The organism is Azospirillum sp. B2RO_4, assembly GCF_051124815.1.
In the GTDB taxonomy this organism is placed as follows: domain Bacteria; phylum Pseudomonadota; class Alphaproteobacteria; order Azospirillales; family Azospirillaceae; genus Azospirillum.
The window spans coordinates 255,001-485,192 of record NZ_CP118490.1; the positions used below are offsets into that span (position 1 = coordinate 255,001).

The 230,192-nt window shown below is 68.0% G+C and carries 200 protein-coding genes (1 of these 200 running past the window's edge); 98 read left to right on the forward strand and 102 right to left on the reverse strand.

Features of this window, described 5'->3' with window-relative positions:
- The 9 genes from PWS46_RS27245 to PWS46_RS27285 form a co-directional block, all read right to left on the reverse strand.
- A protein-coding gene (locus PWS46_RS27245) for a flagellar protein FlgN (protein ID WP_434625192.1) crosses the window boundary here: on the reverse strand, positions 1-145 show its start. It extends 374 nt beyond the left edge of the window; 145 of the gene's 519 nt are visible here — the first part of the coding sequence; it begins with the start codon at positions 143-145; the stop codon falls past the left edge of the window.
- The gene (locus PWS46_RS27250; protein ID WP_434625194.1) at positions 142-456 is read right to left on the reverse strand and encodes a rod-binding protein; all 315 of its coding nucleotides are present in this window, start codon (positions 454-456) and stop codon (positions 142-144) included. Before PWS46_RS27250 ends, PWS46_RS27245 begins: the two co-directional genes overlap by 4 nt.
- Before the next feature lie 15 nt (positions 457-471).
- Complete coding sequence (locus tag PWS46_RS27255; RefSeq protein ID WP_434625196.1) at positions 472-1,656, reverse strand: flagellar basal body P-ring protein FlgI; 1,185 nt, start codon at positions 1,654-1,656, stop codon at positions 472-474.
- An 11-nt stretch (positions 1,657-1,667) separates the two neighbouring features.
- The gene (locus PWS46_RS27260; RefSeq protein ID WP_434625198.1) at positions 1,668-2,771 is read right to left on the reverse strand and encodes a flagellin; all 1,104 of its coding nucleotides are present in this window, start codon (positions 2,769-2,771) and stop codon (positions 1,668-1,670) included.
- Positions 2,772-2,775: 4 nt separating this feature from the next.
- Positions 2,776-4,173 (reverse strand): flagellar hook-associated protein FlgK, encoded by a 1,398-nt coding sequence (flgK, locus tag PWS46_RS27265; protein ID WP_434625200.1) that lies wholly within the window; start codon positions 4,171-4,173, stop codon positions 2,776-2,778.
- Between the two features lie 25 nt (positions 4,174-4,198).
- Positions 4,199-5,443, reverse strand: coding sequence for a flagellar hook protein FlgE (locus PWS46_RS27270; protein ID WP_434625202.1), 1,245 nt, complete (start codon positions 5,441-5,443; stop codon positions 4,199-4,201).
- Positions 5,444-5,817: 374 nt separating this feature from the next.
- Positions 5,818-6,822, reverse strand: a complete 1,005-nt coding sequence (locus tag PWS46_RS27275) for a flagellar motor protein MotB (protein WP_434625204.1) — start codon at positions 6,820-6,822, stop codon at positions 5,818-5,820.
- 6 nt (positions 6,823-6,828) lie between these two features.
- Positions 6,829-7,716, reverse strand: a complete 888-nt coding sequence (gene motA, locus PWS46_RS27280; RefSeq protein WP_434625206.1) for a flagellar motor stator protein MotA — start codon at positions 7,714-7,716, stop codon at positions 6,829-6,831.
- 192 nt (positions 7,717-7,908) lie between these two features.
- On the reverse strand, positions 7,909-10,368 hold the full coding sequence (locus PWS46_RS27285; RefSeq protein WP_434624434.1) for a hypothetical protein: 2,460 nt from the start codon (positions 10,366-10,368) through the stop codon (positions 7,909-7,911).
- 144 nt (positions 10,369-10,512) lie between these two features.
- On the opposite strand from PWS46_RS27285, the gene flgF reads away from it, so the two are divergent.
- Genes flgF through PWS46_RS27310 form a run of 5 tightly spaced genes read left to right on the forward strand, consistent with a single transcriptional unit; the run spans position 10,513 to position 14,001 of the window.
- Positions 10,513-11,244 carry a flagellar basal-body rod protein FlgF gene (gene flgF / locus PWS46_RS27290; RefSeq protein WP_434624436.1) on the forward strand — a complete coding sequence of 244 codons (732 nt, stop codon included), beginning with the start codon at positions 10,513-10,515 and terminating at the stop codon, positions 11,242-11,244.
- 23 nt (positions 11,245-11,267) lie between these two features.
- Positions 11,268-12,053, forward strand: a complete 786-nt coding sequence (gene flgG, locus PWS46_RS27295) for a flagellar basal-body rod protein FlgG (RefSeq protein ID WP_085090946.1) — start codon at positions 11,268-11,270, stop codon at positions 12,051-12,053.
- Between the two features lie 5 nt (positions 12,054-12,058).
- Complete coding sequence (gene flgA / locus PWS46_RS27300; protein WP_434624438.1) at positions 12,059-12,760, forward strand: flagellar basal body P-ring formation chaperone FlgA; 702 nt, start codon at positions 12,059-12,061, stop codon at positions 12,758-12,760.
- Between the two features lie 22 nt (positions 12,761-12,782).
- Positions 12,783-13,514 (forward strand): flagellar basal body L-ring protein FlgH, encoded by a 732-nt coding sequence (flgH, locus tag PWS46_RS27305; protein ID WP_434624439.1) that lies wholly within the window; start codon positions 12,783-12,785, stop codon positions 13,512-13,514.
- Between the two features lie 28 nt (positions 13,515-13,542).
- Entirely contained in the window at positions 13,543-14,001 is a 459-nt protein-coding gene (locus tag PWS46_RS27310) for a hypothetical protein (RefSeq protein WP_434624441.1), read from the forward strand.
- A gap of 201 nt (positions 14,002-14,202) precedes the next feature.
- Here PWS46_RS27310 and PWS46_RS27315 read toward each other — a convergent pair whose 3' ends face one another.
- From PWS46_RS27315 to PWS46_RS27340, 6 genes are read right to left on the reverse strand one after another with little or no spacing between them, the layout of a single operon-like run.
- Positions 14,203-14,865: a flagellar hook assembly protein FlgD gene (locus PWS46_RS27315; RefSeq protein WP_434624442.1), complete on the reverse strand. Its 663-nt coding sequence runs from the start codon at positions 14,863-14,865 to the stop codon at positions 14,203-14,205.
- Positions 14,866-14,885: 20 nt separating this feature from the next.
- Positions 14,886-16,259 carry a flagellar hook-length control protein FliK gene (locus PWS46_RS27320; protein WP_434624444.1) on the reverse strand — a complete coding sequence of 458 codons (1,374 nt, stop codon included), beginning with the start codon at positions 16,257-16,259 and terminating at the stop codon, positions 14,886-14,888.
- A 5-nt stretch (positions 16,260-16,264) separates the two neighbouring features.
- Positions 16,265-17,005, reverse strand: a complete 741-nt coding sequence (locus PWS46_RS27325) for a MotE family protein (RefSeq protein WP_434624446.1) — start codon at positions 17,003-17,005, stop codon at positions 16,265-16,267.
- Entirely contained in the window at positions 17,002-17,634 is a 633-nt protein-coding gene (locus PWS46_RS27330; RefSeq protein WP_434624448.1) for a DUF6468 domain-containing protein, read from the reverse strand. The genes PWS46_RS27325 and PWS46_RS27330 overlap by 4 nt, the downstream gene beginning before the upstream one ends.
- Entirely contained in the window at positions 17,615-18,796 is a 1,182-nt protein-coding gene (fliM, locus tag PWS46_RS27335) for a flagellar motor switch protein FliM (RefSeq protein ID WP_434624450.1), read from the reverse strand. Before fliM ends, PWS46_RS27330 begins: the two co-directional genes overlap by 20 nt.
- A gap of 19 nt (positions 18,797-18,815) precedes the next feature.
- Positions 18,816-19,358 carry a flagellar basal body-associated FliL family protein gene (locus PWS46_RS27340; protein WP_434624451.1) on the reverse strand — a complete coding sequence of 181 codons (543 nt, stop codon included), beginning with the start codon at positions 19,356-19,358 and terminating at the stop codon, positions 18,816-18,818.
- Between the two features lie 188 nt (positions 19,359-19,546).
- On the opposite strand from PWS46_RS27340, the gene fliF reads away from it, so the two are divergent.
- From fliF to PWS46_RS27420, 16 genes are all read left to right on the forward strand, one after another.
- Complete coding sequence (gene fliF / locus PWS46_RS27345) at positions 19,547-21,268, forward strand: flagellar basal-body MS-ring/collar protein FliF (RefSeq protein ID WP_434624453.1); 1,722 nt, start codon at positions 19,547-19,549, stop codon at positions 21,266-21,268.
- On the forward strand, positions 21,268-21,942 hold the full coding sequence (locus tag PWS46_RS27350) for a flagellar assembly protein FliH (RefSeq protein ID WP_434624455.1): 675 nt from the start codon (positions 21,268-21,270) through the stop codon (positions 21,940-21,942). Before fliF ends, PWS46_RS27350 begins: the two co-directional genes overlap by 1 nt.
- Before the next feature lie 21 nt (positions 21,943-21,963).
- The gene (gene fliN, locus PWS46_RS27355; protein WP_434624457.1) at positions 21,964-22,302 is read left to right on the forward strand and encodes a flagellar motor switch protein FliN; all 339 of its coding nucleotides are present in this window, start codon (positions 21,964-21,966) and stop codon (positions 22,300-22,302) included.
- Positions 22,303-22,482: 180 nt separating this feature from the next.
- On the forward strand, positions 22,483-23,262 hold the full coding sequence (gene fliP, locus PWS46_RS27360) for a flagellar type III secretion system pore protein FliP (RefSeq protein WP_434624459.1): 780 nt from the start codon (positions 22,483-22,485) through the stop codon (positions 23,260-23,262).
- Between the two features lie 4 nt (positions 23,263-23,266).
- Positions 23,267-23,548: a hypothetical protein gene (locus PWS46_RS27365; protein ID WP_434624461.1), complete on the forward strand. Its 282-nt coding sequence runs from the start codon at positions 23,267-23,269 to the stop codon at positions 23,546-23,548.
- A 9-nt stretch (positions 23,549-23,557) separates the two neighbouring features.
- Positions 23,558-24,586 carry a flagellar motor switch protein FliG gene (locus tag PWS46_RS27370; protein ID WP_434624463.1) on the forward strand — a complete coding sequence of 343 codons (1,029 nt, stop codon included), beginning with the start codon at positions 23,558-23,560 and terminating at the stop codon, positions 24,584-24,586.
- Positions 24,587-24,616: 30 nt separating this feature from the next.
- Positions 24,617-25,327 carry a hypothetical protein gene (locus tag PWS46_RS27375; RefSeq protein ID WP_434624465.1) on the forward strand — a complete coding sequence of 237 codons (711 nt, stop codon included), beginning with the start codon at positions 24,617-24,619 and terminating at the stop codon, positions 25,325-25,327.
- A gap of 737 nt (positions 25,328-26,064) precedes the next feature.
- Entirely contained in the window at positions 26,065-26,877 is an 813-nt protein-coding gene (locus tag PWS46_RS27380) for a winged helix-turn-helix domain-containing protein (RefSeq protein WP_434624467.1), read from the forward strand.
- Positions 26,878-27,057: 180 nt separating this feature from the next.
- On the forward strand, positions 27,058-28,302 hold the full coding sequence (locus PWS46_RS27385; RefSeq protein ID WP_434624469.1) for a flagellin: 1,245 nt from the start codon (positions 27,058-27,060) through the stop codon (positions 28,300-28,302).
- Between the two features lie 137 nt (positions 28,303-28,439).
- Positions 28,440-28,835, forward strand: a complete 396-nt coding sequence (locus tag PWS46_RS27390; protein WP_434624471.1) for a flagellar biosynthesis regulator FlaF — start codon at positions 28,440-28,442, stop codon at positions 28,833-28,835.
- Complete coding sequence (locus PWS46_RS27395) at positions 28,825-29,277, forward strand: flagellar biosynthesis repressor FlbT (protein ID WP_434624473.1); 453 nt, start codon at positions 28,825-28,827, stop codon at positions 29,275-29,277. Before PWS46_RS27390 ends, PWS46_RS27395 begins: the two co-directional genes overlap by 11 nt.
- A gap of 4 nt (positions 29,278-29,281) precedes the next feature.
- A complete protein-coding gene (locus PWS46_RS27400) occupies positions 29,282-29,656 on the forward strand; it encodes a flagellar protein FlaG (RefSeq protein ID WP_434624474.1) in 375 nt (124 codons plus the stop codon).
- Positions 29,653-30,444 (forward strand): DUF1217 domain-containing protein, encoded by a 792-nt coding sequence (locus PWS46_RS27405; protein WP_434624476.1) that lies wholly within the window; start codon positions 29,653-29,655, stop codon positions 30,442-30,444. Before PWS46_RS27400 ends, PWS46_RS27405 begins: the two co-directional genes overlap by 4 nt.
- Positions 30,445-30,483: 39 nt before the next feature.
- Positions 30,484-31,623 (forward strand): hypothetical protein, encoded by a 1,140-nt coding sequence (locus PWS46_RS27410; RefSeq protein ID WP_434624478.1) that lies wholly within the window; start codon positions 30,484-30,486, stop codon positions 31,621-31,623.
- A gap of 587 nt (positions 31,624-32,210) precedes the next feature.
- Positions 32,211-33,557, forward strand: coding sequence for a GTPase HflX (hflX, locus tag PWS46_RS27415; RefSeq protein WP_434624480.1), 1,347 nt, complete (start codon positions 32,211-32,213; stop codon positions 33,555-33,557).
- 500 nt (positions 33,558-34,057) lie between these two features.
- Positions 34,058-36,010 carry a BCCT family transporter gene (locus PWS46_RS27420; RefSeq protein ID WP_434624482.1) on the forward strand — a complete coding sequence of 651 codons (1,953 nt, stop codon included), beginning with the start codon at positions 34,058-34,060 and terminating at the stop codon, positions 36,008-36,010.
- A 7-nt stretch (positions 36,011-36,017) separates the two neighbouring features.
- On the opposite strand, the gene PWS46_RS27425 is transcribed toward PWS46_RS27420, so the two are convergent.
- Genes PWS46_RS27425 through fliI form a run of 3 tightly spaced genes read right to left on the reverse strand, consistent with a single transcriptional unit; the run spans position 36,018 to position 38,422 of the window.
- Complete coding sequence (locus PWS46_RS27425) at positions 36,018-36,434, reverse strand: YbaN family protein (RefSeq protein ID WP_434624484.1); 417 nt, start codon at positions 36,432-36,434, stop codon at positions 36,018-36,020.
- A gap of 57 nt (positions 36,435-36,491) precedes the next feature.
- Complete coding sequence (locus PWS46_RS27430; protein WP_434624486.1) at positions 36,492-37,082, reverse strand: hypothetical protein; 591 nt, start codon at positions 37,080-37,082, stop codon at positions 36,492-36,494.
- 2 nt (positions 37,083-37,084) lie between these two features.
- Positions 37,085-38,422, reverse strand: a complete 1,338-nt coding sequence (gene fliI, locus PWS46_RS27435; RefSeq protein ID WP_434624488.1) for a flagellar protein export ATPase FliI — start codon at positions 38,420-38,422, stop codon at positions 37,085-37,087.
- 127 nt (positions 38,423-38,549) lie between these two features.
- On the opposite strand from fliI, the gene PWS46_RS27440 reads away from it, so the two are divergent.
- From PWS46_RS27440 to PWS46_RS27460, 5 genes are all read left to right on the forward strand, one after another.
- Positions 38,550-38,942 (forward strand): flagellar biosynthesis protein FlgG, encoded by a 393-nt coding sequence (locus PWS46_RS27440; RefSeq protein WP_434624490.1) that lies wholly within the window; start codon positions 38,550-38,552, stop codon positions 38,940-38,942.
- Between the two features lie 25 nt (positions 38,943-38,967).
- On the forward strand, positions 38,968-39,387 hold the full coding sequence (flgC, locus tag PWS46_RS27445) for a flagellar basal body rod protein FlgC (RefSeq protein ID WP_434624492.1): 420 nt from the start codon (positions 38,968-38,970) through the stop codon (positions 39,385-39,387).
- Between the two features lie 11 nt (positions 39,388-39,398).
- The gene (locus PWS46_RS27450) at positions 39,399-39,758 is read left to right on the forward strand and encodes a flagellar hook-basal body complex protein FliE (RefSeq protein ID WP_295834356.1); all 360 of its coding nucleotides are present in this window, start codon (positions 39,399-39,401) and stop codon (positions 39,756-39,758) included.
- Between the two features lie 156 nt (positions 39,759-39,914).
- Positions 39,915-40,181 (forward strand): flagellar biosynthesis protein FliQ, encoded by a 267-nt coding sequence (gene fliQ, locus PWS46_RS27455; RefSeq protein WP_085090915.1) that lies wholly within the window; start codon positions 39,915-39,917, stop codon positions 40,179-40,181.
- Positions 40,182-40,195: 14 nt separating this feature from the next.
- Positions 40,196-40,969 (forward strand): lytic transglycosylase domain-containing protein, encoded by a 774-nt coding sequence (locus tag PWS46_RS27460; protein WP_434624495.1) that lies wholly within the window; start codon positions 40,196-40,198, stop codon positions 40,967-40,969.
- A 12-nt stretch (positions 40,970-40,981) separates the two neighbouring features.
- Here the strand turns inward: PWS46_RS27460 and PWS46_RS27465 are convergent, their stop codons facing one another.
- Positions 40,982-42,871: an ATP-dependent nuclease gene (locus tag PWS46_RS27465; RefSeq protein ID WP_434624497.1), complete on the reverse strand. Its 1,890-nt coding sequence runs from the start codon at positions 42,869-42,871 to the stop codon at positions 40,982-40,984.
- A 298-nt stretch (positions 42,872-43,169) separates the two neighbouring features.
- Here PWS46_RS27465 and flhA point away from each other — a divergent pair, with 298 nt between their 5' ends.
- The 6 genes from flhA (at position 43,170) to thiD (ending at position 50,708) form a co-directional block, all read left to right on the forward strand.
- Complete coding sequence (flhA, locus tag PWS46_RS27470) at positions 43,170-45,263, forward strand: flagellar biosynthesis protein FlhA (RefSeq protein ID WP_434624499.1); 2,094 nt, start codon at positions 43,170-43,172, stop codon at positions 45,261-45,263.
- A 16-nt stretch (positions 45,264-45,279) separates the two neighbouring features.
- A complete protein-coding gene (locus tag PWS46_RS27475; protein ID WP_434624501.1) occupies positions 45,280-46,038 on the forward strand; it encodes a flagellar biosynthetic protein FliR in 759 nt (252 codons plus the stop codon).
- A gap of 3 nt (positions 46,039-46,041) precedes the next feature.
- Entirely contained in the window at positions 46,042-47,124 is a 1,083-nt protein-coding gene (flhB, locus tag PWS46_RS27480; RefSeq protein ID WP_434624502.1) for a flagellar biosynthesis protein FlhB, read from the forward strand.
- Between the two features lie 85 nt (positions 47,125-47,209).
- A complete protein-coding gene (gene folP, locus PWS46_RS27485; protein ID WP_434624504.1) occupies positions 47,210-48,367 on the forward strand; it encodes a dihydropteroate synthase in 1,158 nt (385 codons plus the stop codon).
- A 140-nt stretch (positions 48,368-48,507) separates the two neighbouring features.
- Positions 48,508-49,881, forward strand: coding sequence for a phosphoglucosamine mutase (gene glmM / locus PWS46_RS27490; RefSeq protein ID WP_434624506.1), 1,374 nt, complete (start codon positions 48,508-48,510; stop codon positions 49,879-49,881).
- Positions 49,878-50,708: a bifunctional hydroxymethylpyrimidine kinase/phosphomethylpyrimidine kinase gene (gene thiD, locus PWS46_RS27495; RefSeq protein ID WP_434624508.1), complete on the forward strand. Its 831-nt coding sequence runs from the start codon at positions 49,878-49,880 to the stop codon at positions 50,706-50,708. Before glmM ends, thiD begins: the two co-directional genes overlap by 4 nt.
- A gap of 199 nt (positions 50,709-50,907) precedes the next feature.
- Here the strand turns inward: thiD and PWS46_RS27500 are convergent, their stop codons facing one another.
- From PWS46_RS27500 to cyoA, 7 genes are all read right to left on the reverse strand, one after another.
- Positions 50,908-51,474: a response regulator transcription factor gene (locus PWS46_RS27500; protein ID WP_434624510.1), complete on the reverse strand. Its 567-nt coding sequence runs from the start codon at positions 51,472-51,474 to the stop codon at positions 50,908-50,910.
- Positions 51,461-52,738 (reverse strand): ATP-binding protein, encoded by a 1,278-nt coding sequence (locus PWS46_RS27505; RefSeq protein WP_434624512.1) that lies wholly within the window; start codon positions 52,736-52,738, stop codon positions 51,461-51,463. Before PWS46_RS27505 ends, PWS46_RS27500 begins: the two co-directional genes overlap by 14 nt.
- A gap of 101 nt (positions 52,739-52,839) precedes the next feature.
- Positions 52,840-53,613 (reverse strand): SURF1 family protein, encoded by a 774-nt coding sequence (locus tag PWS46_RS27510; RefSeq protein WP_434624514.1) that lies wholly within the window; start codon positions 53,611-53,613, stop codon positions 52,840-52,842.
- Positions 53,610-54,041 (reverse strand): cytochrome o ubiquinol oxidase subunit IV, encoded by a 432-nt coding sequence (gene cyoD, locus PWS46_RS27515; RefSeq protein ID WP_434624516.1) that lies wholly within the window; start codon positions 54,039-54,041, stop codon positions 53,610-53,612. Before cyoD ends, PWS46_RS27510 begins: the two co-directional genes overlap by 4 nt.
- A complete protein-coding gene (cyoC, locus tag PWS46_RS27520) occupies positions 54,038-54,697 on the reverse strand; it encodes a cytochrome o ubiquinol oxidase subunit III (RefSeq protein ID WP_434624518.1) in 660 nt (219 codons plus the stop codon). The genes cyoD and cyoC overlap by 4 nt, the downstream gene beginning before the upstream one ends.
- A 3-nt stretch (positions 54,698-54,700) precedes the next feature.
- Positions 54,701-56,698, reverse strand: coding sequence for a cytochrome o ubiquinol oxidase subunit I (gene cyoB / locus PWS46_RS27525; protein WP_434624520.1), 1,998 nt, complete (start codon positions 56,696-56,698; stop codon positions 54,701-54,703).
- Positions 56,699-56,712: 14 nt separating this feature from the next.
- Positions 56,713-57,825, reverse strand: a complete 1,113-nt coding sequence (cyoA, locus tag PWS46_RS27530) for a ubiquinol oxidase subunit II (protein WP_434624522.1) — start codon at positions 57,823-57,825, stop codon at positions 56,713-56,715.
- Positions 57,826-58,156: 331 nt separating this feature from the next.
- Between cyoA and PWS46_RS27535 the strand changes: the two genes are divergently transcribed.
- Positions 58,157-59,317, forward strand: a complete 1,161-nt coding sequence (locus tag PWS46_RS27535; RefSeq protein ID WP_434624524.1) for an MFS transporter — start codon at positions 58,157-58,159, stop codon at positions 59,315-59,317.
- Between the two features lie 134 nt (positions 59,318-59,451).
- Positions 59,452-59,871, forward strand: coding sequence for a hypothetical protein (locus PWS46_RS27540; protein WP_434624526.1), 420 nt, complete (start codon positions 59,452-59,454; stop codon positions 59,869-59,871).
- An 89-nt stretch (positions 59,872-59,960) separates the two neighbouring features.
- Here PWS46_RS27540 and PWS46_RS27545 read toward each other — a convergent pair whose 3' ends face one another.
- The 5 genes from PWS46_RS27545 to PWS46_RS27565 all read right to left on the reverse strand — a co-directional run bounded on the left by PWS46_RS27545 (position 59,961) and on the right by PWS46_RS27565 (position 63,959).
- Complete coding sequence (locus PWS46_RS27545; RefSeq protein ID WP_434624529.1) at positions 59,961-60,500, reverse strand: cyclase dehydrase; 540 nt, start codon at positions 60,498-60,500, stop codon at positions 59,961-59,963.
- 9 nt (positions 60,501-60,509) lie between these two features.
- Positions 60,510-60,809, reverse strand: a complete 300-nt coding sequence (locus PWS46_RS27550; protein WP_434624531.1) for a hypothetical protein — start codon at positions 60,807-60,809, stop codon at positions 60,510-60,512.
- Positions 60,794-61,672 (reverse strand): alcohol dehydrogenase catalytic domain-containing protein, encoded by an 879-nt coding sequence (locus PWS46_RS27555; protein ID WP_434624533.1) that lies wholly within the window; start codon positions 61,670-61,672, stop codon positions 60,794-60,796. The genes PWS46_RS27550 and PWS46_RS27555 overlap by 16 nt, the downstream gene beginning before the upstream one ends.
- Positions 61,673-61,787: 115 nt before the next feature.
- On the reverse strand, positions 61,788-62,393 hold the full coding sequence (locus tag PWS46_RS27560; RefSeq protein WP_434624535.1) for a hemerythrin domain-containing protein: 606 nt from the start codon (positions 62,391-62,393) through the stop codon (positions 61,788-61,790).
- Positions 62,394-62,468: 75 nt separating this feature from the next.
- The gene (locus PWS46_RS27565; RefSeq protein WP_434624537.1) at positions 62,469-63,959 is read right to left on the reverse strand and encodes a glycosyltransferase family 87 protein; all 1,491 of its coding nucleotides are present in this window, start codon (positions 63,957-63,959) and stop codon (positions 62,469-62,471) included.
- A 444-nt stretch (positions 63,960-64,403) separates the two neighbouring features.
- On the opposite strand from PWS46_RS27565, the gene PWS46_RS27570 reads away from it, so the two are divergent.
- The 3 genes from PWS46_RS27570 to PWS46_RS27580 all read left to right on the forward strand — a co-directional run bounded on the left by PWS46_RS27570 (position 64,404) and on the right by PWS46_RS27580 (position 70,790).
- A complete protein-coding gene (locus PWS46_RS27570) occupies positions 64,404-65,021 on the forward strand; it encodes a metal-dependent hydrolase (protein WP_434624539.1) in 618 nt (205 codons plus the stop codon).
- 373 nt (positions 65,022-65,394) lie between these two features.
- Complete coding sequence (putA, locus tag PWS46_RS27575; protein WP_434624541.1) at positions 65,395-69,120, forward strand: trifunctional transcriptional regulator/proline dehydrogenase/L-glutamate gamma-semialdehyde dehydrogenase; 3,726 nt, start codon at positions 65,395-65,397, stop codon at positions 69,118-69,120.
- A 104-nt stretch (positions 69,121-69,224) separates the two neighbouring features.
- Positions 69,225-70,790 carry an IS66 family transposase gene (locus tag PWS46_RS27580; protein WP_434624543.1) on the forward strand — a complete coding sequence of 522 codons (1,566 nt, stop codon included), beginning with the start codon at positions 69,225-69,227 and terminating at the stop codon, positions 70,788-70,790.
- A 117-nt stretch (positions 70,791-70,907) separates the two neighbouring features.
- On the opposite strand, the gene PWS46_RS27585 is transcribed toward PWS46_RS27580, so the two are convergent.
- Genes PWS46_RS27585 through PWS46_RS27595 form a run of 3 tightly spaced genes read right to left on the reverse strand, consistent with a single transcriptional unit; the run spans position 70,908 to position 73,109 of the window.
- The gene (locus PWS46_RS27585; RefSeq protein ID WP_434624545.1) at positions 70,908-71,834 is read right to left on the reverse strand and encodes a helix-turn-helix domain-containing protein; all 927 of its coding nucleotides are present in this window, start codon (positions 71,832-71,834) and stop codon (positions 70,908-70,910) included.
- A 52-nt stretch (positions 71,835-71,886) separates the two neighbouring features.
- Positions 71,887-72,702, reverse strand: coding sequence for an alpha/beta fold hydrolase (locus tag PWS46_RS27590; RefSeq protein WP_434624547.1), 816 nt, complete (start codon positions 72,700-72,702; stop codon positions 71,887-71,889).
- Between the two features lie 29 nt (positions 72,703-72,731).
- Positions 72,732-73,109 carry a nuclear transport factor 2 family protein gene (locus PWS46_RS27595; RefSeq protein WP_434624549.1) on the reverse strand — a complete coding sequence of 126 codons (378 nt, stop codon included), beginning with the start codon at positions 73,107-73,109 and terminating at the stop codon, positions 72,732-72,734.
- Positions 73,110-73,340: 231 nt separating this feature from the next.
- Between PWS46_RS27595 and PWS46_RS27600 the strand changes: the two genes are divergently transcribed.
- Positions 73,341-74,492 carry an MFS transporter gene (locus tag PWS46_RS27600; protein WP_434624551.1) on the forward strand — a complete coding sequence of 384 codons (1,152 nt, stop codon included), beginning with the start codon at positions 73,341-73,343 and terminating at the stop codon, positions 74,490-74,492.
- 19 nt (positions 74,493-74,511) lie between these two features.
- Here PWS46_RS27600 and PWS46_RS27605 read toward each other — a convergent pair whose 3' ends face one another.
- Complete coding sequence (locus tag PWS46_RS27605; protein ID WP_434624553.1) at positions 74,512-75,795, reverse strand: alpha-glucosidase/alpha-galactosidase; 1,284 nt, start codon at positions 75,793-75,795, stop codon at positions 74,512-74,514.
- 208 nt (positions 75,796-76,003) lie between these two features.
- On the opposite strand from PWS46_RS27605, the gene PWS46_RS27610 reads away from it, so the two are divergent.
- From PWS46_RS27610 to PWS46_RS27620, 3 genes are all read left to right on the forward strand, one after another.
- Positions 76,004-77,368 (forward strand): GH1 family beta-glucosidase, encoded by a 1,365-nt coding sequence (locus PWS46_RS27610; protein ID WP_434624555.1) that lies wholly within the window; start codon positions 76,004-76,006, stop codon positions 77,366-77,368.
- Positions 77,369-77,468: 100 nt separating this feature from the next.
- Positions 77,469-79,307, forward strand: a complete 1,839-nt coding sequence (locus PWS46_RS27615; RefSeq protein WP_434624557.1) for an ABC transporter ATP-binding protein/permease — start codon at positions 77,469-77,471, stop codon at positions 79,305-79,307.
- 103 nt (positions 79,308-79,410) lie between these two features.
- Positions 79,411-80,118 carry a Crp/Fnr family transcriptional regulator gene (locus PWS46_RS27620; protein WP_434624559.1) on the forward strand — a complete coding sequence of 236 codons (708 nt, stop codon included), beginning with the start codon at positions 79,411-79,413 and terminating at the stop codon, positions 80,116-80,118.
- Positions 80,119-80,397: 279 nt separating this feature from the next.
- Here PWS46_RS27620 and PWS46_RS27625 read toward each other — a convergent pair whose 3' ends face one another.
- On the reverse strand, positions 80,398-83,025 hold the full coding sequence (locus PWS46_RS27625; protein ID WP_434624561.1) for a methyl-accepting chemotaxis protein: 2,628 nt from the start codon (positions 83,023-83,025) through the stop codon (positions 80,398-80,400).
- A 483-nt stretch (positions 83,026-83,508) separates the two neighbouring features.
- Here PWS46_RS27625 and PWS46_RS27630 point away from each other — a divergent pair, with 483 nt between their 5' ends.
- From PWS46_RS27630 to PWS46_RS27655, 6 genes are read left to right on the forward strand one after another with little or no spacing between them, the layout of a single operon-like run.
- The gene (locus PWS46_RS27630; protein ID WP_434624563.1) at positions 83,509-83,865 is read left to right on the forward strand and encodes an acyl carrier protein; all 357 of its coding nucleotides are present in this window, start codon (positions 83,509-83,511) and stop codon (positions 83,863-83,865) included.
- Entirely contained in the window at positions 83,862-85,082 is a 1,221-nt protein-coding gene (locus PWS46_RS27635) for an acyl-CoA dehydrogenase family protein (protein ID WP_434624564.1), read from the forward strand. The genes PWS46_RS27630 and PWS46_RS27635 overlap by 4 nt, the downstream gene beginning before the upstream one ends.
- Positions 85,079-86,005 carry an amino acid--[acyl-carrier-protein] ligase gene (locus PWS46_RS27640; protein ID WP_434624566.1) on the forward strand — a complete coding sequence of 309 codons (927 nt, stop codon included), beginning with the start codon at positions 85,079-85,081 and terminating at the stop codon, positions 86,003-86,005. The genes PWS46_RS27635 and PWS46_RS27640 overlap by 4 nt, the downstream gene beginning before the upstream one ends.
- Positions 86,002-86,970, forward strand: a complete 969-nt coding sequence (locus tag PWS46_RS27645) for a DUF1839 family protein (RefSeq protein ID WP_434624568.1) — start codon at positions 86,002-86,004, stop codon at positions 86,968-86,970. The genes PWS46_RS27640 and PWS46_RS27645 overlap by 4 nt, the downstream gene beginning before the upstream one ends.
- A 6-nt stretch (positions 86,971-86,976) precedes the next feature.
- Positions 86,977-89,457, forward strand: a complete 2,481-nt coding sequence (locus PWS46_RS27650; RefSeq protein WP_434624570.1) for a glycosyl hydrolase 2 galactose-binding domain-containing protein — start codon at positions 86,977-86,979, stop codon at positions 89,455-89,457.
- Positions 89,454-91,244, forward strand: a complete 1,791-nt coding sequence (locus PWS46_RS27655; RefSeq protein WP_434624572.1) for an alpha/beta hydrolase — start codon at positions 89,454-89,456, stop codon at positions 91,242-91,244. The genes PWS46_RS27650 and PWS46_RS27655 overlap by 4 nt, the downstream gene beginning before the upstream one ends.
- A 46-nt stretch (positions 91,245-91,290) precedes the next feature.
- On the opposite strand, the gene PWS46_RS27660 is transcribed toward PWS46_RS27655, so the two are convergent.
- The 3 genes from PWS46_RS27660 to PWS46_RS27670 are packed head-to-tail and all read right to left on the reverse strand — an operon-like array spanning position 91,291 to position 93,961.
- The gene (locus PWS46_RS27660; RefSeq protein ID WP_434624574.1) at positions 91,291-91,455 is read right to left on the reverse strand and encodes a hypothetical protein; all 165 of its coding nucleotides are present in this window, start codon (positions 91,453-91,455) and stop codon (positions 91,291-91,293) included.
- An 11-nt stretch (positions 91,456-91,466) separates the two neighbouring features.
- Entirely contained in the window at positions 91,467-92,705 is a 1,239-nt protein-coding gene (locus PWS46_RS27665; protein WP_434624576.1) for a M20/M25/M40 family metallo-hydrolase, read from the reverse strand.
- Positions 92,702-93,961, reverse strand: coding sequence for an allantoate amidohydrolase (locus PWS46_RS27670; protein ID WP_434624578.1), 1,260 nt, complete (start codon positions 93,959-93,961; stop codon positions 92,702-92,704). The genes PWS46_RS27665 and PWS46_RS27670 overlap by 4 nt, the downstream gene beginning before the upstream one ends.
- A 307-nt stretch (positions 93,962-94,268) precedes the next feature.
- Between PWS46_RS27670 and PWS46_RS27675 the strand changes: the two genes are divergently transcribed.
- Complete coding sequence (locus tag PWS46_RS27675) at positions 94,269-94,595, forward strand: hypothetical protein (protein ID WP_434624580.1); 327 nt, start codon at positions 94,269-94,271, stop codon at positions 94,593-94,595.
- 44 nt (positions 94,596-94,639) lie between these two features.
- On the opposite strand, the gene PWS46_RS27680 is transcribed toward PWS46_RS27675, so the two are convergent.
- Both PWS46_RS27680 and PWS46_RS27685 read right to left on the reverse strand, forming a co-directional pair.
- Complete coding sequence (locus tag PWS46_RS27680; RefSeq protein WP_295830216.1) at positions 94,640-94,849, reverse strand: hypothetical protein; 210 nt, start codon at positions 94,847-94,849, stop codon at positions 94,640-94,642.
- A 157-nt stretch (positions 94,850-95,006) separates the two neighbouring features.
- Positions 95,007-95,528: a BON domain-containing protein gene (locus tag PWS46_RS27685; RefSeq protein ID WP_434624582.1), complete on the reverse strand. Its 522-nt coding sequence runs from the start codon at positions 95,526-95,528 to the stop codon at positions 95,007-95,009.
- A gap of 229 nt (positions 95,529-95,757) precedes the next feature.
- Here PWS46_RS27685 and PWS46_RS27690 point away from each other — a divergent pair, with 229 nt between their 5' ends.
- Positions 95,758-98,163 (forward strand): glucose/quinate/shikimate family membrane-bound PQQ-dependent dehydrogenase, encoded by a 2,406-nt coding sequence (locus PWS46_RS27690; protein WP_434624584.1) that lies wholly within the window; start codon positions 95,758-95,760, stop codon positions 98,161-98,163.
- Between the two features lie 206 nt (positions 98,164-98,369).
- On the opposite strand, the gene PWS46_RS27695 is transcribed toward PWS46_RS27690, so the two are convergent.
- The 5 genes from PWS46_RS27695 to PWS46_RS27715 form a co-directional block, all read right to left on the reverse strand.
- Complete coding sequence (locus tag PWS46_RS27695) at positions 98,370-99,248, reverse strand: 3-hydroxybutyryl-CoA dehydrogenase (protein WP_434624586.1); 879 nt, start codon at positions 99,246-99,248, stop codon at positions 98,370-98,372.
- A 95-nt stretch (positions 99,249-99,343) separates the two neighbouring features.
- Entirely contained in the window at positions 99,344-100,282 is a 939-nt protein-coding gene (locus PWS46_RS27700) for an FAD-binding protein (RefSeq protein ID WP_434624588.1), read from the reverse strand.
- Positions 100,283-100,298: 16 nt separating this feature from the next.
- Positions 100,299-101,048 (reverse strand): electron transfer flavoprotein subunit beta/FixA family protein, encoded by a 750-nt coding sequence (locus tag PWS46_RS27705; protein ID WP_434624590.1) that lies wholly within the window; start codon positions 101,046-101,048, stop codon positions 100,299-100,301.
- A 173-nt stretch (positions 101,049-101,221) separates the two neighbouring features.
- Positions 101,222-101,791, reverse strand: coding sequence for a cob(I)yrinic acid a,c-diamide adenosyltransferase (locus tag PWS46_RS27710; protein ID WP_434624592.1), 570 nt, complete (start codon positions 101,789-101,791; stop codon positions 101,222-101,224).
- Between the two features lie 9 nt (positions 101,792-101,800).
- Complete coding sequence (locus PWS46_RS27715) at positions 101,801-101,995, reverse strand: twin transmembrane helix small protein (RefSeq protein WP_434624594.1); 195 nt, start codon at positions 101,993-101,995, stop codon at positions 101,801-101,803.
- Positions 101,996-102,142: 147 nt separating this feature from the next.
- On the opposite strand from PWS46_RS27715, the gene PWS46_RS27720 reads away from it, so the two are divergent.
- Complete coding sequence (locus PWS46_RS27720) at positions 102,143-103,600, forward strand: GH1 family beta-glucosidase (RefSeq protein ID WP_434624596.1); 1,458 nt, start codon at positions 102,143-102,145, stop codon at positions 103,598-103,600.
- Between the two features lie 17 nt (positions 103,601-103,617).
- Here PWS46_RS27720 and PWS46_RS27725 read toward each other — a convergent pair whose 3' ends face one another.
- Positions 103,618-104,226, reverse strand: coding sequence for a hypothetical protein (locus tag PWS46_RS27725; protein ID WP_434624598.1), 609 nt, complete (start codon positions 104,224-104,226; stop codon positions 103,618-103,620).
- Entirely contained in the window at positions 104,223-104,456 is a 234-nt protein-coding gene (locus PWS46_RS27730) for a hypothetical protein (protein ID WP_434624600.1), read from the reverse strand. The genes PWS46_RS27725 and PWS46_RS27730 overlap by 4 nt, the downstream gene beginning before the upstream one ends.
- A 328-nt stretch (positions 104,457-104,784) precedes the next feature.
- Here PWS46_RS27730 and PWS46_RS27735 point away from each other — a divergent pair, with 328 nt between their 5' ends.
- Complete coding sequence (locus PWS46_RS27735) at positions 104,785-105,213, forward strand: hypothetical protein (RefSeq protein ID WP_434624602.1); 429 nt, start codon at positions 104,785-104,787, stop codon at positions 105,211-105,213.
- Between the two features lie 140 nt (positions 105,214-105,353).
- Here the strand turns inward: PWS46_RS27735 and PWS46_RS27740 are convergent, their stop codons facing one another.
- The gene (locus tag PWS46_RS27740) at positions 105,354-105,656 is read right to left on the reverse strand and encodes a hypothetical protein (RefSeq protein WP_434624603.1); all 303 of its coding nucleotides are present in this window, start codon (positions 105,654-105,656) and stop codon (positions 105,354-105,356) included.
- A gap of 272 nt (positions 105,657-105,928) precedes the next feature.
- Here PWS46_RS27740 and PWS46_RS27745 point away from each other — a divergent pair, with 272 nt between their 5' ends.
- Positions 105,929-106,876, forward strand: a complete 948-nt coding sequence (locus tag PWS46_RS27745; protein ID WP_434624605.1) for a peptidoglycan-binding domain-containing protein — start codon at positions 105,929-105,931, stop codon at positions 106,874-106,876.
- 123 nt (positions 106,877-106,999) lie between these two features.
- On the opposite strand, the gene PWS46_RS27750 is transcribed toward PWS46_RS27745, so the two are convergent.
- From PWS46_RS27750 to PWS46_RS27780, 7 genes are all read right to left on the reverse strand, one after another.
- Positions 107,000-107,230: a DUF1178 family protein gene (locus PWS46_RS27750; RefSeq protein ID WP_063635920.1), complete on the reverse strand. Its 231-nt coding sequence runs from the start codon at positions 107,228-107,230 to the stop codon at positions 107,000-107,002.
- 97 nt (positions 107,231-107,327) lie between these two features.
- Entirely contained in the window at positions 107,328-108,008 is a 681-nt protein-coding gene (locus tag PWS46_RS27755) for an endonuclease III domain-containing protein (RefSeq protein ID WP_434624608.1), read from the reverse strand.
- Positions 108,009-108,097: 89 nt separating this feature from the next.
- Positions 108,098-108,874 carry an ABC transporter ATP-binding protein gene (locus tag PWS46_RS27760; protein WP_434624610.1) on the reverse strand — a complete coding sequence of 259 codons (777 nt, stop codon included), beginning with the start codon at positions 108,872-108,874 and terminating at the stop codon, positions 108,098-108,100.
- A 10-nt stretch (positions 108,875-108,884) separates the two neighbouring features.
- Entirely contained in the window at positions 108,885-109,661 is a 777-nt protein-coding gene (locus PWS46_RS27765) for an MlaE family ABC transporter permease (RefSeq protein ID WP_085090859.1), read from the reverse strand.
- A 262-nt stretch (positions 109,662-109,923) separates the two neighbouring features.
- A complete protein-coding gene (alr, locus tag PWS46_RS27770; protein WP_434624612.1) occupies positions 109,924-111,042 on the reverse strand; it encodes an alanine racemase in 1,119 nt (372 codons plus the stop codon).
- A 5-nt stretch (positions 111,043-111,047) separates the two neighbouring features.
- Positions 111,048-112,553: a replicative DNA helicase gene (locus tag PWS46_RS27775; RefSeq protein ID WP_434624614.1), complete on the reverse strand. Its 1,506-nt coding sequence runs from the start codon at positions 112,551-112,553 to the stop codon at positions 111,048-111,050.
- A gap of 135 nt (positions 112,554-112,688) precedes the next feature.
- Entirely contained in the window at positions 112,689-113,273 is a 585-nt protein-coding gene (locus PWS46_RS27780) for a TIGR00730 family Rossman fold protein (protein ID WP_434624616.1), read from the reverse strand.
- Between the two features lie 146 nt (positions 113,274-113,419).
- Here PWS46_RS27780 and PWS46_RS27785 point away from each other — a divergent pair, with 146 nt between their 5' ends.
- The 3 genes from PWS46_RS27785 (at position 113,420) to PWS46_RS27795 (ending at position 116,204) form a co-directional block, all read left to right on the forward strand.
- Positions 113,420-113,905, forward strand: coding sequence for a c-type cytochrome (locus PWS46_RS27785; RefSeq protein WP_434624618.1), 486 nt, complete (start codon positions 113,420-113,422; stop codon positions 113,903-113,905).
- A gap of 3 nt (positions 113,906-113,908) precedes the next feature.
- Positions 113,909-114,790, forward strand: a complete 882-nt coding sequence (locus PWS46_RS27790) for a c-type cytochrome (RefSeq protein WP_434624620.1) — start codon at positions 113,909-113,911, stop codon at positions 114,788-114,790.
- 331 nt (positions 114,791-115,121) lie between these two features.
- A complete protein-coding gene (locus PWS46_RS27795; RefSeq protein WP_434624621.1) occupies positions 115,122-116,204 on the forward strand; it encodes a LysM peptidoglycan-binding domain-containing protein in 1,083 nt (360 codons plus the stop codon).
- Between the two features lie 292 nt (positions 116,205-116,496).
- Here the strand turns inward: PWS46_RS27795 and PWS46_RS27800 are convergent, their stop codons facing one another.
- Together PWS46_RS27800 and corA are read right to left on the reverse strand one after the other, a co-directional pair.
- A complete protein-coding gene (locus PWS46_RS27800) occupies positions 116,497-116,913 on the reverse strand; it encodes a hypothetical protein (protein WP_434624622.1) in 417 nt (138 codons plus the stop codon).
- Between the two features lie 63 nt (positions 116,914-116,976).
- Positions 116,977-117,990 (reverse strand): magnesium/cobalt transporter CorA, encoded by a 1,014-nt coding sequence (gene corA, locus PWS46_RS27805; RefSeq protein WP_434624624.1) that lies wholly within the window; start codon positions 117,988-117,990, stop codon positions 116,977-116,979.
- Positions 117,991-118,143: 153 nt separating this feature from the next.
- On the opposite strand from corA, the gene PWS46_RS27810 reads away from it, so the two are divergent.
- The 5 genes from PWS46_RS27810 to PWS46_RS27830 all read left to right on the forward strand — a co-directional run bounded on the left by PWS46_RS27810 (position 118,144) and on the right by PWS46_RS27830 (position 125,262).
- Positions 118,144-118,653 (forward strand): hypothetical protein, encoded by a 510-nt coding sequence (locus PWS46_RS27810; protein ID WP_434624626.1) that lies wholly within the window; start codon positions 118,144-118,146, stop codon positions 118,651-118,653.
- A 289-nt stretch (positions 118,654-118,942) separates the two neighbouring features.
- A complete protein-coding gene (prs, locus tag PWS46_RS27815) occupies positions 118,943-119,854 on the forward strand; it encodes a ribose-phosphate diphosphokinase (protein ID WP_434624628.1) in 912 nt (303 codons plus the stop codon).
- Between the two features lie 162 nt (positions 119,855-120,016).
- Entirely contained in the window at positions 120,017-121,780 is a 1,764-nt protein-coding gene (locus tag PWS46_RS27820; RefSeq protein ID WP_434624629.1) for a methyl-accepting chemotaxis protein, read from the forward strand.
- Between the two features lie 123 nt (positions 121,781-121,903).
- Positions 121,904-122,410, forward strand: a complete 507-nt coding sequence (locus tag PWS46_RS27825; RefSeq protein WP_434624631.1) for a hypothetical protein — start codon at positions 121,904-121,906, stop codon at positions 122,408-122,410.
- On the forward strand, positions 122,410-125,262 hold the full coding sequence (locus PWS46_RS27830) for a bifunctional diguanylate cyclase/phosphodiesterase (protein WP_434624633.1): 2,853 nt from the start codon (positions 122,410-122,412) through the stop codon (positions 125,260-125,262). The genes PWS46_RS27825 and PWS46_RS27830 overlap by 1 nt, the downstream gene beginning before the upstream one ends.
- 11 nt (positions 125,263-125,273) lie before the next feature.
- Here the strand turns inward: PWS46_RS27830 and PWS46_RS27835 are convergent, their stop codons facing one another.
- Positions 125,274-125,906 (reverse strand): 3'-5' exonuclease, encoded by a 633-nt coding sequence (locus tag PWS46_RS27835; protein ID WP_149273481.1) that lies wholly within the window; start codon positions 125,904-125,906, stop codon positions 125,274-125,276.
- 136 nt (positions 125,907-126,042) lie between these two features.
- On the opposite strand from PWS46_RS27835, the gene PWS46_RS27840 reads away from it, so the two are divergent.
- A complete protein-coding gene (locus PWS46_RS27840) occupies positions 126,043-126,411 on the forward strand; it encodes a DUF427 domain-containing protein (protein WP_434624636.1) in 369 nt (122 codons plus the stop codon).
- A 163-nt stretch (positions 126,412-126,574) separates the two neighbouring features.
- On the opposite strand, the gene PWS46_RS27845 is transcribed toward PWS46_RS27840, so the two are convergent.
- The 3 genes from PWS46_RS27845 to PWS46_RS27855 all read right to left on the reverse strand — a co-directional run bounded on the left by PWS46_RS27845 (position 126,575) and on the right by PWS46_RS27855 (position 128,976).
- Positions 126,575-126,916 (reverse strand): hypothetical protein, encoded by a 342-nt coding sequence (locus tag PWS46_RS27845; RefSeq protein ID WP_434624638.1) that lies wholly within the window; start codon positions 126,914-126,916, stop codon positions 126,575-126,577.
- 452 nt (positions 126,917-127,368) lie between these two features.
- Positions 127,369-127,938 (reverse strand): hypothetical protein, encoded by a 570-nt coding sequence (locus PWS46_RS27850; protein ID WP_434624640.1) that lies wholly within the window; start codon positions 127,936-127,938, stop codon positions 127,369-127,371.
- Between the two features lie 576 nt (positions 127,939-128,514).
- Positions 128,515-128,976 (reverse strand): hypothetical protein, encoded by a 462-nt coding sequence (locus PWS46_RS27855; protein WP_434624642.1) that lies wholly within the window; start codon positions 128,974-128,976, stop codon positions 128,515-128,517.
- A gap of 426 nt (positions 128,977-129,402) precedes the next feature.
- On the opposite strand from PWS46_RS27855, the gene PWS46_RS27860 reads away from it, so the two are divergent.
- A complete protein-coding gene (locus PWS46_RS27860) occupies positions 129,403-130,107 on the forward strand; it encodes a hypothetical protein (protein ID WP_434624644.1) in 705 nt (234 codons plus the stop codon).
- 53 nt (positions 130,108-130,160) lie between these two features.
- On the opposite strand, the gene PWS46_RS27865 is transcribed toward PWS46_RS27860, so the two are convergent.
- Entirely contained in the window at positions 130,161-131,465 is a 1,305-nt protein-coding gene (locus tag PWS46_RS27865) for an acetylornithine deacetylase/succinyl-diaminopimelate desuccinylase family protein (RefSeq protein ID WP_434624646.1), read from the reverse strand.
- A gap of 149 nt (positions 131,466-131,614) precedes the next feature.
- On the opposite strand from PWS46_RS27865, the gene PWS46_RS27870 reads away from it, so the two are divergent.
- The 3 genes from PWS46_RS27870 to PWS46_RS27880 all read left to right on the forward strand — a co-directional run bounded on the left by PWS46_RS27870 (position 131,615) and on the right by PWS46_RS27880 (position 134,029).
- Positions 131,615-132,454 carry a 2-keto-4-pentenoate hydratase gene (locus PWS46_RS27870; RefSeq protein ID WP_434624648.1) on the forward strand — a complete coding sequence of 280 codons (840 nt, stop codon included), beginning with the start codon at positions 131,615-131,617 and terminating at the stop codon, positions 132,452-132,454.
- 110 nt (positions 132,455-132,564) lie between these two features.
- Positions 132,565-133,509: a DMT family transporter gene (locus tag PWS46_RS27875; protein ID WP_434624650.1), complete on the forward strand. Its 945-nt coding sequence runs from the start codon at positions 132,565-132,567 to the stop codon at positions 133,507-133,509.
- A gap of 73 nt (positions 133,510-133,582) precedes the next feature.
- Positions 133,583-134,029: a DoxX family protein gene (locus tag PWS46_RS27880; RefSeq protein WP_434624652.1), complete on the forward strand. Its 447-nt coding sequence runs from the start codon at positions 133,583-133,585 to the stop codon at positions 134,027-134,029.
- 15 nt (positions 134,030-134,044) lie between these two features.
- On the opposite strand, the gene PWS46_RS27885 is transcribed toward PWS46_RS27880, so the two are convergent.
- Complete coding sequence (locus PWS46_RS27885) at positions 134,045-134,560, reverse strand: adenine phosphoribosyltransferase (protein WP_434624653.1); 516 nt, start codon at positions 134,558-134,560, stop codon at positions 134,045-134,047.
- A 229-nt stretch (positions 134,561-134,789) separates the two neighbouring features.
- On the opposite strand from PWS46_RS27885, the gene PWS46_RS27890 reads away from it, so the two are divergent.
- The 10 genes from PWS46_RS27890 (at position 134,790) to PWS46_RS27935 (ending at position 146,695) form a co-directional block, all read left to right on the forward strand.
- A complete protein-coding gene (locus tag PWS46_RS27890) occupies positions 134,790-135,941 on the forward strand; it encodes an ABC transporter permease (RefSeq protein ID WP_434624655.1) in 1,152 nt (383 codons plus the stop codon).
- Positions 135,941-136,759: an ABC transporter ATP-binding protein gene (locus PWS46_RS27895; RefSeq protein WP_434624657.1), complete on the forward strand. Its 819-nt coding sequence runs from the start codon at positions 135,941-135,943 to the stop codon at positions 136,757-136,759. Before PWS46_RS27890 ends, PWS46_RS27895 begins: the two co-directional genes overlap by 1 nt.
- Before the next feature lie 9 nt (positions 136,760-136,768).
- Positions 136,769-137,728, forward strand: coding sequence for an MlaD family protein (locus tag PWS46_RS27900; RefSeq protein ID WP_434624659.1), 960 nt, complete (start codon positions 136,769-136,771; stop codon positions 137,726-137,728).
- 50 nt (positions 137,729-137,778) lie between these two features.
- Positions 137,779-138,381 (forward strand): ABC-type transport auxiliary lipoprotein family protein, encoded by a 603-nt coding sequence (locus PWS46_RS27905; protein WP_246457995.1) that lies wholly within the window; start codon positions 137,779-137,781, stop codon positions 138,379-138,381.
- Positions 138,382-138,493: 112 nt separating this feature from the next.
- Positions 138,494-139,258 carry a DUF6969 family protein gene (locus PWS46_RS27910; RefSeq protein WP_434624661.1) on the forward strand — a complete coding sequence of 255 codons (765 nt, stop codon included), beginning with the start codon at positions 138,494-138,496 and terminating at the stop codon, positions 139,256-139,258.
- Positions 139,259-139,442: 184 nt separating this feature from the next.
- Positions 139,443-140,579 carry a DUF2336 domain-containing protein gene (locus PWS46_RS27915; protein ID WP_434624663.1) on the forward strand — a complete coding sequence of 379 codons (1,137 nt, stop codon included), beginning with the start codon at positions 139,443-139,445 and terminating at the stop codon, positions 140,577-140,579.
- A complete protein-coding gene (locus PWS46_RS27920; protein ID WP_434624665.1) occupies positions 140,576-141,889 on the forward strand; it encodes a PAS domain-containing sensor histidine kinase in 1,314 nt (437 codons plus the stop codon). Before PWS46_RS27915 ends, PWS46_RS27920 begins: the two co-directional genes overlap by 4 nt.
- 18 nt (positions 141,890-141,907) lie before the next feature.
- A complete protein-coding gene (locus PWS46_RS27925) occupies positions 141,908-143,095 on the forward strand; it encodes a GNAT family N-acetyltransferase (protein WP_434624667.1) in 1,188 nt (395 codons plus the stop codon).
- Between the two features lie 69 nt (positions 143,096-143,164).
- The gene (ade, locus tag PWS46_RS27930) at positions 143,165-144,874 is read left to right on the forward strand and encodes an adenine deaminase (RefSeq protein ID WP_434624669.1); all 1,710 of its coding nucleotides are present in this window, start codon (positions 143,165-143,167) and stop codon (positions 144,872-144,874) included.
- Positions 144,875-145,039: 165 nt separating this feature from the next.
- Complete coding sequence (locus PWS46_RS27935; RefSeq protein WP_434624670.1) at positions 145,040-146,695, forward strand: CocE/NonD family hydrolase; 1,656 nt, start codon at positions 145,040-145,042, stop codon at positions 146,693-146,695.
- Here the strand turns inward: PWS46_RS27935 and PWS46_RS27940 are convergent.
- Positions 146,692-147,453, reverse strand: coding sequence for a Fic family protein (locus PWS46_RS27940; RefSeq protein WP_434624672.1), 762 nt, complete (start codon positions 147,451-147,453; stop codon positions 146,692-146,694). The genes PWS46_RS27935 and PWS46_RS27940 overlap by 4 nt on opposite strands.
- 207 nt (positions 147,454-147,660) lie before the next feature.
- Between PWS46_RS27940 and PWS46_RS27945 the strand changes: the two genes are divergently transcribed.
- Entirely contained in the window at positions 147,661-148,065 is a 405-nt protein-coding gene (locus PWS46_RS27945) for a bacteriohemerythrin (RefSeq protein ID WP_434624674.1), read from the forward strand.
- Positions 148,066-148,075: 10 nt separating this feature from the next.
- Here PWS46_RS27945 and PWS46_RS27950 read toward each other — a convergent pair whose 3' ends face one another.
- From PWS46_RS27950 to PWS46_RS27970, 5 genes are all read right to left on the reverse strand, one after another.
- Positions 148,076-149,794, reverse strand: a complete 1,719-nt coding sequence (locus tag PWS46_RS27950; protein WP_434624676.1) for a tetratricopeptide repeat protein — start codon at positions 149,792-149,794, stop codon at positions 148,076-148,078.
- A gap of 92 nt (positions 149,795-149,886) precedes the next feature.
- Positions 149,887-150,903 carry a phosphotransferase gene (locus PWS46_RS27955; protein WP_434624678.1) on the reverse strand — a complete coding sequence of 339 codons (1,017 nt, stop codon included), beginning with the start codon at positions 150,901-150,903 and terminating at the stop codon, positions 149,887-149,889.
- Positions 150,904-150,914: 11 nt separating this feature from the next.
- On the reverse strand, positions 150,915-151,451 hold the full coding sequence (gene moaB, locus PWS46_RS27960; protein WP_434624680.1) for a molybdenum cofactor biosynthesis protein B: 537 nt from the start codon (positions 151,449-151,451) through the stop codon (positions 150,915-150,917).
- 55 nt (positions 151,452-151,506) lie between these two features.
- Complete coding sequence (locus PWS46_RS27965) at positions 151,507-153,615, reverse strand: lytic transglycosylase domain-containing protein (protein ID WP_434624682.1); 2,109 nt, start codon at positions 153,613-153,615, stop codon at positions 151,507-151,509.
- A 288-nt stretch (positions 153,616-153,903) separates the two neighbouring features.
- Complete coding sequence (locus tag PWS46_RS27970) at positions 153,904-154,797, reverse strand: uracil-DNA glycosylase (protein ID WP_434624684.1); 894 nt, start codon at positions 154,795-154,797, stop codon at positions 153,904-153,906.
- A 151-nt stretch (positions 154,798-154,948) separates the two neighbouring features.
- On the opposite strand from PWS46_RS27970, the gene PWS46_RS27975 reads away from it, so the two are divergent.
- Positions 154,949-156,598: an electron transfer flavoprotein-ubiquinone oxidoreductase gene (locus tag PWS46_RS27975; protein WP_434624687.1), complete on the forward strand. Its 1,650-nt coding sequence runs from the start codon at positions 154,949-154,951 to the stop codon at positions 156,596-156,598.
- Between the two features lie 213 nt (positions 156,599-156,811).
- Complete coding sequence (locus PWS46_RS27980; RefSeq protein WP_434624688.1) at positions 156,812-157,624, forward strand: zinc-ribbon domain-containing protein; 813 nt, start codon at positions 156,812-156,814, stop codon at positions 157,622-157,624.
- Between the two features lie 21 nt (positions 157,625-157,645).
- On the opposite strand, the gene PWS46_RS27985 is transcribed toward PWS46_RS27980, so the two are convergent.
- The gene (locus PWS46_RS27985; RefSeq protein WP_434624689.1) at positions 157,646-159,175 is read right to left on the reverse strand and encodes a sigma-54-dependent transcriptional regulator; all 1,530 of its coding nucleotides are present in this window, start codon (positions 159,173-159,175) and stop codon (positions 157,646-157,648) included.
- 370 nt (positions 159,176-159,545) lie between these two features.
- On the opposite strand from PWS46_RS27985, the gene PWS46_RS27990 reads away from it, so the two are divergent.
- Positions 159,546-160,847, forward strand: a complete 1,302-nt coding sequence (locus tag PWS46_RS27990; protein WP_434624691.1) for a D-amino acid dehydrogenase — start codon at positions 159,546-159,548, stop codon at positions 160,845-160,847.
- On the opposite strand, the gene PWS46_RS27995 is transcribed toward PWS46_RS27990, so the two are convergent.
- The 5 genes from PWS46_RS27995 to PWS46_RS28015 are packed head-to-tail and all read right to left on the reverse strand — an operon-like array spanning position 160,790 to position 166,974.
- A complete protein-coding gene (locus PWS46_RS27995) occupies positions 160,790-161,047 on the reverse strand; it encodes a hypothetical protein (protein WP_434624693.1) in 258 nt (85 codons plus the stop codon). The genes PWS46_RS27990 and PWS46_RS27995 overlap by 58 nt on opposite strands.
- Positions 161,044-161,892 (reverse strand): LutC/YkgG family protein, encoded by an 849-nt coding sequence (locus PWS46_RS28000; protein WP_434624695.1) that lies wholly within the window; start codon positions 161,890-161,892, stop codon positions 161,044-161,046. Before PWS46_RS28000 ends, PWS46_RS27995 begins: the two co-directional genes overlap by 4 nt.
- On the reverse strand, positions 161,885-163,309 hold the full coding sequence (locus PWS46_RS28005) for a LutB/LldF family L-lactate oxidation iron-sulfur protein (RefSeq protein WP_434624697.1): 1,425 nt from the start codon (positions 163,307-163,309) through the stop codon (positions 161,885-161,887). The genes PWS46_RS28000 and PWS46_RS28005 overlap by 8 nt, the downstream gene beginning before the upstream one ends.
- Positions 163,299-164,048 (reverse strand): (Fe-S)-binding protein, encoded by a 750-nt coding sequence (locus tag PWS46_RS28010; protein WP_434624699.1) that lies wholly within the window; start codon positions 164,046-164,048, stop codon positions 163,299-163,301. The genes PWS46_RS28005 and PWS46_RS28010 overlap by 11 nt, the downstream gene beginning before the upstream one ends.
- A gap of 43 nt (positions 164,049-164,091) precedes the next feature.
- On the reverse strand, positions 164,092-166,974 hold the full coding sequence (locus PWS46_RS28015; RefSeq protein WP_434624701.1) for an FAD-binding and (Fe-S)-binding domain-containing protein: 2,883 nt from the start codon (positions 166,972-166,974) through the stop codon (positions 164,092-164,094).
- Between the two features lie 284 nt (positions 166,975-167,258).
- Here PWS46_RS28015 and PWS46_RS28020 point away from each other — a divergent pair, with 284 nt between their 5' ends.
- The 3 genes from PWS46_RS28020 to PWS46_RS28030 all read left to right on the forward strand — a co-directional run bounded on the left by PWS46_RS28020 (position 167,259) and on the right by PWS46_RS28030 (position 173,419).
- The gene (locus PWS46_RS28020) at positions 167,259-168,029 is read left to right on the forward strand and encodes an FCD domain-containing protein (protein ID WP_434624702.1); all 771 of its coding nucleotides are present in this window, start codon (positions 167,259-167,261) and stop codon (positions 168,027-168,029) included.
- 156 nt (positions 168,030-168,185) lie between these two features.
- Positions 168,186-169,622, forward strand: coding sequence for a sigma-54-dependent transcriptional regulator (locus tag PWS46_RS28025; protein WP_434625208.1), 1,437 nt, complete (start codon positions 168,186-168,188; stop codon positions 169,620-169,622).
- Positions 169,619-173,419: a response regulator gene (locus PWS46_RS28030; RefSeq protein WP_434624704.1), complete on the forward strand. Its 3,801-nt coding sequence runs from the start codon at positions 169,619-169,621 to the stop codon at positions 173,417-173,419. Before PWS46_RS28025 ends, PWS46_RS28030 begins: the two co-directional genes overlap by 4 nt.
- Positions 173,420-173,446: 27 nt before the next feature.
- Here PWS46_RS28030 and PWS46_RS28035 read toward each other — a convergent pair whose 3' ends face one another.
- On the reverse strand, positions 173,447-173,680 hold the full coding sequence (locus tag PWS46_RS28035) for a hypothetical protein (RefSeq protein WP_434624705.1): 234 nt from the start codon (positions 173,678-173,680) through the stop codon (positions 173,447-173,449).
- A 231-nt stretch (positions 173,681-173,911) separates the two neighbouring features.
- Here PWS46_RS28035 and gltA point away from each other — a divergent pair, with 231 nt between their 5' ends.
- The 3 genes from gltA (at position 173,912) to PWS46_RS28050 (ending at position 177,267) form a co-directional block, all read left to right on the forward strand.
- A complete protein-coding gene (gene gltA / locus PWS46_RS28040) occupies positions 173,912-175,243 on the forward strand; it encodes a citrate synthase (RefSeq protein WP_434624707.1) in 1,332 nt (443 codons plus the stop codon).
- Positions 175,244-175,460: 217 nt separating this feature from the next.
- Positions 175,461-176,480 carry an NUDIX hydrolase gene (locus PWS46_RS28045; RefSeq protein ID WP_434624709.1) on the forward strand — a complete coding sequence of 340 codons (1,020 nt, stop codon included), beginning with the start codon at positions 175,461-175,463 and terminating at the stop codon, positions 176,478-176,480.
- A gap of 136 nt (positions 176,481-176,616) precedes the next feature.
- Complete coding sequence (locus tag PWS46_RS28050; RefSeq protein WP_434624711.1) at positions 176,617-177,267, forward strand: response regulator; 651 nt, start codon at positions 176,617-176,619, stop codon at positions 177,265-177,267.
- Positions 177,268-177,282: 15 nt separating this feature from the next.
- Here the strand turns inward: PWS46_RS28050 and PWS46_RS28055 are convergent, their stop codons facing one another.
- Positions 177,283-180,777, reverse strand: a complete 3,495-nt coding sequence (locus PWS46_RS28055; RefSeq protein WP_434624713.1) for a hybrid sensor histidine kinase/response regulator — start codon at positions 180,775-180,777, stop codon at positions 177,283-177,285.
- A gap of 254 nt (positions 180,778-181,031) precedes the next feature.
- Between PWS46_RS28055 and PWS46_RS28060 the strand changes: the two genes are divergently transcribed.
- Entirely contained in the window at positions 181,032-182,207 is a 1,176-nt protein-coding gene (locus tag PWS46_RS28060; protein WP_434624715.1) for a calcium-binding protein, read from the forward strand.
- Positions 182,208-182,286: 79 nt separating this feature from the next.
- Here the strand turns inward: PWS46_RS28060 and PWS46_RS28065 are convergent, their stop codons facing one another.
- Positions 182,287-184,002: an MFS transporter gene (locus PWS46_RS28065; protein WP_434624717.1), complete on the reverse strand. Its 1,716-nt coding sequence runs from the start codon at positions 184,000-184,002 to the stop codon at positions 182,287-182,289.
- Positions 184,003-184,228: 226 nt separating this feature from the next.
- Entirely contained in the window at positions 184,229-185,299 is a 1,071-nt protein-coding gene (locus tag PWS46_RS28070; RefSeq protein WP_434624718.1) for a transporter substrate-binding domain-containing protein, read from the reverse strand.
- Positions 185,300-185,440: 141 nt separating this feature from the next.
- On the opposite strand from PWS46_RS28070, the gene PWS46_RS28075 reads away from it, so the two are divergent.
- Positions 185,441-188,884 (forward strand): ATP-binding protein, encoded by a 3,444-nt coding sequence (locus PWS46_RS28075; protein WP_434624720.1) that lies wholly within the window; start codon positions 185,441-185,443, stop codon positions 188,882-188,884.
- A gap of 37 nt (positions 188,885-188,921) precedes the next feature.
- On the opposite strand, the gene PWS46_RS28080 is transcribed toward PWS46_RS28075, so the two are convergent.
- The 4 genes from PWS46_RS28080 to hmpA all read right to left on the reverse strand — a co-directional run bounded on the left by PWS46_RS28080 (position 188,922) and on the right by hmpA (position 194,524).
- Entirely contained in the window at positions 188,922-189,575 is a 654-nt protein-coding gene (locus PWS46_RS28080; RefSeq protein WP_434624722.1) for a bifunctional 4-hydroxy-2-oxoglutarate aldolase/2-dehydro-3-deoxy-phosphogluconate aldolase, read from the reverse strand.
- On the reverse strand, positions 189,575-190,501 hold the full coding sequence (locus tag PWS46_RS28085; protein WP_434624724.1) for a MurR/RpiR family transcriptional regulator: 927 nt from the start codon (positions 190,499-190,501) through the stop codon (positions 189,575-189,577). The genes PWS46_RS28080 and PWS46_RS28085 overlap by 1 nt, the downstream gene beginning before the upstream one ends.
- A 179-nt stretch (positions 190,502-190,680) precedes the next feature.
- A complete protein-coding gene (locus PWS46_RS28090; protein WP_434624726.1) occupies positions 190,681-192,858 on the reverse strand; it encodes a methyl-accepting chemotaxis protein in 2,178 nt (725 codons plus the stop codon).
- 490 nt (positions 192,859-193,348) lie between these two features.
- On the reverse strand, positions 193,349-194,524 hold the full coding sequence (gene hmpA, locus PWS46_RS28095; protein ID WP_434624728.1) for an NO-inducible flavohemoprotein: 1,176 nt from the start codon (positions 194,522-194,524) through the stop codon (positions 193,349-193,351).
- A 133-nt stretch (positions 194,525-194,657) separates the two neighbouring features.
- Here hmpA and norR point away from each other — a divergent pair, with 133 nt between their 5' ends.
- Positions 194,658-196,271, forward strand: coding sequence for a nitric oxide reductase transcriptional regulator NorR (gene norR / locus PWS46_RS28100; RefSeq protein ID WP_434624730.1), 1,614 nt, complete (start codon positions 194,658-194,660; stop codon positions 196,269-196,271).
- Entirely contained in the window at positions 196,268-196,534 is a 267-nt protein-coding gene (locus PWS46_RS28105) for a hypothetical protein (RefSeq protein WP_434624732.1), read from the forward strand. Before norR ends, PWS46_RS28105 begins: the two co-directional genes overlap by 4 nt.
- On the opposite strand, the gene PWS46_RS28110 is transcribed toward PWS46_RS28105, so the two are convergent.
- From PWS46_RS28110 to PWS46_RS28125, 4 genes are all read right to left on the reverse strand, one after another.
- On the reverse strand, positions 196,531-197,814 hold the full coding sequence (locus PWS46_RS28110; protein ID WP_434624734.1) for a TRAP transporter large permease: 1,284 nt from the start codon (positions 197,812-197,814) through the stop codon (positions 196,531-196,533). The two genes, PWS46_RS28105 and PWS46_RS28110, sit on opposite strands and share 4 nt — an antisense overlap.
- Positions 197,811-198,350 carry a TRAP transporter small permease gene (locus PWS46_RS28115; protein WP_434624736.1) on the reverse strand — a complete coding sequence of 180 codons (540 nt, stop codon included), beginning with the start codon at positions 198,348-198,350 and terminating at the stop codon, positions 197,811-197,813. Before PWS46_RS28115 ends, PWS46_RS28110 begins: the two co-directional genes overlap by 4 nt.
- A 179-nt stretch (positions 198,351-198,529) precedes the next feature.
- Positions 198,530-200,119, reverse strand: coding sequence for a histidine kinase N-terminal 7TM domain-containing protein (locus PWS46_RS28120; protein ID WP_434624738.1), 1,590 nt, complete (start codon positions 200,117-200,119; stop codon positions 198,530-198,532).
- Complete coding sequence (locus PWS46_RS28125; RefSeq protein ID WP_434624740.1) at positions 200,035-200,367, reverse strand: histidine kinase N-terminal 7TM domain-containing protein; 333 nt, start codon at positions 200,365-200,367, stop codon at positions 200,035-200,037. The genes PWS46_RS28120 and PWS46_RS28125 overlap by 85 nt, the downstream gene beginning before the upstream one ends.
- A 190-nt stretch (positions 200,368-200,557) precedes the next feature.
- Between PWS46_RS28125 and PWS46_RS28130 the strand changes: the two genes are divergently transcribed.
- A complete protein-coding gene (locus PWS46_RS28130) occupies positions 200,558-202,111 on the forward strand; it encodes a sigma-54 interaction domain-containing protein (RefSeq protein WP_434624742.1) in 1,554 nt (517 codons plus the stop codon).
- A 110-nt stretch (positions 202,112-202,221) separates the two neighbouring features.
- Here PWS46_RS28130 and uxuA read toward each other — a convergent pair whose 3' ends face one another.
- From uxuA to PWS46_RS28165, 7 genes are all read right to left on the reverse strand, one after another.
- Positions 202,222-203,418, reverse strand: coding sequence for a mannonate dehydratase (gene uxuA, locus PWS46_RS28135; protein ID WP_109074234.1), 1,197 nt, complete (start codon positions 203,416-203,418; stop codon positions 202,222-202,224).
- A 44-nt stretch (positions 203,419-203,462) separates the two neighbouring features.
- Entirely contained in the window at positions 203,463-204,737 is a 1,275-nt protein-coding gene (locus PWS46_RS28140; RefSeq protein ID WP_434624744.1) for a TRAP transporter large permease, read from the reverse strand.
- The gene (locus tag PWS46_RS28145; RefSeq protein WP_434624746.1) at positions 204,737-205,240 is read right to left on the reverse strand and encodes a TRAP transporter small permease; all 504 of its coding nucleotides are present in this window, start codon (positions 205,238-205,240) and stop codon (positions 204,737-204,739) included. The genes PWS46_RS28140 and PWS46_RS28145 overlap by 1 nt, the downstream gene beginning before the upstream one ends.
- A 197-nt stretch (positions 205,241-205,437) precedes the next feature.
- Positions 205,438-206,463 carry a TRAP transporter substrate-binding protein gene (locus PWS46_RS28150; RefSeq protein WP_434624747.1) on the reverse strand — a complete coding sequence of 342 codons (1,026 nt, stop codon included), beginning with the start codon at positions 206,461-206,463 and terminating at the stop codon, positions 205,438-205,440.
- 214 nt (positions 206,464-206,677) lie between these two features.
- A complete protein-coding gene (locus PWS46_RS28155; protein WP_434624749.1) occupies positions 206,678-207,706 on the reverse strand; it encodes a Zn-dependent oxidoreductase in 1,029 nt (342 codons plus the stop codon).
- A 39-nt stretch (positions 207,707-207,745) separates the two neighbouring features.
- Positions 207,746-209,194: a mannitol dehydrogenase family protein gene (locus PWS46_RS28160; RefSeq protein WP_434624751.1), complete on the reverse strand. Its 1,449-nt coding sequence runs from the start codon at positions 209,192-209,194 to the stop codon at positions 207,746-207,748.
- 225 nt (positions 209,195-209,419) lie between these two features.
- Positions 209,420-210,178 (reverse strand): GntR family transcriptional regulator, encoded by a 759-nt coding sequence (locus tag PWS46_RS28165; protein ID WP_434624753.1) that lies wholly within the window; start codon positions 210,176-210,178, stop codon positions 209,420-209,422.
- Between the two features lie 325 nt (positions 210,179-210,503).
- Between PWS46_RS28165 and ppc the strand changes: the two genes are divergently transcribed.
- Positions 210,504-213,275: a phosphoenolpyruvate carboxylase gene (ppc, locus tag PWS46_RS28170; RefSeq protein ID WP_434624754.1), complete on the forward strand. Its 2,772-nt coding sequence runs from the start codon at positions 210,504-210,506 to the stop codon at positions 213,273-213,275.
- Between the two features lie 282 nt (positions 213,276-213,557).
- Complete coding sequence (locus PWS46_RS28175) at positions 213,558-213,746, forward strand: hypothetical protein (RefSeq protein WP_434624756.1); 189 nt, start codon at positions 213,558-213,560, stop codon at positions 213,744-213,746.
- Positions 213,747-213,843: 97 nt separating this feature from the next.
- Here the strand turns inward: PWS46_RS28175 and PWS46_RS28180 are convergent, their stop codons facing one another.
- On the reverse strand, positions 213,844-216,480 hold the full coding sequence (locus PWS46_RS28180) for a methyl-accepting chemotaxis protein (RefSeq protein ID WP_434624758.1): 2,637 nt from the start codon (positions 216,478-216,480) through the stop codon (positions 213,844-213,846).
- Between the two features lie 335 nt (positions 216,481-216,815).
- Here PWS46_RS28180 and PWS46_RS28185 point away from each other — a divergent pair, with 335 nt between their 5' ends.
- From PWS46_RS28185 to PWS46_RS28195, 3 genes are read left to right on the forward strand one after another with little or no spacing between them, the layout of a single operon-like run.
- A complete protein-coding gene (locus tag PWS46_RS28185) occupies positions 216,816-217,976 on the forward strand; it encodes an FIST signal transduction protein (protein ID WP_434624760.1) in 1,161 nt (386 codons plus the stop codon).
- A gap of 4 nt (positions 217,977-217,980) precedes the next feature.
- The gene (locus PWS46_RS28190) at positions 217,981-221,919 is read left to right on the forward strand and encodes a PAS domain S-box protein (protein ID WP_434624762.1); all 3,939 of its coding nucleotides are present in this window, start codon (positions 217,981-217,983) and stop codon (positions 221,917-221,919) included.
- Positions 221,916-223,046, forward strand: coding sequence for a response regulator (locus PWS46_RS28195; RefSeq protein ID WP_434624764.1), 1,131 nt, complete (start codon positions 221,916-221,918; stop codon positions 223,044-223,046). Before PWS46_RS28190 ends, PWS46_RS28195 begins: the two co-directional genes overlap by 4 nt.
- 24 nt (positions 223,047-223,070) lie before the next feature.
- Here the strand turns inward: PWS46_RS28195 and PWS46_RS28200 are convergent, their stop codons facing one another.
- Entirely contained in the window at positions 223,071-223,268 is a 198-nt protein-coding gene (locus PWS46_RS28200; protein ID WP_434624766.1) for a hypothetical protein, read from the reverse strand.
- A 284-nt stretch (positions 223,269-223,552) separates the two neighbouring features.
- Complete coding sequence (locus PWS46_RS28205; RefSeq protein ID WP_434624768.1) at positions 223,553-224,359, reverse strand: DUF2076 domain-containing protein; 807 nt, start codon at positions 224,357-224,359, stop codon at positions 223,553-223,555.
- A 376-nt stretch (positions 224,360-224,735) separates the two neighbouring features.
- On the opposite strand from PWS46_RS28205, the gene PWS46_RS28210 reads away from it, so the two are divergent.
- From PWS46_RS28210 to PWS46_RS28220, 3 genes are read left to right on the forward strand one after another with little or no spacing between them, the layout of a single operon-like run.
- Positions 224,736-225,413 (forward strand): chemotaxis protein CheX, encoded by a 678-nt coding sequence (locus tag PWS46_RS28210; RefSeq protein ID WP_434624770.1) that lies wholly within the window; start codon positions 224,736-224,738, stop codon positions 225,411-225,413.
- Positions 225,394-227,289 (forward strand): PAS domain S-box protein, encoded by a 1,896-nt coding sequence (locus PWS46_RS28215; protein ID WP_434624772.1) that lies wholly within the window; start codon positions 225,394-225,396, stop codon positions 227,287-227,289. The genes PWS46_RS28210 and PWS46_RS28215 overlap by 20 nt, the downstream gene beginning before the upstream one ends.
- A complete protein-coding gene (locus PWS46_RS28220; RefSeq protein ID WP_434624773.1) occupies positions 227,286-227,687 on the forward strand; it encodes a response regulator in 402 nt (133 codons plus the stop codon). Before PWS46_RS28215 ends, PWS46_RS28220 begins: the two co-directional genes overlap by 4 nt.
- A gap of 44 nt (positions 227,688-227,731) precedes the next feature.
- On the opposite strand, the gene PWS46_RS28225 is transcribed toward PWS46_RS28220, so the two are convergent.
- Genes PWS46_RS28225 through PWS46_RS28240 form a run of 4 tightly spaced genes read right to left on the reverse strand, consistent with a single transcriptional unit; the run spans position 227,732 to position 230,122 of the window.
- On the reverse strand, positions 227,732-228,346 hold the full coding sequence (locus PWS46_RS28225; protein WP_434624775.1) for a hypothetical protein: 615 nt from the start codon (positions 228,344-228,346) through the stop codon (positions 227,732-227,734).
- 14 nt (positions 228,347-228,360) lie between these two features.
- The gene (locus tag PWS46_RS28230; RefSeq protein WP_434624777.1) at positions 228,361-228,855 is read right to left on the reverse strand and encodes an SMI1/KNR4 family protein; all 495 of its coding nucleotides are present in this window, start codon (positions 228,853-228,855) and stop codon (positions 228,361-228,363) included.
- A gap of 11 nt (positions 228,856-228,866) precedes the next feature.
- On the reverse strand, positions 228,867-229,754 hold the full coding sequence (locus PWS46_RS28235) for a hypothetical protein (RefSeq protein WP_434624779.1): 888 nt from the start codon (positions 229,752-229,754) through the stop codon (positions 228,867-228,869).
- Positions 229,751-230,122, reverse strand: coding sequence for a hypothetical protein (locus tag PWS46_RS28240; protein ID WP_434624781.1), 372 nt, complete (start codon positions 230,120-230,122; stop codon positions 229,751-229,753). The genes PWS46_RS28235 and PWS46_RS28240 overlap by 4 nt, the downstream gene beginning before the upstream one ends.
- Positions 230,123-230,192 lie beyond the last annotated feature (70 nt).

Genomic DNA, 230,192 nt, shown 5'->3' on the forward strand with positions numbered 1-230,192 from the left:
CCACCGCATCGAGGAAGTCGCGCACCAGCAGGGCGGTGGCGCCGTCATAGCCGGGATCGGGAGCGGCGGGACCCTCGGTCTGTGCCTGTTCAGCAACGCGCTCAGGGGCGAATTCGTGGATCAGGTCCTTGAGAGTGACGCTCATGACGGCTGCTCCGCTTGCGCTGCGTAAAGGCGGGCGATCTCGTCATGCACCATCCTGCCGATGCCCAGCGTGCCGGATTCGGCGATGGCCTTGCCGTATTCCTGCAGCATCATGCTGCGCCACGGCTTTTCCGCCGGGCCGCCGCCGCCGAACAGCGGGCTTTCGCGCATGCCCGCGAACATGCTTTCCATCAGTTGCCCGACCAGCATCGCCTCGAACTCCTTGGCCGCCTTGTCGGCGGCGGCGGGATTGGGGACGGCCGGCGTCGAAGGAGCGACTGAGCTGCGGAGGGTTGCTGCGGCGGTGTCCATCGTCGTCTCTCGCGGTCAGATGATTTCCAGATCGGCGTGCAGGGCGCCGGCTGCCTTGATGGCCTGGAGGATCGCCACCATGTCGCGCGGCCCCACCCCCAGCGCATTCAGTCCGTTGACCAGCTGCTGCAGGCTGACATTGCCGCCTACCGTCACGAACTGGCGGCCGTTGCCTTCCTGAACCTGCACGTCGGTGCGCGGCACCACGACGGTGGAGCCGTTGCTGAAGGGCTGCGGCTGCGACACCTGCGGCGTCTCGACGACGCGGACGGTCAGGTTGCCCTGGGTGATGGCGACGCGGCTGACCCGGACATCGTCGCCGATGACGATGGTGCCGCTGCGCTCGTCCACCACCACGCGGGCGATGGCGTCGGGACGCACCGGCAACTGCTCGATCTCGCCGATCAGGCGTGAGACGTTGCCGACATAGGATCCGGTGATCCGCACATCGACGGTGGTCAGATCGACCACCCGCGCATTGCCGGCGCCGAGCCGGCCGTTCACCGCGTCGGCGATGCGGATCGCCGTGGTGAAGTCGGGGTTGCGCAGCGCCATCCGCACCTGCGGCACGTCGTTCAGCGCGAATTTCAGCTCGCGCTCCACCGTGGCGCCGTTGGCGATGCGGGCGGTCGTCGGCACCCCCTTGGTCACCGTCGCCGCCGATCCGCCGGCGGTGAAGCCGCTGACCGACAGCGGCCCCTGGGCCACCGCGTAGGCCTCGCCATCGGCGCCCAGCAGCGGCGTCACCACCAGCGTGCCGCCCAGCAGGCTGGTGGCGTCGCCCAGCGCCGACACCGTCACGTCGACCGTGGTGCCCTGGCGCGGGAAGGGCGGCAGGCTGGCGGTCACCATCACCGCCGCGGCATTGCGGGTGCGCAGGGTCTCGCCGCGGGTGTTGATGCCCAGCCGCTCCATCATTCCCTTCAGGCTCTGTTCGGTGAAGGGTGTGTTGATGAGCCGGTCGCCGGTGCCGTTCAGCCCGACCACCAGGCCATAGCCGACCAGCTGGTTGCGGCGGACCCCGTCGAAGGTGACCAGATCCTTCACCCGCGTCTGCGCCGCCGCCGGAACGGGCGCGGCCGACAGCATGCCGAGCACCAGCAGCACCCCACCGGCCAGCGCCGCGGCATCGCTGAAAACAGCACGGCGGAAAGCGGGCCGGGGCCGGCGCGGAACGGGGAGCTGGATGCCGGGGCTCATGGGGATGCGGCCTAGAGGTAGTTGGTCAGGTGCAGCTTGGCGATGCGCGCGGTGGCGCTGGAGGTGGCGTCGATCTGCGCCTCCAGCTGGGTGATCCGCGTGCTGGCCTCATAGGGATCGACTCCTTCCAGATTGTCGATCTGCAGGCTGAGGATCGCCTTCTGCGTCTTGTGCTGCTCGGCCAACGTGGCGACCTGGGCGCGCTGGATGCCGAGCTGCGCCGTCGCCTCCCGCAGCTTGCCGAGGCCGCCGGACAGCTTGTCCACCGCCGTCCTGATGTAGTCGGGATAGGCATCGACATCCATCCGGGAACTGTCGACCGCCGCCAGCATGTAGATGCCTTCCAGCATCTCCCGCATCATCGGGTCGTTGGCCTGGACGCCATAGGCGATGCTGGTCGACTCCGCTGGCCGGCCGCTGACGCGCGGCGCCGCCGCGCCGCCCGGCTGCTGCGCCGTGGTGCCGGTGTAGAGGCCGCCCTCGAAGGTGTCGGTCAGCGGGGCGGGGGCGGGCGTCGCCGGGTCGCGCACGGCGAACAGCTCGTCCAGCCGGGCGATCACCGCCGTGGTTTCCGCCGCCGTGGTCGGCATTTCCGTGCCGCCAGTGGCGGACTGGATGGCGTCCCGGACGATCTGCATCGGCGAGCGCAGGCCGGACTTGTCGCCGTCGACGTTGCGCATCGGCGGCTGGTCCAGCGCCGTGCCGGCGAACAGATAGCTGTTGCCGGACGCGGCGTTCAGCAGCCCGACCACCTGATCCAGCACGCCGCGCGCGCGGATCTGCAGCGAGGTGCCGGTCGGCGACTGCTGCCCCAGCCCGGTGGAGGCGGCGGCCAGCAGGTCGGTTCCCGACGCGATGATGCTGGTCATCGCGCTGTCCATCGTCTTCATCCGGCCGTCGAGCAGGTCGGTGGTCTTCACATACTCGTCGGTGCGGTCGAACAGGTTGCGCAGCGCGATGTCGCGGCCGGTGGCGGAGCCGATGGTCGCGGCGACATCCGAATGCACGCCGGTCGCCACTTCCTCGTTCGCGCGGGTCAGCTCCATCTGCTGCCGGGTCATGGTGCTTTGCAGCTTCCGGCTCATCCCCAGCGTGGAGAGGGCATTGTAAAGCATCGGCTTACCCCTTGATCTGCAACAGGATGTCGATCATGCGGCCGGCGACCTGCACCACCTGGGCGCTGGCGCCATAGCTCTGCTCGATCAGCATCAGCTTCTGCATCTCGTCGTCGATGTTGACGCCGTCGCGGTTGATGCGGGCGGTCTCCAGCGTGTCGGCGCTGATCTTGCGCGCGTTCATCTCCGACTCCGCGCCGGTGCGGTAGCCCTGCTGGGCCGACACCATCGCCGTGGCATAGCCGCCGAGCGTCGCGTTGGCCGGCATGTCGGTGGCGGCGAAGCTGCGGGTGTCGGTGAAGACGGTCAGGAATTTGTCGATCTGCGTCTGGTCGCCGGGCTGGAGCGGGGCCGCCGCCTGCACGCCGCTCTGCATCCGCCAGCTTTCCGTCCGCACCGCGTCGTTGACGGCGATGCGCGAGGCCAGACCGGCGGTGGCGCCATAGGCCGCGCCGGCATCGGTGAACAGTCCGGGCTGGGTAGGGTCGGCCTCCGCCCCCTGGAAGGCCTGGACGATGCCGGCCGCCAGCTCGTCCAACTGCGCCATCGCGCGCGGCATGTCCTGCTTGATGGTCTGGACATAGCCCATGATGCGGCCGCTCTGGATCTCGCTGTCCGGCTTGGCCGACAGGGCGACGCCGTTCGCCATCACCTCGTCGCCCAGCAGCGTCAGCGGCTGCTCGCCCGGCGCCAGCGGGTGGTCGAGCAGGGTCTGGCCGTTGCGGGTCATCACCACGACCTGCCCATCCTCGCGGCTGTAGGTGCGGATGCCGATCTCCTGCGAGACCCGGTCGAGCAGGCGGTCGCGCTCGTCGCGCAGGTCGCCGGCATCGCCGCCGCGCGTCTCCAGTGTCGCGATCCTGCCGTTCAGTTCGCTGATGCGCTGGAGCGAGGTGTTCACCGCGTCGACGGAGGTCTGCAGCCGGCCGCGGGCATCCTCTTGCACGGTCTGCGCCGCCTCGGCGGCCCGGTTCAGCCCGTCGGCCAGCGCGGTCGCCTGCGACACCACGGCGTTGCGGGCCGCGTCGTCGTTGGGCATGTCGTGCAGGCGGGAGAAGGCCTGCTGCAGCTTCGACAGCTGGGTGGAGACCGATTTCTCGTCCTGCGGCTGCCCCAGCACCAGCGCATAGTCGGCCAGCGCCGAGGCGCGCGCCTCCTGCCCGCTGTAGCGGCTGGTCTCGAACCGCGCGTCGCGGATCAGCAGCTCGTCCACCTTGCGGGCGACGGCGTCCACCCGCACCCCTGCACCCCGGCCGGCGGTGGTGACCGCCGACAGGTCGAGGTCGCGCCGCACATAGCCGGCGGTGGTGGCGTTGGCGAGGTTGTGGGACACCATCGCCGCCTGCTGCTGCGTCATGCGCAGGCCGGACAGGGCGGAGGTGAGGGCGAGTTGGACGCTCATGGCCGGGACTCCGTCTGTGCCGGGATCAACGCTTCAGGCGGGTGGTCTCTTCGACCAGCTCGTCGGTGGTGCGCACCAGGGTGGCGTTCGACGAATAGGCGCGCTGCGTTTCGATCAGCGAGACCAGTTCGGTTGCGATGTCGACGTTCGACTGCTCCAGCGCGCTGCCGACGACGGTGCCGGCGCTGCCCTGCTTGCCGGCGCCGAGCGTCAGGGTCCCGGTCTCCGCCCCCAGCGTGTAGGTGTTGCCGTCCTGGGCGACCAGCCCGTCGGGGTTGGTGACGGTGGCGATCGGGATCTGGTACAGCGCCTGACGGGCGCCGTTGTCGTACATCACCCACAGCTTTCCGCCGTCGTCGATGTCGACCGAGGTGACCTGCCCGACCTTGGCGCCGTCGCCGGTGATGGTCGGCACATAGTCGCCGTTCAGCTGCGTGAGGTTGCCGAGCGACACGCCGAAACTGTCGGCCGTCGGCGTGGCCGGCGAGGTGACGGTGATGCCCGGCATCGGGTCCAGCGGCAGGCCGCCGGCATCCACCGGCTTGCCGGCATAGGGGCCGGTGGCGGCGAAGGTCAGCGTCACCGGCGCCCCGCCGACGGTGTATCCGGCCGGGCCGCTGGCGGTTAGCGTCCACTCGTTGGGGGTGGCGGTCTTGGTCCAGGTCAGCGACAGGTCCAGCGCATTGCCCAGCCCGTCATAGAAGGTCGGGCTGCTGGTGAAGCTGTCGCCGGCGGCGGCCTGGGCCGGCAGGTTGCCGGAGAAATCCATCGTCGTCGTCTTGGAACCGCCATAGACGAGATTGCCAATGTTGACCGATTGCAGATCGTCGAAGCGGGAGTTGCTGACGTTCGGCATGGTGCCGTCGGGGTTCAGCTTCCAGGCTTCCAGATACTGGCCGGCGCTGTTGCGCAGAAAGCCGGTATCGTCGGGCAGGAAGCTGCCGGCGCGGGTCAGCGAATATTCCGGCGTCCCCGACGCCTTGTTGCCGACGACGAAGAAGCCGTTGCCGCTGATCGCCATGTCGGTGGCGGAGCCGGTGCCCATGATCGTGCCGTCCTGCTGCACCTGATAATGGGTGGCGGACTGCACGCCGCTGGCGGTGTAGGTGCTGCGGCTGCCGGGCGCGGTGACCAGGGTCGAGAAATCCACGGTGGCCCGCTTGTAACCGACCGTCTGCGAATTGCTGATGTTGTCCGAAATGGCGGCAAGGCGCGAGCTTTGCGCGGACATGCCGCTGACACCGGAACGCATGGCGCTGTACAGGCTCATCCTTGGAATCCTCTGGTCAACCGTCGAACGGAAGGGGGTTGTGCGTTCCGGGATTCTCCGCGGATGACTGGCGGAGTTAACAATAGCGAAGGGATTTTAAAGGGGCTTTAAAGGAAAAGGAGTAGGGTTTTGTTAAAATGTGAGAGGCTTTTCCTTAGAAGAAGTCTGATGGTCTGTGGAGTTTCCACAATCTATTTTTTCACATTGGAGCGGAGTAGATTTTTCGGCTGTCATTCCCGCGAAGGCGGGAATCCAGACTCTGCGACCCCCTGCGCTGGAAACCCTGGATCCCCGCCTTCGCGGGGATGACGCAAAGTTCCTTTCATTCCAGATCGTTACCGGCCTGGAAAGGCATGCATGTCGTGAGCCGACCCCTACCGCCGCAGCAGCGTGATGCTGATCCGCCGGTTGCTGGGATCGAGCGGGTCGCTCGCCCCGAAATGGTCGAGATCGGCGCGCCCCTCCACCCGGACGATGCGCCCGCCGGGAATCCCGCTGGCGATCAGTTCGCGCCGTGCCGCGTTGGCGCGGTCGCTCGACAGTTCCCAGTTGCCGTACTTCGCATCGGGCGCATAGCCCAGCGCGTCGGTGTGGCCGGTGATGCCGATCGGGTTGGGCACCGACACCAGCGCCGACGCCACCATCCGCATCAGCCGGCGTCCCGGCTCGTTCATCTGAGCCGAGCCGACCTTGAACATCGAGAAGCGGGCCTGATCGGTCAGCTGCACGCGCAAACCCTCCGGCACCTGCTGGATCACCAGACTGCCTTGCAGGGCGTTCAGGTCAGGCGACGCGGCGATGCGCTGGCGCAGGTCGCGTTCCAGCGACTCCAGCGCCACCCGCTCCGTCAGCTCGGACGACTGGCGGTCGAGCAGCGCCTCCAGCTCCGCACGGGTGGCCTGGGGAGCCGGCGGTTCGGCCGCAGGTCTCGTTGGCGCGCTCTCCGTCGCATTGCGCAGCAGGTCGACCGGCGGAACAGTGCCGCCGGGCGGGTGGGGCAGCGGGTCCTTGCGGCCGGCCGGCTGACGGTCGCTGTCGCCGACGGAGGCGACGACAGGCGGGGACGCCACCGGGCTCGCCTGATCGCCGGCGGCATTCGGGGTGGTCAGCGATCCGCTCTTGTCCACCGAGCGGCCGGCCAGCATGCCGTCGGCGCCGGAGTTGCTCTGCGACACCGCGACCGGATTGAAGTAGTCGGCGATGCCCTTGCGCTGTTCGGTGGTGGTGATGTTCATCAGCCACATCACCAGGAAGAAGGTCATCATCGCCGTCACGAAGTCGGCATAGGCCAGCTTCCAGGAGTGGTTGGATTCTTCCTCGTCATGGCCGCCGAGGTGGCGCTTGACGATGATCGGGGGGAGGGCGGTCTTGCGCGGCATGGCCGGTCACGCCGCCTGACGGCCGTCGCGGGCCTTGGCCTGCGACGACAGCGTGGTGGCGACCTCCACCTCCGCCAGACTGGGCTGAATGTCGGTGTAGAGCACCTTGCGGGCGTATTCGGCGCAGACCTGCGGCGGGCTGCCGCGCAGGTAGGCGCACAGCGCCGCCTTGATGCAGAAATACATGTTCAGTTCCGATTCGCGGCGCTGGCGGGCGGCGCTGGCGATCGGGCCGACCATGCCGTAGGACAGCAGCACGCCCAGGAAGGTGCCGGTCAGCGCCCCGCCGATCATGTGGCCCAGCACCTCCGGCGCCTCGCTGATGGCGCCCATGGCGTTGATGACGCCCAGCACGGCGGCGACGATGCCCAGCGCCGGCAGCGCGTCGGCGAGGTTCTGCAACGCCTTCGGCACCTGGTTCAGCTCGCGGCCCAGCGTGTCCAGCTCCTCCGCCATCAGCGATTCCAGATCGTGCGGGTTGTCCTGCCCCAGCGCGATCAGGCGCAGGTAATCGCACAGGAAGGTGATGCAGCGGTCATAGCGCAGGACGTTGGGATACTGGGTGAACAGCGGGCTTTCGGCCGGCTTGTCGATGTCGGCCTCGATCTGCGACATGCCCTTGGACTTGGCGACGCGCAGCAGGCCATAGACCAGCGCGATCATGTCCAGATAGTCGTTCTTGGGCGTGGCGCGTCCGCGGGCGATGGCGCCGACCGCGCGCAGCGTGTCGCGCAGGACCGACGGGCTGTTCGCGATGGCGAAGCCGCCGATGCCGGCGCCGATGATGATGACGATCTCCACCGGCTGCCACAGCACGGCCATCCGCCCGCCCATCGCATAGAACCCGCCGAGCACGCTGGCAAACACCGCGATCAACCCGAACATCAAGCGCATGTCTTCTTCTCCGGATGTGCAAGGGCCGATGCGCCCAGCGTTGCCCCCTCCCCAACCCTCCCCCACCTTTGGTGGGAGAGGGAGTTAAGTGCGAGAGCCGCGGAGTTCCCTCTCCCTCGAAGAGGGGGAGGGTTAGGGAGGGGGCAACACCTCGCCGACGCTACAGCCCGCCGTTTAAAGCGGATTTACGGATCACGGCTTCCCCCGCCACCCCCGCGCCAACCGGCCGAGCGCGTCGGCTGCGGCAAGGTCGCGCTCCACCGACTCCGCGCGCAGCGGCCCGTCGGCGGGTGGCGGGGCGAAGGCGTCCAACAGCCCGGCCCAGCGGGTGGCGGCCAGCCGCGCGCGTTCCGCATCACCGAAACCGCGCATCGCGTCGGTGTCGCCGGCCAGATAGGCCGACAGCCCCTGCAGCGCCAGATCGTCCGCCGTCGGCTCCGCTCCCGCGGCTTCCAGCTCGGCGACCAACTCCGCGAAGGCGCCCCGCGCCGCCCGCCATTCCCCGGCGGCGAACAGCCCCTGCGCCCGCAGCCGCGCCGCCTCCGCCCCGTTCAACCCTCGCAGGGCGTCGAGCGCCCGCACCGTGTCGCCGTCGCCGAGCAGCGCGTCGGCCCGCAGCAACGCCCGGCGCTCGGCCAATTGCGGCTCCAGCCCAGCGCCGCCCGTGCGGGCCAGCACGTCCAGCGCCTCCCCCTCGCGTCCGCCGTCGATCAGGGCGCGCGCCAGCGTGGCGCCAAGCTCCGCCCGGCGTGGACCGGTCGTCCGTTCGGTCAGCGCATGCAGGATGCGGGTCGCCTCCAGCCCATAGCCGTCGCGCAGCAGCAGACCGGCGAGGCGCCGCCGCAGCCCGCCGTCCTGGCCGTCAACCAGCGTCACCAGCCGCCCGTGCCGCGCCTGGAGCGCCAGCGCATAGAGCCCGCCCGGCGGCGACTGCTCCAGCCGGTCGAGCACGGCGGTCAGCAGGGTGCGCCCGGCCGTCAGCGCATCGCGCCCGCGTGCGGTGGCGCCGAAGCGCCGTCCCAGCAGGCCGAAGATGTCGAGCGCCGCATCGGTCCTGCCGCTGCGGGCATAGGCGCTGCCCAGCGCCGCCAGCGCGTCCGTCTCGATGTCGTCGCCGCGCCAGGCGAAGCGCAGGGACTCCAGCGCCTTGATGGCGCCTTCCTCGTCCAGCCGGCCCAGGCTGCGGCGCAATTCGATGGCGCGCACCTCCGCCCGGCGGGCGAAGGGACCACGGCGCAAGGCCGCCGCGGCGTCGTACCGCTCCAGCGCCGCATCGGGCGTCGCCTTCAGCTCCGCCAGCCGGCCGCGGAAATAGTCGAGCCGCCCGTCGGCCATGCCCGCGGAATCGACGGTGATCATCTCCAGCACGATCAGGTTCAGCGCCGCGCTGTCCCCCGCCTCGTCCGCTGCGGCGGCGAGCGTGGTCAGCAGCCGGCTGCGCAGGTCGGCCGGATAGTCCAGCAGCCGGCGCAGCGCGATGGGAAGCCCCTCCTTCGCCGCCGCCCAGCGGGTCGGCGCCAGCGCCGCGCTGCGCCAGACATTGTGGTCGGGCATGGCGCCGGCCGGCAGCTGGACGAACAGATTGTCGTCGGGCGCATCCTCGCGGTCGAGCGCGCGGAAGGCGTCGCCCAGGATGCGCAGGGCATAGCGCTGGTCGGGCGCCGGCGACAGGCTGGACGCCGTTTCCAGCGCCGCGCGTCCTTCCTCGTCCATGGCGCGGGCGAGCAGGAAACGGACCAGCGCGATCTGCGCCTCGACCCGCGCGCGGCCCTGCGCCTTCTCAAACGCGCTTTGCAGCGCCTCGCGCGTGCGGTTGAAGTCGTCTCCGGCCCAGCCGGCGAGATCCATCGCGGCGATGGGCGGCGGCTTTGGGGGTTCGGCGGCTTGGGGAACGGGCTTCGGCGTACGGTCCGGCATGCGCTCAAGCTGCCGCAGGGTCTGCTGGATGCTGTCCTGGACTTCGCTTTCCAGGCTGGCAACGACGGGGAGGGGAGGACTCTCCCTCTCCCCCCCGGGGAGAGGATCGGGATGAGGGGGATGCACTTCGTGCCTTTCCCGAGAATCCTCCCCGCGTTCCCCCCTCCTCCTCTCCCTCTCCCCGGGGGGGAGAGGGGACTCTGCCGGGAGAGGGAGGACCATCGCCGCAGCATTCGCCGTGCCGATGGGGTTTAGCGCTTCGACGACCTCAGCGACACCGACAGACGGTGCAACTTCCGGCGCTGCAGTCGCAACCACCACCTCCGCCGCCCCATCTCCCGTCACCCCCGGCTTCACCCCCGGAACCGGCGGCCCGCCGACATCGACGATCAAATTCCGGCGCTCCATCATGCTCGCCACCCGCGCCCCGCAGGGCACCGTCGCGGTCAGGCTGCGCCCGCCATCCGCGGTCACGAAGTCCGACAGCCGGCGCGAGAAGCTGTCGCGCAGGCTCGCCAGCGGCCAGCGCAGCGGATCGGGCACGCTGATGCGCAACACGCAGCCGTCGACCACCGCCACCGGCTCCATGCCCTTCGGCACCGACAGCACCAGCCGCGAATAGTCGCCATGGTCGCCCAGCTGCGCGCGGACGGTCGCGGCCTGCGCCGTCCCCGTCAGCAGCGCGAGAACCAGCGTCGAACCAAGCGTCAGTGCGTTCTCCGGGCGCCGTTTCATCACAGTCGTCTCGCATTTTATCGAAATGATCGCCAAACCTTCTCCAAGTCCGGCAAGGCATCGGCCGGGACTGCTCAGGTTGAAACCCGGCTTTAAACTGCCTCGTCCAGATTAAGGCGGAGTTCAAAACCGGAGTGTTCGGCGATGGAGAACCAGCTTTACATCGGACTGTCGCGCCAGATGGCGCTGCGGCGGCAGCTGGACGTCGTGGCGAACAACGTCGCCAACATGAATACGGTCGGCTTCCGTGGCGAGCGCACCCTGTTCGAAGCGGCGATGGAGGCCGGCGGGCGCAAGCCGACCGACCGCATCGCCTTCACCATCGACCGCTCCACCTATACGGACCTGCGCGCCGGCACCTTCACCGAGACCGGCAACCCCTATGACGTGGCGCTGGACGGCGACGGTTTCCTGTCGGTGCAGACGCCGGACGGCGTGCGCTACAGCCGCGACGGCCGGCTGCGCCGCGATGCCGACGGCACGCTGGTCGGCCCCAACGGCTACCCGGTGCTGGACGACGGCCGCCGGCCCATCGCCATCCCGTCGGACAGCAGCACCATCACCATCGGGTCCGATGGGCTGCTGTCGGCCGACGGCAACGTGATCGCCCGCATCGCCGTCTCGCGCTTCGACAATCCGCAAATGCTGAAGCAGACCGGCGACCTGCTGTTCGAACCAGCCGAGGGCATGGAGGCGCGCCCCGCCCCCGACACCCGTCTGGTCGAAGGCAAGGTCGAGCGGTCCAACGTGCAGGGCATCGTCGAGATCGGCCGGATGATGGACCTGACCCGTGATTATCAGGCGGTGACCAAGATGGTGGACGACGGGCAGGACCTGCTGCGCTCCGCCATCAACCGCCTCGGCAAATCCTCTTAAAGCTCCACAGGGAGGCACCGTCCATGCGCGTGCTCAGCATCGCGTCCACCGGCATGATGGCCCAGCAGATGAACGTCGAGGTCATCTCCAACAACATCGCCAACATCAACACCACGGCGTTCAAGCGCTCGCGCGCCGAATTCCAGGACCTGATGTATCAGGCGGAGCGCCGGCAGGGCAGCCAGTCGACCGATTCGGGCACCATCGTGCCGACCGGCGTCGAGGTGGGGCTGGGCGTGCGGCCGACCTCGGTCAACCGCATCAACACCACCGGCAACCTGACCTCCACCGGCAACGAGCTGGATCTGGCGATCGAGGGGCGCGGCTATTTCAACGTGACCCAGCCCGGCGGCGAGACCGTCTACACCCGCGCCGGCAGCTTCAAGCTGTCGCCGGAGGGCACCATCGTCACCGCCGACGGCTTCACCGTCGCCCCCGGCATCACCGTGCCGCAGGGCACGCGCGAGGTGGTCATCAACCGCTCCGGCGAGGTGCTGGCCTATGTCGACGGCAAGGCGCAGCCGGTCAACCAGGGCCAGCTGGCGATGACGGTGTTCGTCAACGACAGCGGGCTGGAGGCGCTGGGCGACAACCTCTTCCGCGCCACCCCGGCGTCGGGCGAGCCGCAGGACGGGCTGGCCGGACAGGCCGGTTTCGGCACCATCCGACAGAAGTATCTGGAATCCTCCAACGTCAACGTCGTGCAGGAAATCACCGAGCTGATCTCCGCCCAGCGCGCCTACGAGATGAACGCCAAGGTGATCGAGGCCGGCGACCAGATGGCCTCCACCATGACCAACATGCGGTGACCATCGTGCAACGCACCCTCCGCCGGCCGCTATCGGTCCTGTTGCTCGGCACCATGCTGGCGCTTCCCCTCCCGGCTGCTGCCGGTTCGGTCGAGACCCGGCTGGCGGAGGAACTTCTCACCTCCCTCGGACCCTCGGTCCCGCCCGATGCGCAGGTGGCGCTGACTCTGGGCCGCCCCTTCGACGGGCCGGTGGATGCCGTGCGCGACATCGGCCTCGACCCCCGCACCGGCATCTTCCAGGCCCGCATCCTCAGCGGCGGGCATGTCGTGGAATTGAGCGGCCGGGCCGACGTCGAAGTCACGATGCCGGTGCCGGTCCGCCGCATCCGGCCGGGCGAGATCATCGAGGCGTCGGACCTCACCACCATCCGCCTGTCGCTGGACCGCGCCGGGGCCGGCTTCATCGCCTCGGCCGAATCGCTGATCGGCCAGTCGCCGCGCCGCCAGCTCTCCACCGGGCGGCTGGTGCAGGTCGGCTCGGTCGGCGCCCCCATCGTCGTCCAGCGCAACCGGCCGGTGACGCTTGTTTACGAGGATGGCGCCCTGCTGCTGGCGGCGCGCGGGCGTGCGTTGCAGGAGGGCGGCGTCGGCGACAGCGTCCGCGTCATGAACATCGCCAGCAGCACCGTCGTCACCGGCGTCGTCACCGGGGCCGAGACCGTTTCGGTCAGCGGCCCGCGCGTGCCCCAAGCCGCACGGCCATAATCTCAGCAAGGGAGCTTCCCAGATGCGCACCGCGCTCGTCCCCATCCTGCTGCTGTCGCTTGGCGCCGGCGGCTGCGCGCGGCTGGCCGACATCGGCAGCGCTCCCGCCCTGTCGGAGATCTCGAACCCGGCGCTGCAGCCGGAAGCCCGCGTGATCTCGCTGCCGATGCCGCGCCCCTCGACGGCCGAGCAGATCCCAAGCTCGCTGTGGCGCACCGGATCGCGCGACTTCTTCCGCGACCCCCGCGCCAAGGCGGTCGGCGACCTGCTGACCGTGGTCATCGACATCTCCGACCAGGCGCAGCTGCGCAACAGCACCCAGCGCGGGCGCACCAACAACGAAAAGGCCGGGCTGCCCAACTTCTTCGGGCTGGAAAGCCGCCTTCCCGCCGTGCTGCCCGACGCGGTCGACCCGGCGAATCTCGTGGATCTCGACAGCTCCAGCACGTCCAGCGGCAACGGCACCATCCAGCGCAACGAACGTATCGCCATGCGCGTCGCCGCCGTGGTGACCCAGGTGCTGCCCAACGGCAATTTCGTCATCGCCGGCCGGCAGGAGGTGCGGGTGAATTACGAACTGCGCGAGATGCGCATCGCCGGCGTGATCCGTCCCGAGGACATCAGCAACGCCAACACCATCGAATACGACAAGATCGCCGAGGCGCGCATCACCTATGGCGGCCGCGGCCAGATCACCGACGTGCAGCAGCCGCGCTACGGCCAGCAGGTGCTGGACGTGATTCTGCCTTTCTGATGTTCCGGCCTGTTCGGGAGCCCGCGCCATGAAAGCCGTCCTGCTGTTCGCCGTCGCCGCGGCCCTCGCCTTCGGCGGCGGCTACGGCTTCGGCCGGTTCGAGGGCCCACAAGACTCCGCCCCCGCCGCTCCCGCCGAACCGACGTCCGGCGGTCCCTATTACGTGGATGCCGGCCAGCTGGTGGTGCCGATGCTGGAGCGCGGGCGCACCATCGCCTTCATCCTGATCCAGGTCACGCTGGAGGCGTCCAGCGCCGACGATGCGCTTCTGGTCCGCCGCCGCCTGCCGCATGCCCGCAGCGCCATGCTGGAGTCCCTGTTCGACCTCGCCGGCCACGGCCGCTTCAACGGCCCGGCGGTCGATCCCCAAGGCGTCGCCACCGCGCTGCTGGCCGGCGCCAACGGCTCCTTCGGCCGGGAAAACGCCCAACCGATCCGCGCCGTCCTGATCGACCGCCTGCTGCGTCAGGACAACACGCGGCTGTAAAAAAATCCCTCTCCCACCCCAAAGGATCCCCTCTCCCCCCCGGGGAGAGGGTTAGGGTGAGGGGGACGCGTGGCGTGCCTTAGTCGGCTGAGCAGCACCTCGCATCCTTGCTGATCCACATAGTGCATCCCCCTCACCCCGACCCTCTCCCCGGGGGGGAGAGGGGGGGAATCGCCAGGGGGAAAAGGGCACATGCCACACCTACGACGCCGACAGCACCGCGCCCGAATCCACCGTGGCGCCGTTCTTCAGCACGAACTTGCTGGCGCCGTCGACGCTGCGCACCTCGGCCACCGTGTCGGTGACGACGGTGGCGGTGTTCAGCGCCTTGCCGTCCTTGTCCTTCGCCGTCACCCGCAGCGTATAGACGCCGTCCGGCGCGGTGCCGCCGCCGGCCGTCCTGCCGGTCCAGTCGAAGACCTGCCGGCCGGTCTTCAGCGAACCGGGGCTGCTGTAGACGACGCTGCCGGCGCCGTTCAGCACCTCCAGCTTCACAGCAGCCGGCGTTCCCTCGACCGTGTAGGCGGCCTGCGCCTTGCCGTCGGTCAGCGACAGCTGGTCGGACGCCACCTCCACCTTGCGGCCGAGCAGGGCCATGTCCATGCGCATGCCGCTGCTCTTCAGCGTGTCCAGCACCTTGCCCAGCGTGTCGTTGGAGCGCATCGACTGTTCCACCGTCGACAGCTGCGCCAGTTGGGTCATGAACTGGGTGGCGTCCATCGGCGCCAGCGGGTCCTGGTTGCGCAACTGGGCGGTCAGCAGCTTCAGGAAGGATTCGTAATCGACCGTCGGCTTCTTCTGTTCGTCGGCCGCCGCGTTCGTCTTCGCGGCGGTCATCAGGCCGGTGCTGGGCGTGGTGGTCATGGTGGAAAGGTCTTTCCTGTTCAGACGGTGACGTCGACCAGCCCGTCGATCGGGCGCAGCGGCCGGCCGGCAACGGATTCGGAGGCGGGTTCGGGAACGGCCTCGGCCTGCACGCGCCAGCCGCCGGCGCTGCCGTCCCGGTCGGGTGCGGCGAAGCCGCGCGACTGCCCGTCGCCCTGCAGCGAGAACTGCAGGTTGGAACTGTCGAGTGACAGCCCGGCATCGCCGAGCGCCCGTTCCAACTGTGTCAGGTCGCGCCGCAGCAGGGCCAGCGTGTCGGCCTGTTCGGCCTGGACGGTCAGCGAGACCTTGCCGTCGCTGACGTCGGCGACGACGCGGATGCGGCCAAGCTCCGCCGGGGCGAGGTCGATGTGGAACTCGCCGCCGCCGGTCGTTGCCACGCGGACCAGCGGGGCCGCGAGTTGCGCCATCGCCGGGCTGTGTGCGGTGGCGGCTCGGCCGGAAGCCGCGGCGGCGGCATAGTGGGTGGCCGCCTGGGCCGGCAGCGTCGGCACCGTCTCGAACCCGGTGGCCGCCGCATCGCCGCTTGCCGCAGTGGGGGGAGCGGAGGAGGGGGGGACGGGGTCGCGGGCGGTAAAGGCCGGAGCGGCATCGGGAGCCGGCTGTCCGGGCTGTGCGGATTGAGGGGCGGCGGCGGCGGTCTGTTCGGCCTTGCCTGCGGCGCTGCCCTGACGGCCGGCGCCATGCGCGCCGCGGACGGCGGTGCGGGGATCGTTGCTCTCGTCGCGCCGGCTCTCGCGCCCGTCCGGGGAGGGGATTGCTTCGGCAGACGTATTCGGCGCGGCGGCGGCAATGGCCGGCAAACCGGCCTGCACGGTCTGGCTGGGAGCCTGCGTCTCCGCACCCCGGTCGGCGCTGTCCTGACCCATGGAGCCGACGGCTGCGGGTGCCGTCGTTTCAGCCTGTCCGGCCGGCGCATTGGGTGCGGCGGTGGCAGGCGCCGGCTGCGGCGCGATTGCCGGTGCGGTCGCGGAGGTCTTCCCGGCAATCTGCTTGCCGTCGCCGGCCGGCTCTGCCGCCTGCGGAGCGGCGGCACAAGGCGCCGTCGCCTTGCCGACCGTTGCTGTCGGCACAGCCGTTGCCGGTGCGGTTGGTGCGGCGGCCATCATCCAGGGCATCAGCGGGGCATCTGTGCCGCTCGCCTGCACCACCGCCTGTGTGATCGCGCTTTGCGCGGCGACGGGGTCGTCCGCTCTCGGCTCCCTGCGCTTGCGCAGCCGGTCGGGGTGGGTGCCGTCGTCGGGTTCCTCCTCCGCGGTCTCGTCCACCAGACTGGCGAAGTCCTCGTCGCGCGCATCGTCGCCGGACGAACCGCCGCGTTGAGTCGAAGTCGGCCGGGGCGGAGCCGAGACGGCATCGGGCATGCTGGTCATGGCGCTCAATTCGTCAGGGTGGCGCGCGGAATGGCCGTCACCGGCACCGAGGCTCCGACGACGGTGGGCGCGGCCTTGCGGTCGCCGGGCAGGGCGCGGCGCTGCAGGATAAGCCGCGTCACCTCGCGCGCCTTGGCGTCGGCCATCTCGGCCAGGATCGGGGCGGCGCGCCGCTCGGCGATGCGGTCCAGCACGTCCACCACGATATCCGTTTCCATGTCGGTCAGGATGCGGGCAGCGTCGCGCGGCTTCATCGCCTCATAGATCGACACCATCCGCTTCAGGTCTTCCTGCTGCAGGGTGGAGCGCTGGGTCATCAGCGCCTCGACCTCGCGCTTCACGCCGTTCAGCCGCTGGATCTGGGTGCCGACCCGCGCCTCCGTCGCGGCGAGTACCGCTTCGGCCTCGCGCAGGCGGTTCTGGCGGCCGGCGCTGTCGGCCTTCTGCTCGTCGATGGCGGCGCGCAACAGCGGATCGGCGCAGTTGGGGGGCGCCAGCGCCACCGGCGGCGGAACTTCGGCGACCGGGGTGGAAACCGGCAGCGGAGCCGTCACCGGCGCGGGAGCGGCGTCGGCCGCCTTCGGATCGGCCGCCTTCAGGTCGGTGGCCCAGGGCCGTTCATGGGCGCCGAACTCGCGGTCGAACTGCTGGGCGATCACCGGGAAGCCGTCGACCAGCGCACCGAGCTTCAGCGGCAGCACCATCAGCACGGCGACCAGGGTGATGGGCAGGATGCGCGGGATCATGCCGACGCCTCCGACCCGACGGTGCGCAGCCGCGCATAGAAGGCGCTGGCCGCCGCCTTCGCCGGGCCGGCGGGAGCGGCGGGCTGGCCGGCGACCGTGCGCAGAGCGGTTTCCAGCGCCCGGAACTCGCCCTGATCGACTTCGGCCGCTTTCAGTGCGGACACCAGGGGGGAGCTTGCCGAGACCTCTGTGGCCATCTCGACCGGCTTCGCCACGCCCTCCACGGCCTCAACAGCCTCTGTCCGCGCCCGGTTGCGGGTGGCGCGCGCCGTGCTTGCCATGGCGCCCTCGTCCAGGCGGCGCAGCAGGGCGCGGGCATGCTGGACCGACTCCTCCATGCGCGCGGTGGTGCGCTCACAGGAGCCCAGGATCAGCGCCATGTCCTCCTTCATGCCCTTGGCGCGGTCGAGATCGTCGGACAGCCGGGCGGCGATCTCGGTCGCCGACGCCACCATCCGCTTCATCGAGGCGTCGGTGTCGTCGATCGACTTCGAGAAGGTCGACACCAGCGCGTTGATCTCGGACTGGCCGGTGCGCAGCAGCTTCAGCCGCTTGTTGACGATGACCAGATAGGCGGTCGCCGTGACCAGCATCACCGCCAGGGCCGCGTCAATGAGAAAGGAGACCATCGATCAGCTCCTGCTTGGTGTCGAGATCGGTGTCGATCTTCACCGCGATGTTGTCGTTGCGCTGTCCCATGTGACCGGCGAACAGCGGGATGGTCTTGCTGAAGACCAGGACGGTGGAATCTGGATTGATGCGCAGTTTCAGCGACTGGCCCTTCTGCCAGGCCAGAATCTCGCCCAGCGGCACCTTGGTCTCCGCCAGCACGGCGACCAGCTCCAGCTTGGAGCGCATCAGCTCGTTCTTCAGGTGGCTTTCCCACACCGTGTCATGGCCGAACTTCTCGCCCATGAACATCTGCACCAGCTTGCCGCGGATCGGCTCCAGCGTGGCATAGGGGATGACGATGTCGATGTGGCCGGTGCGGCGCTCCACCTCCACGGCGATGCGCACGCGGATGATGGCGTTGGTGGCCCGCGTGATGGTGGCGAACTGCGGGTTCACCTCCAGCCGGTCGAAGACGAAGTCGACCTGCGCCAGCGGATCGAAGGACTGCCCCAGATCCTGCAGCACCACCTTCATCATCCGCTCGGTCATCTTGCGTTCGATGGAGGTGTAGGCACGGCCGTCGATCCGCCCCGGCCGGGACCGCCGCCCGCCCAGCAGCACGTCCATCATGCAATAGATCAGCGCGCTGTCGATGGTCACCAGCATCTGGTTGTCCCACGGCTCGGCGCGGGCGACGCCGATCAGGGCCGGCAGCTCGATGGCGTCCTGGAAATCGGTGTAGCGCAGCCATTCGATCTTCGACAGCGACGCCTCGACATTGGTCGAGGCGAACTGGCGCAGCGAGGTGTTCAGCATCCGCACCATGCGGTCGAACACCACGTCCAGCATCGGCAGCCGGTCCTTGTTGACCGTGGTCGAGCTGACCAGCCGCTGGATGGCGCTCATCTCCGGCCCGCCGCCTTCCGGCGCGCCGAAATTCAGCAGCCGGTCGATCTCCTCCTGACTCAGCGTCTTGGTCTCGCCGGTCAGCGCCTGCTGCATCGCCTCGGTCATCTCCTTGGCCATCGCCGCAGCCTCCGCAGCGGGGGGCGGAGCGGGCGCGGCGGTCTGCTGTGCCGCCGCCAGTTCCCACGCGGCGTCGGACCAATCCGCATCCTCGGCCTGAACGGGCTGGGGAGCGGCCATGGAGGGGGCGGTCGGGGCGGGGGTGTCGGTCATCCGGTGCCTCTGGAGGTCGCTATTGCGTGAGCAGGCTGCGCAGCAGCACGTCGGTGACGACGTCGCGCCGGCCGGCGGGATCGGACAGGATCAGGTTGAAGCGGCGCCTGATCTCGCTGCGCAGGCGGTAGAGCCCGGCCGACCCCTCAAGATCGTCCTGGTCCAGGTTGCGCAGGAATTCCTGCAGACTGTCGGTCAGCTGCGGCATCGCCCGTTCCAGCGTCTGGCGGTCGCGGTTGGCCACCGTCAGCGACAGGCCGATCTTCAGGAAGCGGGACGGCGTGTCGCGGCGCAAATTGACGACCAGTTCCGGCATGTCGACCACGGCGTCGGCCGGCGCGGTCTCCGCCGACGGCACCCACAGCCGCTCGACGGCTTCGGTGCCCGCCGCCAGCCAATAGCCGCCGATCCCGGCCGCGGCCACCGCGCCCAGCGCCACCAGTCCGGCCAGCAGCCGGGCGACCGGCAGGGCGATCACCAGAATCCGCCCCGACCCGCGCAGCCGGCTCAGGACCTCGTCCCGTGCCGTTGCCGTACCTGCGATGCCAAGTCGTGTAATCATCGCTCCATCCCGCCGGACATTGCCGAAAATTTTAGTCAATCGAGAAGCTGGTAAAGTTTTAGAAGTTTTGTCTTCAGCACCGCTCCCGTTTTTTACTCCGCTTAAAAGTCGCGCCGTTAGCGTGACGGGGTGTGCAGGGCGAAGACTAGGCCCGCCGATTTTCAGAAACTTTAAAGGTGCGGGGAACCGTGGACAGTCTGATCGACACCTTGCGGTCGTTGGGGCGCGGTCGGCTGCTCGTCCTGGCGGGCACCGGTCTCGGCATCGTCCTGGCCGTCGCCGGCATGGCGCTGCTGCTGTCGCAGCCGCACATGACCGCGCTCTACAGCGGCCTGGAACCGGCGGAGGCCGGCCGCATCGCCAAGGCGGTGGAGGAGATGGGCGTGCCGGTGAATGCCGGCTTCGACGGCACGACGATCAGCGTGCCGCAGGCCGATGTCTCCCGCGTCCGCATGGCGCTGGCGGAAAAGGGCCTGCCCTCGCACGGCGGCGTCGGTTACGAGCTGTTCGACACCGACAAGCCGCTGGGCATCACCAGCTTCATGCAGCGCATCAACCGCCTGCGCGCCATGGAGGGCGAACTCGGCCGCACCATCGAGACGCTGTCCGGCGTCGAGGCGGCGCGCGTCCACATCGTCCTGCCGGAGCGCGAGGAGTTCTCGCGCAACGCCCCGAAGCCGACCGCGTCGGTGGTGGTGCGCATGCGCGGCCGGGGATCGCTGGACCGCAAGCAGGCATTGTCGATCCGCCACCTCGTCTCCGCCGCCGTGCCGAACCTGAAGCCCAGCGCCGTGACGGTGATGGATGCCTCCGGCGAGCTTCTGCTGACCGAGGATGACGGGCCGGGGCTGGCGTCGGCGCGCACCGACGGCCTGCGCGTCGCGGCGGAAACCCGCGTCGCCCGCGCGGTGGAGCAGATGTTGACCGCCCGGCTCGGCGCCGGCAACGTCCGCGTCCAGGTCGCCGCCGAGGTGGAGACCAAGCGCGAGGTGGTGCGCAGCCAGACCTTCGACCCCAACAGCCAGGTCGTCCGCTCCACCCAGACGGTGCAGGAGCAGGACCGCAGCCAGGACAGCAACGGCGAACCGCCGGTCACCGCCGAACAGAACCTGCCGCAGCGCGATGTCCGCGCCCAGCCGCAGGGGCCGCAATCCTCCAACGACAGCAAGCGGCAGGAGGAGACGGTCAACTACGAGATCTCCAACGTCAGCCGCGAAACGGTGATCGAGCCCGGCGACGTCCGCCGTCTCAGCGTCGCCGTGCTGGTCAACGGCACCTGGAAGACCGCCGCCGACGGCACCCGTCAGTACGAGCCGCGCTCGACGGAAGAGCTTCAGCGCCTGACCGAGCTGGTCCGCTCCGCCATGGGCTTCAGCGAGGCGCGCGGCGACCGGGTGACGGTGGACAATCTCGAATTCGTCGATCTGGCCCCCGACCTCGCCCCCCGCCCGCTGGGCGACGAGATCGCCGAGACGCTGACCCGCAACATCATGACGTTGATCCAGTGGGTGATCCTGCTGGTGCTGTCCGCCCTGGTCATTCTGGTCGGCCTGCGGCCGCTGATCCGCCGCGTCTTCCCCGCCCCCGAGCCGGCGGCGGCGGAGGCCCCGGCGCTGGCCGCCCCGGCCGGCGGCGCCATGCCGCAATTGACCGGCCCGGCCACGGCGGGTGCCGCCGCCGCCGGTGCGATGCCCGCCGACGGCGAGGACGCGGAGGCCGCCGCGCTGGCCGCCGCTCCCATGGCGCCGCAGCTGGGCATCGAAGAGACGATGGACCAGCTGATCGAACTGCGCACCGTCGAGGGCCGCGTCCGCGCCTCCTCCATCCGCCGGCTGGGAGAGCTGGTCGACCAGTATCCGGACGAGGCCATCGATATCCTGCGCTCCTGGCTCTATGAGGAGGTGGCGTGATGGCCGCCTACCCGCGCTACCGCTTCGACCACGGCTTCGGCGCGTCCGCCGCGGTGGCGGAACCGGAAGCGGTGGAGATCGCCGACCCGCTCGACCTGCCGACTTTGTCGGAACGCGAGCACCGCGCCGCCCTGGATCGCACCCGTGAAGCCGCGCTGGCCGAGGGGCTCGCCCAGGGCCGCCGCGAGGGTGAACTCTCCGCCGCTGGCCGCGTCGAGGCGGAGCTGTCCGCCACCCTCGACCAATTGGCGCAGCGCATGGCGGCGCTCGACGCCGGCCATGCCGCCCTGATGGAGCGGCTGGAGGCCCAGGGCGCCCTCGTGCTGCTGGCGCTGGTGCGCCGCATGGCGCCGCGCCTGCTCGATCAGGTCGCCCGTGCCGAGGTCGAGCGTCTCGCCGCCGACGCGCTCCGCGCCGCCGGACAGGCCCCCGTGCTGACCCTGCGCCTTCACCCCTCGCTCTGCCGCCCGCTGGAAGAGCGGCTGGCCGGGCAGGCCGTCTTCCAGGGCCGTCTCGACATCCATGGCGACCCGGCGCTGCCCGTCGGCGCTCTGGAGGCCAACTGGGGCGCCGGCTCTGTCCGCCGCGATCCCGCCGCCATCGAGTCCGCCATCGCCGACCTCACCGACCGTGCCGTCGCCGCCCTGACCCCGGCTCTGTCGTCCGACCTTTAACGATCCGAAGCGAGAACCCTCATGCCTCCCTTGAACCTCGACATGCTCGACGACGATTCCAAGCAGGCTGAGAAGGCCGCCGACAAGCTGGGCGACAAGCCTTACGACGGCCCGATGAACGCCATCTACAACGTGCCGGTGGACGTGCAGGTCGTGCTCGGCCGCACCAGCATGCTGGTGGCGCAACTGCTGAAGCTCGGCCGCGGCGCCGTGCTGGAGCTGGAGCGCAAGGTGGACGAACCGGTCGAGGTCCTGGTCAACCACCGTCTGGTCGCCAGAGGCGAGGTGGTGATCGTCGAGGACCAGCGGCTGGGCGTGACCCTGACCGAGATCGTGCGCACGGAGCTGGAGATCGACTGAGGGGAGGTAGTCGCACCGATGCCCCCTCCCTAACCCTCCCCCGCGTTCCGCGGGAGAGGGGACTGCCGCCGCTTCGCGATTCACGTTATGCCGCCAAGCATCCAACCCCCTCCACCGCCGAGGGCGGGGGAGGGATGGGGAGGGGGCAATCGCGGCAAACACTCCCCCCGAAAGCCCCCCATGCGCCTCCGCACCCTCGCTCCCCTTCTCGCGCTCCTCCTCGCCGCCGGCCCCGCGGCGGCGGCCCCGCTCGACCTCGGCGCCTTGGGATCGCTGACGGATGGCGCCAGCCTGTCGGGGCGGATCGTCCAGGGCATCGTCCTGCTGACGGTGCTCAGCGTCGCGCCCGGCCTGCTGATCATGGTCACCTGCTTCACCCGCATCATCGTCGTGCTGTCGCTGCTGCGCTCGGCGCTGGGGCTGCAGCAGTCGCCGCCGAACATGGTGCTGGTCAGCCTCGCCATGTTCCTGACCTTCCACATCATGGGGCCGGTGATCGACAGCGCCTGGCAGGACGGCCTGCGCCCGCTGCTGAACGAGCAGGTCACCCAGGAACAGGGCCTTGAGCGCATGATCGAGCCCTTCCGCGGCTTCATGGCCTCCCATGTCCGCGAACGCGACCTCGCCGCCTTCGCCGCCTTCACGGCAAAGCCGAAGCCGGCCGGTGAAAATGCCGCCCCGGAGAAGGACGAGCGCCCGGTGACGGCGGAGAGCGTCGATCTGCGGCTGCTGATGCCGGCCTTCCTGCTGTCGGAGTTGCGCCGCGCCTTCGAGATCGGCTTCCTGCTGTTCCTGCCTTTCCTGGTGATCGATATGGTGGTGGCGGCGATCCTGATGGCGATGGGCATGATGATGCTGCCGCCGGTGATGATCGCGCTGCCCTTCAAGATCATCTTCTTCGTGCTGACCGACGGCTGGTTCCTGATCGCCGGCAGCCTGATCCGCTCCTATGGGGTGTGAGCCGATGGACGACGCGCCCGCCGATCCTTCCGCCCCCAACGCCAGTTTGGCCGACAGCCTTCTCGCGCTGGCGCGTCGCCGCGGCGTGGCGGTGCCGGAGGACGGTTCGGTCACCGGGCTGCTGGCCGCCCTCGACCCCAACCCGCTGATCCCGCATCCGCTTTTGCTGGTGGCCGGCGCGGTCATGGCGGTCGCCTTCCGTCACGACCGCGCGCTGGCCCTGCCGTCCGCCGATGCCGCCGACGCGGCGCCGTCCTCCGTCCCCTCCGCCGATTACTCCTTCTGAGGTGCCGTCATGGGAACGCCGATCAAGATCCGTGAGAATTACAAGAGCCTGACCGGCGTGGAGAAGAGTGCCGTCATCTTCCTGGCGCTGGGGGAGGAGCGCGGATCGCGGCTGATGGAGCGGCTGGACGAGGACGAGATCCGCCTCGTCAGCCGGGCGATGGCGACTCTCGGCAATGTCACCTCCAATCTGGTGGAGACGCTGATGCGCATCTTCACCGAGCGTTTCGCCAATGCCGGCTCGGTGATCGGCTCCTACGACAGCACGGAGCGGATGCTGAACCGCTTCCTGCCGGCCGACCGCGTGACGGAGATCATGGGCGAGATCCGCGGCCCCGCCGGCCGCACCATGTGGGAGAAGATGTCCAACGTGAACGAGGGGGTGCTCGCCAGCTATCTGGCCGGCGAATATCCCCAGACGGCGGCGGTCATCCTGTCGAAGATGCGGGCCGACCACGCCGCCAAGGTGCTGGTTCTGCTGCCCCCCACCATCCGCACCGAGGTGATCGAGCGCATGATCCAGATCGAATCGGTGCAGCGCGAGGTGCTGCTGGACATCGAATCGATCCTGCACAACGAGTTCATGGCGAACTACGCCCGCACCCACGGCAACGATTCGCTGGAGCGGATGGCCGACATCTTCAACCGCATCGACCGCGAGACGCTGACCGAGATCTTCGACGACCTGGAAACGGTGATGCCGGAACCGACCCAGCGCATCAAGCAGCTGATGTTCACCTTCGAGGATCTGATGCGGCTGGACCGCGTGTCGCTGCAGGCGGTGATCCGCCGCTGCGACACCGGCCAGCTCGCCATCGCGCTGAAGGGCGCGCCGACGGCCCAGCGCGACCATTTCCTGTCGGTGCTGTCGGAACGCGCCCGCCTGATCCTGCTGGACGAGATCGAGAACATGGGCCCCTTGCGCATGCGCGACGTCAACGACGCCCAGGCGGAGATCGTCCGCGTCGCCAAGGCGATGGCCGACGACGGCACCATCATCATCCCGCAATCGGACGACGCCGACACCGTCGTCTATTGAGCGGAGCGGCAAGCGATGGGAAGCAACTGAATGGGGGCGCGCGATCTCGTCCCCCGGCATGTGCCGCCGCCGGAACTGCTGGCCGCGCAGTTCGCCGCGACGCCGTCACCCGCCCCCCGCGCCGCGGATGACGGGGACGAGGCCGGACTGCTCGCGCGCCGCCTGCTCGACCTGCTCGATTCGCTGGCGCCGGCCGATGCGGCGCTGGCGCGGGGATGCCTGCCGCGCTGCGATTCCACCTTCGGCGCCGCGCTTGCCCTGTTCCTGGCGGCGACGGCGGACGGCTGCCGCGGCTGGCTGGGACCGGAGGCGGCGGCCCGGCTGGAGGATCTCGACGGCGGGCTGCTGCTCGACGACTGCGACCGGGCGCTGGCCTCCCGCTTCCAGCCGGTGGACGGACGGCTGTGGCGGCTGTCGCGCGTGCCGCTTCTGGCCAGCGACGACAGCCTGTTGTGCGCCGTCGGCATCGAAGACGGCCTGTCCGACCGCATCACCCTGGTGCTTCAGGCCCGGCCGCAGCGGCTGGGGCCGGTGCAGCTGATGGCGACGCTCGCCGGCCGCCGGCTGGACGTGACCCTGCGTCTGGCGACGGGCTTGCCGTCCGCCGCCCTGGCCGACCTTCACGAGACCTTCCGTGCCGCTTTGACCGACTGCCGGCTGGACGGCGCATTGACCGTCGGCCCGCTGGCCGATGCCTGGCTCGGGCTGGACCGGCCCCTGTCGTCGGATCTCGCGCTGTAGCCAAGGCATCTAACCTTTCCCTGCGTCCAACGGATGCATGGATCTCCTGACGCAGGAAAAAGTCCCCTCTCCCCCCCGGGGAGAGGGTTAGGGTGAGGGGGGTGCGTGGTGAGGATTCTCAAGCTTCGCGCGCTCCTCGGTCCCCATTGCATCCACTTTATGCATCCCCCTCACCCCGCCCCTCTCCCCGGGGGGGAGAGGGAGATTCCCCCATACACCGCTACCGCCTTTTCAGAAGCTTGGCGGTAATCGCTGCCGGGGGGCTGCGACAATTGCGCACAGTTGGCCAGGACGAACAGGCAAGCAGCGGTGGCGACCGCCGGCAAGACGGATGCCTTCGTTCCGGACATGGACCCTTCTCAAACGCGGGTGCCCGGCGACGCTGGGACATCAAGGTTAAACCAGCGTTCATATTCATGAGCGTTGGTTTTCCATCCGATTACTATCGTTAACCAAACATGGCGGAATGATTGCTGGTTGCTTGTGATGATCACTATAAATTCACGTCGAATCTCAAAGTAAAACCGGCGTTACATAAAAATTTATCCAGTGTTTATCCAAACGAAACTATTAAAACGGGGTAAAACGCTCGAATGTCCTATATCAACTCGGCTACCCCAAAGTGTTGACACGCTGCCTTTCGATGGGTTCTTTTGAGGCTGTGATAAGCATGTGACATCAACGCAATTGCGTAAAAATCAATGCTTATCAGCGCTTGCTCGACAATGGAGAATCCAATGCAGGCTTTGCTGATTGAGCCAGCCGATCTGATCGCCGACGCCATCGGCAAGCAACTCGCCCTGTGCAAGGTTAACCATGACCGCCTGGACCTGAATGGCCTGCGCGATCTGGTGGGCGGGCATGGCTCCATCGACATCGGCCATGACGCGATCATCATCGGCGACGTCGGCGACACCGAGGCCTGCGTCGCCATGCTCCGCGCCCGCAACGTGACCGCCGCGATCATCTGCCTGATCGAACGCCGCTGCGCCAATACCACCGCCGGCATCCTGCGGGCGGGGGCCGACGACGTGCTGGTGAAGCCGGTGGTCAGCACCGAGATCCGCGCCCGGCTGGAGGCGATCCGCCGCCGCTCCTACGGGCTGACCAGCAATGCGGTGACGGTCGGCCGCCTGACCGTCTTCCTCGACGGCCGCGACCCGGAGGTGGACGGCGAGCGCCTGCGCCTCAGCCAGCGGGAGCACGCGATCCTGTCGGTGCTGGCCCTCAACCACCGCCGCGTGGTGTCGAAGGAGCACATCTACGAGGAGGTCTACGGCCTGTCCGGCTCCGACCCGCTCGACAAGGTGATCGACGTCTATATCTGCAAGCTGCGCAAGAAGATCGACACGGCGACCGGCGGCGGCCGCTACATCGAGACGGTCTATGGCCGCGGCTACAAGTTCGAGGCGCCGCCCGACCATGTCGCGCCCGACCGCGCCCAGCTGCTGCTGGACCGCTGGTCGGGCGCCGGCGGGCTGTCCGCTCCCCGCGTGCCCTTCATTCCGCCGGTGGTGCCGCGCGCCGCCGCCCGCGCCGTCAGCCGTTGACCGCCGTTCCGTTGCCTTAAACCCGCCCGTTCCCGACGCCCCCGATTTTTTACCCCGGCTTAAACCGGCTCGGTCATCCTCGAATTTGCCGCTCGCGCCCCCGCACAACAGATCGGGAAGGCCGGCGCGAATGGCCCCGGCGTCAGAAAGGCGCCATGCATCTCGCGAATGGAGATACCCATGGCCTCGATTATGACGAACACCTCCGCCATGACCGCGCTGCAGACCCTGCGTCGCGTGACCGGGGATCTGGAGACCACGCAGGACCGCATCTCGACCGGCCTGAAGGTCAACAACGCCAAGGACAACGCCGCCTACTGGTCGATCGCCACCACCATGAAGGCCGACGTCGCCGGCTTCAAGGCGGTCAAGGAATCGCTGGAGCTGGGGTCCGGCACCACCAACACCGCGTCGGTGGCCTCCAAGAACATCGTCGAGAACCTGCAGACGCTGAAGGCCCGCGTCATCGCCGGCCAGACCAACGGCGTCGACAAGTCGCTGATCCAGAACGACGTCGACCAGCTGGTGAAGCTGATCAAGGGCGCCGCCGCCGACGCCTCGTTCAACGGCGACAACCTGCTGCGCGTCGCCTATTCCAACGACGGCACGGCCAAGGACAAGAACGTCGCCATCCTGGCGTCGCTGAGCCGCAGCGACGGCACCGTCGATCCGAGCTACATCGAATTCCAGCGCCAGGACATGCGTGTGGAATCGATCGTCGGCAAGGCCACCATCGAGCAGCAGGTCGACTCGACCAACGCCGACAAGGCCTCGGTCGACATCAAGTTCGGCGCCCCCGGCGACACCTTCATCGACGGCCAGAACCTCGGCCTCGGCAGCCTGACGCTGACGGTGACCAAGGAGGACGGCACCAAGGCCGACGTGACGGTCGACCTGTCGGCGCAGGCCTACGACACCGATCTGGCGACCACCCAGGGCAACATCGCCACGGCGGTGAACACCGCCCTGACCGCCGCCGGCGGCGACTTCCAGGTCGCCTTCACCGGCGACACGCTGACCTTCACCGACCAGGACAACAACACCGACGGCAACTTCACCGCCCAGGTGTCCGGCCTGTGGGTCGGCTCGAAGGAGAGCGACGCCTTCGGCGGCCTCGCCGATCTGACCCAGATCGACGTGGTCAACAACTCCAAGAAGTCGCTGGAGGTCATCAACAAGCTGCTCGACAGCGCCATCGGCAAGGCGTCGGTCATCGGCTCCATCGAGAACCGCGTGTCGGTGCAGAACGACTTCGTGTCGAAGCTGACGGACTCGATGAACAAGGGCATCGGCGCCCTGGTCGATGCCGACATGAACGAGGAATCGAGCCGTCTGCAGGCCCTCCAGGTCCAGCAGCAGCTCGCCATCCAGGCTCTGTCGATCGCCAACCAGGGTCCGCAGAACATCCTGTCGCTGTTCCGCTAAGCCCCTGACGGGCGGGTTCATCGTCCAAACCCCTGGACGACGAACCCGCCCCGCCGTCTCATCGTCCATCCCCGAGATTCAAACCGCAACCGGTCCGGCTTCCCGCCGCCAAGGACCCCCATCGCAGGGGTGCGCCCATGAGCATCGCCGCCTACCACCAGACCATCGCCGAGTGCGACGATCCGCGAAAGATCGAGTACCGGGTGTTCCTGCGGATCACCCTGGCGCTGGAGAACAACCGCGACGCCGACTGGCGCTCCGCCGCGCTGAAGGACGCGCTGTGGCGGAACCTGGAGCTGTGGAACGCGCTCCGCGCCGACCTGCTGGAGGACGGAAACGCCCTGCCGGAGGCTTTGCGCGCCGGACTGGTCTCGCTGTCCTTCGCAGTCGACCGCAACACCCAGCGGGTTCTGCGCGGCGAGGGCGGCATCGACCTGCTGCTCCACATCAACCGTTCGGTGATGCAGGGGCTGCAAGGCGCGGCACAGAATGCGCGCGAACTGGCGACGGAGGATCTGTCCTATGGCACTTAAGCTGCGCCTGAAGCCGTGCGAGCGGGTGGTCATCAACGGCTGCGTCGTGCAGAACGAGAACCGCCGCTACACCCTGACCATCTCCAACTTCGCCCAGATCATCCGCGGCAGCGACATCCTGCAGGAAGAGGATGCGGTGACCCCGGTGCGCCGCGCCTATTTCCTGATCCAGAGCATGCTGCTCGACCCCACCGTCGCCGCCGGCGGCAGCGGTGCGGCGGCGGAGATGATGGCGCAGCTCTACACCACCTTCACCCGCCCCGACATCCAGGACCGCATCGCCCGCGCCATGGGCCATATCGGCGAGCGCGACTATTACAAGGCGCTGTCCGCCCTGCGTCCGGTGATGGAGTATGAAGGCACGCTGCTGTCGCCGTCGCCGCCGGCCGTCGCCGCGCCATCGATCCAAACGGGTGCCGTCGATCATCACGCCGGAGGATGACGCCATGCCCACCCCCGTCACCGGCGTGACCGGCCCGTCCGGCGAGCGCTCCGCCGCCAGCGCCGACATCATCGCGGAGGCTCGCCAGCGTCAGGCCGACCGTCTGCGTGCCGCCCAGGCCGAGACCACCAAGCCGGCCGAGGTGGTGGAGCGCACGAAAAAGACCGATGCGACGGAGGCGGAGGCCAAGCGCGCCACCCGGCCCTACCGCGTCAACCTCGACCCCGACACCCGGCGGCTCTACACCGAGGTGCTGGACACCGCGACGGGCGAGGTCATCATGCGCATCCCCGCCGGCTATGGCGCCGAAACCGATGCCGCGGATGAGAGCCCCGCCATCCCGCCCGGCGGTGAAAAGACCGGGGGGGTGGAGGCATGACCACCCTTGTCGATCTGCGCGTCGTCACCAAGAACCACGACCGCTACGAACAGGCGGTGCGCAGCCGTCCGGCGGTGCAGCGCGCCATCTCCTATTTCCAGGACAACATCGGCAAGATCGCCAGCACCGAAGACTTCATGAAGGACGACAAGCTCTATCGCTTCGTCCTGGAGGCCTTCGACCTCGGCAGTCAGGCCAAGTCGCGCGGCCTGATCCGCAAGGTGCTGGAAGAGGGGGTCAGCGACCAGTATTCCACCGCCAACCGGATGAGCGACACCAAGTTCCGCGAGATGGCGACCGTCCTGGGCTTCGCCGAAAGCGGTGGCGCCAACCTGAAACAGCCGGCCGTCGTCCAGGCGATCATCGACCGCTACGTCAACGTGACGCTGGAGGTCGAATCGGAGGACAGGAACCCGGCGGTGCGCCTCGGCCTCTATTTCCAGCGGCGGTCGTCCAACATCTCCAACTGGTATCAGGTGATGGCCGACAACGCCCTGCGTAAGGTCGTCTACACCACGCTGGGCCTGCCCGACCAGACGGCGCTGCTGGACGTCGACAAGCAGAAGGCTCTGCTGGAAAAGCGCATGGACATCGCCGACCTGAAGAGCCCGGAGAAGGTCGCCAAGTTCCTCGACCGCTTCGCCGCGATGTACGACATGCAGAATGGCGGCGCCACCGCGACCGCCGCCATGCCGTCGATCGGCCCGATCTCCCGCAATGGCCGCGCCTCGGTCATTTCCATCGATCCGTCCATCACCATGACGCTGATGAGCTTCCCGCGCTTCTGACAGGGCCGCGGGGCTCGGCCGAGCGGGAGGAGTCCAGCCGTGCAGCCGCCAGCCGGCACCCCGCAGGACCGCAGGTCCGGCGACTTAGAAGAGCGGAAGCCCCGCGACCGCATCCGACCGCCGGCCACCACCGGAGCCGCCGCCGTGCAGTTGCGCGGGGCTTCGGCGGCGGAGGAGGATGACGGGCGCGACGCGCTGCACATCCTGCCCTTGTCGATCCTGCCCCTGGAAACGCCGGGGCTGCGCCGGGCACGGCTGATCAAGAATGTCCGGCTGGAGACGGTGGCGGAGCTGTTCAACGACGCCCAGACCGGCAGCGGCCAGATCGGCCTCGACCAATTATCGAAATGCTTCGGCATCGACGGCCCGGAATTCCGCCGCGACCTGCGCAAGATCGTCCGGATCGGCGAGGCCGCCAGCTTCGACGTCTACAGCCTGCGGCTGGAGCTGCGCCGGCTGAACATCGACGTGGAGGAGGCGGGGGCGCTCCGCCTGTCGGCCGCCAAGCGGGCGGAGCTGACCAGCTACATGCGCGTCTTCACCCGGCCGCTGGTGGAGCATGTCTATGGCGCGCAGGGGGCGGACATCGCCAGCATGGACGAGCTGGTCCGCCTGTTCGCCCAGCCCGACGTGGAGGAGGCGCGGCGCCGCCTGCAACTGACCGCCGACCGGCTCGACATCCCGTTGCAGGAGATCCCGGCCTTCCTGGAGGAATATGCCGACATCTTCCTGTCGCTGGCCTATTTCAAGCGCTGCCTGGACGACATCGTCCCCGACGTGCAGGGCTTCCTCGGCTGGATGGCGGAGCTGTTCCAGGTCAGCGAGGTCCGGCGCGACGCCCGCCAGCGCCGCATGCTGGACGAGATCGGCCACGACCTGACCGACATCGCCACCTCGATCACCGGGCGGTTCGAAAGCTTCGACAACCGCTCCCGCGATTTCTGGCGCGACATCAACCCGGACAGCTTCCGCAGCATCCGCGACCTGATCGTCACCCATCACCTGACCATCGGCGGCGTGCTGTGTGGGCTGGCGGTGAAGATGAATTTGTGGAAGCACCGCTTCGCCCGCGGCGGCGGCCCGGTGCGGCGGCTGGAGTTCATCCGCTCCGAAATCCTCCCCGGCCTCGCCCACATCAAGACCATCGAACAGGCGTCGCGCAACAGCATGGGCCGGTGAGGGGATCTGAAACGCCTTCCCCCCCGGACTATGGCATTCACACAATTCCAAGCATCGCTAAGCTTCTGGGACAAAAGGAACTTTGCGTCATCCCCGCGAAGGCGGGGATCCAGGAAACTCCGCAGATCGGCGGCGGATGTGGCTGGATTCCCGCCTTCGCGGGAATGACGGCCGATAAAATTGCTTTATCCCAACGTCTTACGTGACGCTGAGATGTGTGAATGCCATAGCCCCTGGGGAGAGGGGATTAACCTCCCCGAAAAATCCTTTGCACGCCCTTGTTCCAAGCGCCAAAGCCCACATCTATCCCCGTACGACCCCGCGTGACCAGGCCCCTTTCCCGGCCGGCGCGGCAACTTCGGTGACCTCCCTTGATCTAAGTTCCCCGGTTCGGCCTCCCGCCTCGGGTGTGCCGACGTTCTCCTCTCCGACCCCGTGACGCGCAGGCCGCCGCGACCCTCCCCCGTGCCGTGGCGCCGCCGGTGGGGTCGGAGAGGACCCCTTCTTCCCGATTTTCGAGCTTCGCATCCGCGAGGGATGCGCGCATGCCCCCGCGCATCCGGCGCCGGGGCGGACAAAGGAACCCTATGGGCACGCATCAGACCGCCGAATTGAAAACCACCGAAACGCCGCGCTCCGCTTTGGGCCGCGCCCTCGTCCTCCACCCGGCCCTGCGCGGGGCCGACACCGACCGCAGCCCCGAAGCCTCGCTGGAGGAAGCGGTCGGGCTTGCGGCGGCCATCGACCTCGACGTGGCGCAGGCCGCGGTCGTCAAGGTCAACCAGCCGCGCCCGGCCACCCTGCTGGGCGGCGGCGCCATCGAGCAGTACGCGAAGCTGATCGAAGACGCGCATGAGGCGGGCGAGACCATCGACCTCGTCATCGTCGACCATGCCCTGACCCCGGTGCAGCAGCGCAATCTGGAGAGGGCGTTCGGGGCCAAGGTCATCGACCGCACTGGCCTGATCCTGGAGATCTTCGGCGCCCGCGCCCGCACCCATGAAGGCCAGCTTCAGGTCGAGCTGGCGTCGCTGAGCTACCAGAAATCGCGGCTGGTGCGGTCCTGGACCCACCTGGAACGCCAGCGCGGCGGCTTCGGCTTCCTCGGCGGCCCCGGTGAATCGCAGCTGGAGCTTGACCGCCGCCTGATCGGCAACCGCATCGTCAGGATCAAGCGGGAACTGGACGACGTCCGCCGCACCCGCGGCCTGCACCGCAAGGCGCGCGCCAAGGTGCCCTACCCGGTGGTGGCGCTGGTCGGCTACACCAACGCCGGCAAGTCCACCCTGTTCAACCGGATGGCCGGTGCCGACGTGTTCGCGAAGGACCTGCTGTTCGCCACGCTCGATCCGACCATGCGGCAGGTGGTGCTGCCATCGGGCCGCAAGGTGATCCTGTCCGACACCGTCGGCTTCATCTCCGATCTGCCGACCCATCTGGTCGCGGCCTTCCGCGCCACGCTGGAGGAGGTGCAGTCGGCCGACATCATCCTGCATGTCCGCGACATCGCCCATCCCGACACCGAGGCGCAGAAGGCCGACGTGGAGGCGATCCTCGCCGATCTCGGCATCGATCCGGAACGCGACCCGCGCGTGGTCGAGGTCGCCAACAAGATCGACCTGCTGGACGGGGCGGAACTCGACGCCGTGCTCGCCCGCACCGACCGGGCCGGCAATGCCTGCGCGGTGTCCGCCGCGACCGGCGGGCGGCTGGACACGCTGTTCCGCATCCTCGACGACCGGATGACCGCCGGCCGCGAGCTGGTGGAGCTGGATATCGCGCATGGCGACGGCGCGACTCTCGCATGGCTCTACGCCCATGGCGAGGTGGTCGGCCGCCGTGACGACGACAGCCACGCCCATCTGCGGGTGGCCATCGAGCCGGCGACACTGGCCCGGATGGCGCGTCCGGGGCAGGACCGCGCCGCCGCCTGACCGGCGGACCAACGCCGAAAGAGAGGAGGGCTGCCGGAAACGGCGGCCCTTTTTCTTTTTTTGCCTCGTGGATTGCGGAGTGAAAAGTCCCGTATTGAGCCGAAGACTTTTGAAGATGGCGGCGAAGTTCTGTAGAAATGTCCATTAATATTTCATATTGAAGCTCATCCAAGAAGAAGCACGCCAATTTTCAGAAGATTGCCGACGCCTTATTGTCTCACGGCTCAGGTCAAGATGTTTGACCGTACCCGGAAAATATGTATGATCCCGCATTCCAATTTGTGCAGCCGCGTGATTCGCGCGATGCGAGCAGTTTGCGCACGGATGCCGATCACTGGCTTTTCCTGGCGGGCTCGCAACATTCACTCACCCGGGTCGTTGTGCTGTCAGCGTCTCGACACGCTTACGCTTGGGCGGGCTTGTTTCGGAGTGCCAACATGCATGGGATCAACAAAACCGTATCTTTCACTGCCGGGGGCATAATTCTTCTCTTCGTTGCGGTGGCGGCGCTGTTCACCGAACCGTTCAGCGCCCGCGTTTCGGCGGTGCAGGCCGCCATCGTCGGGAGTTTCGGCTGGTTCTATGTCCTGACCGTCGCCGGATTCCTGCTGTTCGCCCTGTGGCTCTTCATCAGCCCCTACAGCGCGATCAAGCTGGGCAAGGACGATGACGAGCCGGAATTCAGCTATCCCACATGGTTCGCCATGCTGTTCAGCGCCGGCATGGGCATCGGCCTGCTGTTCTACGGCGTCGCCGAACCGATGCTGCATTTCTCCAACCCGCGCGTCGGCGTGGGCGGAACGCCGGACGCCGCGCGCGAGGCGATGAATCTGGCCTTCCTGCACTGGGGCCTGCATGCCTGGGGCATCTACATCGTCGTCGGGCTGTCCTTGGGCTATTTCGCCTATCGCCACGACCTGCCGCTGACGATCCGCTCGGCGCTCTACCCCCTGCTCGGCGACCGCATCCGCGGCTGGCCGGGCCATATCGTCGACATCGTCGCCATCTTCGGCACGCTGTTCGGCATCGCCACCTCGCTCGGCCTCGGCGTCATGCAGATCAACGCCGGGCTTGAGTATCTGGGATTGCTCAGCGTCGGCACGGTGCAGCAGATGGTGCTGATCGCGGTCATCACCGCCATCGCCACGGTGTCCGCGGTCAGCGGCGTCGGCAAGGGCATCCGCCGGCTCAGCGAGCTGAACATGCTGGCCGGGCTTCTGCTGCTGGCCTTCGTCTTCCTGCTCGGCCCGACGGTCTTCCTGCTGTCCACCCTGGTCGAGAATATCGGCCGCTATCTGTGGACGCTTCCCTTCACCAGCTTCCGCACGCTGCCCTATGCCGGCGCCGAATGGCAGGCCAGCTGGACCATGTTCTATTGGGGCTGGTGGATTTCCTGGGCGCCCTTCGTCGGCATGTTCATCGCGCGGGTGTCGCGCGGCCGAACCATCCGCGAATTCATCGGCGGCGTGCTGTTCGCTCCGGTCGCCCTGACCTTCGTCTGGTTCACCGTGTTCGGCGAGACCGCCATCCACATCCAGATGTTCGAAGGCGGCGGCATGGCCAAGGCGGTGGCCGACAGCGTCCCCACCGCGCTGTTCGTCATGCTGGACCGCCTGCCGCTCAGCACGATCACCTCCGCCATCGCCACGCTGATGGTCATCACCTTCTTCGTCACCTCGGCCGATTCCGGTGCGCTGGTCATCGACATCATCGGCTCCGGCGGCAACCAGGATCCGCCCATCGCCACCCGCATCTTCTGGGCGGTGCTGTCCGGCGTCGTCGCCGCCATCCTGCTGCTGGTCGGCGGGCTGCAGGCGCTGCAGACGGCGGCGGTCACCACCGCGCTGCCCTTCGCGGTGGTCATGGTGCTGATGTGTGTCAGTCTGGTGCTCAGCCTTCGCGAGGAACGCAGCGTGGCGCAGGACCGGCGCAAGACCCGAGAGTCCATCGGTCCCGGCGTACCTGCCGGCACTTCCGCCGAAGGGGCCGTGCCGCAGCAGCCGGCGGCGATCGACGGCGACTGGCGGCAGCGGCTGGCCGCGATGGTCGGCCGCCGGACCGCGGCGCAGGCCGCCCTTCCCCCCGGCAGTACCGCAGCCCGGCAGGAGGTCGCCCGCTTCATCGCCGAGACGGTGCAACCGGCGCTGCGCGACGTGGCGCTGGAGCTGGAACGGCACGGCCGGCGCGTCGAGATCGAGACGGGCACCTTCAGTGCCGGCATCGCCGTGCTGCGCAACGGGGAGGAGGAGTTCTCCTATTCCATCCGCGCCCGCGCCTACCATCCGATGACCTTCGCCTTCCCGGAGATGCAGGACAAGCGCGCCGCATGGCAGCGGCGCGTGGAGGTGATCCTGCGCGGCGGCCTTCACAAATACCTGCCGCCGGACCGCACCACCCGCGAGGCGATCACCCAGGATGTCGTCCACGAATACGGCAAGTGGCTGGGCTGGTAGGAGGGGCCTAGCTGTCCGAAGGGGGCGGCCGTGACACCACATACACGGCCACGGCCGCCATGGCCAACCCGGTGCCGGCGAGCACCGGGTATCCGGGCGACGACAGGGCGAGCACGGCGAAGCTGGACGACATGCCGCCGACCGCCATGACCTTCGCCTTCACCGGAATGGCGCCGCGGTCCTGCCACTCGCGCACGGTACGGCCGAACCGCGGGTCGTTGCGCATCCGCTCCCGCAGTTCGGGATTGCCGCGGGCATAGGCCCAGCCGGCGACCAGCAGGAAAGGGACGGTCGGCAGGATGGGCAGGAACGCCCCGGCGGTGGCCAAGCCGACCGCGCCATGGCCGACCAGAAGCCACAGCCGCCGCCGTCCCTTTCCCAAACCGTTGCTCTTGCTTTCGTCCACCGCCCGCCTGCTCGTCAAGGTGCGCCGTCCGGATCATTGAACCGTGCCCGGCGGTGCCGTGCAAGTCCGGGTTGGTCACCCCGCCTTGCGCACCACCCCCGGCGCATCGGCCTTCGCCGTAGCCTCCATGCTGTAGAGCTTCGCCAGCAGCTGCGGCGCCGGCTGTTCACCCGCCGGTGCCTTCATGCCCGGCTCCGGCACCGCCCCGGATTTGCGGCGCAAGGCCTCCGCCAGGGACTGAGGGGAGGGCAGGGCGGGATCGCCGCCACTCCCGTCGCCGCCGTTCATCCAGGGCAGCGCCCCGGCCGGCGCACCCTCCGCCGCCACCGTTTCCGTCCCATCCTCAAGCAGACTGCCGATATGGCCGAGCACGCTGTCGCCGGTGACCTCCTCGAAGGCCACCATCGCGGCGCTGCCGATCAGGCCGGGCAGGCCGCCGAACAGGAAGCCGCCGGCCAGCCGCGCCGGGATCGAGATGTTCTCGCCCGTCGCCTCGCGGTAGACCGACGACACCACCGGCAATTGCTGGAGCGGGTTGACGACGTCGAGCAGGTCGTCGAACCCGACGCTCATCCTGTCGGCCAGCGTTTCCTCCGGCTCATTGGATTTCCGCTGTGCCGTGGGCGGGGTGACGGCCTGGGCGGCCAATCTGGTATTCACGCTCATGCTTATTCTCCGATGGCGGCAAGCAGCGCGTCGAGCCGCGCGAAACTCTCGGCGGAGGGGGAGGGATCGTCCTTGCCCTGGCGCAGGAACTCTTCCAGCCGGGGGTGCAGGTCGATGGCGGCGTCGGTCTCCGGATCGGTGCCGCGCTTGTAGGCGCCGAGCCGGATCATCTCCTTCATGCCGTCATAGGTGGCGGCCAGCGCGCGGGCGCGGCCGACGATGCGGTTCTCCCGCGCGTCATGGCAGCCGGGCAGGGTGCGCGACACGCTGCGCAGCAGGTTGACGGCGGGATAGCGCCCCTGCTCGGCGATTTTGCGATCCAGCACCAGATGCCCGTCGAGGATGCCGCGCACTGCGTCGGCGATGGGTTCGTCATGGTCGTCGCCGTCCACCAGCACGGTGAAGATGGCGGTGATGTCGCCCTCACCACTCCCCTCTGGCCCCGGCCCCGCGCGTTCCAGCAGGCGGGGCAGTTCGGCGAAGACGCTGGGCGGATAGCTCTTGGCGGTCGGCGGCTCGCCTGCGGCCAGCCCGATCTCGCGCTGGGCCATGGCGAAGCGGGTGACGCTGTCCATCAGGCACAGCACATGCTTGCCCTGATCCCGCAGTTCCTCCGCCACCGTCATGGTCAGCAGCGCGGCCTGCCGGCGCATCAGCGGCGGCTCGTCCGACGTGGCGACGATGACGACGGAACGCGCCAGCCCCTCCGGTCCCAGATCGTCCTGGATGAATTCGCGCACCTCGCGCCCGCGCTCGCCGATCAGGCCGATGACGATGGCGTCGGCCTCGGCATGACGGGCGACCATCGCCAGCAGGGTCGATTTGCCGACGCCCGACCCGGCGAAGACGCCCAGCCGCTGCCCGCGGCAGAGCGGCACGAAGCTGTCGATCACCCGGATGCCGCTGTCCAGCCGCGCGCCCACGCGCCGCCGGGCGCAGGCGGCCGGCGGCGGCTGGCGCAAGGATCGCGGATGCTCGCCATTCGCCAGCGGTCCCTTGCCGTCGATGGGCTCGCCCAGCGCGTTCACCACCCGGCCGAGCCACCCCCGACCGGGCCGCAGCATGAAGGCGGTGTCGTCGGTGACCGCGGCGCAGCCCTCCGCCACGCCGTCGAGAGTGTCGAAGGCCATCAGCAGCGACCGCCCGTTGCGGAAGCCGATGGTCTCGCACAGCACGCGCCCGCCGCGCAGGGTTTCCGCATGGCATTTGTCGCCGACAGACAGCACGCGCTGCAGCCCGTCGACCTCCAGCGTCATGCCGGCGGCGGAGCGGATTTCCCCGCGCCACTGACGCGTCGGCAGGCGGTCGAGTTCCGCCGCCAAGGTGGCGAGTGCCGGCATCGGCGCCGTCTCCATCATGACCATCGATGCAACACAGCCTAGAGCAGCGAATTTAAATCCGGTTTTAAACGGGCGGGATCATCGTCCGGCCTTGTGTTCCGGTGAGATGCGGTGGAACGAGGTCGTAATGGATTTGAGTAAAATCGGTTTCTTCCAGCTTGCCGGCACCCGCCTCGACTATCTGGCGCAGCGGCAGAAGCTGATCGCCGAGAATGTCGTGAACGCCAACACGCCCGACTACCAGGCGCGCGACCTGAAATCCTTCGACAGCGTCATGGAGGGCATCCGCCCGGTGGAGACCGCCCGCACCTCCGGCTTGCATCTGGTCGGCAGCCGTTCCACCACGCCCTACCGCGAGGAGGGCAAGGCGGGCTTGTGGGAATCGACCCCCAGCGGCAACGCGGTGTCGCTGGAACAGGAGATGATCAAGGGCAGCGAGACCCGCGACGCCTTCGCGCTGACCACCAGCCTGTTCCAGCGCAATGTGCAGATGCTGCGCATGGCCTGGAGAAATGGCTGACGGCTTTTTAGGACGGAGACGACCCATGATGAACGATGTCCTCGGCGCCACGCTGAAGATCGCCGGTGCCGGGCTCCAGGCGCAATCGACCCGCCTGCGCGTGGTGGCGGAAAACCTCGCCAACGCCGACAGCACCGCCACTGCCAAGGGCGGCGACCCCTACCGTCGCAAGACGGTGTCCTTCGACAGCGTGATGGACCGCGGCGTCGGCGCGGAGTTGGTCAAGGTCAAGCAGATCGGCCGTGACCGCAGCGACTTTCAGCTCGCCTACGACCCCTCGCATCCGGCGGCCGACGACAAGGGCTATGTCAAGAAGCCCAATGTCCAGCCGCTGATCGAGATGATGGACATGCGCGAGGCCGGCCGCGCCTTCGAGGCCAGCATGAACGTCATCGAACAGTCGCGCGCGATGATGAACCGCGTCGTCGACCTGCTGCGCAGCTGAGGAGCCGTCCCATGATCGAGATGTCCGTCGGCCGCGTCGCCGCCGCCTATGCCGCCAACCGCAGCCCCGCAATCAGCGGTCTCGCCGAAACCCAGGCGGCGACCTCGCCCCTGTCCGCCGCCAACGGCACCGACGCGGTGGCCGCCAGTGCCGAAAGCGATTTCGGCGGCTTCCTCGACAAGTCGATCTCGCAGGCGGTCGACACGCTGAAGGAGAGTGAGCGCGTCTCGCTCGCCGCCGTGTCGGGCAAGGCCAGCGCGCAGGACGTCGTGCGCTCGGTCCTCGCCGCCGAGATGACGGTGCAGAGCGTCGTCGCCATCCGCGACAAGATGGTCCAGGCGTACCAGGAAATCATGCGCATCGCGGTTTGAGCGGTTGTGCTTGCCCCCACCCTAACCCTCCCCCGCTGGGCGGGGGAGGGGACGAGTGCTGATACGGCAAAGCGGCGGCAGTCCCTCCCCCGCCCAGCGGGGGAGGTTAGGTGGGGGTCTAACTTCCCATTCCACACGAACTCCCAAGGACCCCCCATGAACCAGGCCGACGTGCTGGAGGTGCTGCGCAGCGGCATCTGGACGACCCTGCTGGTCGCTGCGCCGCCGCTGATCGTCGCCGTCGTGGTGGGCGTATCCATCTCTCTGGTGCAGGCATTGACCCAGGTGCAGGAGATGACGCTGACCTTCGTGCCGAAGATCGTCGCGATCCTGGTGGTGACGGTGCTGGCGCTGCCCTTCATGTACGGCACGCTCGCCACCTACGCCGACCGGCTGAGCGACCTGATCGTCGCCATAGACTGATGCGCTTTCCCCCGTTGCGAGCGGCCATCCCCCTTCTCGGGCTGCTCGTAAGTCCGGCCGGCGGTGCGGCGGCGCCGCCGGCCAATCCTTCGCAGATCGGCGTGTGGAGCACCGCCCTCTACGCCCCGCCGCAACCGCCGTCCCAGCCCGCCCCCCAAACGTCTGCCAAAGCCCTACCGCCGGAAGCGCAGTGCATCGCCGCCATCCTCGACGCCGAGAAGGCGGCCGGCATTTCCGACCATCTGCTGCTGGCAATGGGCTTCACCGAATCCGGCCGGCGGACGGAGGACCGGCTGTTCACCGCCTGGCCCTGGACCGTCAACACCGAGGGCCGTTCCCACTATTTCCCGACGCGCGACGCCGCCATCGCCTTCGTGCGCGAGACCCAGGCGCGCGGCGTGCAGTCCATCGACGTCGGCTGTTTGCAGGTGAACCTGCGCTGGCACCCCGACGCCTTCCCCGACCTTGCCACCGCCTTCGACCCGGTCGCCAACGCCCGCTATGCCGCGTCCTTCCTCTCGGCGCTGCGGCGCGATCACGGTTCGCTGGAAACCGCCATCGCCCGCTACCATTCCGCCCAGTCCGAGCGCGGCGAGGCCTATCGCCAGCGGGTGACCGGCAATTTGCGCTGGGTCGCCGGCGCGCTCGGCTATCTGGAGACGCTGGCCGCCGGCCCCAGCGGCGCCGCCCCGACCTGGACCGCGGCGGAGCGCGGGCGGCTGAGCTTCCTGTCCGGCCTGTTCGCCGACGGCCCGGCCCGCCCGCTGCTGCCGGTCGGCCAGAACTGAGGTTAAGAAAATTTAGGTTGGACTCTCTTCCTTTGACTTTCCAAAAATTCTGATGTCATTTTCCCCATTCGCAAGTGCCCACGATAGAATTTTAGAGTGGTATACAGCGAGGCTGTTTTCAGGAGAGTATTCTTCTGCTGGGTATGGGTCGTGTTGATCACTATCTGCGAGTTCGTAGAAAATATTAGAAACATGTTTCTTTTTTGCAATATCTTCTTTTATGAGCTTATACGCATTGAATGGCTTGTTCTTAGATTCCTGTTTTCCACCCATTAATCTTTCGAAGTCCGGCAAGCTGACTCTGTGCCTAACCGTCAACCCTTTTGCGCGAGCTTGGCCTATTGCTTTTGCAATCTTCTCATTTTCTGCCCACATTCCATTCTTACTCCCATCAGACTTATATGGAGTGTCGATATCATGCAGCACACTGAAAGATACTCCAAAATGCGTTAGCAGCCTTATAAGTGGCTCAATAAGTGCTTTTCCTCGCGCTCTGACGAGCGTAACTTTTTCCGCGAGCGGATCTTTCTCTTCAACTATAGAAGCAATAAAAGATGCCTGTTCGGTGTCACCTTCTACTATGATCGGATATGACCCAAAAAACATTTCGCAAAGCGTAGGATCTATTTTTAGGAGCGCTCCAAGGTTTTCTCTATCTTCTTCACTAAAGGTTGCGCTTGAAGTGCGATATATCTTCGAGGAAGAGTTCTTTCCATTTCTTTCTATCTTAACAATAGTTGTATGATCTTCAAGAGGATTAATAAAGTATGGAGAGTGTGTTGTGATCATTACTTGCCAGTTTTCGTCTCTTGCAAGCTCGTAAAGATGATTTTGCGCGCTACGAATAGCCATAGGATGAAGTGCGTTTTCGGGTTCATCTATAAGCAATATGTGGCCAGGAAGAGCAACGTCATCTATATCTTGACTATTTTTTAGCTCTGATATTCGTGCTTCTAACTCATCTATCAAGCTTTGTTTTGGGGTTTTCTTAGACATCTCTGTATTTATCTTTTTTCGTGCTTCTGATATATCCTTGTTGATCTTTTCTTCAGCTTTCTGCTTTCTTACAATTGCGTTGCGAACCTGTAATATTGACCAGAAGAGCGCTCGTCTAGAGCCAGTGCCTTGCTGCCTGAGTTTTGTTTCAATCCCGGAATCAACTATATTCATGCTCGAACCTGATGCAATTGCTTTAGCCGGATCAAAGACCGGTGGCTGAAATCCTATCTTTATCTTGAGACCGAAGTCAGGAAATATGTTGGAAAATCTTTCTTTTACCTCTTCTGACGTCTTTTCTATCTTTTCTTTGTAATCTTCCACTGGTTTAAGGGCATCACTTACTAGTTTCGAAACTGTCTTCGAGAAATCAGATTCTTTATCATCGATAATTTTCTTTAATTCCGATACCACAGGCTCTGTTACAAGTTTGATGATCTCGTCATGTTCTTTGTCGGCATCTTGCAGAGAGTCGACTCTGAGTGGCTGTGGTAGCCGAGATCCAAAAACTGAATCTATGCCAGCTACCTTTTCGTTACTCCATTCACCACTATTGTTGTTTTCCTCAGGATCCCATGTTTGCCTCGTAGGGCTTTCATCAGGTGACTTCCAAATCCAACGATTCCTTATGATTTTCAAACCTTTGTGCATAAACTTCCATTTTTCCCCAATGTTCCCTATGCCATCAGGAATATATACGTCAAGAACTATCTCCGGGAGCTCATTTGGCGAGAATTTGGAAAAATCATCTTCCTTTAACTTGCCGCTGGTCTGAGCAAGCTCATATGCGCGGAGAATAGTCGATTTTCCAACATTGTTCCGTCCCACAATACATACGACGTTATCAAGCGCGATTTCCAATCCATCTGATCCAATACATCCGAGATTTTTGATATGCATACGCATTAATTTTGATCTTTGAAACAATGCTGCCTCCGGGAGTTTATGACGATAGCAAGAAATCACACGATAGGATCGCCAATGAGTTGATTCAATATGATTGTTGTCGCCTTTTTTGGTCATTTTCTGACTTATACGAATCCGTTTGTACGCCGAAGGTTGAATAAGGAAAACGGATATATCTCGGCGGTCTCCCTAATGGATATCGGGCAGAGGTATTTGCCCCGTCCTTAAATCCCGGTTTTACCGCGCCCCCCTATCGTTGCCGGACAACCACCCCTCCCTCGAACCCATCCGGACCCCCATGACCCTCACGGATCACGTCCGCAGCCGGTTCGGCCTGCTCGGCGACATCGGGCTGGCGAACCGCGACGTGCTGTTCGCGGTCGGCATCCTGCTGGTGCTGGCGGTGCTGTTCCTGCCGGTGCCGTCCTGGTTCCTCGATCTCGGGCTGGCGCTGTCCTTCTCGGTCGCGGTGCTGGTGCTGATGGTGTCGCTGTGGATCCCGCGCCCGTTGGACTTCTCGTCCTTCCCCACCGTGCTGCTGGTGGTGACGATGCTGCGGCTGGCGCTGAACATCGCCTCGACCCGGCTGATCCTCAGCGAGGGACATCACGGCCACGGCGCCGCCGGCCACGTCATCCAAGGCTTCAGCCAGTTCGTGATGGGCGGCAACTTCGTCATCGGCGTGGTGATCTTCTGCATCCTGGTCGTCATCAACTTCGTCGTCATCACCAAGGGCGCCACCCGCATCGCCGAGGTCGGCGCCCGCTTCACGCTCGACGCCATTCCCGGCAAGCAGATGGCGATCGACGCCGACCTCTCCGCCGGCATGATCGACGAGGCCGAGGCCCGCCGCCGCCGCAAGGAGCTGGAGGACGAAAGCACCTTCTACGGCGCGATGGACGGTGCCTCCAAATTCGTGCGCGGCGACGCGGTGGCCGGTCTGGTCATCACCGTCATCAACGTGCTGGGCGGCATGGCCATCGGCATTGTCCAGAAGGGGATGGGCTTCGACGCCGCGGCCTCCGCCTATACCACCCTGACGGTGGGCGACGGGCTGGCGACGCAGATCCCGGCGCTGGTGGTGTCGCTGGCCGCCGGCCTGCTGGTGACCAAGGGCGGCAACATCGGCTCCGCCGAAAAGGCGGTGATCGACCAGATGGGCGCCTATCCCAAGGCACTTCTGGTCGCGGCCGGGCTGCTGGGAGCGCTGGCGCTGACGCCGGGCCTGCCGATGGCGCCCTTCCTCGCCATCGGCGCCGCCTTCGCCGCGCTCGGCTGGTACGCCCCGCGCCGCAAGGCCCGCGCCGCCGCGCTGGCCAAGCTGGAGGAAAGCCGCAAGGCGCCCCCCGCCGCCCCGGAGGAGGCGGTCGAGGACATGCTGAAGGTCGACGAGGTGAAGGTGGAGGTCGGCAACCACCTCGTCCCGCTGATCCTCAACAAGAATGGCCCGCTGACCACCAAGGTGAAGACCCTGCGCAAGCGCTTCGCCACCGAGTTCGGCTTCGTCCTGCCGTCGGTGCGCATCAAGGATTCCAGCTTCTTGGCCCCCAAGAGCTACGTCATCAGCATCATGGGGGTGGAGGCGGCGAAGGGCGAGGTGCGCCCAAAGCACCTGCTCGCCATCGATCCTACCGGCGGCGCCGTGCCCGACATCGCCGGCGACGCGACGCGCGAGCCGACCTTCGGCCTGCAAGCGAAATGGATCGACCCGGCCCGCCACGAGGAGGCGGTGGCGAAGGGCTACACCGTCGTCGACCCGGAAAGCGTCATCACCACCCACCTGACCGAGGTCATCAAGGACAACCTCTCCACCCTGCTGACCTTCGCCGCCCTGCAGAAGCTGATCGACGGGCTGGGCCGCGAGTACCAGAAGCTGATCAACGACATGGTGCCGAGCCAGATCTCGCTGGTCGTCCTTCAGCGCGTGCTGCAACAGCTCCTGTCCGAACGGGTGTCGATCCGCAACCTGCCGGCCATCGTCGAGGCGGTGGCCGAGGCGGTCGGCTGGACCCGCCACATCACCCTCATCACCGAACATGTGCGGATGCGGCTGGGCCAGCAAATCCACCAGGGCTTGGCCGGTCCCGACGGCTTCGTCTCGGTCATCGCGCTATCCCCGCGCTGGGAGCAGGCGCTGCTCGACCACATCGTGGTCGAGGGCGACGACCGCCGCTTCGTCATGCCGCCCAGCCAGGTGCAGGAGTTCCTGACCGCCGTCCGCCTGAAAATCCAGAAGCACGCGACCTCCCAGGTCTGGCCGGCCCTGCTGGTCGGGGCGGAGGTGCGCCCCTTCGTCCGTTCCCTGCTGGAACGGGTCAGCCCGATGACGCCGGTGCTGAGCCATGCCGAGCTTCACCGCAAGGCGTCGCTAAAGACCGTCGATCAGGTCTAGCCGGATGCCCGATCCCATGGGAGACCTCAGCCAGCTCCTGACCCTGGAGATCTACCGCGGCTTCATCGTGCTGGCGCGGGTGGCGGCGGCCATTGGCCTGCTGCCGGGCTTCGGCGAGGCGGCGGTGCCGATGCGGGTGCGGGCGGCGCTGGCGATCATCGTCACGCTGGTGCTGCTGCCGGGTGTGGACGGCCTGCCCGACCGCATGCCGGACCAGCCGGTGGAGATGCTGCGCGCGTTGGCGGGCGAAACGCTGGTCGGCGCCTATCTCGGCCTCGGCGCCCGGCTGTTCATGGCCGCCCTGCAGACCACCGGCGCGCTGACGGCACAGGTGGTGGGGCTGAGCAACCCCTTCTCCATGGAGGCGGCGGGGTTCGAGGGTGGATCGGTGCTGTCCGGCGTGCTGCTGATCGGCGGGCTGGCGCTGCTGTTCGCATCGGACGTGCATTACCTGATGATCGGGGCGCTGGCGCGTTCCTACGGCTCCTGGCCGGCGGGGGTGTTCCCCGACCTCGGCATGATCGCCCAGCGCTTCGCCGAACTGCTGGCGGCCACCTTCCGCCTTGGCGTCGGGCTGGCGGCACCCTTCATCCTCTATGGGCTGGTGGTGAATGTGGCGCTCGGGCTGGTCAACCGGGTGATGCCGGCGATGCCCGTCTATTTCGTCGCCACCCCCGGCGTGCTGATGGTCGGCATGGGCCTGTTCATGGCGACCGCCGGCGCCATGCTGACCGCCTTCGTCGCCGCGCTCGGCGGCTGGCTGTCGGGGTCCTGACGGATGGCGGAACAGGACGACGAGCAGAAGACCGAGGAACCGACCGAGAAACGCCTGCGCGAGGCGGCGGAGAAGGGCGACGTCCCCCGCGCCCGCGACGTCGGCCTGCTGTCGGCGATGGTCGCCGCCTGGATGATCGTGCTGATGGCGATGCCCGGTGTCGCGTCGAGTCTGTCGGCCCTGCTGCTGCCGCTGATCGAGAACCCCGACGACATCCGCATCGACGGCAGCGCCATCGACGTCATCCACAGCCTCTCTTGGCTGATCGGCGGCGTCGCGGTGGCCCTGCTGCCGGTGCTGGGCATCCTGCTCGGCGGGGTGGTGGTGTCGGCACTGGGGCAGGGGCCGTTCGTCGTGGCGTCCGACCGCATCCGGCCGAAATGGTCGCATCTGTCGCCGGCCTCGGGCTGGAAGCGGATTGCCGGCCGTCCGGCGCTGGTCGAATTCGTCAAGAGCCTGGTCAAGCTCGCCATCATCAGCGCTGCCGCCTGGCACGCGCTGGCGCCCTACATCGCATGGACGGAGGATACTGTGGGCATGGACGTCGCCGGATTGCCCAACCTGCTGCGGGACGTGACCTTGCGGCTGCTGCTGGCGGTCCTGCTGGCGACCGTCCTGATGGCGGCGGTGGATGTGCTGTGGAACCGCCTGGAATGGCGCCGCCGCCTGCGCATGAGCCACCAGGAGATCAAGGACGAGTACAAGCAGATCGAGGGCGATCCCAACGCCAAGGCCCGCCTGCGTGATATCCGCCGCTCGCGTTCCAAGAAGCGCATGATGGCGAACGTTCCGCGTGCCACGGTGGTCATCACCAACCCCACCCATTTCGCCGTGGCGCTGGAATACGAGCGCGGCCGCACCGCCGCCCCGATCTGCCTCGCCAAGGGCGCCGACCTGATCGCGCTGCGCATCCGCGCGTTGGCCCAGGAGCACGACATCCCCATCGTCGAGAACCCCCCGCTCGCCCGCGCCCTCCACGCCTCGGCGGAGGTCGATGCGACCATTCCGCTCCAGCATTACCAAGCGGTGGCCGAGGTCATCACCTATGTGCTGAAGCTGAAGGGCGGGCTAGCGCGGCGGGGGTGAGCGGGGGCGGCAAGCCGCTCTTGCCATCCCGCCGGTCGCGTGCCAGGAACGGTATCGCCAGCCCGTGACGTGAAGGGGACCCCCGATGCCGCCGCTCTCCGCCAAGCCCGCCGCCAAAGCCGCAGCCGCCAAATCGGCCGCCGGATCGCTCGCCGGCTTCTGCCCCTGGGCGGCGGAGGACGGCATCCGGGTCTACCTACGCCCCATCGGCCTGATGCCCATCGCCGCCTGGGCCAAGGGGGCGGCGGTGCCGCTCGCTGGCGGGCGGTTCGCCTTCTCCACCGCCGAACTGATCGTGCGTGACCAGGGCTCCCGCATCGACCGTGCCTTCGCGCCGCTGTCCGAAATCATGGCCTGGGGCTGGGAGCGTTCCCGCACTGTGGCAGAGGCGCTCGACCGCCAGCTCGGCGCCCTGACCCGCGCCCGCGCGCCCTTCGCCGGACTGGCGTCCGACCGGCCGCAAATCATGGCCATCGTCAACGTCACGCCGGACAGCTTCTCCGACGGCGGCGACTTCCTCGACCCCGCCGCCGCCATCGCCCATGGCGAGGCGATGCTGGCCGCCGGCGCCGACATCCTGGACATCGGCGGCGAGTCTACCCGTCCCGGCGCCGACCCGGTCCCGCCGGAGGAGGAGGAGCGGCGCGTCCTGCCGGTCATCCGCCATTTCGCCAACATGGGGGCGACCGTCTCCGTCGACACCCGCCACGCCAGTGTGATGGAGAGCGCCGCCGCGGCCGGCGCCCGCATCGTCAACGACATCGCCGGGCTGTCCGACCCGCAGGCCCTGCCGGTGGTCGCGCGCACCGGCACCCCGGTGGTGGTGATGCACATGCAGGGCGATCCCGGCACCATGCAGGCCAACCCGACCTACCGCGACGCCGCGCTCGACGTGTTCGACTGGCTGGAGGAGCGCATCGCCCGCTGCGCCGAGGCCGGCGTGCCGCCGGAGCGCATCGCCGTCGATCCCGGCATCGGCTTCGGCAAGTCGACGGAGCACAATCTGGAGATCCTGCGCCACACAGCGCTGTACCACGCGCTCGGCTGCACGGTGCTGATCGGGCTGTCGCGCAAGGGCTTCATCGGCCGCCTGTCGCGTGCGGAACCGCCGAAGGAGCGGCTGCCCGGTTCCCTCGCCGCCGGTCTGGAGACGCTGAACCAGGGCGCACAGATCCTGCGCGTCCATGATGTCGCCGAGACCGCGCAGGCCCGTGCCGTCTGGGAGGCGCTGCACCCGCGCTGATCCACCCCTGTAACCCTTTCGCGCAGCCGCCGAAGGGGTCTTGACCCGGCCGGGCTGCCGCGCGAAGAAACATCCTTCGCTTGCGCTTCCCGCCACCCGATCCGACATCGGGCTGGAACCGGCTCCTGCACGAGGTTTTCATGACGCGACACCTGTTCGGCACCGACGGCATCCGTGGCACCGCCAACATCGACCCGATGACCGCCGAAACGGCCCTGCGCGTGGCGATGGCGACCGCGCTGCAGTTCCGCCGCGGCGACCACCGCCACCGGGTGGTGATCGGCAAGGACACCCGGCTGTCCGGCTATCTGCTGGAACCGGCGCTGACCGCCGGCTTCATCTCCATGGGGATGGACGTGGTGCTGGTCGGGCCGCTGCCGACCCCGGCGGTCGCCATGCTGACCCGCTCGCTCCGTGCCGACATGGGCGTTGTGATCTCCGCCTCGCACAATCCCTATCAGGACAACGGCATCAAGCTGTTCGGCCCCGACGGCTACAAGCTGTCGGACGAGGTGGAGGCGGCGATCGAGCGGCGCATGGCGCTGCCCTTCGCCCCCGACCTCGCCGGCCCCGCCGATCTCGGCCGCGCCAGCCGGCTGGACGACGCCACCGGCCGCTACATCGAATATGTGAAGAACACCTTCCCGCGCGGCCTGCGGCTGGACGGGCTGAAGATCGTCGTCGATTGCGCCAACGGCGCCGCCTACAAGGTCGCGCCCAAGGTGCTGTACGAGCTGGGCGCCGACGTGATCCCGGTCGGCGTCAGCCCCGACGGCACCAACATCAACAAGGGCTGCGGCGCCACCGCCACCCACACCCTGCAGGAGCAGGTGGTCGCCCACGGCGCCCATCTCGGCATCGCGCTGGACGGCGACGCCGACCGCCTGATCATGGTGGACGAGGCCGGGCGCCCGATCGACGGCGACCAGCTGATGAGCCTGATCGCCACCTCCTGGGCGCGGTCGCAGACTTTGCGCGGCGGCGGCGTGGTCGCCACCGTCATGTCCAACCTGGGCATGGAGCGCCATCTCGGCGGCCTCGGCCTGCATCTGGCCCGCACCCCCGTCGGTGACCGCTATGTCGTCGAGATGATGCGCGAGCGCGGCTACAATGTCGGCGGCGAGCAGTCGGGCCATGTCGTGCTGTCCGACTATTCCACCACCGGCGACGGGCTGATTGCCGCGCTGCAGGTGCTGGCGGTGCTGATCCAGGCCGAAGGCCGCGCGGCCAGCGAGGTCTGCCGCGTCTTCGATCCGGTGCCGCAGAAGCTGACCAACGTCCGCTTCTCCGCCGGGACCAAGCCGCTGGAGGACGCCATCGTCCAGCAGGCGATCAAGGAGGGCGAAGCGCGGCTGGCGGCGAGCGGCCGTGTGCTGATCCGCAAGTCGGGCACAGAGCCGCTGATCCGCGTGATGGCGGAAGGCGACGACGAGACGCTGGTCCACAGCGTGGTCGCCGACATCGCCGACGCCATCCAGGCCAGCGCCGCCCGCAGCCTGGAGGCCGCGCAATGAGCGCCGGCAGCGTGAGCGGCAACACCGTCAAGGGCCGCGTCCTGATCGTCGCCGGCTCCGATTCCGGCGGTGGCGCAGGCATCCAGGCCGACATCAAGGCGGTCAGCGCGCTCGGCGCCTATGCGATGACCGCCATCGCCGCATTGACGGCGCAGAACACCACCGGCGTCTATGGCGTGGTTCCGGTCGATCCGGCCTTCGTCGCCTTGCAGATGAAGCTGGTGCTGGAGGATATCGGCGCCGACGCGGTGAAGATCGGCATGCTCGCCAACGCTCCCGTCATCGAGGCGGTGGCGGCGGAGTATGAGGAACGCGCGGTCAACGTGCCGCTGGTCCTCGATCCCGTCATGATCGCCAAGAGCGGCCACCACCTGCTCGACCCCGACGCCGTGCTGACTTTGCGCAAGCGCCTGCTGCCGCTGGCCGAGGTGGTGACGCCCAACCTGCCCGAGGCGGAGGCGCTGACCGACCTGCCGATCCGCGATCTGGACGACATGCGCCGCGCCGCCGAACTGATGCTGAGCTTCGGCCCGAAATCGGTCCTGCTGAAGGGCGGCCATCTGGAGGACGACACCCTCTACGACCTGCTTCTGACCGAGGAGGGCGAGACGGTGTTCGAGGGCCGCCGCGTCCACACCCCCCACACCCACGGCACCGGCTGCACCTTGTCCTCCGCCATCGCCGCCGGTCTGGCCCGGGGCCTGGGCACCCGCGACGCGGTCGCCCGCGCGCGGCGCTATGTCGAGACGGCGATCCTGACCGCGCCCGGTTTCGGCCACGGCCACGGCCCGCTCAACCACCTGCACACGGTGCGGGAGTTTTCGTGAAGGGGACGGGTGACCGTCAGTGCTTGCGATTTGCGTTGGCTCTCATCGGCCGTCATTCCCGCGAAGGCGGGAATCCAGCCACATAAGCCGCTGATCTGCGGAGTTTCCTGGATCCCCGCCTTCGCGGGGATGACGGCTGAGACAAACTCATGACGGGAGCCAATGCGAAGCGGTTCAAACCTCAAGCGTCTCTCATCGCTCACGGCACCCGCTTCTTCTCCAGCTTGCGCGCCAGCGTGCGCCGGTGCATGCCGAGCCGCCGCGCGGTTTCGGAGATGTTGAAATTCGTCTCCACCAGCGTCTCGTGGATGCGCTCCCACTCCAGATTCTTGATCGAGGTGGTGCGGACGGCCGGCGCGATGGAGGTGTCGCCCTCGGTGCGCTCGAAGGCGGCTTCGATGTCGTCGGTGTTGGACGGTTTCGCCAGATAATGGCAGGCGCCCAGCTTGATCGCCTCCACCGCGGTGGCGATGCTGGCGAAGCCGGTCAGCACGACGATGCGGGTTTCCTCGTCGGCCTCGTGCAGTTCCTTCACGCATTCAAGGCCCGATCCGGTGGCGAGCTTCAGGTCGATCACCGCATAATCGGGGTCGATTGCCTGCAGAATTTCCCGCATCTCCTCCAGCCCGGCGCAGGCATGGACCTCGTAGCCGCGGCGCTCGAAGGAGCGGCGCAGCGCCCGCGCGAAGGAGGCATCGTCCTCGACGATCAACAGGGTACGGGCGGCGATCTCCAACTCGGGCGCCTCGGGTTCAGTCGTCTCCATCGGCGCCTCCCGGCGACAGGGCGGACAACGGCAGGGTCAGCGTCACGGTGGCGCCGCCCGCCGCCCGGTTCTTCGCCGACACCGTTCCGCCCAGTTTGCGCAGCACATTGATGACCAGGAACAGGCCGAGCCCGCTGCCCGGCCGCTTCTTTGTGGAGCGGTAGGGCTTGCCCAGTTCCTCCAGGATGGCGGGGTCGAATCCGGGGCCGCAGTCATTGATCGCCACCACCAGATTGTCGCCCTGCCGCAGCGCGGCGACGCCGATCCAGTCCGGCGACGCTTCCAGCGCATTGTCCAGCACGTTGAACAGCACCTGCTTCAGGGCGAGGTCGGCGATCATCCGCTCCTCCGGCCCGACGGTGTTGTCATAGTCGAAGCGGCCGGGAGAGCGGCTGGACAGCCAGTCCTCCACCAGCCCGTCGAGGAATCCCTTCACCGTGGTGCGCACCGTGCCCTCGCCGCGCGCCTCGCCCGACGACATCAGGATGCCCGAGACGATGGCCTTGCAGCGGTCGATCTGGTTCTGCATCTCCGCCATCTCGTCCGCCAGATCGGGGTCGGACTTCAGCGACGGCATGCGGCGCCAGTCGTTGAGGATCACCGACAGGGTGGCGAGCGGCGTGCCCAGCTCATGCGCCGCGCCCGACGCCAGCAGCCCCATGCGGACGATGTGCGCCTCTTCCATCGAGCGCTGGCGCAGTTCCGCCAGATAGGCGTCGCGGGCGCGCAGGTTGCGGTTGATCTGGGTGAGAAAGGGGACCAGCAGGCTCGCCGCCAGCACGAAGCAGATGAACATGCCCTGGATGTGCAGGCTGAACAGCTCGCCCTCATAGGCGGGCGGCAGGGGAAGCGGCTGGTGGGTGCCGATCAGCCAGGTGAAGCCGGCGGTCGCCACCAGAACAAGGGCCCAGGCCGACCACGCCTCCAGCAGCACCGCTCCCAGCGCCACCTGAAGAAGATACAGCGAAATGAAGGGGTTGGACGCCCCACCGCTGAGATAAAGCTGCAAGGTCAGCGCCCAGACGTCGATCAGCAGTTCCAGGAAAAGCTGGGTGTTGGAGACGTTGGCGCTGCGGCGGATCTGGATCAGGCTGGCGATGTTCAGCGCGATCAGGACGAAGATCACCGCCGCCATCGGCAGCAGCGGCAGGCGGATGCCCATCTGCGCATGGACGATCAGGATCGTCACGATCTGCCCGACGACGGCGAGCCAACGCAGCTGGACGAGCAGGAACAGGTTTTTGCGGTCGGTGGTGTCGCGCACGAAAGACGTCCTGTTCCTCACCCGGTTCATCAGCCCACCGATATATATAGAGAGTGAGCGGCGGCAGGGGAGTTTTCGGGGGAGTTTTCGGGGCGCCTGTTTCATGCCCTCCGGCGCCGCATCTCGCTGCGGAAGACATAGAGGACGGCGCCGATCAGCATCAGGTCCAGCGCGAACCAGGTCAGCGCATAGCTGAGGTGGCTGTTGGGGAAGCTGACCACCGTCAGCCCGCCGACCGGCCAGCCGCCGGGATTGCGGGTGCCGTCGGCATCGATGAAATAGGGGGCGACATCGTTCAGCCCCTTCGCCGCGGCGATGGCGGCGACGTCGCGGGAGTACCAGCGGCCGGCGGCCGGATCGTTGCTGCGCAGGAACCCGCCCTTCGGCTCGGTCAGGCGCAGCAGGCCGGTGACGGTCACCTCTCCTTGCGGCTGCCCCTCGGCACGGGACGCGGGATCGCGCCGTTCCGGGGATACGAAGCCGCGGTTGACCAGGACGGTGAAGCCCCGGTCGCTGACCAGCGGCGTCATCACCCAGAACCCGCCGCCCAGGTCGGTGACGGCCTGCACCAGAGATTCGCGGTCGTTCAGGAAACGTCCGGTGACGGCGACGCGGCGATACTCGTCCGACGCCGCCGAAACCGACGGCCACGCCTCCGGCCCCGGCGCGGGAACCGGGGAGGCGTGGATGCGGGCGTCCACCCGCTCGATCAGGTCCAGCTTCCACACCCGGCGTTCCAGCTGCCAGATGCCGAGCGCGGTCAGGCCGGCGACGCCGGCCAGGGCCAGAAGGCCGAAGAGGGCCAGCGCCCAGACCGGGCGGGCCCTCCTCTTGCGGGTGCCGCCCGCGGGGGGCGCGGACGGCAGTCCGGTCACGGCAGCTTGTCCATTTCCATGCCCATGCCGGGCATCATGTTGTGGTTCAGGTGGTACATCACCCAGAGCGAACCGGAGAACATGATGAAGACGACGATGATCGTGAAGATCATCGCCAGCATCGACCAGCCGCCTTCGACGCGGCCGTTCATGTGCAGGAAATACACCATGTGGACGATGATCTGGACGACGGCCAGCGCCAGGATCACGACCGTGGTGGTCGCGTTGTCCAGCGTGCCGTTCATCACCAGCCAGAACGGAATGACCGTCAGGATCACCGACAGGACGAAGCCGATCATATAGCTGCCGAAGGTGCCGTGGGCGCCCGCGGGGTGGCCGTGGTCGTCATGGCCATGACCGCCATGACCGTGGTCACCATGGCCGTGGCCCTGATGGGCGTGGTGGTCGCTGTGCGCGTGGGTGCTCATCGCAGCGCTCCCATCAGATAGACGAAGGTGAACACACCGATCCAGATGACGTCCAGGAAGTGCCAGAACATGCTGAGGCACATCAGGCGCCGGCGGTTGGCCGGGATCAGACCGCGGCGGGCGACCTGGACCATCAGCGTCACCAGCCACACGCTGCCGAAGGTGACGTGCAGCCCGTGGGTGCCGACCAGCGTGAAGAAGGACGACAGGAAGGCGCTGCGGCCGGGGCCGGCCCCCTCATGGATCAGGTGCGCGAACTCGTACAGTTCGATGCCCAGGAAGGACAGGCCGAACAGCAGCGTGATGAACAGCCAGGCCTGGGTCTGGCCGGTGCGGCCCTTTTCCATCGCCAGCATGGCGAAGCCGTAGGTGATGGAGGACAGCAGCAGCATGGAGGTGTTCAGCGCCACCAGCGGCAGGTCGAACAGCTCCTTCGGCGTCGGGCCGGCGGCGTAGCTGGTGCCCAGCACGCCGTAGGTCGCGAACAGCACCGCGAAGATGAGGCAGTCGCTCATCAGGTAGATCCAGAAGCCGAGCGCGGTGCTGGCGGCCTCGTGGGCGTGCTCGTCCCTCACATAGAAGACGGGCGGGGTGGCGTCACGCGGGGTGTCGTGCCCCGCGTGGCTGCCGTGCATGGCTTCAACGGTCGTCGTCATGCTTTACACCTGTCCGGAGAGCAGACGGGTCCGCTCGTTCTCGGTCCGCACCACCTCATCCACGGGGATGTGGAAGTCGCGGTTGTAGTTGAAGGTATGGTTGATGGCGACCGCCAGCAGGCCGACGAAGCTCACCGCGGCCAGCCACCAGATGTGCCAGACCAGGGCGAAGCCGAGCACGGTGCTGATGCCGGCCAGGATGACGCCGGTGCCGGTGTTGCTGGGCATGTGGATCGGGCGGAAGCCCTCCAGCGGACGGGCATAGCCGCGCTTCTTCATGTCCCACCACGCGTCGTTGTCATGGATGACCGGCGTGAAGGCGAAGTTGTAGCCCGGCGGCGGCGAGGAGGTCGCCCATTCCAGGGTACGGCCGTCCCACGGGTCGCCCGACACGTCGACCAACTGCTTGCGCTTCAGGACGCTGACGGCGATCTGGATCAGGAAGGAACCGATGCCGAGCGCGATCAGGACGGCGCCGAAGGCGGCGATCTGGAACCAGATCTGCAGCGACGGATCCTCGAACACGCGCAGGCGGCGGGTGACGCCCATCAGGCCCAGGACATAGAGCGGCATGAAGGCGAAGTAGAAGCCGATCACCCAGAACCAGAAGGACATCTTGCCCCAGAACGGATCCAGGCGGAAACCGAAGGCCTTCGGCCACCAGTAATAGATGCCGGCGAACAGGCCGAACAGCACGCCGCCGATGATGACGTTGTGGAAGTGGGCGATCAGGAACAGGCTGTTGTGCAGCACGAAGTCGGCCGGCGGGACCGCCAGCAGCACGCCGGTCATGCCGCCGATGACGAAGGTCAGCATGAAGGCGATCGTCCACATCATCGGCAGCTCGAACCGGATGCGGCCGCGGTACATGGTGAACAGCCAGTTGAAGATCTTCGCACCCGTCGGGATCGAGATGATCATCGTCGTGATGCCGAAGAACGAGTTCACGCTGGCGCCCGAACCCATGGTGAAGAAGTGGTGCAGCCACACCAGGTAGGACAGGATGGTGATGACGACGGTCGCGTAGACCATCGAGGTGTAGCCGAACAGCTTCTTGCCGGTGAAGGTGGAGGTCACTTCCGAGAAGATGCCGAAGCACGGCAGGATCAGGATGTAGACTTCCGGGTGGCCCCAGATCCAGATCAGGTTCACGTACATCATGGGGTTGCCGCCCATGTCGTTCGTGAAGAAGTGCGTGCCGACATAGCGGTCCAGCGACAGCAGGACCAGAACGGCGGTCAGGATCGGGAAGGAGGCGACGATCAGCACGTTGGTGCAGAGCGAGGTCCAGGTGAAGACCGGCATCTTCATCATCGTCATGCCCGGCGCGCGCATCTTCACGATCGTGCAGATCAGGTTGATGCCCGACAGCGTCGTTCCGACGCCCGCCACCTGCAGGGCCCAGATGTAATAGTCGGGGCCGACGTCCGGGCTGGCCTCCAGACCCGACAGCGGCGGATAGGCCAGCCAGCCGGTGCGCGCGAACTCACCCACGAACAGCGAGGCCATGATCAGGACGGCGCCGCCGACGGTCATCCAGAAGCTGAAATTGTTCAGGAACGGGAAGGACACGTCGCGCGCGCCGATCTGCAGCGGCACGACATAGTTCATCAGCCCCGTCACCAGCGGCATGGCGACGAAGAAGATCATGATCACACCGTGGGCGGTGAAGACCTGATCGAAGTGGTGGGAGTTGAGGTAGCCCTCGCTGCCGTTGAAGGCGATGGCCTGTTGGGCGCGCATCATGATGGCGTCGGCGAAGCCGCGCAGCAGCATGATCAGGCCCAGCACCATGTACATGATGCCGATGCGCTTGTGGTCGACGGTGGTGAACCACTCCGTCCACAGATAGCCCCACAGCTTGAAATAGCTGAGGGCGGCGACCAGCGCGATGCCGCCGAGCACCACCGCGAAGAAAGTCGCGACGACGATCGGCTCGTGATAGGGGAAGGACTCCAGGCTGAGGCGCCCGAAGAGGAAGGTCGTCAGTGTCTCAAGCATGCCGGTGTGCCCAATCAGGGATTGGCCAGCCGCTGCGGCCCGGCCGGGGAGGCGGACGCGCTGATCGGCGTGACGGTGGGGCGCTGCACGGCGCCCGAGTTTGACGCAGCGGCTTCAACGGCCTCGGCGACGGTGCACAGGCCGGTCGGCTGGGTGTCCGGGAAACCGGCCAGCGTGTTGGCCCGCAGGATCGCCTCGGCGGCGGCCTTGCCGCCCGCGTTCATCCCGCCCGCGCGGTCGATGGCGGCCATGTCGCTCATGCACATGGTGCCGGGACGGACGCACATGTTGACGACGGCGTTGAACAGCTTGGGATCGACGCTGCCGTAATGCTGGACCGGAACCGCCTCGCTCGGCTTTTCCAGCGCCAGATAGGCGTTGCGGTCGAGCGACCCGTTGGCCGACTTCACCTTCGACACCCAGCCGTCGAAATCCGCGTTCGACAGGCCGAGGAAGTTGAAGCGCATGTGCGAGAAGCCGGCGCCGCTGTAGTTGGACGAGAAGCCCTTGTAGGTGCCCGGCTCGTTGATCACGGCGTGGAGCTTCGTCTCCATGCCCGGCATGGCGTAGATCATGCCCGCCAGCGCCGGAACGTAGAAGGAGTTCATCACCGTCGACGCGGTGATGCTGAAGCGGATCGGCCGGTCGACCGGCGCCGCCATCTCGTTCACGGACGCGATGCCGTATTCCGGATAGACGAACAGCCACTTCCAGTCGAGCGCCACCACCTGCACGTCCAACGGCTTGGTGCCGGCGGGAACGGGCTTGTCCGACGCGATGCGGTCGAGCGGACGGTAGGGGTCGAGCTTGTGGGTGGTCACCCAGGTGATGGCACCCAGGCAGATGATGATCAGGAGCGGGGCGGCCCAGATCACCAGTTCAAGCTGCGTCGAATGGTCCCAGTCCGGTTCGTAGCGGGCCGTGTTATTGGACTGACGGTAACGCCAGGCGAACAGCACGGTAAGCGCCATGACCGGGACGATGATCAGCAGCATCAGCAGGGTGGAGATGACCACAAGGTCTCCCTGCTGGCTCGCAACGTCGCCGGCCGGGTTCAGCACGACCAGGTTGCAGCCACTCAACGCCGCCATGAATGGCAGCAGGGCGATTGCGCGATAACGGCTCAAGGCAGGACCTGTTTCATAAGGTTTGCTTTGGGAGGACAGCTAGCGGCAATGGCCTAGCTGCGACATTGGACAATTTGTCCAATGCCTGACTCCTGCGCGCTTGACAGGTCACCGAAAGTTGGTGCCCCATATTGTATGATCTGCGGATCATCGCAAGCGAAATAACGCAGCCGGAGCCGACATGATGACTTCATCGATTGCGGCCGTTGAACGGGATGCGAGGCTGGTGAACGCGCGGCATCACGGGGTCAACCCCGGAGAGATTGCCATCGGCGTGATCATCGGCAGAACATCCGAGTTTTTCGACTTTTTCGTTTACGCCATCGCTTCCGTGATCGTTTTCCCGAAGCTGGTGTTCCCCTATGTCGATCCGCTGACAGGGACCCTTTGGTCTTTCGCCATCTTCGCGCTGGCTTTCGTCGCGCGACCGATCGGCACCTTCATCTTCATGGCCATCGACGAGAATTACGGGCGCAGCGCCAAGCTGACCATCGCCCTGTTCCTGCTGGGCATTTCCACCGTGGCGCTGGCCTTCCTGCCGGGATACGAGGCGATCGGCGTCGCCGCCGCATGGCTGCTGGCCCTGTCGCGCATCGGGCAGGGCATCGCGTTGGGCGGGACCTGGGACGGTCTGGCCTCGCTTCTGGCGATGAACGCGCCGGAAAACCGACGCGGCTGGTACGCCATGATCCCGCAGCTGGGCGCGCCCATCGGCCTGATCGTGGCGAGCGGCCTGTTCGCCTACATGGTCAACAGCCTGTCGGCGGAGGATTTCTTCGCCTGGGGCTGGCGCTATCCCTTCTTCGTGGCCTTCGCCATCAACGTGGTGGCCCTGTTCTCCCGCCTGCGACTCGTGCAGACGCCGGAGTTCGAACGCCTGTTCCTGAACCGGGAACTGCAGCCGGCGCCGGTGGTGGAAACGCTGCAGATGGAAGGCAAGCGTGTGGTGATCGGCGCCTTCGCCCCACTGGCGAGCTTCGCCCTGTTCCACATGGTCACCGTCTTCCCGCTGTCCTGGGTCTTCGTGTATGCCCGGGACGAGACCGGCGTCTTCCTGATGATCGAGGTGATCGCCGCCGTTTTCGGCACGCTCGCCATCATCGCCTCCGGGTACATCGCCGACAGGGTGGGGCGGCGGACGCTGCTCGGCACCTGCGCGGCGGCAATCGCGGTGTTCAGCGGCTTCGCGCCGATGCTGCTCGACGCCGGCAAGGTCGGTGAACTGGTGTTCATGGTGTTGGGCTTCATCATCCTCGGCCTGTCCTTCGGCCAGTCGTCGGGGTCGGTGGCGTCGGGCTTCAGCCAGCAGTACCGCTACACCGGGTCGGCGATGACCTCCGATCTGGCCTGGCTGTTCGGGGCCGGCTTCGCGCCCTTCGTCGCGCTGTACCTGTCCAGCCATTTCGGGCTGTTCGCCTCCGGCCTCTACCTGCTGTCGGGCGCGATCTGCACACTGGTGGCGCTGCGGATCAACAAGACACTGTCGTCCTGACGGGGCTGCGCCCGCCCGCCGCCACTCCTGCGGCGGGCGGGCAGCCCTGATGACTTGTCGCCCCTGACTTGCCAGACATGCCTTCGCCGCCAATCTTGATCGGTGCAACGAACCGGAAAAGGCGGCCCGACCCCATGCGATTGTCATCCCATACCCGTCCCGCCAGCCTTGGTCGAGGTCGCCTGCTCGTGGTGACGCTGGTCGCCCTGGCGGGCCTGTCGGCCTGCGCCGGGTTCGAGCCGGACTACCGCAAGCCGGGCGCCCAGCGCCTGACCGGACCGGAACTGTCGACGCTGCTCGGCGGCCACACGCTGAGCATCGTCAACGCGCGCGGCAAGTCCTACATGAACCGCTTTTCCAAGGACGGGTCGATCGTCATTTCCGGCGCCAAGGGCAATGAATACGGCCATTGGACGGTGTTGGACGACCGCTATTGCCTGACGCTGGACATCGACCCGCGCCAGCAATGCATGGAGATCTACAAGCTTCCCGATGGGCGCTACCAGATGGTCAACACTGACGGGACGCTGCGCAACACCTTCACGGTGGATTGAGGCCGGCGCGACTCGAGCGCCCCGACTCTAAGCGCATTGCACCACAGGGCCATGAACAGGTCGGCCGGATGCATCTGCGTCAGGCGGCGTCAGGAAGTCGCGGATTGGCTTTGCGCCGGCTGGAACCGCAGGATCTTCGGCGTCCGCATGTCCTCGGCGATGGGGGCGTCGCTGGCCGCGCCCCGCATGGCGGAGACGGCGCGGGGAAAGCCGCTGCGACCGCTGTAGTCCGGCCGTGGCAGGTCCCGGTAATGGGCCTCCTCCCGGTGCAGCTTCTGGGCGCAGACGATGTCCAGCGCCGTTGCCGCCAGCACGGCGCCGAAGGCGATCCCGGCATTCCCGGCGCGCCGATTGTCCCGCATCCCCTCTGCCAGCGTCGCCATGTCGACGGCGTCGCCGGCGATGCGGCCCCAGATCCAGGGCTTGGGATCGCCCAGCGCCAGCAGGCCGACGCCGGCGGTGATCTCCCGCACGCCATAGGCGCGGATCAGGTTGGTCCTGTCCTCCATCCCCATCCAGCGGGCGATGCTGCGGCCGGCCATCAGTTCGGCGACGCCGAGGCCGATGCTGAACCAGCCCAGCCCGCGGGCGAGGTTGTCTCCGGCCGGTGAGTAATTGTAATAGGCCATGTCTTCACCTCAGGGCTTGAGGACCACCTTGATGCAGCCGTCCCGCTTCTCGCGGAAGGTCTTGTACATCTCGGGTCCCTGGTCGAGCGGAACGGTGTGGGTGATGACGAAGGACGGGTCGATCTGCCCTTCCTGGATCCGGTTCAGCAGATCGTCGGTCCAGCGGTTGACGTGGGTCTGGCCCATGCGCCAGGTCAGGCCCTTGTTCATCGCGATGCCGAAAGGCAGCTTGTCGATCAGCCCGCCATAGACGCCGGGGACCGACAGCACGCCGGCCGGGCGGCAGACATAGATCATCTCGCGCAGCACATGGGCGCGGTCGGATGCGCCTGCTTGGCGCGGTCCATCATGCTGTCCAGCGTGGCGGTGGCGTGCGCCTCCATGCCGACGGCGTCGATGCATTTCTCCGGACCCTTGCCGCCGGTCAGCTCGTTCAGCCGCTCGACGACGCTCTCGGCCTCGAAATCGATGGTGATGGCGCCGCCGGCCCTGGCCATCGCCAGCCGTTCCGGCACGCGGTCGATGGCGATGACCTGTTTGGCGCCCAGCAGGATGGCGCTGCGGATCGTCATCTGCCCGACCGGGCCGCAGCCCCAGATCGCCACGGTGTCGGTCGGCTGGATGTCGCACTGGGCGGCGGCCTGCCAGCCCGTGGGGAAGATGTCGCCCAGGAACAGCACCTGTTCGTCGGTCAGCCCGTTGGGGATCTTGATGTGGGTGCGGTCGGCCATCGGCACCCGCACATATTCGGCCTGGCCGCCGGCATAGCCGCCGGTCAGGTGCGTATAGCCGAACAGGCCGGCGGTTGCGTGGCCGAACAGCTTGTCGGCCATCGCCTTGTTGCGGTTGGAGCGCTCGCAGACCGAGTAATTGCCGCGCTTGCACTGGTCGCATTCGCCGCACCAGATGGTGAAGGGAACCACCACCCGCTCGCCGACCTTCAGCGCGCTCTTGGCCTCCGATCCCACCTCCATCACCTCGCCCATGAATTCATGGCCGACGATGTCGCCCTTCTCCATGCCCGGCATGAAATTGTCGTGCAGGTGAAGGTCGGAGCCGCAGATTGCGCAGGTCGTCACCTTGACGATGGCGTCGCGCGGATGCTCGATCTCCGGGTCCGGGACCGTGTCGCAGCGGATGTCGTTGGCGCCGTGCCAGACCAATGCTCTCATCGTTGTCTCCCTGACTTTCCCTGTCTTGGGGCCCTGCCTTGGGGGTCGCGTTCAGCAACAGGACCGGCGGCCGGAGCGTTCCGGTCCCGTCCGGCCCCTTGCCGTAAGGCGATGGTCAGAGGATCAGTGCCTTCTCGCGGGCGACGCCGCCGGACATGATGGCGGTCTGGCCGTCGTCCAGGCTGTTGCGCAGGGCGGGGAAGTCGATCTCCTCCTCCTGCCGGATATGGCCGTCGACGATGCGCTTCAGGTCGAGCGCCACGGCGAGCCAGTGCGGGTCGTCCTTCGGCGTCTGTTCCAGGACGAAGAGGTGCATCTTGATCTCGGCATGCTCGCCATAGAGATGCCTGGCGTCCTCTACCTTGCGGGCTTCCTCGTGCAGCAGCGGATAGACGACGTCCTCTTCCGCCATGGCATGGGCGGCGAGGCGGCGCTTCAGCCGCAGCAAAAGCTGGGTGCGGCGGATCGGCGCATCCATCGGGGTCTGCACCATCTCCGCCAGCAGCGACTGGATGTGGCGGTGGTCGTCGATCAGCGCGTCGATGCCGTCGCGGCCGGCGGCATGGCGGGCGGTTCCGGCCAGCTGTGCCACCACCGGCGGCAGCAGCCGGCTCGCCACCAGCGCCAGGGCCGCCCCGCCGGCCATCATCGCCAGCCCGCGCGCCGACAGCCAGCCCGTATCGTCTCCGTGCGAATAGCCTGCTCCCGAATACCGTGCCATGACGGGGCTCCTTCCTGCCGGTTGGGTGATCCTGCTCACCAACAGGCACGCGAGCCCAGGCGTTCCGGTGGGCGGTCAGGCGGCGGGCAGGGGCGGGGCGGAGGACTGCCGCGGCCTGTTCGGCGCGTCCGCCGTCGTCACCAGCAGGTGGAGCAGCATCAGGGCGGTGAAGAACAGGTAGGATTGCAGGATGTTGTAGGAGGTGTCGGCAAGCTCGTTCAGGGGATGGAACAGGTCGTTGCTCAGGATCGCGAATCCGATGCCCAACAGCAGCAGCTTGCGCAGACCGCGGCGCCGGTCCCGGACGGCAAGGTCGATCAGGACGAACAGCAGATAGGCGCAGACGGGCAGCAGCACGCCGTAATGCGGCACCCAGGCGATCGGCGTGCCGATGGTGAAGCAGGTGCCGGCCACCAGGAAAGAGGCGATGGGTTGCCGCCGGGCACCTGCATCGCCGGCCCCGCTGCCGGCCCCGTCCTTCACCCGCCAAAGCAGGCCGAACAGGACGAACAGGACGCCGGAGACGAGCGTCGCGACATGGACCAGCGGATTGTAGGGAGGAAAGGCGCTGCCCCGCCATTCGCTGTCGCCGCTGGTGTTGGACAGCAGGTTGGGACCATTGTGCAGCAGTCGGTGCAGAAGCCCGTTCACCGTCTGGTTGGAATTGTAACTCTCGCCATATTGGCCGAGGAAGGACAGCACGTCGAGGTAATGCAGCGATGCGCTGAAGCCGTAGAGGGCGCAGGCGGCGATGAAGCCGGGAACCACCACCGCGGCCCAGCCGATGACGAAGCTCCATTCCCGGCGCAGCAATGCCCAGACCACGAAGAGCGACATCTGCGGCTTGATCAGCGTCGATGCGCCCAGCATGACGCCGGCGAGCGCCCGCTGGTCGCGCACATAGAACAGGGTGGCGAAGACGAAGGCGGCGTTCAGCCATACCTGAATCTGGCCAACGGCGAAGGCCTTGACCACCGGGAAGAAACACAGCGCCGCCACCGCGCCGAGCGCCGCCAGCGTCAGACGGCTGACTCCGTTGCGCAACGCCCGGTCGAAGCCCATGCGCTCCGCCAGTTCACGCATCAGCAGCGCCATGCCGCCCGCGGTGGCGACGACCATCAGCAGATTGATCAGGGCATAGACGCGCAGATGGAGAAGGCCCACCGCCGACATGGCCTCCAACACCAGCAGCGAGGTCAGCGGATACTGGAACTTGACGTGCTGTGTGAAGAAGACGGCGTCGTAGACATCCCCCTTCCCATGCTCGTGCAGCCAGGTGAAGGCCGTCATCATGGGTTCCCACGAATCGAGCGGCAGCCGCTCCGGTGACTTGCCCATGACCAGGAGCAGGACGTCCCAGGCGGTGGTGTCGCCGGCCCCGCCATCCAGATAGGGTCTGAGAACGACACCGAGCAGGGTGTCGGCACTGAGAACGAAGAGAAACGCGACGGACAGAGTCCAGGCGACGAAGCGGTCGCCGCCGAGCTTTGTGACCGCTCGGCGGCCCTTGATCAGCGGCCCTTCCAGGGGACCGCTTGCCGCACTTGCGAATTCCTTGGAGTCCATCGGTGACCACTCCCTGGCAGTTTTCCGGCTTCAACCACCGGCTGGTCCGCGAAACTATGCCAGAGCACCGAGGATGAGGAATGTGCCCCACCCGTGCCGGATGGGAGTAATTCCATTAAACGCCACGCACCCGCAGCGGTAGCAAGCTACCCCACCGCGGCCCGCACCGGCGCGTTCGGACGAAGAGCAGATCGGGAAAAAGCCACCCGGCCCGGAGTTCCGGCGAAGGCCGGATGGGGAGGGGCATGGAAGGAGGTCCAGGGCCGCGGCAAGCCGCCGCTGCCGAACGCATGAACGGTATGCGTTTAGGGAATCCCTCTGTTCTGCTTGCATTATTGTTCTTGGGCCTGAAAGTATCCTAAGGTCAAACTCCCCCCAATTTCGGGTTCGGCACAGACGCCATCCCGACAGAGACCAGTTTCAGGCCCCGGTGACCCGACGGTGATGGCGTCCTCTCACATAATCGTCGGTGGCGCCACCTGGTTCTACCTGTCGAGCCGGTACGGGATGACCTTCGATGCGGTCGCCTTCGGCGCGGCGATTCTGGGGGCGCTGGCGCCGGACATCGATCATCCGAAATCGACGCTTGGGCAGATGGTCAAGCCACTGTCCACCGCGATCTCCAACATCTTCGGCCATCGCGGTGTCACCCATTCCGCGCTCGCCATCGCCGGATGCCTGTGGGTCCTGCATGAACATGTGGCCTATCAGCGGCTGCTGATCCCCTTCATCGTCGGCTATCTCACCCATCTGGCCGGCGACCTGCTGACCCCGGCCGGCCTGCCGCTGCTGTGGCCGATCAAGCGGCGGCGCAATTTCGCCCTGCCGATCCTGAAGACGGGCGGTTTCTCCGAACAATTGGCGGTGACGCTGATGGCGGGCTGGATGATCTCCGGCCTGTTCGCCAACGGCTGGCCGGAATTCCCGCTGCAGCGGCCCTGGCGTTCCGTCGTCGCCGCGGCGCAGACCTATCTGGGGGAGGGCGGCATGGAGAAGGCTGCGCCGCCGATCCCCGTGCGCAAGCCGCCGGAAAGCAGTCGGCCCAAGCCGCTGAAGGGCTGAGTCCCGACCGTTCGGGTGTCTCGCCCATCCTCCCGTCGAATCTGCGGAACCGAGCCCATGCCTTGCGCGGTGCAGTCGGCGAAGTGCGCCTTTCCCCGCTCTTTGTTCGGCAAAAACGAATGTGGCGACCGGCAGGGCTTCAAAACCGGCCGGATGTTCTGAATTTCTCCTAACAGGCACTAAGTTTGTTCCGTATTATAACGCGAATTCAGAATTTAAATCGGCAAAATGGCTCAAATACCAGTTGGAAAGGATCCCGGAAAATCGGTTAGCCTGACAGGCATCGGATCGGCCTCCGCAACCCGCCGGACACGGGCTTTCCGAAGCCGCCGCTCCACGCCCCCCGACCAGAGCCAGCCACGCGATGAACCAGATGACCGATCCGAGCGTTGTCCCCGCCACCGAGCCGTCCCTTTCCAGCAAGGCCCTCTCCAGCGGGGCCGGCCCCTTCGCCGCTTTCGCCTCCGTCGTTCGTCCGGCGGGGCCGCTGCGTCAGGCGATCACCGCCGCCTATCGCCGGCCGGAGCCGGAGTGCGTGGCGTGGCTGGTGGAGCAGGCGACGCTGCCGGCCGAGGTGACCGCGGCGGCGGCCCAGACCGCGCGCTCTCTGATCGCCGCGCTGCGCGCCAAGCCGCAGGGGCGCGGGGTGGAGGGGCTGATCCACGAATACAGCCTGTCCAGCCAGGAGGGCGTGGCGCTGATGTGTCTGGCGGAGGCGCTGCTGCGCATCCCCGACCGTGCCACCCGCGACGCGCTGATCCGCGACAAGATCGCCGGCGGCGACTGGCGCGCCCATCTCGGCAACAGCCCGTCGCTGTTCGTCAACGCCGCGACCTGGGGGCTGCTGGTCACCGGCAAGGTCACCGGCGTGCTGGGCGGCGAGCAGGCTCTGTCCTCCGCCCTGACCAAGCTGATCCTGCGCGGCGGCGAGCCGCTGATCCGCCGCGGCGTCGATTTCGCCATGCGGATGATGGGCGAGCAGTTCGTCACCGGCCAGACCATCGACGAGGCGCTGTCCAACAGCCGCAAGATGGAGGCGGAGGGCTTCCGCTACTCCTACGACATGCTGGGGGAGGCGGCGACCACCGCCGCCGACGCCGACCGCTATTACGCCGATTACGAAACCGCGATCCATGCCATCGGCAAGGCGTCGGCCGGGCGCGGCATCTATGATGGCCCCGGCATCTCGATCAAGCTGTCGGCCCTGCACCCGCGCTATTCCCGCGCCCAAGCGGACCGCGTGATGGCGGAGCTGCTGCCGCGCGTCACCAAGCTGGCCCGGCTGGCCCGCGGCTACGACATCGGCCTGAACATCGACGCCGAGGAAGCCGACCGGCTGGAGCTGTCGCTCGACCTTCTGGAATCGCTGTGCTTCGATCCGGACCTGAAGGGCTGGAACGGCATCGGCTTCGTCGTCCAGGCCTATGGCAAGCGCTGCCCCTATGTCATCGACTTCGTCGTCGATCTCGCCCGGCGCAGCGGCCACCGGCTGATGGTCCGTCTGGTGAAGGGCGCCTATTGGGACAGCGAGATCAAACGCGCCCAGGTCGACGGGCTGGAGGATTTCCCGGTCTACACCCGCAAGCTGCACACCGACGTGTCCTATGCCGCCTGCGCCCGCCGGCTGCTGAGCGCCCCCGACGCCGTGTTCCCGCAGTTCGCAACCCACAACGCCCAGACGCTGGCCACCATCTACCAAATGGCCGCGCACCTGAACGGCGAGTTCAAGGTCGGCCAGTACGAGTTCCAGTGCCTGCACGGCATGGGCGAGCCGCTCTACAAGGAAGTGGTCGGCCCGCTGAAGCGGCCCTGCCGCATCTATGCCCCGGTCGGCACCCACGAGACGCTGCTGGCCTATCTGGTCCGTCGTCTGCTGGAGAACGGCGCCAACAGCTCCTTCGTCAACCGCATCGCCGACAAGAGCGTGTCGATCGACGATCTGGTCGCCGACCCGGTGGCGCTGGCCGCCGCCGCCCTGCCGGTCGGCGAGAAGAACCCTCTGATCGCCCTGCCCAAGGATCTCTATGGCGCCGAGCGGGCGAACTCCGCCGGCCTCGACCTGTCGAACGAGACCACGCTGGCCGAGCTTTCCACCGCGATGCGCGACAGCGCCGCCGTCGCCTGGACCGCCGCCCCGCTGCTGGCCGACGGCGAGCGCCAGGGGAAGGCCCAGGCGGTGCTGAACCCGGCCGACCACCGCGACGTCGTCGGCACTTGCGTCGAGGCCGGCCCGGCCGACATCGCCGACGCCTTCCTGTTCGCCGAGGCCGCCGCCCCGGTTTGGGCCGCCACCCCGCCGGCCCAGCGCGCCGCCTGCCTGTTCCGCGCCGCCGACGCGATGCAGGCGCGGATGCCGACCCTGCTCGGCCTGATCATCCGCGAGGCCGGCAAATCCACCGCCAACGCCATCGCCGAAGTGCGCGAGGCCATCGACTTCCTGCGCTATTACGGCGCCCAGGTGCGCGACGGCTTCGCCAATGACACCCACCGTCCGCTGGGGCCGGTGGTCTGCATCAGTCCGTGGAACTTCCCGCTCGCCATCTTCTCGGGTCAGGTCGCCGCGGCGCTGGCCGCCGGCAACCCGGTGCTGGCCAAGCCGGCGGAGGAAACCCCGCTGGTCGCGGCGGAGGCCGTGCGCATCCTCCGCGCCGCCGGGGTGCCCGCCGGTGCGGTCCAGCTTCTGCCCGGCGCGGGCGAGGTCGGCGCCGCTCTGGTCGGTCATGCCGGCACCCGCGCGGTGATGTTCACCGGCTCCACCGAGGTCGCCCGCCTGATCCAGCGCCAGGTGGCCGGGCGGCTGTCGCCGGACGGCGCGCCGATCCCGCTGATCGCCGAAACCGGCGGCCAGAACGCCATGATCGTCGACAGCTCCGCCCTGGCCGAGCAGGTGGTCGGCGACGTGATCGCCTCGGCCTTCGACAGCGCCGGCCAGCGCTGCTCGGCCCTGCGCATCCTCTGTCTGCAGGAGGACGTCGCCGACCGCACCCTGACCATGCTGAAGGGCGCGATGCGCGAACTGCGCCTCGGCAGCCCCGACCGGCTGGCCATCGACGTCGGCCCGGTCATCACGGCGGAGGCGCGCGACGGCATCGCCCGCCACATCGAGGCGATGCGCGCCAAGGGCCGCCGCGTCGAATCGCTGCCGCTGCCGGCGGAGACCGCCAACGGCACCTTCGTCGCGCCCACCATCATCGAGATCGACGGCATCGCCGATCTGGAACGCGAGGTATTCGGCCCGGTCCTGCACGTCCTGCGTTTCCGCCGCGACGATCTGGACCGGCTGGTCGACGCCATCAACGGCACCGGCTACGGCCTGACCTTCGGCTTGCACACCCGCATCGACGCCACCATCGACCGGGTGACCGGGCGGATCGAGGCCGGCAACCTGTACGTCAACCGCAACACCATCGGCGCGGTGGTCGGCGTACAGCCCTTCGGCGGCCACGGCCTGTCCGGCACCGGCCCGAAGGCCGGCGGCCCGCTGTACCTGTCGCGCCTGCTGTCCGTACGTCCGTCCCTGGATCTGAGCATGCGCGGCAGCGACGCCGTACGTGCGCCGGCCCATGCCTTCGCCGACTGGCTGGCCGACCAGGGCAAGGCGGCGATCGCCACCGACGTACGGTCTCTGGCGAAGCGCTCCCCCGTCGGCGGCAGCGTCGAGCTGGCCGGCCCGGTGGGCGAGGAGAACATCTACAGCCTGATCCCGCGCGGCCGCATCCTGCTGCTGCCGCAGACGGAAGAGGGGCTGTACCGCCTGCTCGGCGCGGCACTCGCAACCGGCAATGAGGTGGTGGTGGATGGCGACACCGCCGTTACCGCCGGCCTGAAGACCCTGCCGGCGGAGCTTTCCGCCCGTGTCCGCGTGAGCGCGAACTGGACCGGCTTCGGGCCGCTGGCCGGCGCGCTGGTGGAGGGCGACTCCGCCCGCCTGCTGGCCGCCAGCCGCCGCATCGCCGAACTGCCCGGCCCCATCGTCCTGACCCAGGGCGTGCCCATGGGCGGCGAGGGTGTGGAGATCGCCTGGCTGATGAACGAGCGCTCCATCAGCACCAACACCACCGCCGCCGGCGGCAACGCCAGCCTCGTGGCGATGAGCTGAGGGGGAGGGGAAAATTCCGTAACATGGACAAAAGCCCGGGCGAGATGATATCGGGTCCGGTCGGTTGTTAGGGGATGCCCACCGCGCTAGTAAACCTCTCGGAGATGTCGGCCGACGCGTTGCGCCAACTCGTGCTGGAGCTGTGGCAGCGTCAAGCCGATCTGGAGCAACGGCTCCGCGATCGTGATGCCGAGATCGCCCGGCTGAAAGGGTTGTCGGGTCGGCCTGCGATCAAGCCGGCGGTCAAGCCGAGCGGCATGGAGGCCGGGACGCCAGCCCCCCCGCAGCGGCCTGTGCGTCGCCGACGTGGTCGGGCGGGCAAAGTCTCCAAGACGGTGACCTGCGAGGATCGCGTCCTGTGCGTTGCCGTGCCGGAGGGGTCGCGCTTCAAGGGTTATGAGGATTTCACCGTCCAGGAACTGGAACTGCGGGCGCGGCGTATCCGCTTGCGCCGGGAGCGCTGGCTGACGCCGGACGGCCGGTGCATGGTGGCATCGCTTCCCTCCGGGATCACCGCCCACCTCGGCCCGGAACTGCAACGCTTCGTGCTGTTCCAGTATCATCGTGGACAGACCACCATTCCCCGTCTGGTGGCGCTGCTCGCCGACCTCGGGTTCGACGTCTCCCAGCGGCAGGTCGTGCGCCTGCTCACCCGCCGTGGCGCACTGCTGGCCGAGGCCGACGCCGTACTGCGGGCCGGGCTGGAGACGGCGTCCTGGATCAGCGTGGACGACACCGGTGCCCGCCACAAGGCGGCCAACGGCGTCTGCACCCAACTCGGCGACGACCGCTTCACCGCCTTCAAGACCACCGGGTCGAAGAGCCGGCTGAATTTCCTGGAGGTGCTGCGCGCCGGCCATGGCGATTACGTCGTCAACCCGGCGGCGCTGGCCTACATGCGCCAGGGCGGCGTCCCGCTGGGCACCGTCGCCCGGCTGGAGGCTCATCCGGCGCGCCGCTTCCCCAGCGAGGCGGCGTGGCTCGATCATCTGCGCGCCCTGAACTGGCCGACGTGCGTCCACAAGATCGACATGGTGCGCCTGGCCACCGAGGCGGCAGTGTGGGGGAGCCTTGCCGACCACGGACTGCTCCCCGACACCGTGATCCTCAGCGACGATGCCGGACAGTTCGACGTCGGCCTGCACGCGCTGTGCTGGGTCCATGCCGAACGCCTGGTGCACAAGCTCGACACCTTCACCCCCGCTCAGTACGCCGCCCAGCAGCACATCCGCTCGCTGATCTGGGCGTTCTACGCCGACCTCAAAGCCTACCAGAAGGCTCCTGACCCAGGCCGACGCGCCCAACTGCGGGTGCGCTTCGAGCGGATCTTCCTCCGACGCACCGGCTTTTCCACCTTGGACCGGCTGCTGGTGCGCCTGCGTGCCAACAAGGACGAGTTGTTGCGCGTCCTCGACCGCCCGGAGGTCCCCTTGCATACCAACGGTTCGGAAAATGACATCCGCTGCCATGTCACCCGCAGGAAAGTCAGCGGCGGCACCCGATCCGATGCGGGACGCGCCGCGCGCGACGGTTTCCTCGGCCTGATGAAGACCTGCGCCAAGCTCGGCATCGCCTTCTGGGACTTCCTCGGACATCGCCTCGGAGTCCCAGGCTCACAAGACCTTACCTATCTCCCGGACGTGATACGACAGCGTGCAGCTCCAGCTTGAGCGCCCGGGCTTTTGCCCATGTTACGAAATTCCCCTCTCCCCCCCGGGGAGAGGGTCGGGGTGAGGGGGATGCACCGCATGATTTTCCCGAAGGTCCCGCCGCGCTCCCCCCTCACCCTAACCCTCTCCCCGCTTTCGGCGGATCTTCGATCCGCCTGTCGCGTCAGCGCAAACTTCGTTTGCGCGTGAGCGGGGGGGAGAGGGGATTCTGGCCAGCGCCCCTCGCAGTCTCTCCGCCGTTTCGGCATCGGCCGGAAAGAACGCCTCGATCGCCAGTTCCGACAGCGTGACGTCCACCGCCGTCCCGAAAACGGTGGTCGTGCTGAACAGACTCAGCATCCCGGCCGACGTGTGCAGCCGCAGCGGCACCACCACGTCGGGATGATGCCCGTCCACACCGCCATCATCCAAAGACGAGGCCGGAGCAGGATACCCCTGCAACTCGCTGCGCAGGGCCACCAGCACCGGATCCGCGCTCGCCTCGATCTGGCGGGTCAGGCGGGACAGCACATGCTCCCGCCACTGCGCCCAGTTGCCGATTCGGCCGGCCAGCCCGTCGGGATGTAGGCTGAGGCGCAGGACATTGACCGGCCCCGCCAGCAACTCGGCCGACACCCCCTCCAGCAGGGGCGCCACCGCCCGGTTGGCCGCCAGCAGATGCCAATGCCGGTCCATCGCCAGCGCCGGGAAGGGCTCGTGGCCCGTCAGCACCAGATCGACCGCCTTGCACGCCGCCTCCATCGCCGGATTGTCCAGGCTGTGTTCGCTGTAGACCGGGGCGAAACCGGCGGCGACCAGCAGGGCGTTGCGCTCCCGCAGCGGCACGTCCAGCCGTTCTGCCAGATGGATCAGCATGCCGCGGCTGGGCTGCGACCGGCCGGTCTCCAGGAAGCTGACATGCCGGGTGGAGATGTCGGCCTCGCAGGCGAGATCGAGCTGGCTGAGGCCACGCCGCTGCCGCCAGGACCGCAGCAGGGCGCCGACCGGCGGCCCGGCCGGTGCCCTGCCGTTGCGGCCGGTGGTCTGAGAGGTGCCATGGGGCATGGTGAGTGCTCCGAACCGGGATCTTCCGCCATTGTTGCCGCCATCGTTGCCGTCATCCGCGGGCGAAGGCCAACAGTTCCGCGTTGAACCGGTCGCGGTGGGTGATGAACAGGCCGTGCGGCGCCCCCTGATAGAACGACAGCGTGGCGTTCGGCATCAATGCCACCGTGCGCTCGGCGAGCGCCAGCGGCGTGGTCACGTCGCGGTCGCCATGGACGACCAGGGTCGGCACGGCGATGGCCGGCAGCTCCGTCCGGAAATCGGCCGATGTGATGGCGCGGTTGCACTCCAGCAGGGCCAACAGAGAGGATTGCAGCGCCATGCCCGCGATCCACCCCTTCATCTCCGCCGAGGTTTCCCCGTTCACGAAGGGGTCGATGTTGTCGCCCAGCCATTTCGGGAAGTCGCGCAGCAGTTGCTCCGTCCGGAACACCTCGAACAGCGCCGGATCGACGCCGTCGGGGTTGTCGTCGGTCCGCGCCATCAGCGGCGTGATGGTTCCCACCATCACAACCCCCGCCACTCTCCCGGCGCCATGCCGGGTCAGGTAGCGCACGATCTCCCCCGTCGCCATCGAATGGCCGACCAGAGTCACCTCCCGCAAATCCAGCCCGTCCATCAGGGCGGCGATGTCGTCCGCCAGCCGGTCGAAGCCGTAGCCGGACGGCGATTCCTCCGACTTGCCATGGCCGCGGCGGTCGAAGGCGATGCAGCGGCAGCCCTGCTCGGACAGCGGCGCCATCTGGTAGGCCCAGGCGTCGGAGGTCAGCGACCAGCTCGACACGAACAGGATCGGCCGATTGCCTTCCTTATCACCCCAATCGCGATAGAACAGGCGCACGCCGTCGTCGGTGTGGATGAAGCCCATGATCGATCTCCCCGCGAAAGAATTCCGGTTCAGGCCATCGGCAGCTGGTCGAGGAAGCCGGTGACGCTGCGCAGCCGGCCATCCGCCGCCAGCAGGGCGAAATCGGTGCCGCGGGCGACCGGATCGCCGCCCTCCGATCCAAGCGCCCACGAGAAGCGCAGCCGGTCATTGTGCCCGTCCACCGTGCCGATCAGGCTGAAGCGCAGCCCGGGGAACTGCCGCTGCACGGCGTCGATCAGCGCGTCCAGCCCGTCATGGCCGCTGACTCCCGCCAGCGGATCGAGATAGCCGGCATCCTCGCTCCAGCCCTGCGCGATCAGGGCGCGGCGCCGCTGCGGGTCGGTCTCGTTCCAGGCGGCGATGTAGAGGTCGGCGATTGCAGCGGGGGTGCGGGTCGCGTCGGTCATCGTCAGGTCCCTTTCTCGGTCGATTGTCCTGGCCGCCGGATTGTCCCGGCGAACCCAGGATCGCCCGGCGGAGGGACCTGAATCGATTACGTGCCAGGTAATGCCGTACACGAATGATCCCGCGGCGCGCGCATGCCTGCCATCACCGCCGCACTGCGGTACGGCCGCGGCCGATCCGGTTAAGGTCCAAATCCATCACCTTTGCCGTCACCGCCGCCGTTCGGATCCTCAATGCGCCTCATCTTCCTGCTCGGCCTCGCCGGGTTCGCCAGCGCCTTTTCCCTGCGCACCACCGATCCGATGCTGACGCTGATTGCCGACGACCTCGGCGTGACGGTTCGGCAGGCGGCGCTGCTGGCGTCGGCCTACACGTTGCCCTATGCGCTGATGCAGATCGTGCTGGGGCCGGTCGGCGACGCCATCGGCAAGTCGCGGCTGGTCCGGCTCGCCCTGTCGGTCCTGACTGTCGGTCTGGTGCTGTCCACCATTGCACCCACCTACACCACGGTGATGGCCGGGCGCGTCCTGGCCGGTGCCTTCGCCGGCGGCATCATCCCGGCCTCCATGGCGCTGATCGGCGACCGCGTGCCCTATGAGGAGCGTCAGATCGCCATCAGCCGCTTCCTGCTGGCGGTGATCCTCGGGCAGATGTCGGGTTCCGCCGTGTCGGGCGCGCTGGCCGAGGCGTTCGGCTGGCGTACGGTGTTCGGCCTGTCCGCCGGGCTGACCGCGCTGATCTGCGTCGCCGCCCTGATCGGCCTGGCGCGCGAGGTGGAGACCCGCTCGCCCCTGTCGGTGGCGGAGGCGCAGCGGCGCTATGCGACGGTGCTGACCAACCCGGCCTCGCTGTTCGTCTTCGCCACGGTGGCGGCGGAAGGGCTGCTGATCTTCGGTGTCTTCCCCTTCGTGGCGCCGGTGCTGATCGAGCATGGCGCGGCCGGCGCCTTCCAGGCCGGACTGACCATCGCCGCCTTCGCCATCGGCGGCGTCATCTACAGCGCCGTGGTGCGGCGAATGATCGCCTCGCTCGGCCAGTGGGGCATGATGAAGGCCGGCGGTCTGGCCGCCGGTCTCGCCTATCTGGTCATCGCCTTCCCGGTGCCCTGGCCGGTGGTGAGCCTGTGTTTCCTGGTCGCCGGTTTCGGCTTCTACATGCTGCACAACACCATGCAGACCCAGGCGACGGAGCTGGCGCCGACCGCCCGCGGGTCGGCGCTGGCCCTGTTCGCGTCGAGCTTCTTCATCGGCCAGGGGATCGGCCCGGTCCTGTACGGCACCATCTCCACCCACACCGGCTTCGCGCCACTGTTCCTCGGCGTCGGCCTGCTGACCGCCGGGCTGGGCTTCGCCTCGGCCCGGCTGATCCGGCGGGGACGGGCCTGAGCTCGCCTTACAGTCCCCCTTACAGACAAGCCCGGATATAGGGCCGGTTCGCCTCCCACAGCTCGTCCAGGATGGCGACGGCTGCCGTGCTGGAGTTGATGACGGGGTCGATCAGCAGGGCCTGCAGCGCCAGCTCCTTCGACCCGTGCAGCGCCGCCTCCACCGACAATTGCTGCACGTTGGCCTGGACCGACAGCAGCTTGACGATGCCGTCGGGCAGCCGGCCGAGCGAGATCGGATGGATGCCGGCGGCGTCGGCCACAAGCGGCACCTCCACCGCCAGCTCGTCGGGCAGGCCGGGGATGACGCCGCGGTTGATGACGATGCCGGATTCGATGAAGCGCTTCTGGTTGTGCAACTGCCCTGCGATCACCGCCACCGCCCGCTCCCCCCAGGACGGCTTGGTCCAGTCGTCGGGGATCGGCTTGCTGCCGTCGATGACGCCGTCCATCAGGTCGCGCAGGATGATTCGGCCCTCTTCATCGTGCTTGAAGTCGAAGCCATGCTCCCCGGCCTCCCAGCCATAGGGCAGGAATTCGCCGGTGTGGTCGTCGCTGGGCGTCACCCACAGGCCGAAGGCGTGGAACAGGCGGCGCGCCAGCGGGGTGAAGGACGGGTCGTGCGTCGCCTCCCGTTCGCGCAGCAGGGGGTAGAGGTCGCGCCCCGTCGCCTTTTCGCGGATCGAGGTCAGCCATTGGAAATGGTTCAGCCCGGCGCCCCAGACATCGACCTCCTTCTCGGCCATGCCCAGGATCTGGCAGATGAACCAGCGCGCCAGGAAGATGCCGTGGCAGAGCCCCAGCGTCCGCACACTGGTGCAGCGCGACAGCCCCAGCACGATGCGGCTTTCCGGGTTCGACAGGTTGATGAACAGCGCGTCCGGGCAGATCTCCTCGACGTCGCGGACGATGTCGACGATCAGCGGCAGGGTGCGCAGGGTGAAGAACAGCCCGCCGGGACCGCCGTTCTCGCCCAGCGTGTGGCGGATGCCGTGCTTCTTCGGCACCTCGAAATCCAGCTTCCACAGCCGGTTGCGGTCGATGGCGATGGCGCACAGCACGAAGCCGGCGCCCTGCAGCGCCGCCTTGCGGTCGGTGGTCTTCTCGATGACGATCCCGGCGTCCCCGTGGCGGTTCATCACCTCGGCCAGCGCCGCCATGCGGTCGAGCGCGTCCTGGTTGGTGTCGACCAGCGTCAGGGTGCTGCCGGCCAGTTTGGTGGTGGAGAACAGATCCTGGAACAGGCTGAGCCCGAAGGCGGCGCTGCCGGCGCCGATGAAAACGATCTTTGTCGTGTTGGGCATGGTTCTTTTCCTCCGTAAGCGGAGCGGCTGACCGCCGTCTTATCGAAACAGGCTACGCCTTTCGGAGAGGTCCGCACAGTCCCCGCGTGCACCCGCGCCCCGATGCGCCACCGCGTCGCGCCCACGCCCGCCGCATGCTTGTCCCATGGCGAAGATGGTCCGGCTGCGGCATGCTGGAAAAAACGAACGTCCCCGTGGGAGGATAGCAATGGACAGCTTCAGCCAGCCCGTGTCCCAGGCCGCCGATGCCAGACCGCTGAGTTTCCCGCCCGATTTCCGCTGGGGCGCGTCCACCGCCTCCTACCAGATCGAGGGCGCGGTGAATGCCGACGGGCGCGGGCCTTGCGTGTGGGACACCTTCACGGCGCAAGGCCGCATCATGGACGGCAGCAGCGCCGCCGTCGCCTGCGACCATTACCACCGCTATCCGGAAGACATCGCGCTGATGAAGGCGGCGGGCTTCGACAGCTACCGCTTCTCCATCGCCTGGCCGCGCATCCTGCCGACGGGAACCGGGGCGGTGGAGACGCGCGGCCTCGACTTCTACGACCGGCTGGTCGACGGGCTGCTGGAGGCCGGGATCACGCCGATGGCCTGCCTCTACCACTGGGACCTGCCGCAACCGCTGGAGGATGCCGGCGGCTGGCAGGGGCGGGAGATCGTCGGTCCCTTCGCCGACTATGCGCGGATCGTCACCGCCCGGCTGGCCGACCGGGTCAAGACCTGGATGATGCTGAACGAGCCCAACGTGGTCGCCATCTTCGGCTATGGCGTGGGCGAGCATGCCCCCGGCCACAAGCTGGGCGAACAGGGCATCCTGCGGGCGCTGCACCATCAGAATCTGGCGCAGGGCGCGGCGTTGCGCGCCATCGCGGCGGAGCGGTCAGGCCTGACGCTCGGCACCGTCCTGAACCTGCAGCCCGCGGTTCCCGACAGCGACCGGCCGGAGGATGTGGCCGCGACCGCCCGATGGGACGCGGTGTGGAACCGGGTGACGCTGGACGGGCTGATGCGCGGGCAGATCCCGGCGCTGCTGGCCGACCAAATGGCGGAATTCGTTCTGCCCGGCGACGAGGAGGCGATCCGCTATCCCATCGACCTGCTGGGCATCAACTACTACTCCCGCATGACGATGAAGCATGAGGAGGGGCGGCCCTTCGATGTCGGCTGGGGCGAGGCGCAGTGCCGGCGCTGGACCGGCATGGCTTGGCCGGTCCAGCCGGAGGGGCTGTACGACCTGCTGACCGAACTCCGCACCGACTACGGCAACCCTGCCGTCTACATCGCGGAGAACGGCTGCGCCTATGACGACGTGGTGACGCCGGATGGCCAGATCCATGATGCCGAGCGGGTGCTGTTCTACCGCGAGCATCTGGAATCGGTGGCGAAGGCGCTGGCGGACGGCTGCAACGTCCGGGGCTATCTGTGCTGGAGCCTGCTGGACAATTTCGAGTGGGCGTTCGGCCTGTCGAAGCGGTTCGGCATCGTGCGCGTGGATTACGACACGCTCGAACGCACGCCGAAGGACAGCTATCGCTTCCTCGCCGAGGTTGTGAGAACGGGAAGGCTTTAACCCTTCTTTCGCCCCTGACCCTGTACTTTTGGCAATACACGTCCTATTCGTTAGTCATACGGACGGAGAGGTTTGAGGGCGGAGGCCCGGGATGGGCGGCATGACCGACGACACGGACGGTAAAACGGGCGACAGCAAGGCGGGCGGCACCACATCCGGCGGGGACAGGCCCGCCGACGATGCACCCGGCTTCACCCGCCGCTTTCTGCGGCTGGCGGGCGGCTATTGGTTCGGACGGACCAGGGTGACCGTCTGGGCGCTGACCGTGGCGCTGATCGTGCTGACCATCGGGCAGGTGTCGATCCCGGTGCTGATCAATCTGTGGAGCGAGCGGCTGTTCGACGCGCTCGAACAGCGCTCCATGGACCGGCTGCTGACGATGATCGGCGTGGTCGGGCTGATCATCGTCTACAACATCGTCATCGTCGTGTTCCATCTGCGGGTGAAGCGCCGGCTGCAGATGGGCTGGCGCGACTGGCTGACCCGCAAGCTGCTGGAGGACTGGCTGCGCCGCGGCCGCCATCACCAGATCGCCTATATGCCGGGCGAGCACGACAACCCCGATGGCCGCATCGCCGAGGACATCCGCATCACGGCGGAGGTCGCCATCGACCTGGGTCATTCGCTGACCTACTGCGCGTTGCTGCTGGTCAGCTTCACCAACATCCTGTGGATGCTGTCGGGCACCATCACGGTCACGGTCTTCGGCGCCGAGCTGTCGGTGCCGGGCCATCTTCTGTATGTGGCGCTGATCTATGCCGTGGTAGGCACCAGCATCGCCATGCTGATCGGCCAGCCGCTGGTCAACGCCGTCAACCGCCGCCAGGGCTACGAGGCCGATTTCCGCTTCGCGCTGGCCCGCATCCGCGAGAACGGCCAGACCATCGCGCTGCTGCACGGGGAATCGGCCGAGCGCGGGCATCTCACCGGCCTGTTCGCCGGGGTGGCGCGGGGCTGGAACCGCCAGACCGCGGCGCTCGCCAACATGATGGTGTTCAGCGCCAGCTATTCCGTGCTGTCCGCCGCCTTCCCGATCCTGGTCGCCGCCCCCCGCTACATCACCGGCGCCATCACGCTGGGCGTGCTGATGCAGACGGCGCAGGCCTTTCAGCAGACGGTGGGCGCCCTGTCCTGGCCCATCGACAATCTGCCGCGCGCCGCCGAATGGCGCGCCTCGGTGGAGCGCGTGCTGAACCTGCACGACGCTCTGGTGCGGCTCGACCGCGAGGTCTGCGACGTGCCGGACGGCCATATCCAGGTCGTGCGGGCGGACGAGCACAAGACCCTGACCTTCGCCGGCGTCGCCATCGACGAGCCGAACGGCACGCCCGTCGTCCATCCCTTCGATCTGGAAGTGCGGCCGGGCGACCGCGTGCTGATCGGCGGCGACGCCACGGCGACCATCCGCCTGTTCCGCGCCGTGGCCGGCGTCTGGCCCTGGGGCCGCGGTCTCATCACCCTGCCGGCGCACACCCGCGTCTTCTTCATGCCCGAACGCCCCTATCTGCCGCATGCCAGCCTGCGCGCGGTGCTGGCCTATCCCGGCACGGCCTCGTCGGTGGCCGACGACAGGGCGGCGGCGGCGCTGGTCGCCGTCGGGCTTCCCGACCTCGTCGACCGGCTGGACAGCCTCGACCATTGGGACGAGGTGCTGTCGGTGCCCGAACGCCAGCGGCTGGGCTTCGCCCGGCTGCTGATCCGCCGCCCCGACTGGATCTTCCTGGAGGACGCCACCGACAGCCTCGATCCCCCGGCGGAGGAGGAACTGCTGACCCTGATGGAACGCGAACTGCCGAACGCCACCCTGCTGACCATCGGCCACCATGCCGGGCTGGACGCCCACCACGGCCGCAAGCTGGTGCTGGAGCGCACCAACGGCGCCGTCACCCTGCGCGAGGAGGGGCGGGAGGTCCTGCCGGCGACGGAAAGCGCGGCTTAGCCGCTGCCTGTCCCGGAAACTTGGAACCCATCCAAAAAGCTGCCACACTGCGCGGCGGACACCGTTCGTACCCACAGCATCGCCGCCCCGCACAACCATGGACATGAGCGTGAAGAAGACCAGCATCAACGCGGCATGGCGGGGGCTGGCGAACTGCCGGGGGTGCGGCATCCGGGAATCGGCGCTGTTCGCCGATCTGACCGAATCCGATTTCAACCTGATCCACCTGCCGATCGACGAGATGACGGTGGCGCCGGGGGCGGCGCTCTACCATGTCGGCGACGAGCCGACGGCGCTCTTCACCGTGCGCGGCGGGCTGGTGAAGCTGGTGCAGTATCTCCCCAACGGCGGCCAGCGCATCGTCCGGCTGCTGCGCACCGGCGACACCGCCGGGCTCGAGGCGGCGCTGGGCGAGCCCTACCGCCACACCGCCATCGCCATCCACCCCGTCCTGACCTGCCGCATCCCCCGCGCCGTGATCCAGCGCCTGTCGGAGGAGACGCAGCATCTGCACCAGCAGCTGATGCGGCGCTGGCATCAGGCGGTGGAGCGGGCCGACGCCTTCCTGGTCGAACTCGGCACCGGCAGCGCCAGGGCGCGGGTCGCCCGGCTGTTCCTGACTCTGGTGGACGACCAGGGCGAATGCGACTTCTTCGGGCGGGAGGATGTCGGCGCCGTGCTGGGCATCACCACCGAGACCGCCAGCCGCGTCGTCGCCGAACTGAAGCGGCAGGGCCTGCTGGACGAGCTGCGCCCCAACCGCTTCCGCTGCGACGTGACCGCCCTGCGGGAACTGGCCGACGGACCGTAGCCCGTCTATCCCTTACGGTCTGGGCAATCGCACATGGCGATAAGCGCCCTCTCCCGCCCCGGGAGAGGGAGGGGCAATCGCATATGGAATCCAGAATCCCATAAAAAGGACTTCCGTCATCCCCGCGAAGGCGGGGATCCAGGAAACTATCGTGCAAAGCGATTGAAATGGCTGGATTCCCGCCTTCGCGGGAATGACGTGCCTCCTTGTGTAGGATCATAATTGCCATATGCGATTACCCTGCGGGAGAGGGGGAATTGTTCATCCCGTAGCCCATCCTCAGGCCGCCCGCATCTCCTCCACCAGCCCGTCGACCTGACCGGCCAGCGTCCGCAGCTGGTCCTGCACCGTGGAGGAGGCCGACAGCACGCGGTTGGCCGACTCCCCCGACTCGCGCGCCGCGTCGGCGACGCTGTCGATGTTGCCGCGCACATGCTGGGTGCTGTCGGCGGCCTCGCCGACGTTGCGGGCGATCTCGCGGGTGGCGGCGCTCTGCTGCTCCACCGCGGCGGCGATGGTGGCGGCGATCTCGTTGACCTCGCGGATGGTGCCGGCGATGGAGCGGATGGCGTCCACCGCCTCCTGCGTCACCGACTGCATGGCGGCGATCTGGGCGGAGATGTCTTCCGTCGCCTTGGCGGTCTGGGTGGCGAGGCCCTTCACCTCGCTGGCCACGACGGCGAAGCCCTTGCCGGCCTCGCCGGCGCGGGCCGCTTCGATGGTGGCGTTCAGCGCCAGCAGGTTGGTCTGGCCGGCGATGGACTGGATCAGCCCGACGACCTCGCCGATGCGGCCGGCGGTCTGGGCCAGCCCTTCCACCGTGCGGTCGGTGCGTTCGGCCTCGTCCGCCGCCTTGCGGGCGATCTGGCTGGAGGCATGGACCTGGGTGCCGATCTCCTGGATCGAGGCGGACAGCTCCTCCGTCGCGGCGGCGACCGCCTTGACGTTGCCCTCCGCCTGCTGCGAGCTGCCGGCGGCGGTCGTCGCCTCCCCGGCGGTCAGGTCGGCGCTGCGGGTCATGCGTTCGGCCATGTCCTGCATCTCGCCGGCCGCCTGGGCGACGCGGCCGAGCACGCCGCGCACGCTGCTCTCGAAATTCTCGGCCATCTCGACCATGGCGCGGCGGCGTTCGCCGGCGGCCCGGCCGCGCTCCGCCTCTGCGCGGGCATTGGCGGCGTTCGCCTCGTTGGCGGTGTCGCGGAAGACCATCAGGGCGCGGGTCATGTCGCCGATCTCGTCGGCCCCGGCGGCGGGGATCGGCGCATCCAGCCGGCCCTCGGCGATCTCCCGCATGGAGTCCGACAGCGCGCTCAGCCGGGCGACGATGTGGCGGCCGACCACCAGCCAGGCCAGCAGCGCGGCGCCGATCAGGCTGCCGATGGCGAACAGGATCAGCATGTGGCGGCCGGCGGCGATGGTGCCCTCGGTGCCGGAGACCGCCGCCTTGGCCTCTTCCCGCATGGCGGCGATTTCGCGGTCGACGGTGGCGGCGAAGCTCTGGGACAGCTGCCGGTTCTCTGCCAGCATCCGCTCGGTGTCGGCTGTCGCCACCAGTTCGGCGCGGCGGAGCGCGATCACCCCTTCCTCGCCGCGGCCGAAGCCGATCAGCGCCTTGACCAACGCCGCCAGAACCTCGGTGCCGGCGGCATAGTCGCCGGACTGGCTGCGCAGGGTGCCGACGCGCTCATACAGCGCGGAGGACGCGGCGGTGAAGCGCTTTTCCAGAAGGTCCAGGCGGGTGGCGTCGGGGGCCTGCGCCGCCTCGTTCAGCGCGCCGGTCAGGGCGGTGCCGTAGGTCGACAGCTCCAGGTTGGTGCGGAAACGCTCCAGCCCGCTGCCGAGCAGGTCCTGAATGGCCCCCTGCACCTGGGAGCGGATGTCGAAGTTGGCGCGCTTGATGTCGCTCTGCACCTTGCGCAGCGGCGCCTTCAGCCCGTCGAGCAGTTGGGCGGCCTGCGTCCTGGCGGCGGTCAGCCGCTCGGCCAGCCGGCGGTCCACGGTCCCGCTGCTGTTCTCGCTGCCGTCCAGGGCGGCGCGGCGCAGGTCGAAGACATTGTCCTTGCCATAGCCGAACAGGAACAGCGCATCGATCCTGCCGGCGCTGTCGGGGGGCAGGCGGTCGCCCAGCGTGCCGAGCGTGGCGGTCACCTGCGACGACGCCTCCAGATAGGATTGCTGAAGCTCGCCGATGGTCTTGGCGTCCTGCGCCGTGCCGGAGCGGTTCATGGCGTCCAGCGCGCCGGCGATGCCGCTGCGCAGGTCGTAGAGCGCGATCATCGACCGCACGGCGTCCGACAGGGCCCCCATGTCGCGGTCGGTGCCGCCGTCCAGCGCCATACCCTTCTGCTGCAGGGCCTCCCCGGCGCTATCGACCAGCGGCGCCAGCGTCTTGAGGAAGCCGTCATAGCTCTGGGCCAGCCGGGTGGACGCGGCTTCGCGCCGGTCATGCAGGGACAGGCGCCGCGCCACGCCGTCGTTGATGCCGTCCAGCGTGGCGATCAGCGCGTTGCCGGTCTCACGAACCTCGGTCAGCAGCGGGTCCTGCGGACGGCGCCCGGCCAGCTCGTCGACCAGCGACAGGAAGCCGCGGGCGCGCTCCTTCGCCTCCGCGTGGAGGCGCTCCCGCTCCTCCTGGCTGTCGGCGCCGTCCAGCGTGGGGGCGGCCGAGGCGATGGCGCCGCTTTCGCCGGCCAGCCGGGTCGCCAGCTCCATCTCCGGCAGGCTGGTGTCGGCGATCTGCGTCATCGGCCGCTCCACCGCGGAAAAGGACATCAGGCCGACGGCACTGGCCGCCACCGTCATCGCCGCCATGCCGGCGAAGGACAGCATCAGCTTGGCCCGCACGCCGAGACGGCGCCCGGTTCTGGCTGCGCCGGATTGCGGGATGGCGGGTGCGGCGGTGGTCATGGCGTCGGTTTCCCCAGAAAACAGGAAAGGGCGGAAGTGGTCGCTGCCGGCCGCAAGCCCGCATTGTGCGCAATCATGGAACTGCAAGCCTCAAGACGTGCTTGCGACCATCAGCCACACCGGCCCTTGCATGATTTTCGCGGCGGCGGGGAGCCGTCAATCTCTTTTCCGCTAACTCGAATAGATAGTCATAGACCTTCCGATATGCGGAAAAGCATCCCCTCGCAGGTGCAAAAATTTCTCCGAAGGGAAAGTCCGTAACCCGTTTCCGAACTGCCAAGCCCAGGCCTATGCGCGTGGATCATGGCCATAGCGGGCAGCACGAAAGGCATCCCGGCCATCGACCGACCCTATCCCTGTGCTTACCTCCACCGGTGAAATCCTCATCACTTGGATAGCGGGACGGCCATACCGATGCCGAGTGGAAGCACCGGGGTGGCGTGGCTAGCTTGGGATCAGCACGTTACCCAAGGGATTTCGAGAATGCCGCAGGATGCCAGCCAGCCTTTCGCCAATCCGTCCTTTGAGGGCTCCATGACTGCCGGAGCCGCCGGGTTCCCGTCTTCCGCAACCGGTGGAACGGACGACGACATGGTCGCCGGCATCCGCTCCGTCCTTGCGGAGTGCGGCGGGCTGGCGGTCGATGCCGGCACCCTCGCCATCGACGACGACCTCTATTCCGCCGGCCTCACCTCGCACGGCTGCGTCGGCCTGATGCTGGGGCTGGAAGAGCAGTTCGACGTCGAGTTTCCGGAAAAGCTGCTGAACCGCCGCACCTTCGAGAGCATCGCCGCGATCCGCGACGCGGTGCGCGGTCTGGTCGACGGGGGCGAGGCGTGAACGCCGCCCCGGCCGCTCTGGCCGAGCGGGCGCCAGCCACCGATCCGGTCGCCCCCGCTCAGGTCAATGTCGCGGCCCGTGCGCGCGCCGTCGGTGCCGAAATCGCCGCGCGCCATGCCGATGCCGTCGACCGCGACGGCCGCTTCCCCACCGAGGCTTTCGACGCCCTGCGCGAACAGGGGCTGCTGGGCGTCATGGTCCCGGCGGACCTCGGCGGCAACGGCGCCTCGCTGTTCGACGTGGCGGCGGCCTGCCATGCGCTGGCCCGCGGCTGCGCCGCCACCGGCATGATCTATGCCATGCACCAGATCCAGGTCGCCTGTCTGGTCAACCATGGCGACAACCGCTGGCACCGCGACCTCATGGCGCGCATCGCCGCCGAACAGCTCCTCCTCGGCTCCGCCACGACGGAAAAGGAGACCGGCGGCGACATCCGCAACAGCGTCTGCGCCGTTCAGGCTGAAGGCGAGCGCTTCACCCTGGCGAAGAACGCGTCGGTCATCTCCTACGGCGACCAGTCCGACGTGATCCTGGTCACCGCCCGGCGCAACCCCGACGCGCCGTCGTCGGATCAGGTGCTGGTGGTGGTGACCAAGGACGATTACCGGCTGGAGAAGACCTCGGTCTGGGACGCCATGGGCATGCGCGGCACCTGCTCCGACGGCTACCGGCTGGAGGCGGCGGGCGTCATCGACCAGATCCTGCCCTTGCCCTATGCCGACCTGTCGGCCCAGACCATGCTGCCGGTCACCCACATCCTGTGGAGCAGCACCTGGCTCGGCATCGCCGCCGACGCGGTCAGCCGCGCCCGCGCCTTCGTCCGCTCGGAGGCCAAGCGCAAGCCCGGCACCACCCCGGCGTCGGCCGTGCGGCTGGCGGAGGCGACGGCCAAGCTGCAGCAGATGAAGGCGGTCATCCTCGCCGCCATCCGCCAGTACGAGATGGCCTGCGGCTCGCCGGAACAGCTGACCAGCCTGTCCTTCGCCACGGCGATGAGCACCCTGAAGGTTACCACCTCCGAACTGGTGCGCGAGATCGTGGAGACGGCGATCCGCACCTGCGGGCTGGCCGGCTACCGCAACGACACCCCCTACAGCCTGGGTCGCCATCTGCGCGACGCCCATTCCGCCGCGCTCATGATCGGCAACGACCGCATCATGTCGCATGTCGCCACTCAGCTTCTCGTCCAGCGGGACGGGTTGGGGCCCTTCGAATGAACATGGTCGACATCACCGCGGCCCAGGCCGCCTATCGCGACGAGCTGGTCGAAGCCGGGCTGCTGATCCCCACGGGCGTGGACGGTCTCTATGGCCGCAGCGGCGTCTTCGAGGATGTGGTGGAGCGTTTCGACGCGCTGGTCACCCGCTGGGGCGGGCAGGACGGGGCGGAGGTCATGCGCTTCCCGCCGGCGCTGAACCGCCAGTATTTCGAGGAAAGCGAATATCTGAAGAGCTTTCCCCATCTGGCCGGCACCATCCACAGCTTCGGCGGCGACGAGAAGGCGCACCGCACCCTGCTGCGCCGGCTGGAGGAGGGGCAGGACTGGACCGAGGATCAGGTCGCGACCGACGTGGTGATGACGCCGGCGGCCTGCTATCCGGTCTATCCGACCATCGCCCGGCGCGGCGCGCTGCCCGATGACGGCAAGCTGATCGACGTCTTCTCCTACTGCTTCCGGCGCGAGCCGTCGATCGACCCCGCCCGCATGCAGCTGTTCCGCATGCGCGAGTACATCCGTATCGGCACCCCCGATCAGGTCGTGGAGTTCCGCGAACTGTGGCTGGACCGCGGGCGCGAGATGATGGGCTCGCTGGAGGTGCCGCTGGACGTCGATGTCGCCAACGACCCCTTCTTCGGCCGGGCCGGGGCCATGCTGTCGAGCAGCCAGCGCGAGCAGAAGCTGAAGTTCGAGCTGCTGATCCCGATCACCAGCCAGGAGAAGCCGACCGCCTGCCTCAGCTTCAACTATCACCAGGACCATTTCGGCCATCTGTGGGACATCCACACCGCCGACGGCGGCGTCGCCCACACCGCCTGCGTCGGCTTCGGCATGGAGCGCGTGGCGCTGGCGCTGTTCCGCCACCACGGTTTCGACACCGCACAGTGGCCGGCCTCGGTCCGCAAGGTCCTGTGGGGGTGACCGCCAGCATGTGGACTCCGCACCGGCCCGACGGCTACGACCGCCATCCCCTGCACCAGGGCGGCCAGGAAGAACGCATCTGGCCGGAGACCAACTGCTACGTCGACCTGTGGATCGAGGCGCTGCACGCCCGCGGCCTGGAACCGCGGGCGATGCTGGGCTTCACCGTCACCCAGGATTTCGAAGGCGACCAGTTCACCTTCTTCAAGGTGCCGCTGGAGGATCTGGAGACGCTGTACGGCCTGCGCGTGCAGGAACTGGCGATCTACGACAGTGTCGAAGCCCATGTGGCGGAGCAGTTGAAGCGCAGTCGTGATGGCGGTCTGGTGCTGGTGGAAGTCGACGGCTTCCACCTGCCGGACACCCGCGGCACCTCCTACGGCACCACCCATGTGAAGACGACGGTCGGCATCACCCGCATCGACCCGGCGGCGCGGACGATGGATTACTTCCACAATGCCGGCTTCTACCGGCTGGAGGGCGCCGATTACGAGGGCGTCGCCGCCGCAGCGGCCGGGCCGCTCTTCCCCTATGTCGAGTTCGTCAAGCCCGGCACCCCGCCGCTGGAGGGTGGGGCGCTGGTCACCGCCTCGCTGGAGCTGTTGCGCCGCCACCTCGCCCGCCGTCCGTCCGGCAATCCGGTGACCGCCTACCGCGCCGCCTTCCCGGAGCATCTCGACCGGCTGCTGAGCCGGCCGATGGAGTATTTCCACCTCTACGCCTTCAACCTGCTGCGCCAGCTCGGCGCCAATTTCGAACTGCTGGGCGCCCATGTCCGCTGGCTCGACGGCCCGGCCGACGCGGTGGAGGCCTGCCGGTCCATCGCCGAGGGCGCCAAGGCGATGCAGTTCCAACTGGCCCGCACCGTGGCCCGGCGCAAGGCACCCGACCTTACCGACAGCTTCGATCGGCTGGAGCGGGGCTACGACACCGTCATGGGCGCTCTGGCCCGCCGATACGGGTGAGCGGCGATGGCCCGTATCCGATCCGTCACCGGACGCCGGCAGACCCTTCTGGACCAGGGATGGACTCTGACCGTATCGGCGCCCGGCGGATCGGGGGAGGGCGGGGAGGGCATCCCCGCCCGGGTGCCCGGCACCGCCGCCGAGGCGCTCCAGGCCGCCGGCCTGTGGTCCGCCGCCGAACCCGCTTCGCTCCATGACAAGGATGTCGTCTACCGCACCCGCCTGACCGGCCATGGCCCGCGCGTGCTGCGCTTCCGCGGCCTGGCCACCATCGCCGAAGTGCGGCTGGACGGCGAGCGCATCCTGACCTCCGACAGCATGTATCTGGCCCATGAGGTGCCGGTGACGCTGAACGGCGAGGCGGAGCTGTCGATCCGCTTCCACGCCCTGCACCCGGTGCTGGCGGCCAAGAAGGGCCGTGCCCGCTGGCGGCCGAAACTGGCCGAACCGGCGGGCCTGCGCTTCGTCCGCACCACTCTGCTGGGCCATATGCCCGGCTGGTGCCCGCCGATTCACGCCGTCGGTCCATTCCGCCCGGTTGAACTGGTGGAGGAGACCGGGTCTTGCCGTGTGCTCGCCGCCGACCTGCGCAGCGGCTATGACGGGCGGGACGGCCATCTGTCGCTGCGCCTGACGGTGGAGGGGGCGGCGCCCGGCGCCACCGGATCGGTGGAGGTCGCCGGCCTGACGGCGCCGCTGGTCTTCGACGGCATCGATGGGTTCAGCGCCGACCTGACCCTGCCGGGCGTCGAGCCCTGGTGGCCGCACACCCGTGGCGAGCCGGTCCTGCACGGGGTGGTCGCACGGGTTGGATCGGCTGAAATCGATCTCGGCCGCGTCGGCTTCCGCTCGCTGGAGGTCGACCGCGGCCCGGACGGCACCGGCTTCGCCCTGCTGGTGAACGGCGTCCGCGTGTTCTGCCGCGGCGGCTGCTGGGTGCCGGTCGATCTGGTCGGGCTGTCGTCCGACCGCGCCGCCTATGAGCCCGAATTGCGCCGGATGCGTGACGCCGGCGCCAACATGGTCCGCGTCGGCGGCACCATGCTGTATGAGGGCGACGCCTTCTTCGAGCTGTGCGACGAGCTGGGCCTCCTGGTCTGGCAGGACGCCATGTTCGCCAACTTCGACTATCCCACCGACGCCGCCTTCCTCGACAGTGTGCGGGCGGAGATCGCGCAGCTGCTCGACCGCACCCAGGCGTCGCCGTCGCTGGCGGTGCTGTGCGGCGGCAGCGAGATGGAGCAGCAGGCGGCCATGCTCGGCCTGCCCCGCGCCTCCTGGGTCCAGCCGGCGCTCGCCGCCGCGATCATGGAGGAAGCGGCGGCCCGGCGCCCCGACCTGATCCGGGTCGCCAACTCTCCCAGCGGCGGGGCCTTGCCCTTCATCGCCAATGCCGGGGTGACCCATTATTACGGTGTCGGCGCCTACATGAAGCCGCTGGAGGATGCCCGGCGTGCCGGCGTGCGCTTCGCCAGCGAATGCCTCGCCTTCGCCAATCTGGGCGAGGACGACCCCCTGGGCGTCCCGGCACTCCATCATCCCCGCTGGAAGGAGCGGGTGCCGCGCGACCCCGGCGCTTCCTGGGACTTCGAGGATGTGCGGGAGCATTACCTTGAGGCGCTCTATGCCGTCGATCCGCGCCGCCTGCGCTACGAGGACCCCGACCGCTACCGCCGCCTGTCGCGCGCCGTGACCGGCGAGGTGATGCAGGCGGTGTTCGACGAGTGGCGGCGCCCCGGCTCCACCTGTGCCGGCGGGCTGGTCTGGCAATGGCGCGATCCCTCGCCCGGCGCGGGGTGGGGCGTGGTCGCCGCCGACGGCACGCCGAAGCCGGCTTGGCACGCGCTGAAGCGCGCCTTCCGGCCGCTGCGGGTGATCCTGACCGACGAGGGCGTCAACGGGCTGGCGGTGCATCTGGTCAACGACACCGCCCGGCCGGTGGAGGCGCTGTTGCGGCTGACCGCATGGCGTGACGGGGCGGTCCCGGTGCTGAAGGCTGAGCGGCCGGTGACGCTGCCGGCGCGGGGGGCGGTGACCCTGGCGGCCGCCGAGATGTCCGACCGCTTTTTTGACACGACCTACACCTACAGGTTTGGGCCTATCCCACACGATGTGGTGACGGCACAATTGCTGTCGGCCGAAAGGGACGTGGAACCGATTGACGAGTCTCATTATTTCCCCAAGGGACGCTCGCTGCCGCGGTCCGATCTCGGCCTGACGGCGGTGGTGGAGGACCAGGGGGCGGATTGGGTGTTGCGGTTGGCCACGGCACGGTTCGCCTGTTCGGTGCATGTGGAGGACGAACGGTTCCGGGCGGACGACGCCTGGTTCCATCTTCCGCCCGGCGTCGAGCGGGTCGTCCGCCTGCGGCCGCGGGCAGGTTCGGGGGTTGAGGACGGGATGGCATCGGCCGGGCGACCGGTGCCGAACGGCGAGGTCCATGCGCTGAACGCGCTGGCGCCCGTCCGCTACAGGGGGAACGCATGAAGCCGACACCGGTGGTGTTCGATGGTTGTTTCGGATGGCTGCATCCGGCCCAGGGCCTGCGCGGGGTGGTCCTGTGCGGTCCCTACGGCTATGAGGAACTGTGCGCGCACCGCGCCTGGAAAAGCTTCGCCGAAGGGCTGGCCGCGGCCGGGTTGCCGACATTGCGTTTCGATTATCCCGGATCCGGCGATTCGGCCGGGGAGGACAGCGACCCCGACCGGGTGCGCGCCTGGGTGGACGGCGTCAAGGCGGCTGTCCGCCGGTTGCGCGAGGACACCGGCGTCACCGAACTGACCCTGGTCGGCTACCGCATGGGTTCGCTGCTCGCCACGGCGGCGGCGCACGAACTGGCGGAGGAGGGGCAGGGCGTCGACACGCTGGCCCTGCTGTCGCCGATCACCTCGGGCCGCAAGGCCCTGCGCGAACTCCAGACCCTGGCGGCCATCGTGCTGCGCCCGGTCTGCAATCCGGAACCGCCGGAGCGCGCCTCCTGGCTGAACGTGATCGGCATGCCGGTGACGCCCGAAACGGCGCTGGCGCTGGGCGCCCTCAATCCGTTCGATCGGCCGGCGCCGCCCGCCCCGCGCATCCTGATCGCCGACCGTCCGGAAGGAAAGACGCCGGTGAAGCTGGCCAGCCGCTGGCGCGCCATGGGTGCGGTGGCGGAGCCGATGGGAGTCAGCGGCGTGATGGAGCTGGTCCAGCAGCCCCAGGGCGCCCAGGCGTCCGCGGTGCTGGAGCCGGTCCTGCGCTGGATCGCCGCCGGCCCGGTCGCGACCGGCGCCACCCCGCCGCCGGATCGGCCGGCCGGCCTGATGATGCCGACGGCGGTCGAACGTCCGGTCTTCTTCGGCTCGGCGCCGGAGCTGTTCGGCATCTATTGCACCCCGGTCCTGGCCGATCCCGCCGGCAACCGGCCGGTCATCCTGTTCCTGAACAGCGGCGCCACCCACCATGTCGGCTCCGGCCGCGCCACCGTGGTCCAGGCGCGGCGGCTGGCGGCGCGCGGCTATGCCTCGCTCAGGATCGACGCGGCCGGCATCGGCGACAGCCCCGATCGGCCCGGCTTCCAGGACAACCTTCTCTATAACAAGGAGGTGATCGCCGACGTCCGCGCCGCGCTGAACTGGCTGGAGGCGCAGGGGCACGAGCGCGTCGTCGTCATCGGCCTGTGCGCCGGCGGCACGCCCGCTTTGCATGCCGGCCTGGGCGACGACCGGGTGGTCGGGCAGATCGTGCTCAATCCCGGCCGGTTCGAGTTGGGCGGCGGCATCGCCGTCATGGACCTGATGCGGAGCGTCGCCTTCCGCTCAACCAAGGAATATCTGCTGGAGGCGCTGAAGCCGGCCCGCCTGCGCGCCAGCCTCCGCAAGCCCGCCCGCACCATCGGGCTGGCCAAGCGCCTGACCGGCCGCTTCGTCCGCAAGCTGCTTCTCCGCACCGGCCTGACCCGCCATGCGCTGCGCATGTTCCGCCGCCTGTCGGCGGAGGGCCGGCGGGTGCTGGTGGTCTACAGCAGCGACGACATGACGCTGGCCGAATTCTACCTGCATCTGGGCGAGGGCGGCCGTGCCCTGGACGGCCTGCCCGGCATCGAGGTGGTCTATCTCGACCGCTCCGACCACAGCCTGACGGTCTGGGAGGCGCGCGACCGCCTGGATCGCCTGATCGACCGCCACCTGACCTGCCTGGAAACCGCCGCCCATTCTGACCCCGCCGCCTGCGGCCTCACCAGCTGGAGCCTGGGGCTTCCCGGCGGCCTGCCGTCCGGCGAACGGGTGGGGTAGGGCGAACCGACAGGTCCTGGGCTTGATGTCGGGAACAGCACGGCATTTACGATGTCTGTGGTAGTTCGTCGTCCAACGCCTTGGCATCCGCCGGCGGGCGGGCAGATTCAAGCGCGACGATGTCGGTCTCCGTGAAGTCCTCCGGCCCCATGACCCGGCGTTTCCACTTTTCGGTGGAGACCAGCACGCTGCTTTGCTGCCCGTCCGTCATAACCCGCTCTCTTACCCCAACAGCTCCGCCAGCGACCGCGCCACCACCTGCGTCGCCCGGCGCAGGTCTTCCAGCACCAGTTTCTCGTCGGCGCGGTGGCCGTTGGCCTCCAGCAGGTCGCGCGGGCCGGCGCCGTAGAGGATGGTGGGGATGCCGGCCTCCGAATAATGGCGGGCGTCGGTGTAGAGCGGGATGCCGTTCTGGCCGACCGGCACGCCCAGCACCTCCTGCGCATGGGCCGCGAACAGCGCCGCCAGCCGCGGCGCGTCGCCGACCGAGCGGAAGGGGCGGGCCAGCAGGATGCGGCGGACGGTGACGCGGATGCCGTCCCGGCCGCCGATGGCCTTCTCGATCAGGCCGCGCAGTTCGGCCTCCACCTCCGCCGGGTTCTCCTCCGGGATCATGCGGCGGTCGAGACGAAAGGTGACGCGGTCGGGCACCACGTTGGTGTTGATGCCGCCCTGGATCAGCCCGACGGTCAGCGACGGGTGGGTGATGCCGGTGACGGCGGAGCGGCGCGTCGCCAGTTCCGGCCGGTGGGCGTAGAGCGCCGCCAGGATGCCGGTCGCCGCCTCCAGCGCGTCATGGCCGGTGTCGGGGCGGGCGGCATGGGCGGACTTGCCGTCGACCTGCACCTCCAGATGCAGGCAGCCGTTGTGCCCGGTCACCACCGAATAGGCGAAGCTGGCCGACACCGCATAGTCCGGCTTGGAAATCCCCTGGTCGAGCAGCCATTTCGGCCCGATCTCGCCGCCGGCCTCCTCGTCATAGGTCAGGTGCAGCTCGATCGTGCCCTTCAGCGCAGCCTTCGAGTCCATCAGCGCCTGCAGCGCGAAGGCATAGGTGGCGAAGTCCGACTTCGACACCGCCACGCCGCGCCCATACATCACGCCGTCGCGGATCTCCGCGCCATAGGGATCGCTCGACCAGCCCTCGCCGGGCGGCACCACGTCGCCATGGGCGTTCAAGGCAACAGTAGGTCCGTCGCCGAAGCGGTGGCGGATCACCAGATTGGTGGCACTGATCATGCCGTTGGCCCGCACCAGCTCGGCCGGCACCGGGTGACGCTCCACCGTGAAGCCAATCGCCTCCAGCAGCTCGGCGGCACGGACGGCGTGGGGGGCGCAGTCGCCGGGCGGGTTGTCGGACGGCACCTTCACCAGCTCCGCCAGGAAACGGACCTCCTCCTCGAAGCGGGCATTCACCGCCTCATCAAGGGTGGCGGCGAGGGAGGGGGACAGGTCGGTCATGGCAGGCGGTCCGTCAGGAGTTTTGCGGGCTGGAAATTTTCGACGAAGCGGGCGAGCACGCGGGCTCCCGCCTCGGCGTCGGCGGCGGTGATGCGTTCGGCCGGATTGTGCGAGATGCCGCGTTCGCAGCGCACGAACAGCATGGCGATGTCGGTCAGCGCCGCCACCGCCATGGCGTCGTGGCCGGCGCCGCTCGGCAGTTCCGGCGCATCCAGCCCTTCGGCGGTTGCCGCGGCGGCGAACTGCGCCATCAGCGCCGGGTGGCAGGCGACGGCGGGGCTTTCATGCAGCGTCTCGAAGCCGATGGCGACGCCGCGGGCATCGGCGATGGCCTCCAGCCGGGCGCGGACGGCGCCGACCCGCTCCAGCCGCAGGGGGTCGCGGTCGGCGCGCAGGTCGATGGTGAAGCGGACCTTGCCGGGAATGACGTTGGTGGCGCCGGGCGACGCCTCGATCCGGCCGACGGTGCCGACCAGCCGTTCCTGCCCGGAGCAGAGCTGTTCCACCGCCAGGATCATCTCGGCGGATGCCGCCAGCGCGTCGCGGCGCAGGGTCATCGGCACGGTGCCGGCATGGCCGGCCATCCCCTCCACCGTCACCGCCAGCCGGGTGGCACCGGCGATGGCGGTAACCACGCCGACCGGCCGGCCCAGCGCCTCCAGCACCGGCCCCTGCTCGATGTGCAGTTCCACATAGGCCAGCACGGCATGCGGCTCGTAGGCGGCGCTCGCCCAGGCGGCGGGTTGGAGGCCGAAGGCGGTCATCGCGTCGGCCAGCCGGGTTCCTGCGGCGTCGCGCGTCTCCAGCACCGCCGGGTCGAAGGTGCCGGCGATGGCGCGGCTGCCGATCAGGGTCGATTGGAACCGCGTGCCCTCCTCGTCGCCGAAGCCGATCACCTCGATGGCGAAGGGCAGGCGCCGGCGGCGGGCGTTCAGGTCGGCGACCACGGCGATGCCGCTCAGCACGCCCAGCATGCCGTCATAGCGCCCGGCATCGCGCACGGTGTCGAGGTGGGAGCCGATCAGCAGGGCCGGCAGCCCCGGTTGCCCGCCCTCGTAGCGGCCGATGATGTTGCCGACCGCATCCTCGCGCACGCTCATCCCCGCCTCGCGCATCCAGCCGGCGACGAGGTCGTTGGCGCGGCGGTGTTCCGGCGTCAGGTAGAGGCGCGACAGCCGGCCCTCCTCCGCGCTGATCGCCGCCAGCGCGTCGATGCGGTCGAGAAGGGCCGGTCCAGAGAGCGGGGATTCGGGCATCGGCGGGTCCGGACTGCGCTGGGGAAACAGGACGATGCCCCCGGTTATACGCCGAAGCCGCCGCTCCGCCCTAGCCCCCGGCCGGTGAAGACAGTTTCAAAGAATCCCGGAAAGGGGACCGTCCGGCGCCTTCCGATCATGCCGCAACGCAAAAAGACAGGAGAAAGATCGTTGGGGGTGCCGAATATTGCCTACCACCCTCTGGAAGACCGGTTGCACACTTCATAAATGAAGCGTGACAAAAATACCGGAAATAATCACATTTTTGCTGCGAGTGCGAAAGAAACCGCTGAGGGGAGGTGCGTCCATGACGTCGTTCGATCCCGACATGCCTTTCGAAAACGCAACGCCGATTGGCCGCCCGATCGACCGTTCTATGGCTGGGCGGAAAGGTGGCGGCCTGTGGTTCAACGACCGAACCGAACTGGCCCAGGCCCGCACGCTGGCGGGATGGATCATGATTCTGGCGGAGGACCGCGGATTGGACGACCGCCAGCTGGCCGTCGTCACCGGACTCGACCTGGAGGATGTGCGGGCAGTCCGGGAGGGGGCGGTGGCGATGCTGCCGCCCCGGCTGCTGAACGGCGCGCTGGCCCGTCTGGAGGGCCGGAACGACGAAGGGCGGCTGCAATAGCTGCAGGCCGCCCTTTTCGAACCGTGTATCGCTGTGGCGCCGCGTCAGGCGACGGACAGCACGTCCACATACATGTTGGCCGGGGCCGACAGGTGGATGCGGTACAGCATGCCGGACTGGTCGACGATGATGTCGGCGACCGGGTTCTTGGTCGACAGGTCGGTCACCGCGGCGCGGACGTTGCGCGGCAGTTGGTCCAGTTCGACGTCGCGGTAACCGGTCTTGTCGGAAAGCTTGATGGTCTTGTTGCCCATGATGGCAGCTGCTCTGTTCCAGAAGGCTTGAGAGGGGATACTCTATTCGGCCGCGGGACAATGGTCCCGGCCGGTTAACCAACGGTTAAGTACCCCCTCCGGTCTCACGGCCCTCCGCGCAGGGCAGCAACGCTTCCGGTGCAGGTGGCGCCGGGGACTACCGCCGCTCGCGCCCCTCGCTGCCCGCCATGGCGTCACCGTGCCGCAGGGTGTCGTCTTCCGGCAGCGGCTGCTTGCCCAGCACCATGGAACTGTTGTCGAGCGCCGCCACCGTCGCGTCGCGCGCCGGGGCGCCGGGGCCGGTCACGCTGCCCTGGCCCTGCCGGGCCGCCGGCTCCACCCGCTCGCCCATCCCGACGGTCGTGGTCCGGCCCGGAGCGGTGTGGCCGGCGACGCGCAGGTCGTTCTGCACATGGCCGACGCCCGACACGCTTTCGGCGATGTCCTCCGCCCGGCGGCGGGCGGCGCGGTCCTCCACGGTGCCGGACAGCGTCACTTCGCCGCCCTCAACCTTTACGCCGACGTCCGATGCGTCGATGTGGTGGTCGTCGGTCAGGCGTTCATTGATGTCCTCCAGGATGCGTTCGTCGGAACGGCGGTAATTGCGTGGCCCGACTCCGCGATAGCGCGCCTCCGGCCTCATCTTCGCGAACTCCTCGCTCCAGGGATGGCGATGCATGGCGGCCTCCGTTTGTGAGTTGGAAATCGTTGGCATTTCAACAGTTGGTGTGCCCCGCCCGTTCCGGATCATCGCCCGGGGACGGCACCGGCCGGCGCATGGCGGCTACCGCGCAAAAAAGCCGCAACCAAGTTCACGCTCGGCAGTTGGGTCCGAAAAGGGCTTTGGCTGAGGACGTGCCATGACACATTCAAAACCAAGCGTCGCCCTCTGGGCGATGGTCATTCTGTTGGCCATACTGGGCCTCGGCTCGCTCGGCGGCGGGTTGTGGCTGATCCTGCTGGGCGGGTCCTGGTACTACGCCATCGCAGGCGTGCTGTTCCTGGCCACCGCCGTGCTGCTGGTGAAGCGGTCGCCGGCGGCGCTGTCGATCTACGCGCTGCTGGTGATCGGAACGCTGATCTGGGCGCTGTGGGAAGCGGGGCTGGACTGGTGGCGGCTGTCGGCGCGCGGCGACGTGATCGCGGTTGTCGGCTTCCTGCTGATTCTGCCCTGGATCACCCGCCGGCTTGGCGAGCGTGAACCGGTTGCCGGCGAACCGGCGCCGGGCGCCTATCCCGTCGGCGCCTTCCGCGGCACCGGCCTCGCGCTGACCGCCTCGCTGGTGATCGTGCTGCTGGTCGGCATTGCCTCCTGGTTCACCGACCCGCACAGCATCGACGGCACGGTTCCGCAGCGCCAGCAGACCGCATCGGCCGCCACCACCGGGGCTGCGGATGCAGGCACCGGCTCCGGACCCGCGATCCCGGACGGGGAATGGCAGGCCTATGGCCGCACCGGCTACGGCCAGCGCTATTCGCCGCTGACCGGCATCACGCCGCAGAATGCCGACAGGCTGGAGGTCGCCTGGACCTACCACACCGGCGATCTGCGCGGACAACCCGGCGACCCGAAGGAAACCACCTTCGAGGTGACGCCGCTGAAGGTCGGCAACCGGCTGTTCCTGTGCTCCCCGCACCAGCATGTCATCGCGCTGGACGCCACCACCGGCAAGGAAGTCTGGCGTCGCGACCTGACGATCGACCAGAAGCAGCTGGCGCTGCAGCATCTGACCTGCCGCGGCCTGTCCTACCACCCGGCGCAGCAGGCCGCCGCTTCCGCTTCGGCGGCCGGCGACGCCTGTGCCGCCACGCTGTTCATGCCGACCGCCGACGGCCGTCTGGTCGCGCTGAATCCGGAGGATGGCTCGCTCTGCACCGGCTTCGGCCAGAACGGGCAGATCAACCTGTGGGCCAACATGCCGAATCTCCGGCCCGGCTCCTATTACTCGACCTCGCCGCCGGTGGTGACCGCCAATCTCGTCATCGTCGGCGGCACGGTGCTGGACAATGTGTCGGTGCATGAGCAGTCGGGCGTGATCCGCGCCTTCGACGTCAATGACGGCCATCTGGTGTGGAACTGGGATTCGGCCAAGCCGGACCAGACCGCCCCGATTTCCGACGGCCAGACCTACACCGTGAACTCGCCCAACAGCTGGTCGATCTCCAGCGTCGACGAGGCGCTGGGCATGGTCTATGTGCCGCTGGGCAACCAGCCGCCCGACCAGTTCGGCGGCAACCGCAGCCCGGCGGTGGAGCGCTTCTCCTCCTCCGTCGTGGCGCTCGATCTGGCGACGGGGCACGTGCGCTGGGTCTTCCAGACCGTGCATCACGATCTGTGGGACTATGACGTGCCGGCGCAGCCCAGCCTGATCGACCTGACCGTCAACGGCCAGACCGTGCCGGCCCTGGTGCAGCCGACCAAGCAGGGCGAGCTGTTCGTCCTGGACCGCCGCACCGGCAAGCCGATCCTGCCGGTGACCGAGAAGCCGGCGCCGCAGGGTGCCGCCGAGGGCGACCACACCGCCCCGACCCAGCCGGTCTCGGCCTTGTCCTACGATCCGCCGCCGCTGACCGGGGCGGACATGTGGGGCGCGACGATGTTCGACCAGCTCGCCTGCCGCATCGCGCTGAAGCGCCTGCGCTATGACGGCCGCTTCACCCCGCCGTCCTTGCAGGGCTCGCTGGTCTATCCCGGCAATTTCGGCGTGTTCAACTGGGGCAGCGTCGCCGTCGATCCCAGGCGCCAGATCGCCTTCACCACACCGGCCTATCTCGCCTTCGTCTCGCAGCTGGTGCCGCGCAAGAACGACACCGAGATGTATGTGCAGGGCGGTGAGCCGCCCAAATTCAGCCTGCCGGCGCTGAACGAGAATTTCGGCGCGCCCTATGCGGTGAAGCTAGCCCCCTTCGTCTCGGTTCTGGGTCTGCCCTGTCAGGCGCCGCCCTGGGGCTATGTCGCGGCGGCCGACCTGACGACCGGCAAGATCGTGTGGAAGCACAAGAACGGCACCACCCGCGACGCCGCGCCGGTACCGCTGCCCTTCCGCATGGGCGTTCCCAACCTGGGCGGCCCGATCATGACCGCGGGCGGCGTCGCCTTCCTGTCGGGCACCATCGACTACTATGTGCGGGCCTACGACGTCTCCAACGGCAAGCAGCTGTGGGAAAGCCGCCTTCCGGCCGGCGGTCAGGCTACGCCGATGACCTACCAGGGCGAGGACGGACGGCAATATGTGCTGGTGGTCGCCGGCGGCCACGGCTCGCTCGGGACCAAGGCGGGCGATTCGGTGATCGCCTATGCGCTGCCGAAGTGAGGGGTAGAGTTGGTGCTTTGCCCCCTCCCTAACCCTCCCCCTCTTCGAGGGAGAGGGAACTCCGCCGCTCACGCGCTCAGCCCCCTCTCCCGCGGAACGCGGGGGAGGGTTGGGGAGGGGGCATTGGCGCTGATCTTTTTATCCCCTCCCCAACAAAAAAGCCCGCCCCGGTTCCCCAGGGCGGGCTCTCTCCAACCAAAAACCCCTCAGCGCGTCGGCACCGGCGGCGTCTGCGAATAGTCGTAGAATCCGCGGCCGTACTTCTTGCCGATCCAGCCGGCCTCGACATACTTCACCAGCAGCGGGCAGGGGCGGTACTTGCTGTCGGCCAAGCCCTCATACAGCACCTGCATCACCGCCAGACAGGTGTCCAGGCCGATGAAGTCGGCCAGTTCCAGCGGACCCATCGGGTGGTTGGCGCCCAGCTTCAGCGCGGTGTCGATGGCCTCGACGCCGCCGACGCCCTCATACAGGGTGTAGACCGCTTCGTTGATCATCGGCAGCAGAATGCGGTTGACGATGAAGGCCGGGAAATCCTCGGCCACCGCGGCGGTCTTGCCGATGGCGAGCGTCAGTTCCTTGATGGCGTTGAAGGTCGGCTCGTCGGTGGCGATGCCGCGGATCAGTTCGACCAGCTGCATCACCGGCACCGGGTTCATGAAGTGCATGCCCATGAACTTGGCCGGACGGTCGGTCGCCGCCGCCAGACGGGTGATCGAGATCGACGAGGTGTTCGTCGCGATCAGCGCCTCCGGCTTCAGGTGCGGGACCAGCTTCTTCAGCAGGTCGCGCTTCAGCGCCTCGTTCTCGGTGGCGGCTTCGATCACCAGATCGGACTCGCCGAACACCGACAGGTCGGTGCCGGTGACGATCCGGCCGAGGGCGGCGGTCTTCGCCGTCTCCTCCATCTTGCCCTTCTGGATCTGCCGGTCGTAGTTGCGGCCGATGGAGGCGAGCGCCTTTTCCAGGACCGCGTCGCTGATGTCGGACAGGACGACATCATAGCCGGCCTGGGCGCAGACCTGGGCAATACCGCTGCCCATCTGGCCGGCGCCGATGATGCCAATCTTCTTGATCGTGGTCATGGGGGCTGTCCCGCGCAGGATGTGGGTAAAGTGGCCCGCCGCGTCAGGCACCGGTTTTGGCCGGCGCCCGTTGCGGCGGTCCGGATCAGCGCGCCTTATCCAAGCTTTTCCGTCAGCTCCGGCACGGCCTTGAACAGGTCCGCGACGAGGCCGTAATCGGCGACCTGGAAGATGGGCGCTTCCTCATCCTTGTTGATCGCGACGATGACCTTGCTGTCCTTCATGCCGGCGAGGTGCTGGATCGCACCCGAGATGCCGACGGCGATGTACAGCTCCGGTGCCACGATCTTGCCGGTTTGCCCGACCTGATAGTCGTTCGGCACGAAACCCGCGTCCACGGCGGCGCGCGAGGCACCCACCGCGGCACCCAGCTTGTCGGCCAGGGCCTCCAGCATCGGGAAGTTGTCGCCCGACTGCATGCCGCGGCCACCCGACACCACCACGCGGGCGGCGGTCAGCTCCGGACGCTCCGACTTGGTCAGCTCGGCCGAGACGAAGCTCGACAGGCCGGCCGCACCGGCGCCCGCGACGTTCTCGACGGCGGCCGAACCGCCTTCGGATGCTGCGGTCTCGAAGGCGGTGGTGCGGACGGTGACGACCTTCACCGGGTCGGCCGACTGCACGGTGGCGATGGCGTTGCCGGCATAGATCGGCCGCTCGAAGGTGTCGGCAGACACCACGGCGGTGATGTCGGAGATGGCGGCGACGTCCAGCAGGGCGGCGACGCGCGGCAGCAGGTTCTTGCCGACCGAGGTGGCGCCGGCCAGGACATGGCCGTAGCCGTTCTTGGCGGTGGCGACCACCAGCGGGGCGACGTCTTCCGGCAACTGGTGCTCGTAGGCGGCATCGTCGGCCAGCAGCACCTTGGCGACGCCGGCGACCTTGGCGGCGGCGTCGGCTGCTGCTCGGGCACCCTTGCCGGCGACCAGGATGTGGATGTCACCACCGATCTTGCCGGCGGCGGTGACGGCGTTCAGCGTGGCGGGCTTCAGCGAGGCGCCGTCGTGTTCCGCGATGACGAGAATGTTGGCCATGGTCAGTTCATCCCCCTCAGATCACGCGCGCATCGTTCTTGAGCTTGTCTACCAGCGTGGCGACGTCCGGCACCTTGATGCCGGCCTGACGCTTCGCCGGCTCGGTGACCTTCAGCGTGGTCAGGCGCGGGGCGACATCGACGCCGAGCGCATCCGGGGCGACGGTCTCCAGCGGCTTCTTCTTCGCCTTCATGATGTTGGGCAGCGAAGCGTAACGCGGCTCGTTGAGGCGCAGGTCGGCGGTGACCACCGCCGGCAGCTTCAGCTCCACCGTCTCCAGCCCGCCGTCGATCTCGCGGGTCACCGCGACCTTGCCGTCGGCGGCGACGACCTTCGAGGCGAAAGTGCCCTGGCCCCAGCCCAGCAGCGCCGCCAGCATCTGGCCGGTCTGGTTGCAATCGTCGTCGATCGCCTGCTTGCCGAGGATGACGAGGCCGGGGGCCTCCTTCTCGACCAGGGCCTTCAGCACCTTGGCGACGGCGAGCGGTTCGGTCGTCACGTCGGTCTGCACCAGGATGGCGCGGTCGGCACCCATGGCGAGAGCGGTGCGCAGAGTTTCCTGGGCCTGGGTCGGGCCGACGGAGACCACGACGATCTCGGTCGCCGTGCCGGCCTCCTTCAGACGCACCGCCTCTTCGACGGCGATCTCGTCGAAGGGGTTCATGCTCATCTTCACGTTGGCGGTCTCGACGCCGCTGCCATCCGCCTTGACGCGGATCTTCACGTTGTAGTCGACCACTCGCTTAACGGGGACGAGGACTTTCATAACTCACCCTGGCTGCTGAGCGCGCGCCTGTTACGGCGAACACCGCGAAAATTGCTGTGGTTGCGAACGGACCATAGGATCTGGCATTACCACTGTCAATGACGCGCCCGATGCGCGGGCGGCGTTGTGTGCCGGCCCGATTGTCGCGGCCCGGAGGTGGGCGCCGGAACGGCTCAGCGGTTGGCGCCGGGCACCCACAGCACGTCGTCCGCCCCGTTGCGGTTCATCACCCGGCTCAGCACGAACAGATGGTCGGACAGCCGGTTGACGTATTTCAGCGCAGCATCCGTCACCGGCTCGTGCCGCGCCAGATCGGTCATCAGCCGTTCCGCCCGGCGCACGACGGTGCGCGCCAGATGCAGATGCGCCGCCGCCGGAGAACCGCCGGGCAGGATGAAGGAGGTCAGCGGCGCCAGATCGGCGTTCATCGCATCGATCTCCGCCTCCAGCCGGTCGACCTGCGCCTGCACGATGCGCAGCGGCGGGTATTTCGGCGCCTCCTCCTCCGGCGTGCAGAGGTCGGCGCCCAGATCGAACAGGTCGTTCTGGATGCGGCCCAGCATCGCGTCGGCTTCCGTCAGGCCCGCGGTGTGCAGGCGGGCCATGCCGATGACGGCGTTCGCCTCGTCCACCGTGCCATAGGCGGCGACGCGGCGGTCATGCTTGGGCACCCGGCTGCCGTCGCCGAGCGAGGTTTCGCCGGCGTCGCCGCCGCGCGTGTAGATCTTGGTCAGCTTCACCATGGGGAACCGTCAGCCTTGGGTCAGGATGGCGAGGACGAACAGCACCAACGCCGCACCCTGCAGCATCACGCGCAGCCGCATCGCCTTGTTGGAGCGGCGCGGGTCGCCCCGCCCGCCGCGGGCCATGAAGAAGAGGCCGACGAACAGCGAGCCGACCACCGCCAGCATCGCCATGACCATCAGGATGGGGAAGAGAGTCTGCATGGCGACCACTATATCCCAGCATCCGGCCCGCGCCTATGGCGACGCGGCCCCTTGAAATCGGCGTTCCGGGTAATCCCCCGGTTGCCAACGCCGCCGGACTGCATAGAGTGCGGCGTCGGGATCGGCGGAAGAGTGGAGATGCAGGCGATGCGGCGGCGGACTTTCCTGAAGACGGCCCTGAAGGCGACCGCGGTCACCGCGGCCGGCACCGGCGCCTTCGCGGCGCTGAGCCGCAAGTCCGTGCAGGCGGCCCCCGGCACCGCCGCGCCGTCTATGTCCTTCCCCGACGACTTCCTGTGGGGCGTCTCCACCTCCAGCTACCAGATCGAGGGCGCGGTCGCCGAGGATGGACGGGGCGCAAGCGTTTGGGACACCTTCAGCCATTCCTACGGGCGGATCGCCAACGGCGACACCGGCGACGTGGCCTGCGACCATTACCACCGCTATGCCGAGGATGTGGAGCTGATGGCGCGGGCCGGGATGAAGGCCTACCGCTTCTCCATCGCCTGGCCGCGGGTGATGCCGCAGGGCACCGGCGCGGTGAACGCCAAGGGGCTGGACTTCTACGACCGGCTGACCGACACGCTGCTGGCGAAGGGCATCCAGCCCTGGCCCTGCCTGTTCCACTGGGACCTGCCGCAGGCCCTGCAGGACCGCGGCGGCTGGACCAACCGCGACATCGCCGGCTGGTTCACCGATTACGCGCTGGCGGTGACCGCCCGGCTGGGCGACCGCGCCAAGCACTGGGTGATGCTGAACGAGCCGTCGGTGGTCGCCATCTTCGGCCACGGCACCGGCGGCCATGCGCCCGGCCTGACCGGCCGCGAGACCTGCCTGAAGGCGATCCACCACCAGAACCTCGCCCAGGGCACCGCGCTGGCGGCCCTGCGCAAGGCGGGCGGCAAGGACTGGCAGCTCGGCACCGTGCTGTCGCTGCAGCCGTCCTGGCCGGTCGGCGGGCTCGATTCGAACTACCCGGCCTCGCTGATGTGGGATGCGGTGTGGAACCGCTCCTGCCTCGACCCGCTGTTCAAGGGCCGCTTCCCCGAATTGCTGGAGGAGGAGTTCGCCCGCATCGCCCAACCCGGCGATCTGGCGCGCATCAACCAGCCGGTCGATTTCCTCGGCGTCAACTATTACAGCCGCATGCACCAGCAGCCCGATCCGCAGGGGCTGTTCGGCACCGGCTACGGCTCGGCGCCGGAGGGCACGCGCAAGACCGGCATGGATTGGCCGGTGGAGCCGGACGGGCTGAGCGAGATCCTGGCCGAACTGCAGGAAAGCTACGGCAACCCGCCGGTCTATGTGACGGAGAACGGCGCCGACTACCCCGACAGCATCGGCCCGAGCGGCGGTGTCGAGGACCGCGACCGCATCGCCTATCTGCGCGACCATCTGCTGGCTGCCGCCAAGTCGATCGACGAGGGCAGCAACCTCAAGGGCTACATGGTGTGGACGCTGCTGGACAATTTCGAATGGTCGGAGGGCTACCGCCGCCATTTCGGTTTGGTCCAGGTCGACCGCAAGACGATGGCCCGCACCCCCAAGGCCAGCTTCGACTGGTATGCGTCGGTCATCCGCAACAACGCGGTTCCGCTGGCCTGAGGGCGTGTTCCCCGGGTTCAGCCCGACGCGGTGGAGGCGCCTTCGTCTTGTGCTTGGCTCATGGTGGGATTAGGCCAGCGCAAGGCGATCTGGTGCAGATACTGCGCCATTACTCCACCGTCAATGTCACGGTAATGAACGGTGTAGAGCAGTTCGCGCCAAACCTCCTCCGACACCTGCTTGGGATCGGCGCCGACCCAATTCAAGGCATGGATGAGGGCGAAGTCGGCGTTGATCAGCATGCTGCGTTCAACGACCGGATCGATCTCCTCCTGCTTATAGGCGCTGTCGGGGCTGGATGCCTGGCGCTTTACAGGTGTTTCGGTCAGTTGGATCGGGCGGATGCGTCCAAACCACTTCAGCGTATAGCCGGCGCGTTTGTAGCGGTTGGCGATCGGCATGCGGTGGAACCGCTTGAGGCGCTCGATGTCGGAAAAATAACTTTCCACGCAGTTCACCAGCAGCGCCTTGTTCATGACAGCGCCGGTGAAGCCGATACCGTTAAGTTTCCTATTATATATTTGAAAACTATCAAAGAAGAAATAAGCTCTTTCTGCAACCCGTGTGTCGATTTCTTCTGGTGAAAGGGAGCGGTCAAATTCCTTTTCTAAATCCTGGTCTATCATGGCCCGGTTTCTTCATCCTTCGCGGAAATGCCCTTGATCGCGCGGGTGGAGAGATCAAAAAAAGCATCCAGCTGGCCGGCGAAAAGTGCCGTCTGAGCGGTGCTGTCGAAGGGAGTGTCCTTGTTCGGCAAGACCCACCGCGACACCGATCGAATGGCCGGATTGCGCACAAGTTCCTCGAACTCTTCGAGCGATCCGTCCTGTGGCGCCTGTTCGTCGGGCTTGCTCATTGTCAACTCCATCCCCTTTTGCCTCCAAACGCTTTGAGTCCCGGACCTGGAATGGGCCGGGACTTTATGCATTGAAGGACTGTTGTCAATATTGAAGTGAAGAAGCCATTGATTGCATTTGTATGAGGGTTCGTCGCTTGCTTAGGGACGATGTGCTTGGAAATGTAGCATGAATCCCTCTTCGCTCCAATTGCGGAAAGCCTGGATGATGCCTCTGGCCTGCGACATATTTTGATCCAATCTTGCTAGGGCCGGGTAAATGCATACACTTGAAGAAGCCCATTCATGATAGATGGCTTCCAACTCTTCCAGAACCGGTCCCCTCGTCATGCCGTCCCCCCGCCCGCCCCAGCCGACCCGCTTCGCCATCCAGAAGGCGCGTGGCAAGGGGTGGAAGACCTTGGAGGTCGGAGAGGAGCTGGCCCACGCCAAGGCACGGTTCGACCAGATGGTCGGCATCAACCCGCGGGCCTATTTCCGCCTGATCCAGCTCGATTACAACGCCGACTCCGCCTATGAGGGGATGGAGTTCAACTGGACGCTGATCGAGCTGTACGATCCCACCAAGGGCGGCCCCACCAAGGGAGGCAGCGTCCGACCGGCGCCGAGGCCTGCTCCCTCGACCGCGTCCAAGCCGAAGGCCAAGCGCAAGTCCGCCGAGCCGGTCGCCCTGCCGCTGCGCATCTATCTGACCGTGATCCTGATCGGCACGCTGGCGGGCGCCCTGGCCTACCTGCATTTCGCCGGCGGCCGGTAAATCGTCAACAGCCGTGAGTCTTCAGAGACTATTATCGGCCGTCATCCCCGCGAAGGCGGGGATCCAGAGTCTCCAATGCAAAGGCTCGCCAAGTCTGGATTCCCGCCTTCGCGGGAATGACGACCGAGAGAAGCTTATTCTCACTCCGCCGTATAGCCCTTCCGGCGCATGCACAGCGCAAACATCTCCTTGCGATAACCGAACTGCGGCGTTTCCGGCAGCGGCCGCAGGGGATAGCCGCGCAGGCGCATGGTGTTGTCCACCTGCTCGGTGCATTCGTCGAAGGCGACGGTCGGCACGTCCGGGCTGGCGGTCCACTCGCGGTAGGACGGCGGACTGCTGCAACCGGACAGCAGGGCCATGGCGGACAGGGCCGCAAACAGGCAGGCCAGCCCCGGCAGGGCCGGCAGGAGTCGCGGGCGTGCGGTGTCGGTCCCGGTCATGGCTTGCGTCTCGCTCCTTTTTCGCCCCCGATTTGACGCTACCACGGCCGGGGCTTTCCGATCCATTTTCGCGCACCATTTTCGGGAACGCGCCTTTTCGGCAACGCTGCGCGGCGGACAACGCAGACGCACCAAAATCGCCGCCGGAAAAGCGACGCAATCTGGTAACACGGTCCTGGTTTCCCGCGATTCGCGGGGGGCCTGGTTCCCCGATTCGGGGAAAGTGTCGTGGCTCTGAAGTCGGTCTGGCGTCACGGACGGAGGGAGAGGCAATGTCTGGGATTTCGCGGCGGGTCCATGGTGGCGCCGCGCTGGCGGCAGTCGCTGTGGTGGTGTCGGCTCTGACCGTGGGAACGCCCGCTCCGGCAAGGGCGGAGGCGTCGGTCGCCGACATCCAGTGGGCGCAGACCATCCTGAAGGAAAAGGGCTTCAACATCGGCGGCCGGGCCAAGGGCCAGATGACGCCGGAAACCCGCTCCGCCCTCAGCGCCTATCAGAAGTCGGTCGGACTTCCCGCCACCGGCAACCTCGACAAGGCCACCATCGACAGGATGATGAGCGAGCGCGAGAAGAAGGCCTCGCCGACCATGGGCAGCCTGTCCAAGAGCCAGGTCGGCCAGACCCGCCACGAGAAGGAGGTGACGCCGCGCGCCGCCCCGACCGGCCGCGTCGAGTCGGGCAACGAGAGCGTCGGCGGCATGGCCCAGTTCGGCGGCGCCCCGGTGTCGTCCTCTTCGTCTTCCTCTTCGGCCAGCCACAGCGCCCCCGCCCCGGCCGCGCGCCCGTCGGCGAGCGCACCGGCATCGGCTGCCGTGCCTTCGAGCCCGACGCCCCAGAGCGCGCCCCGTCCCTCGGCCAGCGCATCGGCCAGCGCGTCCGAGGGTCCGGTCCCGCAGGCCGCGCCGCGCGGCGCGGTGTCGGCGACCACGCCGGACGGCAAACCGGCCCCGCTGGAGGAACCGGTCGCGGTCGGCGCGGCCCCCTCGGTCTGGCAGTCCAACGCCGCGCGTGCCGGTGTCGCCGGGCTGCTCGCCGCGACCCTGGGCGGCCTCGGCTTCGCATGGTGGCGCAGCGGCCGGGGCGTCGATCCGCTCAGCCGCAAGCCGGCCGGCGACGACCGTCCGCGCGACACCCGCGTCGAGCCGAGCTTCGGCGGCCCCCGCCGCCGGGAGGAACTGACACCGGGTCCGCGCCTGACGGCAGAGGCACGGCGGCGCTGAGCTTCGGCCCCCTCCCTCCTCCGTCTTCGGCGATAGAGGGCAAGTGTCCCGTGCGGCGGCAGTCCCCTCTCCCACCGAAGGTGGGGGAGGGTTAGGGAGGGGGCAAAATGCCTCCCGCCCCTCTCACATCATCATCGGACAGCCGCCCCCGCCGCAGCCGCCCGGTGCGCAGGCGGGGGCGGGCGCCGGCTGCGACTTGCCGACCCGAGGGGCCATGATGGCCTTGGCGACCTCGGTGCCGCCGCAGGACGGGCAGGGGATGCCGGCGGCCTTTTTGGCGTCGTAATCGGCCATATTGTCGAACCACTGGTCGAAATCATGGCCGCAGGCGCAGTGCAGGGCGTAGACGATCATCGTGAAGCCTCGGAAAGCGGAAACCCGGCCGTTTTCTAGCCAAGCCTCCTGCGCCCCGCCAGGATCTGCATCAATCCTGCCCCCCGGCGTGACGCCGTCAGCGCGGATCGGTCACCCCCACCCGTGCGCACATCGACAGCAGCGGACAGGCGGAGCAGCGCGGCCGGTCGCCGGTGCAGACCCATTTGCCGAAGGGCACCAGCCGCTCGTTGATCTCCACCCAATAGCGCTTCGGCAGCACCGCCAGCAGCGCCGTCATCGTCTTTTCCGGCGTGCGCGCCCGCACATAGCCCCAGCGGTTGGTGACGCGATGGACATGGATGTCGACCGCCAGCGCCGGAATGTCGAAGCCCACCGCCAGCGTCAGCGCCGCGATCTTCGGCCCCACCCCGCGGAAACGCATCAGCCCGTCCGGCGTGTCGGGCACCTCGCCGCCATGCTCATCGGCGATGCGGCGGGACAGCTCGTGGATGTCGCGGGCCTTCGGCTCGGGAAAGGTGGCGCCGTGCAGCAGGTCCACCAGCCGCTCTTCCGGCAGGGCGGCCATGGCGGCGGGGGTGGCCGCCACCGCGAACAGCCGCTCGGCGACCGCCAAGGTCGTTTCGTCCCGCGTCCGGGCGGAGATCAGGCTGGCGACCAGCTGCTCGAAGGGGGAGGCATGGCCACGGTCGCGCAGTTCGAACATCGCCGCCTTGGGATAGGGGGCGACGGCGATCCGCAGCCGGCGGAACGCCTCGTCGATGTCGAAGGACTGGGACGCCGAGGACTGCAGACTCAACGGACTTCGTCTCCGGAAAACGGGCTGAACGGACCGGGCGTCACGCAGGACCCCCGTCCGACAACTCGCGATCCGAAGCTATGTTCCGGTCAGAGCGCCTTGATCTGCATCTTGATCGGCCCGTCCGCCCGGCCATGGACGAACTGGTCGACATACGGGTTGCCCGAATTGTCGATGTCGCGGGCGTGGCCGGTCCAGATGATGCGGCCCTGGTAGATCATGGCGATGCGGTCGGCGATCTTCCGGGCCGACGCCATGTCGTGGGTGATGGTGACCGCAGTGGCGCCGAGGTCCTTCACGCACTGCACGATCAGCTCGTTGATGACGTCGGCCATGATCGGGTCGAGGCCGGTCGTCGGCTCGTCGAAGAAGATGATCTCCGGCTCGTCGGCGATGGCGCGGGCAAGGCCGACGCGCTTCTGCATGCCGCCTGACAGCTCCGACGGCGACAGTTCCGCCACGTCGGGGGTGAGCCCGACCGCGCCCAGCTTGGCGATGGCGATCTCCTTGGCCTGGGACCGCGGCATATGCTCGCCCTGGATCAGGCCGAAGGCGACGTTTTCCCAGACCGGCAGGCTGTCGAACAGGGCGGCGCCCTGGAACAGCATGCCGAACTTGTGCAGCAGCTTCTCCCGCTCGCGCGAGCGCAGCCGGGTCGTCTCCACGCCGTCGACCTGGATCGAGCCGGAATCCGGCGTCAGCAGGCCGAGGACGCTCTTCAGCATCACCGACTTGCCGGTGCCCGAGCCGCCGATGACGACCAGCGATTCGCCCTTCGCCACCTCCAGATCGATGCCGTTCAGCACCTTCTTCGGGCCGAAATGCTTGTAGACGTTCTTGAGCGCGATCTTGGGGACGGTGGTCATGAACTGGCGCTCACTTGGTCGAGAAGAAGAGGCCGGTGATCAGGTAGTTCCACACCAGGATCATGATCGAGGCCGACACCACCGCGTTGGTGGTCGCGGCACCGACGCCCTGGGCGCCGCCCTTGGAGTGGTAACCGTGGTAACAGCCCATCAGCGCGATCAGGAAGCCGAAGATCGCCGCCTTCACCAGACCGGAGATCACGTCCAGCGGTTCCAGGAATTCCCAGGTGCGGTTGATGTAGCTGGCGGCGTTGAAGTCCAGCCGGTACACGCCGACCAGGAAGCCGCCGAACACGCCGATGATGTCGGCGACGATCACCAGCAGCGGCACCATGGTCAGGCCGGCGATCAGCCGCGGCGCCACCAGATACTTGTGCGGGTTGGTCGACAGGGTCGACAGCGCGTCGATCTGCTCGGTCACCCGCATGGTGCCGATCTCTGCCGCCATGGCGGCGCCGATGCGGCCCGCGACCATCAGGCCGGCCAGCACCGGGCCAAGTTCGCGCGTGATCGACAGCACGACGACGGTGGCGATGGCCCCCTCCGCCTGGAAGCGGGAGAAGCCGCTGTAGCTCTGCAACGCCAGCACCATGCCGGTGAACAGCGCCGTCAGCCCGACCACCGGCAGCGAGTAATAGCCGATGTCGATCATCTGCCGCAGGATCTGCCGTGGATAGAGCGGCGGACGCACGCAGTGCGACAGGGCGGATCCGGTGAACAGGGCAAGGCGTCCGGTCGCTTCCAGGAAGATCAGGAAGGCCCGGCCGGTAGCGGCGAGGAAACCCATCAGTCGGCCCGCATCCTTGGTTAGAGACTCGTTTGGGCGATGCGGTCATAGCACCGATGAGCGCCTAGGTCATCCTTGGACTTTGCAGGGGTGGGGCGAGTTGGTCGTCGCGGGGATCTTGCCCTCTCTCCCCCGGGGAGAGGGAGGGGACCCACGAAGTGGGGAGGGTGAGGGGGATGCACTGCGTGCCTTCGCGGGAAATCCTCGCCACGCATCCCCCTCACCCTGACCCTCTCCCCGGGGGGGAGAGGGGACTGGGGGATTACCCACCCACATAAACCCGGTGATAGCGCCGGCCGAGCGAGGTCAGGATCTCGTAGCCGATGGTCCCGCCCTCCGCCGCGACCTGATCGACCGGGCGGTTCGGCCCGATCAGCTCGACCAGCCGGCCGGCATGGGCAACCGACTCCGGCAGGCCGGTGACGTCGATGGTGATGAGATCCATGGAGATGCGGCCGACGATGGGGGCGGCGACGCCATCGACGAAGATGTGTCCCTTGCCGCCGAGTGTACGCGCATAGCCATCGGCATAGCCGACGCCGATGGTGGCGATCCGCGCCGGGCCGGTGACCTTGTGGGCGGCGCCGTAGCCGACCGTCATCGGCGGCGCGCAGTTGCGCACCTGCAGCAGCTTGGCGTCCAACCGCACCGTATCCCGCATCGGATTCGGCAGATGCGGCGTCGGGTTGACGCCGTAGAGCGCGCAGCCCGGCCGGGCGAGGTCGAAATGATGGTCCTTGCCGTGGAAGATGCCGGACGAGTTGGCGAAGCTGGCCTTCGCCTTCGGCAGCCGGGCCAGCGCCGCGCGGAACCGTTCCAACTGCTCCCCGGTCATCGGGCTGTCGAACTCGTCGGCGCAGGCGAGGTGCGTCATCCAATAACGGACGTCGATCCCCTCAAGCCGTGCCGGCTCCGCCGCCAGCGTGTCCAGCTCGTCGGGACCGAGGCCCAGCCGGTTCATGCCGGTGTCGATGTGGACCACCGCCGGCAGAACCTCCCCGCGAGACTGGGCGAAGGCCCGCCACGCCGCGATCTCGCCGAGATGGTTCAGCACCGGCAGGATGCGGTTGGCGATGAACTCCCCCTCGCAGCCGGCCGGCAGGCCGCCCAGCGAGAAGACCTGCGCCTCCGGAGCGACCGGCTCCAGCGCGCGGCGGACGGCCAGCGCTTCCTCGAACTGGGCGACGACGAAGGTCCGGCAGCCCGCCGCCGCCAGCGCCGGGACGACGCGCGCCACCCCCAGCCCATAGGCGTCGGCCTTGACCACGGCGGAGCATTCCGCCGGGGCGACGCGGTCGCGCAACTGGGTCCAGTTGGCGACGACGGCGCCGAGATCCACGGTTAGGATGGCGCCGGCGCGCGGGTTCAGGTCGCTCGTCACTCTGGTCACTCGTCGGTCTGGTGGTGCTGGTCGAGATCGCCGAACTTGGTGAACTGGCCGTCGAAGTAGAGGCGGACGGTGCCGATCGGACCGTGACGCTGCTTGGCGATGATCACCTCGGCGGTGTTGTGCACCTCGCCAAGGCGCTGCTGCCAGCGCTGGTAGCGGTCGTTGAACTTGTCGTCGCTCTCGTCGGGCCGGCGCGAGGGCTCGGCGCGCTCAAGATAATACTGTTCGCGGAAGACGAACATCACGACGTCGGCGTCCTGCTCGATCGAGCCCGACTCGCGAAGGTCGGCCAGCTGCGGACGCTTGTCCTCGCGCAGCTCCACCGCGCGGCTCAGCTGCGACAGCGCCACCACCGGCACGTCCAGCTCCTTGGCGATGGCCTTCAGGCCGCGGGTGATCTCCGAGATTTCCTGCACCCGGTTCTCCGACCCGCGCGACGACGAGCCGCGCAGCAGCTGGAGATAGTCGACCACCACCATGCTGAGTCCCGAGGTCCGCTTCAGCCGGCGGCAGCGGGTGCGCACGGCGGCGACCGACAGGGCCGGGGTGTCGTCGACATAGAAGGGGCAGCGCGCCAGATCCTGGCTGGCCTGGACGAATTTCGGGAAGTCGGTGTCGCGGATCTCGCCGCGGCGGATCTTGTCGCCCGGCACCTGCACCTCGTCGGCGAGGATACGGGTGGCGAGCTGTTCCGCCGACATTTCCAGCGAGAAGAAGCCGACGACGCCGCCTTCTTGGCCCGATGAGCGCATGTGCGCCTTGGCGGCGTTGAAGGCGATGTTGGTCGCCAGCGCCGTCTTGCCCATCGACGGACGCCCGGCGAGGATGATCAGGTCCGACGGGTGCAGGCCGCCCAGCTTGCGGTCGATGTCGATCAGGCCGGTGGTGACGCCGGTGACGTGGCTGGAGCGGCGGAAGGCCACCTCCGCCGTCATGATGGCGTGCTTGACCGACTCGCCGAAGGCCACGAAGCCGCCCTGCACGTCGCCGGTGGAGGCGAGGTCGAACAGCTGCTTCTCCGCCTCGCCGATCTGGTCGAGCGCGGTGATGTCGAGGTCGTGGCGGTACGCCTCGTTCACCATGTCGGTGCCGACCTCGATCAGCTGCCGGCGGATGAACAGGTCGTGGATGGTCTTGCCGTAGTCGCCGGCATTGACCACCGTGACGACGTTGGCGGCCAGCTCGGCCAGATAGGCGCTGCCGCCTTCCACCGCCAGTTCGGGATCGTTGTCGAACAGGGACTTCAGGGTGACCGGGTTCGCGATCTGGCCGCGGTCGATCATCTTGGTGATGGCGGCGAAGATGCGCTGGTGGGCCGGGTCGTAGAAATGCTCCGGCCGCAGGAACTCGCCGACCTTCTCATAGGCCTTGTTGTTGACCAGGATCGCGCCCAGCAGCGCCTGCTCCGCCTCCTCGTTGTTGGGGGGCGTGCGGTATTCGGCCGTCGGCTTGACCGCGGAGGACGGGCGGGGATCGAACAGCGATGAGGTCTGGTTGCTCATGGAGGACACAATAGCAGAAACAGAACGGGAACGCTCGGCGAAGGGTGGGTGACCCTCCACAAAAGCTGTGCACAGAAGTTATCCACAGGCTGGGAAGTCCGGGGATAACCGCGGCGGGGCTTTGAAGCTCAGGCCCTACATCTTCCTGGGCTGGTCCGGATGTGCCGCGTCGGGCATCGCGCCCAGCGCCTGGAACACGCCGTCGATGTGGTCGGCGACGCGGTAGAGGGCGGAGCGGTCGATGCGGGCGAAGCCCTGGGCGACCATGTGGTCGATCAGCCCGAGCAGCGGGCGCCAGTAGCCGTCGACGTCGGCGATGACGATCGGCTTGTCGTGCAGCTGCAGCTGCTTCCAGGTCAGGATCTCGAAGGCCTCGTCCAGCGTGCCCAGCCCGCCCGGCAGGATGACGAAGGCGTCCGACCGCTCCACCATCATGCGCTTGCGGGTGTGCATGCTGTCGACGACATGCAGTTCGGTCAGGCCGGTGTGCTCGATCTCCGCCGACTGGATGTGTTCGGGGATGATGCCGACCACCTCGCCGCCGGCGGCGATGGCGGCGTCGGCGGCGATGCCCATCAGCCCGACCCGGCCGCCGCCATAGACCATGCGGATGCCGCGGCGGGCCAGCCCGTCGCCCAGCGCATGGGCGGCTTCCTTGTGAACATCGGCGACGCGGCTGGACGCACCGCAATAGACGCAGACGGACGACAGGCTCTTCATCGCGGGTCAACCTTTCTCGCCACCGTCACCCATCGGGGTCGGGGCCGTAAAAAATCTGGCGAATGCCATGGAATATCGGGCGAGGGCGGCGCGTCAACAGCGGCACAGGCACCGTTAAGAACCACGGCATCATCGGGAGGGACCACATGAGCAACCGGGTCGTCAATGTCCTTGCGGCGGCATCCGTCGCCGGTCTGATGTTCACGCTGTTCGGCATGTCGGCGCAGAGCGCCGGCGCCGCCGATCCGGCGGAGCAGGTGAAGGACCGGCAGCAGACCATGAAGAAGATGGGCGGCGGCATGGGCGCGGTCGCCAAGTTCGTGAAGAACGAGGGCGCCACCGCCGAGGACGCGGCCAAGGGGGCGGAAGCCGTGCTGGCGGTGTCCAAGATGGACCCGAAGAAGCTCTTCCCCGAAGGCACCGCCGTCGGTGTCGCCGACAGCGCCGCCAAGCCGGAGCTGTGGAAGAACTGGGACGAGGCGCAGAAATACTGGGGCGCCGTCGAGCCGGCGGCCGAGAAGCTGAACGCCGCCCTGAAGAGCGGCGACCGCGCGCAGATCGTCCAGGCGCTGGGCGCCACCTCCAAGACCTGCGGGAGCTGCCACGAGGACTTCCGCGTCAAGAAGAACTGACCGGTGCGGCGCCTCCTGACCGCCCTGTCCGTGCTGCTGCCGCTCGCCGTCGCGGGCGGCTCGGCGCGTGCCGCCGGCGAAGCTTCCGCAGGCGATGCCGTCCAGCGGGGCGCCTACATCTTCAACGCCGCCGGCTGCCTCGGTTGCCACACCGATGACAAGGGCGGTGGCCAGCCGCTGGCCGGCGGGCGGGCGCTGGCGACGCCCTTCGGCACCTTCCACACCCCCAACATCACGCCGGACCCGGTGCATGGCATCGGCCGCTGGAGCGACGCCGACTTCATCCGCGCGCTGCGCGAAGGCGTGGGGCCCGACGGCGCCCATCTGTTTCCGGCCTTCCCCTATGCCAGCTACACGCGGATGACCGACCGCGACCTGCTGGACCTGAAGGCCTATCTGTTCAGCCGGCCGGCGGTGGCGGCGCCCAACAAGCCGCACGACCTGACGCCGCCCTTTTCCTGGCGCTTCCTGCTGCCGGTCTGGCAGTGGCTGTACCTGACCCCCGGCCCGGTGCCCGACGACCCGGCCAAGCCGCCGGCCTGGAACCGCGGGCGCTATCTGGTCGATGCGCTGGGCCATTGCGCCGAGTGCCACAGCCCGCGCACCCTGCTGGGCGGGCTCGACTCCGACCGCTATCTGGCCGGCAATCCGGACGGGCCGGACGGCGACAAGGTGCCGGGCATCACCGGTGCCAAGGGCAAGGGCGGGATCGGCGGCTGGTCTGACGGCGACCTGACGCTGTTCCTGGAGACCGGCCTGACCCCGGAAGGCGACGTCGCCGGCGGCGCGATGGGCGAGGTCGTGCGCAACACCACCTCAAAGCTGACGGCCGAAGACCGCGCCGCCATCGCCGCCTATCTGAAGACGGTGCCGGCCAAGGAGTGAGAGACCGTGAATTCATACGAGTGATTATCGGCCGTCATCCCCGCGAAGGCGGGGATCCAGGCTTAACCATTGGTTTCGCTTGGGAAACACTGGATTCCCGCCTTCGCGGGAATGACGGTCGATAAGGGACGTGCGTGGCTTCGAGAGCAATCGAACATCAAGGCTGGCACCGATCGCCATGGATTCATGATCCTATGGGGCAATCGAGCCCGTTTGGCGGATGGGTCCGCTCCAACGGCGCCATTCTTTTGCGACCTGTCCTTCTGCTATAGTCAGTCATCCTGCCATTGTGGTGGGCCGCCGGATGGGTGCTCAGGTGAAACGAAACGCGTTGTTCGCAGCTTTGGGCGTGGCTCTGATGGGGGGAGCGGCGGCGGTCGCCCTGTGGCCGGGGGCCAAGCCGGCGGAGGAGACGGCGAAACTGGCGTCGGCCCCGGCTCCCACGGCAGCGGCTCCGATGGCACCGGTACAGACCGCCGCTCCGGCCAGAACCGATACGCCCAAGGCCGCCCAGGCGCCGGAACCGGCCAAATCCGCGGCTCCCAGCTTCGACGTGGTGCGGGTGGCGCCCGACGGCGCGACGGTGATGGCCGGCCGCGCCGCACCCGGCTCCGAGGTGACGGTCACCGACGGCGGCAGCCCGGTCGCGTCGGCCAAGGCCGACCAGCGCGGCGAATGGGTGATGCTGCCCGACAAGCCGCTGCCGCCGGGAACCCGCGAACTCAACCTGACGGAGACCCGTCCCGGCACCGAAACCCCGGTCCCCGCCGACAAGGTGGTCGTGGTGATGGTGCCCGACCCGGCGCCGAAGCCCGCCGAATCGGCAGCGCAAAACGCCTCGGCCCCGACCGCGCCGGTCGCGGTGGCGGTGCCGCGCGACGGGCTGGCCGGCGCTCCGCCGACCATGGGCGGCAGTTCGGTGCTGCAGGCGCCGCCGGTGCCGGACAATGGCGCGCCGGCCCCGCCGGGCGGCGTGTCGGTGGAGACGATGGACTATGATCCCGCCGGCCGGGTGGCGCTGGGCGGACGGGCGGCGCCCAACAGCGCGGTTCAGCTCTATCTCGACAACATCCTGGTCGGCAGCGCCCACACCGACCCGAAGGGCAACTGGCGCCTGACTCCGGAAAAGCTGATCGATCCCGGCGTCTACACCCTGCGCGCCGATCAGGTCACCCAGGGCGGCAAGGTGGTGGCGCGGGCGGAGCTGCCGGTGCAGGTCTCCGCCATGCCGGCTTCGGCCACCGACGACCGCAACATCGTCGTCCAGCCCGGCAACAGCCTGTGGCGTCTGGCCCGCCGCACCTATGGCGACGGCATGCTCTACACCACCATCTACACCGCCAACCGAGAGCAGATCCGCAACCCGGACCTGATCTATCCCGGCCAGATCTTCTCCCTGCCGCAGGTGAACTGAGGATAGCCCCTTCAGCTGCCGTGAGTTTTGCATCTATTCGGCCGTCATTCCCGCGAAGGCGGGAATCCAGCCGTTTCAACCGCTTCATTGCGGAGCTTCCTGGATCCCCGCCTTCGCGGGGATGACGCCGAGAGAGGTGCCGGCCCATTGGGGAGAGGGCAGAAGCCTGAAAGTTTGCGCCTATGCGCGAAGGCGGGAATGACGGCCGAGGGACGCGCGGCATTGAAACCGGGTGCAAAGCGGTTCAAACCTCAAGCGTCTCTCAGCAGCACTCATAATATCCCACTGCCCCTCAATCCTCCGGCATCCGTCCGATGGCGGCCCAGCCGAGCGGGGTGAGGCGCAGCACCTCCGGCCCCTCGCCGGCCGGGTTCGGGTCCAGCGCCACCAGTTCGCGGTTCTCGAACCACGCCCAGCGCAACACGTCGGCGGTGGTTCCGGGCCAGCCGTCGGCCAGACGCTTCAAGACCTCAAGGTCGGCCGAGGCGATGGGGAAGCGCGGCTTGGGCACGATCGCCTTTTTGACGGGCGCCGGGGCCTCCTCCGCCCCGGCCGCCGGCACCGGCGTGGCGTCCGACCCGGCGCGGGCACGGATCCAATCGGTCTGATAGCTGCGGAGCGCCTGTTCCAGTTCCGTGCGCGCGGCCTCCACCGGGCAGCGCAGATAGGCGTCCAGCAGGGCGTGCAGCGTGTTCGTCGCGTCGGTCATGTCCGTCACCAAAGTTCAAACCAGAAAGGTCGGCCCGAAAACCCCGACCCGAAATCCCGTCCGTCACAGCCACCCCATCCGCCGGAAGCGGACATACAGCGCGGCGCAGACCGCGACGATCACCACCAGCACCGCCGGGTAGCCGTAGCGCCAGTGAAGCTCCGGCATATGCTCGAAGTTCATGCCGTACAGGCCGGCGACGGCCGTCGGAACGGCGAGGATGGCGGCCCAGGCGGCCAGCTTTCGCGTCACGTCGTTCTGCCGCGCCGACGCCAGGATCATACTGGTTTCAAAGGCGAAGGACAGCACCTCGCGCAGCGAGCCGATCTGCTCGTTGACGCGGATCACATGGTCCTGCACGTCGCGGTAATAGGGGCGGATCGCCGGGTCGATCATCGGCAGGTCGAAGCGCTCCAGCCGCGAACACACCTCCAGCAGGGGAGAGGCGTTGCGGCGCAGCCGCTCCAGATCGCGGCGCAGCTGGTGGATGCACTCGATCTCCGCCATGCTGGGCGGGCGGGCGATCAGCAGCGCGTCCAGCTCGTCCGCCGTGGCGGCCATCTGGTCCACCACCGGGAAGTAACAGTCCACCACATAATCCATGATGGTGTAGACGATGAAGTCCTCGCCATGCTTCAGCAGATGCGGCGCGCTTTCCGCCCGCGCCCGCACCGGCGAATAGCTGGTCGAGGCGCCGTGCCGAACGGTGACGACATAGCCGCGGCCGGCGAAGACATGGGTCTCGCCCAGCACCAGCTCGCCCTTTTCCAGCCGGGCGGTGCGCAGGACCATGAACAGGCTGTCGCCATAGATGTCCACCTTCGGCCGCTGGTGGGCGTGCAGCGCGTCCTCCACCGCCAGTTCATGCAGGCCGAACTGCTGCTTCACCTCCATCAGCAGCGCCTCGTCCGGCTCCCACAGCCCGATCCAGACGAAATGCCCGTCTTTCGCGGCCCAGGCGCCGGCCTCCGCGATGGGCACGTCGGCGATGCGCCGGCCCTCGCAATAGGCGGCGCTCGCCACCACCCCGGTGTGGGCGGCGGTCTGTGGATTGGTGGGTTCCGGCGGCAGGGTCATGAAAGTGAAAACCGGTCGGGAGGCGGCAGGTCGGCGTCACTCTAAAGAGGTTCCCCGGCAGCGTCGACGGATCCGGCGCCGCCGCTCGGGCTGACCGGCCGCCTCATGCGTTGTTGCTGCCAAGGACCAGCTTCGGAAGTGGGGGGAAGGGCGATGTTCCAGTCGGCGGCGCGCGGGATGTATCTGTTGGCGGCGGTGACGCTCAGCCTGTTCTCCCTGCTGTTCATCGGCCTGTCCGCCCTGACGGTGTTCGAAGGGATGGTGGCGCTGGACAGTGCCCTCCTGACCTCGGCCATGCTGGAGGGGGTGGGGATGATCGTGCTGGCCATCGCCGTCTTCGAGATCGCCAAGTATCTCTACGAGGAGGAGATCGTCCGCGAACGCGAGCTGCGCCGCGCCGACGAGGCCCGCCGCACCCTGACCAAGTTCCTGACCACGATCATCATCGCCGCCAGCCTGGAAGGGCTGGTCCTGGTGTTCGAGGCCCGCACCACCGAGATCTCCGGCATCGTCTATCCGGTGATGCTGCTGGGGGTGGTCACGCTGCTGGTGGTCGGGCTGGGCGCCTTCCAATGGCTGGCGCGCAAGGCCGAGAGCATCCACGTCGACCCCCGGGTCTCCGAAGCCGACGAGGCGGAGGAGGACAAGCGGCCCGAGGCATAAGGCGGCTGAAATGCCCTCTCCCGTCCCGGGAGAGTGAGGGGACCCACGAAGTGGGGAGGGTGAGGGGTGAGGCAAGAAACCCGAACCGCATGGTTGCTTGGTTCACCCCTCACCCTTCCCACCGCTTCGCGGCGGGCCCCTTCCCTCTCCCGGGGCGGGAGAGGGGAGCTTCAACAGCCCCGGGTTTCGGCCTGTCCGCCTATGGCCATGCCGCCTTTCGCCAAGATTGACCCGCCCATGTCGCCTGCGCCAAGCTTGCCGCCGTCCAAGGTGGTGAGGGAGATGGGGCATGGCCCGCGATACGGGCATTTACACGGCCGTCTACGGCTTTCCGGAATCGGCCGATGCCGCGCGCCGTCTGGCCCAGGTGCTGGAAATTCCCTGCCACATCGCCGAGCTGCACCGCTTCCCCGACGGCGAGAGCCTCGTCCGCCTGCCGGAGCCGGTGGAGCGCGCCATCGTCTACCGCTCGCTCGACCGCCCGAACGACAAGCTGGTGGAGCTGACGCTCGCCGCCTCGGTCCTGCGGCGCCAGGGGGCGACCGACCTCTGTCTGGTGGCGCCCTACATGGCCTACATGCGCCAGGACGCCGTCTTCAGGCCGGGCGAGCCGGTCAGCCAGACGGTGGTCGGCGAATGGCTCGGCCGCTGCTTCGACCGTTTCGTCTGCGTCGAGCCGCATCTGCACCGTACCCACACGCTTGACGAGGTGTTCGTCGGCCGCCCGTCCATCGCGCTGAGCGGCGCCGCACCCATCGCCGTTCATCTGCGGGAGTCTGGCGTGGCCCCCGGCACCGTCATCATCGGTCCCGACGAGGAATCCGCCCCGCTGGTGGAGGCGGTGGCCGGGCCGCTCGGCCTCACCGGCATCGTCGGCCGCAAGGAGCGGCGCGGCGACCGCGACGTGACGGTGGCGCTTCCTCCCGACGCGCCGATTCATGGCCGGCCGGTGGTGATCGTCGACGACGTCATCAGCTCCGGCGAGACGATCTTCTCCTGCGCCCGCGCGGCGCGGGTGCTGGGGGCGGAGCGGGTGCAGGTCTATGGCGTCCATGCCCTGTTCAGCGACATCGTCGCCGAACGCTTCGCCGCGGAAGGTCTCGGTCGCCCGCTGTCCTGCGACGGCGTGCCGCATCCGTCCAATGCCCTGTCCCTCGGCGGACTGATCGCAGACGCCATCAAGTCATTCGTAAGCGAATGAAAGAAGAGCGGGTGCGACCATTATGCCCGCCCTTTTGCCAGTCTTCGGCGGATTCACAACCGAGGGCGGGTTGCCTTTTATGACAATTTTTATATAACTGTCGCTAATCCAATGCGGCGTCCCACTGATTGTGCGCCGCATCATCTGTATTGGGTGAGCGACATGGCGGGCGATGGGCGGACGGGTGGCCGGGCGGACGGGCGGATGGGGGCCGATGCGGGCTTCTTCGGGCTCGAGGCGGAGGAGCGCGGGCTTCTGGCCAGCATGGGGCGGCTGATCGACCGCAGCCTGCCGGACCTGTCGGAGCGCTTCTATGCCCACCTGTCACGCTGGCCGGAAACCCGCGCTCTGCTGGAGGCCCACGGCGATCTGTCCGGGCTGAAGCGCCGGCAGGCCGATCACTGGCGCCAGATGTTCCAGGATGCCGGCTCGCCCGAGCATGAGGCGCGCTGCCGCGCCGCCGGGGAGGCGCACAGCCGCATCGGTCTGGAGTCCTCCTGGTACATCGGCGCCTATGGCGTGGTGCTCAGCGACCTGCTGGCGCTGGTCCAGGGGGCGCTGCGCTGGCGCCCGGCCACGGCGCGGCGCGCGGCGGCGGCGGTGGCCCGCGCCGTGTCGTTCGACATGGACCGGACGCTCGCGGGTTACGGCCTGCCGGCGGCGGGTGCGGGCGGGCGGGGCTGCGACCGCGCGCTGGGCGACTTCGCGTCGTCGCTGATGGACCGGACCATCGAGGTGGCGATGGCGATCAACGACGCCGCGGTCGCCAACGCCCAGATGGTCGGCCAACTGCGCGCGGTCGATCACGAATCCCAGGGCATCGCCGCCGCGACCGAGGAGACGGTGACCGGCATCCAGGAGATCTGGGCGCGCAGCCGCGACGTCGCCGCCCTGGCCGGGCAGGCGCAGACGGTGACCGCCGACGGCGGCCGCACGGTGCATGAGGCGGTCGCCCGCATGGAACAGATCGCCGGCGCGGTGGAAGGGGCGGCGATGCGGGTCGGCGAACTGTCGGTCGCCTCCGAACGCATCGCGGAGATCGTCTCCACCATCGAGGCGATCGCCAAGCAGACCAACCTTCTCGCCCTCAACGCCACCATCGAGGCGGCCCGCGCCGGGGAGGCCGGCAAGGGCTTTGCCGTGGTGGCGAGCGAGGTGAAGAGCCTGTCCAACCAGACCGCCCGCGCGACCGAGGACATCCGCCTGCGCATCGATTCCCTGAAGGCGGAGATGGGCGCCATCGTCGCCTCGATGGAGGACGGCACCCGTGCCGTCGCCGCCGGGCAGGCGGCGATCCGCGCGGTCAGCGAGCGGATGAGCGACATCGGCGACCATATCGGCCGCACCGAACAGCGCATGTCCGACATCGCCAGCATCCTGACCCAGCAGTCCGCCGCCGCCAACCAGGTGGCCTCGGGCACCGCCCGCATCGCCGAGAGCAGCGCGTCGAACAGCGCCGCCATCCTGCGCAGCGTCCAGGCGACGCGCGGCGTGGAGACGCTGCTGGGCAACCAGCTGAAACAGCTGATGGAACAGGACATCCCCGGCAAGATCGTCAAGATCGCCAAGGTCGACCACGTCATCTGGAAGAAGCGGCTGGCCGACATGCTGGTCGGGCTGGAGACCCTGCGCCCCGACGAACTGGCGAGCCATGAGGCCTGCCGGCTGGGCAAGTGGTATTACGGCCCGTCGTCGATGGCCTACCGCGCCCATTCCGCCTTCGTCCGGCTGGAGGCGCCGCACCGCCGGGTCCATGACCACGGCAAGGCCGCCGCCCGCGCCTTCGCCGACGGCGACATGGACCGCGCGCTGGCCGGGGTGGCGGAGGTGGAGCGCGCCTCCCAGGAGGTGATCGCCCTGCTCGACGAACTCGACAGGGCGGGGCTGGCCGGCGGTGCGACGCCGGCCGCGGCGGTGGGCTTCTGACCGGGGCCGGCGGGTAACACTAACGATCGGGGAGGAAACTGGTGTAGTCTGGCGGGGCAGCCGCCAAGGGGGGCGGACCGGTGTTGGCATGCGTGGGGGCAGTCCGTTGAGCGGAGGCGTGTGATGTCGAAGGTGACGGACGTCGTGCTTCGGATGGCCCGCAAGCTGACCGAGGACATCGCCGCCCTGGGCCGCCTGCGCGCCGCCGGAAAGCCCAAGACCTTTCCGCGATTCCGCGAGATCCGGGCGGCCTATCTGGACATCCAGGGGCTGATCTTCTCGATCCAGGAACGGCTGGAGCCCGCCGGGAAGGAGCTGCCGCCGAACTTCCCGCAATGGGTGACCCGGCAGAAGCTGAGCGCCATCGCCATCTTCACCGACATCAGCCATTCCTTCGTCAGCGACCCGCCGCTGGCGCTGACCGCCTCGCTCGGCGCCTTCGACGTGCTGGTGGCGGAGCAGAAGGCCTTCAACGAAACGCTGCACACCTTCGACACCATGCTGATGGAAGCTGGCATCGACGACAAGATGGCCGACGAACTGGACGCCACCCGCAGCAAGATCGAGCAGATCCTGGGCATGATCGAACAGCTGCTGCTGACCAGTCCGAAGATCCTAGAGGAGTTCTGATGCCGGAGCCGGCAGCCGATCCCAAGGCCGATCCCAAACGGGATCCTCTTGCGGAAAACCCGCCGGCCGCCGGTTCGGAACCGTCCTTCCGCCGCATCCTTCGCAATCTGAACTTGCCGGTAACCGTTCCCGTTCTGGTTTTGATTGCCGGTGCGGGGCTGTCCATGCTGGCCATGCTCCACTCCGGCCGCCTGCTGCGCAGTGAAGAGGAGCATCGCTTCGCCGCAAGGGTCGAGGAAATCCACGGCCAGCTCGCCGACCGCCTGGGGGTGTACGAACAGGTGGCGCGCAGCGCCGCCTCGCTGGCGATGACCTTCCCCGACCTGCACTGGACGCAGTGGAACCGCTTCGTCGAGGCGCTGGACATGCCGCAGCGCTATCCCGGCATCATCTCCATCGCCTATGCCCGCGCGGTCAGGGCCGACCGGGCCGGCGATCTGGTGGCGTCGATGCGGGCGGCCGGCCTGTCGGACTTCCGCATCTGGCCGGAGACGGCGGGGGCAGGGGCGGGGGCAGGGGCGGGATCGGAGCGCGTGGTCAACATCTTCACCGCCCCGGTCAATGAAGGGAACGCGCGGGCCATCGGCTTCGACATGATGTCGGAGGCGATGCGCCGTTCCACCATCGAACGGGCGCGCGACAGCGGGGAGCCCACCGCCACCCGCGCCATCACCCTGAAGATCGACGAGGCCGCCGGGGCCGGCCCCGCCTTCATCCTCTATCAGGCCACATACCGCGGCGACCCGCTGCCGCCGTCGCTGGAGGCGCGGCGCGCGTCCTTCACCGGCGTGGTGCTGACCCCGGTCAGGATCGGCCCGCTGGTGGACGGGTTGATCGACCCGAACCGCCAGGACGCCGGCATCGAGATCTACGACCTGCCGGCGGCCGAGGCCGAATTCCCGCTGTACCGCAGCCGCCGCCCGCTGGACGCCACGCCCGTCCTCAGCCTGACGCGGGAACTGCCGGTCGGCGGGCGGCTGTGGACCGTCCGTTACGACAGCCTGCCCGACGGGCAGATCACCGCGGATGACTGGGTGCCCGGCGCGCTGCTGGCCGGCGGGCTGGCCCTCAGCCTCGCTTTGTCGCTGTTTTTGCGCATGATGCTGGTCACCCACTCCCGCGCGGTGGATCTGGCCGGCGAGATGACGGCCTCGCTCCGCCTGCAGGAGGCGGAACGGCAACAGCTGTTCACCCAGGCGCCGCTGGGGATCGCGCTGGTCGGCACCGACGGTCTGGTGCTGGACTGCAACCCGGCCTTCGCCGCCGCCGCCGGCCTGCCCCGGCAGGAACTGCTCGGCACCGACCTGCGCTTGCGCTTCGGCGATCAGGCGTCGGTCTTCGCGCTGGAGGCGGCGCTGCAGGGGGAGAGCGGCAAGCTCGAATCCGACCAGCCCCTGCTGCTGGGCGGCCGGCGCAGCCATTTCAGCCTGCATTTCCAGCCGGTCATCGCCGGGGGCGCGCAGAAATTCGTCCTGGCCTTCGCCGAGGACATCGGCGAGAAGCGCCGGGCCGAGCAGCACATCCAGTATCTGGCCCATTTCGACGCGCTGACCGGCCTGCCCAACCGCGTCCTGCTGTACGACCGCATCGCCCAGGCCCTGCGCGAGGGGCGGCGCGACGGCAGCAAGGTGGCGGTTCTGTTCATCGACCTCGACCGCTTCAAGGTCATCAACGACAGTTTGGGCCACAGCTTCGGCGACGAGGTGCTGCGCTCGGTGGCGCGCCGGCTGCAGGCGGGCCTGCGCGAATCCGACACCGTCGGCCGGCTGGGCGGCGACGAGTTCCTGATCGTCGTCCGCCGGGTGGCGGAGCCGAACGACGCCGCCCGCGTGGCGGAGAAGGTGGTGGCGCATCTGGCCAGCCCCTTCACCGTCGGCGGCCAGAATTTCGTGGTGACGCCCAGCATCGGCATCAGCCTCTATCCCGACGACGCCGAGGATCCCGAAGGCCTGATCCGCTGCGCCGACATCGCCATGTACCATGCCAAGGAGCAGGGCCGGAACGGCTTCCGCTTCGTCACCAGGGAGATGGGCGCCAGATCGCGCGAGCGCATGGACCTGGAGGGCAGCCTGCGCCAGGCGATCCGCGACGGCCAGCTGTTCCTGGTCTACCAGCCGCAGGTCGACACCCTGACCGGGCGCATCGTCGGGCTGGAGGCGCTGATCCGCTGGCGCCACCCCGACGAGGGGCTGATCCTGCCCGGCCGTTTCCTGCCGGTGGCGGAGGAGACCGGTCTGGTCCTGGCAATGGGCGACTGGGTGCTGTTCGAGGCCTGCGCCCAGATCCGGCGCTGGCGCGCGCGGTTCGACCTGTCGATCCCGGTTGCGGTCAACGTCTCCGGCGCCCAGTTCCGCGACGGCCAGCTGCCGGCCAAGGTCGCCCGCGCGCTGGACGCCAACGGCCTGAGCGGCCCGGAGCTGGAGATCGAGGTGACGGAAAGCACGCTGATCGACGACGTCGAATCGGCGGCGGCGACCCTGGCGGCCTTGAAGCAGCGCGGCGTGCTGATCGCGCTGGACGATTTCGGCACCGGCTATTCCAGCCTCAGCTATCTGCACCGTCTGCCGATCGACAAGCTGAAGATCGACCGTTCCTTCATCCACGACCTGTCGACCGGCGCCAGCGACGCCTCCGTCCCCCGCGCCATCGTCGGCCTGGGCCGCAGCCTGGGCCTGTCGGTGATCGCCGAGGGGGTGGAGACGCAGGAACAGCTGCAACTGCTGCGCGACCTCGCCTGCGAAAGCTACCAGGGCTTCCTGTTCAGCCGCCCCATCCCGGTCGAGGAGGTGGAGCGGCTGCTGGAGAAGATGACGGCCGTGCAGCCCCCCGTGCAGCCAGTGTCGGCGGAATAGGGCGCCGTGCCTCACTCATACACGGCGTCGCGCGGGCCGGTATCTCCCAACGCCATCTTGACGAAGGCATCGGCCGTCAGGTCTGCGTCGAGCAGCGCGCCATGGTGGGCGAAGCGATCGCTCCGGTCGAGCCACAGCCGGTCGCACAGCGCATCGAGCGAGCCGGAAGCGCCGGGGAAGGCCTCGTGCGACATCTCCTTGGTGCAGATGAACCGGTCGGCCGGGAAGGTGTCGGCACCCCATGCGGCGCGTCCGCAGCGCGCGAACTCGTAGTTCAGGAAGTCCATCTCGTTCTCATAGGCATGGGCCACCAGAAGATCCTCGCCCAGAAAGGCGAGAAGCGCGTCGGCGACTTCGGGAAAGCGGGGCGCCGTCTTCAGGTCGGCGGGCTTGATGCCGTGCACCTTGATGGCGTCGGGATGGAGGGGGGCGTCGGGGTTGACCCGCGACTCCCAACTGCGCGCTTTCCTCCAGCCATCGCCCTCGCGGATGAGTTCGAGACACCCGATCTCGATGATGATGCCGGGCTGACGCAGGCCCTTGGGCGCCTTACGGATGTCCTGGAGGCTCGGCAGGCGCCGTCCGGTCGTCTCTATGTCGATTGCGACCAGCCGGTCACGCCCTTCCCATGGCTGCATGCTCATTGAGATCCAATCTTTCTTCGGTGGAGCCACCTGTGGCACGGATGTGAAACGAGGACAACGCTCCGTCACACCGCCCAGAGTAGCATGGCGCAAGCGCCATGACCGGCGCGACCGCTGGCGAGCAAGGAGTATCGCTGTGAAAATTCCCGGCCCCGAGCATCCCATCACGATCATCCCCAACCCGAATCGGATCCGTGTCGTCTTCGCCGGCCGGGTCGTCGCCGAAACGGCACGCGCCCTGACGCTGACCGAGGCGAATTTGCCCATGGTCCACTATATTCCCCGCGCGGATGCCGACATGACGGCCTTCGAGCGCACGGCGCACTCGACGCATTGCCCTTACAAGGGGGATGCCGCTTACTACAGCCTGCGCGTGGGTGACCGCGTCGCGGTCAACGCTGTCTGGACCTACGAGACTCCCTATCCCGCCGTGGCAGCCATCCGCGACCATTTGGCGTTTTATCCGGAACGCGTCGATTGCATCGAAGAGTACGCGGTCCCATAGCGCCAGCCGGCGGAAGGCTCCGCATGCGGTGCGGCTCTGTTCGCTATGCCAACTGTGTCTGCTTCTGACCCGAAGCGGACATTCGGAGGCGAACGGCCGGGCGCGCCGACATCACCGGCGCCCTATCCCCCAAGTGGTTCGGCTTCAACGTGTTCCTGCCCTGCTAGAACTGTTCACGCGCCCATATCAGCCAAGCCTGACTGCGGATCATCTCCTCGCGCATCCACTCATGATAGCCGGGGGTGCCGAAGGCGGGTGGGCGTTCGGGCGCGACATGGCAGCCCTTGCGGCCGCAGGCGGTGCAGCGAGCCCGCCGCGCCACCGCCACCAGGGCGGCGCCGGGCCCGGCGAGGGCGATCATCCTGTCGATGGGAATGGCGGTGCGATGGGTGCAGCGCGACCCCACACACCAGATCTCGACATGCCGGCAGCCCCGGCGCTTCCACCAGGCGAGGGAGTGGTCGCCATAGGTTGGCTGAACCGACGGGCGATTGCTTTCCGGCATAAGAACGAGTGTAGAACATAGGGGGCGGTGATCAAGCGCCACACCCGGCTCACAACCTCCTCAACGCCGGGCACCATCGGGGCACCGTGGCAACTTCACCACGCGCAAGCCATTGGTTTTAAAAGATTTTTTGCTTGCCTAACACTACGCCCAGGGAATCGCTTGCGCGCGCCATGCGCGCTGCTTAACGTGAGCTTGTGAAGGGAGCGGTTGCACCCGCCCCCTTCACATATTCAACCAGGCTGGGAGAGTGAGGATGCTTCTCGAAATCCTCAAGTTCCTGGTCCTTGCTCTGCAGCTGGTCAAGGCAATCCTCGACCTGCTGCTGTAAGGCCGGACCTGACGGGCGCGTCTAGCACACGCGCCCCGACGGCCTCGCCCAACCATAGGGGCAAAACGGCGGACAGGGCAACAGCGCGGTGGTGATTTTGATCTCCATAGCGATCACACCCTCACGGCTTTTCACCGACCCGTAGGCGACGACGGATCTCGCGCTCTACTCTTCCCAACGCAGAATTCTTATCCCCATCGAACTTGGCTCTGACTAAACCACCACAGCTTTCGCAACTGAACTCTGTCGCACATGGTGGATCATAGTCGGTATAGACCAAGCGGTGACAGGTGCTGTCGTCATAGACGAGTTCACCGTCACAGGATGGGCAGAATGCCCAAAGCCGTGACAGGTTCTCACCCGCCCATTGCCAACGCCACACAGCCCCGAACAGCCGATCTTCCGTGTAATCCTTGTATGTCGGGCCGCGTTTCGGCCGCAGCTTGAGCCCAAAACGGATCACCTCGGCTAAGGCCAAGGGGGCGATGGTCACCAGCAGCCACGCCGGCACGGCATAGTCCCGCCCCAGCCAAACATAGCCAGCCACCACGACGCTCCACAGCCAGCGGAGTGCGTCCACGGCCATGTTCCACACACTCTCGGACACCCACGCAACCGCAGCCAGGATGATGCCACCGACAACCGTTGCTATGGTTCCGTTGCGGACCTCGTGACTACCTTTGTCTGCCATCTCAGCCTCAAAAGGGCTTGTCGTTCGACAAGCTATTCTCTGCCATGTAACTGAGGAGCAGCATGGCGGGGCAATACACGCGAGACAAGAGTCGGATCGTCACAGTTCGCGCACTCCTCAATGCACGACTCGATTCCCCGCGAACGTCGTTCGTGTCCCTGACCCGCTGCATGTTGAGTCAAGCGGAGAAGATCCCTTCGGTGGGACCGCTCTACCCTGCCGGTGATGGGCGATAAATCCGCACCCCCGCTAAGCCCTTGTTCCGTATACCACAACCGAGACGCGGAACAGCGATTATGGAACATGCACTTCTGCAACCGCCCAGGACGGCGCGGTAGGGGCGGCCAGCCCGCCCCGCCGCCGTCCCCATCGGCCAGCCCCCGGCGCCGGGCCTCCGCCCGGATCAGCGCCTCCAGCTCCCCCGCCATCGAGCGGCTGTCCGCCGCCGCCAGCTCGGCCAGCAGGGCGCGCACCTCCGGCCGGAACCGCACCATCATCTGCTCGGTCTTGACCGACACCATGCCTGCCCCTCCCCTTACGGCTGGTCGGCCGGATCGGACCCCGTGCCGACGATCGTCACCACGCCATCAGCTGGCGCTTCATCGCCCCGAGCAGGGTCAACGCCACGACAATCGCGCCCGTGGCACAGGCCGAGATGGCAACCGGCAGGACAGTACCGCCGGGCTCATGGGGACTGTGCTGGGACAGCATCGTCAGCAAGCCGAACGGAACGACTGTAAAAAGATGCCACGTCGTGGCGGCGGATAGACCCAAAGCGATCACCAGCACGATACGGGCAGCTTCAAACGACCATGGCATGTGCAAACACTCCATCCATTCCAGAAACTCACTTTTGCGAGAGCGGCCCACGCCGCCCTCATGCGCGTCGGCCGCCGCTGCGGTGCCCACCGTCGCGCCGCGCGGCACCGCGTAAGCGGGAAACCACAGCCAATGCGGGAAAATCTCCGCAATCTTAAAACAGACACCGGGCGTTATGACAAGCCGGCCCCTCAGGATGGTGGGAGTACAGGATCTCATCGTGTTCCCCCATCCCGGACAATCTGGTCATTTTCGTGTAGTGACCCCAGCATGCCGGCGAGCGGATCGCCCAGGGCGGCGCGGCGCCGACGGCCCCGGACACACGGCACCAGGCGCAGGGCCTCGACATCGACGTGCTGGCGGTCGCTGTGGAGATCGAGGAACCGGTGGGGCCGGTGCTGGCCGGCGGATCGCCGCCAGCATGCTGGCGAGACGGCCACGGCCCCTTTCGCGATAGCCTCCGGTGTCCGCTCCTGGCGCTTTGCGGACATTATCACTTCAGCACCGTAAGCTAGACACCGGGCCAATTTCAAACCGCCGATTTCTCCCAATCGGCCACCCTCCGCACTTTCGCAAAACTCCACCATAAAAGGAAAACTTTCCTGTATCCTCCCCCACAAGCCCCCTCGCTTGTGGAGTTCCGCCATGCCCGTCGATCCCCGCACCCTCGCTGCCGAAGCCCTTGGCGACCGTTTCCCCTGCTGGGCCGAAGAGCCGCCGGTGCCCGCCGAAGGCTCGCTGGTTCCCGGTTCGCAGTTCCATGACGAGCAATGGATCATGGCCGCCGGCATGCTGGCGCGCGGCAACAGCTTCCTGCAGGTCTCGCGCGCCATGGGCTGCAGCCGCACCACGCTCTGGCGCGCCTATTACGGCTCCAAGGATTTCCGTCACAGGGTGTGGTGGGAACGGCAGGCGCTGAACCGCGAGGCGGAGCTGCGCCTGTCCTCTCTGCGCATCCTGGTCGCCGAGCAGATCGAGCGGCTGGTGACCTCCGGCGACCCGGCGACGGTGCGCTGGCTGGCCGAACGGCTCGGCCTCTTCGCCGGCCTGGACGCTCCGGCCGGCAAGCGTGCTCCCGAGCCCGTTGCCGAGCCCACCGCCAAACCCGCCCCCAAACCCGAAGATCCCCCCGCCGTCACCGTCCCCGAACTGGACGACGACCTCCCCGGCGAATTGCGCGAGCGCATGCCCCCCAATCCGCAAGCCGTCGCCGCCATCCTGGCCCGTCCGGAATCGGCCGGCCCGAAGGGTGTCTTCCCCTGGACCGTCAACCAGTACGAAGAATACCCCAACCTCAACCCCGGCCCGGTGAGCCGTCGCGGCGCCGGCGCTTTCTCCTGGCGCCGGTAGATGGAACATCCGCCGGATTCTGTTCCACGCCGTTCCATCCGCCGCTCCCGCCGTCAGAAGCGCAAGCCCTCCTGTCCCCCCATCAGATCCAGCGTCGCCAGCGCCATCACCTGGGCCGACTGGACCATGTCGTCGATGCCGACCCATTCGTCCGGCTGGTGGGCGAGGTCGAGGATGCCGGGGCCGTAGGCGATGCAGTCCTTCAACTGGCCGACGCGCACCACATGCTTCTGGTCATAGGTGCCGGGGGAGACCACATGCTGCGCCGGGCGGCCCAGCACCGTTTCGATGGCGGCGGCCACCGCACGCACCACCGGGGCGTCGGCGTCGGTCATCGTCGGCAGGAAGGCCAGCACCTCGCGCAGCTCGTACGCGAAGCCGGGGCGGGTGCGGCGCAGATCCTCCAGGATGGCGACGATCTCGCCGCGCACCGCCTCGGGGTCCTCCTCGATCAGGTAACGGCGGTCGATCACCATGCGGCAGCGGTCGGGCACCATCGGGCTGGGCAGGCCGTCATGGTCCTCGCGCTGGCCGCCATGGATGGCGTTGATGTTGATGGTGGATTGCCGCGCGCCCTCCGGCACCACCGGCATCTCAGTGCGCTTGGCGGCGAGGCGGGGGATCAGTTCGGTCTCGATTCGGTGCAGCACGGCGCCCATGTGGCGCACCGCGCAGTTGCCGAGGAAGGGCATGGAGCCGTGGGCGACGCGGCCCTGGGTCTCGATCTCCGCCCACCAGACGCCGCGGTGGCCGATGCAGACGCGGTCGACGTTCAGCGGCTCCGGAATGATGACGTGGTCGACGCGGGGGCGGGAGAAATAGCCGAGCTTCGCCAGATGCCCGACCCCGCCGTAACCGCCGGATTCCTCGTCCACCGTGCCGGAGATCTCCAGGGCGCCCGCCGTCAGCAGCCCTTCCTCCAGCAGCGATTCCACGGCGATGATGGAGGCTGCGATGCCGCCCTTCATGTCGCAGGCGCCCCGGCCATAGACCCGGCCGTCCTTCACCACCCCGCCGAAGGGATCGACGGTCCAGCCCTGGCCGGCCGGCACCACGTCGATGTGGCCGTTGAAGTGGACGCAGGGTCCCGGACGCGGTGCCTCGATCCGCGCGACGACGTTGGTGCGCGGATAGCGGTCGCTGTCGCCGGCCGCCCCCTCCGCCCGCACATACTCCACCCCGAATCCGCGCGCCGCCAGCCGCCGGCCGATCAGCTCGGCGCAGTCGGTATAGACGTCGCCGGGCGGGTTGACGGTGGGGATGCGGATCAGATCCTGCGTCAGCGCGACCAGATCGTCGCGCCGCGACTCGATACGGCGGAACAGCAGCTTGGTTGCGGCGTCGGTGTCGGAACGCATGGCCTCTCCCGCGGCAAGGACCGGTTCAGTGTCTTCGCAACCGGATGGTCCGTCCACCCCGCCTTTCGGGAGTTGTCATGGTGCAGCGCACTTTCCCCCGCCGGCCGGGGCCGCTACAGTCGCGACGCCCCCCAGCGGAGAAGCTTTTCATGACCGTCACGCACCCCATCGGGCTGAGCGCCCCGACCCTGGCCGACCCGGTGATCGCCGAGGCCGCGGCCCGCTTCGTCGCCGCCCGCCGCAGCGCGACCGGCCTCGCCGAGTTCCCCGGCCCGCTGCCGGCCGACCTCGCCACCGCCTACGCCATCCAGGCGACGGCGACCGCCGCCTGGCCCGACGAGGTCGCCGGCTGGAAGGTGGCGCGGGTGCCCCCGGCGCTGGAGGAGACTCTGGGCGCCATGCGCTACATCGGCCCGATCTTCGCCCGCACGGTGTCGGCCGCCGACGGCGGGCCGCTGAGCTTCCCGGTCATTCCCGGCGGCTTCGGCGCGGTGGAGGCGGAGTTCGCGGTGCGCATCGCCGCCGACGCCCCCGCCGACAAGCTGGACTACAGCCCGGCGGAGGCCGCCGCCTTCATCGCCGCCGTCCATGCCGCCATCGAGGTGGCGGGCGGGCCGCTGGCGCCGGTCAACACGCTCGGCCCCACCGCCTCCACCTCCGTCTTCGGCAACAACGCCGGTCTGATCGTCGGAGAGGAGATCGTCGGCGGCGTCGAGAGTGCCGACTCGCTCAGGGCGGAGGTGCTGATCGACGGCCAGAGCGTCGGCGTCGGCAGCGCCGCCAAGCTGCCGGGCGGCATCGCCGCCGCGGTTGCCGTGGCGCTCGGCATGGCGGCGCGGCTCGGCCGGCCGCTGAAGGCCGGGAATTGGGTCTCCACCGGCGCCCTGACCGGCGTCCACGCCATCGCCATCGGCCAGCAGGCGCGGGTGACCTTCACCGGCCTCGCGCCGATGTCCGGCACCGCCGTCGCTGCCGAGGCGGTCGCCTGACGCAATCCAGGGTATGGCGGCGGTCATGGCCGGCCGCCGCCTTGGTTGAAGCCAAACGGCGGCGGGGATGCTTGAATGGCGGCCCCACTCCCTCCGCCGGAACCGCCGCCTTGTCCCAGTCCAGCCTGTCCTCCGATGCCGCCGCGACGCGGTTCCTGCCGCCGGTCCAGATGTTGGCCGGGCTGGGCCTCGCGGTGGCCGGGGTGATCGCCTTCTCGCTGCGGCCGGTCATCATCAAGCTGGCCTACCGCTACAATGTCGATCCGGTCACGCTGATCATGCTGCGCATGGTCTTCGCGCTGCCCTTCTTCCTCGCCATGGCGCTGTGGTCGGGAGTGAAGAAAGGAGAGCGGGCGCCGATCGCCGGCCGCGACCTCGCCCTGACCATAGGGCTGGGCATCACCGGCTATTACGCCGCCAGCTTCTGCGATTTCCTGGGCTTGCGCTATGTCTCGGCCGGGATGGGGCGGTTGCTGCTGTTCCTCTATCCGACCATCGTCGTGGTTCTGTCGGCCCTGTTCCTCGGCAAGCGGATCGGCCTGCGCGAGGTGGTGGCGCTGGTGGTCTCCTACGCCGGCGTCGCCCTGGTGGTGTGGTCGGAGGTCGGAACCGGCCATCCCGACTTCATGACCGGGGCGGGGCTGGTCTTCATGGGCGCCTTCCTCTATTCGATCTACCTGGTCGGCAGCAGCCGGGTGGTGCAGCGGATCGGCTCCATGCGCTTCACCGCCTATGCGATGACCGCGGCCTGCCTGTGCTGCATCCTGCAGTTCCTGCTGCTGCGCCCCCTGTCGGCGCTCGACCTGCCGCCGGCTGTCTTCGGCCTGTCGGTGGTGATGTCGGTGGTCTGCACCGTGCTGCCGGTTCTGATGACGGCGGAGGCGCTGCGGCGGGTCGGCCCCAATCTGGTGGCGCTGAGCGGCGCCATCGGCCCGGTCGCCGCCGCTGTCTTCGGCTATCTGGCGCTGGCCGAGCCGATGGGCTGGCTGCAACTGGCCGGTGCGGCCCTGACCGTGGCCGGCGTCATGATCATCAGCCTGTGGAGGACCGCCTGATCCCGCATTTTTCATGGAATAACCGCCGCCCCGCCGCCGTCCCATTCCAAAACCATCGGGAAAGAGACAAGCGATGACGAACCAAACCACCGCCTACGAGACCGGCTCCGCCACCTCCGGACAGGATGCGCTGCTGCTGGCGGCCCGCGTGCTGCTGGGCGCCATCTTCGTGCAGAGCGGCTTCGGCAAGCTGATGGCTCTCGGCGGCTTCATCGCAGGGATGGAGAGCCAGGGCGTGCCGATGGCCACGATCGTCGCCCCCATCGGCGCGCTGGTCGAGGCGTTCGGCGGGCTGGCCATCGTGCTGGGCGCCTGGACCCGGCTGGCGGCGCTGGCGGTCGCGGTCTTCACCGTCGCCGCGACCCTGATCGCCCACCGCTATTGGGACGCGGCACCCGACGCCATGAAGATGCAGCAGATCCAGTTCATGAAGAACCTCGCCATCATCGGCGGCTTCCTGTCACTGGTGGCGTCGGGGGCCGGGCGCTTCAGCGTCGACGGCTGGCGCGCCCGCCGCTGATTTTAAGCCTGGACCTCACTCGTCATAAGCCATCAGCGAAATGCTGGGCACGTCGATGCGGTCGCGGCCGTTCAGGAATGTCAGCTCCACCAGGAAGGCGGCGGCGCGGACGTCGGCGCCGACCTGACGGAGCAGGTTGATGGCGGCGGCCATGGTGCCTCCGGTCGCCAGCAGATCGTCCAGCACCACCACGCGCTGGCCGGGCTTCACCGCGTCCGACTGCACCTCGATGGTGTCGGTGCCGTACTCCAGGTCATAGGAATGGGCGATCTTGTCGCCCGGCAGCTTGCCGTGCTTGCGCACCATGATGAATCCGATGCCCAGCGCCAGCGCCAGTGGGGCGGCGACCAGGAAACCGCGCGATTCGATCCCGACCAGCAGATCCGGCTTTTGCGGGCGCACCGCCTCGGCCAGCTCGTCGATGGCGGCCTTCCAGGCGGCGCCGTTCGCCAGCAGCGGCGAGACGTCGTAGAACAGGATGCCGGGCTTCGGGAAATCCGGAATGCCGCGGATATGGTCTTTCAGGTTCATCGAAGGTCTTGTCCGTCAGGAATCGTGTGCCGGCATGAACGGCCCGGTCCGCCGCCCGGCACTCTAGCGGCTGCCAACTCCGTCGCAAAGGCGGGAATGGGTGCTTTGGCGGTGCCGCCATTTTACCGCATGGGGTTGACCATCCGGCGATGCTCGGCCACGTTCCAGGCGCACCGGCCACGTACCGGTGGATGTGCGGCGGCGTGCGGCGGAGCCTGTGGCTGGGACTTTGACAAAGCAAGGGACGGCGGACGAGGCGCGGATCGATGCCGGTCCGGAGGACGGCGGGTGGCGGATCGGCGCCGTCGGGCGCTGGACCCTGCATGGCGCCGCCGCGGCGTCCGACGCGCTCGACCGCGCACCGAAGCCCCAGCACGGTGCCGCCGTCCGGATCGACCTTGCGCGGGTGCAGGCGCTCGACACCGTCGGGGCCTATCTGCTGAGCCGGCTTGCCGACCGGCTGGGGGCCGCCGGGCATGCGGTTTCGGTCATCGGCTTGCGGCCGGAGCATGCCGCCCTGTTCAACGCCGTGTGCGATGCCGGCAAGGCGCCGCCGCATCCGATCGAGCGCGAGCATCATCCGATCCTCGACATGATCGTCCGCACCGGCGAGACGACGGTGAGCGCCGCCAAGGAAATCCTCGATCTCGTCGGTTTCCTTGGTCTCGTCACCGTAACCTTCGCCCGGCTGATCCTGCGCCCGTCGCGCCTGCGCCTGACCTCCGTCCTGTTCCACATCGAGCAGACCGGGCTGAACGCCCTGCCGATCCTGGGGCTGCTGTCCTTCCTGATCGGCGTGGTGCTGGCCTTCCAGGGGGCGGACCAGCTGAAGCGCTTCGGGGCGGAACTGTATGTCGTCAACCTGCTGGGCATCTCCGTCCTGCGCGAGATCGGCATCCTGATGACGGCGATCATCGTCGCCGGCCGCTCCGGCTCCGCCTTCACCGCGCAGATCGGCACCATGAAGGTGAACCAGGAGGTCGACGCCATCGGCACCATGGGTCTCGACCCGGTGGAGCTTCTGGTGGTGCCGCGGGCGCTGGCATTGATGATCACCCTGCCGCTACTGGCCTTCTACGCCGACGTGATGGGGCTGTTCGGCGGGGCGGTGATGGCCTATGCCACGCTCGACATCACCTTCGGGCAATTCATCCGCCAGCTTCACAGCGCGGTCGGCATCAACACGGTGATCGCCGGCCTGATCAAGGCGCCGGTCTTCGCCCTGGTGATCGCCATGGTCGGCTGTTACGAGGGGCTGAAGGTGTCCGGCAGCGCGGAGAGCGTCGGCATCATGACCACCAAGGCGGTGGTAGAGGGCATCTTCCTGGTGATCGTCATCGACGCGGTCTTCTCCGTCCTCTTTTCCATGCTGGGTGTGTGATGGCAGGATCTCCCGTCATCCGCGTGCGCGGACTGGTCACCCGCTTCGGCCCGCAGACCGTCCATGACGGCCTCGACCTCGACGTCGAGCGGGGGGAGGTGCTGGGCGTCGTCGGCGGTTCCGGAACCGGCAAGTCGGTGCTGCTGAAGGAGATCCTCGGCCTGATCGAGCCCGCCGCCGGGCGGATCGAGCTGCTGGGCCACGACACCGCCGAACTGGACCGGGCGGAGCGCACGGCGCTTCAGGCCCGCACCGGTGTGCTGTTCCAGAACGGCGCCCTGTTCAGCTCCATGACGGTGGCGGAGAATGTCATGCTGCCGCTGAAGGAGCATACCGACCTGCCCCCCGCGCTGATCGCCGAGGTGGCGCGGGTGAAGATCGCCATGGCCGGCCTGCCGCCCGATGCCGGCACCAAGCATCCGGCACAGCTGTCGGGCGGCATGATCAAGCGGGCCGGCCTGGCTCGCGCGCTGGCGCTCGACCCCGACATCCTGTTCCTCGACGAACCGACCGCCGGCCTCGACCCCATCGGTGCCGCCGCCTTCGACACGCTGATCCAGGGATTGCAGCGCAGCCTGGGGCTGACCGTCTTCATGGTCACCCACGATCTGGACAGCCTGACCTCGATCTGCGACCGCATCGCCGTGCTGGTCGACAAGAAAATCCGGGTGGGGACCCTGGCCCAGCATCTGGCCGATCCGCACCCGTGGATCCACGACTACTTCCACGGACCGCGCGGCCGCGCGGCCCTCGACGCGAAAGAGCGCAATGACGCTCGCCGACATGAAGAAGACGCTAGGCGTCTTGCGAAAGGGTAGGGGCACGTCATGGAAACCCGCGCCAGCTATATCCTGGTCGGCAGCTTCGTGCTGGCGCTGGTCGCCGGCCTGCTGGTCTTCACCGCCTGGATCGCCAAGGTCCAGCTGGACGAGACGCGCGAGACCTACCGCATCTATTTCACCGGTTCCGTCACCGGGCTGCAGCAGGGAAGCCCGGTGCGCTACCGCGGCGTGCCGGTGGGCACCGTGTCGGACATCCGACTCGATCCCGACAACGTGACGCGGGTGCGGGTGACGATCGAGGTGCAGAACGGCACGCCGATCATGTCCGATTCCATCGCCTCGCTGGAGGTGCAGGGCATCACCGGCGGCGCCTATGTCCAGATCTCCGGCGGGACGGTGGGGGGCAAGCGGCTGACCGCCACCGATGCCGACGGGGTGCTGACCATCCCGTCGCGGCCCAGTTCGCTGACCGCGGTCGTGGACAGCGCCCCGCAGCTGGTCAACCGCTCGCTGGAGGTCATCACCAAGCTGGGCGAGATGCTGAACGGCGAGAACCAGAAGGCGATCGGCGACATCCTGGCCAATGCCCGCACCATCAGCGCCGAGCTTGCCCGCGCCAGTGCCGGCTTGGAGGAAACCATGGCCCAGGCGCGGCGGACGCTGAACGGGTTCGAGACGGTCGGGCCGCAGCTGGACCGCACGCTGGCCCAGACGCACGACACGCTGGCGACGGTGGACGGCACCGCCAAGCAGCTGGGTGGCGAGGCGCGCGAGCTGCTGCGGTCGCTGAAGCGCACCTCCGACACGCTGAATGGCCTCGTCGCCGAAAATCGCGAGCCGGTGCGCGACTTTACCGCCACGGGACTGTATGAACTGACATTGCTGATCACCCAGCTGCGCGATCTGTCGGGCCAGCTGTCGCGGGTGGTCACCAGGATCGAGAACGACCCGTCGAACTTCCTCTTCGGCGGGACGCGGCAGGGCGTGGAGGTGCGTGGGAAATGAGGCGTGCGAGGATGGAGCGAAGCGGAACCGCAGGGACTGTCTTGCGCAGGATGCTGGGGGCCGCCCTGCTGCTGGGGCTGGCCGCCTGTTCGACGCTGAACCCGACGGCGCCGCATCTCTACACCCTGACCCCGCGGGCTACCGTCGCCCCCGGCCCCAAGGCCGACTGGCAGCTGCTGGTGGAGACGCCGTCGGCTGCGGCGGGGATCGACACGCCGCGCATCGCCCTGGCCCGTACCCCGACCTCGCTCGATTATTTCGCCGACGTGTCCTGGGCCGACCGGGCGCCGAACATGGTGCAGGGGCTGATCGTCCAGACCTTCGAGGATAGCGGTCGCATCGTCTCGGTCGGGCGCGACACGGTGGGGCTGCGCTCCGACTATGTGCTGAAGTCGGAACTACGCGATTTCCAGGCCGAATACGCCACTCCCGGCGCCGCCATGCCGGACCGCGTGCATGTTCGCCTGTCGGCCAAGCTGGTCGCCATGCCGCGCCGGACCATCGAGGCCGGAGAGACCTTCGAAGCGTCGGCACCGGTGCGCGGCCGCTCCTTCACCGATGTGATCGCCGCCTTCGACGAGGCGCTGGGCCGGGTTACCGGGGAACTGGTGACCTGGTCGCTGTCGCAGCGTTTCCACCCTTCCGGCAGCTGATCGGCCAAGCGTAGGCCCGGCTGCAACCACAGGTGCGATTACCGAAAAGACCTTGCCACGCCCGCATAGCCGCGTACGTAATAGGGGTGTTCGCGCAGCGCAGGATCGGGCGATGACGGATTTGTCGGACGTGTCCCGGGAAGAGTTGGAGGCGATGGCCGAGGCGGGGCGTGAGGTCCGCCTGTGCCAGCGCGTCCTGGCCAAGACCGGCGACACGGTGGTGGGCGAGCTTCTGCGCGGTCACGGCACGTTGTACGAGTGGAAGCACTATCCGCCCGGCGACGTCTACGACGCCGAATTCCATGCCCAGTATTACTATCACTGCCATCCCGAAGGCGAACGGCCCAACGGGGAGCATGGGCATTTCCATACCTTCCTGCGTCCGCACGGCATGCCGCCGGGGCTGCAACCGGCACCGCTTGCCGATTTTGCGCCACCGGACAACGACAATGATGCGCTGTCCCACCTGATCGGCATCGCCATGGACGTGGCCGGCCAGCCGGTGCGGCTGTTCACCACCAACCGCTGGGTGACCGGGGAGACCTGGTACAAGTCCGACGACGTGATCGCCATGCTCGATTCCTTCGAGGTCGATCATGCCCGGCCGTCCTGGCCGGCCAACCGATGGATCACCGCGATGATGCGGCTGTTCCGTCCGACCATCGTCGAATTGCTGCGCGACCGCGACACCGCCATCCAGCGCTGGGCGGAAAGCCATCCCGACGCCTACGTCTACGAGGACCGCGGGCTGGAGGTCGCCTCGCAGCGCCACATCTCGGTGGAGCAGCAGATCGCCGAGGTGGCGCTGCATCTGCGCGGGACGCGGCGGCGCCGGCCGATCCTGCCGGAACCGCCCAGCTTCGTCGGACTGCCGTAAGCGGCTCCTCCTTTCGCAGGCTTATGGCCAAAGGCCATGGGCTTATGACCGCAGGGCGTTAAGGAAGGTTCAACCGTTTCGGAAGATCCTTGACGGTGTGGACAAGTCTCCGCCCACATTCGCGCGGGTTTTGCGTTCCGCAACCCATATGGAGACGGACCAGGGCAGGAAGGGTCCGGCACCCATGAGTGACGGTTTCAAGTCGGGTCATCTGACCCAACAGGACGTGGCGCGGCTTCTGGCCGACCCGTCGCCGAACAGCCGGACCGATCTGGCCGCCAAGCTGGCTCAGCAGTTCGACAGCCCGGAGCTGTCGCAGTCGGAGCGCCAGCTGGCGGAAGACATCATCCGCGTGATGGTCACGGACACGGTCCTGCGCGTCCGTCAGACCCTGGCGGAGAATCTGAAATCCAGCCCCTCCCTGCCGCGCGACGTCGCCCTGACCCTGGCCCGCGACGTGGAGGCGGTGGCGATCCCGGTGCTGAGCGTCTCCACCGTGCTGACCCCGGCCGATCTGGTCGAGATCGTGCGGACGGGTGCGGAGGCAAAGAGCACCGCCATCGCCCAGCGTCCGACCGTGCCGGCCGTGGTCGCCGACGCGCTGATCGAAAGCGGGTCCGAACACGCGGTCGCGGCGCTGGTCGCCAACGAGGGGGCGGAGCTTGGCGAGCAGAGCCTGGGCCGCGTCATCGACCGCTTCGGCGCCAGCGAAGCGGTGCAGGACCCGCTGGTCCACCGTTCGAAGCTGCCGATCACCATCGCCGAGCGTCTGGTCGCCGTCGTATCGGAACGGCTGCGCCAGCATCTGGTCTCGCACCACGAACTGTCGTCGAAGGTCGCGTCGGAGCTGATCCTGCAAAGCCGTGAACGGGCGACCGTCGCCCTGTTCACCGGAGAAAGCGACGAAGGCGCACTGGACCGGCTGGTCACCCAGCTTGCCCGCACCGGCCGCCTGACGCCCTCGCTGCTGGTCCGCTCGCTGTGCACCGGCGACATCGCCTTCTTCGAGATGGCGATGTCGCGCATGGCGAATGTGCCGCTGACCAACGCCCGACTGCTGATTCACGATGCCGGACGGCTGGGGCTGAAGTCGCTGTATGACAAGGCGAAGCTGCCGCCGGCCCTGCTGCCGGCCTGCCGCATCGCCATCGACGTGCTGAAGGAAACCCCCTATGACGGCGAACCCGGCGATCGCGAGCGCCACCGCCGTCGCGTCATCGAACGCATCCTGACCCAGTACGAGGATCTGGCGCCGGAGGATCTGGAGTTCCTGCTGGCGAAGCTGGGCGACATGATGCAGCCGGAAAACGCTGCGGCGTGACCGATCCGATCTTTTTCGCCGGTCCGGCCGACACCGTCCGCCGGCTCGAGCGCCGCATCGCCGAGCTGGAGGCCGCACTGCGCCAGAGCGAGGCACGGGCCGGCGAGGCGCGCTTCCGCTCCCTGCTGCGCACGGCGGCCAGCATCATCCTGGTGCTGGGAGACGACGGCCGTGTGATGGAAGCCAACCGCGACGCCGAACGCGCCTTCGGGCTGGAGGCCGGCACCGCCATCGGCCGCCCCTGGACCGAGATGATGGGGGAGCAGCCGACCGGCGCCTTCGCCGCCCAGCTCAAGGTCGCCGCCGAGGGAATGGAGGTCCGCAATTTCGAGCAGGCCCTGCGCGAGCAGGACTGCATGAGCGAACGTGTGCTTCTGTGGAACCTCAACCGGCTGCCGGAGGCCGACGGCGCGCCGGCGGGCATCCTCTGCGTCGGCCAGGACATCACCCGCCGAAAGCGGGCGGAGTTGGCCCTGCGTCAGGCCCGCGACGAGCTGGAGATGCGGGTGGCCGAGCGCACCCGCGCTTTGATGCAGGAGGTCCAGGAACGCCGCCGGGCTGAACAGGCACTGATCCAGGCCAAGGAGCAGGCCGAACTCGCCAACCGCGCCAAGAGCGAGTTCCTCGCCAACATGAGCCACGAACTGCGCACGCCGCTGAACGCCATCATCGGCTTTTCCTCGATGATGGAGAGCGAGATCGTCGGGCCGCTCGGCCATCCCAAATATCTCGACTATGCCAAGGTGATCGGCAAGTCGAGCCAGCATCTGCTGGCGGTCATCAGCGACATCCTGGACGTCGCCAAGATCGAGGCCGGCAAGCTGGAAATGCATCCGCAGCCGATGGACGTGCGGGATGCCGTGGAAAGCTCGCTTCTGCTGATCGCCGAACGGGCGGAGGAAGGCGGGCTGACCCTGACCCAGGACATCGCCCCCGAAACTCCCCGCTTGCTGGGCGATCCGGTGCGGGTGAAGCAAATCCTGCTGAACCTGCTGACCAACGCGGTGAAGTTCACCCCCGCCGGCGGCAGCGTCGTCCTGCGGGTCCGCCCGGAGGCCGGCCGTATCCTGATCGAAGTGGCCGACAGTGGGATCGGCATGAACGCGGAGGGCATCGCCGTCGCCCTGCAGCCCTTCGGTCAGGTCGACAGCCAACTGTCCCGCCGCTCCGGCGGCACCGGGCTGGGCTTGCCGCTGGTGCGGTCCTTCGTCGATCTGCTGAACGGCACGCTGGACATCCGCAGCCGCGAGGGGGAAGGCACGACGGTCAGCGTGCGGCTTCCGGTTGCGCCGCCCTACGACGGCGAATAATCAGGGAACGACATGGTCATGAGACAGGGACCGGTCGCGCAGGACGGCGACCGGCAGAGCGAACCATTGTCGGTCGCGATGGTGTTCGGGATTTCCGGGGTCGATCCGCTGGAATGGGATGCCTGTGCCGCCGGCAAGGGGCCGTTCCTTCGCCATGCCTATCTGAGTGCGGTTGAAGACGGCGGACTGGCGGTGCCGGAAAACGGCTGGCGCCCCGCTCATATGATTGCGCGGGATGTGTGTGGCCGGATGGTTGGCGCAGTGCCCCTCTATTTTCGAGACCGGTCCACGGACGAATTCTGGCCCGATCAGGCCTGGATCGACGGCTTCCAGGCCTCGGGCGGATGCTATTTCCCGAAACTGGTCATGGAGGTCCCCTATACGCCGGTGACCGGTGCGCGAATATTGTTGCGGGAGGGGGCTCCGTCCGGGGTGGCGGAGGCACTGACAGGGGCTATGCGCTCTTTGGCCCACAAGCATGGCCTGTCTTCCATTCATGTGAGCTATCCGGACGAGGAAGACCGTGCCCGTTTCGAAGCGGCGGGATGGCTGACGCGCCATGCCGTGGATTACGAGTGGCGGAACGAAGGGTATGGCGATTTCACCGATTTCACCGCGGCCCTGTCGAGCCGTCGGCGCAGCGTGATGTTGTGGGAACGCCGCAAGATCATCGAGAGCGGCGTGCGGTTCCGCGACGTGCTGGGCAGCCATGTCGGGGAGGCCGATGTCGCGGTTTTCCTGGATTTGCTGGCCGACCTCCATGCCCGCAAGGGACGGCGTCAGGCGCTGACGATGGATTTCGTTCTGCGGCTCTGCGCAAACTTCGGCGATGCCGTGACGCTGACCTTCGCCGAATGCGGCGGCGTTGCCATCGGCACTTTGTTGACGGTGGAAGGAGACGACTGCCTCTATGTTCGAACCTGGGGAGCAAGAGAGGAAACGCGGTTCGTTCATTTCGAAACCTGCTATTACCGCACCATCGAACGGGCAATTGCCTGTGGTATGGGCCGTGTGAATGGCGGGCGCGGCGGACCACACAAGCTCGAGCGAGGATTTCTGCCGAAGTTTGCGTATGCCTGCCACTGGTTCCTGCACACCAACATGCGCCGCGCGGTGGCGGAAGGGTTGGAACTGCACAACGCGAAGGTTCTCGCCGCCTTTACGCAGGAGCAGGCCCGCTCTCCATTCCGCCGGCAGGCCGGCTGATAGCCGCTTGCACGGCACGGCGCGCCGGGCCACTTTTCCTTTTTGAATAGACGACAGGCGGAGTGGGACATGTCGGTCAGCCGGGACCATCTGAAGACGCGCATCGGGCAGGCGCTGGGTGAGGCGAAGGCCGATCTGGTCATCAAGAACACGCGCTTTCTCAACGTCGTCACCGGCGAGATCGCGGAGGGAGACATCGCCGTCTGCGGCGAGGTCATCGTCGGCACCTACGAGTCCTATGACGGGGTGGAGGAGATCGACGGTCGCGGGCTGACCGTGGTTCCGGGCTTCATCGACACCCATGTCCATTGCGAATCCACCTGCGTCACCCCGCAGGAGTTCGACCGCTGCGTCCTGCCCCGCGGCACCACCACCGCCATCTGCGACCCGCACGAGATCTGCAACGTGCTGGGCGAGCGGGGTCTCGGCTATTTCCTAGAAAGCGCCGGGGGCACGGTGCTCGACCTGTTCGTGCAGCTGTCCTCCTGCGTACCGGCGACGGAGCTGGAGACGTCAGGCGCCCGGCTGGAGGCGCCGGACCTGATCCGCCACATGGACCATCCGCGGGTGCTTGGGCTGGCGGAGTTCATGAACTTCCCCGGCGTCTTCCATAAGGTGGACGGGGTGCTGGACAAGCTGGCCGCCTTTGACGGGCGCCACATCGACGGCCACGCCCCGCTGGTGTCGGGGAAGGAACTGAACGCCTATCTCTCCTGCGGCATCCGCAACTGCCACGAGACGACCAGCGCCGCCGAGGCGATGGAGAAGCTGCGCAAGGGCATGCAGGTGCTGATCCGCGACGGATCGGTGTCGAAGGATGTCCATGCCCTGGCCGAAGTCATCAAGCCGGAGACTTCGCCCTTCCTCGGCTTCTGCACCGACGACCGCAACCCGCTGGACATTGCGGAGGAGGGGCACATGGATCACCTGATCCGCAGCGCCATCCGCCTCGGTGCGCCGGTCGCCCATGTCTACCGCGCCGCCACATGGTCGGCTGCCCGCGGCTTCCGCCTGTACGACCGCGGGCTGGTGGCGCCGGGACATCGCGCCGACCTCGTCCTGCTGGACGATCTGGAGGACTGCGCGGTCAACAGGGTCATCCGCAACGGCAGGATCGTCGGCCCGCACAGCTTCGACGGCCGGCCGGCGGTGACGCCGGTGGGTCTCGATTCGGTGAAGCTGGAGCCTGTGGTGGATGAGGATTTCGCCGTGCCGGCCGGCGGCTCGGTCCAGTCGGTGATCGGGCTGGAATCGGGCAAGATCCTGACCGAACACCGGCGGATCGAGGTGCCGGCGGTCGGCGGCCGGATGGTGGCCGATCCGTCGCGCGACCTTCTGAAGATCTGCGTCTTCGCCCGCCACGGCAGCAACCGCAACATCGGCCGCGGCTTCGTCCAGGGCTTCGGCTTCGCGGAAGGCGCGCTGGCCTCGTCGGTCGGGCATGACAGTCACAACATCTGCGTGGTGGGGGCCAGCGACGCCGACATGCGCATCGCAGTGAACCGGCTGATCGAGTTGCAGGGCGGCTTCGTCGCCGTGCGCAACGGGCAGGTGGTCGGCGAACTGGCGCTGCCGCTGGCCGGGCTGATGAGCCTGGAACCCTTCGAGACGGTAGAGGGGAAGCTGCGCACCTTGCGCGCCGCCGTCCGTGCCATGGGCTGTCCGTTGGCCGAGCCTTTCCTGCAACTGGCCTTCCTGCCGCTGCCGGTCATTCCGCACCTGAAGATTACCGACCGCGGCATGGTCGATGTCGACCGATTCGAACTGATTGCCGCCTGATCGGGCGGGTTGCCTGCGAAAGCGGCAGAGGCCTGAAGGTTGGGCGTGCCACAACGCGGCCTGTCCAGCGTATGAGCATGGAAATGACGCGGTCGGACCACTGGCACGAGCTTTGCCACGACGACACATTATCTGTTGTTCGTCATCGAGCGAGCCCGACCCGCCATGACCCATCTGGCCCCGATGATCCACCCCTCCCACAGCCTGCTGCCCGTCCGGCCGCCGGAAACCGTGTCGATGCGGACGCGCGACGGCGTGCGGCTGGATGCCGATCTCTACCGGCCCGACGCCGCCGGCACATGGCCGGTTCTTCTCCTGCGCGTTCCCTGCGGCCGGCGCATCGCGCTGACCAGCCATTACGCCCATCCGCGCTGGTACGCCGCGCGCGGCTATGTGGTGGTGGTGCAGGACGTGCGCGGCTGCGGCACCTCCGACGGCCGCTTCCGTCCCTTCGAGGCGGAGCGGGAGGATGGGGCGGACGCGGTGGCCTGGGCGGCCTCCCTGCCGGGATCGTCGGGATCCGTGGCGATGTACGGCTGCGGCTATGCCGGCATGGCGCAATGGCTGGCGCTGGCCGAGGCGCCGGCGGCCCTGCGGGCGGTGGCGCCGGCCTTCGCCGGCTGGGATGTCTTCTCCGACTGGGCCTATGAGGGCGGGGCCTTCCGGCTGGCCGATGCGATGGGCTGGGCCCTGCGCACCGCGGCCGACGCCGCGCGGCGGGTCGAGGACGGAACCGGGCATCGGCTGTTGTCGGACGCCGCGCGCTGCCTGCCCATCGACGACGAAATCCCCTCACGGCCGCAGGCGCTGCGCGACTACGCCCGCTACACCCATTACGACGATTGGCTGACCAACCCGGTGCCCGGCCCGGCCTGGGCCGCGCTGTCGCCCAAGGCGATGCAGGACGCCATGCCCGCCGAGGTGTCGGTTCTGCAGATCGGCGGCTGGTACGACCCTCGTCTGGCCGGCATGCTGGATGCCCATGAGCGCTTTGCCGCAAGCCAGAGGGCGCCGGTGCGGCTGGTCGTCGGTCCTTGGGGCGCCGGGGGAGCCGCCGCCGAGCCTGGACAGGCGCCGACGCTCGACACGTTGCAGTTGGCTTGGTTCGACCGGGTGCTGAAGGGCGAAAGTGGCGACCGCGGCGATCCGGTTCGCCTGCATGATGTCGAGACCGGACGCTGGCACGACCTGCCAAACCTGCCGGCGGCCGAAGCGGTCCTGCATCTGGCCAGCGACGGCCTCGCCAACCGCCAGGGCGGACGGTTGGACCTGGAGATGCCTGAAATGGAGGCACTCGACGTGGTGGTGCATGACCCGCGCACGCCGGTGCCGACAGTCGGCGGCCATGCGTTGCCGGATGCCGCCGGGCGTCCCGACCGCGCCGCCGTCGACCGCCGCCCGGATGTCGCGACCTACACCAGCCTGCCGCTGGACGAGCCGTTGAGGCTGGCCGGACGGGTGGCGCTGGATGTCTGGGTGGAGGCCGACGCGCCATCCTTCGACGTCAGCGCCGTGCTGTCTGTGCTGCGGCCGGACGGGCAGGTTCTGCCGCTCACCCAGGGCCATGCGCGGGTGGAGCCGGGCGATCCGACCCGTCCGCTGACCATAGCCATGCGGGCGGCCTGCGCCACGCTGGCGCCGGGGTCGGCGCTGCGCCTCAGCCTCGCCGGGTCCTGCTTCCCGGCCTATCCGGTCAATCCCGGCACCGGGGCGGAGCCGGGCGAGACCCGCCGCGTCGATGCGCTGCCGATCACCCTGCTGGTCCACAGCGGTCCCGACCGGCCGTCGCGCCTGCGCCTTCCGGCCGGATCGGCCGTTTAGGGAGCCTCGTCCCCGTCCGGCTCGTCTTCGCCTTTGCCTGCCGCCTCCAGGCAGAAGTCCAGGCTCTGGGACAGGAAGCGCATCATCAGGTCGCGGAAGGGCGTCTTGTCGCCGACCGACCAGGCCCGTTCCACGAGGTCCAGATAGAGGCCGCGGTCGTCGGCCGGAATCACCACCGGCGGATAGCCGGCGCGGTTCAGGATCAGGTTGCACAGCAGCAGCGCCGTCGCCCGGTTGCCGGCATGGAAGGGGCGGATGGCGCTCAGCCGGTGATGCGCCTCGAAGGCGGTGTCGGGCCCGGCATCGGACTTGCGCATCCAGGTCGACAGCGCCGACATCGACACGCGCAGCTTGGCCGGGTCGGGCGCCGTTTCCGCCGGGTCGTCCTTCGGTGGAGCGTCGCGGTACTTGCCGGCTTCGTCCTCGATACCGCGATAGAGCACGGCATGGAAAGCGGTGACGGTGCGTTCGGTGACGGCGCCCGACGGGTCGAAGGACAGCCGCGCCATCAGTTCCAGCGCCGCGCGGTGGTTCAGGACGAAGCGCTGTTCCTCCACCCCACGATGGCGCAGGATGCTGCCGCGCTCCAGGATCGCCTTCACGTCCGCGCGCTTGAGCGGAATCTCCTCCAGCGCCGCGGCGGCAACGGTCAGATCCAGCTCGAACCGGTCGGCGATGCCGTGCACGACCTCCTGCGGCAGGGGACGCGCGGCGTCCAGCGCCCGTTTCTTCTCCGCGATCTCGTCGAGCAGGGCCATCGGTCACTCTGTCGCTTTGGCAGGGGAGGGATTGGCGCGATGCGCGTCTTGCCGCGCCCCCTGCGGGGATTTGCCGCTTGGACGGGCACGGTTGCCGGTTTTAGGATCCCTGTCAAGATGTCCACAACCCAGCCTTGGCCGGCCGCAACCGCCTCAGTCCGCGGAATGCGCCTGCGATCGCGGGTCGCGAGGGGGGAGATCGTTGCGATGAGCTACGTCGTTTGGGACAAATCCATGAGCGTCGGCGTGCCCGTGCTCGACGACGAGCACCGGCGCCTTCTCGACCTGTTCAACGGTTTGCTGGAAAGCGGCATCACCCCAGCCAACCGGGAGGAGCTGTCCAGCCTGCTCGCCAGCCTCCGCGACTATGTCGCCGTTCATTTCGCCCGGGAAGAGGCGATGATGGAACGCTGCGGCTATCCCGAACTGGACGGCCACCTCGCCGCCCACCGCTATTTCGCCGACGAGGTGGAAAAGCTGGCCCGCGACTTCGACGGCGACAACCCCACGATGCTGCGCATGGACCTGATCCTGCTGCTGAAGGACTGGTTCGTGGAGCACATCCAGCAGACCGACAGCCTGTACAAGCCCTATGTGGCGGAGACGATGTAGGGTTGCCCCATCACTGCTTCGCGGCGGCCTTCTGCTCCGGCAGGCCCTTGTCCAGCTTGGACTGGATGGCGGCCTTGTCGGTGTCGTCGTCGGCACTGCGCAGCGCGCGCATCCACTGGAAACGGGCCTCGTTGCGGCGGCCGGCGCGCCAATAGGCGTCGCCGAGATGGTCGTTGATGGTCGGATCGACCGGCTTCAACTCCACCGCGCGCTCCAGCTTGGCGACGGCCGCCTCATAGTCGCCCAGCCGGTAGAGCGCCCAGCCCAGGCTGTCGACGATGTAGCCGTCACGCGGGCGCAGTTCCACCGCCCGCTCCACCATCGCCCTGGCCTTGCCCAGATGCTCGCCGCGGTCGATCCAGCTGTAGCCGAGGAAGTTGAGCAGCGACGGCTCGTCCGGCCGCAGCTTCAGCGCCGTCTGCAGATCGGCCTCCGCCTGCGGCCACTGCCCGGTCTTCTCGTAGCACATGGCGCGGGCGTACAGCAGCGGCCAATGCCGTTCCTGCGGCGTGCCGATCCGTTCCAGCGCGGTGGTGTAGGCGGGGATGGCTTCGGCATAGCGTTTGGCGTAGCGATAGATGTCGCCCAGTCGGGTGATCGCGTCGGTGCGCTCCGGCCGTTCGGCGGCGAGGTCCTTGAGGATCGCGATGGCTTCGTCGTTGCGGTCCATGCGGGCGAGGCTGTCGGCCTCGCGCATGCGGGCGGTCCAGCCCAGCAGCGGGTCCTTCTCGAGCCTCCTGTAGGCCGCCAGCGCCTCCTCGTGATGGTCGCGCGAGGCGGTGATGTCGCCGATCAGCAGATGGGCCAGCCCCAGATCGTCGCGCAGGTGCAGCGCGATGCGGCCGAACAGCAGCGCCGGCTCGTCGGCATTCTCATGATGCAGCGCACTGCCCAGGTCGAACAGCGCCTCGGCAAGGCCGGAACGGGCATTGGGGACCGGGCGGGTGTCGGACGGGGCGTTCGCCATGGCGGCCAGCGCCGGCTCCACCAGCAGCCCGTCGGGGTTGCTGCCCTGGAAGGCCGCGTAGAGCTTGCGCGCCTCGTCCTTGCGGCCGGTGCGGTTCATGAAGCTGCCGACGATCTGCACCACGCGCAGCGGCGCGTCGGTCTCCGTCACCTTGGCGTAGCGGGCCGCCGCCTCGTCGTTGCGGCCGGCGAGGTCGAGGATCAGCCCGGCATGCAGGTTGTAGAGCGCCTCGAAGCCTTGGACGCCGGACAGCGGCTGCAACGCCGTCAGCGCCTCGTCCGTCTTGCCGCGGACCGTGGCCAGCCAGGCGCGGGTCAGCGGTGTCAGGAAACGGCCGAGTCCGTCGGTCGGCAGGCGGGCGGCATAGCCGTCGGCCTCATCCAGCTTGCCCTTGGCCAGCGCGTCGGCGGCCAACAGGGTCAGCGCCATCTGCGGCTCGCCCTTTTCGCCGAGCAGCCGGCCGGCGTAGCCGACCGCCGTATCGATCCGCCCCTCGCCCAGCCGCAGCAGGAAGGTGCGGCGCAACAGGGCGGGATCATCGGGATCGGCGGCCAGAGCCTGCGCGGTGAAGCGCGCCGCCGCGGTCCAGTCGTCCTGGTGCTGGGCGTAGCGGCCGGCCAGATAGCTGCCGGTGGCGGACCCGGTGGCATCATCCGCGGCGGGACCTGCTGCCGGCCCGGCGGCAAGGGCGGGCGCCAAGGCGCTCCCGGCCAACAGGACGGCCAGGGAGATCGGCAGCAACCGGCGTCGGAAACTCGTCATGCTCTCGTCACCTCGTTTTCCGAGTCGGTATCCCATCATTTTCGGCAGGGCGCGGGCAAGAGACTTTCGCGTGCACCCTGCTTTCACACCCGCTAACGCCACTCCCGCCGCACCTGTTCGATCCGCTCCGGGCGCAGGATGTCGGTGGCGTGGGCGTCCATGTGGGCGCGAAGGTGCTCCGGCATGCTGGGGGACAGGGTGGCGCCCTCCACCGACCAGCGCGCCATCCAGGACAGGGTGCGCAACCATGTCAGCCGGCGCAGTTGCTTCATCCAGGGCCGCACCTCGTCGGCGAGGTCGCCCGGAACCGCGACGGCCCAGGCTTGGATGAAGGCGTCGACGTCCGCCGGGGCCAGTTCGGCATTCACCTCCGGATCCCATTTGGTCGAGGTGTAGAGGCTGGCATGGGCGAGATCGCTGGCCGGGTGGCCGTATTGCAACTTTTCCAGGTCGGTGAACCACGCCTTGCCGTGGGCATCGATCAGGAAATTGCCGGGATGAACGTCCACCCCCACCGCGGTCAGCGGCATCGGGGTCTCTCGCGGCGGAGCGAGGTCGCCGGCACGGGCGGCGGCAAGCTCCTCCGCGATCAGGGCACGAGATTCGGGCGACAGGTCGGCGCGGTCAAACCATTCCGCCTGCCGTTCCACCTGGGCCAGCAGTGCGGCGACCGGATCGGGTGGGGCGGGAAGCGGCTCATGGAAATCCGGCGGCGCCATGCGGTGCAAAGCGGCAAGGGCGCGGGCGATGGCCGGCATGTCGTCGGGCAGGACGGGGGTGTGACCCTCCACCTCGCCCACCACCAGGGCGCCGAGCGGCAGCCCGTCGCCGGGAGGCAGCAAGCCGGCGAAGCGGGGGGTATGGCCCGACATCTCCGCCCGCTGGAAGGCGGCGGCCTGCCGCTCCAGCGCCGTCCAGGCGTCGAGGCCGAGCTGGCTCCAGCGCGGGATGCGGGCGACCAGCCGCCGGCCGCGCAGCCGCACATGGTCGTGGGCGACGCCCTTCAGCGGCATCGGCTCCAGCGCGTCGGCGGAGAGGTCGGCAAGGCGCGGCAGCCGGGTCAGCGCCGCGTGCAGGGCCTCGATCGAGAATCCGGCCAATCCGCTCATACCAACTCCGCTCACGCCATATGCTCGCGCAGGCGGGGCATCAGCTCCACAAGGTTGCAGGGGCGGTGGCGGTTGTCGAGCTGCCAGACCAGGATGTCGTCCCAGGCATCGCGGCAGGCGCTGGGCGAGCCGGGCAGGGCGAAGATGTATGTGCCGTTGGCGACGCCGCCGGTCGCCCGGCTCTGGATGGTGGAGGTGCCGACCTTGGCATAGCTGAGATAGCGGAACAGCTCGCCGAAGCCGGGGATCGCCTTTTCATAGAGCGCCTCGACCGCTTCCGGCGTTACGTCGCGGCCGGTGACGCCTGTGCCGCCGGTGGTCAGCACCACGTCGATCTGCGGATCGGCGATATAGCCCTGGACCTGGGCGCGGATCGCCGCGATGTCGTCCTTGACGATGGTGCGGGCGGCGACCTTGTGGCCGGCGCCGGCGATCCGCTCCGCCAGCGCATCGCCGGAGCGGTCGTCGGCGGCGCTGCGGGTGTCGGACACCGTCACCACGGCGACGTTCACGGGAAGGAAGGGGCGGCTTTCGTCGATCTTCGGCATGGCGGCAGGCGTGTCCTCATGTCGGGCCGGAGCCCGATCGAGGGGGCGCCGGCGGTCAGGGTGTCGGGCTGGCCTCTCCCCGCTCCGCCACCGTTTCCACCGCGACGGGGGTCGCCGGCTTGACCGGGGGCAGCGGATCCGGACGGGTCGCGACCTCGGTCGGGCGGGCCTCCACCGCGGTGTAGGCCGGCCATTTCCCATCGGCGACGGCGGTGAGCGACGCGGTCTCCTGGCCCAGCCGCAGCCGGTAGATCCAGAAGTTCGCCATCACCTTCTCCACATAGTCGCGTGTCTCGCCGAAGGAAAGGCTTTCGATGAACAGCAGCGGGTCGGAGATATCGCTCAATTCGCGCCGCCAGCGCGCCAGATTGCCCGGCCCGGCATTGTAGGCGGCGGCGGCAAGGAACAGGTTGCCGTCGATGTCCGGCATGCCCAGCAGTTCCGACAGGTAGCGCTGGCCCAGCTCCATGTTGCGGGACGGGTCGAACAGGGCGTCGCGGCTGGCGTCGTCGCTGCCGATGTCGGCGTTGCGTTCGCGCACATGCTGGGCCGTGCTGGGCAGGATCTGCATCAGCCCGGTCGCCCCGGCGGAGCTGACCAGCCGCGGGTCGAAGCGCGATTCCTGGCGCATCACTGCGAAGACCAGCGCGCGGTCCAGTGCGAAACCGTCGCGCGGCTTCCAGTGCGGCAGCGGGTAGAGCGCCGCGGCATAGGGCGCGCCGTCCGGTCCTGCCACCGCGTTGCCCAGCCGCAGCGACAGCGAGGCGACGCCGGCCCGGTCGGTCAGCGCCACCATCGCCTGTTCGACCAGTTGGTCGCCCTGCGGATCGATGCGTTGCAGTTCCATTCCCGCCAGTTCGCGCTGACCGGCCTGGAGCAAGGCGATGGCGCGGGATCCTGCCGGCTTGGCCGCCATCGCCGCCAACTGGCGTCCGGTCAGTTCCGGCGCCTGCCAATGCACCTTTCCCAACCCATCCAGGGTGCGCAGCGCGATCAGGCCATAGAAGGTGTGCGGATAGCGGGCGGCCGCGGCCAGATGCTCCGCCGCCTCCTTCTCCTTGCCGGGCTTGCGGGCCAGCGCCCGGGCCGCCCAATAGTCGGCAGCCGCGGCCTTCCAGGGGGAGCGCGGGCCGGCCGCGGCCATGCCTTCGAAGTGGCGGGCGGCGCGGTCGGTCTGCTTCAGCCGCCACGCGGCGAGCCCGGCGATCCAATGCGCTTCCGGCAGCATGTCGCCGGACCGGGCGGCGCTGGCCGAGGCGAGAGTCAGCGCCTGGGCCGCCTCGCCGGAATAGAAGAGGGATGCCGCGATGCGGGCGCGGGCGGCGTCATACTGCACGGTGTCGAGCTTGCCGCCGAAATCGTCCTGGCCCAGCAGGCTGAGGGCGGCGGCGGTGCGGCCGGAGCGCAGCAGCTCCTCCACCCGGGCCACCGCCGCGCGGTCGCTGCGGGCGCGGGACACGGTGCGGCTGCGCGGCGCGACGGTGACGCTGTCGTCCTCGTCATCCTCGTTGCTGGTGACGGTTCGCAGGCCGCCCAATCGTTCCAGCGAACCGACGAGGCGCACCCGCTCCTCGCCCCGCGGCGGCTTCGGTGCGCGCTGGCCGGCGGGCTGGCGCTTCTGGGCCAGGCTGTGAATCCGTTCAGCCCCGGCAAGGTCGCCGTAATCCTGCATCCAGCGGGCGAGTTCTTCGTAGCTGGCCTTGCGGTCGGGGTGGAGATAGCGCTGGCGCAGGACGTAGCCGACCAATCGGCGATCCTTCAGCTTCGCCATCTCGGCGTCGGCGGCATCCCAATGCGCCCGCTCCTGCGCCGCGAAGATGCGGCGGTAACGGGCGGCATCCTCCTCGTCCAGTTGGACGGCGCGGGCATCGTCGTCGGTCGCGAGCAGAAGTGGGACGCCGGTCGGGCCGGGCGCCTCATCCACCGTGGGGGCAATCGTCGGATCGCCGTCGGCGGACTCGGGGGCTGCAATTTCAGGGAGCCCGGTGGCCGGATCGCCAAGCGATTCGCCGAAAACGGGGCTGTCGGGGTCAGGCACGGAATCCCCGCCGGGCGGGACGACGGCGTGACCGTCCGGCGCGTGGATGATGAGGGCGGCGCAAGCGGGCCGGAACCCGACCGCACCGTCGGGACCCAGGGTGAAAGCCACCGTGAGACCCAGCACCCCCAGAAGGTTCCGCCGCAGCGGGGCCGCGCTCGCGACCCGGTATGCTGCACTGCAAAATATCCGGAGCATGGCTCCGGGATACCCCACGACCGCGCGAACCGCAAGCAACGGATTCGCATGGAATGTGTCATGGCTGGTATTCGGCAGATGTTACAACGGCTTAACAGAGCTGGAAAAAAGGCTCTAGCCCATTGGGAAGGTGCCTTTCGGCGTGGGTTGACGGCATTTGTGCTGCGCGGCAACCGCTTTCATACGAACGATTTAGGCGCCGCTTTGACATCGGTTTTAGTCTTGGGAATACTTGATGCCTTCTTCGCCGATCCTTTGCTGCAACGCAAGCATGTCCCGCCACGCTTCCCGCTTTGCGATAGGGTTGCGCAAGAGGTACGCCGGATGGAGCATCGGCATCAGCGGGACCGCTGCTCCCGCAACTTCATAGGTCTTCCACTGCCCGCGCAGGCGGGTGATCCCCTCCGCCCGGTTCAGCAGGGTCTTGGCCGACACCCCGCCCAGTGCCACCAGCAGCTTCGGCCGCACCAACTCGACATGCCGCTCCAGGAATGGCAGGCATGCGGCGATTTCCGCCTGGGTCGGGCTGCGGTTGCCGGGCGGGCGCCAGGGCAGGATATTGGCGATGTAGACCTTGCCGCGGTCCAACCCGATCTGGGCCAGCATGCGATCCAGCAGCTTGCCGCTGACCCCGACGAAGGGTTTGCCCTGCCGGTCCTCGTCCTCGCCCGGCGCCTCGCCGATCAGCATGACCGGCGCCTGCGGGTTGCCGTCGGCGAACACGGTGTTCATTGCCGTCGCCTTCAGCGGACAGCCGTCGAAGCTGCGCAGGGCCGCCTCCAGCGCCTCCAGCGTCTGCGCCTCTCCGGCCCTGGCGCGGGCCTGGATGCCGGCCTCGCTGGCGCCCAGCGGCTGGTCGGGGGACGCGAAGAGGGCGGCCGGACGAACGGCGGCAGGGGCCGCCGGAGCGGGTGTCCGAGTCGGGGCCGGGCCGCGTGCCAGGCCGCCGCCGGGGGCCGCACCCACCGCGGGCGCACCCGAAGACGACGCGCGCGCGACCGGCCGGGCGGTGAGGGTGGCCCAGTCGGTCGGCTCGTCGCCGATGGCCTCGTCGCAGCCGATGTCGGCATGCCAGCGCAGCGCGTCGAGGATGTCGCATACGTCAATCATCGTTTGACCTTACCACAGATCGTGTGGTCTTACATGTCCAGATACCCAATTTGGGTGCGGCGCAAACCGTGCTACAAGCACGCGCCCGCAAAACACCATAGGGCGTCCCGAGGGAAACAGTACCAAAACAAGACGGTGGGGGAGTGTGGTGATGGAACGCGAACCGCGCGAGGTCATGGAATACGATGTTCTGATCGTCGGCGCTGGCCCGTCGGGCCTGAGTGCGGCGATCCGCCTGCGGCAGCGCGCGGTCGAAAGCGGCCAGGAGCTCAGCGTCTGCGTGATCGAAAAGGGGTCGGAGGTGGGTGCGCACCTGCTGTCCGGCGCCGTTTTCGAACCGCATGCGCTGGACGAACTGATCCCGGACTGGAAGGAAAAGGGCGCTCCGCTCACCACCAAGGCCCAGGAGGATCATTTCCTCTTCCTGACGGAAACGAAGGCCTACAAGTCGCCTTTCGCTCCGCCGCAGATGAACAACCACGGCAACTACATCATCAGCCTGGGCAATCTGGCCCGCTGGATGGCGACCCAGGCCGAGGAGCTGGGGGTGGAGATCTACCCCGGCTTCGCCGCCGCCGAGGTGCTGTATGACGACAACGGCGCGGTGAAGGGCGTCGCCACCGGCGACATGGGCATCGGCAAGGACGGCGAGAAGACCGGCAACTACACCCCCGGCATGGAACTGCATGCCAAGCAGACCATCTTCGCCGAGGGCTGCCGCGGCTCGTTGACCAAGACCCTGTTCGAGAAGTTCGATCTGCGCCGCGACTGCCAGCCGCAGACCTACGGCATCGGGATCAAGGAACTGTGGGAGGTCGACCCGTCGCAGTCGAAGCCGGGCCTGATCGTCCACACCATCGGCTGGCCGATGGATCCCAAGACCTATGGCGGGTCGTGGCTGTATCACATGGAAGGGAATCTGGTGTCGGTCGGCTTCGTCGTCGGCCTCGACTACTGGAACCCGCACATGAGCCCGTTCGAGGAATTCCAGCGCTACAAGACCCACCCGGCGATCCGCCCGACCTTCGAGGGCGGCCGGCGTCTGGCCTATGGCGCCCGCGCCCTGTCGGAAGGCGGCTTCCAGTCGATCCCGAAGCTGACCTTCCCCGGCGGCCTCCTCATCGGCGATGGCGCCGGCTTCCTGAACGTGCCGAAGATCAAGGGCAACCACACCGCGATGAAGTCGGGCATGGTCGCGGCCGAGGCGGTCTTTGACCACCTGACCGGCGGCGCCGACAATGGCCCCGAGGTCATCGCCTATCCGGAGCGGCTGAAGCAGTCCTGGGTCTGGCCGGAACTCTACGCGGTGCGCAACATCCGTCCGGGCTTCCAGAGGGGCCTGTGGGCCGGTCTGGCAAATGCCGCCTACGAGACGGCGCTGAAGGGCAAGTCGCCCTGGACGCTGAAGCACCACGCCGACCACACCACCCTGGTGAAGGCCAGCGAGGCGCCGAAGATCGCCTACCCCAAGCCGGACGGCAAGGTCAGCTTCGACCGCCTGTCCTCGGTCTACCTCTCCAACACCAACCATGAGGAAGACCAGCCGCCGCACCTGACGCTGAAGGACAAGTCGGTGCCGATCAGCGTCAATCTGGCGCTCTACGACGCGCCGGAGCAGCGCTATTGCCCGGCCGGCGTGTACGAGATCGTCCGCAACGACGACGGCAGCGACCCGCGCCTGCAGATCAACGCGCAGAACTGCGTCCACTGCAAGACCTGCGACATCAAGGATCCTACCCAGAACATCAACTGGGTCGTGCCGGAAGGCGGCGGGGGGCCGAACTATCCGGGCGGGATGTAAAGGGCTTTTGCCCCCTCCCTCCCACGGCTTCGCCGCGGGTCCCTCCCTCCCCCGCTTCGCGGGAGAGGGGAAGATTTGCGATGCCGCCGCAGCTCCCTCTCCCGCGTGAGCGGGGGAGGGTTGGGGAGGGGGCACAGCCGCGCCGCCGGTGTCGGTTGCGCCGGGGGCCACTCCTATCTATAAGGCAGGGGGTAACCTTTCTGCGACGGCGCGATGATCGTTTCCTGTCCGACCTGCTCGACGCGGTACACCCTGTCCGATGAGTCGCTCGGCCAGGACGGCCGGAAGGTTCGCTGCGCCCGCTGCGGCCACACGTGGTGGCAGATGCCCGACCGGCCGGAAGCCGATGAGGTGGTCCCCGACGCGCTGACGGAAATCCGGCCGGCCACCCCCACCAAGTCTGCTGCCAAGACTGCCGCGAAGGCCAAGGTCAAGCCGCCCAAGGCGCCGCGCGCCAAGCCGGCGCGCAGCACGGTGATCGGTTTCGCCCTGCTGGGACTGTTGGTCTCCGGCACCGCTGCCGGTGCCTATTTCGGCCGCGACGCCATCGTCCGCAGTTGGCCGCCTGCAGCCTTGCTCTATGACACCCTCGGCATGCCGGCCGAACCGCCGGGCTTCGGGCTCGAGCTGCGCAACATCCGTTCCGAACAGAAGATCGAAAACGGGACGACCGTCCTGCTGCTCGATGGCGAGGTCGCAAACGGCACAGAGGTCGAGCGCACCCTGCCGCCGCTGCGCGTCATCACCTTCGGGCCCGAGCACAAGCTGCTGCAGAGCTGGACCATCGAGCCGTCGGCCGAGACCCTGGGCCCCGGCGCATCGGCGAACTTCCACCACAGCCAGCCCGATCCCGGTCCGGTGACCGAGGTGACCATCACCTTCGGCGGCCCGCCCCCGGGAATGGAGCCTCCAGCCGCCGAAAAGCCGGCCGAGAAGGCTCCGGAGAAGACAGCCGGTCACGCCAAGCCGGCGGCGGACAGCCATGCCGCTCCGGCCAAGGCATCCGGACATTCAAGCGGCCACTGACCCGTCCCGAATCCGGCGTCTTCACCGCTCCGGAATGCCGTACTTCCGCAGCTTGTTGGCGATCATCGTGTGCGAGGTGTTCAGCCGCGCCGCCAGCTTGCGGCTGGACGGGAAGCGGGGGTAAAGCCGGCGCAGCAGCGTCCGCTCGAACCCCTCCACCGCGTCCTCCCAACTGTCCGCCTCTTCCGCCGGCACCCCGGCCGACTGCATGCCGGCGCCGGCAAGTTCCAGATCGGCGGCGTCCAGCGCACCGCCGTCGCTCATGGTCATGGCGCGGAAGATGACGTTCTCCAACTGGCGGACATTGCCGGGCCAGCGGTTGGCGAGCAGCGCCGCCGCCGCCGCGGGGGTCAGCCGGCCGGGTGGCCGGCGGGCCTGCGCCGCGGCGCGGGCGATGAAATGGCGGGCCAGCAGCAGGATGTCATGGCCGCGCTCGCGCAAGGGCGGGACGCTCAGCGACAGCACGTTCAGGCGGTAGAACAGATCCTCGCGGAAGCTGTGGTCGGCGACCATCGCCTCCAGCGACCGGTGGGTGGCGCTGATGACGCGGACATCCACCTTCTGTTCGCGCTCTCCACCGACCCGGCGGAAGCTGCCGTCATTGAGGAAGCGCAGCAGCTTGGCCTGGAGGTAGGCCGACATCTCGCCGATCTCATCGAGAAAGACGGTGCCGCCATGGGCCAGTTCCAACAGGCCGGGCTTGCCACCGCGCTGAGCACCGGTGAAGGAGCCGGGGGCATAGCCGAACAGCTCGCTCTCCGCCAGATTCTCCGGAACGGCGGCGCAGTTCAGCGCCAGGAAGGGCTTGTCGCGGCGCGGACTGGCGCGGTGGCAGGCATGGGCGATCAGCTCCTTGCCGGTGCCGGTCTCGCCCAGGATCAGCAGCGGCGCCTCCATCGCGGCGACCCGCGCGGCGCGTGCCTTCAGCGCCCGAACCGGCGGCGATTCGCCGAGGATGCGGTCGAATCCGCCCTCATCGAAATTCTGAATGGCGTCGAGCCGTTCCCCCAGGCGTGACGGGGTGAACAGGGTGATGACGGCGCCCGCCGCCTCGACATCGACGATGGGCGTCACCTCCAGCAGGAAGGGCTGGCCGTTCAGCGTCACCTCGCGGCCCGACATGCGGAAGCCGCCGGCGGTCAATTCCCGCGTCAACGCCGGCTCGCCGAACAGCTCGCCCAAATCAAGGCCGGCCAGTCGCGACTCCGGCAATCCCGCGACCTGGGCGGCGGCGGTGCTCGCCACCACGACACGCCCCCCGCGGTCGACCGCCAGCACCGGATCGGGCAGGGCGGCGAGCAGCGCGTCGAGATGCAGCCGCCGCCGCGTGCCCGGCAGCATGTCGATGGCCGCCACCGACTGCACCCCGGCGATGGTGCGCAGCGCGTCGGACAAGGCCGGCAGCGCTGCCGGATCGAGACCGGGAGCGTCGATGTGGATCAGCGGCGGGTCGACCTCGACGCCGACAACGTTCAGGCGGCGCAGCGCCAGCACGGCGAGGATCTCATGGGCGATGCCGACGCGGTCGGTGAAGGTGACTTCTATGCGCATGGGGGTAAAGGTTGTGGGTGGGAAGTGCTTTTGCTCGCTCCCTAACCCTCCCCCGCGTTCCGCGGGAGAGGGAACTCCGCCGTTCTTGCGCTCAGCTCCCTCTCCCGCGAAGCGGGGGAGGGCTGGGGAGGGGGCATCCGGCAACTACTGTACATAATACGTTACGCCGTATCAAAATCTTTACACCCCTAAAATCCCTTGGTCTTCAACATCTCACACCCAAAATCCCATCCCTCTGTAAACATCCGCATACACTTCACGCCCCACCGCTCCCCCCGCACCGCAGCAAATCCGCCGTTTTCCTGTCTGGCACGGTGTTTGCGAATCACTCCCCCAAGCGAAGTCATCCATCCCCTTGGGAGCCAGTCTCATGCGCGTGATCGTTCTGGGCAGCGGCGTCATCGGTGTCACCACCGCCTATTATCTGGCGCGCGCCGGGCATGAGGTGACCGTCATCGACCGTCAGGCCGGCCCGGCGCTGGAGACCAGCTATGCCAACGCGGGCGAGGTGTCGCCGGGCTATTCCGCTCCCTGGGCGGCGCCGGGGCTGATGCTGAAGGCCGCCAAGTGGATGATGATGAAGCATTCGCCGCTGGTGATCCGGCCGAAGCTGGATCCGGCGATGTGGTCCTGGTGCCTGAAGCTGCTGGCCAACGCCAATGAGGCGAGCTACCAGCTGAACAAGAGCCGCATGGTCCGCGTCGCCGAATACAGCCGCGACTGCCTGAAGGCTCTGCGCGCCGAGACCGGCATCACCTATGACGAGCGCACCCAGGGCACGCTGCAGGTCTTCCGCACCCAGAAGCAGATGGACGCCGCCGGCTACGACATGGCGGTGCTGGAGCGCTACGGCGTTCCCTACAGCCTGTTCGACCGCGATGGCCTGACCTCCGTCGAGCCGGCTTTGGCCCATGTCAAGGACAAGCTGGTCGGCGCGCTGCACCTGCCGGGCGACGAGACCGGCGACTGCTTCCAGTTCACCAACAAGCTGGCCGCCTATGCCGCCAAGCGTGGGGTGGAGTTCCGCTATGGCGTCTCCATCCGCGGGCTGGAGAGCGACGGTCGCAAGATCACGGGCGTGCTGACCGACCAGGGTACCCTGACCGCCGACAGCTACATCGTCGCCATGGGCAGCTATTCGCCCAAGCTGGTGAAGCCGCTGGGCATCGACCTGCCGGTCTATCCGGTGAAGGGCTACTCGCTGACCCTGCCGATCACTGACGCCGCCCATGCGCCGGAATCGACGGTGATGGACGAGACGCACAAGATCGCGGTAACCCGGCTCGGCGACCGCATCCGCGTCGGCGGTACGGCGGAGCTGTCCGGCTTCGACCTGAGCCTGCGCGAAAGCCGCCGCGGGCCGCTGGACCATGTGGTCAGCGACCTGTTCCCCAAGGGCGGCGACCTGTCGAAGGCGGAGTTCTGGACCGGCCTGCGTCCGAACACCCCGGACGGCACGCCGATCCTGGGGCCGACCCACGTCCGCAACCTGTATCTCAACACCGGCCACGGCACGCTGGGCTGGACGATGTCCGCCGGCTCGGCCCGCGTGCTGGCCGACGTGGTCAGCGGACGCCGGACCGAGATCGACATGGAGGGCTTGAGCGTCGAACGCTACGGCCGCAAGCCGACGGTTGCAGTATCCCGCCCGGCCGCCGTCCGTCCGGCCTGACCTGAACATGTGACCCGCGCCGCCCGGCGGACGCGGGTCATCGCCAGCTCCAGAAGGGCGGCGTCGGTGATTTCGGCCCCATCCAGCCGATGTCGCCCGCGCCGCCCTTCGCATTTCTCCACCCGGTGGCCGAGGCGCCTGAGATGCAGGATCGCCTCGTAGAGCCGGGCCGCCGGCTCGTTGGTTGGGCGGGTGGTCATGGATGGACCACCAGAACGATCAGTCGCTTCGGGCCGTGGACTCCGTAGGCCAGCGTCTGCTCGATGTCGGCGGTCTTGCTGGGGCCGGAAACCAGCAGCGCGTTGGTCGGCATCGCCTGTGCCCATCCCTGCTCGCGCATGGCCTGCAGAAAGGTGTCGTAGAGTGCGCCCGTGCGCAGGATGGCGACGTGGATGTGCGGGATCAGCGAGAGGGTGCGCGGCTCCTCGGCCGTCGGCCACAGGATCAGGCTTCCGGTCTCGGCGATGGCGCCACGGGTGGTGGTCAGGCCGGCCTCGACGGACTCGAACAGCTGGGGCTTGAGGTCTTCGAGGGGACGGTCGTAGGGGATGAGAACCGGACCCGGCGCAGATCCCCTCTCCCCCCCGGGGAGAGGGTTAGGGTGAGGGGGATTCGTGGCGGGACCTTCGGGGGAATCATGCGATGCCTCCCCCTCACCCCGACCCTCTCCTCGCTTTCGGCGGACCGCAGGTCCGCCTGTCGCGTCAGCGCAAACTTCGTTTGCGCGTGAGCGGGGGGGAGAGGGGGAAACGGTCCCCCACCCCTCGACCAGCCTCCTCCCCGCCTCCGTCGCCGGCGCGTACATCAAGGAGCCCACGCCTTCACTCACGAGGAACTCGCGCAGCACCGCCGGCCAGTCGGCCTCGGTCGCGTCGAGGAACTCCGTATGCACCGCCTCCATCAGGCGGCGGATGCGGGACAGGCGCTCCTCGGGCGTCCAGTGCTTCGCCTCGATCGGCGCGAAGTCCGACGTGGGCGGGGTCAGCGGGTGAGCGTCGCGCGTCTTGCGCAGCTTCGTCAGGATCGAGTTGCGGGCGTCAGACATCGGGAATCCCCTTGGCGCGGGCGAGGTCGTGCAGGGTGCGGCCGGCGAAGCGCGGCTTGGTGCGGACGTTCGTCCACTCCTTCAGCATGGGCAGCGACGCCGGTGCCGCATTGCCGAGCTTGCTCATCGCCGTGGTCGCGATGCGGTAGGCGGTGGGGGAGGCGTTCATCGCCGCCCACCCGCTCCACACCATCGATTCCGCCCGGCTGGCCTTCGCGCCTCCGTCCTTCACCGCGCCGCCGGGTTTCACCGCCTCGACTCGCAGCCGCCCCATGATCTCGACGATGGGGATCTTCACCGGGCAGATCTCGACGCAGGCGTTGCACATGGTGCAGGCGTGGGGCATGGCGCCGCGCTTGGCCAGCCCCTCGATCTGCGGCACCAGGATCTTGCCGATCGGGCCGGGATAGGGCGCCTCGTAGGCATGGCCGCCGACCTTGGTGTAGACCGGGCAATGGTTCATGCAGGCGCCGCAGCGGATGCAGCGCAGCGTGTCGCGCAGTTCCGGGTCGGCGTAGATGCCGGAACGGCCATTGTCGAGGATGACCAGATGCACCTCGCGCGGGCCATCCTTCTCACCGTCCTTTCGCGGTCCGGAGATCATGTTGACGTAGGTGGTGATCGGCTGGCCGGTGGCGGAGCGCGGCAGCAGGCTGATGACCGGCGGCACGTCCTCCAGCTTTTCGACCACCTTCTCCAGACCCATGAAGGCGATGTGGACCGGCGGCACCGTGGTACACATGCGGCCGTTGCCCTCATTCTCGATCAGGCAGAGGGTGCCGGTCTCCGCCACCGCGGCGTTGACGCCGGACATGCCGACGTCGGCGGCCTGGAACTTGGCGCGCAGCACCCGGCGGGCGAGGTCGGTCAGATAGGCCGCATCCTCCCGGCTTTCGGCATCCTTGATCTTGCGCTTGAACAGATGGGCGATCTGCTTCGTGTTCAGGTGGATCGCCGGCATGATGATGTGAGACGGCATGGTGCCGTCCAGCTGCACGATGTATTCGCCGAGGTCGCTTTCCAGCACCTCGATGCCGTCCTTTTCCAGAACGGCGTTCAGGTGCATCTCCTCCGTCACCATCGACTTGCCCTTGACCACCAGCCTGGCGTTCGCCTTGTGCAGGATGTCGAGAGCGATGGCGTTGGCCTCGTCCGTCGTGGCGGCCCAATGGACGGTGATGCCGTTGCGGGTGCAGTTCTCCTCCAGCTTCTCCAGCAGTTCCGGCAGCTTCGACAGGGCGCGCAGCCGAACCGAGGCGGCGAGCGCCCGCACGCCCTGCCATTCGGCCGTATCCGCGAACTGGGCGGCGCGCTTGGTCATCAGCCCGTCCATGGCGCGGCGGAAGTTGCCGCGCAGCTGCGGGTCGGCCAGCGCCGCGCGGGAGGCGGCGGCGAAGTCCGGTGCGTTACCGTCCATGGATGCGCTCCTTCAGGAACTGGGCGATGTGCTGGCCGCGCGCGGCCTTTGCTCCGGCCTCCAGCGCGCCGCCGATGTTCAGCAGGCAGCCGCAATCGCCCGACACGACGCGGGCGGCGCCGGTATCCTCGATGTCCGCCACCTTGTCGCCGACCATCGCGGCGGAAATCTCCGGATGGCGCACGGCGAAGGTGCCGCCGAAACCGCAGCATTCCTTCTCCCTCTTCAACTCCACCAATTCGACATTGGCGAGCTGGCGCAGCAGCGCCTTCGGCTCGTCCACCACGCCCATCTCGCGCTGGGCATGGCAGGAGGCGTGCCAGGTGACGCGCACCGGCTCGCCCTTGTCGGTGAGTTGGACGTCCAGCACATGGACCAGGAACTGCGTCAGCTCCCACACGCGGGATGCCACCTGCACCGCCTTCGCCTCGTCCGGCTCACCGCGGAACAGGTCGGGCCAATGCTTCTTCATCATGCCGGCGCAGGAGCCGGACGGCACGACGATCGGATCGTCGCCGGGGAACAGGTCCAGCTGGGCGCGGGCGACCTTCAACGCCTCGGCGCGGTAGCCGGAGTTGTAGGCGGGCTGGCCGCAGCAGCTCTGCCCCTGCGGGAAGACGACGGTCAGTCCCTGCGATTGCAGCAGCTCGATCCCGGCCATGCCGGCGTCGGGGAAGAACAGGTCGACGAGGCAGGTGCCGAAGTAATAGACGCGGGTGGGTTTGGGAGTGGAGGGCATTGGGCGTTTCCTCGCTGGGCGTCTTCTTATGGCTGGGCTTCGTTCAAAATGCCGGTTCCGCCACCCGAACCTTCTCCGTCACCTTCGCCGTGGCGCAGGCGTCGACCAGATAGACGATCGACCGGTAGGGCACGCCCGCCTTGTCGGACAGGCCGATCTCGCAGGTGCGGCTGGTGGAGTAGCCCGATGCGCAGCCTTCCGGCACCGACGCCGGCAGGTGGCGCAACGCATGGGCGTTCAGTTCCGGCGTGGTGAAGCCCTTGTCGCCGGCGAAGCCGCAGCAGCCGACGTCGGGCGGTACCACGACCGTATCGGCGCAGGCCTTGGCCACCGCGGTCAGCGCGCCGTCCAGACCCATCCGGCGGGTGGAGCAGGTCAGGTGCAGCATCACCGGCTCCGCCGTCCTGGCGATGCTCAGGCGGGGCAGGGCGAATTCGCTGAGGAACTCGGCCACGTCGAGAATGCGCAGGCCGGCATCGGTCAACCGCTTCTTCAGGCGCAGGGCGCAGGGGCTGGTGTCCATCACCACCGGATAACGGCCGCCGTGGCTCGCCTTCGACAACGCGGCCAGCATTGCGTCGGCCTTGGCGTCGGCGGCTTCGCTCAGCCCCTTGCTTTCCAGCGGCATGCCGCAGCATTGGCCGTCCGCCGCCTCCGGATAGAGGATGCGGAAGCCGGCCTTGTGCATCACCGATTCCACCACTTCGGGCAACGGGCGCTGCTGCGGATCGCTCGCCGCCGGTCCCATGGTGCGGCTGACGCAACTGGGGGCATAGACCACCGTCGGCACATCGTCCGTGCCGGGCGCGTCCGGGTGCGGCGAGAAGGTCGCGGCCATCGGCATGTGGCGGGGCAGCACCGGCAGACTGCCTCCGGTCAGCACACGCGCCGCCGCCTGGGTGACGCCGTGCCCGACCGTGCGGCGGGCGAGGTCGGCCAGCCGCAGGCCGGTGCGGGCGAGGCTCAGCGTGCCTTCCATATGGTCGGCGACCATCGTCCCCGCCTTGCGGGCCACAGCACCGCGCCGCTCGCCGCGCATCGATTTAATCAGCAGCCCGGTTTCGATCCCCACCGGGCAGGCGGTGGCGCAGAGGCCGCAGGCGGCACAGGTGTCGATGCCCTGGTAGTCGTAGGCGGCACTGATTTCCACCAACCGCCCGGCATCGTCGCCGGCAGCCACCAGACGCGCCATCTCGCGCCGGCCGACGATGCGCTGGCGCGGCGACAGGGTGAAGCGGTGGGACGGGCAGGTCGGCTCGCAGAATCCGCACTCGATGCAGGTGTCGACCAGCGGATCGGCGGGCGGCAGCGGCTTCAGGTTCTTCAGATGGGCCTGCGGGTCGCCGTTCAGGATGACGCCGGGGTTCAGCAGCCCGTCGGGGTCGAACAGCCCCTTGATCTCCTTCATCAGCCCATAGGCCTGCGGTCCCCATTCCATCTCGACGAAGGGGGCCATGTTGCGGCCGGTGCCGTGTTCCGCCTTCAGCGAGCCGTCATAGCGGGTGACCACCAGCACGGCCACATCGTCCATGAAGCGGCGATAGCGGTCGATCTCCTCCTGGCTGTCGAAGGCCTGGGTGAAGACGAAGTGGAGGTTCCCTTCCAGCGCATGGCCGAAGATGATCGCCTCGTGATAGCCGTGGCGGAGGAACAGCGCCTGCAACTCGCGGGTTGCCTCGGCCAGCCGGGGCAGGGGGAAGGCGACATCCTCGATGATGACGGTGGTGCCGGTCTGACGGATGGCGCCGACCGCGGGGAACAGGCCCTTGCGGATTTTCCAGAAGCCTTCGCAAGCCTTGGCGTCGGTGGTGAAGCGGGTGTCGCCGATGGTGATGCAGTCGGCCAGCACCGCGGCGATCTCCGCCACGTTGGCCTCCAGCGCCGCGGCGCTTTCGGCGCGGGTCTCCACCAGCACCGCCGCCACGTCGGGGCCGAAGCCGCGGATCTGCGGCGGCATGCCCGGCTTGTCCTGGATCGAGCGCAGCGAGGCGCGGTCCATCAGCTCCGCCGCGTCGACCGGCGCGGCCTTCAGCAGCGATACCGCGTGGCAGGCCTCGCCGATGTCGGGGAAGAACAGCAGGGCGCTGGCCTTGTGCGGATGCTCCGGCACGGTGCGCAGCGTGATGGCGGAGATGAAGCCCAGCGTCCCTTCCGACCCGATCATCAGGTGCTGGAGGATGTCGACGGGGTCTTCATAATCCACCAGCGCGTTCAGGCTGTAGCCGGTGGTGTTCTTGATGCGGAACTTGTCGCGGATGCGGCCGGCCAGCGCCTCGTCGGCACGGGTGCGGGCGCCGAGATCCGCCAGCCGGTCGAGCAGCGCGCCGTGGCTTTGCTGAAAGTCGCGGCAACTGGCCGCGTCGGCGGTGTCCAGCACCGTGCCGTCGGCCAGCACCAGCCGCATCGACTCCAGCGTGCGGTAGCTGTTCTGCGCGGTGCCGCAGCACATGCCGCTGGCGTTGTTGGCGGCGATGCCGCCGATCTTGGCGGTGGCGATGGAAGCCGGATCGGGACCGATCTTGCGACCCAGCGGCGCCAGCCGCCGGTTAGCCTCCGCTCCGATCACGCCGGGCTGCAGGGTGACGGTGGCCGCGGCCGGACCGATGGCGCAGCCGCGCCAGCCGTCGCCCAGAACCACCAGAACGCTGTCGCTGACCGCCTGCCCCGACAGGCTGGTGCCGGCGGCGCGGAAGGTCACCGGAACCGTGTGGCCGCGGGTGATGCGCAGGAGCCGGACCACCTCCTCCTCCGTCTCCACCAGCGCGACGATCTTGGGGATCAGCCGGTAGAAGCTGGCGTCGGTGCCGTAGGCCAGAGTGCGCAGCGGATCGGTCACCAGCCGGGATTGCGGGACGACCGCCTGAAGCTCGGCCAGCACGCGGTCATAGGGGGCGGGCAGCGTGGCGGCCTGGGGGAGGGTCGGCATCGGCGGCGGCTCCTGCTGGAGAGGGACGGAGGGCATGGCGTCGCTACGGCGTCCTCCGCCCATGACAGGGGCGGTCCCCCATCGGACGGGCAGGTGCAGACAAGTCTTTTCCATGCGGCTCGATGTGGATAAAAGATTTTACCAAATTGTGCAACGGCTGAATCGTTTGCCAAGCGATCCGCTTCGGCTACGTGCTGTATCCACGGCAGGCCGGCGGTGCTGGACGGACGTATCTTGGATCGGTAGAAGTGGATGAAGACGTGCAGGGAGAGGCCGCCCACCCAATGCAGGGGACGATCAAACCGGCCAAGCTGGCCGACGCCATTGCCGAGCATCTGGAACGGCTGATCCTGGAAGGCGCCTTGCGTCCCGGCGAGAAGCTGCTGGCCGAACGCGAACTGGCGGTGAAGCTGGACGTGTCGCGCCCGTCGCTGCGCGACGCCATCGCCAAGCTGGAGGAGCGCGGCCTGCTGGTCACCGGGCGCGGCGGCACCCATGTCGCCAGCTTCCTGTCGCAGATCGCTGATCCGCTGATGACGCTGTTGCGCAACAAGCCGGATGCCTCCTTCGACTATCTGGAGTTCCGCCGCTCCATCGAGGCGGCGGCGGCCGGGCTGGCGGCGCAGCGGGCAACCGACCTTGACCGCAACGGCATCCGCGCCATCGTCGCCCGCATGCAGGCCGCACACGGCAAGGACGACAGCTCCGAAGAGGCCGATGCCGACGCCGACCTGCATCTGGCGGTCTACGAGGCGGCACACAACGTCGTCATGCTGCACATCATGCGGACGCTGTCGGACCTGCTGCGCAACGACGTGTTCTACAACCGCGCCGACCTCTATTCCCGGCCGGGGGTGCGCGACCTCCTGCTGCGGCAGCATCTCGCCATCGCCGACGCGGTCCTGGCCGGCGACGCGGATGCTGCGAGCGCGGCGGCCGACGCCCATGTGGAGTTCACGCTGCAGACCCTGCGCGAGATCCGCGAGCACAATGCCCGCGTCCAGGTCTCGCTGCGGCGGATCGGTCGCACCGATCTGATCGACAGCGGGGCGTAGGCAGCTCTGCCCGGCCTTCTGGGCCAAAAGTCATATGCAGGTAGGCGCGGCCCGACTGGCGGCAGAGGCTTGGCCGGGTTACACTGTGCAGGCAGTCTTGCCTGATCGATGCCCTTTCACCGACCGTCAGAGTGCCGCCCAGTGTCTTCTCCCAAGGTGTCCTCTCCCAAGAAGCGCCGCATCCTGCTGATCGAGGACACGGTCCCGCTCGCCAAGCTCTATATCGAGTTCCTGCGCGCGGACGCCCATGAGGTCGTGCATTGCACCCGTGGGGGAGAGGCGCTGGACGCAGCGGCGGAAATGCCGCCCGATGCGGTGATTCTGGACCTGAAGCTGCCGGACATGGATGGGCTGGAGGTGCTCCAGGCGCTGCAGGCCCGCGACGCGAGCGTTTCGGTGGTCATCATCACCGCCCATGGCTCCATCGATCTGGCGGTGGAGGCAATGAAGCTCGGCGCCTTCGATTTCATCGTGAAGCCCTTCAACGCCGACCGGCTGAACCTGACCCTGCGCAACGCGCTGGAACGGCGGACGCTGGCGCGGATGGTGGAGGGATACCGCAAGGATCTCGACCGCGGGCGCTTCCACGGCTTCATCGGCAGCTCACCGGAGATGCAGGCGGTCTACCGTACCATCGAAAGCGTGGCCTCCAGCCGCGCCAACGTCTTCATCACCGGGGAGAGCGGGACCGGCAAGGAGGTCGCGGCCCAGGCCATCCACCGCGCCAGCCCGCGGCGCGACGGCGCCTTCGTCGCGCTGAACTGCGCCGCCATCCCGAAGGATTTGCTGGAATCGGAGATCTTCGGCCATGTGAAGGGCGCCTTCACCGGGGCGGCGGGCGACCGGCCAGGGGCGGCGCTGCTGGCCGACGGCGGCACGCTGTTCCTGGATGAGATCTGCGAGATGCCGTTCGACCTGCAGAGCAAGCTCCTGCGTTTCGTCCAGACCGGCACGGTCAGCCCGGTCGGCAGCGGCCGGGAGGAACGGGTGGACGTGCGCTTCGTCGCCGCCACCAACCGCGATCCGCTGGCCGAGGTGCAGGCCGGCCGCTTCCGCGAAGACCTTTATTACCGCCTGCACGTCATCCCGCTGGCCCTGCCGCCGCTGCGCGACCGCGGCGACGACGTGATCGAGATCGCGCGCTTCTTCCTGATCGACTATGCGCGGGAGGAGGGCAAGGCGCTGTCGGCCTTCGCTCCGGAGGTGGAGGCGCGGCTGCGCGCCCATGACTGGCCCGGCAACGTGCGGCAACTGCAGAATGTCGTCCGCAATATCGTGGTGCTGCACGATGGGCCGCAGGTCACGCTGGACATGCTGCCGCCGATGGGCGGTCCGGCGATCGGCGGTCCCGACGCCGGCACATCTCCATGCGCCGCCTGCGGGTCGCCGGCCGCCGATGCGGCGGCAGAGGATGGCGCCGTCCAGCCGCTTTGGCTGGTCGAGAAGGACATGATCCAGAAGGCGCTGCGGCTGACCGGCGACGATGTGCCGCGCGCTGCCCTGATGCTGGAGATCAGCCCGTCCACCATCTACCGCAAGCTTCAGCAATGGCGCGTCGCCGAGGCCCGCGGCGCCGGGGAGACCGCCGCGTGAGCGCGGGGGTGGTGCCCGCCCCACTGCCGCCCGACGAAAGCCGGCGGCAGGCGGTCCTGGACTCCTACTGCATTCTCGACACCGCGCCGGAATCGGGCTTCGACAACATCACCCGGCTGGCCCGGCATTTCTTCGGCACGCGCATCGCGCTGGTCTCGCTGATCGACCGCGAACGCCAGTGGTTCAAGAGCCGCGTCGGGCTGGAGGCGACGGAGACCCACCGCGATCTCGCCTTCTGCGCCCACGCCATTCTGGACGACGGCCTGCTGGTCGTGCCGGACGCGACCAGGGATCCGCGCTTCGCCGGCAATCCGCTGGTCACCGGGGCGCCGAACATCCGCTTCTATGCCGGCGCGCCGCTGGTGGCGGATGGGCAGAAGCTGGGGACGCTCTGCGTCATCGACGACGTGCCCCACGCTGGTTTCGACGAGCGCGAAGCGGAGACGCTGGCCCAGCTCGCCCGGCTGGTGGTGGACGAGATGACGCTGCGCCGCGAAGTAGCCCGGCGCGAGCGGGCCGAAGCGGAGCTGCGCGACCGGTCTCGCCTGTTGAACCTCGCCGAGGAGATCGGTCAGTTCGGCCACTGGTACATCGACTTCGTCACCGGTGCGCGTCGCTGGTCCGACGAGGTCTACCGTATCATGGGCCTGCCGCAGGGCGAGCCGCCGACCGTCGAACTTTCGCGCTCCTGCTACCACCCTGACGACCGGCCGCTTCTGGCCGATCTGGTCGAGCGGGCCCGGACGACCGGCGAGGGTTTCTCGGTCGAGGCGCGCGTCATCCGGCCGGATGGGTCGTTGCGCCATGTCTTCATCCGCGGCATGGCCGAATGCGGGGCCGACGGCCGGCCGGTCGGCCTGCTGGGCGTCGTCCAGGACATCACCGACGCCAAGCGGGAAGAGGCGGAACTGCGCTCGAACCGCGAGCTTCTGGACCTGACCGTCCAGGCGACGCGGGACGGCATCTGGGACTGGAACCTGGAAAGCGGCGGGATCTGGTTCTCCCCCACCTGGAAGGAACAGCTCGGCTATGGCGACGCCGAGCTGGAGAACAGCCTGGACATGTGGGCCGGCCTGATCTTCGAGGAGGACCGGATTGCGGCGCTGGAGATGGTCCGCGCCTACAATGCCGGGCTGATCCCGAAATTCGAGGCGGTGCAGCGCTTTCGCCACAAGCAGGGCCACACCGTCTATATCCTCAGCCGCGCCATCCATATCCGCGACGCCGATGGCCGGGTCGTGCGCATGGTCGGCGCCCACACCGACATCACGCGCGACAAGCTGACGGAAGAGGAACTGCGGCTCGCCAAACAGACGCTGGACGACGCGATCGAGGCGGTGCCGGAGGGGCTGGCCTATTTCGATGCCGACGACCGGCTGATCCTGTGCAACGAGCGCTATCGCGAAGCCCATCCGCTGACGGCGCCGCTGCTGACCCCTGGCCGGCCGTTCGAGGATATCCTGCGCGCCGCCATCGCCAACGGCGAGTTCGCGGGCAATCCGGACGGGCCGAGCGACGAAGCCTGGATCCGGGCCGAATTGGCTCAGCACCGCAACCCCGGCGCCCCGTTCGAGCGGGAACTGCCCGACGGCCGCTGGATCGTGGTGGCGGAGAACCGGACCAGCAACGGCTCGCTGGTCTGCACCCGCACCGACATCACCGAGCGCAAGCGCTTCGAGGCGGAATTGCAGCGTCAGGCCGCCGACATGTGCGCGCTGGCCGAAGGGCTGGACGCCGCCCGCGAGGAGGCCGATGCGCTCCGGGCCCGTGCGGAGGCGGCGACCCAGGCGAAATCGGAATTCCTGGCGGCGATGAGCCACGAGATCCGCACGCCGATGAACGGCATCATGGGCATGACGGAGCTGCTGTTCGACACCGCCCTGACCCCCGAGCAGCACCAGTTCGCCCAGGCCATCCGCAGCTCGTCCAACGCGCTGCTGACCATCATCAACGACATCCTCGACATCTCCAAGCTGGAGGCCGGCCGCGTCACCATCGAGACGCTGCCCTTCGACGCCGCCGATCTGGTGGAAGGCGTGGTGGAGCTGCTGACCCCGCGCGCGCACGAGAAGGGGATCGAGATCGGCTTCTATATCGACCCGCTGCTGCGCCGCACGCTGCTGGGCGATCCGACTCGCATCCGGCAGATTCTGGTCAATCTGGTCGGCAATGCGGTCAAATTCACCGACCAGGGGTCCGTCGCGGTGGAACTGGAGGCTCTGGACGCCACCGATTCCCATCTGGTGCTGCGCATCACCGTGACCGACACCGGCATCGGCATCCCGGCAGAGGCGCTGCCCACCCTGTTCAACAAATTCCAGCAGGTCGACGGGTCGATCACCCGCAAGTTCGGCGGCACCGGTCTGGGACTGGCGATCTGCCGCCAGCTGTCGGAACTGATGGGCGGCAGCATCGCGGTGGAGAGCAGCCTGGGCACGGGCAGCCGCTTCCTGGTCGATTTGCCGCTGGCTCAGTCGGGGGAGGCGTCCGACGAGACCCTGCCGCCGGGCGAACGGCCGCTGGCCGGGCGGCGGGCGCTGGTGGTGGACGATCTGGCGGTGAACCGCCGGGTGATGGCGTCGATGCTCGACAGCCTGGGCGCCATGCCGGCCACGGTGGAAAACGGACCGGACGCGCTGGAGGCGTTGCGGCGCGCGGCGGCCGGCGGCCGGCCCTTCGACGTGGTGCTCGCCGACCAGACCATGCCCGGCATGGGCGGCGATGCGCTGCTGGCGGCCATCGCCGGCGATCCGGCGCTGGCGGCGACGCGGCGGGTTCTGATCGTCACGCTGGCGCCGGCCGCGCGAGTCGACGGCGTGCCCCAGGGGCTGGCCCACGCCACGCTGAACCGGCCGCTGCGCCAGAGTTCGCTGGCCGACTGCCTGACCGGATTGCTGGTGGCGACGGCTTCTGCAGCCGTTTCCGCCGCTCCGGCCACGAACGCCGGGCCGGAGGAGACGCCGCGCCGCGGCCGCATCCTGCTGGCGGAGGACAACCGCACCAACCAGCTGTTCGCCACCACCCTGCTGCGCAAGCTGGGCTACGCGGTCGAGGTCGCGGAGGACGGGGAGCAGGCGGTCGCGGCGGCCTGCCGCGGCGGCTTCGATCTGGTGCTGATGGACGTTCAGATGCCGGGGATGGATGGTCTGGAGGCTGCGCAAGCGATTCGCGCGCGCGGCGGCGCCATGGCCAGCCTGCCGATCATCGCCCTGACCGCCGACGCCATGCCCGGCACGCGCGAGCTGTGCCTGCGCGCGGGCATGAGCGATTATCTGACCAAGCCGATCAGCCGCGCCGGCCTGCTGGCGGCGCTGGACTGCTGGATGGAATCGCCGGAAGACCGGCCCGGCTCCGCCGGCATTCCGGCGGACCCGGGTGACGTCAGCAGCGGCGACGAGGGCGACGACGAGGGCGGCAACCAGGGCGACGAGGCGTTGGACGAGGCGGTGCTGGCCGATCTGGTGGAGACGGTGGGCGCCGACAATCTGGCGCTGATCGTCGACAGTTTCCTCGACGACGTGTCGCGCCGGCTGGACCGGCTGTCGGCGATGGCGGAGTCCGTCCTGGCCGGCAACGCGGACCTGCGGGCACTGGCGGGGGAGGCGCACGACCTGTCCAGCCTCGCCGGCAGTTTCGGCGGGATGACGGTCATGCACCATGCCTGGCGCATGGAGGTCCTCTGCCGCAACGGCGACAGGGACCAGGCGGGCCAGCTCCTGCCCGTGCTGCTGCACGAGTCCGCGCGGCTGGAGCGTTGCTTGCGCCAGCGCACCGGCGTGCAGCGGCCGGCGGCCTGAGCGTCCTTCCGGCCTTGTGGATTGCGGTCAGCCGGTGCCGGGCTGGGTCGAGCCGTCGGCGTCCTCCGCCCGCTCCCGCAATTCTTCCGACGACAGGCCGGCGGGGGTGGCGTCCTGCAGCGTTCCGTCGCCCGGAGTCTTGCTCAGATCCTCGCGCGGGGAGCGCTCGCCGGCCGGGGTCTGGTCATGGGTGTCCGCACCGGATTTCCTCGGCTGGGGCATTCCTTCGGAGGGGGTGCGCGTTTGTGGCGTGTCGGTCATGATGTCCTCTGCTATCTTCTGGAGGAGTCAACGACCAGGAAGGGTGGGGGTTCCGCTCCCGGCCTGTCCTTGTGTCGGACCGGGAGAAGACGGCGCGGCGCCGCAAGGGGCGAACGCGCGCGCGACATAAGCGCGCTGCCCAGGCGCGCCGAAGACGGGCCAACCACCAAGGTCCGGCAGCGGAGGCCGCGAGCCGCCGCCCGGCCGGCCAGCAAGGAGTGTGAGAAGGTCATGGAATCGAGCAAGCACACGCCGCACGGCGATGTGAACCAGGTCGGCACCGTCACGCTGACCGACGACGCCACCGGCAAGACCCTGAAGCTGCCGGTGCTCAGCGGGTCGACCGGTCCCAACGTGATCGACATCCGCAAGCTCTACGCCGAGACCGGCTATTTCACCTACGATCCGGGCTTCACCTCCACCGCCGCCTGCGATTCGGCCATCACCTACATCGACGGCGACGAGGGCGTGCTGCTGCACCGCGGCTATGCCATCGCCGATCTGGCCGAGAATTGCGACTTCCTGGAGGTCTGCCATCTGCTGCTGAACGGCGAACTGCCGAACCCGCAGCAAAAGGCCGATTTCGAGCGCACCATCACCTATCACACGATGGTGCACGAACAGCTCACCAAGTTCTACAGCGGCTTCCGTCGTGATGCCCACCCGATGGCGATCATGTGCGGCGTCGTCGGCGCCCTGTCGGCCTTCTATCACGACTCCACCGACATCTTCGATCCGGTGCAGCGCAAGATCGCCGCCCACCGCCTGATCGCCAAGATGCCGACCATGGCCGCCATGGCCTACAAGTACACGGTCGGCGAACCCTTCATGTATCCGCGCAACGACCTGTCCTTCGCGGAGAACTTCCTCTACATGACCTTCGGCACGCCGTGCGAGGAATGGAAGGTCGATCCGGTCCTGTCGGAGGCGATGGAGAAGATCTTCATCCTGCATGCCGACCACGAGCAGAACGCCTCGACCTCCACAGTCCGCCTCGCCGGCTCGTCCCACGCCAACCCGTTCGCCTGCATCGCGTCGGGCATCGCGGCGTTGTGGGGTCCGGCCCATGGCGGCGCCAACGAGGCCGTGCTGAAGATGCTGGAGGAGATCGGCTCGGTGGAGCGCATCCCCGAGTTCGTCCGCCGCGCCAAGGACAAGAACGACAGCTTCCGCCTGATGGGCTTCGGCCACCGGGTCTACAAGAACTACGATCCGCGCGCCAAAATCATGCGCGAGACCTGCTATCAGGTTCTCGATCGCCTGGGCATCCAGGACGAGCCGCATCTGGCCATCGCGATGGAGCTGGAGAAGATCGCCCTGTCGGACGAGTACTTTGTCGAGAAGAAGCTCTATCCGAACGTTGATTTCTACTCGGGCATCATCCTGAAGGCGATGGGTTTCCCGACCAGCATGTTCACCGTGCTGTTCGCCGTGGCCCGCACCGTCGGCTGGATCAGCCAGTGGAAGGAGATGATCGAGGATCCGGCCCAGAAGATCGGCCGTCCGCGCCAGCTCTTCACCGGCCACGCCGCCCGTCCCTTCGTCCCGCTGGACAAGCGTTGAAGCCAGTAGCCTGTCCCCGCCTCGAGTCCCCTCTCCCCCCCGCTCACGCGCAAACGAAGTTTGCGCTGACGCGACAGGCGGACCTCCGGTCCGCCGAAAGCGGGGAGAGGGTTAGGGTGAGGGGGAAGCATGGCGAGAATTCTTGGGAAGGCACGCAGTGCGTCCCCCTCACCCCGACCCTCTCCCCGGGGGGGAGAGGGGGAAAAGCGCACACCCCGTGACCCAGCCTCTCCAACTCGGCCTGTCGGTCGCCATCGTTGCGGTGACCGGCGGGACGCCGCGCGTCGTGACGGTGCGCAGCGGATTCACAGTGCCGGAAGACCACCGGCGCGGCGACGAGCCGTTGCCGCATCGCGACGCGCTGCCCGGCGCCCCCTTCGAGCCCGACCGTTTCCGCACCCTGCAGGACGGCGTCCGCGCGGTGGCGGAGGGGCTGTCGGGGCTGGCGCTGCGCTATGTCGAGCAGCTCTACACCTTCGGTGACCGCTACCGCGATCCGCACGAGCTGTTCGGCGGGCCGCGCTCCGTCGTGGTCGGCTATCTGGCGCTGGTCCGCGACGGCCCATTGGGCGGCGAGGCCTCGGCCGAATGGCGCGACCTCTACGATCATTTCCCTTGGGAGGACTGGCGCGACCGGCGCCCGCCGCTGCTGGACACCGTGATTGCCCCGGCGCTCGGCGGCTGGATCGCCTCGGCGCCCGACGAGGGCACCCGCCTGCGGCGGGCCGAGCGTGCCCAGATGGCCTTCGGCCTGGACGGCGCCGACTGGGACATGGAGCGCGTGCTGGAGCGGTTCGAACTGCTCTACGAGGCCGGTCTGGTGGTGGAGGCCTTCCGTGACCGCGACCTCGCCGGACGGGTCGACCCGTCGGTGGGGGCCGGCGGGCCGATGCCGCGGGCGCTCGGCCGGCCGATGGCGCGCGACGGCCGGCGCATCCTGGCCACCGCGCTGGAGCGGCTGCGCGGCAAGCTGCGCTACCGTCCCATCGTCTTCGAACTTCTGCCGCCGACCTTCACCCTGCACCAGCTGCAACTGGTGGTGGAGGCGCTGTCGGGCGAGCGGGTGCACAAGCAGAATTTCCGCCGCCTGATGATCTCCGGCGGCTTTGTCGAGCCCACCGGCCAGTTTGAAAGCCAGACCGGCGGGCGGCCCGCCGAGTTGTACCGCTTCCGCCGCCAGGCCATCCACGAACGGACCAGTGCCGGTGCCATCCCATCCGCGGACGGATTAGGGTAAAATCCATCGGAAACTTCGACGCGCGGCATTGGGCGCAGTTGTCAACGGACGGCTGCAAGCGGATACTGGTGGAACGGTTTTAAACCCGGACTGTCCATAGCCGGAAAATCCATACTCGGAAAATCCAAGAAGGCCGATGTCGCACCGCATCCTGATTGCCGACGACCACCCGCTGATGCGCACCGCCTTGACCCAGACCATCGGTCAGGCGATCCCCGGCGCCGTGATCCTGGAAGCGTCGCGGTTCGACCACATCAAGCCGTTGCTGGATACCGGGGAGCCGCCGGACATCATCCTGCTCGACCTGCACATGCCCGGGATGAGCGGCCTGATCGGGCTGATGATGCTGCGCTCCGAATATCCCGCGATTCCGGTGATCGTGGTGTCGGCCTCGGAGGATCCGGTGACGATCCAGCGCTCCATCGACTATGGCGCCTCCGGCTTCGTTCCGAAATCGGCCCCCAACACTCAGATCGTCGAGGCGATCCACGCCGTGCTCGACGGTGAGCTGTGGTTGCCGGAGATCAACGGCGGCCCGGAGACCGAGGCTCCCGACCCGGCCCAGCGCGCCGCCACCCTGACCCCGCAGCAGCTACGCGTCCTCGCCGGCATCGCCGAAGGCAAGCTGAACAAGCAGATCGCCTACGAGATGAACGTCGCCGAAACGACGGTGAAGGCCCATGTCACCACGATCCTGCGCAAGCTCGGCGTGCTGACCCGCACCCAGGCCGCGGTGCTGGCGAGCCAACTGGCGCTGTCCGCCGCCCCGCCGCCGCCGGTGGAGTAAGGCGAACTCAGTTCTTCACCCCACCATCCGCTGCCCTTCCGCGAGCAGCTGTCCCAGCAATGCCCTCAGCGCACCCGGCCGCACCGGCTTGTACAGCAGCCGGCAGCCCGCCGCCTCGATGTCCTCGCGCACGGCGGCGTCGCGATCGGCGGTGACGACCGCCGCGGGGATGTCGCTGCCGAGCCGGGCGCGCAGGGTGCGCAGGGCCTCCACCCCCGTCAGGCTGCGGTCGAGGTGATAGTCGGTCAGGATCACGTCGGGAGTCTGCCCCTCCAGCTTCTCCAGGGCAAGGTCCGGGGCGACCGCGGTAACGACGCGGCAGGACCAGCTGGACAGCAGGTCCTCGGTGGCGCGGGCGATGGCGGGCTCATTCTCCAGGCACAGCACCAACACGCCGCGCAGGTCACGGCCACGCGGGCGGACCACCACGGCGCGTGCGGCGACCGGCTCGTCGGTCAGCGGCACCAGGACGGAGAAGGCGCTGCCGCGCCCGACCTTCGACCGCACCTGAACCGTATGGCCGAGGATTCCGGCCAGACGCTCGACGATGGCGAGGCCGAGGCCCAACCCCTTGCCGCGGTCGTCGCCGTCATTGTCCAGCTGACGGAACTCCATGAAGATTTCCGGCACCTTGTGTTCGGGGATGCCCGGCCCGGTGTCCCACACCTCGATCGACAGGAAATTCCCCCGTCGGCGGCAGCCCAGCAGGATGCGTCCGGTGCGGGTGTAGCGCACCGCGTTGGCAAGGTAGTTCTGCAGGATGCGCCGCAGCAGCGTCGGGTCGCTGCGCACCGTGGCCGAACAATCGACCACCCGCAGCCCCAGCCCGTGGCGGCTGGCCAGCACGGTAAACTCCTCGCCCAACGGTTTCAGCAATTCGTCGATGCGCATCGGCACCGGGTTCGGCTTCACCACGCCGCTGTCGATCTTGGAGACGTCCAGCAGGTCGCCCAGGATTTGCTCCACCGACCGCAGCGAGGCGTCGATCTGGCGGATGGCGCTGTCGCCGTTGCGTTCACCCAGAGCGGACAGGAACAGCCGGGCGGCGTGCAGCGGCTGCAGCAGGTCATGGCTGGCGGCGGCCAGGAAGCGGGTCTTGCCGCGGTTGGCGCGCTCGGCCTCCGCCTTCGCTTCCGACAGGGCGTGGGTGCGCTCCTCGATGCGGCGTTCCAGCGATTCGTTGGCTTCACGCAAGGCGGCGGCGGCGCGGTGGCGTTCGGTGACGTCGGTGTAGACGGCGACGAAGCCGCCGCCCCCTGGTTTTGAGCCGGGCATTGGGTTGGTGGCGATCTCCAGCACCGTCCCGTCGGGCCGCACGCGCTCATAGACGTCGGGCTTGTTGCGGCGGCGCGGGTCGGAGCGGCGCTCCAGCAGGGTCTCGATCTCGCCGTTGCGCCCATATTCGCCGCGCCGTGCGATCAGCCCGACGATGTCCCGCAGCGAGGTGCCGACCTGGACGAAGCCGTCCGGAAGATTCAGCAGGACCAGGAACTGGTTGTTCCAGGTGGCGACGCGCCAATCCTCGTCGAACACCGCGATGCCCTGGGGAACATTCTCGACCGTGGCGCGCAGAAGCTCGTGCTGCTTCAGGATGGCCCGCGACGCTTCGTCGATGATGGAGCGAGCATCGGTGCGCGACAGCCGGCGGTCGGACAGCAGTCCGGCCACCACCACGCGCGCCGACGCCGAACCCACGGCGCCGGCCAGCAGCCGCTCGGTCAGCTGGATCGCCTCGCCATCGGTGCGCATCAGCAGGGCGGTGCGCAGATCGCCGTCCTCCACCCCGGTGAAACGGCGGAAAGCGGCATCGGCGCGCGGCTGCCCGACATAGCGCACGGCCAGATCGTGCAGATCGGCCAGGGTGGCGCCGCGCGGCCCGTGCGGCTCGCCGTCGGAGGCGCGGCGCAGGCTCATGAAGCGGGCGGCCTGCTGGCGCTCCAGTGTCGACGGACGGGTCAGCAGCGACACCACGACGAACAGCAGCAGGTTCGGCCCCAGGCTCCACAGGGCGGCATTGGTCAGCGGGTCGATGCCGGCGATGCCGGCCAGCGCTACCGGGCTGAGACCGGTCAGGCCGAACGGCCCCTCGCGCAGCGCGCTGGAGGCCAACCATCCGGCATCGGCGAAGGACGGCAGCAACATGGTGTAGGCCCAGCCCAGGAAGCCGGCGCAGATGCCGGCGAAGGCGCCGCTGCGGCTGGCCCGGCTCCACACCAGTCCACCCAACAGGGCAGGGGCGAACTGCGCCACCGCGGTGAAGCTCATCATGCCAATGGTCGCCAGCGGAAAGGCCGGGCCGATCAGCCGGTAGCAGCCATAGGACAGCAGCACCAGCACGATCACCGCTGACCGCCGCACCAGCAGCAGGATCCCCGCCGGATCGTCGCGCAGCCGCCGGTCGTCGGGGCGCAGCGCCATCAGCAGCGGAACGGCGATGTCGTTGCAGATCATGGTGCTGAGCGCCACCATCTCCACCAGGATCATGCTGGTGGCGGCCGATAGCCCGCCGATGAAGGCGGCGAGCGCCAGCCACGGCCAGCCCTGGCTCAGCGGAATCGACACCATGAAGGTATCGGCGTTGGTCGTTCCGTCGGGAAGCAGCATCAGCCCGGCCAGCGCCACCGGCATGACGAACAGGTTGATGGCGACCAGATAGGCGGGGAACAGCTTCGCCGACGACCGCACGTCGCCGGCATGGGTGTTCTCCACCACCGCGACGTGGAACTGGCGCGGCAGGCACAGGATCGCCAGCCCCGACAGCAGGCAGGCCACCCACCAGTCGGTGCCGATGCTGTCCAGCCGGATCAGCTCAAGGAATCCGGGATTGCGGACGGCAGCGTCGATGAAGGTGGCGGGGTCGCCGAAGACGGAAAAGGCGATGGCGCCGCCCACCCCCAGCGCCGCGGCGAGCTTCACCACCGATTCCGCGGCGATGGCCATCATCAGTCCGCGGTGATGTTCGTTGGCCGACACGCTGCGCACACCGAACAGGATGGCGAAGGCCGCCATCAGCAGCGCCGCCATCAGCGCCGTTCCGCCCGGCATCTGGCTGAGGTCGGTTCCCAGCGAGGCTCCGCCCAGGATTTCGAAGCTGACGCTGATCGCCTTCAGCTGCAGGGCGATATAGGGCAGAAGCCCGATCACCGCGGCGATGGTGACCAGCGCTGCCAGGCTGCGGCTCTTGCCGTAGCGGGCGGACAGGAAGTCGGAGATGGAGACGACGTTCTCCGACTTCGCCACCCGGACGATGCGGGCCAGAACCGGCCAGCCCAGCCCGATCATCAGGATCGGCCCGATGTAGATCGGCAGGAAATAGAAGCCCCCGGTCGCCGCCCGTCCGACGGCGCCGTAGAAAGTCCAGGAGGTGCAATAGACGCCGAAGCTCAGCGCATAGAGCCAGGGCGTTCGTCGGTCGCTGCCATGGTTGCCGGTGCGGTCGCCGTACCACGCGATGGCGAACAGCGACAACAGATAGGCCAGCGACGCGGCCAGGATAAACCAGCTTTCCATGGGGCTTTGCGCATCCCGTTCCTGATTTTCACTCCCTGTGGGCGGCAGTTTATCACAGCGCGCGCGTCGGCACCGCGCCTGCTTCGCACCGCCACCTTTGGCCGCACGCAAATGGCTGAGGCCGGTGGTGCCGGGGGCAAAGGGGGCCGCCCGACCGCACGTCCGGCGAAGCCGGGACACATCCGCCCTTTCGTTGTTCTTCCTGCGGGGCTGCAAAGCCTTTGGTCGAAAACGAGAAGGTAAGGAGAGTGCGAATGGTATCGGTCAGCGCCGGTTCACAGACCAGCATAAATACCGACGAACTCGGGGTGACCGGCATCCAGGGCGGTACGGTCACGGTGGCCACGCCCAACCAACTCGTCATCAGCTATGGCGACGGCCGGTCCACCGACTTCCGCGGCAATTTCACCTATGACGCGGCCAGCCAGACCCTGACCGGCGGCACCATCGCCAGCGTCACCAACGCCACGAACGGCGTTCCCGACCTGTCGGTGTCGCAGTTGAACCTGCCGGTCGCGACCGCACTGGGCTGGGCGGCGGCGGGAACCGATGCCGAAGCGATCCGCGATGCGCTGCTGAGCGGCAACGACAGCCTGACTGGCTCGGACTTCAACGACACGATGCGCGGCTACGCCGGCGACGACACCATCAACGGCGGTCGGGGCGACGACCTGCTGGATGGCGGCAAGAGCGTGAATATCATCGACGGCAGCGACGGCATCGACACGGTGGTCCGCCACGCCACGCGGGCCGACAGCGGTGCCGTAAAGCATGACGGCGAGATCTATGTGATCGACGCCAACGGCTATGATCGGCTGACCAACGTCGAGTTCATCCAATACACCGACCAGACGGTGGCCGGCGCTTCCGCCCCGGTGTTCGACGGCCTGTCCTATCTCGCCGCCAACACCGACCTTGCCGCGGCCTACGGTACCAACTCCGACGCCGCCTTCGACCATTACCGGTCTTTCGGATGGAACGAGGGGCGCACCCTGACCTTCAACGCCGCGGGTTACATCGCCGACAATCCGGACATCTTCGCCGCCTTCGGCACGGACACCAGCGCGGCGACCCGTCATTATATCGAGATGGGACGGCTGGAAGGCCGCCAGACCGACTTCAATTCCATGAGCTATCTTGCCGCCAACCCGGACCTGATCGCCGCCTTCGGCACGGACACGACGGCAGCGGCGCTCCATTATGCCCAGTTCGGCCGCAACGAGGGCCGGAACCTGGAGTTCGACGCCTCGTCCTATCTGGCGCGCTATCCGGATCTGCAGGCCGCCTTCGGCACCGATCTGCAGGCCGCGACCAACCACTATGTCCAGTTCGGCTACCAGGAGGGCCGCGACGCCTCGCCGCTCACCACCGGCACCGCCTTTGCCGCGGCCGATACGACGCAGCCGCACGCGGCGCTGTCGTTCGCCTGACGGAGAAAGGGCGGAGGATTATCCCCTCCGCCCTTTTCCTGCGTTGGAACATCGCCGGCTCAGGCGACGGCCGGCGGCATCAGTCGTGCTGGTAGATGTCCACGTCCTTGGTCTCGCGGACGAACAGCAGGCCGATCACCAGGGTCGCGGCGGCGATGACGATCGGGTACCACAGGCCGGAATAGATGTCGCCGGTGGCCGCCACGATGGCGAAGGAGGTGGTCGGCAGGAAGCCGCCGAACCAGCCGTTGCCGATGTGGTAGGGCAGCGACATCGAGGTGTAGCGGATGCGGGTCGGGAACATTTCCACCAGCATGGCGGCGATCGGGCCGTAGACCATGGTCACATAGAGGACCAGCACCGTCAGCAGGGCGACGACCATCACCGTGTCGATGCGGGCCGGATCGGCCTTCGGCGGGTAGTTGGCGGCCTTCAGCGCGTCGCCCAGGCCCTTGTCGAAGGCGGCGCCCACGGCCTTGGCGTCGGCCGGGGTGGCGGCGGTGGCGGGCCCGTGGCTCAGCGACACGGTGGTGTTGGCCTGCGGCAGGGCGGAATAGCCGGGGATGACCGTGCTGCCGACCTTGATCGACGCGACGGTTCCTGCCGGCGCCGCTTCGTTGGTGTAGGGGATGCCGCGCTTGACCAGCGCGCTCTTGGCGATGTCGCAGGAACTGGTGAACTGGCTGGTGCCGACCGGGTTGAACTGGAACGAGCATTCGTTCGGATCGGCGATCACGACGACCGGCGCGGTCGCGATGGCTTCCTCCAGCGCCGGGTTGGCGTAGTGGGTGATGCCCTTGAACAGGGGGAAATAGGTCAGGCAGGCCAGCAGCAGCCCGGCCATGATGATCGGCTTGCGGCCGATCCGGTCGGCCAGCGTGCCGAAGATCACGAAGAAGGGCGTGCCGATCAGCAGCGCCGCCGCGATCATCAGGTTGGCCGTCTGGGCATCGACCTTCAGCGTCTGGGTCAGGAAGAACAGGGCATAGAATTGGCCAGTGTACCAGACCACCGCCTGACCGGCGACGAGGCCGAACAGCGCGAGCAGGACGATCTTCAGGTTCTTCCACTGGCCGAAGGACTCGGTCAGCGGCGCCGTCGAATGCTTGCCCTCCTCCTTCATCTTCTTGAAGGCGGGTGATTCGTTCAGCATCAGCCGGATCCACACCGAGATGCCGAGCAGCACGATGGAGATCAGGAACGGGATGCGCCAGCCCCAGGCGTTGAAATCCTCCGCCGACATCGACACGCGGCAGCCGAGAATGATCAGCAGCGACAGGAACAGGCCGAGCGTCGCGGTGGTCTGGATCCAGGAGGTGTAGTTGCCGCGGCGGCCGTGCGGCGCGTGTTCGGCGACATAGGTGGCGGCACCGCCATATTCGCCGCCGAGAGCCAGACCCTGCAGCAGGCGCAGGACGATCAGGATGATCGGGGCGGCGATGCCGATCGAGGCGTAGTTGGGCAGGATGCCGACGATGAAGGTCGACAGGCCCATGATGAGGATGGTGACCAGGAAGGTGTATTTGCGGCCGATCATATCGCCGAGGCGGCCGAAGACCAGGGCACCGAAGGGCCGGACCGCAAAGCCGGCGGCGAACGCCATCAGGGCGAAGATGAAGGCCGCGGTCGGGTTCACGCCCGAAAAGAACTGCGCGGCGATGACCGCGCTGAGCGATCCGTAGAGATAGAAATCGTACCACTCGAAAACGGTCCCGAGCGAGGACGCGAAGATGACCTTCTTCTCCTCGCCCGTCATCGGTCGGACGGCATCAGCCGTCGAAGCCGCATAGGCCATGGTCTTCACCCTCCCAAGTGAATAATCCAGGACTGTGGTTGGTTTTTTGTGAGCGGCGCGTCGCGGCCATGCCGGAGAATGACCGAGTCCGCTTCTTGGTTGTTATGCAGATAGTTGTGCACGCGAACCATATGCGTCACCCCCGACCATGGTCGGGGGCCACCGGGACGCGGTATTGGGTTACGCTATCCTATTGTGCGGATTTCTCCGCCTGCCTGAACGGCCCTTACTGGAAAACCGGGGCGTACAACAGCCCGCCCTGTGTCCAGGGCCGGTTCACGCCGCGGTCCAGCTTGAAGGGGGAGCGGCTGCCGAGATTGCGGTCGAAGATCTCGCCGTAATTCCCGACCTGCACCACCGCCTGATAGGCCCAGTCCGGCCGCAGGCCCGCCTTTGCCGCCACCTCCGGCATGCCGGACAGCAGGCGCCGCATTTCGCTGCTGCCGGTGATGCGCTGGAAATTGGCGTTGGCGCCGGTGACGCCGGCATCGTCGGTCAGGAACAGCGCGAACATGACCCAGCGCACCGCCGCCATCCACATGCGGTCGCTGTTGGGCGTCAGCGGGGCCAACGGCTCGCGAGCGGCAACGGGAGAGGCCACGGGGGTGTCGGCGATTTCCAGCGCATCCTGCGGCGCGTCCAGCATACGCAGCGCCGTGGTCAGCAAGGCCCGGTCGGCGCTGACCGCCGCGCAGTCGCGGCTGAGGAAGGCCTCCAGCGTGTCGGGCCAACCCGGAAAGCTGCGGACTTTCCAAGGCCGCTTGCCGCCGGCGATCAGGGCCTCCAACTCGGCCTGGGTGGTGGTGCCGGCCGGCACGCAGACCGTCAGTTCGCCGTCCAGCGCCGACCGGCCGTCGGGCAGCCGCCACGCGGCGATCCCCTGCACGTCGTAGAAGATCGGCGGCCCGAAATCGACGGCATAGGTCGCATCGCGTGTCAGCGTCCACGAGGTCTGGGCGAAGGAGACGTCGACCTCGCCGGCGGCGACGGCGTCGAACTCCTGCAGCTTCGACAGCCGGCGGATCTCGATGGCGTCGGCCTTGCCCAGCACCGCGGCGGCCAGCGCCCGGCACAGATCGACCATGAAGCCGACCGGACGGCCGCCATCGTCGTTGGCGGCGAAGCCGGGATTGAAGGACACCCCGCAGCGCACGACCCCGCGCCGCTCGATCTCCGCCAGCACCGGCCGATCGCCGTTGCGTGCGGCGGCCGGGTCCGGTTGCGCCGCGGCGGCACCGGTGAAGTGCTGCAGTGCCAGCAGCAGGCCGAACGCGACGGCAACAGGCTTCGACCCCATCCTTCTCCCCTTATCCGACGGATTGGCTATGATACGCTGCGATCGTTCTCGCGCAAACGATGCGGGGCCAGAGAAGCAGGGACAGGAATGGCGGACGGCAGCGGGTCGGGGTCTGGCGGTTCTGAACCGGACAGGGCCGGGATGGTCAGGATCGGCGTCGGGGCGCGGCTGTTCGGCGCGCTCGCCTTCAACGGGCTGGTCGCCTTCCTGATCGGGCTCGGCGCCTACATCGCCTTCGACGGGCTGCATGCCGGCATCACCAAGGTCACGTCGGAGCAGTTCCCGGCTGTCGTCGCCTCCGCCAAGCTGGAGCGCCAGCACCAGCGGATCATGCGGACCCTGGAACAATTGGCTTTGTCCGAAGAGAATTTCGGACGCGAAACGATCAAGCAGGGGTTGGCCGACCAGTTGGACGGCTATGATCGCCTGCTGGCCGAGTTGGATTCGGCCGATGGCCGGCAGGCCCAGCGGATCGCCGGACTGAAGCTGCAGCGCGACGAGATCCTGCGGCTGCGCGACGCCATCGACCGCGGCGTCGCCGCCCGCATCACCGCGCGCCGCGCCTTGGCCGACCGCACCCGTGACGTGCGGCGGATGGCCGATGCCCTGGCCGAACCGGCGCTGCGCGGAGTAGAGGATGCCGGCGTGCAGCGCTGGCTGGCGATGGCGGAGCGGCTGCTGTTCCTGATCGCCTCCGTCCATCAGGCGGAGAACAGCTTCGCGCTCGCCCGGTTGGCCGACAGTGCGGCGGCGCAACTGGCGGCGCTGGACGGGTCGGTTCCGGCGGGGGGCGTGTCGGAGCGGCTCGCCCGCCTTGCAGAAGGCATGCGGTCGGTGGTGGAAGGCGACCGCTCCGTCTTCCGCCAGCGGCAGGCGGAATTGCAGGCGTCGGAAATGCTGAACGGGCTGGTCGACCGCGCCAATCAGGTGTCTCTGGTCAACACCGGCCTCAACACCGGCATCTTCGTCGAACAGACCAAGGCGGCGGAAGAAAGCCGCCAGCAGGTGATCGAGGTTTCCACCACCTACACCCGCCTGTTCTTCGCCTCGGTCGGCGTGGTCGTGCTGGGGATGGTTCTGTCGGTGCTGTATGTGCGGCGCAAGGTGCTGGCCCGGCTGTGGGCGGTCAGCGAGGCGATCCGCGACCGCACCGGCGGCGGCCGTGCCGAGGTTCCGGTGACCGGCGCCGACGAGATCGGCCAGCTTGCCCGCGCGCTGCGCTTCTACATCCAGGAGACGGAGGACAAGAGCGCGGCGCTCCGCCGCAACGAGCAGTGGCTGCGCACGGTGCTGGAAGCGGCGCCGGTGCCGTTGGTGATCTCCGGCCGAGCCGACGGGCAGATCCGCTTCGTCAACCGCCGTGCCGCCGACCTGTTCGAGGTGGAGGAGGCCGGCGACCTGCTGGGCCGTCCGGCCGCAAGCGTCTGGTATGTCCCGCAGGTGCGCGACGAGTTCGTCCGCGACGTCTTCTCCAGCGGCCTCGCCCTCGATGTGGAAACGGAGCTGGTGACCCAGTCCGGCCGCCGCCTGTGGGGCCTGCTGTCAGGCATCGCCTTTGAATTCCAGGGCGAGGAGGTGCTGCTCAGCTCGGTCGTCGACATCACCCGCCGCCGTGAAGCGGAGGAGCTGTTGCGGCGGACCCAGGCCTTCCTGGACGCGGTGATCGACAATGTGCCGAGCGTCCTCTACGTGCTGGACGGCGACAGCAGCCGTGTCCTGCTGTGGAACCGGGCGGCGGAGGATTGTTTCGGCACCCGCCGCGCCGACATCGAGAACCGTACTCTCGCCGAGGTTCTGGGGCCGGAGACCGGCCGGGCGCTTGCCGGCGGCGATCCCGGTTCCATGCGCTCGCTGGGGGTGGAGGAACTGGTGCTTCCCCGCAACGGCGAGAACGCCGTCTTTGCGTTGCAGCGCCATCCCTTCGAATGGTCGGGCGACGGGCGTTGCCGCATCATCTGCGTCGCCAACGACATCACCGCCTCGCGCCGGGCGCGGGAAGAGTTGCGGCAGGCCAAGGAGCGGGCGGAGCGCGCCGACGCCGCCAAGACGGAGTTTCTCGCCACCGTCAGCCACGAGATGCGCACGCCGCTGAACGGCATCCTCGGCCTGTGCCGGCTGCTGCTGACCGGGCAACTCCATGCCGGGGAGCGGCGCTATGCCATGTCGATCATGCGCTGCGGCCACGGGCTGCTCGATCAGGTCAACGACATCCTGGATCTGCGCAAGATCGAGGACGGCAAGCTGGACCTCGACCCCGCCCCCTGCGCCCTGCTGCCGGTGCTGGAGGAGGTCGTTGCGACGGTGGAAGGACTGGCGAACGAGAAGGGGATCGACCTCGACCTCGACATCGCGCCGGAGGTGCCGGAACTGGTGGTGGTCGACCGCCAGCGGCTACGCCAGATCCTGGTAAACCTCGTCGGCAACGCGGTGAAGTTCACCGAGCGCGGCGGCGTGGACCTGCGCGTCGAAATCGAACCGGCTCCGGAACGTTCCGGGTCCGGAGAGATGCTGCGTCTGGCTGTGCGCGACACCGGCATCGGCGTGCCGGCTGATCGCCGCGCCGCCATCTTCGAAAAACTGGAGCAGGCCGATCCCACCATCGCCCGGCGCTTCGGTGGCAGCGGGCTGGGGCTGGCCATCGTCCGCCATCTGCTGGACGCCATGCAGGGCAGCATCCGCGTCGACAGCGCGGAGGGGCTGGGCAGTGTCTTCACCGTCACCATTCCCTTGCAGCGGGTGATCGAGCCGGCGCTTCCCACCCGGCCCGGCCGTCTGCTGCCGATCAGCCGGGTGCGCTCGCTTGCCCTGCTGCTGGTGGAGGACGATGCGATCAACCGCGAGGTGGCGCTAGGCCTGCTGTCCGACGCCGGCCACCGGATCACCGTGGCGGAAACGGGGGAAAAGGCACTGGACCTGGCGACGCGTCGGCGTTTCGACGCCATCCTGCTGGATATCCGGCTGCCCGACATCGACGGGCCGGAGGTGGCGCGCCGCATCCGCGCTTTGGAGGATGCCGACCGTGCGGCGGTGCCCATCGTCGCGGTGACCGCCAACGTCTTCGCCGCCGACCGTGTCCGCTACATCGCCGCCGGCATCGATGCGGTGATCGAGAAACCGATCTTCCCGGAACGCCTGATGCACCTGCTGTCGAACGCCGTCGCCGCGCGATCCGATGAGGACGAGGACCCGGCGGAGGCGATGCCCGGGTCTGAAATGCCGTCCCGTCCGCTTGTGATCGAAGACGATGTGAACGAGGAGATTCTGGAGCGATACATCCGCTCCCTCGGTCCGGCGCGCTTCGCCACCATCCGCGGTCTGCTGCTGGACTCGGCGCAGGACGGTCTGCCCCGCCTGACCGCCCCCGACAGTTCCGACGAGGAGATCGAGGACATCGCCCACCGGCTTGCCGGCGCCGCCAGCCATTTCGGCCTGACCGCTTTCGTCGGCCTGATGCGTGCGGTGGAGGACGGCATGCGCGAAGGCCGCCGGGTGGAGGCGCAGGCCTTGGCCGCCACCGCGGAATCGGCGTTCAGCCGCGGACTTGCGGCGATGGACGCGGTGCGCGGAGTGCTGGAGGGGGTTTGAGGCGAGGGAAGTTAGCCCTCGCCTCACGCCGACTTGCTCACGCCCCCTTGGCGGCGCGATAGGCCTCCATCAGCTGGCGCCCGGCGGCGAGGATGCCCTCGCGATCGCCCTTCTTGACCAGGGTTTCGTCGACCAGCTTGCCGCCGGCGCCGACGCAGGCCACGCCGGCCGCGACATAAGACGCCACGGTGGTGGCATCGATGCCGCCGGTGGGGACGAAGCGGATGCCGGGGAAGACCGACTTCAGCGCCTTGATGTGCGCCGGGCCGACGGTGGAGGCCGGGAAGATCTTGATGGCGTCGGCGCCGGCGGAAATCGCGGCATGCACCTCGGTCGGGGTCAGGGCGCCCATCAGGCAGGCCACGCCATGGTCGCGGCAGGCGGCGGCCACCTTCGGCACGACGCAGGGCGAAACCACATACTTTGCGCCCGCCTTCACCACGTCGGCGACGGCGGCGGGGGTCAGGACGGTGCCGGCGCCGATCAGGGCGCCGCCCTCCGCCGACAGCTCCTCGATCAGGCCGACGGCGCCGGGGGTGGTCATGGTGATCTCGAAGGTGCCGTAACCGGCCTCGCGCAGCCAGGTGACGGCGGTGCGCGCCAGATCGGCGGAGCTGTTGCGGATGACCGGAACGACGCCGTAGGCGACGAGCTGGTCCAGGATTTCGACAGGGCTCTGGGTGGCGGACATCAGGATTCCTCGGATTTCTTCAGGATGATCGGGGATGCGGAGTTTGAAAGGGATGGCGGCCGCTCCGGCACGCGGTGGTGCCCGGCCAGGACCGCCTTGATGCGGGCCAGTCGGCGGTCGAGGCCCGGCGGGGCCTGCAAACCGACGGCGACGGTCAGCACGTCGATCAGCGCCAGTTGCGCCAGCCGCGACGCCATCGGGGTGTGGACGGCGGTATCCTCGTCGACGTCGACGGTCAGGCGGATGTCGGCGCGCTCGGCCAGCGGAGTCGCCGACGCGGTGATGGCGATCACCGTGGCGCCGCCGTCGCGCGCGATGGCGGCGACGTCGAAAATCTCGTCGCTGGTGCCGGTCTTTGAAATCGCCAGCAGGGCGTCGCCGGGGCCGAGAGTCGCCGCAGCCATCGCCTGAAGATGGGCGTCGGTGCTGGCGGTGACCTGAGGCAGCAGGCGGAACAGCTTGTGATGGGCGTCCAGCGCCACCGCGCCCGAGGCGCCGACGCCGACGATCTGCACCCGCCGGGCCCGCGCCAGCACCCCCGCCGCCTTCTCCAGCGCCATGCTGTCGAGCCGGCCGCGCAAGCGGACCAGCGCGTCGATGGAGCGGTTCAGCACCTTTTCCGCCGCACTGGCGACGCTGTCTCCGGGGGTGAGGTCGCGCACCAGCGGGGTCGGGCGTTCGCTGACCTCCTCCCGCACGGCGGAGGCCGCCAGATGCTGGGCCAGCGAGATCTTGAATTCCTGGAAGCCGCCGAACCCGGCGGAGCGGCAGAAGCGCAGGACCGACGGTTCACTGACCCCCGCCTTCCCGGCCAGCTGCGCCAGACTGTCGCGGACCGCGGCCTCCGGATCGGCCAGAACGGTGCGGGCCACCGCGGCTTCCGCGCGGCGCAGGCTGTCGAGGGACGAGGCGATGGTGTCCAGCATTTGGGGGGTCAGCGCGGCTACCGGGAAACGAATGTAGTTTTACTACAGATTCGTCGCTTTGTCGACCCGTCTGTGGAGCAACGCTACATTTCGTTCGCGCACCCAGCGCCGGAAGCTGTCCCGGGAGGATGGGCGCGACGCCTCCTCTCCCGGGGCTCTCAGCGGATTTTCGATCCGCCTTATGCCGACCGCACCTGACTGAGGAAGCGGTCGATCTGCTGCTGAAGGTGCCCGGTCTGGGACGAGACCTCCTGGGCCACCGACAGGACCTCCTGCGCCGACTGGCCGGTCTGGCCGGCGGCGGTGCGGACCTGACCGATGTTCTGGGAGGCCTGGGCGGTGCCGCCCGCCGCCTGCTGGACGTTGCGGGCGATTTCCGACGTGGCGGCGCCCTGTTCCTCCACCGCAGCGGCGATGCTGGCGGCGATGTCGTTCAGCCGGCCGATGGTCAGGCCGATGCTGCGGATGGCGTTCACCGCCTCGCCGGTCGCCTGCTGCATGGCGCCGATCTGGCCGGCGATCTGCTCGGTGGCCTTCGCCGTCTGGCTGGCCAGCTGCTTGACCTCCTGCGCCACGACGGCGAAACCCTTGCCGGCCTCTCCCGCCCGCGCCGCCTCGATGGTGGCGTTCAGCGCCAGCAGGTTGGTCTGGCCGGCGATGTCGGAGATCAGGTCGAGCACGGCGCCGATGCGGCTGGCGGCCTCGTTCAGTTCGCGCATGGTGCTGTCGGTGCGGTCGGCCTCGTTTGCCGCCTTGGCGGCGATGGTCGCCGACTCGGTCACCTGCCGGGCGATCTCGCTGATCGACTGCGACAGCTCATGCGCGGCCGATGCGGCGCCGTCGACGTTGACCGACGCGGTTTCCGCCGCCTCGGCGGCGCTGCCGGCCTGACGGGAGGTGTCGTCGGCGGTCGCCACCATGCCGGCGGCGGTCTGGTGCATCTGGGTGGCGGCGGCGGACACCGTTTCCACCACCGTCTTCACGCCGTTCTCGAACTGGTCGGCCAGCGACAGCATGGTCTGGCGGCGTTCGCCGGCGGCCCGCTGGCGTTCGGCCTCGGCGGCGGCGCGGGTGGTTTCCACCTCGCGCGCGGTGTCGCGGAAGACGAGCAGCGCCGCCCCCATCTCCGCGATCTCGTCATGGCCGCTCAGCTTGATCTCGGCGTCCAGGTCGCCAGCGGCGATCCGGCCCATGCCGGTCTTCAGCTCCATCATCCGGCGGATGACGATGCGGCCGATGTAGAGCCAGACCACCAGGATCGACACCAGGATGCTGGCGACGGCGACGGCGATCTGCATCAGCCGGCTGTTGTCCAGCATACGGGTGGTGGCGCCGCTGGCCTCGGCGATGTTGCGCTTCTGGCCCTCGACCAGGGTGGCGATTCCCTTGGACAGGGTGGTGGTCAGGGCGTGGTTGCTCTCCAGCAGCTGGATGAAATAGCCCTGGATCAGCAGTTCCTTCTGCCGAATGGTGACCAGCGAGGTCTCGCCGACCGAAAAGCCGTTCAGCAGCTCCGCTTGCTTGGTGGCGACGGCGGCCAGCCGTTCCGGCAGTTCCTTGGCGCTGTTGACCAGCCCGGCCAGCGAAACACCGACACGGGTCTCGATGATGGCCAGCCGCTGCTCGTCGCTGGTGCTGGCGGCTTCCATCAGCATGTTGCGGACGTTGGCCGCCTCGGCCGTGACCGTCGCCAGCGGCTTCTTCTCGGTCGTGATCTTGGACAGGGTGGCGGCCGCCTCGCGCAGCGCAGCGGGGTCGGTGTCGGTGTCGGACAGGGTGGTGCGAGCCTGCTCCTCGTCGTTGTTGAGGACGGACGTCCAGGGGGCGGCGAATTTCTGGATTTCCGCTTCGGCCGCCATGACCTTCGGCAGCATCGCCGTGCGTTCGGCAGCGAGCGCCACCCGTTCGGCCGCCGCCTGGTCGAGCTGCACCAGGTTGTTGAGCAGCCCCTGCGACGCCTCCTCGATGGCGGCGAGCTGGTCCCCGGCGGAGCCGGTGGCCCGCAGCCGCGAAAGCCGGGCGTTGAATTCCTCCTTCGCCGCGCCGACTCGAGCCGACACTGCTTCCCGCGCGGCGGCATCGGTGGCCGAGGTCAGGGCCGGGGCCAGCGCCACCAGCCGTTCGGCCTGCTGCGCCACCGCCATGCCCTCGGTCATCGCCGGCACCGCTTCGCCGACGATGGCGTCGATGGTGGTGCGCACATTCGCATAGCCGATCAGCGCCACGGCGGCAGCCACCAGCGTGCCGGACAGCACCACGCCGATGGCGATCATCAGCTTGGCGCGCAGGCCGGAATACCAGGCGCCGCCCTTGGCGGGCCCTCCCTGGAGCGTCATGCTCCGGCTATCGTTCGTCATACCGTCCTCCCCCCATCGGTGCTCTCGGGCACCAGCGCTCCACACGTCACTGCGGCCGGCCGTTCCGGCTCTCGCCGCATCACTGTTTCCTCCGTCCCATCCCGGGACGGCCGTCGGCGATGTCTCGGAAAAGGAACAAATGCAAATAATTTGACCGTTCCGTGACTAGCAAAGCGCCAAAATCGCTAAGAAAGAAATAAGGAGAATCCACGATTCTTCCGTGGGAGGCATGCAAATCATGCCTACCGCAATCCACCGCCTGTCGCGTCATGGCAAAGTTTCACGGAAAGGCAGCACGCTCTGCCGGAGGAAAGCCAGAATAAGGGGCTAGGCCACCGCTCAGCACATCTGATTTAAGTGATATAACAGATTTACTCACAACCACTGGACGCGCCGGCGATGGGTGGGCAGCCATCGGTCGGAAAACGGGCCGGCCCTGGGGGAAGGGCCGGCCCGTGAGGTTGGAGGCAGCGTTATTTGGCTTTGCGTGTCAGGCGAGCGCTTCCCGCGGGCCGAAGAACTCATGGACGATGGACGACTCCGGCAGCCCCAGAGCGGTCAGCGCCTTGACCACCGCAGCCATGAATGGCTTCGGGCCGACGACATAGGCGGCCACGCCCGGCTCCTTCGGCAGCAGGTCGGCCAAACGTTGCTCGTCGAGCAGGCCGACCATGTGCGGCTGGTCGCCCGGTTGCGGCTCGGCATAGCAATAGACCGGCTTCAGCGCCTCATGCAGGGCCGCCAGCTCGTCGATCTGCCGGCGGAAGGCATGGACCGAGCCGTTGAGCGCGGCATGCACATAGATGACCTTGCGGCCGGCGGCCAACGCCTGTTCGGCCAGCGGCAGGGCGGGGGTCTGGCCGACGCCGCCGGTGATCAGCAGCAGCGGGCCGGCGCCCTCGCGCAGCACGAACTCGCCGGCCGGCGGATAGACGTCGATCTCGTCCCCGACCTGCACGCGGTCATGCAGGAAGCCGGAGACCAGACCCTGCGGCTCGCGCTTCACCGAGATGCGGTAGTCGCGGCCGTTCGGTGAGGCGGAAAGGCTGTAGTTGCGGTGGACGGTCTCGCCATCGACGGTCAGGCGCAGGCCGAGATACTGGCCGGGATGGAAGTCCATCACCCGCCCGCCGTCGACCGGAGCCAACCGGAAGGAGGTGATGACGGCGCTTTCCGGCGTCTTCTCCACGATGCGGAAGCGCCGGGCGCCGCGCCAGCCGCCGGTCAGCGCCGCCTTGCGGGCATATTCCGTCTCCTCCGCCGCGATCAGCAGGTCGGCCAGTTGCCAGTAGGCGGCACCCCAGGCGTCGGCGACCTCGGCCGTCACCGCGTCGCCCAGCACCTTGCCGATGGCCTCCATCAGGCAGGTGCCGACGATCTTGTACTGGTCGGGGGTGATGTTGAGCGAGACGTGCTTCTGCACGATGGCCTCCACCGCCGGCCCCAGAACCTCCAGCCGGTCGATGTTGGAGGCATAGGCGATGATGGCATTGGCCAGCGCTTCCGGCTGGGCGCTGCTGCGCTGGTGGCTCTGGTTGAAGACGGCGCGCACCTCGGGGAAGCGCTCGAACATCAGCGGATAGAAGGTGCCGGTGATCTTGTTGGCGTTGGCGGCGACGACGGGGGCGGTGGCCTTGATGACGGCGATCTGGGCAGGCGTCAGCATGAAGAGGGCAATCCTTTTGCGCGTCACGATGTCGCAATGGAATGGCAAGCCCTGTGCCAAAGCGACGCAGCCAGGGATTCCGCGCCGCACAGAAGGAGCGTTGTCAAAGCGACCGCGTACGTTATGATGTCGAATGGACAACGAAGCGGTCATTTCGACAACATCTCTTCCCCTGGAGGAGGCCGGGGCGCTGCTGCTGGCGCTGGACGATCCGGCACGGCTTTGGCCCTTGCTGCTTGACCTGATGGCCCGCCATCTGCCGTGCGACGCCTGCGCCCTGCTGCGGCATGACGGTGGTTCCAATGGTGGCAAGGCAGGGGAGGGGCGGCTCGTTCCGCTCGCCACGCGCGGGCTCAGCCCCGATACACTCGGCCGCCGTTTCGAACTGGACGAGCATCCCCGCCTGCAGGCGATTGCCGAAGCCGATGGCGGGCCGCTGCGCTTCCCCACCGGCTGCGAGTTGCCCGACCCTTATGACGGGCTGATCCCCGACCTGCGCGAGCGGTTGCATGTCCATGACTGCGTCGGGGCGTCGCTGAGCGTCGACGGGCGGTCCTGGGGCGTGCTGACCTTGGACGCGCTGAACGAGGGGCGCTTCGACGGTTGGGACGGGGCGATCGCCGCCTGGGCGAAGCTGACGGCCGACCTCGCGACCGCGGTGGAGCGGCGGGCGGCACAGGACGCAGCCTTGGGCTCGGATGGCGGAACGGCCTTGCGCATCCTCGACGATCCGCCGCAGGGGCTCGATTTCGACCCCGTCGGCAGCAGCCCGGCGATGGCGGCCCTGCTGGCTGAGATCGATAGCGTGGCGGCCAGCGACCTCGTTGTGCTGGTGCTGGGCGAAACCGGGGTGGGAAAGGAGTTGGTGGCCCGCCGGCTGCACGCCCGCTCCCCCCGCTCCGCCGGGCCACTCGTCCATGTCAACTGCGCGGCGCTACCGGACGCGCTGGTGGAAAGCGAGCTGTTCGGCCATGTGCGCGGCGCCTTCTCCGGTGCGGTGGCCGACCGGCGCGGCAAGTTCGAACTGGCCGACGGCGGCACCCTGTTCCTGGACGAGGTCGGCGAACTGCCGCTGGCGGTGCAGGCCAAGATGCTGCGGGCGCTGCAGAACGGCGAGATCCAGCGCGTCGGCTCCGACCGCCACATCACCGTCGACGTGCGGGTGATCGCCGCCACCAACCGCGACCTTGCGGCCGAGGTGCGGGAGGGCCGATTCCGCGCCGACGTCTACCACCGGCTCAGCGTCTATCCGCTGCGGGTGCCGCCGCTGCGCGACCGAGGCACCGACATCCTGCGGCTGGCGGGGCTGTTCCTGGAACGCAACAGGGCCCGACTGGGCTTGCGCAACCTGCGCCTCTCCCCGGCGGCGGAACGGCGCATGCTGGCCTATCCCTGGCCCGGCAACGTGCGCGAGCTGGAGCACGCCATCGGCCGCGGCGCCATCCGCGCCCGCGTCGCCCGTCCGCCGGACGGCGGCGTGCTGACCCTGACTCCGGCCGATCTTGGGCTGGAGCAAGGGGAGGGGAGTTTCGTGCCGTCGGCGACGGCCATGCTGCCGTCCCGTCCGCCTGAACCGATGACGTTGCCCGACCTGCCGCTCCGCGATGCCGTGGAGGACCTCGAACGCCGGATGATCCGCGAGCATCTTGCCCGCCATGACGGCAACTGGGCGCAGGCGGCCCGGTCGCTCGGGCTTGACCGCAGCAACCTGTTCCGCCTCGCCCGGCGGCTGGGGCTGCGCGAATGAGCGCGGAGGGTCTGTCCTGGCGGGCGGACATCGACGCGCTGGTCTTCCGTCCGGCCGGTCACGGCGGCTGGTGCGCCGTCCACCGTCTGGCCTTCCGTGCCCTGCTCGGCCGGCGGACACCGACGCCGGAGGACTGTCTCGCCTACGCCGCCGCCCACCGCGCCGCGTTCGAGGCCGCAGCGGCCGGCAAGATCGCCAGGCGCGGCTACGACGTCGCGGCCAGCCTGCATCTGACCAGCCGCGACATCGCCCGCTTCCTCTAGAATCCCATCTGCCGCGGCATCCACAGCGCCAAATCCGGCCAAAGGATCACCGCGACCACCACCGCCAGCATGGTGACCAGCGGCCATATCACCCAGCGGATCGTGCTTTCCATCGAACAGCCGGTCATGCGGCAGGCCACCATCAGGTTGACGGCCATCGGCGGGGTGAACTGGCCGACGGCGATCATCAGGGTCAGGATGACGCCGAACCAGGTCAGATCCCACTTGTAGGCGGTGGCGATGGGGATCAGCAGCGGCAGCAGGATGATGAAGATCGAGATGCCGTCCAGGAAGGTGCCGATGACGGTCAGCATCACCACCAGCAGCGCCAGCACGCCATATTCGCCGAGGCCGGAATGGATGATGGCGTCGGCGATGGGGTCGATCACCGACAGGGTGCTCAATGCCCAGCCGAATACGCTGGCCAGCGCGATCACCGTCAGGATGATGGCGGAGATCTCCGCCGCTTCCACCAGCATGGAATAGAGGTCGCGGAAGCGGATGGTGCGGTAGACCACCATGCCCAGCAAAAGGCCGTAGGCCACCGCGATCACCGCCGCCTCGGTCGGGGTGAAGACGCCCAGCCGCAGGCCACCCAGGATGATGACCTTGGCGAAAAGCCCGAGCGACGCATCCCACAGGCTGCGCCAGAAGGGCGGGCGCGGCTCGTTCGACAGCTTGGCGCCCAGATTGTGTTTCCGCGCCAGCCAGAAGACCGGGATGATGAGGGCGAGGCCGGCCAGCGTGCCGGGGATGATGCCGGCGGCGAACATCGAGGTGGTGGGGGCGGCCGGCACCAGCACGCTGTAGATGATCAGCGCGACCGACGGCGGGATCAGGATGTCGGTGGCCGCCGCCGCGGCGATGACGCTGGCGATGTAGGGGCGGGGATAGCCGGCGCGGATCATGCTTGGCGCCATCACGCCGCAGACGGCGGCGGCGATGGCGGGACCGGATCCGGAAATACCGCCCATCATCATCGCCACCACCACCGCGATGATCGCCAGCGCGCCCTTGCCCTGGCCGACGATGGCCGTGGCGAAGCGCACCAGCTTCTGCGCCACGCCCGACCGGTCGAAGATGGTGCCGGCCAGCACGAACATCGGGATGGTCAGCAGCGGATATTTGGCGATGCCGGTATAGACGCTGGTCGGCACCGAGATGACGCCGAGATGGGCGAAGGCGATGGCGGCTGTGCCGGCCAGTCCCAATGCGGCGGCGATCGGCACGCCCGCCAGCATCATGACCAGGAAGGACCCGAAGAGCAGGGTGGTGATCACGGCTCGCCCTCCGGGATGTGTCCGGTTTCCAGCGGCTCGGTGCCGCGATGGATGCGGATCATCCGGCCGATGGTGCGGGCCAGCACCACCAGCGACAGCACCGGCAGCCAGATCGTGTAAATCCACTGCGGCAGCCCCAGCGCCGGCGAGGTCACCTCGAACCGGTAATCGTCCCAGGTCGTCCAGGTGCCGTAGACCACCAGCAGCCCATACATCGCCGCCACGCAGGCCATGGCGAACTGCTCCGCCCGGCGCCGGTTGGAGGGCGACAGTTTGTCGGTGATGAAGGTGATGCGGATGTGCCGGTCCTTCACCACCGCGGCCGACGCGCCGAGGAAGGTCAGGATCACCATCAGCGCGATCGAATATTCCTCTGTGAAGGCGAAGGAGGCGTCGGTCAGGTAGCGCACCACGACGTTGGCGAAGGTGATCAGCGCCACCACCGCCATGGTGATGGCGACCAGCACCTCTTCGATGCCCAGGGGGACGCGGGGTTTCGGCACCGGCCGGACGACGGTGGGGTCGTGATCGCTCATATTGCCAGGGTCCAGGTAAAGGGAGCGGGATTATTCCCTTCACCGGTCAATCAATGCAAGAAACCATCGCCCTGGCGGGCTGAAGTGTGATCGGTTCGAGCGCAAACGCTCGAACCGATCACACGGAAAAACCAAAAGCTCAGGGTCTGTCGGATGCTTAAATAAGCATCCGACAGACCCTAACCCGCCGGCATGCCGGCCATCCGGTCTTCGCAGAGCGCTTCTTCGCACAGCGGGATACGCAGCGTGAAGACACTGCCCCCGCCCAGCCGGCTGTCGACCGTCACCGTCCCGCCATGCAGTGCCGCGATGCGGCGGACCATGTTCAGCCCGACGCCGCTTCCGGCCGCCGTCCCGGTGTTGGTGGCGCGGAAGAAGCGGTCGAATACCCGCTCCACCTCGTCCGCCGGAATGCCGATGCCATGATCGGCTACGGACAGCGCCAGCCGCGAAGGCCCGTCCTGCCCCTCCTCCCGCCATGCCCGCAGCCGGACCGGCGTGCCGGCAGGCGAATATTTCAGCGCGTTGTTCAACAGGTTATGGACGCACAACTCCAGCATCGGGCCGTCGCCGGTCATTCGCGCCGGACAGCGGTCCAGCTCCAGTTCGATCCGGCGGCCGGGCGCGGCGTCGCCCTGGGCCGAGGCGGCGGCGCGCAGCAGGGCCGGCAACTCCAGCGGGTCGTGGCGGATCGCGAAGGCGGGGTTGTTCAGCCTGTCGTCGGCAAGACAGGTTTCCAGGATGTTGACCTGCCGGCGCACGGCCCGGCGGATCTTTTCCAGCCGCGGCAGCATGCCGGGGGCCTTCACCTCCGCATCCAACAGCAGCAGCTGGGCCGCCCCGTCGATGATGGCGAGTGGGGTCTTGAACTCGTGCGCGGCCATGGACAGGAAGCCGTTCAGCGCCCGTTTGGCCTCCTGCTCCGCCACCAGCCGCTCCTCCGCCTCCAGCCGGGCGAGGTCGAGGCGCCGCACCGTGTCCTCCAGCCGCATCTCGGCCCGGCGGCGGTGGGTGACGTCGCGCAGCATCAGCAGGCAGCCGACCTCGCGCGCCGCAGCACGCCCGCCGCCGTTGCCGGAGGTGAGCGGCACGCGTGTCGCCTCGAAGCTGCGCAGGGACCCGTCGCTCTCCAGCGTCAGCGGCACCGGCATGGCGGCGTCCCATGACGACAGGGCCGACAGGCCGGGGAGGTCGGCCAGCCGGCGACCGAGAGGTGTGCCGTCGGTCACCAGCGCCAGGGCGGCCGGGTTCGCCTCCACCACCGTGCCGTCGGCATCGAGCACCAGCACCGGGTCGGGAACCGCATCCAGCAGGGCGTCGCGGGCGACCGGCAACAGGACGAACAGCCGCCGCCGGGTGATCAGCCAGTAGAACACCGCGCCCATCAGCAGAAAGCTGAAGGGGGTGGGGTCGAAATCGAACAGGGTCAGGTTGCCGGTGACGTAGCCGACATTCGCCACCCACGGCACCGCCATCGCCACCAGAAAGCCCAGATAATGGGTCCGGTAGGCCGGCGTGGCCCGGTGAATGCCGCTGGCGGTGACGACGATGCTCATCACCATGAAGGCATACAAATAGACGGTGACGGCGAAGAACAGCAAACCGTGGCTGTAGACCAGCGCCGCACCCGGCGCGTCGCTGATCGGCTGGACCGCGGTGTAGATCAGCCGGTGGGCGTCGTTGGTCAGCGCCGCCCCCAGGTCAGTGCCCCCACCATGATCGGCACCAGCCGCCAGCGCGCCGCCAACTCCTCCCGCGTGTAGGACCACAGGAACAGCGCCCAGAAGCTGGGGGTGCAGACGATGCCGAACCACGCCATCTCGGCCCAGAGCTGCTTGTCGGCCGGGGCCGGGACGATGGTTTCGATGGCGGCGGCCGTCGCCCACCAGGAGGCGGACAGCTGCATCGCCACGAAATTGAAGCGTCCGGGAAAGGGGGGCAGCGCCCAGCTGCGCCACGCCGTCCACAGGGTCGCCAGCACCGCGGCAAGCAGGAGAAGGGCCGGCAGGGTCAGCATGGCGGAACGGACGGGACGGGCAAGATGGCTCCGGAAAGCGATTCTCGCCGCAGCATGGCCCGGCCGGCCACGCCTCCGCAAGGGCCTGCGGCAGTGCGGTTGGCATTGTCCCGGGAGCCGCTAGGCCATTGCGGAATCCGGGCGCGGTCCCGATAACACGGGATGTGCGAGGATCAGGGGAGCGGCCAGGGTGACGGAACGGGCGGATGGCGGCCGGCGTGGCGGGGCGGACATGGCGGCGGTTCCCTTGGAAGGTGATGCCTTTGCCGGGAACGCGGCGCTGCTGCGCAGCCGTGCCATCCCATCGCTGTTCGAGGCGCTGGAAACCCAGTCCGAGGGCACCGTGGCGGTCGACCGCGACGCGCGGGTGGTGTGGATCAACGAAAAATACGCCCGCATGCTCGGCATTTCCGACCCCGCCGAGGCCATCGGCCGCGAGGTGGAGGAGATCATCCCCCATTCGCAGATGCGTCAGGTGCTGGCGACCGGCCAGCCGATCCTGCTCGACCTGATGCTGTTCGGCACCCAGCGGCTGGTGGTGACGCGATTTCCCCTGACCGACGACCGCGGCGGGATCATCGGCGCGGTCGGCTTCGTCCTCTATGACAGCCTGCACCGGCTGAAACCCCTGCTGGCCGAACTGTCGCGGCTGGAGGCCGAACTGGCGGCGACCCGGCGCCGTCTCGACGAGGGGCGGCAGCCGCGCTACACGCTGCAGAGCTATGTCGGCGACAGCCCGGTCTGCCTGGAGGTCAAGCGCAAGGCCCGGCTGGCCGCCCGCAGCGATGCGCCGATCCTGCTGTTGGGCGAGACCGGCACCGGCAAGGAGCTGATCGCCCAGGCCATCCACGGACTGTCGGCGCGCAGCGGCCGGTCCTTCGTCGGCGTCAACGTCGCGGCGATCCCGGAAACGCTGCTGGAGGCGGAGTTCTTCGGCGCGGTGCCCGGCGCCTATACCGGGATGGACCGCCGGGGCCGGGAGGGGCGCTTCAAGACCGCCGACGGCGGCACCCTGTTCCTGGACGAGATCGGCGACATGCCGCTGGGTCTGCAGGCCAAGCTGCTGCGGGCATTGCAGGAGCAGGAGATCGAACCGCTGGGGTCCGACCGGCCGGTGAAGGTCGATGTGCGGGTGATCGCGGCGACGAACGTCGATCTGGAGCAGCGGATCCGCGACGGCCGTTTCCGCTCCGACCTCTATTACCGGCTGAACGTGCTGCCGATCCGCCTGCCGGCCCTGGCGGAGATGGGCGGCGGGCTGGAGGCCATCGCCGAGTCGATCCTGCAGGAAATCTCCGCCCGCAGCGGCCTTCCACTGCGCGGCCTGACCCCGGAAGCGGTCGAGGCGCTGGGCCGCCACCGTTGGCCCGGCAATGTGCGCGAGCTGCGCAACGTGCTGGAGCGCACCTGCCTGCTGACCGACAACCGCCGCCTGACCGCCGCCGACCTTGCCGAGGCATTGCCGGATCTGCGGGATGTTGAAACGGCGGAAGCGCCACGTCCGGCCCCGGTGCCGTCGCTGGTCCATGCGGAACCACAACCGCTGCCGAACTACGACCAGGCCTTCGACGAGTTCGAGCGCGGGCTGCTCGGCCGTGCGCTCGCGGCCAGCGGCGGCCGGGCGACGGAGGCGGCGCGGGCGCTCGGCATCTCCCGCGCCGCCTTCTACAAGAAGCTCGCGCGGTTGGGCATAAGGGGAGAAGGCAAAATCCCCCTCTCCCCCCCGGGGAGAGGGTCGGGGTGAGGGGGATGCACAGCGTGGCTATCCCGAAAATCCTCCTCTGCGCGCCCCCCTCACCCTAACCCTCTCCCCGGGGGGAGAGGGGATCTTGCCGACGCTGGAATGCGTTCTCCTCACATCGGCAACTGCTTCACCGCCGCGACGGCGGTCATCACGCCGCGGATCTCGGCCAGACCGCGCAGGCGGCCGATCATCGGGTAGCCGGGGTGGGTCGGCTTGCCCACGTCGTCCAGCAGTTCGTGCCCGTGGTCAGGGCGGAAGGGCAGGCGCCAGTTGTCGTTGCCGGCGTCCTGGCGGCGCTTCTGCTCCTCCAGCAGGGTGGTGACGACCGAGACCATATCGACGTCGCCGCCGAGATGGTCGGCTTCCTCGAAGGACCCGTCCGGTTCCTTGGCGACGTTGCGCAGGTGGACGAAGTGGATGTCCTCGGCGAAGCGCTTGGCCATCGCCGGCACATTGTTGGTCTGCCCCGCGCCCAGCGAGCCGGTGCAGAAGGTCAGGCCGTTGTTCGGCGACTTCACCGCATTGATCAGGTGGGCGAGGTCGTCCTCGGTGCTGACGATCCGGGGCAGGCCGAACAGCGGGCGGGGCGGGTCGTCGGGGTGGATCGCCATGCGGATGCCGACCTCCTCCGCCGTCGGGATCACTTCGCGCAGGAAGCGGGCCAGCGTCTCGCGCAGGCCGTCGGCGGACATGCCGTTGAAGCGTGCGATCATCTTGCGCAGGCCGGGGATGTCGTAGCGGTCATAGGCGCCCGGCAGGCCGGCCATGATGTTCGACAGCAGCTTCGCCCGGTCGCTTTCCGAGGAGCGGTCGAACCACTCCTTGGCCTTGGCGAGAACCTCCGGAGAGTGGTCCTCCTCGGCGCCCGGACGCTCCAGCATGTAGACGTCGAAGGCGGCATGTTCATGGGCGTTGAAGCGCAGCGAGGTGCCGCCGCCCGGCAGCGCCGCCGCCAGCTCGGTCCGCGTCCAGTCCAGCACCGGCATGAAGTTGTAGCAGATGGTGGTCACGCCGCAGGCGGCGAGATTGCGCATCGACTGGCGGTAGTTGTCGAACAGCTCCGTCAGGTCGCCTTCGCCGATCTTGATCGCCTCGTGCACCGGCAGGCTTTCGGTGACGGTCCAGCTGAGGCCGAGTTCCTTGTCGGACTCGATCATCGCCTTGCGCTTCTGGATTTCCTCGACCGACCAGACGACGCCATAGGGGATGTGGTGCAGGGCGGTAACCACGCCGGTGGCGCCGGCTTGGCGGATGTGGTTCAGCTTGATCGCGTCTTCGGGGCCGAACCAGCGCCAGGATTGTTCCATGGCTGCGAACTCCTTGATCGAGAGGGGCTTTGGAATATGAGAAGTCAGCGGAAAAGCAGGCTCGGCAGCCACAGCGACAGCGCCGGAATGTAGGAGACCAGCAGCAGGATCACGATGTTGCAGAGCAGGAAGGGCCAGATCGCCCGCGTGATCGCGCCCAGCGAGATCTTCGCGATGTTGGCAGCGACGAACAGGCAGACGCCGACCGGCGGGGTGGTCAGGCCGATCATCAGGTTCAGCACGGCGAAGGTGGCGAAATGGATCGGGTCGATGCCGACCTGGGTCGCCACCGCCAGCAGCGGCGGGAACAGGATGATCAGCGCCGCGATCGTCTCCATGAAGGTGCCGACGAACAGCAGCAGGATGTTGATCATCAGGATGATCAGGTACTTGTTGGTGGTCAGCGCCAGCATCGAGGCGGCGATGGCCTGCGGGATCTGCTCGCTGGTCAGGATCCAGCCGAAGACGTTGGCGAGGCCCACCAGCAGGATCAGCCCGCCCGATCCGATGGCGCTTTCCAGCAGGATCGCCGGCAGCTGGCGCAGCTTGAAGCCCTTGTAGACGAACAGCCCGATGACGAAGGCGTAGAGCGCCGCCACCACCGACGCCTCGGTAGGGGTGAAATAGCCGCCGACGATGCCGAACAGGATGATCGCCGTCATCAGCAGCGCCCAGAAGGCGCCGCGGCTGGCCCGCAGGAGCGCACCCAAGCCCTGCCAGGGTTCCTTCGGGTAATTGCGCACCCGCGCCAGGATCCAGACCGTCATCATCATGCCGACGCCCAGCAGCAGGCCCGGAATGGCGCCCGCCATGAACATCTTGCCGACCGACAGGCCGGTCAGGGTGCCGACAATGATCATCGGCACGCTGGGCGGGATGATCGGCCCGACGGTGGAGGCGGCGGCGGTCACCGCGGCGGCGAAGGGCGCGTCATAGCCGGACTTGCGCATCGCCGGGATCATCACCGCGCCGATGGAGGCGGTCTCCGCCACTGCGGTGCCGGAGATGCCGGCGAACACCATCGACCCCGTCACGTTGGCGAGGCCGAGGCCGCCGCGGATATGGCCGACCAGCCGGTTGCTGAACAGCACGATCTGGTCGGTGATGCCGCCGCCGTTCATCAGGTTGCCGGCCAGCACGAAGCCGGGAATGCAGAGCAGGACGAAGCTGTCCATGCCCGCATACATGAACTGCGGGACCACCGCGAGGTCGATGTCGCTGCCGACCAGATAGACCGCCGATGCGCCGCCCAGCGCGATACCCACCGGCGCGCCTAGGATCAGCAGGACGGCGAAGGTGACGAACAGTGCGGTGACCATCAGACGGTTTCCCCATGGCTGGGCGGCGCGGAATCGCGCCCGAGCCCGGCCAGCCGGGCAATCGAGAAGAAGGCGAGCGACACCGGGATGATCAGCGTCACCACATAGACCCAGATCATCGGCACGTTGATGGAGCGCGCCCGCTCGCCGATGCTGCCGACGACGTAGTCCCAGGCGCCGGGAATGATGGCGACGGCGAAGACCAGGATCGCGACATCGACCAGCCGCGCCACCGCCCATTGCGCCGGCTTGGGCAGTAGCAGGATGAACATGTCGACGTTCACCAGCTCGCCGCGCAGCAGCGCCAGCCCGCAGGAGAAGGCGACGAGATGGACCAGCGCGAAGCGGGCCACCTCTTCCGTCCAGGGCGGCGAGGGGAAACCGGGGACGCGGCCCAGCACCTGGATGGTCACGACGACGATGAGGACGCCGATGGCCGCCAGGGTTCCCCAGCGGCAAAGGGCGGATACTGCCGCCACCGCGGCGGAAAGGGCTTTGCGCATCGGACAGGCTCTTGCGGTTGGGGGAGGGACCGAACCCTACATACCCCCTCTCCCCCCCGGGGAGAGGGTCGGGGTGAGGGGGATGCATTGCGTGCCTTCCCAAGAGTCCTCGCCGCGCGACCCCCTCACCCTAACCCTCTCCCCGGGGGGGAGAGGGGATCATACCGGGACGGGAGAGGGCTCTAGGGTCTTCCCCCTCACTTCACCGCGAGGATTTCCTCGTAGATCGGCTTGATCTCCGGCGACAGCGCCGCGACGATGGCTGGGCGGCCCTTCTCGGCGAAGGCGGCCTTGTCGACGGTGATGAACTCCATGCCCTTGGCCTTCAGGTCGGCCGCCAGCTTGGTCTCATCCTCGATGAACAGCTTGCGCTCGGCGGCTTGCGCTGCCTTGGCGGCTTCCATGATCGCGGTGCGCTGTTCGGCCGGCATCTTGTTCAGCTTCTTCGAACCGCCGACCAGATAGATCCAGCTGATGACGTGCTCCGTCAGGTTCACGTATTTCTGCACCTCGTAGAAGCTCGCCGACTTGATGAGGGCCAGCGGATTCTCCTGCGCCTCGATGGTGTCGTTCTGCAGGCCGGTGAAGACTTCCGAGAAGGCCATCGGCGTCGGCTTGGCGCCCAGCGCCTGCCAGAAGGACACGAACAGCGGCACGTTGGGAACGCGCATCTTCAGGCCGTTCAGTTCGTCCGGCGACTTGATCGGGCGCTTGCTGGTCAGGTTGCGCGGGCCGCGGGCGAAGTAGGTCAGCGGGACCAGCTGGGTCTTCTGCTCGATGGCCTCGGCGATCTTCTTGCCCGGCTCGCCGGTGACGACCTTGTCGAGATGGTCGAGATCGCGGATGGCGTAGGGAACCGCCAGAAGCGCCGCGGACGGCGCCCAGTTCTGCAGCGACTCACCGGTGATGGTGAAGTCGATGGTGCCGAGCTGGATGCCCTTGATCAGATCGGTTTCCTTGCCGAGCTGTTCGTTGGGGAACACCTTGACCTCGACCGCGCCGTTTGTGCGCTTGGCGACTTCCTCGGCGAAGACCAGGGACGCCTTGTGCCAGACATTCTCCTCGTTGGCGAGGTGGCCGAGCTTCAGCGTCGTCTTGGCCTGGGCGCGGACGATGGCCGGCGCGGCGATGCCGCCCAGCAGCGTCGCACCGGCGGCGATGCCGGCGCCGAGGCCGATGCTCTTGGCCAGCGTGCGGCGGGAGATCGGGGTCTTGCTGTTCATCCTGGTGTTCCTCCGTTTTGGGCGGATCGGGTCCGCCATTGTTTGCTGATGGATGCTGTTCGGCCGGCGGTCAGAGGCTGCGAGCCTTGCGGCCCCTTACCGGGCCGTCATCCCCGCGAAGGCGGGGATCCAGGCTTCGCCGGGAGAGCCGCCATTCGGAAGGTCTGGATTCCCGCCTTCGCGGGAATGACGGCCGAGAAAAGCTCATGAACCCTCAGCTTTCGAAGTCGAGCTGGACCTTGATCGTGCTCGACGGGTCCTTTTCGATCAGGGCGAAGGCGCTCGCCGCGTCGGCGATCGGGAAGACCTGCGTGATCATCGCCGCAGGATTCAGTTTGCCGCTTTCCAGCCACTCGATGACCTGCGGCAGCAGGCGGCGGTTCAGGCGGGAACCGACCAGGGTCAGCTCCTTCTTCACGATCTCCTGCTGGCTGATGTTGCAGGGGGCGGGGGAGAAGCCCAGCAGGCCGATGCGCGCCGCCGGGCTGGCGAGGCGGCAGGCGTCCTCCAGCAGCGCCGGCACGCCGGCGCCGTCGATCACCACGGTGGGGCCCAGCCCGTCATTCTCGTCGCGCACCGCGTCGGGCACCGACACGCGCGCGGAGTTGAGGACGACGTCGGCGCCGAACTCCTTCGCCCGCTCCAGCCGCTTGTCGTCCAGATCGGCGACGATGCAGCGGGCGCCGTGCAGCTTGGCGACCTGCACCACCGTCAGGCCGACCGTCCCGGCGCCATAGACCAGTAGCGTGTCGTCGGGCCCGATGCCGGTGCGCGACAGCACGTTGGCGGCAATCGACAGCGGCTCCGCCAGCGCGGCGAGCGAGATCGGCAGGTCGGAGCGCACCTTGATGGCGTTGGCCGCCGGCACCAGGACATGGTTGCGGAAGCCGCCGTCGCGATGGACGCCGAACACCTCCAGATTGGCGCAGACATTGGTGCGCCCGGCGCGGCAGGCATAACAGTGGCCGCAGGACACCACCGGATCGACCACGACGCGGTCGCCGACCGCGACGTTGGTCACGCCGTCGCCGACCGCCTGGACCGTGCCGGCGAACTCGTGGCCGATCACGCGGGGATAGACCGCGAAGGGGTTGGAACCGTGGTAGATGTGCAGGTCCGACCCGCAGATCCCGGCGCGCTGGACGCGGACCAGCACCTCGCCGGCCTTGACCGGCCCGGCATCCGGGGCGTTTTCGGGGCGGAGCGCCAGCACATGCGGCTTTTCGACGGTCAGGGCAACCACGGGAACACTCCCTATAGAAGATGATGCTGTGAAGCGGGGTCAGGCGGTGGCGGCGACCACGGCGCGGGCGCCTTCGGCGAACAGGCGCTTGAGCGCGGCGGTGACCGGTCCGGTGAAGCGCGGGTCACGCGGCAGATCCTCGCCGAACACCGCAGTCAGACCGAACAGTGCCTCGGCCAGCCGGTCGGGGTTGCCGGCAGTCGCGGCGGCAATCTCGGCCAGACGGGAGGCCAGCGGGTCGCGCACGTCGATGGGCTTGCCCGCCTCGTCGGTGCCGGCGACGTAGCGCATCCAGGCGGCGACGGCGAGCGCCAGCCGGTCGATGGGGAGGCCGGCGCCCAGCCGGTCGCGGATCGGGTTCAGCAGGCGCTGCGGCAGCTTCTGCGTGCCGTCCATGGCGATCTGCCAGGTGCGATGGCGCAGCGCCGGATTGCGGAAGCGGGTGATCAGAGCATCCTTGTACTGCTCCATATCCGCGCCCGGCGGCATGTGCAGCGTCGGCCCCGTCTCCTGGTCCATCAGGTTTCGCACCAGCGTGGCGAAGGCCGGGTCGGCCATGGTGTCCGACACCGTCTCGTAGCCCGCCAGAAATCCCAGATAGGCAATGGTGGAGTGACTGCCGTTCAGCAGCCGCAGCTTCATCGTCTCATAGGGATGGACGTCGGCGACCAGTTCCACCCCCACAGTCTCCCAGGCCGGGCGGCCGGCGGGGAAGCGGTCCTCGACCACCCATTGGGTAAAGGGCTCCGTCACCACCGGCCACGCATCCTGCACGCCGAGCGACTGCGACACGCGGGCGCGGTCGGCCTCGGTGGTGGCTGGGACGATGCGGTCGACCATGCTGTTGGGGCAGGCGACCGTCTTTGCCACCCAGGCGCCGAAATCGGCGCCGCGCAGTTCGGCGAAGCGGCGCAGGATGCGGGCGACGGTGTCGCCGTTGCTCGGCAGGTTGTCGCAGCTCAGCACGGTGAAGGGCGGCAGCCCGGCGGCGCGGCGGCGGTCCAGCGCCTCGGCCAGGAAACCGATGGCGGTGCGCGGCTTGGCCGGATTGTCCAGGTCGTGGCGGATGTCGGGATGGTCCTCGTTCAGCGCGCCGGTCGCCGGATCGTGGCAATAGCCCTTCTCCGTCACCGTCAGGGTGACGATGCGCACCGACGTACGGCACATCCGCTCCAGCACTGCCTCCGGATCCTCATGCGCCACCAGCAGTTCCAGCAGGCAGCCGATCACCCGCAGCCGTTCCCCCTCCGCATCCCGCACGGCGACGGTGTAGAGCCCGTCCTGGGGTTCCAGCGCGTCGCGGGTATCGGGGCTGCGCAGGCTGACCCCGGCGATGCCCCACGCCCCGAACTGCGTCTCCAGCAGTGCGTCGGTGTAGGCCGCCTGATGGGCGCGTTGAAAGGCGCCGACGCCGAGATGGACGATGCCGATCTCCAGATCCCTGCGGTCGTAAACGGGACGCGCCACCGCCGCCGGCAGCGTGGACAAGGTGGCCGCGCCGAGGCGCCGGGACCGGGCGCCGGAAGGAGACGGGGAGGATGCGGGCATTTGCATGGGAGCGGTTTCCTTCCTGGCGAGCCGCAGGCTCACATTCTTGTATGGTAGTATGTCAAGAGTGTCGGGCGGGGGCAATCCGGATTGTTCCCTAAACGGACGATGCAGGGATGCGAACAATGCAAGCCCGTCCGCCATCGCCCCTGAAAGCTGGGCCGATCAGCGCGCTCCGGCAACCCTCGCACGGCCCGCATTTCGGGAGGTCGCCTTCTGGGGCGGCGGAGGGGCCGCGTCATCCAGGGTGAACAGGTCGGGGAACTTGCCCTCCAACTCGGGCAGGGAGGTCAGGATCTCGCGCAGGTGCAGCCCCATCGCCGCCTCCGCCTTTACGGGGTCGCGGGCGACGATGGCCTCGACCACGGCCTGATGCTGCGAGATCAGCCGGCGGATCGGTGTGGCGTAAGGAACGCTGAGATAGCGGACGCGGTCCATCTGCGCCTTCGTTTCCTCGACGATGCGCCATGCATAGTCGCACTCCGCCCCGATGGCGATGGTGCGGTGGAAGGCCTCGTCCAATTCCAGGAAACGCACCGGAACCGCCTCGTCGGCGATGTCCCACTGAGCCTTCAAATTGTCGCGCAGTTCGGCGATGCCGGCGGGCGTGATGGTCTCGCAGGCCTTGCGCACCACGGCGGTCTCCACCGCCTCGCGGACGAAGCGGGCGTCGAGCACCTGTTTGACGGAGATCTTGACGACGAAGGTCCCACGCTGCGGCCGGATGGTCAGCAGCCCCGACTCGCTCAGCTTGATGAAGGCTTCGCGCACCGGTTGGCGGCTGACGCCGAGCTGGTCGGCGATCTCCTGCTCGGACAGGGCTTGACCCGGGCGGAACTGCATCGTCACGATGGCCTGGCGGAGCACCCGGTACACGCGCCGCGCGATCGGTTCGCCGGAGTCCACGTCGATCTTGCTCAGCATCGCTTTCCCACCCCTAAGTCCACCCGATCCGGTTGACAGACCATCGGCTGGCATCTGCAACAATTCAAGGATACTACCATACTAGTTGACAAGCAAGCCCTTCGGTTCCGGAGGTCGCTATGCGACGTCGCATTTCTCAGCGCTGCGAATTATGGAAATCATTTCGCACCAGCACACGGACGGTTGAAACTTCCGACAGAATGGGCATGCTGTCGCCGATGGTCTGACCACTTCGCGTGCATGGAGATTTCCTGCCCGGATTTTGACCATCCCGGTTCGCGCATCGACCCGTATCCGTCCATCCTCGACCAGGAAACCGTCGCCCATGTCCGCCATCCTGCTGCAGGAAAGTTCCGAGACGAAGGACCAGCCGCTCCGCGAAGACATCCGCCTGCTGGGGCGCATCCTGGGCGACACCGTCCGCAGCCAGGAGGGGGAGGCGGTGTTCGACATCGTCGAGCGGATCCGCCAGACCTCCATCCGCTTCCACCGTGAAGAGGACCAGGGCGCCCGCAAAGAGTTGGAGGCGATCCTGAACAGCCTGTCGCCGCCGCAGACGGCGCGGGTGGTGCGGGCCTACAGCTTCTTCTCGCACCTCGCCAACATCGCCGAGGACCAGCACCACATCCGCCGCACCCGCGCCCATGCGCTCGCCGGGTCGTCCCCGCGCGAAGGCACCATGGCTCATGCGCTGGACGAGGCGGCGAAGGCCGGCGTCACCACCCAGCAGCTGAAGGAGTTCTTCGACGGCGCGCTGGTCAGCCCGGTGCTGACCGCCCACCCGACCGAGGTGCAGCGCAAGAGCATCCTGACCGTGCAGATGGCGGTCGCCAAGCTGCTGGCGGAGCGCGACCACGGCCCGATGACGCCGGAGGAGGAGGAGACCAACCTCGAATCGCTGCAGCGCGCCGTTCTGACGCTGTGGCAGACCGCGATCCTGCGCGCCACCAAGCTGGCGGTGACGGACGAGGTCGCGAACGGCCTGACCTTCTACGACTACACCTTCCTGCGCGAGATGCCGCGTTTCTACGCCCAGTTGGAAGACCATCTGCGCAAGACCGACCCGTCCTGGGCGACGACGGAACTGCCGTCCTTCCTGCGCATGGGCAGCTGGATCGGCGGCGACCGCGACGGCAACCCCTTCGTCACCGCGCCCGTGCTGCGGCAGGCGATGCGGATGCAGAGCACCCGCGCCCTGCAATTCTACCTGGACGAACTGCACACGCTGGGATCGGAGCTGTCGCTGAGCACCCGCGTCATCGACGTGTCGGAGCCGCTGCGCCAGCTTGCCGAACGCTCGCCCGATCCCTCGCCGCACCGCAAGCTGGAACCGTACCGCCGCGCCATTTCCGGCATTTATGCGCGGGTCGCCGCGACCTTGCGGACGCTGGACGGGCTGGAGGCGCCGCGCCATGCCGTGGGCGACGCACCGCCCTACCTGACCCCGGAGGAATTCGGCGCCGACCTCGACATCATCGACCGCTCGCTGACCGTCAACGGTTCGGCCGCGCTCGCCAAGGGCCGGCTGCGTCACCTGCGGCGTGCGGTGGACCTGTTCGGCTTCCATCTGGCCAGCATCGACCTGCGCCAGAACTCCGACGTGCATGAGCGGTCGGTGGCGGAGCTGCTGTCCTTCGCCGACGCCGATGTCGATTACAAGTCGCTGTCGGAGGATGAGCGGATCGAGCTGCTGGTCCGCGAATTGGAGACCAACCGGCCGCTGGCCTCGCGCTACGCCGATTATTCGGAGGAGACCAACTCCGAACTGGACATCCTGCGCACCGCCGCCGACGCCCGTGCCCGCTTCGGCGCCGATGCGGTGGTGAACTGCGTCATCTCCAAGACCGATGGCGTGTCGGACATCCTGGAGGTCGCCGTCCTGCTGAAGGAAGCCGGGCTGCTGCGGCCGAAGGAAAAGGCGCTGGACCTGAACATCGCGCCGTTGTTCGAGACCATCGGCGACCTGCGCAACTGCGCGGCCACCATGGACCGGCTGCTGTCGATCCCGACCTACCGGCGTTTCCTGGAAAGCCGCGGCAATTTGCAGGAGGTGATGCTCGGCTATTCGGACAGCAACAAGGACGGCGGCTTCCTCACCTCCGGCTGGGAACTGTACAAGGCCGAGATCGCGCTGGTCGAGGTGTTCGCCAAGCATGGCGTGCGGCTGCGGCTGTTCCACGGCCGCGGCGGCTCGGTCGGCCGCGGCGGCGGCCCCAGCTATCAGGCTATCCTGGCCCAGCCGGCCGGCGCCGTGCAGGGCGCCATCCGCATCACCGAACAGGGCGAGGTCATCGCCGGCAAATACTCCAACCCGGAGGTCGGCCGCCGCAACCTGGAAACGCTGGCCGCGGCGACGCTGGAAGCCACGCTGCTGCACCCGGAATCGGCCGCCCCCTGCACCGACCTGTTCCTCCAGACGATGGAAGAGCTGTCGGAGCACGCCTTCAAGGCCTATCGCGGGCTGGTTTACGACACCGAGGGCTTCGAGAAGTATTTCTGGGAGTCGACGGTGATCGGCGAGATCGCCAACCTCAACATCGGCAGCCGTCCGGCCTCGCGCAAGAAGTCGACGAGCATCGAGGATTTGCGCGCCATCCCCTGGGTGTTCAGCTGGGCGCAATGCCGCCTGATGCTGCCGGGCTGGTACGGCTTCGGGTCGGCGGTGAAGGCCTATCTGGCCCAGCATCCCGACGGGATGGAGCGGCTGCGCGCCATGCACCGTGACTGGGGCTTCTTCAGCACGCTGCTGTCCAACATGGACATGGTGCTGTCCAAGTCGAACATTGCCATCGCGTCGCGCTATGCCGGGCTGGTGTCGGATCCGGCGCTGCGCGACGCCATCTTCTCCCGCATCCGGGCGGAGTGGCAGGACAGCATCGACGCCCTGCTGGCGATCACCGGCCAGACGGCCCTGCTGGAGAACAACCCGCTGCTGGCGCGGTCGATCCGCAACCGCTTCCCCTATCTGGACCCGCTGAACCATGTCCAGGTCGAACTGCTGAAGCGTCACCGCACCAGCGACAGCGGCGAGCAGATCGCCCGCGGCATCCATCTGACCATCAACGGCATCGCCGCCGGCCTGCGCAACAGCGGCTGACCAGCCTACCGCATCGCACCACCACGCGGCTTTCCGCCGCACCGTTGCCCACAAATGCGCCCTTCCTCCATCGCGGGGAAGGGCGCATTTTGTTTGCAGACGAAGGACTTGGTCCGCCTTGCCCTATTCTTGTGCGATGCACGCTCAACTCTTCGGCATTGCAAAACAAATCGCGGTTATCGAGGCTTTGGCCTAAATAAATCACCATAACTCGGCCGAAAATCCCAGTTGATCGCCTTTGAGTATTTTGATACCTCATGCCTCCCCGAGAGGAGAAATGGTATGACCACTCAATCCCAACAGCAGCAGATGGCCCAGCAGCAACAGGCGCGGGCGACCACCGGCACGTCCCCCAGCACCCAGGGCGGCGCCACCGACACATACGAGGAATTCTGCGGCGGCGCCTGCGGTGCCGGTGCCGGCGCCGCGGTGATCTGGCGGCCGATCCTGGTAGAGCCGCGTCAGCGCTGAGCGACCCGCCGGGCGACCGCCTCGCCATAAGAAAAGCCCCTCTCCGCTGAATGAAGAGGGGCTTTCTTTTTGTAGACTTCTGCTTTTTGCAGACCGGTCAGCCGGCCCGCATGCGGTTGACCAGGCCGTCGACCTGGGACCCCAGCGACCGCACCTCGTCGGCGACGGTGGAGGAGGCCGTCAGCACGCGCGTGGCGGACTCGCCGGATTCCGCGGCAGCGCGGGCGACGGAGTCGATGTTGCGGCGGACATGCTGGGTGCCGTCGGCCGCCTCACCCACATTGCGGGCAATCTCGCGGGTGGCGGCACTCTGCTGCTCGACCGCGGCGGCGACGGTGGCGGCGATCTCGTTGATTTCCCGGATGGTGCCGGCAATGGAGCGGATGGCGTCCACCGCATCCTGGGTCACCGACTGCATCGCCTGGATCTGGCTGGAGATCTCCTCCGTCGCCTTGCCGGTCTGGTTGGCCAGGCTCTTCACCTCGCTCGCCACCACGGCAAAACCCTTGCCGGCCTCGCCGGCGCGGGCCGCCTCGATGGTGGCGTTCAGCGCCAGCAGGTTGGTCTGGCTGGCGATGTCGTTGATGAGCTGCACCACCTCGCCGATCTTGTTGGCGGACTGCGACAGGCCCTCCACCGTGCGGTCGGTGCGTTCGGCCTCGGTCGCCGCCTTGCGGGCGATCTGGCTGGAGGCGTGGACCTGGCTGCCGATCTCCTGGATCGAGGCCGACAATTCCTCCGTCGCGGCGGCCACCGCCTTGACGCTGCCTTCGGCCTGCTGCGAGGTGCTGGCCGCGGTGGCCGCCTCGCCGGTGGTGGCCTCGGCGTTGCGGGTCATGCGCTGGGCCATGTCCTGCATCTCGCCGGCGGCACGGGCGACGCGGTCAAGCACGCCGCGCACACTGCTTTCGAAATTCTCCGCCATCTCGACCATGGCGCGGCGCCGCTCGCCGGCAGCACGGCTGCGCTCCGCCTCGGCGCGGGCGTTGGCGGCATTCGCCTCGTTGGCGGTGTCGCGGAACACCATCAGGGCGCGGGTCATGTCGCCGATCTCGTCGGAACCGGCTTTGGGAATCGGCGCGTTCAGGTTGCCGGCGGCGATCGCCCGCATGGCGTCGGACAGCTGGCTGATGCGTGCGACGATGTTGCGGCCGACGACGAACCACGCCAGCGCGGCGGCACCGATCAGGCTGGCGACCGCGAACAGGATCAGCATCTTGCGGCCGGCGGACAGCGCGTCGGTCGCCCCGGCGGCGGCGGTGTCCGCCTCCTGCTTCATCGCGGAGATCTGGTCGTCGACCATGCCGGCGAACTGCCGGGCGATCTGGCGGTTCTCCGCCAGGACCTTCTCGTTCTCTTCAGCGGCGGCGAGTTCGGAGCGGCGCAGCTTGAACAGGCTGTTGTCGCCCTTGCCGAAGCCGGCCAGCACCTCGGCGCTCTTGACCAGCTTCGGCAGCCCGTCGTCGCCGGCGGTCTGGAGGGCCTTCAGCCGCTCCTCCATCGCCTTGGCGGCGGTGGTGAAGCGGGTTTCCAGCATCGTCAGGCGTTCGGCATTGGGCGCCTGCGTCGCCTCGTTCAGCGCGCCGACCGTGGCGGCGGCGTAGGTCGACAGTTCCAGATAGCTGCGGAAGCGGGCGAGCCCGTCTCCCAGCAGATCCTGCATGGAATCGCGGGTCTGCGAGCGGACGTTGACGCTCGACAATTTGATTTCCGCCTTCAGCCGCATCAGCGGCGATTCCATCTGCTCCAGCAGGGAAGCTTGCCGTTTTGCAGCCTCGGCCAGGACTTCCGCCGTCTTCTGGCGCAGGGCCTCGCGTTCGGCGCTGCCGATCGGCAGTTCCAAGGCCTTGCGGCGCAGGTCGAAGACGCCGGTGGCGCCGTCGCCCAACTGGAAGAAGGCGTCCAGCCCATCGGAAGCCTCCTTGCTCAGCCGGCTGCCGATCTGGGCGGTGGCGCTGACGATGCGGGCGGCCGCTTCCAGATAGCTCTGCTGGTGCTGGGTGACGGCGAAGGCGGTCTCAGCACCGCCGGCGCGGGTCAGGGACTCCGACGCCACGCCCAGGTCGCCGCGCACCTCGTACATGGTGATCAGGGAGCGGACGGCATCGCCCAGCGCGTTCATGTCGCGCTCGGTGCTGTTGTCCAGCGTCTCGCCCTTGCTGCGCAGGGTGGCGCCGGCCCGTTCGGTCAGCGGGGCGAGGTTGGCGAGGAAGGCGTCGTAGGATTTTGCCAGATCGACGGCCATCGCCTCGCGCGTGCCGCGGACGGACAGGCGCTGGTTGGCCGCGGTGTTGCCATGCTCCAGCGTGGCGATCAGGCCTTCGGTCTTGCTGCGCAGCTCGCCGATCCGCGGGTCGCCGGAGCGGTGGGAGGCCAGTTCCTCCACCAGGGCGCCCAGCGCCTTGCCGTTGCCCATGATCTCGCCATAGACGCGCTCGCGCTCGCTCTGGCTTTCCGCGGCGGCCAGCACCGGGGCGGCGGCGGCGATGCCGCTGCTCTCGCCCGACAGGCGCTTCGCCAGCTCCATCTCCGGCAGACCGGTGCCGACGATCTGCGTCAGCGGGCGTTCCACCGCCGAGAAGGACGTCAGCCCCACGATACTGGCGGCGACCGTCATGCCGGCCATACCGGCGAAAGCGAGCAGAAGCTTGCCCCGTACGCCCATCCGTCTGCCGCGTGGAGTGCCGTCCTGGCGGTCCGGCATCATGGTGTCGTCGCGCGCGTCCATCGTCATAATGCGTCCTGCTCCCCCGCAAATGTCTCAGATCGGACTTTTTGCCCGTTTTGTTCGTTCCCGCCGGCCGCGGACCGCTCCCCCACTCCCGGGGATTGGTTCCGATCCGCACTGCTTGGCAGCCCAACCATACCGCAGTGTGGTTGACAGATCCTTACGGGGGAACTCTCATTTTCTGCCACTCCAGGTCATACCCATTTCGGATTTCGGCCAACCGCCGATGGATTCCGCATGCGTCATTATGACCATCCGCCACCCCCGAACGTTATAGGGCCTCTTCCGGACTCCGGCCGCGTGATAATCTGCCCCGGAAATCATCGGCGAGGGGGAGAGGCATGCGGGTTTGGCAAGCGGCATTCGCACCTCCGGCGGCGGAGCTGGTTCCGCAGCCGGCCGATCTCGTCCTGGTCTTCGGTTCCGTCGAAATCTTCGACGGCCCGGACCTCGCCGTCCGGCTGGCTTCCGCATTCCCCGGCGCCGTGATCGCCGGATGCAGCACGGCGGGCGAGATCGCCGGCGACGCCGTCCTCGACGGGTCCTGCACCGTCACCGCCATCCGCTTCGACCAAGGCGGCGATGCGGCCGCGGTCGAGACCGACATCGTGTCTGCCGACGACAGCCAGCGGGCAGGAGAGGTGCTGGGAGAGGCGCTTGCCGCCCGTCCTGGACTGTCGGGGGTTCTGCTGTTCGCCCGCGGCGTCGGCGTGAACGGCAGCGCGCTGATCGACGGGCTGTCCTCGCGCCTGCCGGCGGGCATTCCGGTGTCGGGCGGGCTGGCCGGCGACGGCGGCGCCTTTGTCCGCACGATGGTGCTGGGGCCGTCCGGCGTGTCCGACAGCCGCGCGGTGGCGGTCGGGCTTTACGGCGGGGGCCTCCATCTCGGACTCGGCTCCGTCGGCGGGTGGGAGCCGTTCGGGCCGGCGCGCAAGGTGACGAAGGCCGTCGGCAACCTTCTGCTGCAGTTGGACGGCGAGCCGGCGCTGAACGTCTACAAGCGCTATCTCGGCGACTATGCCCGCGACCTGCCGGCATCGGGCCTGCTGTTTCCATTCGAACTGCTGAACGGGAACCACGATTCGGTCGGCCTGATCCGGACCATCCTCGGCATCGACGAGGCGGCCGGCGGCCTGATCCTGGCCGGCACGGTGGAGGAGGGCTTCTTCCTGCGGCTGATGCACGCCAGCACCGACGGGCTGATCGACGGTGCGGAGCAGGCCGGCGCCATCGCCGCCGCCGGCAGCATGGGTGTGGACGGGGGTGTGGCCGGGGGCGTGGCCGAGGGCGACCGGCTCGCCCTTCTGGTCAGCTGTGTCGGGCGCAAGCTGGTGATGGGCGACCGGGTGGAGGAGGAGGTGCAGGCGGTGGCGGACCGGATGGGGCCCGGCGCTGTGCTGACCGGCTTCTATTCTTATGGAGAGATCGGGCCGATGCGCGATCTGGTCGATTGCCGGCTGCACAACCAGACGATGACGGTTGCCCTGCTGACGGAACGCTGACCGCATGCACCGCCTGCTGCAAAGCCAGTTCAAGCGGGTGCTGGGCCTGCCGACCGCCGAGGCGGCGGACTCCGTCCTGGCGGAGCTGAAGGCGCTCGCCGGCACCCCCGGCCTGTCGACCGACGCGGCGCGGATGCTGGACTCGCTGCCGGCGCTGTTCGCACGCATCGGCCAGAGTTACGAACAGGCCGACCGCGACCTGACGCTCAGGGCGCGCAGCCTGCAGCTCAGTTCGGAGGAGTTGGCCGACACCAACGAGCGGCTGCGGCGCGAGGCTGCGGCGCAGGCCCATGCCATCCGCCGGCTGCGCGGCATCGCCAACAGCCTGCTGCGGGCGGACGGCCGCCCCGAATTGCCGGATTCCGCCGACAGCGGGCCGACCGACAGCCTGGAACGGCTGAGCCAGCTGATGGCCGGGCTGGTGGAGGAGCGCTCGGCGGCGCAACGGGCGCTGGAGCAGCAGAAATTCGCGCTCGACCAGCATGCCATCGTCAGCATCACCGATCACCGCGGCATCATCACCTACGCCAACGACAAGTTCTGCCAGATCAGCGGTTTTTCCCGCGAGGAACTGCTGGGCCGGTCGCACCGCATCGTCAATTCCGGCCGCCATCCCTCCGGCTTCTTCGCCGAGATGTGGCACACAGTCATGGACGGACAGGTCTGGCACGGCGAGATCTGCAACCGCACCAAGGCGGGCGAGGAGTATTGGGTGGCGGCGACCATCGTCCCGCTGCTGACCGCCGACGGCCAGCCGCACCAGTACATCGCCATCCGCACCGACATCACCGAACGCAAGCGGATGGAGGCGGAGCTTGAGGACAGCCGCCGCTTCCTGCAGAGCATCACCGACAGCATGGGCGAGGGCGTCTTCTCGCTGGACCGCAACGGCTTCTGCACCTTCCTGAACCCGGAGGCGGAGCGGCTTCTGGGCTGGTCGCTGGCGGACCTGCGCGGCATCACCCTGCATGACGCTGTGCATTACAAGGACGGCCAGGGGCGGCCGGTGCCCGGCGAGGATTGCGCGGTGCTGAACACCGTCCGCCGCGGCGAGATCCACCGTTCGGAAACCGACCATTTCGTCCGCCGCGACGGCACCGTCTTCCCCATCGCCATCACCGCGGTGCCGCTGCGCGAGGACGGCCGCATCGTCGGGTCGGTCACCGTCTTCCAGGACATCACCGAACGCCAGCGCATGCTGACCGCCCTGCAGGAGAGCGAGGAGCGGCTGACGGTGGCGCTGGACGCCTCCAACACCGGGCTGTGGGACTGGAACCCGGTGATGGACCACGCCTATTTCTCCGACCGCTGGCTCGGCATGCTCGGCTATGCCCCCGGCGAGCTGCCCGGCAACGGCGCCACCTGGCTGGGGCTGCTGCACGAGAGCGACCGGGAGCGGGTGCTGGCGACGCTGGACGACCATGTGGCCGGCCGTGCCCCGGTCTATGAGGTCGAGTTCCGCATGCGCCACAAGTCGGGCGCCTGGGTCTGGATCCTGTCGGCCGGCAAGGTGACGGAACGCGATGCGGACGGCCTGCCCACCCGAATCACCGGCATCCACAAGGACGTGACCGACCGCAAGCGGACCGAGGACGAGTTGGCCCGCGCCAAGGAGGAGGCCGACCGCGCCAACCGCCAGAAGAGCGACTTCCTGGCCAACATGAGCCACGAGATCCGCACGCCGATGAACGCGGTGATCGGGCTCAGCCATTTGATGATGAAGACGGAACTGTCGCCGCGCCAGCGCGACTATCTGGACAAGATCCATGCCTCTTCGCGCAGCCTGCTCGGCATCATCAACGACATCCTCGACTTCTCCAAGGTCGAGGCCGGAAAGCTGACGATCGAAGCGATCCCCTTCCACATCGGCGACGTGCTGCAGGAGGTGGCGACGGTCGTCCTGCCGAAGGTGCGGGAAAAGGGGCTGGAGCTGATCGTCGACCTGCATGGCGGCGTGCCGGGCACGCTGGTCGGCGATCCGCTACGGCTGGGTCAGGTGATCCTCAACCTCGTCTCCAACGCCGTGAAGTTCACGGAGCGGGGCGAGGTGGTGGTGACGGTGGGCGGGCGCATCGGCACCGGCGACGATTACCGGCTGGAGGTGGAGGTCTGCGACACCGGCATCGGCATGTCGGCGGAACAGGCGGCTGCGCTGTTCCGCCCCTTCACCCAGGCCGACAGCTCCACCACGCGGCGCTTCGGCGGCACCGGGCTGGGGCTGGCGATCTGCCGGCAGCTGGTGGAACTGATGGGCGGCGGCGTGTCGGTGGAAAGCCGTCCGGGGGAAGGCAGCATCTTCCGCTTCGCCATCCGCTGCCGCGTCGCGGCCGGCGACACCGCCGACGACCGGCTGCCGCGCGACTTGATGGAGCGCCGGGTTCTGGTGGTGGACGATAGCGACGCCGTACGCTCCATCCTGACCGACATGCTGGAACGCTTCGGCCTGACCGTGGAATCGGTCGGCGACGGCCGGTCGGCTCTGCGCCGTCTGGAGGAGGGGCAGGCCGGGGTGAAGCCGCCGGTGGAACTGGTGGTGCTGGACTGGCGCATGCCGGATCTCGACGGGGTGGAAACGCTGCGCCGCCTGCGCGCGCTGCCCGGGGCCCAGCCGCCGGTGGTGATGACCACCGCCTATGGCGCCGACGGGGTGCAGGGGGCGCTGGATGGGGCGCTGGACGGCGCGGTGGATGGGATGGCAAGCCCCGCCGGGCCGGTCACCGCCGTGCTGGAAAAGCCGGTGACGCCGTCGGCCATGTTCGATTCGGTGATGACCGCGCTGGGCGGTTCGGCCCGGCCCGCCGATACCGCACGCCGGGTGACCGACCCCGCCCAGTCGACCGAGCTTTCGGCGCTGGTCGGGCGCAGCGTTCTGCTGGTGGAGGACAATCCGGTCAACCAGCAGGTCGCCTGCGGCCTTCTGGAACTGGTCGGCATCGAGGCGACGGTGGTCAGCAGCGGCGAGGAAGCCCTGCAATGCCTGCGCGAGGTGAAGTTCGACCTCGTGCTGATGGATGTTCAGATGCCGGGGCTGGACGGCTATGAGACGACACGGCTGATCCGGCGCGAGCTGGAGCTGTCGAGCCTGCCGATAATCGCCATGACCGCCCACGCCATGGCCGGCGACCGCGAACGCTGCCTCGATTCCGGCATGAACGACCATGTTTCCAAACCGATCGACCCGGACACGCTGTATGCGGCGCTCGCCCGCTGGCTGAAGCCGGTGCGCGGGATCGGGGGGACCGCGGCCGGGCCGGCCGTGATGCCGGCCGCCGTATCGGCCGCCCCGGCGCTGCCCGACAGCCTGCCGGCGCTCGACCTTGCCGTCGCCCGGCGCAACGTGAACGGCAACCTCGCCCTGCTGCGCCGGATCCTGATCGATTTCGCCGCCACCCATGAGGGGGAGGCCGCACGCCTGGCCGCTGCGGTGCGGGAGGAGCGCTGGAAGGACGTGCTGCGGCTGTCCCACACGCTGAAGGGCACCGCGGCCACGGTCGGCGCCATGGACCTGTCGGCCCTGGCGGGTCGGGTCGAGGCCGGGGCGATGACGGTGCCGCCGATCCTCGATGACGGGGTGCTCGACCGGCTGGCCGACGCGCTCGCGCTGGTGGTGGAGGGGATCGGCACCCTTGGACGGCCGGTGGCGGACAGCGTCCCCGCGGCGGGGCCGCCGGTTGCGCCGCCATCCCCGGCGGCCGGGCTGCCGCGCGACATGCTGCGGGCGGCGCTGTCGTTGGCGGACCAGCTGGGCGGCCTGCTGATCGCCGGCGATCCGGAGGCCGGGGATCTGGCCGATGCGCTTGCCCGCCTCCTGGCCGGAAGCCCGGTGGCGCAGATGGCGGAGCGGGTGAACCGCCATGCCGGCGCCTTCGATTTCGACGACGCGGCCACCGCGCTGACAGACCTGCGCGACCGCCTGCGTGACTGGAGAGAGACCGCGACATGAGCCTGCCGAATCCGGTTGCCCTGCCGAACGGCGAGAAGCCGCGCATCCTGGTGGTCGACGACGAGCCGATCAACCTGAAGGTCATGGCCGACCTGCTGCGCGACAGCTATGGCCTGATCGTGGCGAAGGACGGGCCGCAGGCGCTCGCCCGTCTGGCCGGCGACCCGCTGCCCGACCTGATCCTGCTGGACGTGATGATGCCGGGCATGGACGGGGTGGAGGTCTGCCGGAAACTGAAGGAGGACGCCCGCACCCGCGAGGTCCCGGTGATCTTCATCACTGCCATGGGTCAGGTCCATGACGAGACCCGCGGGTTCGAGGTCGGGGCCGTCGACTACATCACCAAGCCGATCTCGCCGCCGGTGGTGCTGGCCCGCGTCCGCACCCACATCGCCCTCCGCGAGGCGCGGCGCGCGCTCGCCGACCAGAACCGTCAGTTGGAGGACCGGGTGGCGGAGCGCACGCGCGACCTGCTGCGCGCCCAGGACGCAACCATCCGCGCCATGGCCTCGCTGGCGGAAACCCGCGACAACGAGACCGGCAACCACATCCGCCGGACCCAGAACTATGTGCTGGCGCTCGCCCTGCATCTCAGCCGGGATCCGCGCTACGCCGGCCGGCTGGACGAGGAAACCATCGAGCTGCTCTACAAATCGGCGCCGCTGCACGATGTCGGCAAGGTCGGCATCCCGGATTCGATCCTGCTGAAGCCGGGTAAGCTCAGCGACGACGAATTCCATGTGATGAAGACTCACGCCGCACTGGGCCACGACGCCATCTTCGCCGCCGAAGGGCAGGCGGAGATCGCGTTGGCCGGCGAAAGCTCCTTCCTGCGCATCGCGCGGGAGATCGCGCACGGCCATCATGAGCGCTGGGACGGCACCGGCTATCCCCAGGGACTGGCGGGGGAGGCGATCCCGCTGTCGGCCCGGCTGATGGCGGTTGCCGACGTCTACGACGCGCTGATCAGCCGCCGCTGCTACAAGCCGCCCTTCCCGCATGAGAAGGCGGCGGCGATCATCCGCGAAGGCAGCGGCAGCCACTTCGACCCGGCCGTCGTCGCCGCCTTCACCGCGCTGGAGGACGAGTTCAAGGACATCGCCAGCCGGTACAGCGACGAGGAGTGACGGGCCTCCGCCGCAAATCCATCCTCAGAACAGTTCGATTTCGACCTCTTGGCGGCCGATGACGGCCGCCTCCTGGCCGTCCGCATCGACAATCCGGATCGGATGACCGTCACAATCGTCCGACATCGTCTGGGCGATCTCGAGCAGTTGGATCGGCAGCCGCATCCGGCCATTCGGCGCACGATCGGTGCGGCAGGGGGCGATGGTGACTGTGAAAGCCATAGCTGCATTTCCGTTTGAACTGAACCGCAGCCAAAGCAGCAAAGGCCATACCAAAGTATGATGATAATCTGCCGATCAGGGTAAGCCCTCATCCGGGCACCAGGCCGGCAACAGGCGGGCCCACTATGCGAAGCCTTCAGTCCAAACGGGCCAAGCGCCTGTTAACCGTAATCTAGGCGTGACGTGGAGCAGGAGCGACCTGCGCTGCATTCTGCGACGCAACTTTGCGGTCGCAGAATGCAAAACGGTGTCACCAACCGTTGATGAAGCGCGAAGACGGGGCGTCAAATCCAGGAATCGTCCCCGCCACCGCTGCCGCCATCATCGAAGGACGAATCATCGTACGACACATCATCGGCCGGCGGCGGATCGGGGTCGTAGGAGGCGTCCTGGACCGTATCCGGTGCCATGTCGCCCTGCGGCCCCTGGTCGTCGCCGTAATAGTTGTTGTTGATGACGGTCTCGTTGATCGTCTCGCCGCCCAGGGGCTGGGCCATCGCCGTGCCGAAGGGGCCGGGCGAATGATGCAGCAGGGAGGAGATGGCGCTCGCCGCCAGCATGCCGCCGGCCACACCCGCCGCGGTCTGCGCCGCTCCGGCGAAGAACCCGCCGCCGCGCGGGGCCATGCCCTGCTGCGGGAAGGGGGGTGGGCTGTATTGCTGCTGGGGATAGGCCGCTCCCGGTGCGGCACCCCAGGGGCTGCGCCCGGCAGCCGGCTGTGCCTGGGCCTGCTGGCCTTGCGCCGGCTGGGAATAGGACGGGGCGGGGGGAGGCTCGGCGCCGCGGCCCCAGGGGCTGCGGCCGATGCCGAGCGCGTTCGACAGGAAGCTGCCGCCGGATTGCTGCGGCTGGGCCGGGCGGTCGCGCAGTTGCCGCTCCAATTCCTCGATCCGGGTCTGGGCCGCGGTCAGCGCCTGCTGCTGCACCAGCACCGTCTGCGCCATGTAATAGGACGACAGCGGCTGGTCCTGAACGGCGCGGCGGATGAAGTCCTCCGCCTCGGCGTCGCGCGGCTGGGCTTGCTGCTGGGATTCCACCTCGCGCAGGCGGCGGAACAGGTCGGACAGAAGCGTGCGTTCCTCGGGGGTCATCGACGTCTCCTAACATGGCGCCCATCGCAAGCGGCGCCATCCCTTGATGTGGAGTCACCATACCCCGCCGGACAAGTCCCCAGTTGGGCGGCCCCGCTGCCGAAACCCATCCTGTCGCCCGACACGGCCACAGTCATTTCGTTACAAGACGCCTGCAACATTACACAAATGCGCCGGCAACTTGCCGAACATTCCGAACGCGGTTCTTTGGATGATGAACTGTTGGCCTGACCATTGTGGGAATAGGGGCGGCTATATCGGCTATGGCGTCGCCGGCTTAACATATGACATTGACGGGGGTGCCTTTTTTCAGACCGATAGGCCACATTTGTAGTGCGACCGCCCGGCGGCGCCGGTTGTGAAGCCGAGACCAAGAATGAACAGGCGCCGAGAGATGGTGGAACTGACCGACCTGGAGCGCGATGCGCTGACCGAGTTGGTGAACATGGGGGTCGGCCGCGCCGCCACCCATCTCAGCCGCATGGTCAACGATCAGGTCCTGCTGTCCGTGCCGACCGTGGACATCGTCAGCCGGCAGGAGGCGTCGGATTTCCTGACCGCGCGCGAACGCCACGGGCTGGTGGCGGTGGAGCAGCAGTTCCAAGGTTCCTTCGACGGGCGCGCCATGCTGATCTTTCCGGAGGCCAACAGCCTGGAACTGGCCCGCGCGGTGCTGGGCGGCGACCTGACCCTGGCCGAGATCGTCGATCTGGAGCAGGACGCCCTGGCCGAGATCGGCAACATCATCCTGAACGGCTGCCTCGTGGTGGTCGCCAATGCGCTGAGGGACCGGCTGACCATCTCGCTGCCGGCGGTGCTGCGCGGTGACGGCGCCAACATCCTGACGGACAAGGCCGGTGGCGCGGACGAGCTTGTGCTGTTCCTCTACATCGATTTCACCATCCGCAGCCGCAGCATCCGCGGTTACATCGCCCTGCTGATGGGGGTATCGTCCCTGCAGTCGCTGAAGCAGCTGATTCATGCCTTCATCGAAGGCATCGCGTCCGAAGAACCCTCATCCGCCGGAACGTCGCATGGCTCCCAGATTGCCTGAACAACCCACCTGGGCGCTCGATGTCCTTGGCGCGCTGGATGCCGGCATCCTGCTTCTGGACCGCCATTGCCGCGTCCTCTATTGGAACAGCTGGATGGAGCAGGCCTCCACCCTGACGGCCAGGGAGATTCTGGGGCACGACCTGTTCGACGCCCTGCCGAACCTGCGCGAATCGCGCCTGCACATCGCCGTGCGCGACACGCTGGCCACCGGCGCGCCCGGCGTCCTGTCGCACACGCTGAACCCGATGCTGTTCCCGCTGCGCCTGCCCGACGGACGCCGGATGGTCCACAATGTGGTGATCCGGCCGCTGCCGTCGCATGCGCAGTCCCCCCATGCACAGGTGGCGGGCAGCGAGGCGCGCTGCCTGATCCAGGTGACCGACGTCACCGCATCGGTGAACCGCGAGCGGGTGCTGCGCGAACAGCGCGACGCGCGGTACCGCGCCATCGTCGACACCGCCCCCGACGCCATCATCACCACCGACACCCGTGGCATGGTGCAGTGGATGAACGGCACCGCCACCCGCCAGTTCGACTACCGCCCGGACGAACTGATCGGCCGGAGCGTCACCGTGCTGCTGGGCGACGACGCGCCCGACTGGATCGCCATGGCCGAGCGCAGCGGACCGGACGCCGCCGGCATGGACGCCGCCACCCAGCCAGTGGAACTGTCCGGCCGGCGCCGCGACGGCAGCCACATCGACCTGGAACTGTCGATGGCGCGCTGGGAATCGGAAGGGCGCAGCTTCATCACCGGCATCCTGCGCGACATCACCGAACGCCGCCGTACCCGTGAAGAGTTGCGGACCAGCGCGCTCGCCATGCGCCAGCTGGCCGAACAGACCAAGGCGACGCTGGACGCGCTGCCGGCCTTCATCGCCGTGCTCGACCGCTCCGGCCATATTGTGTCGGTCAACCGGGCCTGGGCGGAAGCCGGACCGGAGACCAGCTTCCTCGGCCAGGGCTGCATCGTCGGCGACGATTATCTCGACCATTGCGGTCGCGGCGAGACGATGGACCCGCGGGCCGACGGCGTGATGGACGCGTTGCGCACGCTGCTGAGCGAGGGCGGGCCGCCGGTGTCGGCCGAGTACGTCACCAATTCCCAGCACTGGTTCCGCTGCCTTGCCGCCCCGATGCCGGCCGGTCCTTTCGGCGGCACGGTTCTGATGCACATCGACGTGACGGAGATCAAGTCGATGGAGGCGGCGCTGCGCAAGCTGGTCGGCCAGAAATCGACTCTGCTGCGCGAGGTCAACCACCGCGTCAAGAACAGCCTGCAGCTGGTCTCCAGCCTGCTGACGCTGCAGACGCTCAGCCTGCCCGACGAACGGGTGCGGGTGCATTTCCAGGACGCCCGCAGCCGGATCGAGGCGATCGCCCGCGTCCACAACCGGCTCTATCAGGCCGACCAGTTCCAGACCATCGAGTTCGGCACCTACCTGAACGAGCTGTGCGAGGATCTGGCGCGTGCATCGGGCGGCGAGAGCATGTGCGACATCATCGTGCGGTCGGACGTGATCGACCTGCCGATCGACCATGCCGCGCCACTCGGCCTGATCGCAAATGAACTGATCACCAACGCCGTCAAGCATCGCGGGAATGAGCCCGCGCGGGTGACGGTGACCTTCATGCGCGAGGGCGACGACCTTGCCCTGACCGTTTCCGACCGCGGTCCCGGGCTGCCGTCCAACTTCGACATCCGCAAGAGCCGCAGCCTGGGCATGCGCCTGATCTCCAGCCTTGCCGGCCAGATCCGGGCCAGCATCGACATCGACACCACGGCGCAGGGCACCACCTTCCGCATCGAACTGCCGGTGCCCGACGAGGTGCCGCTGCTCGAGGCGACGTCCGCCGAGGAGATCGGGGGATGAAGATCCTGCTGGTCGAGGACGAGGTGCTGATCGCGCTGGAGCAGCAGCTCTATCTGGAGAATGTCGGCCACAGCATCATCGGCCCGGCGATCACCGCGACCGAGGCGATTGAGATCGCCACGGCCGACAAGCCCGATCTGGCGCTGGTCGACGTGCATCTGGGCATGGGCACCAACGGCATCGACGCCGCGCGCGGGCTGACCAATCTGGGCGTGCCCTGCCTGTTCATCACCTCGTTCCGCGACGAGTTGAAGAAGGATGGCCCGCTGACCGGCATCGGCTGCCTGCCCAAGCCCTTCACCGAAAGCGGCCTGATCGCCGCCGTCGACGCCGCCCGCGCCATATTGGCGGGGGAGACGCCGCGCAACGTGCCGCAGACGATGGAACTGTTCGTGTGACCCGATATGGCGCAGGGAATACGGCCGAAGGCGCGGCCGGACTTTTATCCTTTGATTGAAGCAATGTCCTGTGGCGACAGACCCGGATTCACATCGACAATTCTGATCGAACCGTCCGGAAGAATGCCGAAATCGACGACCCAGGAGCCGTCGCCAAGGCTCTCGGCGGTTTTTGTCGCTGCACTGGACAACCGTTCCGAAATCGCGGGCAGAGCCCGTGCGGTGCGTCCGCGCAGGCAGGCGCTGACGCGCGAAATGCCGGATTTGCGGATCAGGTAGCGCACCTCGCTGATGTCTGAAAAATCGACATAGCGGGCCAGACGTACAAAGAGCGGTGTATTCGTTCGGGTCCAGGCCCTTGTAGACAGTAATTGCGCCCTGGTCGGATGCTGAAGCAACAACTCCAGCATGACGCGCATCGACATTCCTTGATAGATGATGCCCAGGGTACCGCCATCCCGCCAACTCTTGACTCCCAGCTTGGGCATCAGCGCCTCCGGGGATGGCCGGTCGGCTTCGCCGGGATCGACGAGGGTGAAGCTGTTGCCGCTCGCCTGTACGGCGAAACTCAGAACCGGTGGAGCCAGATATACCCGGCGAACCGGGGCCGGCAGCTTGGCAAAATCCGTCCGCAGGATCTTTGCATAGGCATTGTCCATCCAGGCACTCCCCGTCATTCGTATTTTTTTAAGCCATTGATGAAATCGGTAAAGCTGTCGGCAACGAACGCAATTTTAGTCTTACCACTTTCCCAATCATGACTTTGGAAACGCCAATAAAAAACGCGCTCTGTTGGACGCGCAATTTCAAGCAATATTTCTCCCTGACCATAGTCCCTGGCAATAGGCAATAAATATTTCGGTATATCTATTTGTTCATCTTCCTGAATTGATTCATAATGCGCCAACGCCTTTTCCACAGATTTTATGAAAGAAACAGCCTCTGTACGCAGCTCTCTGCGGTCTTCCATTTCGTAGATATAATCGAAGCCGTTGTTTATCTCGAAATTGAATTCAACGCTTCCATAGGTCTTCATAAAGTCCACATAGCTTGCCGGCGCCTTTCCACCAAACTGTTGTTCCAATTCGGCGATGGCAGCGTCACTCTCCGGCTCCATGCCTGTCTGTCTCCAATACGCCAAGGTTTCAGGTGGAATACGGAACCACATCTGGATCTCCTTCAGAACAGATCGTTATTGATCATGGAATTCCCGCCGGTATGCGGGGTGCCGCCATCGGTACGATCATGGATTGCACTAGGCACGTAACCCACCGTTCCGTCTTCAAAATGATGAAGTGTATAATCCTTGGCGCTGGGTGGTTTCCAATTAGGATCGCCTTTCATCAATTTTTCAAATTCTTTCGCGTCCTGTGCGGCATCGCCTGTCACGACCCAGAGATTCTTTTTCTCTCCATAGACATAGGGGGTAAAATCCGGAAATCCGTCTTGGAATTGAACCGAAGTTACCTTCTGACCGCCGGGTAGCTTGACAGGCTTGTCGAATGTGAACCACCCATTACCGTTTGCAGGCGCCGCACCGTCCACTGTATCCCACTTGCCTTTGGTTTTCGGCATCTGCAAGCTTTTCTTGCTTCTCAGCTTCTCACAATCCTTGCAACCGGGAACGTCATTCCGTGCATCCAGCATTGCCCGCTTAACCCTTTCGAGAGCTTTTTCACGGGCCGCAGCCACTTCGGAAATATCGAAGGATTTCTCAAGGGCCTCCTTGCTTGCTTTTGCCAGCTTATCGCCCCGCTTGAGCAGCACCTTGACCAACTCCGCTGTTTTGGGGGCACGCTTCATGATCTTGGCAGGCTTTGCCAATGCGTCGCCTGCATAAGGGATGAAACTCGCCACTGACAGGGCTGCCCCGAGAAAATCCCCTTGCGCCAAGGCAATCGTGCCGCTGACCGCATCGCTGAGCGGTGTCGGATCGAAGATGCCGGTGATGTCCGCCGTCAGAGCGATATAGTCGGCCTTGGACATTCCCTTGGCTTCCTCCCTGACGGTATCCCAGATCTTTTTCTTCGCCTGTTCCTGAAGGGCGTCGTTATACGCTTCCGTCATGGCTCGTCCTGCCAGAAGCGTTCGCGCCATTCGTCGGGAGAGTCGTAGCGGCAGGCATCCTCCCAGGCATCAGCATAGCGGTCGGACTGCAATGCATCGAAGCGCTCGCGGGCAGGTCTGCCCACATCGGACAGAACGGCGGCGATGTCCGGCTGCTTGTAGAAGCCCGGCGCAATGTCCCAGCGAAGCCGGACGAAAACACGCAGCATCTGGACGTCGTCGATGGAAAACCCCTTGGCGATGTCCAGGCTGTCGCCGATGACCCATCGGAAATAGCCGGCCGGATAGGCCGCGCAAATTCCCGGCCGGTAGCGCGTCAGATAGTCGTGTATGTCACGAACCAGCAACCGGCGGTCGGAGAGAACCATCCAGTTTAGCTGAACGTCTCCAATTATAAGCATGCCGACGTGAACCAACAATCCCGAGAGAGAACTCCCG

Coding starts and splice junctions, on each gene's coding strand:
- PWS46_RS27955 (WP_434624678.1), bottom strand. CDS start 150,903: ATGAGCGGATTGGCCGGATTCTCGATCGAGGCCCTGCACGCGGCGCTG.
- PWS46_RS27685 (WP_434624582.1), bottom strand. CDS start 95,528: ATGCATCGCCATCCCTGGAGCGAGGAGTTCGCGAAGATGAGGCCGGAG.
- PWS46_RS28145 (WP_434624746.1), bottom strand. CDS start 205,240: ATGCGCAAAGCCCTTTCCGCCGCGGTGGCGGCAGTATCCGCCCTTTGC.
- PWS46_RS28230 (WP_434624777.1), bottom strand. CDS start 228,855: ATGTGGTTCCGTATTCCACCTGAAACCTTGGCGTATTGGAGACAGACA.
- PWS46_RS27555 (WP_434624533.1), bottom strand. CDS start 61,672: ATGAGAGCATTGGTCTGGCACGGCGCCAACGACATCCGCTGCGACACG.
- PWS46_RS28105 (WP_434624732.1), top strand. CDS start 196,268: ATGAGCGCGGAGGGTCTGTCCTGGCGGGCGGACATCGACGCGCTGGTC.
- PWS46_RS27900 (WP_434624659.1), top strand. CDS start 136,769: ATGGAAACCCGCGCCAGCTATATCCTGGTCGGCAGCTTCGTGCTGGCG.
- PWS46_RS27775 (WP_434624614.1), bottom strand. CDS start 112,553: ATGAGCAACCAGACCTCATCGCTGTTCGATCCCCGCCCGTCCTCCGCG.
- PWS46_RS27590 (WP_434624547.1), bottom strand. CDS start 72,702: ATGGGCTTCATCCACACCGACGACGGCGTGCGCCTGTTCTATCGCGAT.
- PWS46_RS27925 (WP_434624667.1), top strand. CDS start 141,908: ATGAGACAGGGACCGGTCGCGCAGGACGGCGACCGGCAGAGCGAACCA.
- PWS46_RS27450 (WP_295834356.1), top strand. CDS start 39,399: ATGATCGAGATGTCCGTCGGCCGCGTCGCCGCCGCCTATGCCGCCAAC.
- PWS46_RS28090 (WP_434624726.1), bottom strand. CDS start 192,858: ATGACGAACGATAGCCGGAGCATGACGCTCCAGGGAGGGCCCGCCAAG.
- PWS46_RS27830 (WP_434624633.1), top strand. CDS start 122,410: ATGCCGGAGCCGGCAGCCGATCCCAAGGCCGATCCCAAACGGGATCCT.
- ppc (WP_434624754.1), top strand. CDS start 210,504: ATGTCCGCCATCCTGCTGCAGGAAAGTTCCGAGACGAAGGACCAGCCG.
- PWS46_RS27740 (WP_434624603.1), bottom strand. CDS start 105,656: ATGACCGGGACCGACACCGCACGCCCGCGACTCCTGCCGGCCCTGCCG.
- PWS46_RS27600 (WP_434624551.1), top strand. CDS start 73,341: ATGCGCCTCATCTTCCTGCTCGGCCTCGCCGGGTTCGCCAGCGCCTTT.
- PWS46_RS27595 (WP_434624549.1), bottom strand. CDS start 73,109: ATGACCGACGCGACCCGCACCCCCGCTGCAATCGCCGACCTCTACATC.
- PWS46_RS27660 (WP_434624574.1), bottom strand. CDS start 91,455: ATGACGGACGGGCAGCAAAGCAGCGTGCTGGTCTCCACCGAAAAGTGG.
- PWS46_RS28225 (WP_434624775.1), bottom strand. CDS start 228,346: ATGGACAATGCCTATGCAAAGATCCTGCGGACGGATTTTGCCAAGCTG.
- flgG (WP_085090946.1), top strand. CDS start 11,268: ATGCGCGTGCTCAGCATCGCGTCCACCGGCATGATGGCCCAGCAGATG.
- PWS46_RS27625 (WP_434624561.1), bottom strand. CDS start 83,025: ATGACCACCGCCGCACCCGCCATCCCGCAATCCGGCGCAGCCAGAACC.
- PWS46_RS27285 (WP_434624434.1), bottom strand. CDS start 10,368: ATGAAACGGCGCCCGGAGAACGCACTGACGCTTGGTTCGACGCTGGTT.
- corA (WP_434624624.1), bottom strand. CDS start 117,990: ATGACCCTGCCGCCGGAACCCACCAATCCACAGACCGCCGCCCACACC.
- PWS46_RS27630 (WP_434624563.1), top strand. CDS start 83,509: ATGCCGCAGGATGCCAGCCAGCCTTTCGCCAATCCGTCCTTTGAGGGC.
- PWS46_RS28185 (WP_434624760.1), top strand. CDS start 216,816: ATGCGGGTTTGGCAAGCGGCATTCGCACCTCCGGCGGCGGAGCTGGTT.
- PWS46_RS27620 (WP_434624559.1), top strand. CDS start 79,411: ATGAGCGTGAAGAAGACCAGCATCAACGCGGCATGGCGGGGGCTGGCG.
- PWS46_RS27715 (WP_434624594.1), bottom strand. CDS start 101,995: ATGCAGACTCTCTTCCCCATCCTGATGGTCATGGCGATGCTGGCGGTG.
- PWS46_RS27675 (WP_434624580.1), top strand. CDS start 94,269: ATGACGTCGTTCGATCCCGACATGCCTTTCGAAAACGCAACGCCGATT.
- PWS46_RS28195 (WP_434624764.1), top strand. CDS start 221,916: ATGAGCCTGCCGAATCCGGTTGCCCTGCCGAACGGCGAGAAGCCGCGC.
- cyoD (WP_434624516.1), bottom strand. CDS start 54,041: ATGAGCACCCACGCGCACAGCGACCACCACGCCCATCAGGGCCACGGC.
- flhB (WP_434624502.1), top strand. CDS start 46,042: ATGGCGGAACAGGACGACGAGCAGAAGACCGAGGAACCGACCGAGAAA.
- prs (WP_434624628.1), top strand. CDS start 118,943: ATGGCCCGCGATACGGGCATTTACACGGCCGTCTACGGCTTTCCGGAA.
- PWS46_RS28150 (WP_434624747.1), bottom strand. CDS start 206,463: ATGAACAGCAAGACCCCGATCTCCCGCCGCACGCTGGCCAAGAGCATC.
- ade (WP_434624669.1), top strand. CDS start 143,165: ATGTCGGTCAGCCGGGACCATCTGAAGACGCGCATCGGGCAGGCGCTG.
- flgK (WP_434625200.1), bottom strand. CDS start 4,173: ATGAGCGTCCAACTCGCCCTCACCTCCGCCCTGTCCGGCCTGCGCATG.
- PWS46_RS28205 (WP_434624768.1), bottom strand. CDS start 224,359: ATGACCCCCGAGGAACGCACGCTTCTGTCCGACCTGTTCCGCCGCCTG.
- PWS46_RS27540 (WP_434624526.1), top strand. CDS start 59,452: ATGCGATTGTCATCCCATACCCGTCCCGCCAGCCTTGGTCGAGGTCGC.
- PWS46_RS27720 (WP_434624596.1), top strand. CDS start 102,143: ATGCGGCGGCGGACTTTCCTGAAGACGGCCCTGAAGGCGACCGCGGTC.
- PWS46_RS27400 (WP_434624474.1), top strand. CDS start 29,282: ATGCCCACCCCCGTCACCGGCGTGACCGGCCCGTCCGGCGAGCGCTCC.
- PWS46_RS27995 (WP_434624693.1), bottom strand. CDS start 161,047: ATGACCACCCGCCCAACCAACGAGCCGGCGGCCCGGCTCTACGAGGCG.
- PWS46_RS27970 (WP_434624684.1), bottom strand. CDS start 154,797: ATGATTGACGTATGCGACATCCTCGACGCGCTGCGCTGGCATGCCGAC.
- PWS46_RS27370 (WP_434624463.1), top strand. CDS start 23,558: ATGGGAACGCCGATCAAGATCCGTGAGAATTACAAGAGCCTGACCGGC.
- PWS46_RS27710 (WP_434624592.1), bottom strand. CDS start 101,791: ATGGTGAAGCTGACCAAGATCTACACGCGCGGCGGCGACGCCGGCGAA.
- PWS46_RS27985 (WP_434624689.1), bottom strand. CDS start 159,175: ATGCGCATAGAAGTCACCTTCACCGACCGCGTCGGCATCGCCCATGAG.
- PWS46_RS27705 (WP_434624590.1), bottom strand. CDS start 101,048: ATGAAAGTCCTCGTCCCCGTTAAGCGAGTGGTCGACTACAACGTGAAG.
- flgC (WP_434624492.1), top strand. CDS start 38,968: ATGATGAACGATGTCCTCGGCGCCACGCTGAAGATCGCCGGTGCCGGG.
- PWS46_RS28115 (WP_434624736.1), bottom strand. CDS start 198,350: ATGAGCGATCACGACCCCACCGTCGTCCGGCCGGTGCCGAAACCCCGC.
- PWS46_RS27310 (WP_434624441.1), top strand. CDS start 13,543: ATGAAAGCCGTCCTGCTGTTCGCCGTCGCCGCGGCCCTCGCCTTCGGC.
- fliN (WP_434624457.1), top strand. CDS start 21,964: ATGCCTCCCTTGAACCTCGACATGCTCGACGACGATTCCAAGCAGGCT.
- PWS46_RS27760 (WP_434624610.1), bottom strand. CDS start 108,874: ATGACCACCGTCCCCAAGATCGCGCTCAAGAACGTCTACAAGCATTTC.
- PWS46_RS28060 (WP_434624715.1), top strand. CDS start 181,032: ATGGTATCGGTCAGCGCCGGTTCACAGACCAGCATAAATACCGACGAA.
- PWS46_RS28200 (WP_434624766.1), bottom strand. CDS start 223,268: ATGGCTTTCACAGTCACCATCGCCCCCTGCCGCACCGATCGTGCGCCG.
- PWS46_RS27405 (WP_434624476.1), top strand. CDS start 29,653: ATGACCACCCTTGTCGATCTGCGCGTCGTCACCAAGAACCACGACCGC.
- PWS46_RS27905 (WP_246457995.1), top strand. CDS start 137,779: ATGCTGGGGGCCGCCCTGCTGCTGGGGCTGGCCGCCTGTTCGACGCTG.
- cyoC (WP_434624518.1), bottom strand. CDS start 54,697: ATGACGACGACCGTTGAAGCCATGCACGGCAGCCACGCGGGGCACGAC.
- PWS46_RS28235 (WP_434624779.1), bottom strand. CDS start 229,754: ATGACGGAAGCGTATAACGACGCCCTTCAGGAACAGGCGAAGAAAAAG.
- PWS46_RS28010 (WP_434624699.1), bottom strand. CDS start 164,048: ATGCCCTCCACTCCCAAACCCACCCGCGTCTATTACTTCGGCACCTGC.
- PWS46_RS27990 (WP_434624691.1), top strand. CDS start 159,546: ATGCGCGTGATCGTTCTGGGCAGCGGCGTCATCGGTGTCACCACCGCC.
- PWS46_RS28070 (WP_434624718.1), bottom strand. CDS start 185,299: ATGGGGTCGAAGCCTGTTGCCGTCGCGTTCGGCCTGCTGCTGGCACTG.
- PWS46_RS27735 (WP_434624602.1), top strand. CDS start 104,785: ATGCCGTCCCCCCGCCCGCCCCAGCCGACCCGCTTCGCCATCCAGAAG.
- motA (WP_434625206.1), bottom strand. CDS start 7,716: ATGCGCTTGATGTTCGGGTTGATCGCGGTGTTTGCCAGCGTGCTCGGC.
- folP (WP_434624504.1), top strand. CDS start 47,210: ATGCCGCCGCTCTCCGCCAAGCCCGCCGCCAAAGCCGCAGCCGCCAAA.
- PWS46_RS27895 (WP_434624657.1), top strand. CDS start 135,941: ATGGCAGGATCTCCCGTCATCCGCGTGCGCGGACTGGTCACCCGCTTC.
- PWS46_RS27665 (WP_434624576.1), bottom strand. CDS start 92,705: ATGACCGACCTGTCCCCCTCCCTCGCCGCCACCCTTGATGAGGCGGTG.
- PWS46_RS27765 (WP_085090859.1), bottom strand. CDS start 109,661: ATGGGTTTCCTCGCCGCTACCGGCCGGGCCTTCCTGATCTTCCTGGAA.
- PWS46_RS27570 (WP_434624539.1), top strand. CDS start 64,404: ATGGCGTCCTCTCACATAATCGTCGGTGGCGCCACCTGGTTCTACCTG.
- cyoB (WP_434624520.1), bottom strand. CDS start 56,698: ATGCTTGAGACACTGACGACCTTCCTCTTCGGGCGCCTCAGCCTGGAG.
- PWS46_RS27825 (WP_434624631.1), top strand. CDS start 121,904: ATGTCGAAGGTGACGGACGTCGTGCTTCGGATGGCCCGCAAGCTGACC.
- fliQ (WP_085090915.1), top strand. CDS start 39,915: ATGAACCAGGCCGACGTGCTGGAGGTGCTGCGCAGCGGCATCTGGACG.
- PWS46_RS27745 (WP_434624605.1), top strand. CDS start 105,929: ATGTCTGGGATTTCGCGGCGGGTCCATGGTGGCGCCGCGCTGGCGGCA.
- PWS46_RS27640 (WP_434624566.1), top strand. CDS start 85,079: ATGAACATGGTCGACATCACCGCGGCCCAGGCCGCCTATCGCGACGAG.
- PWS46_RS27730 (WP_434624600.1), bottom strand. CDS start 104,456: ATGAGCAAGCCCGACGAACAGGCGCCACAGGACGGATCGCTCGAAGAG.
- PWS46_RS27565 (WP_434624537.1), bottom strand. CDS start 63,959: ATGGACTCCAAGGAATTCGCAAGTGCGGCAAGCGGTCCCCTGGAAGGG.
- PWS46_RS27500 (WP_434624510.1), bottom strand. CDS start 51,474: ATGGAGACGACTGAACCCGAGGCGCCCGAGTTGGAGATCGCCGCCCGT.
- PWS46_RS27725 (WP_434624598.1), bottom strand. CDS start 104,226: ATGATAGACCAGGATTTAGAAAAGGAATTTGACCGCTCCCTTTCACCA.
- norR (WP_434624730.1), top strand. CDS start 194,658: ATGGACAACGAAGCGGTCATTTCGACAACATCTCTTCCCCTGGAGGAG.
- PWS46_RS27585 (WP_434624545.1), bottom strand. CDS start 71,834: ATGCCCCATGGCACCTCTCAGACCACCGGCCGCAACGGCAGGGCACCG.
- PWS46_RS27940 (WP_434624672.1), bottom strand. CDS start 147,453: ATGGCCCTGCTCGACGAGATCGCGGAGAAGAAACGGGCGCTGGACGCC.
- fliM (WP_434624450.1), bottom strand. CDS start 18,796: ATGACCGACACCCCCGCCCCGACCGCCCCCTCCATGGCCGCTCCCCAG.
- PWS46_RS27315 (WP_434624442.1), bottom strand. CDS start 14,865: ATGACCACCACGCCCAGCACCGGCCTGATGACCGCCGCGAAGACGAAC.
- PWS46_RS27440 (WP_434624490.1), top strand. CDS start 38,550: ATGGATTTGAGTAAAATCGGTTTCTTCCAGCTTGCCGGCACCCGCCTC.
- PWS46_RS28210 (WP_434624770.1), top strand. CDS start 224,736: ATGAACAGGCGCCGAGAGATGGTGGAACTGACCGACCTGGAGCGCGAT.
- PWS46_RS27250 (WP_434625194.1), bottom strand. CDS start 456: ATGGACACCGCCGCAGCAACCCTCCGCAGCTCAGTCGCTCCTTCGACG.
- PWS46_RS28005 (WP_434624697.1), bottom strand. CDS start 163,309: ATGGACGGTAACGCACCGGACTTCGCCGCCGCCTCCCGCGCGGCGCTG.
- PWS46_RS27855 (WP_434624642.1), bottom strand. CDS start 128,976: ATGAGATCCTGTACTCCCACCATCCTGAGGGGCCGGCTTGTCATAACG.
- PWS46_RS27860 (WP_434624644.1), top strand. CDS start 129,403: ATGCCCGTCGATCCCCGCACCCTCGCTGCCGAAGCCCTTGGCGACCGT.
- PWS46_RS27950 (WP_434624676.1), bottom strand. CDS start 149,794: ATGACGAGTTTCCGACGCCGGTTGCTGCCGATCTCCCTGGCCGTCCTG.
- PWS46_RS27915 (WP_434624663.1), top strand. CDS start 139,443: ATGAGTGACGGTTTCAAGTCGGGTCATCTGACCCAACAGGACGTGGCG.
- PWS46_RS27885 (WP_434624653.1), bottom strand. CDS start 134,560: ATGAACCTGAAAGACCATATCCGCGGCATTCCGGATTTCCCGAAGCCC.
- hmpA (WP_434624728.1), bottom strand. CDS start 194,524: ATGCTGACGCCTGCCCAGATCGCCGTCATCAAGGCCACCGCCCCCGTC.
- PWS46_RS27655 (WP_434624572.1), top strand. CDS start 89,454: ATGAAGCCGACACCGGTGGTGTTCGATGGTTGTTTCGGATGGCTGCAT.
- fliI (WP_434624488.1), bottom strand. CDS start 38,422: ATGCCGGCACTCGCCACCTTGGCGGCGGAACTCGACCGCCTGCCGACG.
- PWS46_RS27820 (WP_434624629.1), top strand. CDS start 120,017: ATGGCGGGCGATGGGCGGACGGGTGGCCGGGCGGACGGGCGGATGGGG.
- PWS46_RS27910 (WP_434624661.1), top strand. CDS start 138,494: ATGACGGATTTGTCGGACGTGTCCCGGGAAGAGTTGGAGGCGATGGCC.
- PWS46_RS27865 (WP_434624646.1), bottom strand. CDS start 131,465: ATGCGTTCCGACACCGACGCCGCAACCAAGCTGCTGTTCCGCCGTATC.
- PWS46_RS28085 (WP_434624724.1), bottom strand. CDS start 190,501: ATGCTGGACACCATCGCCTCGTCCCTCGACAGCCTGCGCCGCGCGGAA.
- PWS46_RS28125 (WP_434624740.1), bottom strand. CDS start 200,367: ATGCTGACCCTGCCGGCCCTTCTCCTGCTTGCCGCGGTGCTGGCGACC.
- PWS46_RS28075 (WP_434624720.1), top strand. CDS start 185,441: ATGGTCAGGATCGGCGTCGGGGCGCGGCTGTTCGGCGCGCTCGCCTTC.
- PWS46_RS27255 (WP_434625196.1), bottom strand. CDS start 1,656: ATGAGCCCCGGCATCCAGCTCCCCGTTCCGCGCCGGCCCCGGCCCGCT.
- PWS46_RS27870 (WP_434624648.1), top strand. CDS start 131,615: ATGACCGTCACGCACCCCATCGGGCTGAGCGCCCCGACCCTGGCCGAC.
- hflX (WP_434624480.1), top strand. CDS start 32,211: ATGGGCACGCATCAGACCGCCGAATTGAAAACCACCGAAACGCCGCGC.
- PWS46_RS27845 (WP_434624638.1), bottom strand. CDS start 126,916: ATGCCGGAAAGCAATCGCCCGTCGGTTCAGCCAACCTATGGCGACCAC.
- PWS46_RS27385 (WP_434624469.1), top strand. CDS start 27,058: ATGGCCTCGATTATGACGAACACCTCCGCCATGACCGCGCTGCAGACC.
- PWS46_RS27465 (WP_434624497.1), bottom strand. CDS start 42,871: ATGCGTATGCATATCAAAAATCTCGGATGTATTGGATCAGATGGATTG.
- PWS46_RS27975 (WP_434624687.1), top strand. CDS start 154,949: ATGGAACGCGAACCGCGCGAGGTCATGGAATACGATGTTCTGATCGTC.
- PWS46_RS28015 (WP_434624701.1), bottom strand. CDS start 166,974: ATGCCGACCCTCCCCCAGGCCGCCACGCTGCCCGCCCCCTATGACCGC.
- PWS46_RS28240 (WP_434624781.1), bottom strand. CDS start 230,122: ATGGTTCTCTCCGACCGCCGGTTGCTGGTTCGTGACATACACGACTAT.
- PWS46_RS28065 (WP_434624717.1), bottom strand. CDS start 184,002: ATGGCCTATGCGGCTTCGACGGCTGATGCCGTCCGACCGATGACGGGC.
- PWS46_RS27475 (WP_434624501.1), top strand. CDS start 45,280: ATGGGAGACCTCAGCCAGCTCCTGACCCTGGAGATCTACCGCGGCTTC.
- putA (WP_434624541.1), top strand. CDS start 65,395: ATGACCGATCCGAGCGTTGTCCCCGCCACCGAGCCGTCCCTTTCCAGC.
- PWS46_RS27545 (WP_434624529.1), bottom strand. CDS start 60,500: ATGGCCTATTACAATTACTCACCGGCCGGAGACAACCTCGCCCGCGGG.
- PWS46_RS27325 (WP_434624446.1), bottom strand. CDS start 17,005: ATGATCCCGCGCATCCTGCCCATCACCCTGGTCGCCGTGCTGATGGTG.
- uxuA (WP_109074234.1), bottom strand. CDS start 203,418: ATGGAACAATCCTGGCGCTGGTTCGGCCCCGAAGACGCGATCAAGCTG.
- PWS46_RS28140 (WP_434624744.1), bottom strand. CDS start 204,737: ATGGTCACCGCACTGTTCGTCACCTTCGCCGTCCTGCTGATCCTAGGC.
- PWS46_RS27835 (WP_149273481.1), bottom strand. CDS start 125,906: ATGAGCATGCAGCCATGGGAAGGGCGTGACCGGCTGGTCGCAATCGAC.
- flgF (WP_434624436.1), top strand. CDS start 10,513: ATGGAGAACCAGCTTTACATCGGACTGTCGCGCCAGATGGCGCTGCGG.
- PWS46_RS27650 (WP_434624570.1), top strand. CDS start 86,977: ATGGCCCGTATCCGATCCGTCACCGGACGCCGGCAGACCCTTCTGGAC.
- PWS46_RS27330 (WP_434624448.1), bottom strand. CDS start 17,634: ATGGTCTCCTTTCTCATTGACGCGGCCCTGGCGGTGATGCTGGTCACG.
- glmM (WP_434624506.1), top strand. CDS start 48,508: ATGACGCGACACCTGTTCGGCACCGACGGCATCCGTGGCACCGCCAAC.
- PWS46_RS27880 (WP_434624652.1), top strand. CDS start 133,583: ATGACGAACCAAACCACCGCCTACGAGACCGGCTCCGCCACCTCCGGA.
- PWS46_RS27670 (WP_434624578.1), bottom strand. CDS start 93,961: ATGCCCGAATCCCCGCTCTCTGGACCGGCCCTTCTCGACCGCATCGAC.
- moaB (WP_434624680.1), bottom strand. CDS start 151,451: ATGCCGAAGATCGACGAAAGCCGCCCCTTCCTTCCCGTGAACGTCGCC.
- PWS46_RS27850 (WP_434624640.1), bottom strand. CDS start 127,938: ATGGCAGACAAAGGTAGTCACGAGGTCCGCAACGGAACCATAGCAACG.
- PWS46_RS27260 (WP_434625198.1), bottom strand. CDS start 2,771: ATGCTTTACAATGCCCTCTCCACGCTGGGGATGAGCCGGAAGCTGCAA.
- PWS46_RS27340 (WP_434624451.1), bottom strand. CDS start 19,358: ATGATTACACGACTTGGCATCGCAGGTACGGCAACGGCACGGGACGAG.
- PWS46_RS27980 (WP_434624688.1), top strand. CDS start 156,812: ATGATCGTTTCCTGTCCGACCTGCTCGACGCGGTACACCCTGTCCGAT.
- PWS46_RS27680 (WP_295830216.1), bottom strand. CDS start 94,849: ATGGGCAACAAGACCATCAAGCTTTCCGACAAGACCGGTTACCGCGAC.
- PWS46_RS28190 (WP_434624762.1), top strand. CDS start 217,981: ATGCACCGCCTGCTGCAAAGCCAGTTCAAGCGGGTGCTGGGCCTGCCG.
- PWS46_RS27615 (WP_434624557.1), top strand. CDS start 77,469: ATGACCGACGACACGGACGGTAAAACGGGCGACAGCAAGGCGGGCGGC.
- PWS46_RS27610 (WP_434624555.1), top strand. CDS start 76,004: ATGGACAGCTTCAGCCAGCCCGTGTCCCAGGCCGCCGATGCCAGACCG.
- PWS46_RS27605 (WP_434624553.1), bottom strand. CDS start 75,795: ATGCCCAACACGACAAAGATCGTTTTCATCGGCGCCGGCAGCGCCGCC.
- PWS46_RS27810 (WP_434624626.1), top strand. CDS start 118,144: ATGTTCCAGTCGGCGGCGCGCGGGATGTATCTGTTGGCGGCGGTGACG.
- PWS46_RS27560 (WP_434624535.1), bottom strand. CDS start 62,393: ATGGCACGGTATTCGGGAGCAGGCTATTCGCACGGAGACGATACGGGC.
- PWS46_RS27395 (WP_434624473.1), top strand. CDS start 28,825: ATGGCACTTAAGCTGCGCCTGAAGCCGTGCGAGCGGGTGGTCATCAAC.
- PWS46_RS28055 (WP_434624713.1), bottom strand. CDS start 180,777: ATGGAAAGCTGGTTTATCCTGGCCGCGTCGCTGGCCTATCTGTTGTCG.
- fliP (WP_434624459.1), top strand. CDS start 22,483: ATGCGCCTCCGCACCCTCGCTCCCCTTCTCGCGCTCCTCCTCGCCGCC.
- PWS46_RS28180 (WP_434624758.1), bottom strand. CDS start 216,480: ATGACGATGGACGCGCGCGACGACACCATGATGCCGGACCGCCAGGAC.
- PWS46_RS28050 (WP_434624711.1), top strand. CDS start 176,617: ATGTCGCACCGCATCCTGATTGCCGACGACCACCCGCTGATGCGCACC.
- PWS46_RS28220 (WP_434624773.1), top strand. CDS start 227,286: ATGAAGATCCTGCTGGTCGAGGACGAGGTGCTGATCGCGCTGGAGCAG.
- PWS46_RS27275 (WP_434625204.1), bottom strand. CDS start 6,822: ATGCCGCGCAAGACCGCCCTCCCCCCGATCATCGTCAAGCGCCACCTC.
- PWS46_RS27365 (WP_434624461.1), top strand. CDS start 23,267: ATGGACGACGCGCCCGCCGATCCTTCCGCCCCCAACGCCAGTTTGGCC.
- PWS46_RS27430 (WP_434624486.1), bottom strand. CDS start 37,082: ATGAGCGTGAATACCAGATTGGCCGCCCAGGCCGTCACCCCGCCCACG.
- PWS46_RS28020 (WP_434624702.1), top strand. CDS start 167,259: ATGCAGGGGACGATCAAACCGGCCAAGCTGGCCGACGCCATTGCCGAG.
- PWS46_RS28215 (WP_434624772.1), top strand. CDS start 225,394: ATGGCTCCCAGATTGCCTGAACAACCCACCTGGGCGCTCGATGTCCTT.
- PWS46_RS27785 (WP_434624618.1), top strand. CDS start 113,420: ATGAGCAACCGGGTCGTCAATGTCCTTGCGGCGGCATCCGTCGCCGGT.
- PWS46_RS27390 (WP_434624471.1), top strand. CDS start 28,440: ATGAGCATCGCCGCCTACCACCAGACCATCGCCGAGTGCGACGATCCG.
- gltA (WP_434624707.1), top strand. CDS start 173,912: ATGGAATCGAGCAAGCACACGCCGCACGGCGATGTGAACCAGGTCGGC.
- PWS46_RS27750 (WP_063635920.1), bottom strand. CDS start 107,230: ATGATCGTCTACGCCCTGCACTGCGCCTGCGGCCATGATTTCGACCAG.
- PWS46_RS27320 (WP_434624444.1), bottom strand. CDS start 16,259: ATGACCAGCATGCCCGATGCCGTCTCGGCTCCGCCCCGGCCGACTTCG.
- PWS46_RS27350 (WP_434624455.1), top strand. CDS start 21,268: ATGGCCGCCTACCCGCGCTACCGCTTCGACCACGGCTTCGGCGCGTCC.
- PWS46_RS27380 (WP_434624467.1), top strand. CDS start 26,065: ATGCAGGCTTTGCTGATTGAGCCAGCCGATCTGATCGCCGACGCCATC.
- PWS46_RS27580 (WP_434624543.1), top strand. CDS start 69,225: ATGTCGGCCGACGCGTTGCGCCAACTCGTGCTGGAGCTGTGGCAGCGT.
- PWS46_RS27935 (WP_434624670.1), top strand. CDS start 145,040: ATGACCCATCTGGCCCCGATGATCCACCCCTCCCACAGCCTGCTGCCC.
- flgH (WP_434624439.1), top strand. CDS start 12,783: ATGCGCACCGCGCTCGTCCCCATCCTGCTGCTGTCGCTTGGCGCCGGC.
- thiD (WP_434624508.1), top strand. CDS start 49,878: ATGAGCGCCGGCAGCGTGAGCGGCAACACCGTCAAGGGCCGCGTCCTG.
- PWS46_RS28000 (WP_434624695.1), bottom strand. CDS start 161,892: ATGTCTGACGCCCGCAACTCGATCCTGACGAAGCTGCGCAAGACGCGC.
- PWS46_RS27700 (WP_434624588.1), bottom strand. CDS start 100,282: ATGGCCAACATTCTCGTCATCGCGGAACACGACGGCGCCTCGCTGAAG.
- PWS46_RS27270 (WP_434625202.1), bottom strand. CDS start 5,443: ATGAGCCTGTACAGCGCCATGCGTTCCGGTGTCAGCGGCATGTCCGCG.
- PWS46_RS27800 (WP_434624622.1), bottom strand. CDS start 116,913: ATGACCGACGCGACGAACACGCTGCACGCCCTGCTGGACGCCTATCTG.
- PWS46_RS28165 (WP_434624753.1), bottom strand. CDS start 210,178: ATGCTGAGCAAGATCGACGTGGACTCCGGCGAACCGATCGCGCGGCGC.
- PWS46_RS27945 (WP_434624674.1), top strand. CDS start 147,661: ATGAGCTACGTCGTTTGGGACAAATCCATGAGCGTCGGCGTGCCCGTG.
- PWS46_RS28175 (WP_434624756.1), top strand. CDS start 213,558: ATGACCACTCAATCCCAACAGCAGCAGATGGCCCAGCAGCAACAGGCG.
- PWS46_RS27695 (WP_434624586.1), bottom strand. CDS start 99,248: ATGACCACGATCAAGAAGATTGGCATCATCGGCGCCGGCCAGATGGGC.
- PWS46_RS28080 (WP_434624722.1), bottom strand. CDS start 189,575: ATGTCCGCCACCCAGAGCCCTGTCGAAATCCTGGACCAGCTCGTCGCC.
- PWS46_RS27780 (WP_434624616.1), bottom strand. CDS start 113,273: ATGAAGAGCCTGTCGTCCGTCTGCGTCTATTGCGGTGCGTCCAGCCGC.
- PWS46_RS27375 (WP_434624465.1), top strand. CDS start 24,617: ATGGGGGCGCGCGATCTCGTCCCCCGGCATGTGCCGCCGCCGGAACTG.
- PWS46_RS28035 (WP_434624705.1), bottom strand. CDS start 173,680: ATGACCGACACGCCACAAACGCGCACCCCCTCCGAAGGAATGCCCCAG.
- flhA (WP_434624499.1), top strand. CDS start 43,170: ATGACCCTCACGGATCACGTCCGCAGCCGGTTCGGCCTGCTCGGCGAC.